This window comes from Sphingopyxis sp. H053 (assembly GCF_001468225.1).
Taxonomy (GTDB): Bacteria; Pseudomonadota; Alphaproteobacteria; order Sphingomonadales; family Sphingomonadaceae; genus Sphingopyxis.
Window position 1 is genome coordinate 1 of record NZ_LNRU01000001.1, and the last position, 230686, is coordinate 230686.

The 230686-nt window shown below is 65.7% G+C and carries 206 protein-coding genes, 2 tRNA genes, 1 other RNA gene and 3 riboswitches (1 of these 212 cut by a window edge); of the genes, 136 read left to right on the forward strand and 73 right to left on the reverse strand.

The features are described from left to right. Together ATE70_RS00005 and ATE70_RS00010 are read right to left on the reverse strand one after the other, a co-directional pair. The coding region (locus ATE70_RS00005; protein ID WP_197411342.1) for an autotransporter-associated beta strand repeat-containing protein at window positions 1–3097 on the reverse strand (3097 nt) is incomplete at its 3' end. Window positions 3098–3237: 140 nt separating this feature from the next. Then, window positions 3238–3894, reverse strand: a complete 657-nt coding sequence (locus ATE70_RS00010) for a DUF4126 domain-containing protein (RefSeq protein ID WP_058535936.1) — start codon at window positions 3892–3894, stop codon at window positions 3238–3240. A 110-nt stretch (window positions 3895–4004) separates the two neighbouring features. Here ATE70_RS00010 and ATE70_RS00015 point away from each other — a divergent pair, with 110 nt between their 5' ends. Continuing rightward, window positions 4005–4799 carry an NUDIX hydrolase gene (locus ATE70_RS00015; RefSeq protein ID WP_058535937.1) on the forward strand — a complete coding sequence of 265 codons (795 nt, stop codon included), beginning with the start codon at window positions 4005–4007 and terminating at the stop codon, window positions 4797–4799. 173 nt (window positions 4800–4972) lie between these two features. Beyond that, the gene (locus ATE70_RS00020) at window positions 4973–5203 is read left to right on the forward strand and encodes a hypothetical protein (RefSeq protein ID WP_231732538.1); all 231 of its coding nucleotides are present in this window, start codon (window positions 4973–4975) and stop codon (window positions 5201–5203) included. A 116-nt stretch (window positions 5204–5319) separates the two neighbouring features. Here ATE70_RS00020 and ATE70_RS00025 read toward each other — a convergent pair whose 3' ends face one another. Further along, window positions 5320–6183 (reverse strand): carbon-nitrogen hydrolase family protein, encoded by an 864-nt coding sequence (locus tag ATE70_RS00025; RefSeq protein ID WP_058535938.1) that lies wholly within the window; start codon window positions 6181–6183, stop codon window positions 5320–5322. A gap of 87 nt (window positions 6184–6270) precedes the next feature. Here ATE70_RS00025 and ATE70_RS00030 point away from each other — a divergent pair, with 87 nt between their 5' ends. Continuing rightward, window positions 6271–9210, forward strand: coding sequence for a M16 family metallopeptidase (locus tag ATE70_RS00030; protein WP_058535939.1), 2940 nt, complete (start codon window positions 6271–6273; stop codon window positions 9208–9210). Here the strand turns inward: ATE70_RS00030 and ATE70_RS00035 are convergent. Further along, a complete protein-coding gene (locus ATE70_RS00035) occupies window positions 9207–10991 on the reverse strand; it encodes a cation:proton antiporter domain-containing protein (protein WP_058535940.1) in 1785 nt (594 codons plus the stop codon). The genes ATE70_RS00030 and ATE70_RS00035 overlap by 4 nt on opposite strands. Window positions 10992–11054: 63 nt before the next feature. Then, window positions 11055–12269, reverse strand: coding sequence for an NADP-dependent isocitrate dehydrogenase (locus ATE70_RS00040; protein ID WP_058535941.1), 1215 nt, complete (start codon window positions 12267–12269; stop codon window positions 11055–11057). Window positions 12270–12405: 136 nt separating this feature from the next. Here ATE70_RS00040 and ATE70_RS00045 point away from each other — a divergent pair, with 136 nt between their 5' ends. Together ATE70_RS00045 and ATE70_RS00050 are read left to right on the forward strand one after the other, a co-directional pair. Beyond that, complete coding sequence (locus ATE70_RS00045) at window positions 12406–13140, forward strand: phosphatidylserine decarboxylase (RefSeq protein ID WP_058535942.1); 735 nt, start codon at window positions 12406–12408, stop codon at window positions 13138–13140. Between the two features lies 1 nt (window position 13141). Further along, a complete protein-coding gene (locus ATE70_RS00050) occupies window positions 13142–13915 on the forward strand; it encodes a CDP-alcohol phosphatidyltransferase family protein (protein ID WP_058535943.1) in 774 nt (257 codons plus the stop codon). Here ATE70_RS00050 and ATE70_RS00055 read toward each other — a convergent pair. Next, window positions 13899–14159, reverse strand: coding sequence for a hypothetical protein (locus ATE70_RS00055; protein WP_058535944.1), 261 nt, complete (start codon window positions 14157–14159; stop codon window positions 13899–13901). The genes ATE70_RS00050 and ATE70_RS00055 overlap by 17 nt on opposite strands. 441 nt (window positions 14160–14600) lie before the next feature. On the opposite strand from ATE70_RS00055, the gene rpsB reads away from it, so the two are divergent. From rpsB to rpmE, 12 genes are all read left to right on the forward strand, one after another. Then, the gene (rpsB, locus tag ATE70_RS00060; protein ID WP_058535945.1) at window positions 14601–15458 is read left to right on the forward strand and encodes a 30S ribosomal protein S2; all 858 of its coding nucleotides are present in this window, start codon (window positions 14601–14603) and stop codon (window positions 15456–15458) included. Window positions 15459–15591: 133 nt separating this feature from the next. Next, the gene (tsf, locus tag ATE70_RS00065; RefSeq protein WP_058535946.1) at window positions 15592–16518 is read left to right on the forward strand and encodes a translation elongation factor Ts; all 927 of its coding nucleotides are present in this window, start codon (window positions 15592–15594) and stop codon (window positions 16516–16518) included. Between the two features lie 381 nt (window positions 16519–16899). Continuing rightward, window positions 16900–17622: a UMP kinase gene (gene pyrH / locus ATE70_RS00070; protein WP_058535947.1), complete on the forward strand. Its 723-nt coding sequence runs from the start codon at window positions 16900–16902 to the stop codon at window positions 17620–17622. Between the two features lie 22 nt (window positions 17623–17644). Beyond that, a complete protein-coding gene (gene frr, locus ATE70_RS00075) occupies window positions 17645–18199 on the forward strand; it encodes a ribosome recycling factor (protein ID WP_056371461.1) in 555 nt (184 codons plus the stop codon). A gap of 120 nt (window positions 18200–18319) precedes the next feature. Beyond that, on the forward strand, window positions 18320–19006 hold the full coding sequence (gene uppS, locus ATE70_RS00080) for a polyprenyl diphosphate synthase (RefSeq protein ID WP_058535948.1): 687 nt from the start codon (window positions 18320–18322) through the stop codon (window positions 19004–19006). Between the two features lie 3 nt (window positions 19007–19009). Then, a complete protein-coding gene (locus tag ATE70_RS00085) occupies window positions 19010–19687 on the forward strand; it encodes a phosphatidate cytidylyltransferase (RefSeq protein ID WP_058535949.1) in 678 nt (225 codons plus the stop codon). Between the two features lies 1 nt (window position 19688). After that, window positions 19689–20855 carry a 1-deoxy-D-xylulose-5-phosphate reductoisomerase gene (locus ATE70_RS00090; RefSeq protein WP_058535950.1) on the forward strand — a complete coding sequence of 389 codons (1167 nt, stop codon included), beginning with the start codon at window positions 19689–19691 and terminating at the stop codon, window positions 20853–20855. Next, complete coding sequence (gene rseP, locus ATE70_RS00095; RefSeq protein ID WP_058535951.1) at window positions 20848–21978, forward strand: RIP metalloprotease RseP; 1131 nt, start codon at window positions 20848–20850, stop codon at window positions 21976–21978. The genes ATE70_RS00090 and rseP overlap by 8 nt, the downstream gene beginning before the upstream one ends. 73 nt (window positions 21979–22051) lie before the next feature. Next, window positions 22052–24742, forward strand: a complete 2691-nt coding sequence (gene bamA, locus ATE70_RS00100; RefSeq protein WP_058536474.1) for an outer membrane protein assembly factor BamA — start codon at window positions 22052–22054, stop codon at window positions 24740–24742. After that, on the forward strand, window positions 24742–25440 hold the full coding sequence (locus ATE70_RS00105) for an OmpH family outer membrane protein (protein ID WP_058535952.1): 699 nt from the start codon (window positions 24742–24744) through the stop codon (window positions 25438–25440). Before bamA ends, ATE70_RS00105 begins: the two co-directional genes overlap by 1 nt. Window positions 25441–25445: 5 nt before the next feature. Then, window positions 25446–25925 (forward strand): 3-hydroxyacyl-ACP dehydratase FabZ, encoded by a 480-nt coding sequence (gene fabZ / locus ATE70_RS00110; RefSeq protein ID WP_058535953.1) that lies wholly within the window; start codon window positions 25446–25448, stop codon window positions 25923–25925. Between the two features lie 108 nt (window positions 25926–26033). After that, on the forward strand, window positions 26034–26261 hold the full coding sequence (gene rpmE / locus ATE70_RS00115) for a 50S ribosomal protein L31 (RefSeq protein ID WP_037517493.1): 228 nt from the start codon (window positions 26034–26036) through the stop codon (window positions 26259–26261). A 29-nt stretch (window positions 26262–26290) separates the two neighbouring features. Here rpmE and ATE70_RS00120 read toward each other — a convergent pair whose 3' ends face one another. Next, complete coding sequence (locus ATE70_RS00120; RefSeq protein ID WP_058535954.1) at window positions 26291–27763, reverse strand: glycerol kinase; 1473 nt, start codon at window positions 27761–27763, stop codon at window positions 26291–26293. A gap of 426 nt (window positions 27764–28189) precedes the next feature. Here ATE70_RS00120 and ATE70_RS00125 point away from each other — a divergent pair, with 426 nt between their 5' ends. The 3 genes from ATE70_RS00125 to ATE70_RS00135 all read left to right on the forward strand — a co-directional run bounded on the left by ATE70_RS00125 (window position 28190) and on the right by ATE70_RS00135 (window position 32443). Continuing rightward, a complete protein-coding gene (locus ATE70_RS00125) occupies window positions 28190–29572 on the forward strand; it encodes a DEAD/DEAH box helicase (RefSeq protein WP_058535955.1) in 1383 nt (460 codons plus the stop codon). A gap of 59 nt (window positions 29573–29631) precedes the next feature. Next, window positions 29632–31299, forward strand: coding sequence for an MFS transporter (locus ATE70_RS00130; RefSeq protein ID WP_058535956.1), 1668 nt, complete (start codon window positions 29632–29634; stop codon window positions 31297–31299). A gap of 97 nt (window positions 31300–31396) precedes the next feature. Further along, a complete protein-coding gene (locus ATE70_RS00135) occupies window positions 31397–32443 on the forward strand; it encodes an alpha/beta fold hydrolase (RefSeq protein WP_058535957.1) in 1047 nt (348 codons plus the stop codon). Here the strand turns inward: ATE70_RS00135 and ATE70_RS00140 are convergent. From ATE70_RS00140 to ATE70_RS00170, 7 genes are all read right to left on the reverse strand, one after another. Then, window positions 32394–33149 carry an alpha/beta fold hydrolase gene (locus tag ATE70_RS00140; protein WP_058535958.1) on the reverse strand — a complete coding sequence of 252 codons (756 nt, stop codon included), beginning with the start codon at window positions 33147–33149 and terminating at the stop codon, window positions 32394–32396. The two genes, ATE70_RS00135 and ATE70_RS00140, sit on opposite strands and share 50 nt — an antisense overlap. A 150-nt stretch (window positions 33150–33299) precedes the next feature. Beyond that, window positions 33300–33542, reverse strand: coding sequence for a hypothetical protein (locus ATE70_RS00145; protein ID WP_058536475.1), 243 nt, complete (start codon window positions 33540–33542; stop codon window positions 33300–33302). A gap of 132 nt (window positions 33543–33674) precedes the next feature. Further along, window positions 33675–34625, reverse strand: a complete 951-nt coding sequence (locus ATE70_RS00150) for a DUF5996 family protein (protein ID WP_058535959.1) — start codon at window positions 34623–34625, stop codon at window positions 33675–33677. A gap of 301 nt (window positions 34626–34926) precedes the next feature. After that, window positions 34927–35598, reverse strand: coding sequence for a spermidine synthase (locus ATE70_RS00155; RefSeq protein WP_058535960.1), 672 nt, complete (start codon window positions 35596–35598; stop codon window positions 34927–34929). A gap of 109 nt (window positions 35599–35707) precedes the next feature. Then, window positions 35708–36958: an N-succinylarginine dihydrolase gene (locus ATE70_RS00160; protein ID WP_058535961.1), complete on the reverse strand. Its 1251-nt coding sequence runs from the start codon at window positions 36956–36958 to the stop codon at window positions 35708–35710. A 3-nt stretch (window positions 36959–36961) separates the two neighbouring features. After that, window positions 36962–37963 (reverse strand): arginine N-succinyltransferase, encoded by a 1002-nt coding sequence (locus ATE70_RS00165; RefSeq protein ID WP_058535962.1) that lies wholly within the window; start codon window positions 37961–37963, stop codon window positions 36962–36964. After that, entirely contained in the window at window positions 37960–39168 is a 1209-nt protein-coding gene (locus tag ATE70_RS00170) for a hydrolase (RefSeq protein WP_058535963.1), read from the reverse strand. The genes ATE70_RS00165 and ATE70_RS00170 overlap by 4 nt, the downstream gene beginning before the upstream one ends. 194 nt (window positions 39169–39362) lie before the next feature. Between ATE70_RS00170 and ATE70_RS00175 the strand changes: the two genes are divergently transcribed. After that, the gene (locus tag ATE70_RS00175; protein WP_058535964.1) at window positions 39363–40538 is read left to right on the forward strand and encodes a GGDEF domain-containing protein; all 1176 of its coding nucleotides are present in this window, start codon (window positions 39363–39365) and stop codon (window positions 40536–40538) included. Window positions 40539–40540: 2 nt separating this feature from the next. Here ATE70_RS00175 and ATE70_RS00180 read toward each other — a convergent pair whose 3' ends face one another. Next, window positions 40541–40840 carry a hypothetical protein gene (locus ATE70_RS00180; RefSeq protein WP_056371424.1) on the reverse strand — a complete coding sequence of 100 codons (300 nt, stop codon included), beginning with the start codon at window positions 40838–40840 and terminating at the stop codon, window positions 40541–40543. Between the two features lie 214 nt (window positions 40841–41054). On the opposite strand from ATE70_RS00180, the gene ATE70_RS00185 reads away from it, so the two are divergent. The 8 genes from ATE70_RS00185 (at window position 41055) to ATE70_RS24620 (ending at window position 50378) form a co-directional block, all read left to right on the forward strand. Continuing rightward, window positions 41055–43148 carry a malate synthase G gene (locus tag ATE70_RS00185; protein ID WP_058535965.1) on the forward strand — a complete coding sequence of 698 codons (2094 nt, stop codon included), beginning with the start codon at window positions 41055–41057 and terminating at the stop codon, window positions 43146–43148. 396 nt (window positions 43149–43544) lie between these two features. After that, window positions 43545–44516, forward strand: coding sequence for a magnesium transporter CorA family protein (locus ATE70_RS00190; RefSeq protein ID WP_058535966.1), 972 nt, complete (start codon window positions 43545–43547; stop codon window positions 44514–44516). After that, entirely contained in the window at window positions 44513–44641 is a 129-nt protein-coding gene (locus ATE70_RS25575; RefSeq protein WP_269433804.1) for a hypothetical protein, read from the forward strand. The genes ATE70_RS00190 and ATE70_RS25575 overlap by 4 nt, the downstream gene beginning before the upstream one ends. A gap of 84 nt (window positions 44642–44725) precedes the next feature. Then, on the forward strand, window positions 44726–45220 hold the full coding sequence (locus tag ATE70_RS00195; RefSeq protein WP_058535967.1) for a hypothetical protein: 495 nt from the start codon (window positions 44726–44728) through the stop codon (window positions 45218–45220). Between the two features lie 28 nt (window positions 45221–45248). Next, a complete protein-coding gene (locus ATE70_RS00200; RefSeq protein ID WP_058535968.1) occupies window positions 45249–45872 on the forward strand; it encodes a DJ-1/PfpI family protein in 624 nt (207 codons plus the stop codon). Window positions 45873–45953: 81 nt separating this feature from the next. Then, entirely contained in the window at window positions 45954–47969 is a 2016-nt protein-coding gene (locus tag ATE70_RS00205; RefSeq protein ID WP_058535969.1) for a GMC family oxidoreductase N-terminal domain-containing protein, read from the forward strand. Between the two features lie 207 nt (window positions 47970–48176). Next, window positions 48177–48905: an oxygen-dependent tRNA uridine(34) hydroxylase TrhO gene (gene trhO, locus ATE70_RS00210; RefSeq protein ID WP_082639340.1), complete on the forward strand. Its 729-nt coding sequence runs from the start codon at window positions 48177–48179 to the stop codon at window positions 48903–48905. A 513-nt stretch (window positions 48906–49418) separates the two neighbouring features. After that, window positions 49419–50378: a hypothetical protein gene (locus tag ATE70_RS24620; RefSeq protein ID WP_058535970.1), complete on the forward strand. Its 960-nt coding sequence runs from the start codon at window positions 49419–49421 to the stop codon at window positions 50376–50378. Window positions 50379–50397: 19 nt separating this feature from the next. Here ATE70_RS24620 and ATE70_RS00220 read toward each other — a convergent pair whose 3' ends face one another. Next, a complete protein-coding gene (locus ATE70_RS00220) occupies window positions 50398–51024 on the reverse strand; it encodes a class I SAM-dependent methyltransferase (RefSeq protein WP_058535971.1) in 627 nt (208 codons plus the stop codon). Between the two features lie 93 nt (window positions 51025–51117). Between ATE70_RS00220 and trxB the strand changes: the two genes are divergently transcribed. Beyond that, a complete protein-coding gene (gene trxB / locus ATE70_RS00225) occupies window positions 51118–52083 on the forward strand; it encodes a thioredoxin-disulfide reductase (RefSeq protein ID WP_058535972.1) in 966 nt (321 codons plus the stop codon). A gap of 80 nt (window positions 52084–52163) precedes the next feature. On the opposite strand, the gene ATE70_RS00230 is transcribed toward trxB, so the two are convergent. The 4 genes from ATE70_RS00230 to ATE70_RS00245 are packed head-to-tail and all read right to left on the reverse strand — an operon-like array spanning window position 52164 to window position 54899. After that, complete coding sequence (locus ATE70_RS00230; protein ID WP_058535973.1) at window positions 52164–52961, reverse strand: hydrolase 1, exosortase A system-associated; 798 nt, start codon at window positions 52959–52961, stop codon at window positions 52164–52166. After that, entirely contained in the window at window positions 52946–53614 is a 669-nt protein-coding gene (locus tag ATE70_RS00235) for a hypothetical protein (protein WP_058535974.1), read from the reverse strand. Before ATE70_RS00235 ends, ATE70_RS00230 begins: the two co-directional genes overlap by 16 nt. Window positions 53615–53628: 14 nt before the next feature. Continuing rightward, entirely contained in the window at window positions 53629–53907 is a 279-nt protein-coding gene (locus ATE70_RS00240; protein WP_058535975.1) for an acyl carrier protein, read from the reverse strand. Continuing rightward, window positions 53904–54899, reverse strand: a complete 996-nt coding sequence (locus ATE70_RS00245; protein ID WP_058535976.1) for a GNAT family N-acetyltransferase — start codon at window positions 54897–54899, stop codon at window positions 53904–53906. Before ATE70_RS00245 ends, ATE70_RS00240 begins: the two co-directional genes overlap by 4 nt. 35 nt (window positions 54900–54934) lie before the next feature. On the opposite strand from ATE70_RS00245, the gene ATE70_RS00250 reads away from it, so the two are divergent. The 21 genes from ATE70_RS00250 (at window position 54935) to ATE70_RS00345 (ending at window position 77077) form a co-directional block, all read left to right on the forward strand. Beyond that, the gene (locus tag ATE70_RS00250) at window positions 54935–56467 is read left to right on the forward strand and encodes an acyl-CoA ligase (AMP-forming), exosortase A system-associated (RefSeq protein ID WP_058535977.1); all 1533 of its coding nucleotides are present in this window, start codon (window positions 54935–54937) and stop codon (window positions 56465–56467) included. Next, window positions 56464–57693: a pyridoxal-dependent decarboxylase, exosortase A system-associated gene (locus ATE70_RS00255; RefSeq protein WP_058535978.1), complete on the forward strand. Its 1230-nt coding sequence runs from the start codon at window positions 56464–56466 to the stop codon at window positions 57691–57693. Before ATE70_RS00250 ends, ATE70_RS00255 begins: the two co-directional genes overlap by 4 nt. Window positions 57694–57865: 172 nt before the next feature. Then, complete coding sequence (locus tag ATE70_RS00260; RefSeq protein WP_058535979.1) at window positions 57866–58522, forward strand: XrtA/PEP-CTERM system exopolysaccharide export protein; 657 nt, start codon at window positions 57866–57868, stop codon at window positions 58520–58522. A 45-nt stretch (window positions 58523–58567) separates the two neighbouring features. Continuing rightward, the gene (locus tag ATE70_RS00265; protein WP_058535980.1) at window positions 58568–60109 is read left to right on the forward strand and encodes an XrtA system polysaccharide chain length determinant; all 1542 of its coding nucleotides are present in this window, start codon (window positions 58568–58570) and stop codon (window positions 60107–60109) included. A gap of 14 nt (window positions 60110–60123) precedes the next feature. Beyond that, window positions 60124–61149 carry a P-loop NTPase gene (locus ATE70_RS00270; protein ID WP_058535981.1) on the forward strand — a complete coding sequence of 342 codons (1026 nt, stop codon included), beginning with the start codon at window positions 60124–60126 and terminating at the stop codon, window positions 61147–61149. Next, window positions 61149–62864, forward strand: a complete 1716-nt coding sequence (locus ATE70_RS00275; protein ID WP_058535982.1) for a hypothetical protein — start codon at window positions 61149–61151, stop codon at window positions 62862–62864. The genes ATE70_RS00270 and ATE70_RS00275 overlap by 1 nt, the downstream gene beginning before the upstream one ends. A gap of 22 nt (window positions 62865–62886) precedes the next feature. Then, window positions 62887–64170: an XrtA/PEP-CTERM system-associated ATPase gene (locus ATE70_RS00280; RefSeq protein ID WP_058535983.1), complete on the forward strand. Its 1284-nt coding sequence runs from the start codon at window positions 62887–62889 to the stop codon at window positions 64168–64170. A gap of 45 nt (window positions 64171–64215) precedes the next feature. Beyond that, window positions 64216–65076: an XrtA system polysaccharide deacetylase gene (locus ATE70_RS00285; protein ID WP_058535984.1), complete on the forward strand. Its 861-nt coding sequence runs from the start codon at window positions 64216–64218 to the stop codon at window positions 65074–65076. After that, complete coding sequence (locus ATE70_RS00290) at window positions 65007–66131, forward strand: FemAB family XrtA/PEP-CTERM system-associated protein (protein ID WP_082639338.1); 1125 nt, start codon at window positions 65007–65009, stop codon at window positions 66129–66131. The genes ATE70_RS00285 and ATE70_RS00290 overlap by 70 nt, the downstream gene beginning before the upstream one ends. Then, the gene (locus ATE70_RS00295; protein WP_058535985.1) at window positions 66131–67336 is read left to right on the forward strand and encodes a TIGR03087 family PEP-CTERM/XrtA system glycosyltransferase; all 1206 of its coding nucleotides are present in this window, start codon (window positions 66131–66133) and stop codon (window positions 67334–67336) included. The genes ATE70_RS00290 and ATE70_RS00295 overlap by 1 nt, the downstream gene beginning before the upstream one ends. Then, entirely contained in the window at window positions 67333–68811 is a 1479-nt protein-coding gene (gene xrtA, locus ATE70_RS00300; RefSeq protein ID WP_058535986.1) for an exosortase A, read from the forward strand. The genes ATE70_RS00295 and xrtA overlap by 4 nt, the downstream gene beginning before the upstream one ends. A 13-nt stretch (window positions 68812–68824) precedes the next feature. Next, window positions 68825–70720, forward strand: coding sequence for an XrtA/PEP-CTERM system amidotransferase (locus ATE70_RS00305; protein ID WP_058535987.1), 1896 nt, complete (start codon window positions 68825–68827; stop codon window positions 70718–70720). A gap of 149 nt (window positions 70721–70869) precedes the next feature. Beyond that, window positions 70870–72054: a GNAT family N-acetyltransferase gene (locus ATE70_RS00310; RefSeq protein WP_058535988.1), complete on the forward strand. Its 1185-nt coding sequence runs from the start codon at window positions 70870–70872 to the stop codon at window positions 72052–72054. After that, window positions 72051–72917, forward strand: a complete 867-nt coding sequence (locus tag ATE70_RS00315; protein WP_058535989.1) for a cupin-like domain-containing protein — start codon at window positions 72051–72053, stop codon at window positions 72915–72917. Before ATE70_RS00310 ends, ATE70_RS00315 begins: the two co-directional genes overlap by 4 nt. Window positions 72918–73091: 174 nt before the next feature. Further along, window positions 73092–73310, forward strand: coding sequence for a translation initiation factor IF-1 (infA, locus tag ATE70_RS00320; RefSeq protein WP_010162480.1), 219 nt, complete (start codon window positions 73092–73094; stop codon window positions 73308–73310). Beyond that, window positions 73307–73897: a Maf family protein gene (locus ATE70_RS00325; RefSeq protein WP_082639332.1), complete on the forward strand. Its 591-nt coding sequence runs from the start codon at window positions 73307–73309 to the stop codon at window positions 73895–73897. Before infA ends, ATE70_RS00325 begins: the two co-directional genes overlap by 4 nt. Continuing rightward, entirely contained in the window at window positions 73890–74873 is a 984-nt protein-coding gene (locus tag ATE70_RS00330; RefSeq protein ID WP_058535990.1) for a hypothetical protein, read from the forward strand. Before ATE70_RS00325 ends, ATE70_RS00330 begins: the two co-directional genes overlap by 8 nt. Beyond that, the gene (locus ATE70_RS00335; protein ID WP_058535991.1) at window positions 74863–75057 is read left to right on the forward strand and encodes a DNA gyrase inhibitor YacG; all 195 of its coding nucleotides are present in this window, start codon (window positions 74863–74865) and stop codon (window positions 75055–75057) included. The genes ATE70_RS00330 and ATE70_RS00335 overlap by 11 nt, the downstream gene beginning before the upstream one ends. 95 nt (window positions 75058–75152) lie before the next feature. Beyond that, a tRNA-Phe gene (locus ATE70_RS00340) sits at window positions 75153–75228 on the forward strand. Window positions 75229–75629: 401 nt separating this feature from the next. Next, entirely contained in the window at window positions 75630–75983 is a 354-nt protein-coding gene (locus ATE70_RS24025; RefSeq protein ID WP_269433248.1) for a helix-turn-helix domain-containing protein, read from the forward strand. A gap of 161 nt (window positions 75984–76144) precedes the next feature. Further along, window positions 76145–77077, forward strand: coding sequence for a hypothetical protein (locus ATE70_RS00345; protein WP_058799808.1), 933 nt, complete (start codon window positions 76145–76147; stop codon window positions 77075–77077). Here ATE70_RS00345 and ATE70_RS00350 read toward each other — a convergent pair. Both ATE70_RS00350 and ATE70_RS00355 read right to left on the reverse strand, forming a co-directional pair. Then, a complete protein-coding gene (locus tag ATE70_RS00350) occupies window positions 77074–78594 on the reverse strand; it encodes a lipopolysaccharide biosynthesis protein (RefSeq protein WP_058535993.1) in 1521 nt (506 codons plus the stop codon). The genes ATE70_RS00345 and ATE70_RS00350 overlap by 4 nt on opposite strands. Before the next feature lie 49 nt (window positions 78595–78643). After that, the gene (locus ATE70_RS00355) at window positions 78644–80365 is read right to left on the reverse strand and encodes a sulfatase-like hydrolase/transferase (protein ID WP_058535994.1); all 1722 of its coding nucleotides are present in this window, start codon (window positions 80363–80365) and stop codon (window positions 78644–78646) included. A 262-nt stretch (window positions 80366–80627) separates the two neighbouring features. On the opposite strand from ATE70_RS00355, the gene ATE70_RS00360 reads away from it, so the two are divergent. Further along, entirely contained in the window at window positions 80628–83183 is a 2556-nt protein-coding gene (locus tag ATE70_RS00360) for a TonB-dependent receptor (RefSeq protein WP_058535995.1), read from the forward strand. Window positions 83184–83295: 112 nt separating this feature from the next. Here the strand turns inward: ATE70_RS00360 and ATE70_RS00365 are convergent, their stop codons facing one another. Then, complete coding sequence (locus tag ATE70_RS00365) at window positions 83296–86298, reverse strand: TonB-dependent receptor (protein WP_156419566.1); 3003 nt, start codon at window positions 86296–86298, stop codon at window positions 83296–83298. A gap of 434 nt (window positions 86299–86732) precedes the next feature. Between ATE70_RS00365 and folE the strand changes: the two genes are divergently transcribed. After that, complete coding sequence (gene folE, locus ATE70_RS00370) at window positions 86733–87335, forward strand: GTP cyclohydrolase I FolE (RefSeq protein ID WP_058535996.1); 603 nt, start codon at window positions 86733–86735, stop codon at window positions 87333–87335. A 13-nt stretch (window positions 87336–87348) separates the two neighbouring features. Here the strand turns inward: folE and ATE70_RS00375 are convergent, their stop codons facing one another. From ATE70_RS00375 to ATE70_RS00400, 6 genes are all read right to left on the reverse strand, one after another. Next, window positions 87349–88005, reverse strand: a complete 657-nt coding sequence (locus ATE70_RS00375) for a Fe2+-dependent dioxygenase (RefSeq protein WP_058535997.1) — start codon at window positions 88003–88005, stop codon at window positions 87349–87351. After that, window positions 88005–89054, reverse strand: coding sequence for a hypothetical protein (locus ATE70_RS00380; protein ID WP_058535998.1), 1050 nt, complete (start codon window positions 89052–89054; stop codon window positions 88005–88007). The genes ATE70_RS00375 and ATE70_RS00380 overlap by 1 nt, the downstream gene beginning before the upstream one ends. A gap of 92 nt (window positions 89055–89146) precedes the next feature. Next, a complete protein-coding gene (gene rplI, locus ATE70_RS00385; protein WP_037517578.1) occupies window positions 89147–89770 on the reverse strand; it encodes a 50S ribosomal protein L9 in 624 nt (207 codons plus the stop codon). A 13-nt stretch (window positions 89771–89783) separates the two neighbouring features. Continuing rightward, window positions 89784–90008: a 30S ribosomal protein S18 gene (rpsR, locus tag ATE70_RS00390; RefSeq protein ID WP_037517582.1), complete on the reverse strand. Its 225-nt coding sequence runs from the start codon at window positions 90006–90008 to the stop codon at window positions 89784–89786. A gap of 11 nt (window positions 90009–90019) precedes the next feature. Beyond that, window positions 90020–90385 (reverse strand): 30S ribosomal protein S6, encoded by a 366-nt coding sequence (gene rpsF / locus ATE70_RS00395; RefSeq protein WP_056371356.1) that lies wholly within the window; start codon window positions 90383–90385, stop codon window positions 90020–90022. Between the two features lie 158 nt (window positions 90386–90543). Beyond that, window positions 90544–91938, reverse strand: a complete 1395-nt coding sequence (locus ATE70_RS00400; protein WP_058535999.1) for a Mur ligase family protein — start codon at window positions 91936–91938, stop codon at window positions 90544–90546. Between the two features lie 153 nt (window positions 91939–92091). Between ATE70_RS00400 and ATE70_RS00405 the strand changes: the two genes are divergently transcribed. From ATE70_RS00405 to ATE70_RS00425, 5 genes are all read left to right on the forward strand, one after another. Beyond that, window positions 92092–92919, forward strand: a complete 828-nt coding sequence (locus tag ATE70_RS00405) for an LD-carboxypeptidase (protein ID WP_058536000.1) — start codon at window positions 92092–92094, stop codon at window positions 92917–92919. Window positions 92920–92963: 44 nt separating this feature from the next. After that, window positions 92964–93902, forward strand: coding sequence for an ACP S-malonyltransferase (gene fabD, locus ATE70_RS00410; RefSeq protein WP_058536001.1), 939 nt, complete (start codon window positions 92964–92966; stop codon window positions 93900–93902). 16 nt (window positions 93903–93918) lie between these two features. Continuing rightward, window positions 93919–94509: a hypothetical protein gene (locus ATE70_RS00415; RefSeq protein WP_156420148.1), complete on the forward strand. Its 591-nt coding sequence runs from the start codon at window positions 93919–93921 to the stop codon at window positions 94507–94509. Window positions 94510–94630: 121 nt separating this feature from the next. Then, the gene (gene fabG, locus ATE70_RS00420; RefSeq protein WP_058536003.1) at window positions 94631–95371 is read left to right on the forward strand and encodes a 3-oxoacyl-[acyl-carrier-protein] reductase; all 741 of its coding nucleotides are present in this window, start codon (window positions 94631–94633) and stop codon (window positions 95369–95371) included. A 34-nt stretch (window positions 95372–95405) separates the two neighbouring features. Beyond that, entirely contained in the window at window positions 95406–95945 is a 540-nt protein-coding gene (locus tag ATE70_RS00425) for a hypothetical protein (protein WP_058536004.1), read from the forward strand. 61 nt (window positions 95946–96006) lie between these two features. On the opposite strand, the gene ATE70_RS00430 is transcribed toward ATE70_RS00425, so the two are convergent. Further along, window positions 96007–98130 carry a TonB-dependent receptor gene (locus tag ATE70_RS00430; RefSeq protein ID WP_058536005.1) on the reverse strand — a complete coding sequence of 708 codons (2124 nt, stop codon included), beginning with the start codon at window positions 98128–98130 and terminating at the stop codon, window positions 96007–96009. A 194-nt stretch (window positions 98131–98324) separates the two neighbouring features. On the opposite strand from ATE70_RS00430, the gene ATE70_RS00435 reads away from it, so the two are divergent. From ATE70_RS00435 to ftsA, 18 genes are all read left to right on the forward strand, one after another. After that, window positions 98325–99314, forward strand: a complete 990-nt coding sequence (locus ATE70_RS00435; RefSeq protein WP_058536479.1) for a cysteine synthase A — start codon at window positions 98325–98327, stop codon at window positions 99312–99314. Then, window positions 99311–99706: a hypothetical protein gene (locus ATE70_RS00440; RefSeq protein WP_058536006.1), complete on the forward strand. Its 396-nt coding sequence runs from the start codon at window positions 99311–99313 to the stop codon at window positions 99704–99706. Before ATE70_RS00435 ends, ATE70_RS00440 begins: the two co-directional genes overlap by 4 nt. A 35-nt stretch (window positions 99707–99741) precedes the next feature. Further along, window positions 99742–100866: a Gldg family protein gene (locus ATE70_RS00445; protein ID WP_058536480.1), complete on the forward strand. Its 1125-nt coding sequence runs from the start codon at window positions 99742–99744 to the stop codon at window positions 100864–100866. A 276-nt stretch (window positions 100867–101142) separates the two neighbouring features. After that, a complete protein-coding gene (locus ATE70_RS00450; RefSeq protein ID WP_058536007.1) occupies window positions 101143–101643 on the forward strand; it encodes a division/cell wall cluster transcriptional repressor MraZ in 501 nt (166 codons plus the stop codon). After that, on the forward strand, window positions 101640–102623 hold the full coding sequence (gene rsmH / locus ATE70_RS00455; protein WP_058536008.1) for a 16S rRNA (cytosine(1402)-N(4))-methyltransferase RsmH: 984 nt from the start codon (window positions 101640–101642) through the stop codon (window positions 102621–102623). The genes ATE70_RS00450 and rsmH overlap by 4 nt, the downstream gene beginning before the upstream one ends. Continuing rightward, window positions 102617–103231, forward strand: coding sequence for a hypothetical protein (locus ATE70_RS00460; protein WP_058536009.1), 615 nt, complete (start codon window positions 102617–102619; stop codon window positions 103229–103231). Before rsmH ends, ATE70_RS00460 begins: the two co-directional genes overlap by 7 nt. Continuing rightward, window positions 103228–104916, forward strand: a complete 1689-nt coding sequence (locus ATE70_RS00465; protein WP_058536010.1) for a peptidoglycan D,D-transpeptidase FtsI family protein — start codon at window positions 103228–103230, stop codon at window positions 104914–104916. The genes ATE70_RS00460 and ATE70_RS00465 overlap by 4 nt, the downstream gene beginning before the upstream one ends. After that, complete coding sequence (locus ATE70_RS00470; RefSeq protein ID WP_058536011.1) at window positions 104916–106355, forward strand: UDP-N-acetylmuramoyl-L-alanyl-D-glutamate--2,6-diaminopimelate ligase; 1440 nt, start codon at window positions 104916–104918, stop codon at window positions 106353–106355. Before ATE70_RS00465 ends, ATE70_RS00470 begins: the two co-directional genes overlap by 1 nt. After that, window positions 106352–107728: a UDP-N-acetylmuramoyl-tripeptide--D-alanyl-D-alanine ligase gene (locus tag ATE70_RS00475; RefSeq protein ID WP_058536012.1), complete on the forward strand. Its 1377-nt coding sequence runs from the start codon at window positions 106352–106354 to the stop codon at window positions 107726–107728. The genes ATE70_RS00470 and ATE70_RS00475 overlap by 4 nt, the downstream gene beginning before the upstream one ends. Next, window positions 107728–108798 carry a phospho-N-acetylmuramoyl-pentapeptide-transferase gene (gene mraY, locus ATE70_RS00480; protein ID WP_058536013.1) on the forward strand — a complete coding sequence of 357 codons (1071 nt, stop codon included), beginning with the start codon at window positions 107728–107730 and terminating at the stop codon, window positions 108796–108798. The genes ATE70_RS00475 and mraY overlap by 1 nt, the downstream gene beginning before the upstream one ends. Further along, the gene (gene murD, locus ATE70_RS00485) at window positions 108795–110099 is read left to right on the forward strand and encodes a UDP-N-acetylmuramoyl-L-alanine--D-glutamate ligase (RefSeq protein WP_058536014.1); all 1305 of its coding nucleotides are present in this window, start codon (window positions 108795–108797) and stop codon (window positions 110097–110099) included. The genes mraY and murD overlap by 4 nt, the downstream gene beginning before the upstream one ends. After that, a complete protein-coding gene (locus ATE70_RS00490; RefSeq protein ID WP_197411343.1) occupies window positions 110096–111331 on the forward strand; it encodes an FtsW/RodA/SpoVE family cell cycle protein in 1236 nt (411 codons plus the stop codon). The genes murD and ATE70_RS00490 overlap by 4 nt, the downstream gene beginning before the upstream one ends. Further along, window positions 111328–112512, forward strand: a complete 1185-nt coding sequence (gene murG / locus ATE70_RS00495) for an undecaprenyldiphospho-muramoylpentapeptide beta-N-acetylglucosaminyltransferase (RefSeq protein WP_058536015.1) — start codon at window positions 111328–111330, stop codon at window positions 112510–112512. The genes ATE70_RS00490 and murG overlap by 4 nt, the downstream gene beginning before the upstream one ends. Then, window positions 112512–113942 (forward strand): UDP-N-acetylmuramate--L-alanine ligase, encoded by a 1431-nt coding sequence (gene murC, locus ATE70_RS00500; RefSeq protein ID WP_058536016.1) that lies wholly within the window; start codon window positions 112512–112514, stop codon window positions 113940–113942. The genes murG and murC overlap by 1 nt, the downstream gene beginning before the upstream one ends. Continuing rightward, complete coding sequence (gene murB / locus ATE70_RS00505) at window positions 113939–114838, forward strand: UDP-N-acetylmuramate dehydrogenase (protein WP_058536017.1); 900 nt, start codon at window positions 113939–113941, stop codon at window positions 114836–114838. The genes murC and murB overlap by 4 nt, the downstream gene beginning before the upstream one ends. Next, the gene (locus ATE70_RS00510; RefSeq protein ID WP_058536018.1) at window positions 114835–115761 is read left to right on the forward strand and encodes a D-alanine--D-alanine ligase; all 927 of its coding nucleotides are present in this window, start codon (window positions 114835–114837) and stop codon (window positions 115759–115761) included. The genes murB and ATE70_RS00510 overlap by 4 nt, the downstream gene beginning before the upstream one ends. Continuing rightward, on the forward strand, window positions 115758–116696 hold the full coding sequence (locus ATE70_RS00515) for a cell division protein FtsQ/DivIB (protein WP_058536019.1): 939 nt from the start codon (window positions 115758–115760) through the stop codon (window positions 116694–116696). Before ATE70_RS00510 ends, ATE70_RS00515 begins: the two co-directional genes overlap by 4 nt. A gap of 3 nt (window positions 116697–116699) precedes the next feature. Further along, window positions 116700–117956 (forward strand): cell division protein FtsA, encoded by a 1257-nt coding sequence (gene ftsA / locus ATE70_RS00520; RefSeq protein WP_058536020.1) that lies wholly within the window; start codon window positions 116700–116702, stop codon window positions 117954–117956. A gap of 9 nt (window positions 117957–117965) precedes the next feature. On the opposite strand, the gene ATE70_RS25055 is transcribed toward ftsA, so the two are convergent. After that, on the reverse strand, window positions 117966–118265 hold the full coding sequence (locus tag ATE70_RS25055; RefSeq protein WP_156420149.1) for a hypothetical protein: 300 nt from the start codon (window positions 118263–118265) through the stop codon (window positions 117966–117968). A gap of 110 nt (window positions 118266–118375) precedes the next feature. Here ATE70_RS25055 and ftsZ point away from each other — a divergent pair, with 110 nt between their 5' ends. The 14 genes from ftsZ (at window position 118376) to ATE70_RS00590 (ending at window position 133798) form a co-directional block, all read left to right on the forward strand. After that, on the forward strand, window positions 118376–119836 hold the full coding sequence (ftsZ, locus tag ATE70_RS00525) for a cell division protein FtsZ (RefSeq protein WP_058536021.1): 1461 nt from the start codon (window positions 118376–118378) through the stop codon (window positions 119834–119836). Between the two features lie 60 nt (window positions 119837–119896). Beyond that, window positions 119897–121750, forward strand: coding sequence for an SPOR domain-containing protein (locus tag ATE70_RS00530; RefSeq protein WP_058536022.1), 1854 nt, complete (start codon window positions 119897–119899; stop codon window positions 121748–121750). After that, window positions 121747–122919, forward strand: a complete 1173-nt coding sequence (locus ATE70_RS00535; RefSeq protein ID WP_058536023.1) for a deoxyguanosinetriphosphate triphosphohydrolase — start codon at window positions 121747–121749, stop codon at window positions 122917–122919. The genes ATE70_RS00530 and ATE70_RS00535 overlap by 4 nt, the downstream gene beginning before the upstream one ends. Next, window positions 122912–123559, forward strand: a complete 648-nt coding sequence (locus tag ATE70_RS00540; RefSeq protein WP_058536024.1) for an NAD-dependent epimerase/dehydratase family protein — start codon at window positions 122912–122914, stop codon at window positions 123557–123559. The genes ATE70_RS00535 and ATE70_RS00540 overlap by 8 nt, the downstream gene beginning before the upstream one ends. Window positions 123560–123617: 58 nt before the next feature. Then, window positions 123618–123719: riboswitch (glycine riboswitch) on the forward strand. After that, a riboswitch (glycine riboswitch) is annotated at window positions 123720–123823 on the forward strand. Between the two features lie 55 nt (window positions 123824–123878). Further along, window positions 123879–125015: a glycine cleavage system aminomethyltransferase GcvT gene (gcvT, locus tag ATE70_RS00545; RefSeq protein WP_082639327.1), complete on the forward strand. Its 1137-nt coding sequence runs from the start codon at window positions 123879–123881 to the stop codon at window positions 125013–125015. 3 nt (window positions 125016–125018) lie between these two features. Then, on the forward strand, window positions 125019–125390 hold the full coding sequence (gene gcvH, locus ATE70_RS00550) for a glycine cleavage system protein GcvH (protein ID WP_058536025.1): 372 nt from the start codon (window positions 125019–125021) through the stop codon (window positions 125388–125390). A 36-nt stretch (window positions 125391–125426) separates the two neighbouring features. After that, on the forward strand, window positions 125427–126248 hold the full coding sequence (locus tag ATE70_RS00555) for a glycosyltransferase family 2 protein (RefSeq protein ID WP_231732540.1): 822 nt from the start codon (window positions 125427–125429) through the stop codon (window positions 126246–126248). A gap of 3 nt (window positions 126249–126251) precedes the next feature. Continuing rightward, window positions 126252–127610: an aminomethyl-transferring glycine dehydrogenase subunit GcvPA gene (gene gcvPA / locus ATE70_RS00560; RefSeq protein ID WP_058536026.1), complete on the forward strand. Its 1359-nt coding sequence runs from the start codon at window positions 126252–126254 to the stop codon at window positions 127608–127610. 32 nt (window positions 127611–127642) lie between these two features. After that, window positions 127643–129151: an aminomethyl-transferring glycine dehydrogenase subunit GcvPB gene (gene gcvPB, locus ATE70_RS00565; RefSeq protein ID WP_082639374.1), complete on the forward strand. Its 1509-nt coding sequence runs from the start codon at window positions 127643–127645 to the stop codon at window positions 129149–129151. After that, the gene (locus tag ATE70_RS00570) at window positions 129151–129498 is read left to right on the forward strand and encodes a hypothetical protein (protein WP_058536028.1); all 348 of its coding nucleotides are present in this window, start codon (window positions 129151–129153) and stop codon (window positions 129496–129498) included. Before gcvPB ends, ATE70_RS00570 begins: the two co-directional genes overlap by 1 nt. A 19-nt stretch (window positions 129499–129517) precedes the next feature. Continuing rightward, window positions 129518–129967: an ABA4-like family protein gene (locus ATE70_RS00575; protein ID WP_058536029.1), complete on the forward strand. Its 450-nt coding sequence runs from the start codon at window positions 129518–129520 to the stop codon at window positions 129965–129967. Window positions 129968–129981: 14 nt separating this feature from the next. After that, the gene (locus ATE70_RS00580; RefSeq protein WP_082639324.1) at window positions 129982–130599 is read left to right on the forward strand and encodes a DUF938 domain-containing protein; all 618 of its coding nucleotides are present in this window, start codon (window positions 129982–129984) and stop codon (window positions 130597–130599) included. A gap of 101 nt (window positions 130600–130700) precedes the next feature. Next, on the forward strand, window positions 130701–132260 hold the full coding sequence (locus tag ATE70_RS00585) for a fatty acid--CoA ligase (protein ID WP_058536031.1): 1560 nt from the start codon (window positions 130701–130703) through the stop codon (window positions 132258–132260). A gap of 59 nt (window positions 132261–132319) precedes the next feature. Continuing rightward, window positions 132320–133798, forward strand: coding sequence for an energy transducer TonB (locus ATE70_RS00590; protein WP_197411344.1), 1479 nt, complete (start codon window positions 132320–132322; stop codon window positions 133796–133798). Between the two features lie 191 nt (window positions 133799–133989). Here ATE70_RS00590 and ATE70_RS00595 read toward each other — a convergent pair whose 3' ends face one another. Both ATE70_RS00595 and ATE70_RS00600 read right to left on the reverse strand, forming a co-directional pair. Further along, a complete protein-coding gene (locus ATE70_RS00595; protein ID WP_058536033.1) occupies window positions 133990–134613 on the reverse strand; it encodes a glutathione S-transferase family protein in 624 nt (207 codons plus the stop codon). Then, window positions 134610–135554, reverse strand: coding sequence for a DMT family transporter (locus ATE70_RS00600; protein WP_058536034.1), 945 nt, complete (start codon window positions 135552–135554; stop codon window positions 134610–134612). The genes ATE70_RS00595 and ATE70_RS00600 overlap by 4 nt, the downstream gene beginning before the upstream one ends. A gap of 92 nt (window positions 135555–135646) precedes the next feature. Between ATE70_RS00600 and ATE70_RS00605 the strand changes: the two genes are divergently transcribed. From ATE70_RS00605 to ATE70_RS00615, 3 genes are all read left to right on the forward strand, one after another. Beyond that, window positions 135647–135722: transfer RNA gene (locus ATE70_RS00605), tRNA-Trp, on the forward strand. 88 nt (window positions 135723–135810) lie between these two features. After that, on the forward strand, window positions 135811–136131 hold the full coding sequence (locus ATE70_RS00610; RefSeq protein WP_058536035.1) for a DMT family transporter: 321 nt from the start codon (window positions 135811–135813) through the stop codon (window positions 136129–136131). A 191-nt stretch (window positions 136132–136322) separates the two neighbouring features. Further along, window positions 136323–136658, forward strand: coding sequence for an NADH-quinone oxidoreductase subunit A (locus ATE70_RS00615; RefSeq protein WP_058536484.1), 336 nt, complete (start codon window positions 136323–136325; stop codon window positions 136656–136658). A 27-nt stretch (window positions 136659–136685) separates the two neighbouring features. On the opposite strand, the gene nagE is transcribed toward ATE70_RS00615, so the two are convergent. The 5 genes from nagE to ATE70_RS00640 all read right to left on the reverse strand — a co-directional run bounded on the left by nagE (window position 136686) and on the right by ATE70_RS00640 (window position 144200). Next, a complete protein-coding gene (gene nagE / locus ATE70_RS00620; protein WP_058536036.1) occupies window positions 136686–138368 on the reverse strand; it encodes an N-acetylglucosamine-specific PTS transporter subunit IIBC in 1683 nt (560 codons plus the stop codon). After that, window positions 138365–140854 (reverse strand): phosphoenolpyruvate--protein phosphotransferase, encoded by a 2490-nt coding sequence (ptsP, locus tag ATE70_RS00625; RefSeq protein WP_058536037.1) that lies wholly within the window; start codon window positions 140852–140854, stop codon window positions 138365–138367. The genes nagE and ptsP overlap by 4 nt, the downstream gene beginning before the upstream one ends. Before the next feature lie 49 nt (window positions 140855–140903). Continuing rightward, the gene (gene nagA, locus ATE70_RS00630) at window positions 140904–142070 is read right to left on the reverse strand and encodes an N-acetylglucosamine-6-phosphate deacetylase (protein ID WP_058536038.1); all 1167 of its coding nucleotides are present in this window, start codon (window positions 142068–142070) and stop codon (window positions 140904–140906) included. After that, on the reverse strand, window positions 142067–143104 hold the full coding sequence (locus ATE70_RS00635; protein WP_058536039.1) for an SIS domain-containing protein: 1038 nt from the start codon (window positions 143102–143104) through the stop codon (window positions 142067–142069). The genes nagA and ATE70_RS00635 overlap by 4 nt, the downstream gene beginning before the upstream one ends. A 343-nt stretch (window positions 143105–143447) precedes the next feature. Further along, window positions 143448–144200: a GntR family transcriptional regulator gene (locus tag ATE70_RS00640; RefSeq protein ID WP_197411367.1), complete on the reverse strand. Its 753-nt coding sequence runs from the start codon at window positions 144198–144200 to the stop codon at window positions 143448–143450. 387 nt (window positions 144201–144587) lie between these two features. Between ATE70_RS00640 and ATE70_RS00645 the strand changes: the two genes are divergently transcribed. Then, the gene (locus ATE70_RS00645) at window positions 144588–147146 is read left to right on the forward strand and encodes a family 20 glycosylhydrolase (RefSeq protein WP_231732541.1); all 2559 of its coding nucleotides are present in this window, start codon (window positions 144588–144590) and stop codon (window positions 147144–147146) included. A gap of 45 nt (window positions 147147–147191) precedes the next feature. Here the strand turns inward: ATE70_RS00645 and ATE70_RS00650 are convergent, their stop codons facing one another. From ATE70_RS00650 to bglX, 8 genes are all read right to left on the reverse strand, one after another. Continuing rightward, window positions 147192–147884 (reverse strand): phytanoyl-CoA dioxygenase family protein, encoded by a 693-nt coding sequence (locus tag ATE70_RS00650; protein WP_058536041.1) that lies wholly within the window; start codon window positions 147882–147884, stop codon window positions 147192–147194. Beyond that, window positions 147881–148654 (reverse strand): ABC transporter ATP-binding protein, encoded by a 774-nt coding sequence (locus ATE70_RS00655; RefSeq protein ID WP_058536042.1) that lies wholly within the window; start codon window positions 148652–148654, stop codon window positions 147881–147883. Before ATE70_RS00655 ends, ATE70_RS00650 begins: the two co-directional genes overlap by 4 nt. Then, a complete protein-coding gene (locus ATE70_RS00660) occupies window positions 148648–149649 on the reverse strand; it encodes a FecCD family ABC transporter permease (protein WP_058536043.1) in 1002 nt (333 codons plus the stop codon). Before ATE70_RS00660 ends, ATE70_RS00655 begins: the two co-directional genes overlap by 7 nt. After that, window positions 149646–150500, reverse strand: coding sequence for an ABC transporter substrate-binding protein (locus ATE70_RS00665; protein ID WP_058536044.1), 855 nt, complete (start codon window positions 150498–150500; stop codon window positions 149646–149648). Before ATE70_RS00665 ends, ATE70_RS00660 begins: the two co-directional genes overlap by 4 nt. Then, the gene (gene cobO / locus ATE70_RS00670) at window positions 150500–151108 is read right to left on the reverse strand and encodes a cob(I)yrinic acid a,c-diamide adenosyltransferase (protein WP_058536045.1); all 609 of its coding nucleotides are present in this window, start codon (window positions 151106–151108) and stop codon (window positions 150500–150502) included. Before cobO ends, ATE70_RS00665 begins: the two co-directional genes overlap by 1 nt. 178 nt (window positions 151109–151286) lie before the next feature. Next, window positions 151287–151506: riboswitch (cobalamin riboswitch) on the reverse strand. A gap of 155 nt (window positions 151507–151661) precedes the next feature. Beyond that, window positions 151662–152900: an MFS transporter gene (locus ATE70_RS00675; RefSeq protein ID WP_058536046.1), complete on the reverse strand. Its 1239-nt coding sequence runs from the start codon at window positions 152898–152900 to the stop codon at window positions 151662–151664. A gap of 45 nt (window positions 152901–152945) precedes the next feature. Next, a complete protein-coding gene (locus tag ATE70_RS00680; RefSeq protein WP_082639372.1) occupies window positions 152946–154505 on the reverse strand; it encodes a sulfatase family protein in 1560 nt (519 codons plus the stop codon). 10 nt (window positions 154506–154515) lie between these two features. Further along, window positions 154516–156834 carry a beta-glucosidase BglX gene (gene bglX / locus ATE70_RS00685; protein ID WP_058536048.1) on the reverse strand — a complete coding sequence of 773 codons (2319 nt, stop codon included), beginning with the start codon at window positions 156832–156834 and terminating at the stop codon, window positions 154516–154518. A 247-nt stretch (window positions 156835–157081) separates the two neighbouring features. Between bglX and ATE70_RS00690 the strand changes: the two genes are divergently transcribed. The 3 genes from ATE70_RS00690 (at window position 157082) to ATE70_RS00700 (ending at window position 162620) form a co-directional block, all read left to right on the forward strand. Further along, on the forward strand, window positions 157082–160117 hold the full coding sequence (locus ATE70_RS00690; protein WP_058536049.1) for a TonB-dependent receptor: 3036 nt from the start codon (window positions 157082–157084) through the stop codon (window positions 160115–160117). Between the two features lie 69 nt (window positions 160118–160186). Continuing rightward, on the forward strand, window positions 160187–161689 hold the full coding sequence (locus tag ATE70_RS00695; protein ID WP_058536050.1) for a glucoamylase family protein: 1503 nt from the start codon (window positions 160187–160189) through the stop codon (window positions 161687–161689). A gap of 292 nt (window positions 161690–161981) precedes the next feature. Next, complete coding sequence (locus tag ATE70_RS00700) at window positions 161982–162620, forward strand: hemerythrin domain-containing protein (RefSeq protein ID WP_231732542.1); 639 nt, start codon at window positions 161982–161984, stop codon at window positions 162618–162620. A gap of 248 nt (window positions 162621–162868) precedes the next feature. Here ATE70_RS00700 and ATE70_RS00705 read toward each other — a convergent pair whose 3' ends face one another. The 9 genes from ATE70_RS00705 to ATE70_RS00745 form a co-directional block, all read right to left on the reverse strand. Further along, window positions 162869–163735, reverse strand: a complete 867-nt coding sequence (locus ATE70_RS00705) for an endonuclease/exonuclease/phosphatase family protein (RefSeq protein ID WP_058536052.1) — start codon at window positions 163733–163735, stop codon at window positions 162869–162871. After that, complete coding sequence (locus ATE70_RS00710) at window positions 163732–165078, reverse strand: GH1 family beta-glucosidase (RefSeq protein ID WP_058536053.1); 1347 nt, start codon at window positions 165076–165078, stop codon at window positions 163732–163734. Before ATE70_RS00710 ends, ATE70_RS00705 begins: the two co-directional genes overlap by 4 nt. Next, entirely contained in the window at window positions 165075–165830 is a 756-nt protein-coding gene (locus ATE70_RS00715) for an alpha/beta hydrolase-fold protein (protein ID WP_058536054.1), read from the reverse strand. The genes ATE70_RS00710 and ATE70_RS00715 overlap by 4 nt, the downstream gene beginning before the upstream one ends. Before the next feature lie 23 nt (window positions 165831–165853). After that, entirely contained in the window at window positions 165854–166669 is an 816-nt protein-coding gene (locus ATE70_RS00720; RefSeq protein WP_058536055.1) for a carbohydrate ABC transporter permease, read from the reverse strand. Further along, entirely contained in the window at window positions 166666–167592 is a 927-nt protein-coding gene (locus ATE70_RS00725) for a carbohydrate ABC transporter permease (RefSeq protein WP_231732543.1), read from the reverse strand. The genes ATE70_RS00720 and ATE70_RS00725 overlap by 4 nt, the downstream gene beginning before the upstream one ends. Next, the gene (locus ATE70_RS00730; RefSeq protein ID WP_231732544.1) at window positions 167589–168863 is read right to left on the reverse strand and encodes an extracellular solute-binding protein; all 1275 of its coding nucleotides are present in this window, start codon (window positions 168861–168863) and stop codon (window positions 167589–167591) included. Before ATE70_RS00730 ends, ATE70_RS00725 begins: the two co-directional genes overlap by 4 nt. Before the next feature lie 16 nt (window positions 168864–168879). After that, window positions 168880–169917 carry a LacI family DNA-binding transcriptional regulator gene (locus ATE70_RS00735; protein WP_058536057.1) on the reverse strand — a complete coding sequence of 346 codons (1038 nt, stop codon included), beginning with the start codon at window positions 169915–169917 and terminating at the stop codon, window positions 168880–168882. Between the two features lie 117 nt (window positions 169918–170034). Then, window positions 170035–171117: an ABC transporter ATP-binding protein gene (locus ATE70_RS00740; protein WP_058536058.1), complete on the reverse strand. Its 1083-nt coding sequence runs from the start codon at window positions 171115–171117 to the stop codon at window positions 170035–170037. A gap of 21 nt (window positions 171118–171138) precedes the next feature. Beyond that, entirely contained in the window at window positions 171139–172503 is a 1365-nt protein-coding gene (locus ATE70_RS00745) for an MFS transporter (RefSeq protein ID WP_082639321.1), read from the reverse strand. Between the two features lie 259 nt (window positions 172504–172762). Here ATE70_RS00745 and guaB point away from each other — a divergent pair, with 259 nt between their 5' ends. From guaB to ATE70_RS00760, 3 genes are all read left to right on the forward strand, one after another. After that, window positions 172763–174220 carry an IMP dehydrogenase gene (guaB, locus tag ATE70_RS00750; RefSeq protein ID WP_058536059.1) on the forward strand — a complete coding sequence of 486 codons (1458 nt, stop codon included), beginning with the start codon at window positions 172763–172765 and terminating at the stop codon, window positions 174218–174220. Between the two features lie 110 nt (window positions 174221–174330). Further along, entirely contained in the window at window positions 174331–175521 is a 1191-nt protein-coding gene (locus tag ATE70_RS00755) for an RsmB/NOP family class I SAM-dependent RNA methyltransferase (protein WP_058536060.1), read from the forward strand. A gap of 32 nt (window positions 175522–175553) precedes the next feature. Then, entirely contained in the window at window positions 175554–176084 is a 531-nt protein-coding gene (locus ATE70_RS00760) for a tetratricopeptide repeat protein (RefSeq protein ID WP_058536061.1), read from the forward strand. A 2-nt stretch (window positions 176085–176086) separates the two neighbouring features. Here ATE70_RS00760 and rsmA read toward each other — a convergent pair whose 3' ends face one another. The 4 genes from rsmA to ATE70_RS00780 all read right to left on the reverse strand — a co-directional run bounded on the left by rsmA (window position 176087) and on the right by ATE70_RS00780 (window position 181725). Further along, entirely contained in the window at window positions 176087–176926 is an 840-nt protein-coding gene (gene rsmA / locus ATE70_RS00765) for a 16S rRNA (adenine(1518)-N(6)/adenine(1519)-N(6))-dimethyltransferase RsmA (protein ID WP_058536062.1), read from the reverse strand. After that, window positions 176923–177942 carry a 4-hydroxythreonine-4-phosphate dehydrogenase PdxA gene (gene pdxA / locus ATE70_RS00770; protein ID WP_058536063.1) on the reverse strand — a complete coding sequence of 340 codons (1020 nt, stop codon included), beginning with the start codon at window positions 177940–177942 and terminating at the stop codon, window positions 176923–176925. The genes rsmA and pdxA overlap by 4 nt, the downstream gene beginning before the upstream one ends. Window positions 177943–177946: 4 nt before the next feature. After that, a complete protein-coding gene (locus ATE70_RS00775; protein WP_058536064.1) occupies window positions 177947–179287 on the reverse strand; it encodes a peptidylprolyl isomerase in 1341 nt (446 codons plus the stop codon). Window positions 179288–179421: 134 nt separating this feature from the next. Next, window positions 179422–181725: an LPS-assembly protein LptD gene (locus tag ATE70_RS00780; protein ID WP_058536065.1), complete on the reverse strand. Its 2304-nt coding sequence runs from the start codon at window positions 181723–181725 to the stop codon at window positions 179422–179424. Window positions 181726–181858: 133 nt separating this feature from the next. On the opposite strand from ATE70_RS00780, the gene ATE70_RS00785 reads away from it, so the two are divergent. The 4 genes from ATE70_RS00785 (at window position 181859) to ATE70_RS25580 (ending at window position 184549) form a co-directional block, all read left to right on the forward strand. Next, complete coding sequence (locus ATE70_RS00785) at window positions 181859–183304, forward strand: leucyl aminopeptidase (protein WP_058536066.1); 1446 nt, start codon at window positions 181859–181861, stop codon at window positions 183302–183304. 20 nt (window positions 183305–183324) lie between these two features. Further along, window positions 183325–183774, forward strand: coding sequence for a DNA polymerase III subunit chi (locus ATE70_RS00790; RefSeq protein WP_058536067.1), 450 nt, complete (start codon window positions 183325–183327; stop codon window positions 183772–183774). A gap of 87 nt (window positions 183775–183861) precedes the next feature. Further along, window positions 183862–184284, forward strand: a complete 423-nt coding sequence (ndk, locus tag ATE70_RS00795) for a nucleoside-diphosphate kinase (RefSeq protein ID WP_037518700.1) — start codon at window positions 183862–183864, stop codon at window positions 184282–184284. A gap of 130 nt (window positions 184285–184414) precedes the next feature. Beyond that, a complete protein-coding gene (locus ATE70_RS25580; protein WP_269433249.1) occupies window positions 184415–184549 on the forward strand; it encodes a hypothetical protein in 135 nt (44 codons plus the stop codon). 3 nt (window positions 184550–184552) lie between these two features. Here the strand turns inward: ATE70_RS25580 and purN are convergent, their stop codons facing one another. After that, window positions 184553–185503, reverse strand: coding sequence for a phosphoribosylglycinamide formyltransferase (purN, locus tag ATE70_RS00800; protein WP_058536068.1), 951 nt, complete (start codon window positions 185501–185503; stop codon window positions 184553–184555). Then, entirely contained in the window at window positions 185496–186602 is a 1107-nt protein-coding gene (gene purM, locus ATE70_RS00805; protein WP_058536069.1) for a phosphoribosylformylglycinamidine cyclo-ligase, read from the reverse strand. Before purM ends, purN begins: the two co-directional genes overlap by 8 nt. 85 nt (window positions 186603–186687) lie before the next feature. Between purM and ATE70_RS00810 the strand changes: the two genes are divergently transcribed. The 4 genes from ATE70_RS00810 to ATE70_RS00825 are packed head-to-tail and all read left to right on the forward strand — an operon-like array spanning window position 186688 to window position 192279. Beyond that, a complete protein-coding gene (locus ATE70_RS00810; RefSeq protein ID WP_058536070.1) occupies window positions 186688–187959 on the forward strand; it encodes a hypothetical protein in 1272 nt (423 codons plus the stop codon). Beyond that, entirely contained in the window at window positions 187959–188612 is a 654-nt protein-coding gene (locus ATE70_RS00815) for an HdaA/DnaA family protein (RefSeq protein WP_058536071.1), read from the forward strand. The genes ATE70_RS00810 and ATE70_RS00815 overlap by 1 nt, the downstream gene beginning before the upstream one ends. Beyond that, window positions 188603–190777, forward strand: a complete 2175-nt coding sequence (locus ATE70_RS00820) for an RNA degradosome polyphosphate kinase (RefSeq protein WP_058536072.1) — start codon at window positions 188603–188605, stop codon at window positions 190775–190777. The genes ATE70_RS00815 and ATE70_RS00820 overlap by 10 nt, the downstream gene beginning before the upstream one ends. A 50-nt stretch (window positions 190778–190827) precedes the next feature. Next, on the forward strand, window positions 190828–192279 hold the full coding sequence (locus tag ATE70_RS00825; RefSeq protein WP_231732546.1) for a Ppx/GppA family phosphatase: 1452 nt from the start codon (window positions 190828–190830) through the stop codon (window positions 192277–192279). Between the two features lie 5 nt (window positions 192280–192284). On the opposite strand, the gene ATE70_RS00830 is transcribed toward ATE70_RS00825, so the two are convergent. Further along, window positions 192285–192677, reverse strand: coding sequence for an MliC family protein (locus tag ATE70_RS00830; protein ID WP_058800974.1), 393 nt, complete (start codon window positions 192675–192677; stop codon window positions 192285–192287). A gap of 79 nt (window positions 192678–192756) precedes the next feature. Continuing rightward, window positions 192757–193932, reverse strand: a complete 1176-nt coding sequence (gene rnd / locus ATE70_RS00835) for a ribonuclease D (RefSeq protein ID WP_058536075.1) — start codon at window positions 193930–193932, stop codon at window positions 192757–192759. A 109-nt stretch (window positions 193933–194041) separates the two neighbouring features. Here rnd and ATE70_RS25060 point away from each other — a divergent pair, with 109 nt between their 5' ends. The 6 genes from ATE70_RS25060 to ATE70_RS00865 all read left to right on the forward strand — a co-directional run bounded on the left by ATE70_RS25060 (window position 194042) and on the right by ATE70_RS00865 (window position 200189). Then, window positions 194042–194371 (forward strand): hypothetical protein, encoded by a 330-nt coding sequence (locus ATE70_RS25060; RefSeq protein ID WP_058536076.1) that lies wholly within the window; start codon window positions 194042–194044, stop codon window positions 194369–194371. Further along, on the forward strand, window positions 194371–195882 hold the full coding sequence (locus ATE70_RS00845; RefSeq protein WP_058536077.1) for an FAD-binding protein: 1512 nt from the start codon (window positions 194371–194373) through the stop codon (window positions 195880–195882). The genes ATE70_RS25060 and ATE70_RS00845 overlap by 1 nt, the downstream gene beginning before the upstream one ends. Before the next feature lie 181 nt (window positions 195883–196063). After that, the gene (aspS, locus tag ATE70_RS00850; RefSeq protein ID WP_058536078.1) at window positions 196064–197845 is read left to right on the forward strand and encodes an aspartate--tRNA ligase; all 1782 of its coding nucleotides are present in this window, start codon (window positions 196064–196066) and stop codon (window positions 197843–197845) included. Between the two features lie 3 nt (window positions 197846–197848). Beyond that, complete coding sequence (locus ATE70_RS00855; RefSeq protein WP_058536079.1) at window positions 197849–198721, forward strand: alpha/beta fold hydrolase; 873 nt, start codon at window positions 197849–197851, stop codon at window positions 198719–198721. Between the two features lie 91 nt (window positions 198722–198812). Continuing rightward, the gene (locus tag ATE70_RS00860; RefSeq protein ID WP_058536080.1) at window positions 198813–199598 is read left to right on the forward strand and encodes a polyphosphate kinase 2 family protein; all 786 of its coding nucleotides are present in this window, start codon (window positions 198813–198815) and stop codon (window positions 199596–199598) included. A gap of 54 nt (window positions 199599–199652) precedes the next feature. Next, on the forward strand, window positions 199653–200189 hold the full coding sequence (locus tag ATE70_RS00865) for a J domain-containing protein (protein ID WP_058536081.1): 537 nt from the start codon (window positions 199653–199655) through the stop codon (window positions 200187–200189). 22 nt (window positions 200190–200211) lie between these two features. On the opposite strand, the gene ATE70_RS00870 is transcribed toward ATE70_RS00865, so the two are convergent. From ATE70_RS00870 to mtgA, 4 genes are all read right to left on the reverse strand, one after another. Beyond that, complete coding sequence (locus ATE70_RS00870) at window positions 200212–200580, reverse strand: hypothetical protein (protein WP_058536082.1); 369 nt, start codon at window positions 200578–200580, stop codon at window positions 200212–200214. Beyond that, complete coding sequence (locus ATE70_RS00875) at window positions 200564–201562, reverse strand: acyl-CoA desaturase (RefSeq protein WP_082639319.1); 999 nt, start codon at window positions 201560–201562, stop codon at window positions 200564–200566. The genes ATE70_RS00870 and ATE70_RS00875 overlap by 17 nt, the downstream gene beginning before the upstream one ends. Beyond that, window positions 201559–202050 (reverse strand): hypothetical protein, encoded by a 492-nt coding sequence (locus ATE70_RS00880; RefSeq protein WP_058536083.1) that lies wholly within the window; start codon window positions 202048–202050, stop codon window positions 201559–201561. The genes ATE70_RS00875 and ATE70_RS00880 overlap by 4 nt, the downstream gene beginning before the upstream one ends. 71 nt (window positions 202051–202121) lie before the next feature. Then, window positions 202122–202829, reverse strand: a complete 708-nt coding sequence (gene mtgA, locus ATE70_RS00885; RefSeq protein WP_058536084.1) for a monofunctional biosynthetic peptidoglycan transglycosylase — start codon at window positions 202827–202829, stop codon at window positions 202122–202124. A gap of 90 nt (window positions 202830–202919) precedes the next feature. On the opposite strand from mtgA, the gene ATE70_RS00890 reads away from it, so the two are divergent. Beyond that, window positions 202920–203720: a transporter gene (locus ATE70_RS00890; RefSeq protein ID WP_058536488.1), complete on the forward strand. Its 801-nt coding sequence runs from the start codon at window positions 202920–202922 to the stop codon at window positions 203718–203720. Window positions 203721–203790: 70 nt separating this feature from the next. Here the strand turns inward: ATE70_RS00890 and ATE70_RS00895 are convergent, their stop codons facing one another. From ATE70_RS00895 to ATE70_RS00905, 3 genes are all read right to left on the reverse strand, one after another. Then, window positions 203791–204096 carry a hypothetical protein gene (locus tag ATE70_RS00895; RefSeq protein WP_058536085.1) on the reverse strand — a complete coding sequence of 102 codons (306 nt, stop codon included), beginning with the start codon at window positions 204094–204096 and terminating at the stop codon, window positions 203791–203793. Window positions 204097–204158: 62 nt separating this feature from the next. Further along, complete coding sequence (gene rpoH, locus ATE70_RS00900; RefSeq protein WP_056371197.1) at window positions 204159–205058, reverse strand: RNA polymerase sigma factor RpoH; 900 nt, start codon at window positions 205056–205058, stop codon at window positions 204159–204161. 83 nt (window positions 205059–205141) lie between these two features. Next, window positions 205142–206098, reverse strand: coding sequence for an RluA family pseudouridine synthase (locus ATE70_RS00905; protein ID WP_058536086.1), 957 nt, complete (start codon window positions 206096–206098; stop codon window positions 205142–205144). A gap of 250 nt (window positions 206099–206348) precedes the next feature. Here ATE70_RS00905 and ATE70_RS00910 point away from each other — a divergent pair, with 250 nt between their 5' ends. The 9 genes from ATE70_RS00910 (at window position 206349) to ATE70_RS24625 (ending at window position 213862) form a co-directional block, all read left to right on the forward strand. Beyond that, the gene (locus tag ATE70_RS00910) at window positions 206349–206990 is read left to right on the forward strand and encodes a histidine phosphotransferase family protein (RefSeq protein ID WP_058536087.1); all 642 of its coding nucleotides are present in this window, start codon (window positions 206349–206351) and stop codon (window positions 206988–206990) included. 155 nt (window positions 206991–207145) lie between these two features. Further along, entirely contained in the window at window positions 207146–209569 is a 2424-nt protein-coding gene (locus tag ATE70_RS00915) for a chemotaxis protein CheA (protein WP_231732547.1), read from the forward strand. Beyond that, window positions 209566–210003 carry a chemotaxis protein CheW gene (locus tag ATE70_RS00920; RefSeq protein WP_058536088.1) on the forward strand — a complete coding sequence of 146 codons (438 nt, stop codon included), beginning with the start codon at window positions 209566–209568 and terminating at the stop codon, window positions 210001–210003. Before ATE70_RS00915 ends, ATE70_RS00920 begins: the two co-directional genes overlap by 4 nt. Window positions 210004–210079: 76 nt before the next feature. Beyond that, window positions 210080–210454, forward strand: coding sequence for a response regulator (locus ATE70_RS00925; RefSeq protein ID WP_039575078.1), 375 nt, complete (start codon window positions 210080–210082; stop codon window positions 210452–210454). A gap of 61 nt (window positions 210455–210515) precedes the next feature. Then, window positions 210516–211577 carry a chemotaxis-specific protein-glutamate methyltransferase CheB gene (cheB, locus tag ATE70_RS00930; RefSeq protein WP_269433250.1) on the forward strand — a complete coding sequence of 354 codons (1062 nt, stop codon included), beginning with the start codon at window positions 210516–210518 and terminating at the stop codon, window positions 211575–211577. Next, window positions 211574–212431 carry a CheR family methyltransferase gene (locus tag ATE70_RS00935; protein WP_058536090.1) on the forward strand — a complete coding sequence of 286 codons (858 nt, stop codon included), beginning with the start codon at window positions 211574–211576 and terminating at the stop codon, window positions 212429–212431. Before cheB ends, ATE70_RS00935 begins: the two co-directional genes overlap by 4 nt. A 78-nt stretch (window positions 212432–212509) precedes the next feature. Then, on the forward strand, window positions 212510–213199 hold the full coding sequence (locus ATE70_RS00940; RefSeq protein WP_058536091.1) for an N-acetylmuramoyl-L-alanine amidase: 690 nt from the start codon (window positions 212510–212512) through the stop codon (window positions 213197–213199). 41 nt (window positions 213200–213240) lie between these two features. Next, an RNA gene (gene rnpB / locus ATE70_RS03200) (RNase P RNA component class A) lies at window positions 213241–213629 on the forward strand. A 77-nt stretch (window positions 213630–213706) separates the two neighbouring features. After that, window positions 213707–213862 (forward strand): hypothetical protein, encoded by a 156-nt coding sequence (locus tag ATE70_RS24625; RefSeq protein ID WP_156419570.1) that lies wholly within the window; start codon window positions 213707–213709, stop codon window positions 213860–213862. A gap of 149 nt (window positions 213863–214011) precedes the next feature. Here the strand turns inward: ATE70_RS24625 and ATE70_RS00945 are convergent, their stop codons facing one another. From ATE70_RS00945 to ATE70_RS00955, 3 genes are all read right to left on the reverse strand, one after another. After that, complete coding sequence (locus ATE70_RS00945) at window positions 214012–214620, reverse strand: hypothetical protein (protein ID WP_156419571.1); 609 nt, start codon at window positions 214618–214620, stop codon at window positions 214012–214014. A gap of 161 nt (window positions 214621–214781) precedes the next feature. After that, window positions 214782–215270: a transcription elongation factor GreB gene (gene greB, locus ATE70_RS00950; protein ID WP_058536093.1), complete on the reverse strand. Its 489-nt coding sequence runs from the start codon at window positions 215268–215270 to the stop codon at window positions 214782–214784. Window positions 215271–215276: 6 nt separating this feature from the next. Then, window positions 215277–217307 (reverse strand): lytic transglycosylase domain-containing protein, encoded by a 2031-nt coding sequence (locus tag ATE70_RS00955; protein WP_058536094.1) that lies wholly within the window; start codon window positions 217305–217307, stop codon window positions 215277–215279. 100 nt (window positions 217308–217407) lie between these two features. On the opposite strand from ATE70_RS00955, the gene dapA reads away from it, so the two are divergent. From dapA to ATE70_RS01015, 12 genes are all read left to right on the forward strand, one after another. Continuing rightward, a complete protein-coding gene (gene dapA, locus ATE70_RS00960) occupies window positions 217408–218283 on the forward strand; it encodes a 4-hydroxy-tetrahydrodipicolinate synthase (RefSeq protein WP_058536095.1) in 876 nt (291 codons plus the stop codon). 8 nt (window positions 218284–218291) lie between these two features. Beyond that, on the forward strand, window positions 218292–218777 hold the full coding sequence (gene smpB / locus ATE70_RS00965) for an SsrA-binding protein SmpB (RefSeq protein ID WP_058536096.1): 486 nt from the start codon (window positions 218292–218294) through the stop codon (window positions 218775–218777). Then, complete coding sequence (locus tag ATE70_RS00970; protein WP_156419572.1) at window positions 218774–219385, forward strand: DUF2062 domain-containing protein; 612 nt, start codon at window positions 218774–218776, stop codon at window positions 219383–219385. Before smpB ends, ATE70_RS00970 begins: the two co-directional genes overlap by 4 nt. Window positions 219386–219481: 96 nt before the next feature. Further along, window positions 219482–221539, forward strand: coding sequence for a M13 family metallopeptidase (locus ATE70_RS00975; RefSeq protein ID WP_156419573.1), 2058 nt, complete (start codon window positions 219482–219484; stop codon window positions 221537–221539). 106 nt (window positions 221540–221645) lie between these two features. Further along, window positions 221646–224012: a hybrid sensor histidine kinase/response regulator gene (locus ATE70_RS00980; RefSeq protein WP_058536492.1), complete on the forward strand. Its 2367-nt coding sequence runs from the start codon at window positions 221646–221648 to the stop codon at window positions 224010–224012. Then, entirely contained in the window at window positions 224002–224355 is a 354-nt protein-coding gene (locus tag ATE70_RS00985) for a response regulator (protein ID WP_058536097.1), read from the forward strand. Before ATE70_RS00980 ends, ATE70_RS00985 begins: the two co-directional genes overlap by 11 nt. A 180-nt stretch (window positions 224356–224535) precedes the next feature. Beyond that, on the forward strand, window positions 224536–225615 hold the full coding sequence (gene recA, locus ATE70_RS00990) for a recombinase RecA (protein WP_058536098.1): 1080 nt from the start codon (window positions 224536–224538) through the stop codon (window positions 225613–225615). A gap of 144 nt (window positions 225616–225759) precedes the next feature. Beyond that, entirely contained in the window at window positions 225760–226575 is an 816-nt protein-coding gene (speB, locus tag ATE70_RS00995; protein WP_058536099.1) for an agmatinase, read from the forward strand. Between the two features lie 18 nt (window positions 226576–226593). Continuing rightward, a complete protein-coding gene (locus ATE70_RS01000; RefSeq protein WP_058536100.1) occupies window positions 226594–227220 on the forward strand; it encodes a glutathione S-transferase family protein in 627 nt (208 codons plus the stop codon). 112 nt (window positions 227221–227332) lie between these two features. Then, the gene (locus ATE70_RS01005; protein WP_231740049.1) at window positions 227333–227797 is read left to right on the forward strand and encodes a hypothetical protein; all 465 of its coding nucleotides are present in this window, start codon (window positions 227333–227335) and stop codon (window positions 227795–227797) included. Between the two features lie 72 nt (window positions 227798–227869). Further along, complete coding sequence (gene alaS / locus ATE70_RS01010) at window positions 227870–230515, forward strand: alanine--tRNA ligase (protein WP_058536102.1); 2646 nt, start codon at window positions 227870–227872, stop codon at window positions 230513–230515. Next, window positions 230512–230686: the start of an SRPBCC domain-containing protein gene (locus ATE70_RS01015; RefSeq protein WP_058536103.1), read on the forward strand. 308 nt of this gene lie beyond the right edge of the window; the window shows 175 of its 483 coding nt (coding positions 1–175); it begins with the start codon at window positions 230512–230514; the stop codon falls past the right edge of the window. Before alaS ends, ATE70_RS01015 begins: the two co-directional genes overlap by 4 nt.

Here is a 230686-nt window from a genome sequence, read left to right on the forward strand (position 1 = left end):
CCCGAAACCCCGCCGCCGCCCCAACCAGCGCCGGCGCCGGTGGTGGCGTCAGGATCGGCGGCGCGGGCGCTGGTTGGGGCGGCGGCGGGGTTTCGGGTGTCGGCGCGGGCGGCGGCGGGGGCGGCAGCGTCGAGCGTAGATACCAATTATCCCCTGTGCCGGCGGACGTGCCGCCCCGGAACAGGAAATATTCATAGGCGCCGGCCGCGACACGATGGTTGAGCGCAAAGGCACCGCCCGCGGTCGTGCCGCCATTGATCGCCTCGACGACGAGGATCCCGTTCAGCGCCGTGACGGCGCCGGTGCCGCCCGCGTTGAGCACGGTGATTCCCGTTGTACCCGACGCGGCACCCGCGTCGATTACCAGCTTGTCGGACAGCGACGCATCGTCGCCGAGCACGGTGTCGATGAACAGCAGCCCGTTGTCGCCGATATAGTCGCCGCGCACGGTGAAGCTGTCGCCCGGCGTGTTGCCGCCGTTGGTCAGGTCGATCCGCCCAGCATTGGTCAGCGTCGCGCGCTGGCCCGCGGTAAAGGCGGTGATTCCGCCATTGGCGCCGCCGCCGAAAATGGTGCTCGACGCGTCGAGTGTGAAACTGCCGGTGCCGGTCCCGGCGTCGCCGAGGGTCAGGAAACCGTCGAAGGTCAACTCGCTATCGTTCGTCGCGTTAATCGTTTCCCAACTGTCGAACCGCGCGATACCGCCCGTCGTCACATTGTCGAAAACCAGCGCGTCGGCGCCGGCGCCGCCGGTGATCCGCGGCGAGGCGCCGAGGTTGGCATTGGTCAGATTGGCGAGCAGCGCGCTGTCATTGTCGCCGCCCATATCGATCGTGCCGTGCACCACGCCGCCGCCGTCCCAGACGACGCGGTCGGTGCCGACGCTCATCAACACGTCGCCGCCGACCGACCCGCCAGTGATGGTGACGCTGTCGGTGCCGCCCGACACACTGATATTACCGCCAATCGTGCCGCCCGACAGGATGATCGTATCGTTGCCGAACCCGGCGACGAGATTGCGGTCGATCGTGCCGCCCGACATGTCGAAAAGATTGTCGGCAAGCTTCATGTTGACGCGGCCGATGCGGCCGCCGGTCATCCGCGCGGTATCGCCGTCGTCGAAGGCGTCGACAATGCGGCCGCCGGTCATCAGGAAGGTGTCCATCGAACCGCCCTGATTGAGCGTATTGATCTCGCCGCCCGTCATCACGAAATCGTCGATGCCTTCGCCCTGCTGGACCTGTCCGGTGATCGTCCCGGCACTGATCTCGAACCGGTCGTCGCCATTGCCCTGGTCCACCGATCCGTTGATGGTGCCACCGGCCATCACGAAATTGTCGATGCCATCACCCTGCTGGATCTGGCCGGTGACGGTCCCGGCGCTGATCTGGAACCGGTCGTCGCCACTGCCCTGATTGACCGGGCCGTTGATGGCGCCGCCGTTGACGACAACACAATCATTACCCGCCCCCTGCGAGACGCCAGATACCTGACCAGCAGTCTCCACCGTCAGGCAATCGTCGCCGGCGCCCTGATCGACCAGGCCCGATATGGTTCCGAAGACACTGAGTGTGTCGTTGCCGAGTCCCTGCACGAGCTGGCCGCCCTGGACGATGCCACCGGCGCGTATGATCGCGCTGTCGTTTCCGCCACCCTGGTCGAGGTTACCGTTCACGGTGCCGGCAATGTCTAGCACATCATCGCCGTCGCCCATGCTCGCATTGCCCGTGTAGGCCGCGTTTATGATCAGCGTCTGGGTGCCGGCCGCCCCGGTAATGCTCGCCGGTCCGCCGCCTGCACCCGTCAGAGTTCCGTCGATTTGCAGCGTCGTCGCGGCCGCCATGGTTACGCCGGACGTGGCGAGGGTCCCGCCGCTGGCCAGGAGCAGCGATCCCTCATTCAGCCTCGTGTTTCCCGCTATATTGGTCGCGCCGCTAAGCGTCAGTGTGCCGGCGCCGGTCTTTTCGATCGCGCCGCTGCCGGTAATCGCCCCCGCATAGGTTCCACCATCGGGCTGCGCGAACCGCACGAGCCCGTCGTTCGTGACCGTCGGCGGCAGGCTTTGCGCGCGAGCCTCCAGCGTACCGGCAGCCCGGACCAGGACCTGACCGGTATAGTTCGCGTTGTCGCCTGTGAGCACCAGCGTGCCCTCCTGAACGTCGGAGACTGTGACTCCGGTGATCGTGCCGGTCAGCGTCCAGGTGCCGGTCTCGTTCTTGACGAGCGATTCAAAGCCTACGAAATTGCCGGGCAAGGTCGATTGTCCGACGCCGCTTAGGAAAATCTGGTCGTTGCCCGCACCGCCACTGAAACTGCCGGTTACCGTCGAGCCGGTGAAGAGCCGCAGGATGTCATTGCCGCCGGCGAGGCTGATGCTTCCCCTTATGATGCCTCTGTTGGTGAAATCGAGAGCGCCATTGCCGGAGCCGCCGATCACCGTGCTTGTTGTGCCGTTGCCGGCTTCGATGACGCCGGTTGCGTTGTTGATGACGGTGTTTAAGCCGCTGGTGTTCTGCGACCAGATGGCGACGGCTCTATCGGCGTCGATGGTGCCGTTGTTGATGATCGTATTGCCGGCGCCCTGAAAGTTCACCGCTTCGGCCTGTCCCTGGGTTCCGGTGGCAAGAAGCTGTCCCGTCGGTGCGATCGTTATCGTTCCGTTGTTGCGGATTTCAATCGTGTTGCCGCCCGTGCCGAACTGGCCGTTGGAGGTGGTGGCAGCATTGCGGACGGTCGCACCGCTTTGAATCGTGATATTGGCATTGTCGCGCAGGCTGATCGCGTTGTCGTTGCCGGTAGAGATTTCGCTGCCGCCCGAGACTTCGACGGTGCGATTGTCTCCCGCTGGAGTATTGCCCTCGCCAACTCGGGTCGTCCAGGGATTGGGGGCGGCCGTATCGCAAGTGGTTACGCTGCCAACAGTCGTGCAGGCAGCCTGGACAGGGCTGGATGAGAAAAGAATAGTTCCGGAAACAAGGGCTGTTCGGGACAGAAGACGACTTGTCCAGGAAAAGGTGCGCGGCTGCTTTAGCAAGCGCGTGCGCAGCGACCGACGGATGGCGAAAGCAGAAACATCGGGGGCGGTCGAGGCAGGCATGGTTTTCCCTTCTTTTATGGGCGCAGCCTGGTCCCTTTTTCCTCGTCGAATTGCCGAGAAAAATTGTGCTGTTTCCGTAGAATAACCTACGCGGCGATGGTTATGCAATTGCTAACGGGCCATCGTTTCAGCCCGTTTTTCTAACGGTCCGGGGTCGGAACCTGAGCGGGCGGCAATTCGCCTGCCGCCGGCGTTTCGTCGCCCAAAGCGCGCTTCAACGTCGCCTTGATATTGCGCAGCAGCCGGCGCAGCGCGATGATGACGATGACCGCGGCAACCGCGAGTAGAATCGCGATGACGATGGCCAGCGGCGGATAGGCGATGGCCAGCGCCAGCAGGCCGCCCGTGGCGACATCTTCGCCGGTCGACACAACGGCGTTGCTCAACGGTTCGGGGCTGACGTTGACGACCGCGCGCGTCGTCGCCTTGGCGCCATGGCTCAGCAAGGCGCCGCCGCCGCCCAGCAGGAAGGCGATGACCTGCCACGCCGGATCCGACGAATCGACCAGCGCCAGCGCCAGCAGCGCGCCGCCGAGCGGGCGGATGATGCTGTGGACCGTATCCCAGATCGAATCGACCCAGGCGATCTTGTCGGCGAGGAACTCGGCGATGGTGCCGACCGCGGCAACGCCCAGCACCCATGGATTGGCGAGCACCTGCAAGGCGGCGAGATGTTCGGGCAGCGGCAGCCAGCCGAAATGCATCGCGGTGCCGGTTGCCAATATGGTGAGGTAGAGCCGCCAGCCGGCAAGGAGGCTGAGGCTGCCCGCGACGCCCAAAATCTCGACGATTCCCAATGCCGTGCTCCCCGTCCCGGATCCCTTGGCCGTGCGTCATCTTGCACCCGTCCGCGCGCCGCCGCAATGCCGGGATGACAAGGGGGTGCGGCACGGTTATCGCTTGCGCCATGACCGATACGCCGACGACCCCGCCCGCCGAACTGTTGCCCGACGGCGCCATTCCCGCCGCGACGCTGGTCATCATGCGGCCGGCGGACGACGGCGGCGCTGACGAGATATTGATGGTCAAGCGGTCGGTCACCATGGCCTTCGCGGCCGGGGCGGTCGTGTTTCCCGGCGGCCGCGTCGATCCCGACGATTATCGGGTGGCGCGCCTTTACGGGCCGGGCATCGACGAAGCCGACGGCTCGGCGCGGGTCGCGGCGCTGCGCGAGACGCTGGAGGAAACGGGCCTCGCGGTCGGTTGGCCGGCGCTGGCCGAAAGCGACGTCGCCGAGGTGCGGCAGGCGTTGCTCGCCGGAACGCTGCTTTCGGACATATTGGCAGCGCGCGGCGACCGAATCGCATTGGAATCCTTCGTCCCCTTCGCGCGGTGGTGCCCCAATTTCAAAGAGGCGCGAACGTTCGACACGCGATTCTATGCCGTCGCCGCGCCGCCGCACAGCCATGAACTCACGGTCGAGGAGGCCGAGCACAGCCATATTTTCTGGGCGAGCGCGAAGGCCACGCTGGCGATGGCCGACCGCGGCGACGTGTCGGTGATCTTTCCCACCCGACGCAATCTCGAACGCCTGGCACAAGTTGCAGATTTCGCCAGCTTTTCAGAGCATTCCGGCCAGTTTCCGGTCGAGCTCATCACGCCATGGATCGAGGAGCGTGGGGGGCAGGCCCATCTCTGCATCCCCGGGCATCTTGGCTATCCTGTCACGAGCGAATCCTTCGAGCGTGTACGGCGCGGATAAGTAGCGTTCGATGCAACAACTTTTCCCCTATTTATGATTTACTAAGATTTACCGGGGTAGGGCAAAACGTCGTTGCAATTGCTGAACGCCGTGCCTAATAAGGCCCTGCAGAAGCAGACCGGGGGAAACTTCGCCGGTGTGATTCGACAAAAGTAATCCAGTGGACGGAGAAAATGATGAACCTGCTTAAGAAAGCTGCGATCTCTCTCGCAGCGACCTCGATGATTGCGGCGCCGGTTGCCGCGTCGGCTGCTCCCGCAGCCCGCGCAGCTTCGGCCGTTGACGGCCAGAGCGAACTCGAAGGCAGCACGAGCTGGATCATCGCTGTCCTCGCTCTCGTTGCTGTCGTTGGCGGCATCATCATCGCGTCGGACAACGACGACGACAAGCCGACCAGCCCGTAATAACGGCTGATCTGGCTAGCCAGACTTTCGCAAAGGGCTCCGAGCTTCGCTCGGGGCCCTTTGTTTGTTCCGGGTGGTGATACACCCACGCGTCGCCAAGGCGCGGCGATGCAGGGTCAGAGTGCGATGGTGCGGTTCGTCCGCGATCGCGCGAGCGGGATCGCCTGGCGCGCGCGCCCGGCCGCGGCCGCGTCGATGGGGGCCAGCGTCAGCGCATAAGTCTCGGCGTGCGCATCGCCCGGCGTCGCAGCATCGGCCAGAACGATACCCCAGGGATCGACGGCAAGGCTGTGGCCAAAAGTCTGCCGGCCGTCTTCATGCGTGCCGCCCTGCGCCGCCGCCACGACATGACAGCCCGTTTCGATCGCCCGCGCGCGCATCAGGACATGCCAATGCGCCTCGCCCGTCGATACGGTGAAGGCGGCGGGGATGGCGATCAATGTCGCGCCGCGATCGACCAGCGCGCGGTACAATTCGGGGAAGCGCAAATCGTAACAGACGCTGAGCCCCAAAAGCCCGAGCGGGGTTTCTGTGACCACGACGGCCTCGCCGCCCTCATAAGCGGCCGATTCCTGCCAGTTTTCGCCTGAGGGCAGGGTGACGTCGAACATGTGGATCTTGTCGTAACGCGCACGGATGCTGCCATCGGCGGCGATGACATGGCTGCGGTTGACGCGCCGTTCGCCGTCGTCGGCCAGCAGCGGCATCGATCCTGAATGCAGCCATATTTCGTGCTTTTGCGCCATCGTCTGCAGCGCCGCGGGCCAGGGACTGTCGGTTTCGCGCGCCATGTGCGTGCCCGATCGCGCGCGGTCGCGGTCGAGGAGCAGCGACATTTCGGGCAGGAAGACCATCGCGGCGCCGTGCGCGGCGGCTTCGCTCATCGCGCGGTCGATCGTCGCCAGATTGACGGCGGGGTCGATGCCGCTGGTCATCTGGACGAGTGCGGCGAGGGGGGCGGCTGGTGAAGGGATATCCATCGCATCTGGCTAAGCCCGTGGCGTTCGCAGGACAAGCCGCATGACAGTTCAGTGGCCAGCAAGGTTCGAAGGCGATAAGATGGGCCAATGTCCTATTTCTCCCGGCGCGCGCCGCTTCGTTTGACCCGATCCATCCTCCTTGCCGGCGCTGCCGCCGCGCTACTGCTGGCGGGGCCGTCCGTTGGCGCGCAAGGGACGGCGACGAAAACCGCCGGTGCCCAGGCGGAAAGCGGCGACTGGCTTTATGTCGGCAGCGACATTCCGCGCGATACGGCGTGGCAGTTCGGCGTGCTTCCCAATGGTGTGCGCTATGCGGTCCGCAACAATGGCGTGCCCCCGGGGCAGGTGTCGATCCGCGTCCGCATGGACGTCGGCTCGATGTTCGAAACCGAACAGGAGCGCGGTTACGCCCATTTGCTCGAGCATCTGACCTTCCGCGGATCGGAGCATATCCCCGACGGCGAAGCCAAGCGCATCTGGCAGCGGTTCGGCGTCACCTTCGGCAGCGATTCGAACGCGCAGACGACCCCGACGCAGACGGTGTATCAACTCGACCTGCCGAGCGTCACGCCCGCCAATCTCGACGAAAGCATGAAATTGCTGTCGGGCATGGTCCGCGAACCGCGCATTTCCGAACTCGCGGTCGCCGCCGAGCGCGGCGTCGTGATGTCCGAGCTTCGCGAAGCCGACGGTCCGCAAAAGCGGATTGCCGACGCGACCAACGCGCATCTGTTCGCAGGGCAATTGCTCGGCGACCGCTCGCCGATCGGCACCACCGCGTCGCTGGGCAAAGCGAGCGCGACCACGGTCGCCGCCTTCCACAATCGCTGGTATCGCCCCGACCGCGCGGTCGTGGTCATCGTCGGCGATGCCGACCCAGCGGTGCTCGCCGGGCTGGTCGCGAAATATTATGGCGACTGGAAAGCCGACGGACCCAATCCCGCCAATCCCGATTTCGGCAAACCCGACCCGGCCAAACCCGCAGCGCGCGAAATCGTCGAGGCGAACCAGCCGCTCGCACTGACGCTCGCGATGGTGCGCCCGTGGAAGAAGCGCATCGACACGGTGGAAAATACGCGGCGGCTCTATCTCGAATTCATCGCGCAGGCGCTCGTCAACCGGCGGCTGGAAAACCGCGCGCGCAGCGGCGGCAGCTATCTTGTCGCGACGGTCGAGCAGCAATATGTCAGCCGCAGCGTCGACGTGACGATGGCGTCGATCGTTCCCCTGAGCGACTGGAAAGCCGCACTCGCCGACGTGCGCGGCGTGATCGCCGACGCGGTGAAAAACCCGCCGTCGCAGGCCGACATCGACCGCGAGGCGAACGAGATTCAGGCGTTCCTGGTCAAGGAACTGGAAAATGCGCGCAACGAGCCCGGCGCGCGGCTCGCCGACGACATGGTGCGCGCGGTCGACATCAACGAAACGGTGACCAGCCCGCAGGGCCAGGTCGACATGTTCAAGGCGATCCGCGCCTCGGCGACGCCGAAGGTGATGCTCGAGATCAGCAAGGCGATCTTTGCCGCGCCGGTCACGCGCGTCGTGCTGACGACGCCGACGGCGGCGGGCGGCGATGCCGCGGTGCTTGCCGCGCTCAAGGCACCGGTGACCGCGCGCGACGACCGGCTGGCGACGGTGAAGGCCGATTTCAAGCAGCTTCCGGCCATCGGCCAGCCGGGAACGATCACCGCGGCCAGCAGCCTTCTCGGGCTGCGCGCCGAGCGGCTCGAATTCGCCAATGGCGTGACCGCGCTGGTGTCGAACAACAAGGTCGAGCCGGGCAAGGTGCGCGTCAATGTGCGCTTTGGCACCGGCAACCGCAGCGTTGCCGCCGACGCGCCGAACCTGCTCTGGACCGGCGATTACGCGCTGGTCGCCAGCGGGATCGGCCCGTGGGGGCAGAACGAGATCGACCAGCTGACCAACGGCCGGCAGATCCAGATGAATTTCGTGATCGACGACGATGCGTTCGAACTGTCGGCCGAAAGCCGGCCGGCCGACCTCGCCGACCAGATGCGGCTGATCGCCGGCAAGCTCGCGCAGCCGCGCTGGGATGCCGCGCCGGTCGAACGGCTGCGCATCGGTTTCCTCACCGGATATGACCTCAACGACGCGACCCCCAACGCGGTGCTCGACCGCAATTTGCGCGGCTGGTTGACGAACAATGACGCGCGCTGGGCCGCGCCCGACAAGGCGCAGATCGAAGCGCTGACCCCCGCCGCCTTCCGCGCCTTCTGGGAACCGCGCCTCGCCAGCGGACCGATCGAGGTGCAGATTTTCGGCGACCTCGAAACCGTCGACTACAAGAAGATCCTCGCCGAGACGCTCGGCGCGCTGCCGCCGCGCCAGACCCTCGCGCCGCCCGCCGGCCAGCGCGTCGATTTCGCGAAACATGTCACGGTTCCGGAGATCGCCTATCATCGCGGCGAGCAGGGGCAGGCGGCGGCGATGACCGCGTGGCCGACCGGCGGCGGCCTTGCCAGCCCGCGCGATGCGCGCGGGCTCGAAGTGCTGGCGGCGATCTTCAACGACCGCCTGTTCGACCGCCTGCGCGCCGAACAGGGGGCAAGCTATGGTCCGGTGGTCGACAGCCACTGGCCGACAGGCTTCGACACCGGCGGCTATCTGCTCGTCGGCAGCCTGCTCGCGCCGAAGGATCTCGATCGCTTCTATGGCATCGCCCGCGACATCGCCGCCGATCTCGTCGCAAAACCGATCACCGCCGACGAGCTGGCGCGCAACGCCGGGCCGATCCGCGAACAGGTCGCGCGCGCGTCGACGGGTAATGTCTATTGGATGTTCCTGCTCGAAGGCGCGACGCGCGACCCGCGTGTCACCGCGGCCGCGCTCTCGATCCAGGACGATATTTCGGCGGTCACCGCCGCCGATATCCAGCGGCTGGCGCGGCAATATCTGACACCCGCGCGCCAATGGTCGCTGGCGATCCTGCCCAAGGGGATGACGCTGGCCGATGCATCGGCCCTGGGTGCGGCGCCGGCACCCGCGCCCGCAGCGGGCGGGCGTTAAGCCTTCTTGCTGCTCTCGATGGGGCGGCGGGTCTTGCGGATGCGCGGCTCGCGTTCCAGCTGGCCCTTGGCCATGATGTCGTGCCGCATTTTGGCACGCACGTCGTGGATCGACGCGATCACCGGCCCCATCGCGACGCCGAGGTCGATAAGCACCGCTTCGGCGAGTTGCAGCGAGCTTTCGAGCGTCTCGGGCACCGCGTCGCTCGCCCCGGCCTGATACAGCGCGGCGGCATGGTCGGCATCGCGCGCGCGGCTGATGATCGGCAGATCGGGATATTTCTGGCGAAGCTGGCGCGTCATGCGCAGTTGCTGCACCGGATCGTCCATCGTCAGCACGATCGCCTGTGCGTTTTCGATGCCCAGCTTGTCGAGGCTGCCCGGCCGCGCGACGTCGGCGAAGCGGACGCTGAAGCCATCGCGCCGCGCCGCGGCGACCGTATCGATGTCGGCGTCGATCGCCACATAGGGACGATCATGCTCGCGCAGCAGTTCGGCGACGGTGTGCCCGACGCGGCCGAAGCCGACGACGACGGTGCGGCCTTCGGGCGTTTCGTCGGCTTGCGCGTCGCCCGTGCGCATCTCGATCCGCCGCGCGATATCGTGGCCGACACGCGCGAGCAACGGCGTGATCGTCAGCCCGATCGCGGTGACGAGCTGCCAGAATTCGGCAGTGCTTCGGCTGATGAGCTGCGCCTGCAGGGCGGTCGTCAGCACGATCAGGGTGGTTTCCGACGGGCTTGCCATCAGTAAGCCGACCTCGGCGGCGGTGCCGCGCCGCGCTGCGCCCGAAAAGCGCAGAAGCGCGGCGGTGACGAACGCTTTGACGAGCACGACACCGACGACCGCGACGGCAAGCGCTGGCCATTGTTCGGCGATTGTCTTGAGGTTGAGCCCCATGCCGACGCTGATCAGGAACACCCCGAGCGCAAGTCCCTTGAACGGCGCAGTGATCGCTTCGACCTCGTTATGATATTCGGTTTCGGCAATCATCAGGCCCGCGAGCAGCGCCCCGACGATCGGTGACAGCCCGACCGCGGCGGTCGCGAGCGCGGCGACGATGACGACGAGCAGGCTCGCGGCAAGGAACAGCTCGGGATCCTTGGCGCGCGCGGCTTGTGCGAAGATCTTTGGCAGCAGGAACCAGCCGCCGATCGCGAGCGCGGCGACGACCACCGCGCCTTGCCACAACGTCGTCAGCAATAGTTCTGCGCTGTCGCCCGATGCCGCGGGCGATAGCGCGGCAAGGATGAAGATGATCGGGACGAGCGCGAGATCCTCGAACAACAGCATCGAAAAGGATGCGCGGCCGACCGCGGATTTGGTGCCCGCTATCGGCAGCACCAGTGCCGTCGATGACAACGCCAGCGCGATGCCGAGGCCGTAGGCGGCGGCGGTCGAAAGATTTCCGGCGAAGAGCAGGGCGGTGCCGAGGATCGCACCGGCGAGCAGCAGCTCGGCGGCGCCGATCCCGAACACGAGCTTGCGGAGTTGCCACAGGCGGCGGAACGACAGCTCGAGCCCGATCGAGAAGAGCAGCAGAATGATCCCGAGTTCGCCGAAAAGCGCGATATCCTCGGTCGATCCGATCGTGACATGTTTCAGCCACGGGTAATCGGCCGCGAGCGCGCCGAGTCCCGACGGCCCGACGAGCAGCCCGACGAGAATGAACCCGATCACGGGCGGCAGGCGGAAGCGCGCGAACGCCGGGATCACGATGCCCGCGGCGCCGAGGACCACCAGCGCGTTGCCGATGGCGGAGGTTTCTGTTTCCGATACCATAAGGGCCGACCTTATGCAGGCCGGCCCCGATTGGCTAGAGGACTATCCCAACCTTTTTGGTTGTTATGCGCCCATCTTGGCTTCGAGGTTCTCGACGATCGCCTCGAAGAAACCTTCGGTGGTCAGCCAGTTCTGGTCGGGACCGATCAGCAGCGCGAGATCCTTGGTCATCTTGCCGCTTTCCACGGTCGCGACGCAGACCTTTTCAAGGTCGTCGGCAAATTTGATCAGCTCGGCGTTGCCGTCGAGCTTGCCGCGGTGCTTGAGCCCGCCGGTCCACGCAAAGATCGACGCGATCGGGTTGGTCGACGTCGCCTTGCCCTGCTGGTGCATGCGGTAGTGGCGCGTGACGGTGCCGTGCGCGGCTTCGGATTCGACCGTCTGGCCGTCGGGTGTCATCAGCACGCTGGTCATCAGGCCGAGCGAACCAAAGCCCTGCGCGACGGTATCCGACTGGACGTCGCCGTCGTAATTCTTGCAGGCCCAGACGAACTTGCCGCTCCACTTGAGCGCCGAGGCGACCATGTCGTCGATCAGGCGATGTTCGTACACGATGCCGATCTCGTCGAACTGCGCCTTGAATTCGGCGTTGAACACTTCCTCGAACAGGTCCTTGAAGCGGCCGTCATAGGCTTTGAGGATCGTGTTCTTGGTCGACAGATACACGGGCCACTGGCGCGCGAGGCCATAGTTCAGGCTGGCGCGTGCGAAGTCGCGGATCGAATCGTCGAGATTGTACATGCCCATCGCGACGCCCGACGAGGGGAACTGGAACACTTCCTCGTCGATCAGCGTGCCGTCTTCGCCTTCGAACACGAGGCGCAGCTTGCCGGGGCCGGGGACGCGGAAGTCGGTCGCCTTATACTGGTCGCCGAACGCGTGGCGGCCGACGACGATCGGGTCGGTCCAGCCGGGAACGAGGCGGGGGACATTCTTCATCACGATCGGTTCGCGGAAGACGACGCCGCCCAGGATGTTGCGGATCGTGCCGTTCGGCGACTTCCACATCTTTTTCAGGCCGAACTCCTCGACGCGCGCTTCGTCGGGGGTGATCGTCGCGCACTTCACGCCGACGCCATATTTCTTGATCGCGTTCGCGGCCTCGACGGTGATCTTGTCGTCGGTCTCGTCGCGCTTCTCGATGCCGAGGTCGTAATAATGAAGGTCGATGTCGAGATAGGGGAGGATCAGCCGCTCGCGGATCCACTGCCAGATGATCCGGGTCATTTCGTCGCCGTCGAGTTCGACGACCGGGTTGGCTACCTTGATCTTGCCCATGCGTTCAGCCTTTTTCCTTGGGGAGTCGGAGTTGCGAGCGCCTTAGGCAAAGCGGGACGATTGATCAACTGCCGGTGGAACTGGCCCTGCGCCTTATCCATTGTCAGTATAGAAGCTGCCCCCTAGAAGAACGGCCATGTCCAATATCATATCCTCGAACCGCCCCGGCGGCGGTATCAAATGGCACTGGCCGTCGATCCATCCCGAAGGCCGCAAATTCCTTTTGATCGCCGGTATCGTGACCCTCTGTTTCTGGCTGCTCGGCTGGGAAATCATCGGCTGGCTGATGCTGGGCGTGACCTTGTGGGTCGGTGCCTTCTTTCGCGACCCGGTGCGCGTGACCCCGGTGGGGAGCGATGTCATCATCGCGCCCGCCGACGGGCTGATCACCCAGATCGCCGAAGTGCCGCCGCCGCCCGAAATCTCCGGCCCCGACGGGCTGGGCGCCACGCCGATGCTGCGCGTGTCGATTTTCATGAGCGTCTTCGACGTCCATATCAACCGCACTCCCGTTGCGGGTACGCTGCGCAAGCTCGTCTATATTCCCGGTAAATTCGTGAATGCGGACCTCGATAAGGCGAGCGAGGAGAATGAGCGCCAGCATTTCGTCGTCGAGCGCGCCGATGGCGTGCGCATCGGCTTTACGCAGATCGCCGGCCTCGTCGCGCGGCGCATCATGCCCTTCGTCACCATGGGCAATGAACTCACCACCGGCCAGCGTGTCGGCCTCATTCGTTTCGGCAGCCGCGTCGACGTCTATCTGCCCGCGGGAACAACACCGCAGGTTCTGCTCGGCCAGCGCACCCTCGCCGGCGAGACGGTCGTCGCGCGGATCGGCACCGCCGAGACGATCGACGGGATCGGTCAATAAAATGACCGAGGACGAGCAGGTCATTCCCGATGCCGCGGGTCGCCGCATCGCCGGGGTCAGCCTGCGCGCCTTTGCACCCAATGCGATCACCATCCTCGCGCTCTGTTCGGGGCTGACGGGCGTCCGCTTCGCGATCGGCGGCGAATGGGCCGCGGCGGTGACGATGATCATCGTCGCCGGGGTGCTCGACGGCATGGACGGGCGCATCGCGCGGCTGCTGCGCGCGCAGAGCAAGTTCGGCGCCGAGCTCGATTCGCTGTCCGACGTGATCGCGTTTGGCGTCGCGCCGGCAATGATCCTGTTCCTCTGGTCGCTGGCCGACGCCCCCAAATTCGGCTGGACCGCGGCGCTTGCGCTCGCGGTGTGCTGCGCGCTGCGCCTCGCGCGCTTCAATTCGCGTATGGATGCCGATTTCCAGCCGCACAAATCGGCGGGCTTCATGACCGGCATTCCCGCGCCCGCGGGCGCGGGGCTGTCGTTCGTTCCCGTCTATCTGTGGCTGGTCACCGGGAACGACCTGTTCCGCGAATGGTATGTCGTGATGCCGTGGGCGCTCGCCATCGCGATGCTGATGATCTCGGCGATCCCCACCTACAGCTGGTCGTCGATCCGCCTTCGCCGGTCGTGGCGCCTGTTCGCGCTGGCGGGGGTGGGCCTGCTCGGCGCCGCGCTCGTCACCGCGCCCTGGCAGACATTGCTCGCGGTATGCGCGCTCTATCTGCTGATGCTGCCCTTCGGGCTTGCCAGCTACGCAAAGGTCAAGCGGCGCGGCTGAGCGCCGGCTGCATGCGCGCCGCGGCACGGATCGAGCGCGGGGCATCGCGGCGCGCCGGCGAGCGGCGCAGCGTCATCTTCTGCTCAAGCGGGCCCGAATGCGGTGCGGTTTCGGCCGGGAAGGCGCCTTCGCCGAGCAGCGCCGAGAGAATCGCATTCTCGTTATTCTTGAGCATGGCCAGGATCACCGTGACGCCGAGACCGGCGGCGAGGGCGAAGAGGAGAGCGGCAGCGACCTGAACCATGATCTTGTCCTTTCGGCTTCTGTGTGCGAAACCTTTTGTTAACCAGCGACGGTTTCGTTGGACTTTTCGTTCCATGTTCCCCTTTTGTTCTCAACACTTTTGCGACGAACGGAGTCGCTTTGTCGCCGAGTTGAGTTCCGAGCGGTGCCTGCCAGAAGAATCCTCCCTGTGCCGAAGGCATGGGGAGGGGGGCCGCCGCGAAGCGGTGGTGGAGGGGCTGCGACGTTGCGCCATTAGCCCCTCCGTCAGCGCTTCGCGCTGCCACCTCCCCATCGCTGCGCGACAGGGAGGATCTGATCATCCGCCCCTTGCATTTCTGCCCCAACCCGGCTAACGGCCCGCCCATTCCACATGGAAGGCGCACATAAACCGGTGCCGGATCGTCCGCTTGCGGGCCTTCGGTTCTTGCTTTCCAGAGGACCAACCGGAAGGAGAAAGACTATGGCGGCACCTGTCGTCACGATGCAGAATCTTATCGAAGCTGGCGCCCACTTCGGCCACCAGACCCACCGTTGGAACCCGCGCATGAAGCCGTACATCTTCGGCGCGCGCAACGGCATCCACATTCTCGACCTGTCGCAGACCGTGCCGCTCTTCGCGCGCGCCCTCGACTTCATCGCGTCCTCGTCGGCCGCCGGTGGCAAGGTCCTGTTCGTCGGCACCAAGCGCCAGGCACAGGGTCCGATCGCCGACGCCGCGCGCGCTTCGGGTCAGCACTTCGTCAACCACCGCTGGCTGGGCGGCATGCTCACCAACTGGAAGACGATCTCGGGTTCGATCAAGCGTCTCAAGACGCTCGAAGAGCAGCTCTCGGGCGACACGTCGGGCCTCACCAAGAAGGAAGTGCTCAACAAGACGCGCGAACGCGACAAGCTCGAAATGAGCCTTGGCGGCATCCGCGACATGGGCGGCATTCCCGACGTGATGTTCGTGATCGACGCGAACAAGGAAGAGCTGGCGATCAAGGAAGCCAACGTCCTTGGCATTCCCGTCGTCGCGATCCTCGATTCGAACGTCTCGCCCGACGGCATCGCATTCCCGGTTCCGGCGAACGATGACGCCGCGCGCGCCATCCGCCTCTACTGCGACGCGGTGGCTCAGGCGGCGACCCGTGGCGGCCAGCAGGCCCGCGCGAACCGCGGCGAAGATCTCGGCGCCGCTGTCGAGCCCGCCGCCGAAGCCGTGCTGGCCGAAGAAGCGACCGCTCCGGTTGCTGAAGAAGTTGCCGCTCCGGTGACTGAAGACGAACAGGTCCCGGCCGAAGCAGCCGCCGAAACCGAACGTCAGAGCGACGCCTAGTCGCTCTCGGGCATGACGGGACGGCGCGGGCAAGGTCCGGGCCGTCCCTGTCATCCCTTTGACTTATCGCCCCGCCATGCGCGCGGGCGTCCCGCGGGCCAGATGGGCTCGCCCCTTTTGAAAGGATTTTTCCATGGCTGAAATTACGGCCGCTCTCGTCAAGGAACTGCGCGACCGCACGGGCGCAGGCATGATGGACTGCAAAAAGGCGCTCGCCGAAAACAACGGCGACATCGAAGCGTCGATCGACTGGCTGCGCACCAAGGGCCTCGCCGCCGCCGCCAAGAAGGCCGGCCGCGTTGCCGCCGAAGGCCTCGTCGGCGTTGCCACCGACGGCACCCGCGGCGCGATGGTCGAAGTGAACAGCGAAACCGACTTCGTCGGCAAGAACGAGCAGTTCCAGGCATTCGTGCGCGACGTGACGCAGGTCGCGCTCGCCGGCAATATCTCGGACATCGAGGCGCTCGCCGCTGCCGCCTATCCGGGCGGCGAAACCGTCGCGGAAAAGCTGACCAGCAATATCGCGACGATCGGTGAAAACCAGTCGCTGCGCCGCAGCGTCATCGTCTCGGTGAACTCGGGCGTCGTCACGGGCTATGTCCACAACGCCGCCGCACCCGGCATGGGCAAGATCGGCGTGCTCGTCGCGCTCGAATCGACCGCCGGTGCCGACGTTCTCGAACCGCTGGGCAAGCAGCTGGCGATGCACGTCGCCGCCGCGAACCCGCTGGCGCTCAACGGCGACGATCTCGACGCCGACCTCGTCGCCCGCGAACGCGCGATCGCCGAGGAAAAGGCCGCCCAGTCGGGCAAGCCCGCCGATATCGTCTCGAAGATGGTCGACGGTTCGATCGCGAAGTTCCGCAAGGAAAACGCGCTGCTGTCGCAGCTGTTCGTGATGGACGGCAAGACTCCGGTCGCCGAAGTCGTCGCCGCCGCCGGCAAGGATGTCGGCGCCGACGTGACGCTCAAGGGCTTCGTCCGCTTCCAGCTCGGTGAAGGCATCGAGAAGGAAGAAAGCGATTTCGCGGCGGAAGTCGCAGCCGTCGCTGGCGTCTAAAAAAGAAGATTCGGATTGCCGCATTCGTCGCGGTAGTCCGCTTGGCAATGGCGCGTGCCCGAAGAGCCAGTCCCTGCCAATTGGAAGTGTCGTGACGGAGTCGAATTTGCTTCAGCGCTAGGCGCGAGGAGGGAGCGATGGAATGCCATCGTGACCGACGAGCAACGAAGCGCTGGAGCAAATTCGGCCCGCCGCTTCGCGGTCGGCGTGAGAAGCGCTCCGGAGGGCGTCGGATCACTTGCACGGGCTACCGGCCCGCGCTGCGCGTTCCTCCTACCCGGAGCGCTTCTCACGCCGATCCCGATACTTCCAATTGGCAGGGACTGGCTCTAGGGTGCGCGCCATTCGCATATTCATCGATTACATAAGGTTCCCCCGATCATGGCTCTGCCCGGCATGAAACGTATTCTGCTGAAACTGTCGGGCGAGGCGCTGATGGGCTCCAGCCCGTTCGGCATCGACCCCGAAACCGTCGCGAGCATGGCGGCCGAGGTCAAGGAAGCCAAAGACCGCGGGCTCGAAATCTGCCTCGTCATCGGCGGCGGCAATATCTTTCGCGGCATGGCGGGCGCCGCCAAGGGCATGGACCGCGCACAGGCCGACTATATGGGCATGCTCGCCACCGTGATGAACGCGCTCGCGATGCAGAATGCGCTCGAACAGCTGGGCGTCGAAACGCGCGTCCAGTCGGCGATCGAGATGGACAAGGTGTGCGAGCCGGTGATCCGCCGCCGCGCCGAGCGCCATATGGAAAAGGGCCGCGTGGTGATCTTCGCCGCCGGCGTCGGCGCGCCTTATTTTACCACTGACAGCGGTGCCGCGCTCCGCGCCGCCGAGATGAAGTGCGACGCGCTGCTCAAGGGCACCAGCGTCGACGGCGTCTATAACGCCGATCCCAAGAAGGACCCGACCGCGGTCCGTTACGATACGCTGAGCTATGACCGCGTGCTCGCCGACAATCTGAAGGTGATGGACGCGAGCGCGGTCGCGCTGTGCCGCGACAATCATATCCCGATTGTCGTGTTCAACATTCGCGAACCCGGCAATCTGGCGCGTGTGCTGGCGGGCGAGGGTGTTTCCACCGTCGTCGCCGACGCGGCCTGAAGACATAAGAGAGGAATAAACGATGGCGAAATATGACAAGGCCGATCTCGAGCGCCGCATGCACGGTGCGGTCGAAGCGCTGAAGAGCGACCTTTCGGGCCTCCGCACCGGGCGCGCGCATACCGCGCTGCTCGATCCGGTGACGGTCGAGGTCTATGGCAGCCAGATGCCGCTGAACCAGGTCGCCTCGGTCAGTGCGCCCGAACCGCGCATGCTGTCGGTGCAGGTGTGGGACAAATCGAACGTCGGTCCGGTCGACAAGGCGATCCGCTCGGCGGGGCTTGGGCTCAACCCGATCGTCGACGGCCAGATGCTGCGCCTGCCGATCCCCGAAATGACGCAGGAGCGCCGCAAGGAGCTGTCGAAGCTCGCCGGCCAATATGCCGAAAAGGCGCGCATCGCGGTGCGCAACGTCCGCCGCGACGGCATGGACAATCTGAAGGCCGACGAGAATAAGAAGGAAATCAGCGAGGACGAGCGCAAGCGCCACGAGACCGAGGTGCAGAAGCTGACCGACGCGACGATCGCCGAACTCGACGCCGCCGCGACCGCCAAGGAAAAGGAAATCCTGGGCTAGTGGATCGCATGGTCGCATTGCACAATTTTCGTCGTCCCAGCGAAAGCTGGGACCGCAGGCGTGCAAGCGCGGCGCTTGGTCGAAAGCGATCCCAGCTTTCGCTGGGATGACGGATAGACGATGACCGAAACCACTCACGGCGCGCGCCATGTCGCCATCATCATGGACGGCAATGGTCGCTGGGCCAAGAAGCGCCTGCTGCCCCGCGTCGCCGGCCACAAGGCCGGGGTTGAGGCGGTGCGCACGATCGTGCGCGCCGCGGGCGACCTCGGGATCGAGGCGATGACGCTCTACGCCTTCAGTTCCGAAAACTGGAAGCGCCCTGAGGAAGAGGTCAGCGACCTGATGGGGCTGATGAAGCGCTTCATTCTGTCCGACCTCGACGAATTCGCTGCGAATGACGTGAAGCTGAAGGTAATCGGCAACTGGCGCGCGCTCGCGCCCGATGTCGTCAAACTGATCGAAAATGCGCTCGAACGCACATCGGGCAACAAGCGCACGACGCTCGCGGTCGCGCTCAACTATGGCGCGCAGGACGAGCTGGTTCGCGCCGCGACCGCCGCCGCCGCAGAGGGCCCGATCACCGAGGAGGCGATCGCCGCGCATCTCGACACCGCCGACATGCCCCCGCTTGACCTGCTCATCCGCACCTCGGGCGAGGTCCGGCTGTCGAATTTCCTGCTCTGGCAGTCGGCGTATGCCGAACTCTATTTCACCGATATCTTGTGGCCCGATTTCAAACCGGCCGACCTCAAGGCAGCGCTCGACCAATTTGCGCGGCGCGACCGCCGTTACGGGGGACTATAGGGCATGGCGACAGCGGCTAAATCGGACTTCTGGGCGCGGATCGGGTCGGCGATCGTCCTGTTCGCGATCGCGGGCACCGCGCTGTGGTTCGGCGGGCTTGCTTTCGGTCTGCTGCTGCTCGTCGGCGGGGCGCTTGTCCTCGTCGAATGGTTCGCGCTGGTGCGCGCAATGACGCTGGGTGGCGGCGCCAAGACCGCGCTCAACCTGCTCGGACCGATCCTCGTTCTCGGCGCGATGGCGGGGCTCTGGTTCATCCGCGACCATCTCGGCATGACTGCAGCGCTCTGGGTCTTCGGCATGGTGTGGGCGACCGACATCGGTGCCTATTTCGCTGGCCGCGCCTTTGGCGGCGCACGCCTCGCGCCCAAAATCAGCCCGTCGAAGACCTGGTCGGGCCTCATCGGCGGCATGATTGCGGCGCTGATCGCCAGCGCGACGATCGGCGACCGCGCGGGCATTATCGGCGTACCGCTGTGGATCGGGCTGTTCATGGGGCTGCTCGCGCAGCTCGGCGACCTCGCGCAAAGCTGGATGAAGCGCCGCGCGGGCGTCAAGGATTCGGGCAAGCTCATCCCCGGCCACGGCGGCCTGTTCGACCGCGTCGACGGCGTGCTGCCTGTGGCGCTGCTGCTGGGCGCGCTGGCGTTTGCGGGGCAGATCGCCGTGCGGGCGGCGGGCTGAGATGACACAGCGCCGCCTCTCGCTGTTCGGCGCCACCGGATCGGTCGGGCAATCGACCCTCGATCTGGTACGGCGCGATGGCGAGGCTTGGGCTGTCGGCGTGCTGACCGCGAACAGCGACGTCGCCGAACTGGCGAAGCTGGCAAGGGAGTTTCGTCCCGACATCGCGGTGATCGCCGACGAGGCGCGCTATGGCGCGCTCGCCGACGCGCTGGCCGGCACCGGCATCGAAGTGGCAGCGGGCGCCGATGCGCTCGTCGAAGCCGCGCAGCGCCCCACCGACCTCGTCATGGCGGCGATCGTCGGCACCGCGGGGCTCGCGCCGACGATGGCGGCGCTTGCCGCCGGATACGATGTCGCGCTCGCCAACAAGGAAGCGCTCGTATCGTCGGGCGAACTGATGACCGCGGTGGCGCGCACGTCGGGGGCGACGATCCTGCCCGTCGACAGCGAGCATAATGCGATCTTCCAGTGCCTCGCGGGCGGGCGCATCGATCAGGTGCGCCGCATCATCCTGACTGCAAGCGGCGGGCCGTTCCGTACGATGAGCGCCGACGATATGGCGCGCGTCACGCCCAAACAGGCGGTAGCGCACCCGAACTGGTCGATGGGCGCCAAGATCAGCGTCGATTCGGCGACGATGATGAACAAGGGCCTCGAGCTGATCGAGGCGCATCATTTGTTCCCCGTCGGGCTCGACCGCATCGAAATCCTCGTCCACCCGCAATCGGTGATCCACAGCCTCGTCGAATATATCGACTGCTCGACGCTGGCGCAGCTCGGCTCGCCCGACATGCGCATCCCGATCAGCAGCGCGCTCGCCTGGCCGCAGCGCATGGCGACGCCGTGCGCGCCGCTCGACCTCGCCAGCATCGCGCGGCTCGATTTCGAGGCGCCCGACGAGGTGCGTTTTCCCGCGACCGCGCTCTGCCGCGCCGCGATCGCCGAGGGCGGCGCGCGCCCGGCGCAGCTCAACGCCGCGAACGAAGTGGCGGTCGCCGCCTTCCTCGCGGGGCGCATTGCCTTCCCCGCCATCGTCGATACGGTGCGCCGCGTGATCGATGCCGACGCGCCCGCGGTGCCGGCATCGCTTCAGGACATATTCAGCGTCGATGCCGCATCCCGCGCGGCTGCTCAGCGTTTTGTGGACCAATATGAACATGCCTGACATTCCGCTTTGGCTCTATCCGCTCGCGTTCCTCGCGGTGCTGGGGCCGCTCGTCTTCGTGCACGAATATGGCCATTATATCGTCGGCCGCTGGTGCGGGGTGAAGGCCGACACCTTCTCGATCGGCTTCGGGCGCAAGATCCTCGGCTGGACCGACAAGCGCGGCACCGAATGGAAGATCGGCTGGCTGCCGCTCGGCGGCTATGTCCAGTTCGCGGGCGACCGCGATGCGGTCAGCCAGCCCGACGCGACCTGGCAAAAACTGCCAGCCGACCAGAAATCGCACACATTCCCCGCGCAGCCGGTGTGGAAGCGCGCGCTCATCGTTCTCGCAGGGCCGGTGACCAACTTCCTGTTCGCGATTGCGATTTTTGCCGCGTTCAACATGACCTATGGCGTTGCCACGGTTCCGCCTGTGATCGGCGGCGTGCAGGCAGGCAGTGCGGCCGAGGCGGCGGGGCTCCGTATTGGCGACCGTATCATCGGGATCAACGGACAGTCGGTCGACAGCTTCGGCGATATCCCGAAGATCGTGGCCTATGATCTCGGCAGGCCCGCTAGCCTCGATATCGCGCGCGGCGAGCAGCGGCTCGCGATCACCCTGCGCCCGCGGGTCACGACCGAAACCGACGGTTTCGGGAACAAGGCCGAGGTGGCGATCATCGGCATCCAGTCGGGCGCGCTGACCTATGCGCGGGTCGGCCCGTTGGAGGCGGTGAGGGCGAGCGCGGGGCAGACCTGGAACATCGTCCAGCTGACCGGCAAGATATTGGGCCAGTTCGCGACCGGGCAACGTTCGGTCAAGGAAATGGGCGGGCCGATCAAGATCGCGAAGCAGTCGGGCGAACAGGCGACGCTGGGCGTCGCCGCGCTGATCTTCTTCATCGCCTTCGTTTCCATCAATCTGGGGTTCATCAACCTCTTGCCATTGCCGATGCTCGATGGCGGTCATCTGGCCTTTTACGCCTATGAAGCGATCCGGCGCCGCCCCGCGCCGCCGCAGGCGCAGGAATGGGCGTTCCGATTCGGCTTTGCGGCAATCGTGACCCTTATGCTGGTCGTGACTTTCAACGATTTGGGCTCAATTGGCGTGTGGGACAGGATCGCCCGCTTGATTGGCTAGCGAGTCTGGGGCAGGGAGTGGCGCACGAACCCGCGGTCAGGCGGGTTTGTCGCTTTTGAGTTATTTTTTCGGGATGAACAGCGTGGCTTCACACAAATTCTCGGCGCGGACGCAGCTGTCGGTACTTCTTTTGGCCGGCACGATGCTTGGCGCGCCGGTGATGGCGCAACAGGTTGCGCCGCCAGTCGTCCCGGCTCCGGCTCCCGAAGCGGCTCCCACCGCGACGACGGTCAAGTCGATCACCGTCGTCGGCAACCAGCGGCTCGAGGCGCAGACGATCCTGTCGTACCTGCGCCTGCGCGTCGGGCAGCAATATGACCGCTCGATCCTCGACCAGGCGCTGAAGGATCTGGCCGCGACCGAATTGTTCAAGGATTTCCAGATCACCGACAATGCCGGTGCGCTGACGATCCAGGTCACCGAGAACCCCGTGATCAACCGCGTCATCCTGGAGGGCAACAAGCGCCTGAAGGAAGACAAGGTCCGCCCGGAGATCAAGCTCGCGCCGCGTCAGATCTTCACCCGCTCGAAAGTCCGCGCCGACGTCGCGCGCATCATCGAGCTCTACAAGCGTCAGGGCCGCTTTGCCGCGACGGTCGAGCCCAAGATGGTGTCGCTCGACCAGAACCGCGTCGACGTCGTGTTCGAAATCAACGAAGGGCCGAAATCGAAGGTCCGCCAGATCAACATCATCGGCAACGAGAAGTTCAGCGACGGCGACCTCAAGGACGAGATGGCGACGAAGCAGTCGAGCCTGATGACGATCCTGTCGTCGAACACCAGCTACGACCCCGACCGCCTCGCCTATGACCAGCAGAAGCTGCGCCTTTTCTACCTGACCAACGGTTACGCCGATTTCCGCGTGATTTCGGCGGTGGCCGAGCTGACGAGCAACAAGCAGGACTTCATCATCACCTATGTGGTCGAGGAAGGCGAACGCTACAAGTTCGGCGACATCGACGTGAAGAGCGAAATCCGCGACTTCCAGCCCGAAATGCTGAAGAAGCTGCTGCCGATGAAGACCGGCGACTGGTATGACGCCAAGCAGGTCGAGGACACGGTCGAAAGCCTGAGCGAAACCGCGGGTCTGTTCGGCTACGCCTTTGCCGACATCAACCCCGAATTCCGCCGCGACCCCGAAACGCGGACGATGGCGATCACCTTCAACGTCGCCGAAAGCCCGCGTACCTATGTCGAGCGCATCGACGTCAACGGCAACACGCTGACCCACGACAAGGTCGTGCGCCGCGAATTCCGCCTGAACGAAGGCGATGCGTTCAACAGCTTCGGCGTCAAGCGTACCGAAAACCGCATCAATAGCCTCGGTTATTTCCAGGAAAACCTGGAAATCGAGCGCAAGGAAGGCAGCGCCCCCGACCGCATCATCCTCGAAACCAACGTCGAGGAAAAGCCGACCGGTGAACTCTCGCTGTCGGCCGGCTTCTCGTCGATCGAGAATTTCCTGCTCCAGGCGTCGATCCGCCAGCGCAACTTCCGCGGTCTCGGCCAGCAGCTCCAGGCGTCGGTCAACTATTCGAGCTATTCGAAGTCGATCGAGCTCGGTTTCACCGAACCCTATCTGTTCGACCGCAACATCTCGGTCGGCGGCAGCATCTATCGCCGCGATTTGAACTCGTTCAACTTCATCAACAACGACCGCCGGACGACGTTCCAGCAGGTCACGACGGGGGCGCAGATCAACGCCGGCGTGCCGCTGACCGAATTCATGTCGTTCTTCGCGCGCTACAGCATCAACTTCGACGATGTGACGCTCGACAAGGGAATCTATTATTTCGGCGGCGAGTGCGACCCGCTCGTGGCCGGCCGTTACCTGTGCGACGCGATCGGCAACCGCACGACCTCGCTGCTCGGCTATACGCTCGCCTATGACGACCGCGACAATCGCATCCGTCCGACGCGCGGCCAGTCGCTGTCGCTCAGCCAGGATTTCGCCGGCCTCGGCGGCAGCGTCAAATATGTCCGCACGCGCTTGAACGGCTCGAAGCACTTCAACCTCGGCAGCCGCTTCATCCTCAATTTGTCGGCCGAAGGCGGCTATATCTATCCGTTCGGCGGCCGTCCGACCCCGACGAGCGACAAGGTCCGCCTGACCGACCGCTTCTTCCTCGGCGAACCGCAGATGCGCGGTTTCGACATTCGCGGCGTCGGCCCGCGTGTTATCCGTTACTCGGTCGACAATACCGATCCGGCGAACCCCATTGTCGTCACCGACGCCAACGGTGAGCGCGGCCAGATCGACGACGCGCTTGGCGGCCGCGCCTATTATCAGGGCCGGATCGAACTCGATATTCCGCTCGGCACCGGCGCAAAGGAAATGGGGCTTCGCCCGTCAATCTTCGTCGACGTCGGATCGGTGTTCAGCGTCCGCCGCCCGACGCTGACGACGCTTGCCAATTTCAGGGAAACCGACCCCAACGCGCCCGGTTTCGGTCTCACCAAGTCGCTTTGCCGTAACGCGACCACGGGTGTCACCCAGTTCGCGACGGAAACGGTAACGACGCCGACGGGCGGCGTCCCGACGGGCACCGGTCAATACACGACCTGCCCGACCGATTTCTCGCGCCTCGATCCGTTCGAGGAACGCTTCTTCGGCGACACGTGGATGCCGCGCGTGTCGATCGGTGCCGGGGTGAACTGGAACTCTCCCTTCGGTCCCTTCCGGATCGACTTCGCTTACGCCCTTCGCAAAGAAGAGGGCGATGATACCAAACGCTTCTCATTCAATGTAGGAACCCAATTCTGATGAAGAAAATCCTTGCCGCCTCGGCGCTGGCGATTGCCACGCTGTCGGTCTCGCCCCTCCTGTCGGCTCCCGCCATTGCCCAGGCAAAGGGTGTCGGCGTTGCCGACGTCCGCGTCGCCGCCGCCCGCTCGAACGCCTTCCAGACTGCCTCGAAGCAGATCGAAACGACCTACAAGGCGCAGATCGACCAGCAGCAGTCGCGCGGCCAGACGCTGCAGGCCGAAATCAACGTCCTGATCGCGAAATATAACGAAGAAGCGAAGAAGACGCCGGTCAACCAGGCCTCGCTGCAGGCTGCCGCCAAGGCCGTCCAGGACAAGCGCCAGGCCGCGCAGGCCGAGCTCGGTCAGATCGGTGCGCCCGTCGACCTCGCGATCGCTTATGTCGAAGACCAGATCAGCGTTCGCATGAACGAAGCGATCAAGGCCGCGATGACCGCGAAAAAGGTCGACCTGCTCGTCAACCCCGAGGCGGTGATCGCGCGCGAAAACAATGTCGACATCACCGACGCGGTGGTTGCCGAACTCAACCGCATCCTGCCCAACGTGTCGACTGCGGTTCCCGCCGGTTACCAGCCGGGCCAGCTCGTCCAGCAGCGTAATCAGCAGCTGATGGACCAGGCGCGCGCCGCGCAGGGCGGAACGCGTCCGGCGACCCCGGCTCCGGCACCGACCGGCACCGCACCGACGACCCGCTAAGATCGATGACGGACGGGGAAAAGCCGGACGGCGCCTTGGGCCCGGTGGATATCCGCCGGATCCTGACGCTGCTGCCGCATCGTTATCCGATGCTGCTCGTCGACCGGGTGGAATCGATGGTGAAGGACACCTCGATCCACGCGGTCAAGGCGGTGACGATCAACGAGCCCTTTTTCCAAGGGCATTTCCCCGGCCGGCCGATCATGCCCGGCGTCCTCATCGTCGAGGCGCTGGCGCAGGCCGGCGGCATATTGGCGATCGAATCGCTCGGCCTCGGCGGCTCGGGCAAGCTCGTCTATTTCATGGCGATCGATGGGGTGAAGTTCAGGAAACCGGTCGAACCCGGCGTCCTGCTAGACCTCCACGTCACCATCGTTCAGGCAAAGCGGAACATCTGCAAGTTCGAGGGCAGGGCGATGCTGGGTGACAGCCTGGCGGCCGAGTGCCAGTTCACCGCGATGATCGCCGACCCGCCGAGCGACTAACCACCACTTGCCAAATCCGGCATTCGCCGTTAGGGGACGCCGCTTCGCGTCCCCGGACGCACAGACTCACGCTGCTGGTCGGTAACCAGCGGCACAGGAGCTTGAGACATGAAAAACGACATTCACCCCGACTATCACATGATCACGGTCAAGATGACCGATGGCACCGAATATCAGACGCGCTCGACCTGGGGCAAAGAGGGCGACACGATGACGCTCGAAATCGACCCCACCGCGCACCCGGCCTGGACCGGCGGCACCGGACGCATGCTCGACGCTGCGGGTCAGGTCGCCAAGTTCAACAAGCGTTTCGGTGGTCTCACCCTCAAGCGCTAAGGATGCCCACCTCCGCGAATGCGGGGGTGTCAGCTCAGAACCTTTGCAAGCGCGCTTTGCCAGCCGGCAAGGCGCGTTTTGCGTTTGTCGGCACCCAGCGCGGGCGTGAAGCGCGTCGCGGTGCCGCGCATCGCCTTGGCCGCGCTCGCGAGGTCCGGATAAAGCCCCGCGCCGGTGGCGGCGAGCATCGCGGCGCCAAGCGCGGTGCTCTCGACGAAATCGGGCCGTTCGACGGTGATGCCCAGCATGTCGGCAAGGTCCTGCGCCATCCAGTCGTTCGCGGCCATGCCGCCGTCGATCCGCACCTCGGCCCAGTCGACCCCATCGGCGGCGAAGGCCGATTTCAGGTCATGCGCCTGATAGGCTTGCGCTTCCAGCGCGGCGCGCGCGACATGCGCCTTCGTCGTTGCGAAGTTCAGTCCCGATATGGCCGCGAGCGCATCGGGGCGCCAGTGCGGCGCGCCGAGCCCGGTGAGGGCGGGGACCAGATAGACGCCGCCATTGTCGCTCACCGAACGCGCCAACCCCTCGCTCTCGCCCGCATTGGCGAGCAGGCCCAGCCCGTCGCGCAGCCATTTGATCAGGCTGCCGGCGACGAACACCGATCCTTCGAGCGCATAGGAGCGCACGTCGCCCTCCTGCACCAATATTGTCGCGAGCAGACGATGGTTCGACACGGGGCGCACCGTGCCGCTGGCAGACAGGATGAAGGCGCCGGTCCCGAAGGTCGCCTTGGTCTGTCCCGGCGACAGGCACGCCTGCCCGATCGTTGCAGCCTGCTGGTCTCCCGCCATGCCGCAGATCGCGATCGCGCCGCCGAACAGCGCCGGATCGGTCGTGCCGACGCGCGTCGTGCAGCCGGTGATTTCGGGAAGCAGGTCCATCGGCACGCCGAGCAGGTCGCACAATTCGCTATCCCAGCCGCCTTGGCCGTTGATGTCCATCAGCAAGGTGCGCGACGCGTTGCTCGCATCGGTGACATGAACGCCGCCGGTCAGGCGATAGACGAGATAGGATTCGACCGTCCCGACCGCGAGCCGGTCGCCGGCTTCCTTCAGCTGCGGCCAGTGCTTCAGCGCCCAGCCGATCTTGGTTCCCGAAAAATAGGGATCGAGCAGCAACCCGCTCTTCGCCTGCGCTTGTGCCTCATGGCCGGCGTCTTTCAGCGCCGCGCAATCGGCGGCCGAGCGGCGGTCCTGCCACACGATTGCGCGCGCGAGCGGCTCGCCGGTGGTGCGGTCCCAGAACACCACCGTCTCGCGCTGGTTGGTGATCCCGATCGCGGCGACATGGTCTGCGCCGCCCGCCTGCGCGATCATTTCGCGCGTGCAGGCGAGGGTGGCCTCCCAGATTTCGGCGGCGTCATGTTCGACCAGGCCGGGGCCGGGATAATGTTGCCGGATCTCGCGCTGCGCGCTGCCGAGCGGGGTGCCGTCGGCGCCGAAAAGCATCGTCCGCGTCGACGTCGTGCCCTCGTCGATGACGATGATTTTCTCGGCCATTTATCCCCCCGTCTTTGTTCTATCCGTCGCCCCCGCGAAGGCGGGGGCCGCTGGCATTCTGGCTCAACATCGCTTGATGCCGACAACGGCCCCCGCCTTCGCGGGGGCGACGCGCATTTTAGCTATCGCATTGATGAAGAAAGAACCGCCCTTCGACAAGCTCAGGGAGAATGGAATAGGTAAGCGCGCAATTATCTTGCAAAACTGCGCAACCCATGCCATATGTTGTGCAGCGCAGCATGGCGGGACCTCCCGCCGTAACCACCGGCAGCGTGATTTTCCCGCCCGAAACAGGCGCGGGACGAGCCGGACCAGCGCTTTGTCCCCAGAGGCACCCTTTCACGCGGGTCGTTTCGAACCCGCGGCCGTGCGCCGTCCGTTCGATGCGAACGGATGCGCCTGCGCGTCGCCCTATGTGAGTATTTTATGACGACTTTTAACGACTTTGGCCTGCACGCCGACATCAATCGCGCGCTTGCCGCCAAGGATTATACCACCCCGACCCCGATTCAGACGCAGGCGATCCCGCCGCTGATGAAGGGCCGCGACCTGTGCGGTATCGCGCAGACGGGCACCGGCAAGACCGCCGGTTTCTCGCTGCCGTCGATCCATCATCTTTTGACCTATCCGCACCGCCCGACCCCGCGCGGTTGCCGCATGCTCGTCCTCGCGCCGACGCGTGAGCTGGCCGCGCAGATCGCGCAAAGCTGCCGCGACTATGGCCGCTTTACCAAGCTCAGCGTCACGACGGTGTTCGGCGGCGTGCCGATCAACAAGCAGATCCGCGACCTGTCGGGCGGCGTCGACATCCTCGTCGCGACCCCGGGCCGCCTGCTCGACCTGATCGACCAGCGCGCGCTGCGCCTCGACGACGTCGAGATCTTCGTCCTCGATGAAGCCGACCAGATGATGGACATGGGCTTCATCCATTCGCTGCGCCGCGTCGCCAAGCTGCTCCCGTCGCGCCGCCAGAACCTCTTCTTCTCGGCGACGATGCCCAAGGAAATCGCCCACCTCGCCGAACAGTTCCTTGAGGATCCGGTGACCGTGTCGGTCACCCCGGCGGCGACCACGGTCGAAAAGATCAGCCAATATTCGACCTTCGTCGAACAGAAGGAAAAGCAGGCGCTGCTGCACTCGGTCATTGCCAGCGAAGACATCGACCGCGCGCTGATCTTCACCCGCACCAAGCATGGCGCCGACCGCGTCGTGCGCCACCTCGCGGGCGCGAACATCAAGGCGATGGCGATCCATGGCAACAAGAGCCAGTCGCAGCGCACCCACGCGCTGCAGGCGTTCCGCTCGGGCGACATCAAGCTGCTCGTCGCGACCGACATCGCCGCACGCGGTATCGACGTGTCGGGGGTCAGCCATGTGATCAACTTCGAGATCCCGAACGTCCCCGAACAATATGTCCACCGCATCGGCCGCACCGCGCGCGCCGGCGCCGAGGGCAAGGCGATCAGCTTCATCGCCCCCGATGAGCGTCCGTACATGCGCGATATCGAGCGCGTGACGCGGAGCAAGTCCGAACCGATGCCGCTGCCCGAGAATTTCAACGAGCTGGTGCGCAACCTGCCGAAGCCGGCACAGCCGCCGCGCGACACGGGCAGCCAGGGCCGCGACCCCAATCGCCAGCGTCAGGACGCGCATCGTCAGCGCGATGGCGGCCAGCCGCGCGGCGAACGCGGTCCGCGCCGCGATGGTGCGGCAGCCGGCGAGGGCGCCGAAGGCCAGCGCAAGCGCCGTTTCCGCCCGCGCAACAAGAGCGTCGGCGCACACAAGGGTGCGGTCAAGCGCGTCGGTTGACGCACGCTACCCGTCCGCTAGACCCTTCGCCCACAAGATAATGGGCGAAGGGGTAGCGGATGACGAACGGTGACGGCGCGGCGGCACTCGAAACCCGGCAGAGCGAACGCAAGGTCATCCTGGCCTCGTCGCTCGGCACGGTGTTCGAATGGTATGATTTCTACCTCTACGGCCTGCTCGCGACGATCATCTCGGCGCAATTCTTTTCGGGCGTCAACGAAACCACCGGCTTCATCTTTGCGCTCGGCGCCTTCGCCGCGGGCTTTGCGGTAAGGCCGTTCGGCGCGCTCGTGTTCGGGCGCATCGGCGACCTTGTCGGGCGCAAGAACACCTTTCTCGTCACCATGGGGCTGATGGGCGCCTCCACCTTCCTCGTCGGCGTGCTGCCCAGCTATGCGTCGATCGGCGTCGCGGCGCCGATCCTCCTCGTGCTGCTCCGTCTCGTCCAGGGGCTCGCGCTCGGCGGCGAATATGGCGGCGCCGCCACTTACGTCGCCGAACATGCGCCCGAGGGCAAACGCGGGCTTTTCACCAGCTTCATCCAGACCACCGCGACGCTCGGCCTGTTCGCGGCGCTCGGCGTCGTCATCGTCATCCGCTCGGTCATGGGCGAGGCCGCTTTCGCCGACTGGGGCTGGCGCATTCCCTTCCTCATCTCGGTAATCCTGCTCGGCGTGTCGCTGTGGATCCGCCTCCAGCTCGAGGAAAGCCCGGTCTTCAAGCAGATGAAGGAGGAGGGCACGACCTCGAAGGCACCGCTCACCGAGGCGTTCGGCCGCTGGGAGAATCTCAAATGGGTGATCGTCGCGCTGTTCGGCGCGGTCGCGGGGCAGGCGGTCGTCTGGTATTCGGGGCAATTTTACGCGCTCTTTTTCCTCGAAAAGACGCTGAAGGTCGACGGCGCCACCGCGAACATATTGATCGCCATCGCGCTCGCGCTCGGCACGCCCTTCTTCATCTTCTTCGGCTGGCTCAGCGACAAGGTCGGGCGAAAGCCGATCATCCTCGCGGGCTGCGCGCTCGCCGCGCTCACTTATTTCCCGGCGTTCCAGATGCTCACCGCCGCCGCCAACCCCGCGATGGCCAAGGCGCAGCAGAACGCCGCCGTCATCATGGCGGCCGATCCCGGGTCCTGCTCGTTCCAGTTCGATCCGATCGGCGGCAACAAGTTCGAAGGCAGCGGCTGCGACATCATCAAGTCGACGCTGGCAAAGGCGGGTGCGAGCTACACGTCTTTCACGCGCGAACGCATGACGGGCGAACCGGCGCGCGTGCGCATCGGCTCGCGCGTCCTCGCCGCGCCCGATCCCTGGCGCCTTGCCGAAGAGGATCGCGCCGGCGCGATCGCCGCGTTCCGCTCCGAACTCCAGAATGCGCTGACCGACGCCGGCTATCCGGCAAAGGCCGATCCGGCGGCGATCAACAAGCCGCTCGTCGTCGCGATCCTCTTCTACCTCGTGCTGCTCGTGACGATGGTCTACGGCCCGATCGCCGCATTGCTCGTCGAACTCTTCCCCAGCCGCATCCGCTACACCGCGATGTCGCTGCCCTATCATATCGGCAACGGCTGGTTCGGCGGTTTCCTGCCGACGACGGCGTTCGCGATGGTCGCGGCGACGGGCAACATCTATTACGGCCTCTGGTATCCGGTGATCGTCGCGGTGATCACATTGATCGTCGGGCTGTTGTTCCTGCCCGAAACCTTCCGGCGGAAAATTCACGAGTAGACAATATTGACCCTCCCCATGGCTGCGCCACAGGGAGGATCTTCACATTGACGGAGCAGCCCTGCTCGCTAGGTTCGCGCGGAGCCTTGAGGGGGGCATGATGATTGCCGACGACATAGATTTCGATCCGCCGCCGCCACCGCGGCGTCCGTTCTTTCGGCGCAAGCGGGTGCTGATCCCGCTCGCGTTGTTGCTCGCGGTCGTGGTCGGTTTCCTCCTGCTCCTGACGCCTGATACCGACCGCGACGCGATGATCGCCAAATATGGCGGCCCGAACGCGGCATTCGTCGCGGGGCCGGCGGGGCAGCGGATTCACTATCGCGATCAGGGCAATCGCGACGGCCCCGCGATCATCCTCGTCCATGGCGCCAATGCCAGCCTCCATACGTGGGAACCGCTGGTGAAGCGGCTCGGCGGCACCTACCGGATCGTCACGCTCGACCTGCCGGGACACGGGCTCACCGGTGCGACCCCCGACACCGATTATTCGGCCGAGGGCATGATGAACGCGGTCGACGTCGTCGCGGCGAAGCTCGGGCTCGATCATTTCATCCTCGGCGGCAATTCGATGGGCGGCTGGGTCAGCTGGCGCTACGCGCTCGCGCAGCCCGCGCGTGTCGATGCGCTGCTGTTGATCGACGCCGCCGGCATGCCGCTGCGGCCGGGCGAAAAAAGGCCCGAATCGAATGTCGGTTTCCGCGTCCTCGAATATCCCTTCGGCCGCTGGCTGGCGACGCGCGTCACGCCGCGGATGCTCGTCGAACAGTCGCTGCGCGGGTCGGTCGAGAAACAGGAGATCGTCGATGACGCGATGATCGACCGCTATTGGGAGCTGCTGCGCTTTCCGGGCAATCGCGAAGCGACGGTGCTGCGCGCGCGGATGGACCGCGAGCCCAGGGTGGCGGCGCGTGCCGGCGAGATCGAGGCGCCGACGCTGATTCTGTTCGGCGACAAGGACCGGATCATCAACCCCAGCGCCGCAAAGACGTTCAACGAACGCATCGCGGGGTCCGAGGTCGTGATGTTGCCCGGCATCGGCCACCTGCCGATGGAGGAAGCGCCCGATGCGACCGCGAAGGCGATCGCCGATTTCCTTACGCGGCGGCTTGTTCCGCCGGCGCCGGCTGATCCAGAAACGCGCTGATCCGCGCCGAAATGGCCGCGGCGTGGGTGAAGGGGAAGAGGTGCGATCCCGGCACCATTTCCAGCACCGCGCCATCGATCTGGTCGGCGAGCATCTCGCCATAGCAGGCGGGCATCACGCCATCCTGCTCGCCCATCAGCACCAGCGCCGGAAGCTCTTTCAACCCCGACAGGAAACCCACGCTGCTCCATCCGATCATCGCGGCACTCTGGTAAGCGATGCCGAGCGGGGTCGCGGTCTGGATCTTGAGCCCGCTCGCCAGCATGTCGTCGTCGAACATCGCGGCCCAGCCGATCCCCGGCGCGCCCATGACCGGGGTCGTCGCCATCAGCACAAGACGGCGCACGCGCCCCGGAAACTGGATCGCGATCTGCTGTGCCAGCGCGCCGCCCCAGCTGAACCCGGCGACGTCGATCATCTTGTGCCCAAGGCGGTCGGCGATCTCCATCACCACCGCCGCGATCGTCGGCGCGCCATAGGGCAGCAGCGCGTCGGGCGAACCGCCGACGCCGGGCATGTCGAGCGTCCACACTTCGCGGTCATGGATCTGCGCGAGCAGCGGCGCCGCGGCGACCAGATCGGCACCGATGCCATTCAGGAACAGCAAGGGCGTGCCGGGCGTGCCCGCACGCCAGCGCGCGACGCGGAGGCTCAGGCCGTATATATGCTCGTTGCTGATGGCCGGCCGGCCGCTGATCCTGCTCATGGGCACGCCTTCGCATATCTGGATGACGTGGGGAAGGCGGGGGCTGTATATTCCGTCGCCCCTGCGAAGGCAGGGGCCGCTGGCAGCCTTGCCCCGCCCGTGCCGTGTAAACCGATTGCGGCCCCTGCCTTCGCAGGGGCGACGTCGTTGCTATTCCGTCGTCTGCCGCGCGGCCTCCGCGGCTTGCTCGAAGCGCAGGCAATCGAAAATCTTCGCGCCCGCAAGGAACACCGATCCGGTGCAGGCCAGCAGCAACAGTTTGCCGCCGGTCCCCGGATATTCGTGCAGATAGGCGGCGCCGCGCGCCATCGCCCCGACGGCGAGCGCATAGATGATGAGGCACGCTTCGAAGCGGGTCTTGATGACGAACAGGCGTCCGATTTTTTTCAGCATCACCATAGCCTAAGCAAGCGCCGTGCCACTGGCGCAAATGCGGGATTCGGCGCGCCGGGCTTATGGTAAACTGTAAGTTAATCCGACAGATGGGGGCAAGCCACCAGGGCATCCATTCGGCGAAAAGGCGGTTCAATTCGTCTCGCGAACCCGCGCCGGCGCGCCCAGCGGGCACTCCAGCGCGGCGCGGTCCCAGCCCGCGGCGTCGGCCGCCGCGCCATAGCTGCGCTCGAGAAAGTCGAGCAGCAGCGCATCGGGCGACGCCGCCGTCCGCACCGCGTCATAAGGCAGGATATATTCGCCCATGCCCGCGTCGAAGCGCGCCGCGTCGGGCACCGGATAGTCCCGAAACCCGGCCGGTTCGGGATAGGCGTAGGAATAGAACGCGGGTTCGGGAAAAGCGTCGCCGCCCGGCCAGAAGCCGGCGCTGCTGACCTCGTGCGAATAGGCTTCGCGCGTCACCGGGTCGGGCAGGCCCGGCACGCCGCCGGGGTGCGGCGGCGCCGCGCGGCCCGAAAAGCGCGTGACGGCCAGGTCGAAGCTGCCCCAGAAGAAATGCACTGGGCTCGCCTTGCCCAGAAACCCGCTGCGGAACAGCTTGAACACGCGGTCGACCTGCATCAGCGCGCGCCAGAAACGATGCGCGGCCTCGGCGTCATAGCTTTTGTGGCTCTCGTCGCGCGCGAACGGGATCGGGTCGGGCACCTCGTTCGGCACGCCATGGATGCGCACTGCGATGCCAAGGTCGGCGAGCAATCCCAACAGCCGATCGTGGAAATCGGCGACGCTGCGCGGTTCGAGCACGAGCTCGCGGGTCTGCCCCTGGCTCGTGCGGCAGATCAGCCGGTGGACGATGAAGTCGAATTCGATTTCGAGCAGTTCGTGCCCGACCGGGATCGGCGATGTGGTGAGGCCGCGCGCGCTGACATAGAGCGGCACCTGCCAACCATGGTTGAGCCAGGGTGTCAGCGACAGGCGGATCTTGCCGACGATCTGCGTCCACAGCTGCAGCGTGATCGCGGTATCGCGCCAGTCGGCCCAGCGCAGTTCGGGCCAGATCGCGGATTGCTCGGTCGGTGACATCGCGGCTTTCCTTCGCCAAATATCGTACGCCGCCCCCAATGTGATGTTTAGCTGGTTCTGTGCCTAAAAATAGCGCGGAATCGGTCCTGCCTACGGCGTCTGGTCGAAAAGGCGGCGATGACATCGGGGTGGTGAGCGGACGGTGGCGTCCTTACCCTTCGTCATCCCGGACTCTTACCCTTCGTCATCCCGGACTTGATCCGGGATCCATGGCGGCGCTGAAGTCGTGGACCCCGGATCAAGTCCGGGGTGACGAGAGTATGGGAGTCTGCAATCGGTCGGGAGCCAAGCGCGACCGCCGCTAGTTCACCCGCGCAAACCAGATGACGTGCCGCGGGCCTTTGCCGTTGCTGCGCGCGCGCACGCCGACCTCTTCGACCTGAAAGCCCGCCGCCGCCAACCGGCGCGTGAAGCGGGCGTCGGGCGCCGCCGACCATATCGCCAAGATGCCGCCGGGGCGCAGCGCCGCCTTGGCCGTGGCGAGGCCCGCCGCCGAATAGAGACCCTCGTTGGCGTCGCGCGTCAGGCCATCGGGCCCATTGTCGACGTCGAGCAGGATCGCGTCATAGCGGCGCGTCGCCGCGCCGATCGCCTTCGACACATCGCCGAGGATCAGCTCGACCCGCGGATCGTCGAGACAGCCCGCCGCCAGCTCGGCCATCGGGCCGCGCGCCCACTCGATGATGCCCGGCACCAGTTCGGCCACCGCAATCTTTGCATCGGGCCCGAGCGTCGCCAGTGCGGCGCGCAGGGTGAACCCCATGCCATAGCCGCCGATCAGCAGGCTGGCCGCCTTCGGGCTGCGCAGCCGGTCGCAGGTCATCGTCGCCAGCGCTTCTTCGGAACCGCTCATCCGGCTGCTCATCAATTCGTTGCGATCGATCGCGATGATGAAATCGTCACCGCGCCGGTACAGCCGCAGTTCGTCGCCGCCCGGCACCTCGGCGGTGCCGATCAGTTCGCGAATCTTCAACTTACGTCGCCCCTTTTCTTATCGTCACCCCGGACTTGATCCGGGGTCCAGACTGCGGGGGCGGCGATGGATGCCGGATCAAGTCCGGCATGACGAAGCGAATATGCTGTCAAACCAGCTCGCCGAGGTCGAGCGTTTCGAGAAGTGCCGCGCGCGCTTTGCGCACGTCGCTCGCCAGCGCTGCCGAGGCGAGGTCGCCGGGCGCGATCGCTTCGGGCCAGTGCTTCGCCACGACGCCTGCAATCCGGTCGAGCTTTGCTTCGTCGGCGATAAAGCGCGGATCGACCGTCGCCGGATCGGCAACGACGCGCAGGCGCAGGCATGCCGGCCCGCCGCCGTTCGCCATCGACTGGCGCACGTTCACCGGCAGCAGGCGGCGGATCGGGCCGTTGCCCGCGACATGTGCCTCCAGCCAGTTCCACACCGCGGGCGTGGCCTGCGCCTCGGTCGGCAGCACCAGCCCCATGCCGCCGCCATCGGGCAAGCTGACGAGCTGCGCGTTGAACAGATAGGATTTGATCGCGTCGGGCAGGCTCACCGCGCTCGCCGGCACCTCGACGATCTCGACCGCGGGAAAAGCGGCGCGAATTTCGGCGTGCGCCGCGTCGCGATCCTCGAACGCGGTTTCGTGGGTGAACAGCACATGCTCGTTCGCGACCGCGACGACGTCGTTGTGGAACGCGCCGCCCTGGATCGCGGTGTCCGACTGACGGATGAACAGCGTGCGCGCGGGATCGAGCCCGTGGTTGCGTGCGATCGCCTTCGACGCGTCGAGATGCTGGCGCGCCGGAAAGCGCCCGCCGCCGACGCCATAGACGAAGATTTCGACGCCGGCCCCATCGTGCCCGCTGCACAGCCGCATATGGTTCGCCGCGCCCTCGTCGCCGAAGGGGGCGGGGACCGGCGCATGCACCGCAAAGGCGGGGTCGGCGAACGCGAGGCGAAGCTGTGCGAGCGTGCCCGGCCATTCGTGGCTGCGGTGCGGCATGGTGACGAGGTTCGCGACGGTCAGATGGCATTTGCCGTCGGCGCTGTCGGGCGCGGGCGAGACGGTCGCGGCGTTGGCGGCCCACATCGACGACGCCGACCACGCCTGCGCACGCAAATGTCCCTCGGCATCTTCGGGGGTCGTGCCGAGCGTCGCGAGCCATGGCGCATCGGGGCGGTCGAGCGGGGCGAAGAAGCCCTGCGGCAGCCCGAGCATCAGATTGTGGCGCATCTTCTCGATGCCCTGCAGCGCCGCGGCGCGCGGCTGCGACACGTCGCCGGCGTTGCTCGCCGACGCGATATTGCCGCGGCTGAGCCCCGCATAATTGTGGCTCGGGCCGATGATCCCGTCGAAATTGATTTCGGTCAGCATCGTTTAACGTCCGATCCAGCTGATGCCGCTGCCCTTGCCGACACCCAGCAGCTTCGCGGCCTCGCTGTCGAGCGTCGCGCCGTCGCCGATCTTGCCGAAACAACAGCGGAAATCGGCGAGCTGCCCCGTCGCGACCAGCGCGTCTTCTCCCGTTTCGGCGATCGCCGAAATCTCGATATGCTTGGCGTCCTTGATGCTCGCGACCTGATCGGTGCGCGCGGTCATCGTGGGGCCGCCGTCGAAGATGTCGACATAATTTTCGAACGCGAAGCCTTCATTCTCGAGCATGCGCATCGCCGCGCGCCCGGTCGGGTGCGGCACGCCGATGACGCTGCGCGCATGCTCGCCCAGCATCGCGATATAGACGGGATGCTTCGGCATCAGGTCGGCGATGAACTGGTTGCCGTGGACCGCGTTGAACTGGTCGGCTTCCTGGAAATTCATCCCGAAGAATTTGCCCGCGACCCCGTCCCAGAAGGGCGATCCGCCCGCCTCGTCGATCACCCCGCGCAGCTCGGCGAGGATGCGGTCGCCGAAGCGCGCACGGTGCCGCGCGATGAACAGATAGCGCGAGCGTGCGAGCAGCAGCCCGAGCCCGCCGGCGCGCGCCGCGGGGTGCAGGAACAGCCCGCCGACCTCGCTCGCGCCGTTCAGGTCGTTGCTGAGCATCAGCACCTGCGCGTGGAAGGTGCGGTCGAGCTGCTCGCTATGCTTGCTGTCGGTGCCGATGCGATAGGAATAGAAGGGCCAGCGCTGGCCGACCTGCCCGAAAATCTGGCAGGTGCCGCGCACTTCGCCGCTGTCCATATCTTCGAGCACGAGCAGGTACAGTTCGTCCGACGGATATTCCTTGTCGCTCGCGAACGAGGCTTCGGTGCGCTCGAGCTTGGCACGCAACGCATTCTTGTCGGGGGGCAGGTTGGTGAAGCCGCCACCGGTCAGCTTCGCCATCTCGTAAATGCTTTGCAGGTCGCCCGGCTTGGCCGCCCGGATCACATAATTCACACAGTCCCCCGTTCCGCTATTCTTGTCATGGTGAGTGCCGATAACTGCGCGCGTTCGGCGAGGCTGTCGACGATCAGAAATTCGTCCGACGAATGGATCGCGCCGCCGCGCGGACCCATCGTGTCGACGACGGGCACGCCGCATGCCGCGATATTATTGCCGTCGCACACCCCGCCCGTCGCGTTCCAGCCGATCGGCAGGCCAAGCGCGGCGCCGCAATCGCGCACCAGCTCGAACAGACGCGTCGCCGCGGCGTCGAGCGGCTTCGGCGGACGGTTGAAGCCGCCGTGGACGTGGCAATGCACGTCATGCTCGCGCGAGATTGCCGCGATCGCATCGCGCATCGCGGCTTCGGCCGCCGCCATCGCATCGGGGGTCGACGGGCGCATATTGACGCGCAGGATCGCGCTGTCGGGCACGATATTGTTCGGGCCGCCGCCGTCGATCTTCGCCGGATTGACCTTGAGCGTATCGGACTTCAGCGCGCCGAGCCGCAGCGCGAGATCGGCCGCGGCGAGCAAGGCATTGCGCCCGTCCTGCGGATTGCGCCCGGCGTGGGCGGCGCGGCCGTGGACGATCACCGAGAAATTGCCGCTGCCCGGCCGCGCGCCCGCCAGCGTGCCGTCGGGCAGCGCGGGCTCATAGGTCAGCGCCGCGGTCTTGCCCTTCGCCAGCTCGGCGATCAGCCGCGCCGACGCCTGGCTTCCCGTTTCCTCGTCGCTGTTGATCATCACGTCATAGCCGACGCGGCTCGCGAGCGGCGATGCCTCCAGCGCGGTGAGCGCCGCGAGGATCACCGAAATGCCGGCCTTCATGTCGGCGGTGCCGGGGCCGTTGAGCACGCCGTCTTCCAGCCACTTCAACGTCTGGAATGGGTGATCCACGGCAAACACCGTGTCCATATGCCCGGTCAGCAGCAGCTGTACCGGCGCCTCGGGTCGCACGCGCAGGTGCAAATGGTCGCCGCGCTGGATGGTTTTGACGGTGCCGGCGCTGTCGACGCTTTCGACCGGATCGGCGGCAACCAGCCGGACTTCGCCGGGCAACGCCGCAAAGGCATCGGCCAGTTCGCCCGCGACGGTCTTCAATCCCGCGAGGTTGCCGGTGCCGCTGTTGATCGCGGCCCATTTCTCCACCTGCACCAGCATCGGCGCATCGGCGGCGCGTTCGAGCGTCGCATTTTCTGTCGCGGTGAGACTGACCATGGGGTGGCTATAGCGAGCGACGATGGGCTTTTGCACCCCCGGGGCGGCACTTTTGTCTTCACTGTGCTGCAAGTCACTGTTCCGGGCCGCTCTCTTCGGTAATGGGGCAGTCGAATTGCACCGAATCGCAACACATTAACCGAAAGTTCGGAACAGCCTCGTTACGCTGACCGAACCGATAAGTGAGTGAGCCGATGACCGCCGCCTTTGTGCTTGGCATCAACATGTCCGTCGCCGGCATTTTCGCCGTTGCGTTCGCCGTGGTCGCGGCGACGAACCGCGACGCGCGCGGCGCGCGGTGGCTTGCGCTTGGCTACGGCATGGGGATCGTCAATGTCGCGCTCGAGTTTCTTCTGACCCGGCAGGTCGATCCCAACCCCGTCGGCATCGGCATTTTCCTCGTCTTCCTGCTCGCGCTCAGCTTCGCGCTGATCGGCGTCGCGCATCATTATCGCGCGCGGCCGCCGTGGGGCGCGATGGCCGCGATCTGGGTCGTCACCATCCTCGCCGTGCCAGTGATCTTCAGCATGACCTACGGCTCGATCGTGCGTCTGATGCTCTACCAGCTTCCCTATTTTGCGATGCAGACGCTGCTCGGGCTCGTGATCTGGCGCTCGGGCCGGCGTCAGGCGCTCGACCTGCTGCTCGTCGCGCTCCAGGTGATCGCGGCGGCCATCTATGTCGCCAAGCCCTTTATCGCGGCGATCGTGGGCACGGCGAGCGCACCGCAGGGCTATATGGCGACGACCTACGCCGCGATCTCGCAAAGCGGGAGCGTCGTCACGCTGATGGCGATCGCGCTCGTCATGCTGCTTGTGATCATGCGCGACACCACCGCGGAGATGGTCGCGCGCTCGGAAACCGATCCGCTTTCGAGCGTGCTCAACCGGCGCGGTTTCGAACATCATGCCGAACTGGCGTTGCTGCGCGGCGGGGACGTGACGGTGCTCGTCACGGCTGACCTCGACGACTTCAAGAAGATCAACGACAGTTTCGGCCACGCCGCGGGCGACGGGGTGATCGCGCATTTCGCGGCGATGCTGGTCGATGCCGCGCCCGCGGGTGCGATCGTCGGCCGGATCGGGGGCGAGGAATTCGCCGTCCTGCTTCCCGACGCGCTGCTGTCCGACGGCCGCCTCTACGCCGAAACCGTGCGCACGACCTTTGCGGCGGCGCAATTGCCGGTGCTGGGGGTCGATCGCGGCTTTACGGCGTCTTTCGGCGTCGCGCAGCGTACCACGGGCGATTCGCTGTTCGACCTGTCGCGCCGCGCCGACGCCGCGCTGTACCGCGCCAAGGCGGGCGGGCGGAATCAGGTGCGGGTCGCGATTGGCGAACTGGCGCCGGCACCCGCCGTGGGTGTTGCCTGATTTCAGACCGCGAGTAGCGGCGTGTCTTCGGGTTGCGGCGGCGCCGCTTCGAAGTTTGGCAGCGGATCGAAAGTCTCTTCGATCAGCTCGATCGACGCGAGGCCGCCGAGCTTGAAATGGCCGAGCCGCGGCTCCTCGTCGGATCGCCAGTTCTTGTTGAGGTTCAGCGCGCTGATGAACAGATCGCCGCGCCGTTCGAACAGAAGATGCGGCGCCAGCGTCAGGACTTGCCCATTGTAATGCGCGGTCACCTTTCGCTTGCGGGCGATGGCTTCCATCAATTTCAGTCGTGTGTCGTCCATGGTTTCAGAGCCGTTCGGGGGAGAAAGGTTTTATTGTGCAATGCAGCATAATCACATGCGGGCGCGGTGGGCAAGTGCCGAAAGTCCGCGCAGCGGCTGAAAACCTATGCGGGAAACACCGCCCATTGCCAATCGAAATCAATCGCGGCATAGGGCGACGGCCCTTTCCTCCCCGGGTCCACTGGCGCAGCCGCGCCGACCAGAGGGTGCTTGCATGACTGAATTTCTCGATCGCTCCGGCCTGTCCGTCGATTCGCGACTGGCCGACTTTATCGAGCAGCGCGCGCTGCCGGGGACGGGGCTCGACGCCGCCAAATTCTGGAGCGATTTCGCCGGGCTGCTCGGCAAATTCGCGCCCGAAAACGCGTCGCTGCTGGCAAAGCGCGAGGATTTGCAGGCGCAGATCGACGCCTGGCACGAAGCGCGCGCCGGACAAGCGCATGACGCTGCGGCCTATCAGGCGTTCCTTCGTGACATCGGCTATCTGGTTCCCGAACTCGCAGCCTTCAAAGTCGGCACGCAGAATGTCGATCCCGAAATCGCGACGATGGCGGGACCGCAGCTCGTCGTGCCCGCGCTCAACGCGCGCTTCGCATTGAACGCCGCCAACGCGCGCTGGGGCAGCCTCTACGACGCCTTCTACGGCACCGACGCGCTTGACGCGCCACCGGCCAAGCCCGGCGGCTATGACGCCGACCGCGGCGCCGCGGTGATCGCGCGCGCCAAGGCCTTCCTCGACGAAGCGGTGCCGCTTGCGTCGGGCAGCTGGGCCGACTGGCAGGGCGGCGAGCCCGCGCTCGCCGATCCCGCGCAATGGGTGGGCAGCAGGCCCGGCGGCATCCTGCTCCGCCACAACGGCCTGCATATCGAACTGGTGATCGACGAGGGCAGCGCGATCGGTAAGACCGATCCCGCGGGCATCGCCGACGTCGTGCTCGAAGCCGCGCTGACGACGATCATCGACCTCGAAGACTCGGTCGCGGCGGTCGATGGCGAGGACAAGGCGCTCGGCTATGCCAACTGGCTCGGCCTGATGCGCGGCGATCTCGTCGAAAGCTTTGCCAAGGGTGGGCAGACGGTCACCCGCGCGATGGAGGCCGACCGCGAATGGACGTCGCCGTCGGGCGAGTCCTTCGCCCTCCACGGCCGCAGCGTGATGTTCGTGCGCAACGTCGGCCATCTGATGACGACACCGATGATCCGGCTCGCTGACGGCACCGAAGCGCCCGAGGGCCTCTGCGACGCGGTCATCACCAGCCTCTGCTCGATCCATGACCTCAAGGGCCTCGGCACGCTCCGGAACAGCCGCGCGGGCAGCATCTATATCGTCAAGCCCAAGCAGCATGGCCCCGAGGAATGCGGTTTTACCAACCGTCTGTTCGATGCCGTGGAAGATATGCTCGGCCTCGCGCGCCACACGATGAAGGTCGGCGTGATGGACGAGGAACGTCGTACGTCAGCGAACCTCGCCGCGTGCATCCACGCCGTGAAGGACCGCATCGTCTTCATCAACACCGGCTTCCTCGACCGCACCGGCGACGAGATCCACACTTCGATGCGCGCGGGTCCGATGATCCCCAAGGGCGAGATGAAGGCGAGCGACTGGATCGCCTCCTACGAAGACCGCAACGTCCGCATCGGCCTCGCCTGCGGCCTCAGCGGCAAGGCGCAGATCGGCAAGGGCATGTGGGCAATGCCCGACCTGATGAAAGCCATGCTCGACGCCAAGATCGGCCATCCGAAATCGGGCGCGAACACGGCATGGGTTCCGTCGCCGACCGCCGCGACGCTGCACGCGCTGCACTATCATCAGGTCGACGTGTTCGCGCGGCAGAGGGAAATCGCGGGCGAAGCGGTGCCGTCGCTCGACCGCTTGCTCAATATCCCGGTTGCGACCGGCCGCAACTGGAGCGAAGCCGAAATCACCCGCGAACTCGATAACAATTGCCAGGGCATCCTCGGCTATGTCGTGCGCTGGATCGATCAGGGCGTCGGCTGCTCGAAAGTGCCCGACATCGACGACGTCGGCCTGATGGAGGATCGCGCGACTTTGCGCATCGCCAGTCAGGCGCTCGCCAACTGGCTGCTCCACGGCGTCTGCACCCCCGAACAGGTCGACGCCGCGCTGGCGCGCATGGCGGCGAAGGTCGACGCGCAGAATGCGGGCGATGCGCTCTATGAAAAGCTGACCCCCGACGGCATCGCCTATCAGGCCGCGCGCGCACTGATCTTCGAGGGCGTGACGCAGCCGTCGGGCTATACCGAACCGCTGCTGCACAAATATAGGCAAGCGAAAAAGGCGGCGTAGCGCCAAAGGCGGCTTTCGACCTTCTTTTTTATCGTCACCCCGGACTTGATCCGGGGTCCCGCTGTTGGGTCAGGCCGTGCCGACGCGTCAGAAAAGCGGGATCCCGGGTCAAGCCCGGGATGACGAAGGGGGGGGGGGGCAACGCCGCCCCGCCTTGATCTGTCACCGCCCAAAAACAGGGCAGCCCGGCGTCATTGCTTCACAAATTGACACCCCCGGCCGCCGGGCGCATATCGCCGCCCGCCGGAGCGCGACTCCGGCATCAACCCAAGGACCGAAAAATGGACCCCGACAGTAGACGTCGCACCATATGTCCGGCAGCCACGGCGGTCCGTCAGGGGTAATCTCCTGCGCATCTCCTGACGCTGGCGGACGCCAGCATTCAGGAGACACTCCATGTTCAACGCTTTCGTTCGCGAGGCCGATCGCCTCGTCCGCGCCGATATCGGCGCGGCAAACCCGCCCGCGATCCTGTGGGCGGATATCGTCCATCCGACCGCCGCCGACGCCGCAAATGCCGCCGCCTTGCTGGGGATTTCGATCCCGACGCTGCCCGAAATGCAGGAAATCGAGCCCTCGGCGCGGCTTTACGAAGAGGTCGGCGCGCAGTTCATGACGGTGCCGATCGTCGTCGGGCTCGACGGCGATGCGCCGCGCCTTGCGCCCGTCACCTTCATCCTCGGCGCGGCAAGCCTCGCGACGGTGCGCCATGCCGAGGCGGCGCCGTTCGAACAGGTCGTCGCGCGCCGGCTGCGCACCAACGGCGCCACGACCGCCGAAACGCTGATGCTCGACCTGATCGAGGCGATCGTCGACCGCGTCGCCGACGTGCTCGAACGCAGCGCGCTCCACTGCGACACCGTGTCGCGCGACGTTTTCGCGCGGAAGGCGGCGGGCGGCGGCACCGAAGGTCCGGCGCGCGATCTCGAAGCGATGCTCGGCCGCATCGGGCGCGAGGGCGACCTGCTCACCAAGCTGCGCGAATGCCTCGTCGGGCTCGCGCGGATGCTGTCCTATCATGGCACGCGCAGCGAAGGCAGCGCCCGCGAGGCGCGCGCACGGCTCAAGACGATCCAGCGCGACGTGCAGGCGCTGACCGATCACGCCAGCTTCCTGTCGGGCAAGATCAACTTCCTGCTCGACGCGACGCTCGGGCTGATCAACCTCGAACAGAACCAGATCATCAAGATTTTCACCGTCGCCGCGGTGGCTTTCCTGCCGCCGACGCTGATCGCGTCGATCTACGGCATGAATTTCGACCTCATGCCCGAACTGCGCTGGCAGTACGGCTATCCCTTCGCGATCGGGCTGATGCTCGTCTCGTCGATCCTGCCCTTCGCCTATTTCCGCAAGCGCGGGTGGCTGTGATGCCGGTGGGAGACAGGCGATGGACCTTCGACCGCGACCGTATCGATCTGGACCTGCTCGCCGGCCGACAGGGCGGGGCGGCGGGCAACGGCAGCGTCACGCTGGGGTCCACGATCCGGCGATAACGGAACGGCGAGCGGCCTTTAGCGACTTGCTGCTTGCGGCGCACACGTGTTAGAACATATATAGAACATTGTTGGAGATGCCCATTGTCCGCCGCCGTCGATCCTGCCTATCGCCATTATCCCAAGCACGCCGAGTTTCGCGAACCTATCGAAGCGGGCGGCGCGGCGCTCAAGCTCTATCACCTGACCGCCACCGACGCGCCGGTGCCGGACGATGTGGCCAGGCTCTGCGCCGACTGGTTCGCCGGACACGCGCCGGCGGCCGTGGCGCCGGGCGATTGCGGCTTCGTCATCCTCCACCGCTGCGGCGCCGATTTCTATTTCCTGCTCGTGTCGGTGTGGCGGGGGTCGAACGAACTCTGGGAAGCCGTCTGGTATCGCCACGGCGACATGCCCGCCTTCGCGCCGTTCGATTCGGCCTATCCGCCGGAAGCGGGCGCCCCGCGCCCGACCTTCTGCGTCTGGGAGCTTGGAATCGTCGCGCACGAGAGCGCGGCGTGGGGCCGTTACCTCGCGTCGCCGCGCGACGACACCGCGCGGTCGCGCTGGGTTGATGATATCTTCGAAGGCGCTGTATAGGCGCCGCTCGTTCAAGGGGAGTTTTGACGTGCAGATTGCGGTGCTGACCTTCGACGGCTTCAACGAACTCGATTCGTTCGTTGCGGCTGGAATCCTGAACCGTTTGCGCGGGCAGGGCTGGGAAGCGCACATCACGTCGCCGACGCCGCGCGTCACCTCGATGAACGGCGTGACGATCGAGCGCCAGCAACCGCTCGACTTCGCGGCAAAGGCCGACGCGGTGATCATCGGCAGCGGGATCAAAACGCGCGAGATCGCGGCGGACCCGCTGATGCTCGGGCGCATCCGGCTCGACCCGTCGCGCCAGCTGATCGGGGCGCAATGTTCGGGGACGCTGCTGCTCGCGAAGCTCGGGCTGGTCGGCGCGCTCCCCGCGTGCACCGACCTCACGACGAAGCCGTGGGTGATCGAGGCCGGAGTCGAGGTGCTCGACGCGCCCTTCGTCGCGCACGGCAATGTCGCGACCGCGGGCGGCTGCCTCGCGTCGCAATATCTCGCCGCGTGGATCATCGCGCGGCTCGCCGGGACCACGGCGGCCGAAGAGGCGCTGCACTATGTCGCGCCGGTCGGCGAGAAAGCGGACTATGTGACGCGCGCGATGGCGGCGGTGCGGCCGTTCCTTGCGGAAGAAAATCTCGCGCGCACCGCGTAACTGGCGATCCCGTACAATAGATCTTGCCCCGGCCTGCTATAATCCGGCATTTTGCGGCGTGCGCAAACTGGGGGCAGGGCAATGACGGCACCGTTTAATTTCGGGCAGCTCAAATTTCTGAAGGCGCTGACCGAAGCGCTGTTTCACGACGCCGAGATGGTGATTTCGGCCGATCAGGTCGTCGCCAATGTCTGCGACCTGTTCGAAAAGGTCGGCGGCACCAAGCTCGACGAGATCCGCCTGTCGCTGACCGCGACCGAACTGGTGCTCGGCGGCCCCTTCTTTACCGAGAATGATGTCGCGGACCGCGTCGAAAGGCTGACCGATCGCCTCAAGAACAGCCAGATCGACCTGTTCCAGGACATGGCGCGGCTGCGCGGCGTCATCTACGCCTGCTATTATGGCCATTGGCAGCCGGGGCTCGAACCCGGCGATCAGGCAGCCAATGCCGCCAATCCGGTGCATCGCCAGATCGGCTTCACCCTCCCCAAATTCCGCCAGCGCGGTAGCTATGACGTGCCGCTCGAACCCGTGCACGGGCGCGAGATCGACCCCGCGCATATCCTTGACGCGTCGACGCTCGAGGACGAATATGATGTGATCGTCATCGGCTCGGGCGCCGGGGGCGGGGTCGCCGCGTATAATATCGCGGCGCAGGGTTATAAGGTGCTGATCGTCGAGGCGGGCCCCTTCTACCCCAGCCACGCGATCACGCACCACGAGCTCGACATGATCGCCAAGCTCTACAAGCATGGCGCGCTGCAAACCTCGACCAACCGCGATTTCGTGGTGTTCCAGGGGCGCTGCGTCGGCGGATCGTCGACGATCAACAACGGCATCTGCCTGCGCGTCAACGAGCCGGGACGCACGCATCCAGATGCGAAGGATGTGCTCGCCAAATGGGCGAGCATCGGCGCGCCCGTCGACGCCGCGGCGTTCCATGCGAGCTATGATGCGGTGCGCGACAAGCTCGGCATCGCCCCCATCGAACCCCGCAGCGGGCGCCATAACGGCCCGCATCTGATCGAGGGATGGCGCAGCTATGCGGCCGGATCGACCAACCCGCGCGACCAGCGCGCGATCGCCGACTGGTTCGCCAAGAATTTCGGCCCGCCGAACACCGCCAGCGCGTGCGCCTATTGCGGCTATTGCAATTCGGGCTGCGCCTATGGCCGCCGCATGGGCATCGCGCAAACCTATCTGCCCGAGGCGTGCCGCGATTTCGGCGCGCGCATCCTGCCCGGGACCAAGGCAGACCGCATCGTCTGGCAAACCGCCTACGACGGGCGGCGCGAGGCCGAAGCGGTCAAGCTGGTCCTCCCCGACGGGTCGAAGACGCTGGTCCGCGCGCGCGTCGGCGTCGTCGTCGCCGCGGGCACGATCGCGTCGTCAAAGCTGCTCGACCGCAGCGATATCGACCGTACCGGCTATCAGGTGTCGCTCAACGTCGCCTCGCCCGTCGTTGCCTTGATGCCCGACCGCGTCGGCGGCGATGCGTGGGACGAGGACCAGATGTCGAGCTATGTCGACTGCGGCGACTTCCTGCTCGAAAGCCATTTTCAGCCGCCGATGTCGATGGCGTCGCTGATGCCCGGCTGGTTCGGCGACCATGCCAGCCGGATGAAGAATTTCGGCCGCGTCCATTCGGCGGGCATCCTTTTTCCCGCCGACCGGCGCGGGCAGGTGAAGGACGGCAAACTGGAGTTCCGGCTGGACGTGGACGACGATCTGCCGGTGCTGCGCGACGCGATGGCGACGCTGACCAAGGTCCATTTCGCCGCGGGGGCGCTCGAATGCTATCCCGCGCTGGCCAAGGGGCAAAAGATCACGCCCGGCATGGATGTCGATGCGTTTTTCCGCGATGCGATCCGCGAACAGGACGATGTCACGCTGTCGAGCAGCCACCCGCACGGCGGCAATGCGATCAACGAGGATCCGGCGTACGGCGTCGTCGATCTCGACTGCCGCGTCCACGAAACGACCAATGTCTTCGTCACCGACGCGAGCACTTTCCCCAGCTGCATCCGCGTCAACGCGCAGTGGACGACGATGGCGATGGCGCAATATGCCACGGGACGGAGTGATCCGTTCGGGTGAGGGTGTGTTGATCCTCCCTGTCGCGCAGCGATGGGGAGGTGGCAGCGCGCAGCGCTGACGGAGGGGCGAATGGCGCGACGTTGCAGCCCCTCCACCACCGCCTGCGGCGGCGGTCCCCCTCCCCATCGCTGCGCGACAGGGAGGATTGGCTCCTCGCAATAACCTTGCTTTTGTTGGATGGGGCAAACGGGTAAGGGGAGCGCCGCCATGACCTTCACCGTTGCCGCCCTCTACCGCTTCGCGCCATTCGACGATCCTGCCGCGCTGCGCCAGCCGCTGATCGACCTGTGCGCGGCAGAGGGCGTCATGGGCACGCTGCTCCTCGCGCGCGAAGGCGTGAACGGGACAATCGCCGGGACCGCGGCAGGCATCGCCGCGGTGCTCGGCCATATCCGCGGCCTGCCCGACTGCGCCGAACTCGACGTCAAATATTCGGCCGCGACCGAGATGCCGTTTCAGCGGATGAAGGTGCGGCTGAAAAAGGAAATCGTGACGATGAAGGTGCCGGGGCTCGACCCCGCGCGCGACGCCGCTCCTTACGTGGACCCCGCCGACTGGAACGCGCTGGTCGACGACCCGGACACGGTGCTGATCGATACGCGCAACGGCTTCGAGGTCGGCTACGGCAGCTTCGCGGGTGCGGTCGATCCCGAAACCAAAAGCTTCGGCGAATTCCCCGACTGGTGGCGCGCCAACGCCGACCGTTTTGCGGGGAAGCGCGTTGCGATGTTCTGCACCGGCGGCATCCGCTGCGAAAAATCGACCGCCTTCCTCCGCCACGAGGGCGTTGAGGATGTCGTCCACTTGAAGGGCGGTATCCTCGCCTATCTGGAACAGGTGCCCGAGGGCGAAAGCCGCTGGCACGGCAGCTGCTTCGTCTTCGACGAGCGGGTGAGCGTCGGGCACGGCCTCGTCGAGGTCGGCGAGAAGGAATAGGGCAGGAACGACGGTTCGTCCGACGGGGTGACCGACCGCTTTGGGGATGCTGAGCGGACGTTCATGTTACCCATTTTTCCTTGTTACCCATTTTTCGTCATCCCGGACCTGATCCGGGATCCCGCTTTTTTTAGGCATCGACTGGCTTCGATCTCAAGCGCGACCCCGGATCAGGTCCGGGGTGACGATGATGGAAGAGGCGGCTTCCGGCCTGTAGCGGTCATTCATCTGGGTCGGGCGAAAGGCTGCAATGGGGTGGTAAGCTGTCGCATTTCCCCTTCTTCGTCATCCCCGCGAAGGCGGGGATCCCGCTTGGCGGCGGCGAGAAAGAAGCGGGATTCCCGCCTTCGCGGGAATGACGGGAATCGGTCGATTCATGCCGTTCCCGCACCCCGGGCGAAGCCCGCGGCCGCCGACATGACGAAATAGGGTCGCTTGTGCGGTAAAACTCTTTCCTACATCTAACCCATATGGTTCCCTTGCGTGGTTTTAACTTACCGAAAGGACGAATCGATGGAACACGCCATTCCCGATCCCGCCGCCATCGCCGCGCCCGCCAGCTACCACTGGACCCCGGCGCTTCAGCGCGATTTCCTGGGCCGCCTCGCGACGAGCGGCTCGGTGCGCATCGCCGCCGCGCATGTCTCGATGTCGCCGAGCGCCGCCTATCAACTGCGCCGTCGGCCCGAGGGCGCGGCCTTTTCGCTCGGCTGGGCCGCAGCGTTGCTCATCGCGCGCGACCGGCTCGCCGACGAACTGCTCGACCGCGCGATCTATGGGGTCGAGGAAAGTGTCGAACGCCAGGCCGAAGCCGAAACGCAGCGCGCCTTTACCAAGCGCCGCCGCCAGATCCCAAGCCTCGGCCTCGCGATGCTCGCGCGGCTCGACCGCGCCGTCGACGTGCGCGCCCGCGCGGGCGAGGCGATGCTCGCGCAGATCATCGCGGGCGACTGGGCCGGGTTCCTGTCGCTCTTCGATATCGGCGCCGGCCATCCCGATGCGCAGGGCCATGGCGCCGCGCTCGCGTGCTGGCTCGCCGGCCGCGACAATCGCGCCAACCCGCTCGCCAGCCTATGGAAAGACACCCCGATCGCGAGTGAAGTTGCGCAGTTTTCCGCGCTTTCCGAAAGCGACCCCGAACCCGAACCGACCCCCGAAGAGGAAGCCGCCGAAATGACGATCTGGGCCGACGAGGAAAGCGGCGAATGGCGCACCAACTTCCCGCCGCCCGACGATTATGTCGGGATCGAGGAAGGCGCGTTCGGCGACAAGGATTATGAACGCACCCTCGACGACGAAGAGGCGGAAGCGTGGGAAGCCGCGCATGCCGAGATCATCGCCCCGCTGCGCAAAGCGGGCGAGGTCGCGCGCCGCGCCTTCTTTGGTTTGCCGGTGACGGCGAATGGCCCGGCGCCTGCGGCGAAGGAAGACGCACAGGCGCTCACAATGGGGACGGTTGAACCCTCTTCGTGAGATGGTGCCTCGCTACCAATCAGCCCGTCGCGTGCGCCGCGCCATATTCGTACCAGCCGAACGGCCGCGGCGTTTTCGGGATGTAAGCGGCCGCCTGCCGGTCGACCGCGAAACCCGCCTTTTCATAGGCGTCGCTGATCGGCCGGGTCAGGTGGCAGTTGCCGCCGATGCGTTTCCACACCGGCTCGATCCGCCGCTGCCACTTCGCGACCCCGGCATCGGGCGCGGCGCCATGTTCGAGGAACAGCGCGGTCCCGCCGGGCTTCAGCACGCGGCGGATTTCGGCGAGCACCGCGGCCTGATCGTGAACCGAGCATAAGGTGAAGGTGGTAACGACGGTGTCGAAAGAACCGCTCTCAAACGGCATCGCCTCGCCGATCCCTTCACGGATATCGGCGTCGATCCCGCGCGCCGCCGCCGCCGCGACGCTCATCGCGAGCAGTTCGGGCGAGGGATCGAGCCCGCTGAAGCTCTCGATCTGCCCCGGCCGGTAAAATTCCATGTTGATCCCGCCGCCGCAACCGAGTTCGAGCACATGTCCGCGCGCGTTCGGCACGACCTTGCTGCGCACCTTCATGATCTGCCCCTGCGAACAGGCGCATTTGATCAGCCGCGGTACCCCATGACGTTCCCACCAGCTCGCCATTCGCCAGTCTCCCCTTGGCGCGGAAGGTGACCCTTGCTAGCGCGGTTGGCAACACCCATCTGTGCCTGTCCGCACCGCCAACGAAAGATCGTTATGCCCGCCGTCCATCACACCAAGATGCTCATCCTCGGTTCCGGCCCCGCCGGTCTGTCGGCCGCCATCTATGCCGCGCGCGCGGGCATGATGCCGATCGTGGTGCAGGGGCTGCAACCCGGCGGCCAGCTGACGATCACCACCGACGTCGAAAACTACCCGGGCTTTGCCGAGGTGATCCAGGGGCCGTGGCTGATGGAGCAGATGACCGCGCAGGCGACGCATGTCGGCACCAGCATGATCTGGGACACGATCGTCGACGTCGACCTGTCGCGCCGTCCGTTCAAGCTGACCGGTGACGGCGGCGACGTCTATATGGCCGAAACGCTCGTCATCGCGACGGGTGCGCAGGCGAAATGGCTCGGCGTGCCGGGCGAACAGGAACTGGGCGGCAAGGGCGTTTCGGCGTGTGCGACGTGCGACGGTTTCTTCTATCGCGGCAAGAAGGTCGTGGTAATCGGCGGCGGCAACACCGCGGTCGAGGAAGCGCTCTATCTCACCAACCACAGCGAAGACGTTACGTTGATCCACCGCCGCGACCATTTGCGCGCTGAAAAGATCTTGCAGGACCGCCTGTTCGCCAATCCGAAGATCAAGGTGCTGTGGAACAAGCGCGTCGACCGTTTCGTCGCGGGTGAAGGCGTGTCGGGGCTGGTCGGCGTCGACCTGATCGACACCGAAACCGGCGCGGCGAGCTTTGAGCCGACCGACGGCGGCTTCGTCGCGATCGGCCACAGCCCGTCGACCGAGCTGTTCAAGGGCAAGCTGCCGCTCGACGACGACGGCTATCTCGAAGTGACGCCGGGTACGTCGCTGACCGCGATCCCCGGCGTCTTCGCCGCGGGCGACGTCACCGACAAAATCTATCGTCAGGCGGTGACCGCCGCGGGCATGGGCTGCATGGCGGCGCTCGACGCGGAGCGGTTCTTGGCCGAGGCCGAATATCACGCGATGGTGGACGCCTGACAAAACGTCGTCCCAGCGAAAGCTGGGACCGCTATCGTCGCCAATGAACGCCAGCGATCCCAGCTTTCGCTGGGACGGCTTCATGATTCGAGAGCCACCAATACCCGCTGATACAGCCAGTCGGCATCCTCTCCGGCGAAGCTGTGCGACGCGCTGGCGAGGCGTTCGACCGGAAGGTGCTTGAGCGCCGACGGGCAATTTTCGACGAAAGCCTGCGCGGTGCGGTCGCCGGTCGCGAGCAGGATCGTCGCGGGTGTGTCCAGCCCCGTGATGGCCCGGTCGAGGCGCGCCGCGAGACTATCGGGCGCAGCAGGCACGGCAGTCGCCTTGAGCGCCGAAAGCCCGCGGAACAATTTGCGGAAATCGACCTCGCCCTTGATCAGCCGCAGCAGGCTTTTCGGGTCCTTCAGCCGCGCCAGATAGCGCGCGCGGATCGCCGAAGCCGGAGGCAGCGCAGGCTCCGCGGCTTCTGCGGCGTCACTGTCGTAAGTCCACGGATTGGCGACGATCAGCCCATCGAGCGCCAACGGCTGGTGAAGCAACAATGCGCTCGCCGCATCGCAATTGCCGAAGCCGATGATGCGCGTCACGTGCGGCGCCGCTTCGCGAAACGCCGCAATCGCCGCATTGATATCGGGTCCGCTGCTTTCGAACCCGCCATTCATGCCCTCGCTGTCGCCGATCCCGCGCCGGTCGAAACGGAACACCGGATGCCCCGCCTCGGCGACCCGCGCCGCCAGCATCGCCATGCCGCGGTGTGCGCCGCTGCGGATTTCATTGCCGCCCGACACGATCAGCAGGCCGGTCCTGCCCGCCGCATCGTCGAGGCTCGCGGCGAGCGTCGCGCCTTCGCAGGTGAAGCTCAGCTGATGCCGCATGTCGTGCTCCATGCGGAAATGTCGGCGGCAATCGCAGCCGCCATCGCGGCATCCTCGCCCGGCTCGGCGCGCAGCCACAGCGGCGTTCCGGCGATGCCGTCGGCACCGAGGGCGATGTTGCGCAACGGCTCCACCGCTTGCGCCTCGCTCTTGCCGAGCTGCGCGACCATTTCGGGGGACAGTCGGTTGCCCGCGACGAGCAGCGGCCTGGTCTTCGCCTCTTCCTGCAAACTTTCGAGCGAAGAGGTCAGTCCGGCCTCGCGGTCGGCGCTCACTCTTGCACGCATCAGGGTGCGGAGCAGCGACGATCCACCGACAGGCCCCAGCCGCCACCAGGCCGCGGCTTTCACCTGGTGGTCGATCAACACGCCGCCGCGAACCGACGCCACAAGGATCGGGCCATCGATGCCCGCCGCAACCTTGACAAGCGCATCTTGCCAGCGCGCCAGATCGACCTGTTCCAAGGGAACGAGGCTTTCATTCTGCCCCGGCAGATCGGGAAGCATTGCTCCAAAACCCTCGGCCGCCAGTGCGCGCATCGCGAGCACCAAAGTGCGGCGCGTGCGGTTCGCTTCCTCGAACAGCGGCGGGACGATCAGGATGGTGGCGCGGGGCGTGCCCGCGGGGTCGATGCGCAATCGATGTTCGCTCATGCGCGCATCCGGGCTCAGCCGGTCACTTTGCGCAGCGAAAAGGCGAGCAAATTGCCGTAGGTTTCAAAGATTTCGCCGTCGATCTCGTCATCGTCGATCAGGATGCCCAGCCGGTCTTCCATCTCGGTCAACACCGTCGCGACCGCCATCGAATCGAATTCGGGCAGCTCGCCGAACAGGCCGCTGTCTTCGGTCAGCGCGGCGGCGCGCGCTTCGCCGAGGCCGAGCACGTCGGCGAGCAGGGCGCGAAGGGTGGCGTCGACGCCGGATGCTTTGGTAGCGGGTTCGGTCATGAGTCTTTCCTGAGCAGCGAACGGGCGAATGCCTTCAATGCCGGACCCCATGCCGCGACGCGCGACGGATTGAAAGCCTCGATGCGCCACAGCGGGTCGTGCCGATTCATCCAGTCGCGCTTGTACCCGTCGTTACCGGTGCCGAAATCGACGCGCTTCACGCCATCGACCTCGATCACATGGCGGAACAGCGCCGCTGACAGCAACGTACCCGGCGAGGCTTTCAGGCTGTCCTCGACATGCGCGAGCTTGTGGATGAAGGCGGTGCCGTCCTCGACCGTCCAGAACTGCGCGGCAACGGGGAGACCGTCGATACGCGCGATTCCCATGCGCAGGCGGCCGCCATCGCTCTCGGCCTCTGCAAAGGCGCGGAGCAGGGCGGGATGCCCCTCTTCTGGTTTCCAGCTCGCGGCATAGATTTGTTCGTAAGCCGCCCAGCTTCCCGGATCGAAATCGGTGAGCAGCTGAATATCGACCACGCCCTTCTTCGCCTTGCGCTGAACGGTATTGCGCAGCGCGCCGGGCCGGCTCGCCCACCAGGCGTCATGGTCCATCTCGCCCAGGTCGAGCCAATGGCGATCCCCCGCAGGCGCCTTCTTCACCCACCAGCCCGCAGCGCGTAGCGCGGCGGTCAGCGCATCGGGGTCGGCAACAGGGTAAAGCGTCAGACGCGCGGCTTTTTGGCGAAGATCGGCGAAAAGCGCGCCAAGGGCGCCGCCGCGATCGCCGTCGCCATCGAAAAGTGGCCGGATCGAAAAGCTGTACCAGTTGGTGAGGCCGGCCAGATCGCCCGGCGCCTCGACCCGCAGCGGCAACCACGCACGCGTCGCGCCCGCGCTGCCACGTGCGTCGATTCGGTCATGGCCGGCAAAGCCATGCGCGGTGAGCAGGTCGAACCATTCGGCCCGGTCGAACGGCGACGCAAAGCCGGCCGCGCGCGCTGTGGCGGGCAGCCGCTCATCATTAGCGTGATGTTCACCGTTCCCTTGCATGGTGCCGCCCTCTATCACTCCTGTCCTAACAGCCGATGACCAAAGCCGAAAACACATCTTCCAGGCCGATCGACCATCTCGCCCGCCGCGGCGCGCCGGACGCGGCTGCGCTGCTGATCGGCGATCGGGTCACGACCTTCGCCGAACTCGACGCCGGCGTCGGACGGCTGGCGTCATGGCTGCTTGAACAGGCAGGCGGTCCCGGTGAACGTGTCGCGAGCTGGAGCGCCAAGACGCGGCTCGCCTGCCTGATGCCGCTCGCCGCGGCGCGCGCGGGGCTGATCCACGTGCCGGTCAATCCGCTGCTCAAGGGGCCGCAGGTGGCGCATATCCTGTCCGACAGCGGCGCGAAATTGCTCGTCACCAATGGCGCGCGCGCCGAGATGCTTGGCGACGGCCTGCCCGACGAATGTATGGTGCAGGATCTGAAAGTCGGCGAGGAAGTGATTGATTCGAGCGGGCAGGGGCTGCCCCCGTCGATTGCCGAGCCCGACGATCTCGCCGCCATCCTCTACACCAGCGGTTCGACGGGGCGCCCCAAGGGCGTGATGCTCAGCCACGCGAACCTGTGGCTCGGTGCCGAAAGCGTCGCTTCCTATCTGAAGATCGTGCCCGAAGACCGTGTGCTCGCCGTCCTGCCGCTGAGTTTCGACTATGGCCAGAACCAGCTGCTTTCGAGCTGGTATGCCGGCGCGGCGGTCGCGCCGCTCGATTATCTGACCGCGCGTGACGTCGTGAAGGCGGTGGCGCGGCACAGGGCGACGACGCTCGCGGGCGTGCCGCCGCTCTGGGTGCAGCTCGTCGAGGCCGAATGGCCCGCCGAAACCGCGGCCCATCTTAAACGCCTGACCAACAGCGGCGGCGCGCTCACGCCGTCGCTCATCGACGCGCTGCGGGCTACCTTCCCGGGCGCCGACATCTACCCGATGTACGGGCTGACCGAGGCATTCCGCTCGACCTATCTCGACCCGAAGTTCGTCGCCGACCATCCGACGTCGATGGGCCGCGCGATCCCGCATGCCGAAATATTGGTGTGCCGACCCGACGGCACGATCACCGCCGACGAAGAACCCGGCGAACTCGTCCATTGCGGCCCGCTCGTCGCCAAGGGCTATTGGCAGGACGAAGAACGCACCGCGCAGCGTTTCAAACCCGCGCCGCGCGCGTCGCATTATGGCGGCATGGCGGTGTGGTCGGGCGACACGGTGCGCCGCGATGCCAATCACCTCCTCTATTTCGTCGGCCGCGACGACGCGATGATCAAGACCGCCGGCAACCGCGTCAGCCCGACCGAGGTCGAGGACGTCGCGGTCGCATCGGGGCTGATCTACGAAGCCGTGGCATTCGGCGTTCCCGATCCGCGGCTCGGCGCGGCGATTGTCCTCATCGTGCGCGGCAAGGACGGCGTCGCCGACGAGGAGGGGCTCGCGGCCTATCTCCGCCAGAACCTCCCCAATTTCATGCAGCCGCAGGCGATCGAATGGCGCGATGCCCTGCCGCGCAATCCCAATGGCAAGCTCGACCGCGTGGCGATCGCCGCCGATTGGGCCAAGGAGTTGACGGCATGAAGCCGCATGGCCCGATCCCGCCCGGTTTCCGCGCCGATGTGAGCGGCATGTTACTCATCGGGGGCGACCGCGCCGAGGCGCTCGCCGACGTCGCGGGCGACACCCCGCTGTTCGCGTACGACAGCGCTATGCTCACCGCGCGCGTCGCCGAATGGCGCGCCGCGATGCCCGCCAAGGTGCAGCTTCATTATGCGATGAAGGCGAACCCATATGCGCCTTTGCTCGCCTTCATGGCGCGGCTGGTCGATGGGTTCGATGTCGCGTCGGGCGGCGAACTCAAAGCCGCGCTCGGCAGCGGGATGCCCGCGGGCGATATCAGTTTCGCCGGGCCCGGCAAGCGCGACCGCGAGCTCGAAGCGACGATCACCGCCGGCGCGACGCTCAATCTCGAATCGGCGGGCGAGGCGATGCGCGCGCTGTCGATCGCCCAGCATCTTGGCCTCACGCCCAGCCTCGCGGTGCGCGTCAATCCCGACTTCGACCTCAAGGGGTCGGGCATGAAGATGGGCGGCGGCGCCAAGCCCTTCGGCGTCGATGCCGCCGAAGTGCCGGCGCTCGTCCGCCGCCTCATCGATGCGGGTGCGGACTGGCAGGGTTTCCATATTTTCGCGGGATCGCAGGCGCTCGACGCCGCCGCGATCGCCGAAACGCAGGCGCAGACGGTTGCGCTCGCGGCGCGGCTCGCGAACGAGATCGGAGAGACCCCGCCGCTCGTCAATCTCGGCGGCGGTATGGGCGTGCCCTATTTCCCCGGCGACAAGCCGGTCGATGTGCGGGCCGTCGGAGCCGCGCTCGGCGAGACACTGGCGGCACGCGATCCGGTTCTCGCAAAAAGCCATTTCGCGATGGAGCTCGGCCGCTGGCTCGTTGCCGAGGCGGGGGTTTATCTGACCCGCATCGTCGACCGAAAGGTGAGCCACGGCGAAACCTTCCTCGTCACCGACGGCGGCCTCCACCACCAGCTCGCCGCTAGCGGCAATTTCGGCACCGTGATCCGCCGCAACTACCCGATCGTGGTCGCGGGCGCCTTCGGGCGCGAGCCCGTCGAGACCGTCTCGGTGGTCGGCTGCCTCTGCACCCCGCTCGACCGTCTCGGCGATCAGGTCGCGCTGCCGCGCGCCGAGGTTGGCGACCTCATCGCGATCTTCCTCGCCGGCGCCTATGGCGCGAGCGCCAGCCCCGCGACCTTCCTGGGGCAGGGGCCAGCGCGCGAAATGCTCGTCTGACGCGCCAGAATCTGTTCCTTATCGGGACAAAATCGGACAAGCGCGGTCCAAACTTAGTTCAATACTAACATTATGTTCACCCTTTTCGAGCAATGGCGGAAGCTGACGCAATGGCTGTCGCCGCGGAGTTCCGGACCGCGGTTCCCCTGACGGCTCGAAAGGTTGATGGATTATGGCTTCGTTCCCCTCGCTCCGCATCGCGCGCGCCGCGCTCGTATCGGGCATCGCCGCGACCGCGCTGACGGGTTGCATGGGCGCCGGCGGCAACGCGCCGCAGCTGCCGAGCGCGAACTTTGTTCAGAACCAGGAAGGGCCGGGCGAGGAATATATCATCGGCCCGCTCGACGAGCTCCAGATCTTCGTGTGGCGCAACCCCGAACTCGGCGGCAAGGTGCAGGTCCGCCCCGACGGCCGCATCACCACGCCGCTGATCACCGACATGCCCGCCGTGGGGAAAACCCCCACGATGTTGCAGCAGGACATCAAGCTCCAGCTCAGCCAATATATTACCGATCCGATCGTCAGCGTGATCGTCACCAGCTTCAACAGCACCTTCTCGCAGCAGATCCGCGTTGTCGGCGCGACCGAGAAACCCGCTTCGATCCCTTTCCGCGCCAACATGACCGTGCTCGACGCAATGATTGCAGTCGGCGGCCTCGGCGAATATGCCGCTGGAAACAAAGCGCGACTCGTCCGTTTCGACAAGGGCAGTGGGAAGCAGCAGGAGTTCGGCCTGCGGCTTAATGACCTGATCAAGCGCGGCGACATCAAGGCGAATGTGCGGCTGCAGCCCGGCGATGTGATCATCATCCCCGAAAGCATGTTCTGACCGTAGCCGCCACCCCACCCATCTCCCAAGGATCGATTTCGAGCGATGACCAGCCTTTACGACGAATTCCGGGTAGCGCTGCACAGCGTCTGGACGCGCCGGTGGCTCGTGCTGGCGGTGGCGTGGGGAATCTGCATCCTCGGCTGGCTCGCGATCGCGTCGATTCCCAACCGCTATGACAGCCGCGCGCGCCTGCTCGTCGACGTCAACGAAATCCTGCCCGACGACGCGCAGGGTGGCGGCGGGCGTCCGCAGCTCGACCAGATTCGCGAAACGCTGACCAGCGCGCGCAACATGGAAAAGGTCGCGGCGACGACCGGCCTGCTTCCCGCCGGCGCGAACGAGCGCGAAAAGGCCGGCGCGGTCGGCATGCTGCAAAAGAATATCAAGGTCATCCCGCAGCAGGACAATATCTTCGAAATCACCTCGAGCGTCGCGGTCGGCAGCCTGTCCGACGCCGACAATGCCAAGCTCGCCTCGGGCGTGCTCGACAGCCTGATCACCGTGTTCCGCGACGACCAGCTGCGCGGTGGCCGGATGAACGCGCGCGAGGGGCTGAAATTCCTCGACGCGCAGATCGCCGACCGCGAAAAGGCGCTGCGCGAGGTCGAAGCGCGCCGCGGCGCGTTCGAGGCGCAGAACATCGGCCTGATCCCGGGCGGCAGCGGATCGCCGGCGCAGCGCGTCGAAGCCGCGCGCGCCGAACTCGGCCAGATCGATTCGCAGCTCGTGTCGGCGCAGGCGCAGCTCGCCGCCGCCAACGGCCAGCTCTCCTCGACCCCCGCGACGATCAACATTCCCGGCATGGGCAGCGTCGGCGGCGGCGTCGCGCGCCAGCAGCTTGCCGGGGCGCAGAACGAACTGTCGTCGATGCGCGCACGCGGGCTGACCGACGCGCACCCCGACGTGATCGCGCTGAAAAGCCAGATCGCCTCGCTGAAAGCGATGGCCGACCGCGAAGGCGCGGGCGCGGGTGGCGGCGGCAACTCGCAGAATCCCGCCTATGCCTCACTGTCGGCGATGCGCGCCGAGCGCCAGGCGACGGTCAGCGCGTTGTCGTCGCGCAAGGCGCAGCTCACCGGTGACATCGCCAAGATCACCTCGCAGCAGATCCAGAATCCCGGCATCGCTGCCGAATACGACCGGATCAACGGCGAATATACCGCGTTTAAGGCGCAGTATGACAAATTGCTCGCGCAGCGCGAACAGGTCCGCATGCGGGGCGAGGTGCAGACCGAAACCGACGCGATCAAGATCGAACTGCTCGACCCGCCGTCGAAACCGACCAGCCCCGCCGCACCCAACCGGCCCTTGTTCCTGACGCTCGTCCTGCTCGCGGGCATCGGCGGCGGCATCGGCGCCGCCTTCGGTCTCGCTCAGGTGCGCACCAGCTACGCGACCGCCGCGAAGCTCGAACGCGCGAGCGGCCTGCCGGTGATCGGGTCGATCACCGAAGTCGTGACGGCAGAACGCCATCTCGACCGGCGCAAGAAACTCGTCTGGCTGGCGAGTGGCGGAGGCGCGCTGGTCGGGCTCTACGCCTTGTTGCTGGTCGTCGAATTCATCCAACGCGGCATGGTTGCGTGACGGGGGACGATGACATGAACGACCAACGCAAAGTCAAGCGCCCGCCCTCGCTCCTCGAACGCGCAGCCGACATGTTCGGCCTCGATCCCGCGGCCAATGCGCCGACGATCGACGTGTCGAAGCTGCCGCCCGAAGCGCCCAAAAAGACGAAGACGGCGAAGCCGGAACCCGCCGCGGACGCGCCGCAGCCCGAAATCCTCGATCCGGTCATCGAGGCGGCGCCCGCCGTCGAGGCCGCGCCCGCCGCCCCAAAGCCGTCGCCGCGCAAGGATGTCGCCAAGGCGGCGCCCGCGGTCGTCCCGACGCGGCAGGGAACGATCGACCGTGCGCGCCTTGCATCGCGCGGCATGATCGTGCCCGGCACGCCGGTCACCGGCATCTCCGAAGAATATCGCATCGTGAAGCGCGAGCTGATCCGCAATTTCGGCGGCGCTGGCAATCGCCCGATCCTGCCGCGCGGCCACCGCGTGCTGATCGCGTCGGCGAACCCGGGCGAGGGCAAAACCTTCTCGGCGGTCAATCTCGCGCTCAGCCTCGCGGTCGAGGCTGATCACGACGTGCTGCTGATCGACGCCGACATCGCCAAGCCGAGCGTGCTCGAAGCGCTCGGGCTCGATGACGGCCCCGGCCTGATGGACGCGCTCGCCGATCCGCATCTGCCGCTCGGCGACTGCCTGATCCAGACCGACATTCCGGGCCTCAAGGTCATGCCCGCGGGCACCGGCCATATGCACGACACCGAACTTCTCGCCTCGGCGCGGACCGAGGCGTTGCTCGCGCAGCTCGAAGCGGGCGCCCCGGGGCGCATCCTCATCATCGATTCGCCGCCGGTGCTCGCGGCGTCGCCCGCGGCGGTGCTCGCGGGGCATGTCGGGCAGACGATCATGGTCGTGCGCGCCGACGAAACACTCGAATCCGCATTGCGCGACGCGATCGGCCTGATGGGCGCGTGCCCGCATATCCAGCTGCTCCTCAACGGGGTCAAATTCTCGCCGGGCGGTCGCCGCTTCGGCACCTATTACGGACAGGGAGGCGCGTGATGCGCACCACCACCACCACCATGCGTCATATGTCGACGCTGGCGGCCGTGCTGCTCGCCGGGACGGCGACGGGCGCGCACGCGCAATTTTCGGGCGATCCGGGAACGGGCAGCGGCAACGCGCCTGCGGCCGGCGCGCCGGCCTCCGAAGGCCGCGCCGCGAAGCGCGCCGAAGGCCGCCGTGCGCAGCGCCAGGTCGACGTCAGCCCCTATCTCGAAATCGGCCAGGTCCTGACCGCCGACCTCAAAAATGGCGGCGACGTCCTCACCTATACGAACCTGGCGGTCGGCGTCGACGCGTCGATCGTGACGAACCGCGCCGAACTCGCGGGCACGCTGCGCTACGAACATAACATCGGATGGAATGGCGGCCTCGGCGATTCGGACACGATCAGCGGCCTCGCCCGCGGACGGATCGAGGCCGCGCGCGGCCTGAATCTCGAAGGCGGCGCGCTCGCCACGCGCTCGCGCGCCGACGGACAGGGCGCCGCGAGCGGTCTGTTGATCGGCGACGCCAGCAACGTCGCGAACCTCTATTCGCTCTACGCTGGCCCGACCTTCGCGCGCCGCATCGCCGGGCTCGACGTCGGCGCCGGCTATCGCTTCGGTTATACCAAGGTCGATGTGGACCAGCCCCCGATCCTCTCGCCGGGAACGCAGCCGCAGGATATTTTCGACAGCTCGACGAACCATGTCGCGTGGGCCAGCGTCGGTGCGCGGCCGGGCGACCTGCCGTTCGGGTGGCAAGTGTCGGGCGGGTACGAGCGCGAGGACGCGAGCCAGCTCGACCAGCGCTACGAGGGCAAATATGCCCGCGCCGACGTCACGGTGCCGATCGGCCCGACGGTCGCGCTGCTAGGCGGCGTCGGCTACGAGGATATCGAGATCGGCCAGCGCAATCCGGTGGTCGATGCCAATGGTGTCCCGGTGCGCGATGCCAGCGGCCGTTTCATCACCGACAAATCGACCCCGCGCCAGCTCTCGTTCGATACCGACGGGCTGATCTGGGATGCCGGCGTGATGTGGCAGCCGAGCCGCCGCACGTCGCTGACCGCGCGCGTTGGCCGCCGCTATGGCGACACCATCTACACCGGCAGCTTCACCTATCGCGCCGACCATGCGACCTCGATCCAGGTTGGGGTCTATGACGGATTGTCCAGCCTTGGCCGCGGCCTGTCGGGCGGGCTTGCCGCGCTGCCGACGCAATTCGACCCGACCCGCAATCCGATCAGCGGCGACGTCAATCCGTGCGTTTTCGGCCAGCAGGGCGGCGGCTGCCTCAGCAACCAGCTCGGCAATGCGACCTCGGCGCAGTATCGCAGCCGCGGTGTGCAGGCGACCTTGTCGTCGCGCTTCAGCGGATGGAGCTATGGCGTCGGCCTCGGTTACGACCAGCGTAAGCTGCTCGCGCCCTTGCTGTCGCCGATCGGCAGCCTCAACGGGATCAAGGACGAGAATTATTATCTCTTCGTGTCGGCGGCGCGTCAGCTCGACGTCGATTCGGACCTCTCGCTGTCGGGTTACGTCAATTATTTCGACAATGGCGCGCCGGGCGCCAGCGACGTCCAGTCGGCGGGCCTGACCACATCCTATTCGCGGCGCTTCTGGCGCGGCCTCACGGGGACCGCGGCGGCCAGCCTCAACGCCTTCGACCAAGAAGGCTTCAACAGTCAGCTTATCGGTTCAGCTTTGGTGGGACTTCGTTACAACTTCTGACCAGGCAACGGGAATTTTTGCGATGTACGATCAGTTCTATGGTTTCACCGGGCGTCCGTTCCAGCTGACGCCAGACCCGCATTTCTATTTTGAAAGCGGCACCCACCGCAAAGCGATGTCCTACCTCGGCTATGGCCTCGCGCAGGGCGAAGGCTTCATCGTCATCACCGGCGACGTCGGCGCGGGCAAGACGACGCTCGTCGGCCATCTGATGAACACGATCGACGCCAACCGCCTCACCGCGGTCAAGCTGGTGTCGACGCAGGTCGAGGGCGACGATCTTCTCCGCCTCGTCGCCGAACAATTCGGCATCGAATGGGAAGGGCAGAGCAAGGCCGAACTGCTGCGCTCGATGGAGCAATATCTGCGCGAACAGGCGCGCGCCGGCCGCCGCACGCTGCTGATCGTCGACGAGGGGCAGAATCTCGCGATCTCGGCGCTCGAAGAGCTGCGCATGCTGTCGAACTTCCAGCTCGGCGGCCATTCGCTGCTGCAGATTTTCCTGCTCGGCCAGCCCGAATTCCGCCAGACCTTGTTCCATTCGCCGGCGCTCGAACAGCTGCGCCAGCGCGTGATCGCGACGCACCACCTCGATCCGATGGAGCCCGAAGAGGTCGAGCCCTATATCCTCCATCGTCTCGGCAAGGTCGGCTGGACGGGCAACCCCAGCTTCAGCCCCGACGCGTTCGAGGAAATCTTCGATTATAGCGAGGGCGTGCCGCGCAAGCTCAACGTACTCGTCAGCCGCCTGCTGCTTTACGGCGCGGTCGAACAGATGAACCGCATCACCGCGCAGAATGTGCGCTCGGTGGTTGCCGAAATCGAGGCCGACCGCGGCATTGACGCGACGACGCTCGCGCCGCTGCCCGTCGACCAGGTCGTTGCGGCGGCCGCCGCTGCGGTGGCACCGACCCCCGCGCCCTTCGCCGTTCCGACGCCCGCCAACGAAGCGCCGCTCGAATGGCCGCAGCGCGCCGCCGAGCCCGCCGCCGATGGACCTCCGCCCTTCGCAGCGCCCGCCGAACCCGCGCGCGTCGTCCAGCTGACCCCGCCCAAACCGGCGGAGCCCGAGGCCGATGTTCTGGAACTCGCGCCCGAGCCCGCGGCCGAAGCGCCCGCTCCGGCGGCGCCCGCGATCGACCCCGAACATCTGGCGGCACTGGAAAAGCAGATCGCATCGCTCGAGGAACGCCTCGTCGAACAGGATGCCGCGCTCCGCCGCGTGCTCGACCTCTTGATCGAATGGGTCGAGCGCGATCCGGACAATGCCCCCAATCCGCAGAATTCGCGGACATGGGCTGCCTGACAACCCGGCCAAAATCGGCTATCCCGCTGATGAAGGTGAGGAAAAATGCAGAACGGCCTGTCGGTCGATGTCGAGGACTGGTTCCAGGTCGGCGCCTTTGAGCGCACGATCGACCGTGCCGACTGGCCGACGCTCGAATGCCGCGTCGAGGCGAATTGCGACGCGGTGCTGCAGATTTTCGCCGACGCGGGCGCCAAGGGCACCTTTTTCACCTTGGGCTGGGTCGCCGAACGCTATCCCGCGCTGATCAAGCGCATCGTCGCGGCGGGGCACGAACTCGCCAGCCACGGCTACGATCACAAGCGCGTCTTTAATATGACCGCCGACGAATTCGCGGCCGACCTCAAGCAGACGCAGGCGATCCTCGAAGACCTCGGCGGCGTGTCAATCCGCGGCTATCGCGCGCCGAGCTTTTCGGTCGATACGCGCACGCCGTGGGCGCATACGGTGCTCGCCGAACAGGGCTATGCCTATTCGTCGAGCGTCGCGCCGGTGGTCCACGATCATTATGGCTGGCCGCAAAGCCCACGCCATGCGTGGCGCCCGCTTCCCGACAGCGACCTCGTCGAATGGCCGGTCACGACCGCGCGCTTTGCCGGGCGGACGCTCGCGGCGGGGGGCGGCGGCTTCATGCGGATGCTGCCCTATGGCTTCACGCGCTGGGCGATCGCGCGAATGAACGAAGAGGGGCATCCGGCGATCCTCTATTTCCACCCATGGGAAATCGACCCCGGCCAGCCGCGCGTCGCCGATGCGCCGATCCGGTCGAAGATCCGCCATTACAGCGGCCTGTCGGCGATGGCCGGCAAGCTCAGGAAATTGCTCGCCGATTTCGAATGGACGCGCGCCGACGCCTTGCTCCCCGCGCAGCAGCAGCGCGCGCAGCCGTGGCGCGCCGCGGCGTGAACGCCCCTGTGTCGATCGACCAAAGCTTCACCGCCGCACCGCTCTCCGATGCGGCGGCGTGGGACGCCTATGTCGCAGCGCACGCGCAAGCGACGCCCTTCCACACCCGCGCATGGTGCGAGGCGATTACAAAGGCGACCGGCCACCGCTGCCACCTCGTCACCGCGCGCGATGCGAGCGGCGCGCTCACCGGCCTCCTGCCGCTTCACCATATCCGCTCGCCTCTCTTCGGTCAGGCGCTGGTCGGCAGCGGCTTCGCGGTCGATGGCGGCATCCTCGCCGACGATCCGGCGGTCGCGGCAACGCTCGCACAGGGCGCGGCCGACATGGCCCGCTCACTCGGCGTTCCGTCGGTCGAACTGCGTGGCGGCCCGCTGCCCGCGGGCTGGCAGGTCGAGGAAGGCATTTACGCAGGCTTCGCGCGCGACCTTGCTGCCGACGACGACGCCGAACTCCTCGCCATCCCGCGCAAACAGCGCGCCGAGGTCCGCAAGGCGCTCGAAAGCGGCCTCACCGTCACCACCGGCCGCTCCGAACAGGACCGCCGCGACCATTATCGCATCTACGCAACCAGCGTCCGCAACCTCGGCACGCCCGTTTTTCCTAAATCATTGTTTTCATGCGTTATTGAAGCTTTCGGCGACGACGCCGACATCCTCAATGTGCGCAACGATCGTGAAGTTGTCGCCAGCGTCCTCAGCCTCTACTGGCGCGGCACCGTCATGCCCTATTGGGGTGGCGGCACCGCCGATGCCCGCAAGCTGCGCGCCAACGAACTCATGTACTTCGCCCTCATGCGCCACGCCCGCGAACGCGGCTGCACCGGCTTCGACTTCGGCCGCTCGAAGCTCGGCACCGGCCCCTTCGCTTACAAAAAGAACTGGGGTTTCGAGCCGCAACCGCTCGTCTACGCCCGCTGGCTCGCGCCGGGCGAAATCGCGCGCGACACCAACCCGAACAGCGCCAAATATCGGCTGCAAGTCGATCTGTGGAAAAAACTGCCGCTGTGGGCGGCGAACCGGATCGGCCCGCTGATCGCTCGTGGATTGGGGTAATGGCCGAAATCCTATTCCTCGTTCACCGCGCGCCCTGGCCCCCCGACCGCGGCGACCGGATCCGCAGCTGGCATATGCTCGAGGCACTGGCGAAGCTCGCGCCGGTGCACGTCGCCGCGCTCGCCGACACGGAAGCCGATGCCGCCATCGCTCGCGAAAAGATGGCTCCGCTTTGCAAAAGCTTGACGATCGAAGTGCGCAACGTGTCGCGCCCGGTTGCGCTCGCGCAGGCGGTGCTGCGCGGTGAACCGGTATCGAACCGGCTGTTTCGCAGCGCCGCGCTGGCGCGCCATGTCGACGCGCTAATCGGGCAGGGTGATGTCAGCCATATCGTCGCCTTCTCCGGCCAGATGGCGCAATATCTGCCCGCCCGGTTCGATGGCCCTGTGCTGATGGATTTCGTCGACGTCGATTCGGCAAAATTCGCCACTTACGCCGAGCAGGATAAGTGCCAGCCGCTGAGCTGGGTCCATGCGCGCGAGGCCCGTGTTTTGGGCGCCTATGAGGCGGCGGTGGCGCGCCGCGTCGGCGCCAGCCTGTTCGTGAGCGAGGCCGAGGCGGCGTTGTTTCGCAAGCAAAGCGAACTCGGCACCGACAAGGTTCGCGCAGTCGAGAATGGCATCGACACCGACCGGTTCGACCCGTCGGTCCAGCTCGATGCGGTCGAGGCAGGCGAAGGGCCGCTTGCCGTCTTCACCGGTCAGATGGATTACCGCCCCAATATCGATGCGGTGCGCTGGTTCGCAAATGACATCCTGCCGCTGATCCGTCAGCGTCACCCGCAAGCACGCTTCGCGATCGTCGGCCGCGCGCCGAACGACGAGGTGCGCTCGCTTGAAAAAATGCCTGGCGTGAAGGTCACCGGCGAGGTTCCCGACGTGCGGCCGTGGCTCGCCGCCGCCGATGCCGTGGTCGCGCCGCTGTTGCTCGCACGCGGTGTCCAGAATAAACTGCTCGAGGCGATGGCGATGGCGCGACCGGTGGTGGCAAGCGCCGCTGCTGCCACGGGAATCGACGCGGTTCCGGGCGAGCATCTGCTCGTTGCCGATAATGCCACGGGTATTGCCGGAGCCGTGTGCGCCCTCTTCGACGACCACGCGGCGGCCGCGAAGATGGGGCAGGCGGCGCGCATGCGAATGATCGCGCGCTATGGCTGGGAGGCCCGCCTTGCGCCGCTCGGCGAATTGCTGGGACTACCTGCATGACACGCTGGCAACGCCATCTTGCTGCGCTCGCTTTCTTGTCGGCCGCGATCTTCGCGATCTTCTGGCGTGAGGCGGCCGACGTGGCGGGTATCTGGTGGAATAGCTCGACCTTTACCCATTGCCTGCTGATCGTGCCGATGATCGGCTGGCTGGTGTCGCAGCGCGCGGCGCTGCTGCGGCCGCTGACGCCGGTCTTTTGGTGGCCCGGGCTGATATGGATGGCCGGAGCGGGACTGGTGTGGCTGGTCGGCGAGGCCGCAGGCGTCGGCCTGTTCCGTCAGCTGGCTCTCATTCTCATGTTGCAGGGCGCGGTCGCGGCGACGCTCGGCGAAAAGCTCGTGCGCGCTTTGCTCTTCCCGCTCGGCTATGCGTTGCTGCTCGTGCCGTTCGGTGAAGAACTGGTGCCGCTGCTCCAGACGCTGACCGCGCATATCAGCGTGGTCCTGCTCCACCTGTCGGGCATTCGGGCCGAGATGGAGGGGGTGTTCATCACCACGCCCGCGGGCTTCTTCGAGGTTGCCGAGGCGTGCTCGGGGGTCAATTTCCTGATCGCGATGCTCGCTTTTGCAGTGTTCGCGGCGCATCTCTGCTTCCGCAGTTGGACGCGGCGGATCGTCTTTGTCCTCGCCGCGCTCGCGACGACGATCCTCGCCAATGCGTTGCGCGCCTATGGCACGATGGTCGCGGCGGAAATCTGGGGGATCGAGGCAGCGGGCGGGATCGATCATATCTTCTACGGCTGGTTCTTCTTCGCCGCCGTGATCCTCCTCGTCATGCTCGTCGCGCGGCGCTGGTTCGACCGGCCGGCGAACGATGTCGCGGTCGATGTGCGCGGGCTGGGCGGCGTGTCGCGTTTTTCCGGGCCGGCGAAAGCGGTGTTGCCAGTGGCGCTCGCGATTCCGTTGCTCTTTGCCGGTTGGGGGACGCTGGTGGGCGGGCGCAGCTCACCCTTGCCCAATACGATGACGATCGAAGCCCCGCCGGGCTGGGGTGAGGCGCGCGTCGAAACCATGGAATGGCAGCCGCGCTTCGATGGCGCCGATCAACGGCTGCTGCGCCAGTTCGCCAACGACAGGGGGCAGGCGGTGACCGTCGCGATCGGCGGATATGAGCACCAGGCGGAGGGGCGCGAGGTCGTCGCCTTCGGGCAAGGCGCGATCGACCCCGACAGCAGATGGAAGTGGAGTGCCTCGCTGCCCGCGGTCGAGGGTGCGAAGACCGAGCGGCTGCTGCACCCCGGTCCGGTACTGCGCGATGCGGCGACCTGGTATGTCGTCGATGGCAAGGTGACCGGCAGCGCGCGCACGGCAAAATTTGCGGGTCTCAAGGCACGGCTGCTCGGCGGCGACCCGCGCGCATTGTCACTGATCATATCGAGCGAGGAGCGGCGCGGCGGCCGCAATGCGATAGAGGATTTCCTTTCCGCGTCGGGCGGAGTCAACGCAATGGCTGACCGCGCGCTGAAAACGCGTTAAGAGCGGTTCCTATATGTGTGGGATCGCCGGCATCTATCATCTGGAAACGGCGAAACCGGTCGACCCGGCGCGCCTGCGCGCGATGCTCCAGCCGATGCAGCATCGCGGCCCCGACGGATCGGGCGAGTGGACGGCACCCGGGGTCGGGCTGGGTCATCTCCGCCTCTCGATCATCGATATCGCGGGCAGCCCGCAGCCGATGGCGAGCGACGACGAGATCGTGACGCTCTCCTATAATGGCGAAATCTATAATTTCCGCGAGTTGCGCGCCGAGCTCGAGGATCGTGGCCACCGCTTCCGCACCAGCGGCGATACCGAGGTCATCATCGCGGCGTGGCGCCAATGGGGCCCCGATTGCCTGTCGCGGCTTAATGGCATGTTCGCCTTTGCGATCCACGATCATCAGCGCGGGTGCCTGTTCCTCGCGCGCGACCGGTTGGGGGTGAAGCCGCTCCATTATGTGCGCCTGTCCGACGGATCGGTCGCGTTCGCGTCCGAGCTGAAAGGGCTGCTCCGCAATCCGCTGCTCCGGCAGGAAGCCAATCTGACCGCGATCGAGGATTTCCTCGCTTTCGGTTATGTCCCCGACGACAATTGCATCGTCGCGGGCGTCGAGAAACTGCCCGCCGGCCATTATCTGATGCTCGAACGCGGCAAGCCGGTGCCCGCACCGACGCGCTGGTGGGCGCCCGATTTCTCGAAGCGTATCCGCGCGAGCGAAGGCGAGGCGGCCGAGCATCTCGTCCACTTGATGCGCGCCGCGGTGACCGACCGCATGGTCGCCGACGTGCCGCTCGGCGCCTTCCTGTCGGGCGGGGTCGACAGCAGCGCGGTCGTCGCGCTGATGGCCGAGGCGAGCGCGAAGGCGGTCAAGACCTGCACGATCGGCTTCGATCAGGCGGCCCTCGACGAAACCGCCTACGCACAGCAGATTGCCGAACGCTTCGCGACCGACCATCGGACGCGCACCGTGTCGTCGGGGGATTTTACGCTCGTCGACAAGATTGCCGATCATTTCGACGAACCCTTTGCCGATGCGAGCGCCCTGCCGACCTATCGTGTGTGCGAACTCGCCCGCGAAGAGGTGACGGTGGCACTCTCGGGCGATGGTGCCGACGAGGCATTCGCGGGATACCGCCGTCTTGTGTTCCAGCATCAGGAGGAGAAGCTGCGCGGGCTGATCCCGGGCTTTATGCGCCGCGGGGTGCTCGGCCCATTGTCGCATGTCTGGCCGCAAATGGATTGGGCACCGCGCCCGCTGCGCGCGCGCGCGACGCTCGCCAGCCTGTCGAAGAGCGGGGCGGAGGGCTACGCCGAAGCCGTTGGCGTGACGGGGCAGGCGCAGCGTTCGCGCCTGTTCAACGACGCCGCGCATCATGCGCTCGGCGATCATGTCGCCGAGACGCGATACTGGAAGGCGATGGCCGAGGCGCCGGCACGCGAGCCCCTCGATCGCGCGCAATATGCCGATCTGCAAATCTGGCTGCCCGGCGACATTCTGACCAAGACCGACCGGATGAGCATGGCGGTCAGTCTCGAAGCGCGCGAGCCTTTGCTCGACTATCGCCTGATCGAATTCGCGGCGAGCTTGCCCGCGTCGATGCGCGTCAAGCGCGGCACGGGCAAGGCGATCATGAAGCAGGCGATGGAACGCTATTTGCCGCACGATATCCTGTACCGCCCGAAGATGGGGTTCGTGACGCCGGTATCGCACTGGTTCCGCGGCCCGCTCGTCGAACAGGCGAAGGGTCTGGCGACGTCGTCGACGCTCGCGCGTTCGGGCTGGTTCGATATGGCCGAAATCGAACGCATCGTCGCCGCGCATCAGTCGGGCCGGCGTGATCACGGGCGGCTGATCTGGCAATTTTTCATGCTGGAAAAATCGCTGGCGAAGCTTTTCGGGATCTGATCTCCCCTCCCTTCTAGGGAGGGGTCGGGAGTGGGTATGCGAACTGGAAAGAACGCCTGCGGCGACCCACCCCTAACCCCTCCCTAGAAGGGAGGGGCTTAGTTGATTTGCCACCCATCTTTAACGCTTGGCTGCTAGGCTCGCTGCCGATGACGGTCCATCCTGCCTTTCCGACGAGCGCCACCGAAGCCGCGCCGCTCACCGTACGTGTTGTCGATCCGCTGGCGCTGTCACCCGACCTTGCCGCGCAGTGGGATCGGCTGGCCGGCGAGGCGAGCGAGCCCAATCCCTTTGCCGAGCGCTGGTGCCTGCAATCGGCGCTGCACCTGCTCGATCCCGACCGCCACGCGCGGCTGGTGCTCGTGCAGGGCGGCAGCGACGGGCCGGTGATCGGCATCATGCCGCTCGCCCCCGCGGCGCATTACGGCCGCGTGCCGCTGCGCCATGTCACGGGCTGGGCGCATCCCAATCATTTCCTCGGCAGCCCGCTCGTGCGCGCGGGTTTCGAAAATTTGTTCTGGTCGATCCTGCTCGGCTGGTGCGACGCGGCGCCATGGGCACGGACGCTGGTGCATGTGCCGCGGTTGACGGAGGACGGTCCGCTGCACCGCGCGCTGGTCGATGTCGCGCGGATGCGCGGCGGCGAGGCCGAGGTGGTACACCGCGAGGAACGCGCGCTGCTCGAAAGCGATCTGTCGCCCGAGGATTATTGGGACGCCGCGGTGCGCGCAAAGAAGCGCAAGGAGCTGCGGCGGCAGGCGAACCGGCTGGCCGAGCAGGGCGCGGTGCAATTTCGCCGCTGGCAGCTGGGTGAGGCGATCGATCCGTGGGTCGATGCCTTCCTAGACCTCGAGGCGCGCGGCTGGAAGGGGCGCGCCAAATCCGCGCTCGCGAGCCAAAGCGACACGCAGGCCTGGTTCCGCGCGATCCTCATTGCGGCAGGCGATGCCGGCAGACTCGACATGCGCGCGCTCGACCTCGACGACAGTCCGCTCGCCATGCTCGTGAATTTCCTTTGCCCGCCCGGCGGCTTTTCATTCAAGACTGCGTTCGACGAGGATTATAGCCGTTTCTCGCCTGGCGTGCTGCTGCAACAGGCTAATCTCGATCTGCTCGACCACCCGCAAATCGATTGGGTCGACAGCTGCGCGGCGCCGGGCCATCCGATGATCGACAGCGTCTGGCGCGAACGCCGGGCGCTGGTTTGGGTCAATGTTTCCTTGTCGGCGGCATCCGACCGGCTCCGCTTCGCCATGCTGATGAAGACCGAGCGGCTCTGGCGGCGCTGGAAGGGTGCCGCGGCGCCCGAAAATGAAGTAGAAAGCCCATCATGACCGCGCATCAGCCGATCACTCGTCCGGTATTCCCCGCCGAAACGCTTGAGCGGATGGCGGCGCTCTATCCGCTGCACGCGGGACTGCTCCACCATCATCTGCCCGACCATCCGCTACTCTCGCTCGAAGCGCTCGCGCAGCTCGGCGAAAGCCTGCCCGCGAGCGAGGTCGAATATAATCCGGGCAATGTGCCGATCGGCGTCCTGCCCGAAGATGTCCCGTCGAACGGCCTGTCGATCGGCGAGACGATCCGGACGATCGAGAGAAACGGCAGCTGGGCGGTGCTCAAGAATATCGAGAATGTCGAAGCCTATCGCGCGCTGCTGATGGATCTGCTCGGCGAGTTGAAGCCCGTTGTCGAACCGCGGACCGGCGCGATGCTGACGCCGCAGGGTTTCATCTTCATCTCGTCGCCGGGATCGATCACACCGTTTCACTTCGATCCCGAGCATAACATCCTGCTCCAGCTCAGGGGCACGAAGGTGATGAACGTCTGGCCGTCGGGCGACGAACGGTTTGCCCACCGCCGCGAGCATGAGCGCTATCATACTGGCGGCCACCGCAACCTGCCGTGGCAGGACGAATATCATGGCGATGCGCAGCAGGTGCCGCTTGGTCCCGGCGACGCGGTGCTGATGCCGGTGATGGCGCCGCATTTCGTGGCCAACGGCGATGCGCCGTCGATCTCGCTGTCGATCACCTGGCGCAGCGAATGGAGCTATCGCGAGTCCGAGGCGCACGCCGCCAATGCGACCTTGCGCCGCTTGGGTCTCGACCCTGCGATGCCGCCGCGCTGGCCGAGCTATGCCTGGATGAAAACAATTGGCTGGCGCATCGCGCGCAGGCTCAAGCTCGTGTCATAACCCGTCTATGTCTTCGCCCCGGACTTGATCCGGGGTTCGCCCGTCCTTGATGGAAAAGATGGATGCCGGATCAAGTCCGGGGCGACGAAATTGGAGGGTGTGACAGATTGCTTTCAATTGGCATAAATTGGCGTTATGGGCCCGCATCCTTGATTTCGAGCCCATAGAGGACTGATGGCGAAAGAAGAACTTCTGGAAATGCGCGGCCAAGTGGTCGAACTGCTGCCCAACGCGATGTTTCGCGTCAAACTGGAAAATGACCACGAGATTCTGGGTCACACCGCCGGCAAGATGCGCAAGAACCGAATCCGCGTTCTGGTGGGCGACGAAGTGCTCGTCGAACTCACCCCCTATGACCTGACCAAGGGTCGGATCACCTATCGCTTCAAGTGAGCAGCGCGGCGAACTTTCCCGTGCTGGTGCTTGCTTCGACATCGCCGCGCCGGCGCGAACTGCTGGCGCGGATCGGCCTTGTGCCGGCGCGCATCGCCGCGCCTGAAATCGACGAGACACCGCTGAAGGCCGAGCTGCCACGTGACTATGTCGCGCGGCTCGCCAAGGGCAAGGCGCTCGCGGTCGAGCGTGCGCCGGACGAGGTCGTGCTTTCGGGCGATACCGCCGTCGCGGTGGGCCGCCGCATTCTCGAAAAGCCGGCCGACGAGGCCGATCTGCGCCGGATGCTCGGGCTGCTGTCGGGGCGGCGGCACCATGTCTATTCGGGGATTTGCGTCGTCGGAACCGACGGAAAGGCGCGCGTGCGCGTCGTCGATACGGTCGTCGCATTCAAGGCGCTGAGCGCCGCCGAAATCGACCGCTATGTCGAATCGGGCGAGGGCATGGGCAAGGCGGGCGGCTACGCGATCCAGGGCCGCGCCGAAACCTTCGTCCGCTTCCTGTCGGGCAGTCATTCGAACGTTGTCGGCCTGCCGTTGTTCGAAACGCGCGCGCTGTTGAGCAGCGCGGGAATCGCGCTTGGCTGAGTGGCTTTACGAAGCCGGAATCGGCGAAGCGCGCGCGGCGCTGGTCGAGGATGGCGCGATCGTCGAAGCCCGGATCGAGCGCGACCATGAAGGACCGCCCGTCGGCACCGTGCAACAGGCCCGGCTGGTCGAGGCGGGGAAAAAGCCGCTGGCCATGCTCGACGGGCCCGGCGAACAGCTTGTCTCGCTTGCCAGATTGCCGCCCGGCATCCCGATCGGTTCGCAATTGAAGCTGGAAATCACCCGCGCGGCGCTGATGGAGCGCGGCCGCGACAAGCTCGGACGAGCGAAGATCGCCGATCCCGACGCGGCGGTGGGCCCCGGGCTCGACCTGCGCGCGCGGATCGCGGCGACCGGGGTGAAGGTTGTCGAGCTCGGGGCGCCCGGACCCGACCGGCTGGAAGAAGCCGGCTGGTCGGAGATCGTCGGCCATGTGCGAGCCGGCCATTGGCCGTTCGGCGACGGCGCGCTGTGGGTCGACGCGACGCCGGCGATGGTGCTGATCGACATCGACGGCGATGGTGACCCGCTGGCGCTGGCCAAGGCGGGCGCGGCGGCCGCGGTCAGGGTGATTCGCTGCTGCGACATCACGGGATCGATCGGAATCGATTTTCCGTCGTTGGCAAGCCGGGCCGACCGGCTTGCGATCGATGCGTCGATCGATACGCTTTTGCCGCAGCCCTTCGAGCGCACCGCGGTCAACGGGTTCGGCCTGATGCAGATCATCCGCCGCCGCGTGCGGCCCTCGCTGATCGAACAGATTCGGCTCGATCCCGTCGCCACCGACGGCGCCCTGCTGCTGCGGCAGGCGGAACGCGCGGTCGGGGCAGGGGTTTTGAAACTGACTTCGCGTCCTGCCGTGATCGATCATGTCGGCCGCCACCCGCTCTGGATCGAAATGCTGCAAAGATGTACAGGCCGGCCAGTCGAACTGATCGCCGACGCCCAGATCAAAGGAATGGGCCATGCCCAATAAGATATCCGCCAAATCGCAATCCTGTCCGCTGTGCGGCAAGCCGCGCGAGCCCGAATATAAGCCCTTTTGCAGCCGCGGCTGCCGCGATCGCGACCTGTTGACCTGGTTCGGCGAAGGCTATCGCGTACCCGTCGATCAGGCGCCCGACGGCACGGCCGAGGACGATCGTTTCGACGAAGGCTGACCCCGAAATAGAGCGTCACAAAGCCTCTGGACAGGATGCAAAGCCCTGCCTATAGCCGCCGCTCGCCAGCGCGACCGACCGGTCGCAGCGGCCGTGCCCGGGTAGCTCAGTTGGTAGAGCATGCGATTGAAAATCGCAGTGTCGGCGGTTCGACCCCGTCCCCGGGCACCATTCGCTTTTCAGAACATCCCGGAAAATCCGGATGTAGAACTGGGGCCGTTATAGGCGCTCCAGCTATCGCGTGGCAAACAAGCGCGGACCGTCTCGCTCGAGGCATACCCGAACGTCGGTTTGACGGCCGCGTTGATCCCGATGAGTGCGCTTCTTTCGAGCAGGGAATCGACCGCGACTATCAAATACTTATCGGCACCCGCTCCAAATGTTGGGCGTTGGCGTGAAAGGCCTGTCGGGTTATGTATCTGTAAAAATATGTAAAATTTCGACAATTGAGGGTGCATTCCAGGAAGATGAGGATAGCTGTATCCCATATGGTCTGACGAAAACGCAAAAGGACCATGCTGGAAAAGGCCGGGGCTATATCAAGAGCTGCGGTGTCGCCGAGGTAAATATTGTTGCAAAACCTGACAGGACCACGGAGGGCTGGAAATGGTGGTAGCTCGCTACCTTCCGGCAGCTTTGGGGCACGTCTACGGTATCTGAGAACCGTGAAGGGCCTCAGCCAAGCAGATGTCGCGTCGTGTCTCGGCGTCAGTAAACCGGCGATTTCGGGCTGGGAAAAGGGGCGCACGCGGCCAAAAAATGCGCGCTTGGGGGCTCTCGCGGACTTGCTCGGTGTGTCGCAATTTGACCTGATGGAAGAGCCGCTGCCCGTTGCGTACGGTGACGTGATCGCCCGCAGCCGGATACAGATCGCTCAAAAACTGGGTGTCGAACTCAACAAGGTAAGGATAATCATCGAGTTCTAGATTATCGGCAAATCGAAACCGAAGGCAATCTCGCCGGCATGGAAGCCGCAAAGCTGTTGGTTGCGAGCCCGATATCCGGCAGCGCGAAGCGTCCTGAACGGACGCAAATGCGTGGATTTTGGCCTCTACCAATGGGTTGTCGTGCGTGTTACTGCCCAGCGATGAACAGGATTGTGAACAAGCTCAACCGGTTGTGGAAGGAGCGCGCGCACCGCGCCGCGGCACGGGCGGTACTGGATACGCCCCCGATCGTACCGGCCGATGACGGACTGGTCCTGTTTTCCATGATCGGCACGCGCGTGCTGCTACCGTATCTCGTCGCGGTCAAATCGCTCCACGCGCAGCTTGGCAAAGGGCGCATCGTCATCCTCGACGACGGTACGCTCACCGACACCGACCGGCAGATATTGGCGGCGCACCTTGGAAATCCGCACATTGTGGCGATCGCGGATATCGATACCGCGCCTTGTCCGCGCGGGCAGGTATGGGAACGCCTCCTCGCGCTTCTGGACATGCGGGCAGGCGATTATGTGATCCAGCTCGATTCGGACACGGTCACGCTGGGCGACGTGCCCGAGATCGCCGCGGCGATCGTGCAAAATCGCAGCTTCACATTGCGCGGCGATCCCGATTCCGAGCTGTTGTCCTTCGCTGAGATGGCGGCAAAGTCCGATGACGACGCGTTTCTCTACAATCCTGCGGCCCACGTGCAGGGTGCGATCGAATGTGGTCTCGACCGCGTTTCGCTGCCCATGGTCACGAACCCGCACTATGTGCGGGGATGTGCGGGCTTTGCCGGTTTCGCGCGTGGCGGCGATGGCCGCGCGCTTGCCGAGGCGTTTTCACGCGAGGCCGAACGATTGCTCGGAGCCGAGCGCTGGGCGCGATGGGGCAGCGAACAGGTGACGTCGAACATCGTTATCGCCAACGAACCCGATCCGTTGCTGCTGCCTTACGATCATTATCTCAACTTCTGGGACGAAGGCGTGCCGGCCGACGCACGGTTCGTCCATTTCATCGGCAGCTATCGCTTTAGCGGCAATGCCTATATCGACGCGACGCGCACAGCGATCGCGGCGCTGGGTCGCGCCTAGACGGCGACGGCTGGATCGGCCGGCATGCGCCGTCCGCGTACCAGTTCGATCAGGTCCCGCACCGTCTCGCGCGCGAACAACGCCAGCCACAGGCAATAGATCGGTCCCCCGGTTGCGACGAGCACCGCCAGTCGCATGGGCTGCGGCAGCGCGGGCAGCATGCGATCGACCAGCATCACCACCGCAGCCATGGCGGTGGCGGCAAGAACCGGCGGTGCGACCGCGCGCAACAGCTCGCTCGCCCGGACGCCGACAACGGGCAAGCTCCGGACGGCGGCAAAGGCGAGCAGCAACGGATAGGCGATCAGCCAGGCCCATGCGATGCCGATGATTCCCCACTGCGCGCCGACCAGAAATACGACCGGCATCAGCAGCGCGCCTGCCGCGGCATTGCCCGACGCGATACCCGGGCGGCCGAGCGCGTCGGTTGCGGGGCGAAGCAGGGTGAACAAGGTCCAGAAGGGCATGGCGAGCGCCAGCGGCAGGAGCAGCGGCACGATCTCGCGCCATTTTTCACCGAGCAGCGTGAGCACGAGCGGTTCGGCCACGGCGGCGAGACCGAAGAAGAACGGCATGGCTGCGACCATGATCGCGCGCGTCGAGCGCGTGAAGCCGGCGGCCAGCGCGGGCCGGTCGTTCTGCATTCGCGAATAGGCGGCAAAGGCGACTTCGTTGAGCGGCGGCACGACCTTGTTGTTGAAGATCTGCGTCAGCAGCAGCGCGGTCGTATAGATGCCGACCAGATGCGCCTCGAACCAGCGGCCGGCGACCAATATGTCCGCCTGGCTCTGGACGAAGCCGAAAAACTGCGCGACCGCGATCAGCCCGCCATAGCGCGCGATCGAACCCGCGCCGCGGAAGTCGAAGCTGGGCCACATCCAGCTGCGCGCCGCGATCGTCAGGCCCAAGGCCCGCGTCGCGAACATGGCGATCGGCGCCCAGACCAGCGCCCACACGCCCCAGCCGGCCAGCGCGCCGCCGAGCGCGACGCCCGCGCCGATCAGCGCGGAGACGAGGTTGACCTGCGCCTGACGCTGAAACTCCAGCGAGCGTGCGAGCTGCGCGTAGGCGAGCGCGGAGAAGGGAATGGTGAGATAGATCAGCGCCTGCACCCGCAGCAGATCGGCGACCATCGGCTGGCGATAATAGGCGGCCGCCAGGGGCGCGCAGGCAATCTGGGCCACCGCGAGCGCGCCGTTGAGCAGCAGGAGCAGGCCGAAAATCTGCCGCAGCTCCTGTTTGGCTACCTCGTCGCGCTGGATTATAGCGCTGGCGAGGCCATAGCCGTTGAGCAGGTTGAACAGCATCAACATCACTTGGGTGAGCGCAAACAGGCCATAATCTTCGGGCGTCAGGATACGGATGACGAGGAAGGTGGAGGCCCAGGCGACGATCTGCCCCGCAATCTGCGACCCCGAGCGCCAGATCACGGCGCGGCGGATCCGCTGACCGAAATCGGGTTCGGTCGCGATATCCGGGCCAAGTGCCGTTTCGGGGGGGATGGAGGGGCCTGACATGACGGCGAGCCTTAGCAACTATTCGTTGGCAAAGCATTGCACGCGCCTGTCATCGCGGTGCAGCGCCGTTCTTGCGCGCGGCATAGTCGCCAACCGGCGGTCGGGCGACCGATGCGCGCTCGACCTTGACCCATATCGGCTTGCGCCCCAGCCGCGCGTTGAAGAGGCTGTTGAACGTGGCCGGATCGGGGGCGGAGGAGTCGAGCGCTTCGCCATATTGGCGGCGCACCGCCGCCCGATCATAGCCCATCGCATTCAGCAGCGTCGGAAAGATGCGATAGTGGCTCGATGCGTCGAAATGGCGCTTCGCGGCCGCGTCCCAGCGGCCGGGCGCGCCGATGATTGCGAGGGGCACTGCGCCCTCCTCGCTGGCGGGCGACGGGCTGCAATGCGTCGTCGTTCCCGAATCGCCGCGCTCGTGCAGATTCTGCCCGTGATCGGACGTATAGATGATCAGCGCCCCGTCGAGCCGGGCGCGCGCGAACAACCGGTCGAAGAAGCCGCCCACCGTCCACGTCACCGTGTTGCGATAGGCGTTGCGATAGCGGCGCCAGCTTTCGGCGCCGTTGTACAGATTTTCGGGAAGCCGGGTTTCGGTCACGACCTCCGATTCGTCGCGCGGCAGCGCGGGGCTGAAGAGATGGGCGCTGTCGGGATATTTGTCGGCGACGGGGAAATGCGCACCCATCTTGTTGACGAGGATGAATTCGCGCCGCTCGTTGCTGAGCGCCGCGATCAGCGCATCGGCCGCGGCCATGTCGCGGTCGACGACGGGTATATCGTCAAACTGGACGATATGATCGATCTGACGCCGCTCGGCATCGTCCATGCCGTTCTGATAGGCGCCGCCGGTCCGCTGCGCGTCGATGTAGATCGTCGCGAAGCCGGCTTGTTTCGCATAGGCGAAGATTGACGGCATCGTGGCATTGATGCGGTGATAGGCGCCGCGTGTCCCGCCGTAGCGAAGCGTCAGATTGCTTCCGAAACTGCAATTGGCGATCGAGGCGGCGAGCCCGAAATTGCTGACGACGATGCCGGGGGGCGGCGATGCCAGCCCGGATCGAACGCCCGCGGCATCGTTGATGTCGAGGTATCGGCCGGCAATGCTTTCGTCGATGATCAGGATGATGTCGCCCTGGTCGGGTTTTGGACCATGCGCGATGGTCACCGGTTGGCGCGCCATCGACGGCTGCGTCGCGGCTTCGAATGCAGCAAGCGCCGAATAGGCGGTTCCGACCCAGGCGTTCGGTAGCCCGCGGCCGCCTTCGCCCCCGCGCACGAACAGCAGGATGGTTAGCATCGCGAGCCCCGCCAGCGGTGCGAGCGCAGCAGCGATGCTGGGCAGGGGGCGCCGGGCACCCGGTTTCAGCCCGACGCCGACAAAGAGGAAGAATGCGCCGGCCGCCGCCCACGCGATCGATGCGCCATATTGCGCGACGGCGTCGTCGGCGAAGCCGGCCGAATGGACCATGGTGACGAAGGCGTCGTAGCTCATCGCATCGGCCGTGGCATCCTGAAAGCTGCCGACCAAGATGGCGGCGAGAGCAAACACTGCAGCCCAGCCCCACCGCAGCAGCGGGCCGCGGATGAAGGCCGCGCCCCACAGGCAAGCGATCAGGCCGCCATAGAGGCCGGCGTAGAGCAGGAGGGGCGGCGACAGTCCCAGCATAGCGATCCGAGCGGCGATGCCGGGAAGCTCGAAGGCCAGGCCGAATGCCAGCAGCAGCGTTTTGGTCAGCGTGTTCGGGCTCGGCCGGGTCTGTGCCCGCATCGCTTGTCCTTCGTCTTCCGGGGCGGAGCTATTTGGCAGATTGCCTAATACACGTTTCGCATTTGACACATAACTGTAACCAATTCGAACGTTCGCCGTAACGTAAACTGTTGCTTTTTAGTCACGAATTGGCGGAAAATCGGCCGTTTCGCGCGTGCGCGCGTTGACGCCGCCGGGGTGGGCGTTAGACCGGGAGCTTACCACCGGGCATCTCCCGATAAGCCTTTGGCTGCGCTTCGGTGGGTTTGGAGAGAGACTGAATATGACTTTGCGCAACATTCTGTTGGGCGCCACCGTGCTGTGTGCCGCCACCACCCCCGTCTATGCCTTCGCCCAGGATGCCGCGCCGGCCGACGCCGGAACGACGGTCGACGACACCGATTATGGCAACGACATCATCGTTACCGCCAGCAAACGTTCGCAGACGCTGCAGGACACGCCGGTCGCGGTCTCGGTGACCTCGGCAGCGCAGCTTGAAGAAGCGCAGATCCGCGACCTTATCGACCTGCAGTCGTCGGTCCCCAGCCTGCGCGTGTCGCAGCTCCAGTCGAGCGCGAACACCAACTTCATCATCCGCGGTTTCGGCAACGGCGCGAACAACGCCGGTATCGAACCGTCGGTCGGCGTGTTCATCGACGGCGTCTATCGCTCGCGTTCGGCCGCCCAGATCGGCGACCTTCCCAACGTCGAGCGCATCGAAGTGCTGCGCGGCCCGCAATCGACTTTGTTCGGCAAGAACGCATCGGCGGGCGTCATCAGCATCGTCACGCAAAAGCCGCAGTTCGAATTCGGCGGCTCGGCCGAAGTCACCTATGGCAACTACGACGCGATCACCGTCAAGGGCGACGTCACCGGCCCGATCAGCGACACCATCGCCTTCTCGATCGGCGGCAGCTACAACCGCCGCGATGGTTATGCGCAGGATTTGAAGCTCGACACCGACGTCAACGACCGCAATCGCTGGGGCGTGCGCGGCCAGCTCTTGTTCGAACCGACCGACGCGCTGTCGATCCGCCTGATCGGCGACTATGACAAGATCGACGAAAATTGCTGCATCGCGGGTAACGTCATCGCCGGCCCGACCGTCGCGATCACCAACGCGCTCGCGGGCGGCCCCAGCGTCGATGCGAACGACCCCTTCTCGTATGACGTCTACAACAACTTCCTGTCGTCGAATAAGATCAAGAATTACGGCGGCTCGGCGCAGATCGACTATGATCTCGGCAACCTCGCGCTGACCTCGATCACCGCGTACCGCAAGGTGCAGGCCGACACGAACCAGGATTCGGACTTCACCGCGGCCGACCTGATCGGCGAGAAGAGCGACAATGTCGGCATCGACACGTTCACGCAGGAAATTCGCCTGACGTCGGACTTCGACGGCCCGCTCAACTTCCTGATCGGCGGTTATTATTTCAACGAAAAGGTCGACCAGCAGAGCGCGATCAAGTTCGGCCAGCACTTCCGCCCCTATGGCGACGCGCTGATCCGGGCGGCGAGCGGCAATGCGCTCAACGTCGGCCTGCTCGAAGGCACGCTTGGCGCGCTCGAAGGCGCTCCGACGAAATATCTCGGCACCTTCTTCCGCGCGGGTAATGGGCTCGACGAAGATTATCAGATGAAGAACGAGGCCTTCTCGATCTTCGGCACTGTCGATTTCGAGGTCACCGATCGCCTGACGCTGACCCTCGGCGGCAACTATACGAAGGACCGCAAGCGTTTCTCGACCAATGTCGTCAGCAGTGATGTGTTCTCGGGCGTCAATCTTGACGCGGCTGCCTACACGCCGTTCCGTCAGGCGCTGCTGATCGGTCAGGGTGTTCCCGCGCCGACTGCCGCCTTCCTGGCGGCCAATCCGACGCTGACGCTGCCCGATGGGCGCAGCGCGAACCCGCTGGCCGGCCTCAAGGCGTTCCAGTTCCTGCCGCCCTTCCTCAACCTTCCGAATGCGGTCGAAAGCGGCAAGACCAACGACGGCGATTTCTCGTACAGCGTTCGCGCCGCCTATGAGCTCACCGACACGGTCAATATCTATGCGACCTATGCGACGGGCTTCAAGGCGAGCTCGGTCAATCTGTCGCGCGATAGCCGCCCGCTTGCATCGGACCTCGCGGCGATCACCGCCGCGGGTTTGCGTACCCCGAACCTGGTGGCAGGGTCGCGCTTTGCCGATCCCGAAGAATCGACCGTCTATGAGTTCGGCCTGAAAGGCCAGTGGGACGTCGCGGCGGTGAACGTCGCGGTGTTCAAGCAGTCGATCAAGGGCTTCCAGTCGAACGTCTTCACCGGCACCGGCTTTGCGCTCGCCAACGCCGGCAAGCAGTCGACGTTCGGTATCGAGTTCGACGGCTCGGTGCGTCCGGTCGCCGGGCTCAACCTGACGCTCGCGGCGACCTATCTCGATGCCAAATATGACAGCTTCATCAACTCGGCGTTCGGCGACATCTCGGGCAGCACGCCCGCGGGCATCCCGGAACTGTCGCTGTCGCTCGGCGGCACCTACACGCATGAATTCGCGGGCGGGACCAAGGCGATCGCGCACGTCGACTATGCGTATGAAAGCCCGGTCCAGATCGTCGAAGGCCTCGGCGGTTTCCCGGCGAGTGTCGCGCAGAACCTGAAGCGCGAAGTGAACTCGCTCAACGCGTCGTTCACGATCCGCCTGACCAACGGCATCGACGTCGGCGTGTGGGGCCGCAACCTCACCAACGCGCAGTATCTGACGACGATCTTCCCGGCGGTGGCGCAGGCGGGCAGCGTCTCGGGTTACCCGAGCCAGCCGCGCACCTATGGCGGGACCATTCGCTACAAATTCTGATCGGGAGCGCCGGGGTAGCGTTGCTCCCCCGGCTGCCGCAGGAAAGGCAAAAAGAAATCCCGGCCTCTCGATCGAGAGGCCGGGGTTTTTTGGTGGCGTTGCCGCCTGCGCTTTAGAATTTCACACCGGCGGCGATGCCATAGCGGCGCGGTTCGAGCGTGAAGATATTGGTGTAGTTACCCGACGACTGGTCGGTGATGTACAGGCCGGTGACGCTGTTGGCGTCGAAGACGTTCTGGATGAACCCCCGCACATACCATTTGTCGTCGGCGCCGTTCAGCTGCACCTGGGCGTTGACCTGGGCATAGCCTTTGATCTTGTTCACATTGCCGTTGAAGATGCTGCCATAGCTTTCACCGGTATAGGCGAGGTCGACGCGCGGAACGAGCGACATGTCGCCCATACGCGCCGTGTATTGGATGCCCGCGCTGAACTTGTAATTCGGCGCCTGCGGCAACTGGTTGCCCTTGATGTTGACCGGAATACCCGCGGAGAAATAGTCGACCCCGCCCAGCGTCGCGGGATTGACCGAGAGGCCGGCAACGGGAGCGGGCAGGTTGGCGAAGGCGCCCGCGGCTGCGGCCTCCATGACCGAACAGATGCTGAAGGCGCCCGTCGAGGCGATGCCGCCATCGGACGGGAAGGCCGTCGTCGGCCGCAGCCCCGCGCCGCCCTGAACACCGGGGACGATGCCCGCGTTGATCAGGGTCTGGACGCCATTCACGAAGGCGTTGACCCCGGCCACATTGCCAGTTCTCGATCCCACCGCGCAGTTCGCGGCGTTGGTGATGTCTTTGATGATAACCGCATCGCTGCGGCCGCCGCCAAAGTCACGGGGGTTGCTGGTGAGCTTGTCTTCAGACACCTTGCTGTGCAGGTAGCTGAAGCCGAGGTTGACCACCACGTCGGGGTCGGGCCGGACAATGGCTTCGGCTTCGAAACCATAGATATCGGCGCTGACATTGTCGTTCACCGCGGTACGGGCAACGATCTTGCTGAGCTGCAAATCCTTATACTTATAGTAGAAGGCCGTCAGGTTCAGCTGGAGCGCCCCGTTGTCGAAGCTATTCTTCGACCCGATTTCAAAGGCGTCTACCTGTTCGGGCTTGAACGATTCGGGCACGGCGAAAATCGGCTGGAGCGGCGGGTTGATGCCGCCCGATTTATAACCGCGCGAATAGGAAGCGTAGAGCAGATTGTCTTCGGTGACCTTGAAATCGAGCACCGCGCGGCCCGTCAGCTTGTTGAACTTGACGCTGCGTTCCTGGATGATCTGGTTGCCCGGCGTGCCCGGATCTGCGTCGAACGATCCGACGAACGGCGAACCGAAGACGGTATCGGTCGTTCCGGCGTGCGGTGCAAGGAAGCTTGCCAGCGTCGACCGCGCCGACACACTCTTCTTGTCGTTGTTATAGCGCAGGCCCGCCGTAAGTTTCAGCCGATCGCTGAATTCGAAATAGGCTTCGCCAAACAGACCCCATGACTTGATGTTCAGATCGTCGGTGTTGTTGCGGAAGAAGGGTGTCGCGAGGAACGACGGCGGCAGGGGGCCACCGGCGGCCGGCGGGTTGGTCGCCGCGGTGAAGGCGCCCAGCACGCCCGTCAGATAATCGATCGGGAAGGCGTTCACATAATAGCTGTTCTCGGTCAGGTGGTAATCGGCATAAATGCCGCCGACCAGGAAGTTGAACGGCCCGTCGAGGTCGCTCGACAGGATGCTTTCGACCGACCAGCTGCTGTTATACTGGTTTGACCGGTCGAATTGCAGCGACTGGTCGCTACAGATCTTGTTGCCGCCAAAGCTGCCGTAGCCGCTTTCTTCCGCCAGCGACGTGCAAAGCTGGCCGGTGGGGCCGTTGGGGATGATCGCCGCGGCGACGGGACGGAAATAGGGCGCGAGGCCGGCCCCCAGCGCGCCATTCGCGGCCGCCTGCAAAGTGGCGAGGCCGGTCGCATAGAGCGCGCGGTTGCCGATATTGCTGTTATAATCCTGCGACGCGTCGAGCTTGACCTTCTGATACTGGCCCGAAACCTGCAGCGACACGGGGCCGAAATTATGCTCGATTTGGCCCTGCAGCGTCAGTTCGCTGGTGAAATAGCTCGGCGTATAGGCGGTATTCACCTCGCGCGGATCCGACGGGATCGTCGTGTTGGCATAGACGTCGGGCCCATAGAGACTGCCGAGGGCAAAAGCCTGCGGGATGCCGCGGATCGCGAGGAATTCGCGCGACGTCAGCGCGGCGGTGAAGGTCGCGTTGCCGTTGAAGGGCGAATTGTCGAGACGGCTGTTCAAACAGCCGAGGATGCCGGTCGGATCGCGCTGGCAAAGCTGTTTCTGGATGCGCGTGCGCTTGTCTTTTTCGCGGAAATAGGATGCGAGCAGGTCGATCGTCGTGTCGGGCGAGGGTTCCCAGCGGAACGAGCCGCGGACCGAATAAAGATCGCGGTCGTCGATGCGGGTGTCGAGGAAGCTGTTCTTCGTATAGCCGTCGCGGTTGAGGTAAATGCCTGCAACGCGGATGCCCATCGTGTCGCCGAGCGGGATGTTCACCATCGCCTTGCCCTTCATGGAATTATAATTTCCATATTCGGCTTCGGCGGCGGCTTCGAAGGCGCCGAGCTTTGGCTTGGCGGTGATCACGTTGACCACGCCCGACGTCGCGTTGCGGCCGAACAGCGTTCCCTGCGGCCCGCGCAGCACTTCGACGCGTTCGAGGTCGAAGAATTCGGTTTCGAACAGGCGGGTCGAAAACAGCGGGTCGCCGTTCAGATGGATCGCGGTTGCGCTGTCGCAGGTCGTGCCGACGCAAAGGTCGCCGATCCCGCGGATCGTGAAGCTGGCGCCCGTGAAGTTGGTCTTGGTGAAAGTGACGTTGGGCAAGGTCAGCTGAAGATCGGACGGTGTCTTGATCTGCTGCGCTTCGAGCGCCTCGGTCGAAAAGGCGCTGACCGCGATCGGCACGTCCTGCAGACGTTCCGACTGGCGCTGCGCCGTGACGACGATTTCGCCGCCGAAAGCATCGCGTTCCACTTCATCCGCCGCGTCCTGCGCATATGCCGGCGTCGCCACCGTCATCGCAAGGATCGAGGTTCCGATCAGTGCCTTGAACTTCATCTATAGCCTCCCTTTTTCGATCCCGCGCGATGCGGGGCCGCCCAACGTCAAATTGTGGTAAGGGGAGGGGAAACGACCAGACATGGCAAAGGGCACCCGGCTAAAGCGGCCATGTGCCCTCGTGAATCCCACTTGCCAGCTGTGCTGGTCATCGTCCTCTCCCACCGGCGTCGGGGAAAACGCCGGCCTCTCCGGAATACGACCCGCTTGAGCGAGTTCTGTATGGAGCAAAGGTGCGCCGAGTTGACGAAAGCGTCAAGTGACTTGTTTGGCTCAAAAAAGGACGCGAAACCGCGCCTCTCCGAAAAGTGAAAAAGCCAAGATTCCGCAACGTAAAGTTGATGGGAGAGGACAATTTCTTCTTCTCTGGCCCTTGCTTATCGTCGCATTCGCCCCGAAATGTGCGACATGAAGGCAACAGTGAAAGCGGGGCGATGAGCGACAACGGACAAGAGTTGGGACCGGACGGCAAGGTGGTCGTTCCCGACCATGTTGCGGACGCCGTGCGGACGCTGATCGAGTGGACGGGCGACGATCCGGCGCGCGAGGGGCTGCTCGACACACCGCGCCGCGTCGCGCGCGCGTGGAAGGAATATTGTTCGGGCTATGCCGACGATCCGGCGCTTTACCTGTCGCGCACCTTCGAGGAAGTCGGCGGCTATGACGAGATCGTGCTGCTGCGCGACATTCCGTTCCAGTCGCATTGCGAGCATCATATGGCGCCGATCACCGGAAAGGCCTCGATCGCTTACCTGCCGCGCGACCGGGTCGTCGGCATTTCGAAGCTGGCCCGCGTGCTCAACGGCTTTTCGCGGCGGCTGCAGGTGCAGGAGCGGCTGACCGCCGAGGTCGCGAAGTGCATCTGGGACAATCTCCAGCCGCAAGGCGTCGCGGTGGTCATCGATGCACAGCATGGCTGCATGACCGGGCGCGGCGTGCGCACCCCGGGCGTCGGCATGGTGACGAGCCGCCTGCTCGGCTGTTTCCTCGAGGACCAAAGCAGCCGCAAGGAAGTGCTGAGCCTGATGGGCTATTGATGGGCGGACGGCCTTAGCGCCGCCACATCCGCAAGAGCTGATACTGGACCGCCTGCAGCCGCGTGAAGTTCGCGGGTTCCATCTTGCCGCCCTCGATCGCGGCAATTTCGTTCAGTTCGTACATCAAATTCCGGTGCGCGACGTCGGGGATCAGGCTCTGGATGAAGGTGATTGCGACGAGCCGCTCGCCGCGCGTCACCGGTTCGACCTCGTGCAGCGTGTGCGAGGGATAGATGATTGCGACCCCTGGAGCTTCCTTGAAGCGCAGGTCGGCACCCCCCAACTGCACGTGCAGCGCGCCGCCCTCATAATCGGCAGGATCGTTCAGGAAGATGGTGCAGCTCACGTCGGTGCGCAGCTGGCCGTCGGGCAGGGGAATATAGGCGGCATCGGGGTGCAGCCCGTAATGCATGCCCGGCGTGTACCGCGTCATCAACGGCGGTGCGATCCGTGCCGGAAAGGAGAATTCCATGAAATCGGGGTTCTGCACCATCGCATCGAGCAATATCTTCGACGAGCGTTCATAAGCGCCGGCGTCGTGAAGTTGCAGGTTGTTCTTCACCTTCGAATGCGGGTTGCTGATCTTTCCGTCGACAAACTTGCCGCTGGCGGCAATTTCGCGCAGCGCGCGGACCGCGCCATCGTCGAGCAGCTGGACGAGCTTGAACATTATGCGCTTTCCTGGTTGCCGCGGATCGGCAGGTCGCCGAGGCTTGTATAGCGTGCGGCGAGCGCTTCAACCCACGCGATCGCTTCGGCGATGGCGGGCGCGTGTCCGACGGCCGCCTGCGCCTGCAATTCGCGGCGCAGACCGGGGCTATAGCCATGCTCGGGCGCCTTAGAGTATTGGCGCATCACAGGTCCGGCGAGCGCGGCGTCGATCCGCGCCGCATCGACCGACAATCCGAAATGCCCGCACTGCGCGGCGAGCGCGGCGGCGGGATCGGCCAGCACGCCTTCGAAATCGGCCCACAGATGCCGCGGATCGGCGCGCGGCAACGTCTGCTGCGCCGTCGCCATCTCGCAAAGCCAGCTCATCGCGACGCGCGTCACCGGTGGCAGCTGCCACAATGCGAACGGGAAATCGGGCAGCAGCGCGGCAAGTCGCGCCATGCGTGCCGGAGCTTGCGCCAGCGTCTCGGCCATCGACGCCTCGCCGGCCAGGATCGTCTCGATGTAGCGCGCGAGCGGGACGTAGAGGAACAGCGCGCGGCTATCGGCACCCGTCAGCTCGTCGGCGATCGCCGTGATCACGCTCGACGCCTTCACCATCGCGCGCTGGCCGGGGGCGAAGTCGCGGCCCAGCCATCCGACAGCTTGTGCAAGGCGCCCGCGATAAAGCTCGGGCGACCAGACCGACTCGGGCCGGTCAATCCGCTCGGCGACCTGTGCCAGCGTGCGGAGCAGCATCGGCTCGCGCAAGGGCAGTACCTCGCCAACCTCGGCATGCAGTCGCGACACGAGCGTCGATCCGACATGGCCGATATGGAAGATGAAGTGCGGCGCAGGGGCCGCGGCGCCCAGATCGGGCAGGGTGTCCCACGCCATCCACTCGCGCCCGATGCGATCGGTGAGCAGTCGCTGGTCGAGGAAGCTTGCGGCGCGATAATCGGCTTCGGTCAGCAGTGCGATCAGCACCCGGTCGTTTGCGAGGTCCGCCATATGCGGCAGCAGGCTCGCATCGGCGGCAAAGCGGCGCTGGAAAGGATCATCGGCCATCGCCGAGCCATAGGAAAGGGCGGACCATAAGAAAAGGGCCGCGCCCCCTTTCGGAAACGCGGCCCTTTCAAAAGGCTTTGGCCAGAGGAAGCTTAAGCTTCTTCGGCTTCGTCCGCAGCAGCTTCGGGAGCGAGCTCCGAAGGCGGCGTTGCGTCTTCGAATTCGTCTTCGCTGTCGGGTTCCAGTGCCGTGGCGACTGCCTCGGCCTGTTCTTCCTCGAACATCGCCGCAATGACGTCGATGCCCTGCTTCTGCATTTCGGCTTCGTCGGGCGAGCGCGCGACGTTGACGCCGACGGTCACGACGACTTCGGGGTGCAGCTTGACCTTGACGTCGACCAGGCCGAGCGACTTGATCGGGCGTTCGAGTTCGACCATCGACTTACCGATGCCTTCGACGCCGTCTTCGGCGAGCGCGTCGACGATGTCACGGACCGAAACCGAGCCGTAAAGCTGGCCGGTGTTCGATGCCTGACGGATCAGGACGATCTGCTTGCCGTTGATGCCGCTGGCGCGGCCTTCGGCGTCGGTGCGACGTTCGGCGTTATCGGCTTCGATCTTGCCGCGGTTCGCTTCGAACAGCTTCTTGTTGGCGTCGTTCGCGCGAAGCGCCTTGTTGTTCGGCAGCAGATAGTTACGGGCAAAGCCGTTCTTGACGGTGACGACGTCGCCGATACCGCCCAGTTTCTCGATGCGTTCGAGCAGGATGATTTCCATCGGTCAGCCCTCCTTACTTAACAATGTAGGGGAGCAGGCCGATGTGGCGCGAGCGCTTGATCGCTTTCGCCAGCTCACGCTGCTTCTTGGTGGACACCGCGGTGATCCGCGACGGGACGATCTTGCCACGCTCCGACAGGTAACCCTGGAGCAGACGGACGTCCTTGTAATCGATGACCGGTGCATCCTTCTGGCTGAAGGGGCAGGTCTTGCGGCGGCGGAAAAAGGGTCGTGCCATGGTCGTTTTCCTTATTCTTCGCCGTCGCGGTCACGGCCGCGGCCGCCACGACGTTCCTGCTTGCGCATCATCACCGACGGACCCTTTTCGAGTTCGTCGACCTTGATGGTGAGCCAGCGGATGATATCTTCGTTGATCGCAGCCTGACGCTCGATCTCTGCGATGGCTTCGCCTGCGACTTCAGCCGACAACATCACATAATGACCCTTGCGGTTCTTCTGGATCTTGTAGGCGAGCTGCTTCAGGCCCCAGGTCTCGGTCTTGTGAACCGTGCCCTTAAATTCGCCGATGACGTTGGTGACGGTTTCCGCCAGCGCGTCGACCTGAGCCTGGCTCAGGTCCTGACGCGCGATAAAAACATGCTCGTAAAACGGCATGATGCGCTTCCTTCGATTTGGCCGATCGCTGGCTTCGCGCCAATCGCGAAACCCCTCCGGCTGTCGTCAAGCTTTACGGATTGGTGCAAAGCAAACGGGGCGATGGCAACGTGGCCTCGCCCCGAATGAGCGCGCCTATACAGATTCGCGGGGAGAAATCAAGCGGAGAGCGCCAGCTTTCCCAAGAGTTCCCGCCCGAATTCGGTGAGCGTGTCGTCGCGCGCGCCGAGGATGAGGATGCGGTCGCCCGCCTTGGCCGCGTCGAGCATTGCCGCGCCGCATGCCGCGCGGGTGGTCATATGCACGGCGTCACCCCCGCCCGCGACGATATCGGCGACGAGCGCCTCGCTGCCGATGCTGCGGTCGACGGTGCCGCCGAAATAGACGGGGTCGCACACGAACAGCTTGTCATCGGGGCGCATTCCGGCGGCAAAGCTTGCCGCGAGTTCCTTGCCCATCTGGCGCAGCGGGCCATAACCGTGCGGCTGGAAGAAGATCAAAGCGCGGCCCGGCAGTTCGGACACGGCGGCGAGCGTCGCGGCCACCTTGTCGGGGTTGTGCGCGAAATCGTCGATCACGGTGACCCCGCCTGCTTGTCCGAGCACCTCATAGCGGCGCGCGAGGCCGGCGAAGTCCGCGAGCGCCTCGACCGCCTGTGCTACGGTCGTGCCCGCCGCGTGGGTGGCGGCGATCGCGGCGAGCGCGTTGGCTGCATTGTGACGGCCGGGCATGCGAAGCCTCACCCGATAGGCGGTGCCATCGGCATGAACGGCGAAACGGCAGCCGTCGGCCAAGGCTTCGAAATCGCTTCCGCGAATGTGGGTGTCTTCGCCTTCGCTAAAACCGAATGAAATATGATTGTCCAATGAAAGGAAGGGTGTGCTTTCCTCATCGTCGATATTGACCACGGCAACGCGCGCCTTGAGGAGAAAATCGGCAAACAGGGCATGGAGTTCTTCGAGGCTCTTGTGATCGAGGCTGATGTTGGTGACCACCGCTACATCGGGGCGATAGAGCGCGATCGATCCGTCGCTTTCGTCGACTTCGCTGACGTAGATCGCGGCGTCGCCAACCAGCGCGCTCGCGAATGGCCTGTCGTCGCCCGAAAAATTGCGCATGACCGCGCCGTTCATCACGGTCGGTTTCCGGCCCGCGCTTTCAAGGATCCAGCCGATCATCCCGGTGACGGTCGACTTGCCGCTCGTCCCGCCGACCCCGATCGCGCTGTCGGCTGCGTTGAACAGCGCGGCATTCAGGTCGGCGCGTGTCATCCGCGGCAGACCGAGCGCGTTGGCCGCGGCAATATCGGGAACGCTGTCCTCGATCGCCGCCGAGGCGACGAGGATCTGGTCGGCTTTGGGTCCGCTGCCGTCTTGCGGGTAAAAGGCGATGCCCTGGCTTTCGAGCCAGGCGAATTTACCGGGCGTCCGCCCTTGGTCACGGCTGCGATCGGACCCCGACACTGCGTCACCGCGCGCCGCGACGATCATCGCGAGCGGCAGCATCCCCGACCCGCCGATGCCGCAGAAGAAATAGGATTTGTTTTCGGCCATCGCGGCGCGATATGGCTTTGACGAAGGGTTTGCAACCAGAGCGGCACTCTCTTTCCCGTTCGCATCGAGTGAAGTCGAGATGCTCCTCGACCTTGCGCGCCGCCGATGGGTGTCTCGACTGCGCTCGACACGAACGGATTTAGAGGTCGCTGCATGCGCATAGGCATCGTCGCTCCGTCGACACCCATTTTACCCGATGATGCGGAGGCCGTTCGCGCGCTCGCAAGCCTCGGCTACCCTGACGTCGAACTCGTCTTCGACCCGCAATGCTTCGCTGTTCACGGCCATTTCGCGGGCGAGGATGGGCACCGCTTCGCCGCGCTCGTCGAGATGGCGAACCGCCCCGACATCGACGCGATCTGGTTCGCGCGCGGCGGTTATGGTGCATGCCGGATCGCCGAGGATGCGGTCGCGGCGATGACCGACGCGGCGAGGGCCAAGGCGTTCCTCGGCTATTCGGATCAGGGCAATCTGCTCGGTGCGCTCTATCGCGAGGGGTTCGACCATGTCGCGCACGGCCCGATGGTCGCCGATATCCGCCGCGAGGGCGGTGACGCGGCAGTGCTGCGCGCGCTCGACTGGCTCGTTGCGCGCGATCCCGGTGCTTGCGAAGCCGGATTGCAGCATGGCGCCCGCCATGCGGCGTTCAACCTGATGACGCTGTCGATGCTGATCGGCACCCCGCTCGAACCCGATCTTTCGGGCCATGTCGTGTTGGTCGAGGAGGTGAGCGAATATCTTTACGCCTTCGACCGCGCCTTCTTTCACGTCGCGACCTGTCTGGGCCCGCGCGGGCTTGCCGGATTGCGGCTGGGACGGGTCGGCGACATTCCGGAAAACGATCGCCCCTTCGGCATGGAGGCCGATGAGATCGCTCGCGATTGGTGCGGGCGCACCGGCGTCCCCTGGCTCGGCCGCGCGGACATCGGCCACGACGCTGCGAACAAGGTCGTGCCCTTCGGCTTGCATCGTGCGGGGTGAAGGAATAGGCGCGCGGTAACGAATATCACCGCAGGGGACGCAATATGCGCGCATTCATTTTTCCGGGTCAGGGCAGCCAGGCCGTCGGCATGGGCAAGGCGTTGTCGGACGCTTCGCCGGTCGCGCGCGAAGTGTTTCAGGAGGTCGACGACGCGCTTGGCCAGAAGCTGTTCAAGCTGATGAGCGAAGGCCCGGAGGACCAGCTCACCCTTACCGAAAATGCCCAACCCGCGATCATGGCGAACGCGATCGCGACCTTGCGCGTGCTCGAAAAGGAAGGCGGCGTGACGTTGGCTGCCAAGGCCGATTATGTCGCGGGCCACAGCCTCGGCGAATATAGCGCGCTCTGCGCAGCCGGCGCCTTCGACCTCGCAACCACCGCTCGCCTGCTCAAGACCCGCGGACAGGCAATGCAGGCGGCGGTGCCCGTCGGCGTCGGCGCAATGGCGGCGCTGCTCGGCGCCGACATCGACACCGCGCAGAAACTCGCCGACGCCGCGGCCGAGGGCGAAGTCTGCACTGTCGCCAATGACAATGATCCATCGCAGGTCGTGATTTCGGGCCACAAGGGCGCGGTCGAGCGCGCCGTCGCCCTCGTGAAAGATTATGGCATCAAGCGCGGCGTGCTGCTCCCCGTCTCGGCGCCCTTCCACTGCCCGCTGATGCAGCCCGCGGCCGACGCAATGGCCGAGGCGCTCGGCGCCAACCCGCCCGCCGCGCCGCTGGTGCCCGTCGTCGCCAATGTCACCGCGAGCCCGGTGAGCGACGCCGACACGATCCGCGATCTGTTGGTCCAACAGGTCACCGGCCGCGTCCGCTGGCGCGAAAGCGTCGCGTCGATGGAAGATATCGGTGTCCAGCAGTTCGTCGAATTCGGCGGCAAGGTGCTCGGCCCGATGGTCAAGCGCAGCGCATCGGGCGAAGTCGAGACGGTAAGCGTGATTTCGATGGATGACATCGAAGCGCTGCTGAAAGGTTTTTGAAATGCGACTTGCGACGTTGAACCACAGACTGTGGGCCGCGTCAGCGCTGCTGCTTTTCAGTTTGACTTCAATAAATGTTGAGGCGGCAGAAAATCTCGAATGTATGGATGTTGGATATTCTGGCACCGAGCTGGCGGCAATGGACCGCTTTGTTGAGAAATATGGCTTGGCGGACTGGCAAGCTGCCAAACGTCTGCCGAATGATATCGAGAACTCGATTGCTACGCGCCTGCGATATTGCGCGGACGCAAACGCATGGCCACAGAGGGCAATCGAGCAGGCCGTGTATTACAAGGTTAGCATTCTTACGGCGGCTGCCATCGATAAGAACACTCCTTTGAGTTCTCAACAAATGGCTCAGCTTCGCGGTGCCTATTCAAGCACAGATTCAAAGCGTTTGATGTCCATCATGCTTCCTGCTCTTGATGCCATTTTCGCCGTAAAAGCAGTGCCTGTACCGTCAGAAGACGACATAAGCTATTTGAACGAGCATATCACGCGGCGATCAGGGCTTCCCATTAATAACGAGGTCACAAACTACATAGGCGCCTGGCTGCTCACGAGGGGCATGGTGGAGATCACGAAGAGACGGTTCAGTGAGTTTTAAAATCTCGCCTTTGGATTAGCGGGCGGTTGTGCGGTTCTAACCATTAGATTCTGCGTTCTCCGCGCGAAAATCATCTTACACCGACGTCCGAGATTCGGACCCCAGACTAAGGAACAAAACCATGTTCGATCTCACCGGCATGACCGCCCTCGTCACCGGCGCTTCGGGCGGCATCGGCTCGGCCATCGCGCAGGCGCTCGCGGCGCAGGGCGCGCGGCTCGCGGTGTCGGGCTCCAATGCCGACAAGCTCAATGCGTTTCGCGATAGGCTCGGCGGCGACCATGTCGCGCTGCCGTGCAACCTCGGCGATGCGGCTGCAGTCGATGCGCTTGTCCCGGCTGCGGTCGAGGCGCTGGGCCAGCTCGACATCCTCGTCAACAATGCCGGCGTCACGCGCGACAATCTGATCATGCGCATGAAGGACGAGGAGTGGATGGATGTCATCCGCATCAATCTCGAGGCCAATTTCCGCCTTGCGCGGGCTGCGGCGAAGCCGATGATGAAGGCGCGCTTCGGCCGCATCATCTCGATCACCAGCGTCGTCGGCGCGACAGGCAATCCGGGGCAGGCCAATTATGCCGCGTCAAAGGCGGGCGTCACCGGCATGACCAAGGCGCTGGCGCAGGAACTCGCGAGCCGCGGCGTCACCGCGAACTGCGTCGCGCCGGGCTTTATCGCCACCGCGATGACCGACGACCTGCCCGACGTGCAGAAAGAGGCACTCAACCAGCGCATTCCGGCCGGCCGGATGGGTGCTGGCGACGATATCGCCGCCGCCGTCGTCTATCTGGCGTCGAAGGAAGCGGGCTATGTCACCGGTCAGACGTTGCATGTGAACGGCGGGATGGCCATGCTGTCCTGAGGGGTCGCACCCTAAAGGGCGGAAGGATTCGTCGATGCATAAGGGTCTGATCGCGGGCGTTGCACTTGCCTTGGCGATGCTTCCGGGCGCGGTCCGGGCGCAAGAGGGCGAGAAGTTCGACTGCGTCGTCACGTCGGTCCCGATCGGCACCAAGAATTCGATCGGTCTCGCGATGGCCGGTGGCGGCGACGAAGCATCGCGCGAGGCGCTGTTCAAACAGCTTGGCGCGGTCACCGACGATTGCGTGACGCGCCATGGCATCGCCGCCGAACAAAAGAGTGTCTATTTCGACTACAGCCTCGCGCGCATTTCGCGCGAATGGCTGATGGGCGATATCGCAAAACTTGGCCTGGCGAGTGTGATCGTCGACAAGGCGCTCGATTTCGGGCCCGGCGGCGCGAACCCCGATCTGTCGGGCGACATGACCGAGGATCAGATCATGAAGATCGTCCAGGCCTATATCGAAAGCGGTGTCGACATCGAAAAGGTCGACGGCGCCGCCTGGGAAAAGGTCGGCGCTTATGCCGCCGCGACCTCGATCTACTGGAACAAGCGCAAGCTGCTCGCCTTCTGAACCCGAACGGGCCGGATCCGGCTGAACCGGACCCGGCCCTCGGGACGAGCGGAGAGAGGGGTTAGAAGCTCGCCCGGGCTGTCAGCCGGAAATCGCGTCCGGCCAGTGGCACATAATCCTTGGTAAAGCTGGCGTGGCGGCGCGCTTCGACGTCGAAGATATTGTTCGCCGACAGGCTGAGCGTCAGATTTTTCGTGTCGGGGAGCGGGCGCCAGCTGATCGAGGCGTTGACCAAAGTGAAGCCGTCGGTCGGCGTCTCGAACTGCGCGACGCGCGTCTGGTGGTCGGTCCATTCGACCTCGACGCGCGCGTCGACACGTTCGCCTTGTGCTTCGAGCCCGCCCAGCACGCGGAGCGCCGGGATGCGCGGCACGTTACGGTCGAGCCCGGCATTCTTGATCTTCGCGCGCGTCATGTCGGCGGTGACGTCGCCGACGATGTTGAACCCGCCGATCTGCGCCAGCCGTGCGCTTGCTTCGGCCTCGAAGCCATAGACGCGTGCATCGCGCTGGAAATACTGGAAGACGGGCAGTTCATCCTCTTCCGCGCCGGTCGCCGCCGAATAGATGAAATTGTCGAACCAGTTCGAATAGCCGGTGAGGCTGAGGTTGAAGGCGTCGGTCTTGATCTTGAACGAGGCTTCGGCGCCCCAGTTCGATTCGCGCTTCAAATTCGGGTCGCCCAGCTCGAAGCTCTGCGTCGCGATGTGCGGACCGTTCGACAGCAGCTCCTCGGCCGACGGCGCACGGACCGCGCGCGACACCGAGACGCCGAATTTCGCGCCCTCGAATATGTCGTAGGTCGCGCCGAGCGCGCCCGAAAAGCTGTCGAAATTGCGTTCGAAACCCAGCGTGTGGGCGCGGACATTGGTCTTTTCGTACCGCGCCGCGGCTTCGAGCCCGAGCGGGCCCATCGTATATTCCTGCAGCGTGAAGAGCGCGAACTGGTCGGTCAGGTTGTGGGGCACGAACGCCTCGGCGCCGATCGCGTCAAAGTCGCGATGGCTATACTGCACGCCGCTCGCGCCGCGCCAGCCGCCGCGGTCGTTCTGCGCCAGCTCGATCCGGCCTTCGATGCCCTGGTTGGTGAAGATGGTGCCGACCTCGTCGCCCTCGAACTCGGTGTGCTTGTAATCGGCAAAGCCCGCACGGACGCGCAGCTTGTCGAAGAAGCCGTCGCCCAACTCGACTTCGCCGCGAAGATCCGCGCGCCACTGCTTCAAGCCGATGGTGACGGGACCTTCGCCATGGTCATGACCGCCTTCTTCCTCGCCGCCATGGTCATGCGCGGTGTTCGGGCGGTCGGGCACACCATAATTGGAGTCGAAATAGCCGATCGATATGCCGAGCTGGCCACCTTCGTTGATCAGCGACAGGCCGCCGCCGGCGGTCCACGTCTCGCTCTGCGTGTTGTCGATCTTGCCGCGCTTGCCCGCCTGTTCGGTCAGCTCGGCCGCCTCGTCGGGATGCCCGTCCTCGATCTCATGCTCGGCAAGGTGGAGCAGATCCCCGCGAATGCCGGGAGCATAGACGAAGCCGCCGCTGCGGGCGTCGCCCGTCTTGCGCCAGCTGCCGTCGAGATGCGCGACGATCTGCGGGCTCAGCGCGACGTCGATCGAGCTGCCGATGTTGCGGTCGTTCGCGGCGGTCGCATAGCCGCCGATCGCATCGATATGGACATGATCGGTCGGAACCTTGCGCGGGATGCGGCGGTCGAACATGTTCACCGCGCCGCCGATCGCCTGGCTGCCGAACAGCAGCACCGCGGGGCCGCGCAGAATCTCGATGCGTTCCACGGTCAGCGGGTCGATGGTGACCGCATGGTCGGCGGAGGTGTTCGACGCGTCGATCGACCCGATGCCGTCGGTGAGCACGCGCACGCGCTCGCCCGAAAAGCCGCGGAGCACGGGGCGCGAAGCGCCGGGCGAGAAGCTCGTCGCCGACACGCCCGGCTGGCGGGTGAGCGTGTCGCCGATCTGCCCGCGAATGTCGCGCGCCAGCTCGTCGCCTTCGAGCACCGATACATTGCCGAGGATATCGAGGCTACGGACATAGGGCGCGGTGACGACGATCGGCTCGCCGGTGTGCACATCGTCGTCGCTGCCCGCGGCGGCGCGGTCCTGCGCGTACGCGGGGGCGGCGAGGAAGAGGGCAAAGGTGAAACCGGCGGAGCAAAGCAAACGCATAAGGGGAGAGTCCTGTTGTTATGGCGACCTGTCGGCGCACCCAGTAATGATATACTGTTACAATCGCAACCCTTGAGGTGGTCCCGGGCTGTCGTTCGTCGGACGTCGATGCCCGTTGGTCGACAAAGGCCGAACATTGACAGGGCAAGCGAAGCTGTCTTGCGGGGCTGCGGGCGGCGCCCTAGATCATGCGCATGACTATTGCTGCAAACAGCCTCGACCTCATCGGCAACACCCCGCTGGTGCTGCTCAAGGGGCCGAGCGAAGCCACCGGCTGTGAAATCTGGGGCAAGTGCGAATATGCCAACCCCGGCGGATCGGTGAAGGACCGCGCCGCGCTCTATATTGTCCGCGATGCCGAAGCGAACGGCAGCCTGCGTCCCGGCGGTACGATCGTCGAGGGCACCGCGGGCAACACCGGCATCGGGCTGGCGCTCGTCGGCAATGCATTGGGCTACAAGACGATCATCGTCATGCCCGACAACCAGAGCGCCGAGAAAATGGCGACGATCCGCGCGCTGGGTGCCGAACTGGTGCTCGTCCCACCCGCGCCCTTCGCCAACCCCGGCCATTTCGTCCACACCTCGCGCCGCATCGCCGAGGAAACCGACAATGCGATCTGGGCCAACCAGTTCGACAATATCGCCAACCGCAAATCGCACATCTTCGGCACCGCCGAAGAGATATGGGAGCAGATGGACGGCCGCATCGACGGCTTCACCTGCGCGGCGGGCACAGGCGGCACGATCGCGGGCACCGGGCTCGGGCTGAAGGCGCATAATTCCGACGTCGTCATTGCGCTCACCGATCCGCATGGCGCCGGGCTCTATAATTATTATCAGTGCGGCGAGCTGCGCGCCGAAGGCAATAGCGTTGCCGAAGGGATCGGTCAGAACCGCATCACCGCCAACCTCGACGGCGCGCCGATCGATACGCAGTTCCGCATCTCGGATGCCGAGGGGCTCGCGGTGGTCCGCCAACTGCTGGACGAAGAGGGGCTATGTCTCGGCCTGTCGTCGGGGATCAACGTCGCCGGGGCGATGGCGCTCGCGCGGCAGCTGGGTCCGGGCAAGCGCATTGCAACCATCCTCTGCGACAGCGGGTTTCGCTATCTCTCGACGCTCTACAACCCCGAATGGCTGGCGAGCAAAGGACTGGAGACGCCAAAGGAGACGGCGGCATGAGCGTGCGGATCGAAATTCCTTCGTCCCCAAAAGAGGCGCCGCCGCCACCCCCCACCGCGCCCGTCGACGACACGATACGCCGCTTGCAGATCGGCATCGCCGGGGTGCTCACGGTGTTGCTGCTCGTCGGCATGGCCGGGTTGATCGGTGATCGCGCCCGGGAAAGCGCGGCCGGCGACACCGCCGCCACCGCCGAAGTCAAAATGCCGGGCGATGAAGAGAAAACCAGCGGCGCGCCGCTTGAGGAACTGGGCGTTCAGGCGGTGTCGCCCTCGTCGAAGGATGAAAATGCCGCGACCCCGGTAAAGGTGCCACAGGCCGCCCCATCGGCGACCGTGCCCGACCTCGAACCCGATCCTGCACTCCAGCGCGCGCGCCAGTCGAACCAGTGACGGCGGCATCGCGCCGGCCCGTGCTGCGCGCTTTCATGATAGCTGCCACGATCGTCGCGCTGGCCTGGGTCGCGGGCGGGCAGGCGCTGCTCGGCCGGATCGATCCGGCGCTTGCGATCCCGCTGCTCGCGCCGCCGATGCTGCTTTTGGCCTGGTGGCAGCGCGGTGAGCCCGTCGCGGCGCGGCGGCTCGCTTGCCTTCTCACTCTCGCGCTTGTGGCGATAACGCAGGCTCTGCTTGGCGTCGTTCTCGCCGGATCGGCGGCGTGGTTGCAGCTGCTCCTGGCGATCATAGCGGGGGGCATCGCGGCTTGGCTCGCGGACAGGATCATCCAATGGCGCAGCCCGAGTAAATTGCTGTCGTGGCTCGCCGGATTTCTGCTCGTGGTCGGCTGGTTCGGGGCGGGGCACGCGCTGCTCGCGACCCTCTATCGGCCCGCGTCGGCTTCGGCGGGCGCGCCTGCCGTCACCATGCTCACCGGCCTGCCGCTGCGCTGGTCGGCAAGCCCGAGCATTGCGGCGATGATCGCCGAAGGGACGAATGACGATCCGGCGCTCGCGCGGCTGGCGGCGGCGGGGCCGGTGTCGCTGGTCGACAGCCTCGCCGATCATGTGCCGCCGCCGGGCGGGACTCTGTTGATCGCGCACCCGCGCGCGCTGGCGCCGCAGGAACTGGTCGCGATCGATGCGTTCGTGCGGGGCGGCGGGCGCGCGGTCGTACTCGCCGATGCGCTGTCGGGCTGGCCGGCGCGCCATCCGCTCGGCGATCCGCGCAACGCGCCGGTGACGAGCCTGCTCACGCCGCTGCTCGACCATTGGGGCGTGACGCTGGGCGCCGCGCCCGCCGGGGAGAGCAAGCCGCTGCCGGTCGATGTCGATGACGCGCGCCTGCGCCTGTTCAGTGCGGGGCGCCTGGATCGTCTGCCGCCGGCGTGCCGCGCCTACGCCGGTCGCCGCGTTGCGCAATGCTGGATAGGGCAGGGCGAGGTCTGGCTGGCGGGCGATGCCGATCTGCTCTTCACGCCGCTCTGGCAACCGCTCGTTCCGGGCGCGTCGCACCTGCGCCAAGCCGATACGATGGAGTGGCTTTCGGCCCGCCTGTGGCGCGGTGCCGGAAACAGCTTGCTTCATCCGCTCTGGATTCGCGCCAGTACCACCTGAGTCGGGCGTATCCGCCCCGATTTACCCCGATCGAAGCCTGTCCCGCAGTGCCGCTGTGCGCCGTGGGACCGGTATTTACCCAATTCGGAGGTCTTTTTGCGGCAAATGGGGGTCAGATTCCCTATTTCACCCTAAATTACCCCTTTTCACCCCGATCTATAGTTGATACTCAGGAATCGGAGAGGGGCATTCTCCACCCGTGCCGAACCAGCTGGAATCATGCGATTTCGGAGACGGGGAAGTTTTGCCCGGTGGCGCGATACGGGGGGCAGAGCGATGGCGATTGTGACGCCCGGCCAGTATGCGGGCACCAGCTTTGCCGCGATCGATGGCAAGGGGCGCATCGCCGTCCCCTCACAATTCCGCAACAATGTGCCCCTCATTGCGGACGGCCAGCGCGTGCTTTGGGTCGGTTTCCACGAAAAGCTGCCCTGCCTCGTCGCCTATGGCCAGGATCAATATGACCGGCTGAACGGCGAGATCGAACGCGACCGCGAAACCGCGCGGCTGCGCAACCTCGACTTCGACGAAGATGCCGAGTTCAAGAAGCGCTTCAGCTACACCGAGCCATACACGCTCGACGACAGCGGTCGCTTCCTTCCCAGCTTTATCCACCGCGACCGCGTCGGCGATGCCGGCGCGACGGCTTTTGTGGGCTCGGGTCGCCGCCTCGAAATCTGGTGGTTGCCGGCCTTGGCCGAATGCGCCGAGGCGGACCCGGTGTTGCAGCGCCTCGCCGCTTCATGGGACGCGACCAAAGGGAAGGGGCGCAAGTGACCGACCTTCCCCCCGAACTCCCTCGGGACCCCCGCCACGATCCGGTCCTCCGTGAAGAAGTCCTCGCCGCACTTGCCATCGCCCCGGGCGAGCGCCACGTCGACGCGACCTTCGGCGCCGGCGGCTACACGCGTGCGATGCTCGTTGCGGGCGCCGACGTCATCGCCTGCGACCGCGACCCTGACGCGATTGCCGACGGGCAGGCGCTCGTCGAGGAAGCCGGCGGCAAGCTGACTTTGATCCACGGCCGCTTCGGCGAGATCGACCGGCTGCTTGCCGAACGCGGGATCGACGCGGTCGACGGCATCACGTTCGACATCGGCGTGTCGTCGATGCAGCTCGACCAGGGTGAGCGCGGCTTTTCGTTCCAGAAGGACGGCCCGCTCGACATGCGCATGGCGCAGGAGGGCGAAAGCGCCGCCGACTGGCTGAACAGCGCCGACGAGCATGTCATCGCCGACGTGCTCTTCCATTATGGCGACGAACGCCAGTCGCGCCGCGTCGCGCGCGCGATCGTCGCGGCGCGTCCGCTCACCCGCACCGGCGAGCTGGCGACGGTGATCCGCAAGGCGCTGCGCCATCCGCCCGGCGCGCCCAAGGATCCCTCGACCAAGAGCTTTCAGGCGATCCGCATCCATGTGAACGGCGAGCTCGACGAGCTGATCGCGGGCCTCAACGCCGCCGAGCGCCTGCTGCGTCCCGGCGGACGGCTCGCCGTCGTCAGCTTCCACAGCACCGAGGACCGCATTGTGAAGAACTTCCTGCGCGAACGTAGCGGTGGCGATGCCGCGGGTTCGCGCCACCGGCCCGCGCCGCTCCCTCTGGCGCGGGCCGCAACTTTCGAAACCCCGGCGCGCAAGGTGCGCCCGGGCAAGGCCGAAGAGGCGCGCAACCCGCGCGCGCGTTCGGCGACGCTGCGCAGTGCGATCCGGACATCCGCTCCGGCCCATTCGACGATCAAGGAGGCGATGTCATGCTGATGGCGGCCCGCAAGCTCCAGGGGATCGGCCTGGTCCTGCTCGTGCTCATCTTCGCGATGATGCTCTATCCCGTGTCGCTCAAAGTCGCGGCGACGCGCAGCGAACTGACGCGCATCGAAAAGCAGATCGACCGCACGCGCGACAACATCCGCTACCTCGAGTCCGAACTCGCGGTGCGCGCCTCGATGCGCCAGCTCGAACAGTGGAACGCCGACACCTTTGGCTATTCGGCACCCGATGCGGGGCAATATCTGGCGAGCGAGCGCCAGCTTGCGTCGCTCGACCGCCTGCCGCGCGCCCGCGGCGCCAACGAGGTCGCGCCGGTACTGATGGCGATGGTGTCGCCCGTCGGCACGCCCGCCGTCAGTGCGCCGAAAGAAAGCCCGGTCGCCGGCAAGATCACCGCCGTGAAGCCCGTCACTGCCAAGCCCGTCGTGCTCGCACAGGCCGACACCGCCATCCGCAGCGACGTGACGCCGCGGATGGCGCCGACGCGCCGCCGCGAACAATTGAAGATGATCGAGGACCAGTTGCTCGCCGAATCGACACTCGCCGATCTCAAGCGTGCCGCGGCGGTCGAAGCGGCAGGAGGCAAGTCCGGCCGATGAACACGCTGGTCGTCCGTCCAACGAGGGTCCGAACCGCCGGAGTGCGGCAGCAGATATTGCTGACCGCGCAACAGCGTTTGATGATCCTGATGCTGCTGTTCATGGCGGCATTTTTCGTTGTGTCGGTGCGGCTGCTCTATTTCGCGCTGTTCGATACCTCGTCGAGCGCCCACGCGGCGACCGCCTTCGTTCCGGCGCGCGCCGACATCGTCGACCGCAACGGCGTGCCGCTTGCACGCACGATCGACGGCTATTCGATCCGCGTCGTCCCGTCGAAGCTGCTCAACAACCGGCAATATCTCGCCGACGAGCTCCACAAGATTTTCCCCGATATGCCGCGCGAGGAATTGCTCGCAAAGGTTAGCGGCTCGCGCCCGACCTATATTCGCCGCCGCGCGCTGCCGGACCAGGTGGCGGCGGTGAATGCGATCGGCGACGTCGGCTTCGACTTCCCGCGCGAAAAGGAACGCCTCTATCCTCAGTTGACGCTCGCCGCACATGTGCTCGGCTTCACCAATGCCGAGGGGCACGGCGTCACCGGCGTCGAGGGCGCGTTCGACCAGCGGCTGATCGACAAGGCGACGCGCGGCCAGCCGCTCGCGCTGTCGATCGACGCGCGCGTGCAGGGCGTGCTCGAAAGCGAGCTGAGCTCGGCGGTGGCGAACCTCGAGGCGATTGGCGGCGCGGGGATCATCCTCGACGTCCACACGGGCGAAGTCGCCGCGATGACCTCGCTGCCGACCTTCAACCCGAACAAGCTGACCGGCAGCGACCCGGCGACGCGCCGCAACGCGGTGACCTATAATCTCTACGAGCTCGGTTCGACCTTCAAGCCGCTGTCGATTGCGGCCGCGATCGACGACGGCACGATCACTAGTATGGCACGCCGCTACGACGCGTCGGCGCCGTTGCCGATCGCAGGTTTCCGCATCCGCGACAGCCATCCCGGCCGCTGGTACAATGTGCCCGAGACGCTGATCGAGAGCTCGAACATCGCCACCGCGCGTATCGCCGACGAACTCGGGCGCGAAAATCTGGAACGGCTCTTCCGCAACCTCGATTTCGACAAGCGCCCGCAGATCGACCTCAAGGAACGGGCTTTCCCGCTGTGGCCGAAGGACTGGGGCCGCGTGACCACGATGACGACCAGCTATGGCCACGGCATCGCGGTGACCCCGATGCATCTCGCGAGCGCCTATGCCGCGCTCGTCAACGGCGGCATCTATCGCCCCGCGACGCTGATGAAGCTCGGCGACAAGGCGCCGCCGCAGGGCCGCCGCGTGTTCAAGGCGGCGACCAGCGCGCGGATGCGCCAGCTCCTCCGCCTCATCGTTTCCGACGGCACCGGCAAGCAGGCGAACGCGCCGGGCTTTCGTGTCGGGGGCAAGACCGGTTCGGCAGAAAAGCCGGGCGCGGGCGGCTATCGTCGCCATTCGCTCGTCTCGACCTTCTCGGCGGCTTTCCCGATGGACAATCCGCGCTATGTGGTGATCGTGATGATCGACGAGCCGAAGGGTAACGCGTATAGTTCGGGACAGCGCACCGCAGGCTGGACCGCAGCGCCCGTGGTGCGCAAGGTCGTGACCCGCGCGGGGCCGATGCTGGGTGTCTTCCCCGACGAAAGCCGCGACGTCGATGTCTCCGAACTCATCCCCTTGCTGCGGAGAAACGAGGAAACGCACTGATGCGTCTCGCCGCGCTGCTCGAAGATCAGGCGCTGGGGGGCAGCGATCCCGTCGTTACGGGGCTTGCGATCGATCATCGCAAAGTCGCGCCGGGGACGATTTTCGGCGCCTTCGTCGGTGAAAAATTCAACGGCGAGGATTTCATTGCCGCCGCGGTCGAAGCGGGCGCGGTCGCGATCGTTGCGCGTCCCGAAGCGCGGGTCGTGGGCGCGGTGCATATCGCCGACGCCAACCCGCGCCGCGCCTTCGCGCATATCGCGGCGCGCTTCTTTCACCGCTTTCCCGCGACCTGCGTCGCGGTGACGGGCACGAACGGCAAGACCTCGACCGTCGAAATGACGCGCCAGCTGTGGCGGATGGCCGGGTTCAACGCCGCGTCGATCGGCACGCTGGGCATCACGACCTCGATGGACAGCGCATCGACGGGGCTCACGACGCCCGATATCGTCACCTTCCTTTCGAACATGTCGGGTCTCGCCGCCGAAGGCATCACCCACGCCGCCTTCGAAGCGTCGAGCCATGGGCTCGACCAGTATCGGACCGAAGGCCTGTCGGTGAAGGCGGCCGCCTTCACCAATCTCAGCCACGATCATCTCGACTATCACGGCACGATGGAGGCCTATCTCGCCGCCAAGATGCGGCTTTTTGACGAAGTGGTGGTGAAAGACGGCGCGGCGGTGATCTGGGCCGATGACGCCTATTCGGCCGAAGTGATCGATGCGGTGACCGCGCGCGGCGTCCGCCTGCTGACCGTCGGCACGAAGGGCGAAACGCTCCGCCTCGTTTCGCGCGAGCCGACCCAACTCGGCCAGTCGCTCGTCATCGCGGCGGGCGACCTCACCCAAAAGGTCGATCTGCCGTTGATCGGCGCCTATCAGGTCGCGAACGCGCTCGTATCCGCGGGACTCGTGATCGCGACCGGCGGTGACGCGGCGCAGACGCTGAACAATCTCGCGCGGCTCCAGCCCGTGCGCGGCCGCCTCGAACGCGCGGCGATCACGCGGACCGGCGCGCCCGTCTATGTCGATTATGCGCATACGCCCGACGCGATCGAAGCCGCGCTCGACGCGCTGCGCCCGCACGCGACCGGCCGCCTGATCCTCGTTTTCGGCGCCGGCGGCGACCGTGACCAGGCGAAGCGCCCCGAAATGGGCAAGACCGCCGCAGCCAACGCCGACGTGCTGATCATCACCGACGACAATCCGCGCGGCGAAGACCCCGCCATCATTCGGGGCGCAATCGCTGCCGCTGCACCCGCAGCGCTGGTCATCGGCGACCGCCGCGCCGCGATTGCCGCCGCCATCGCCGAAGCGCGCACCGACGACATCGTCTGCATCGCGGGCAAAGGTCACGAACAGGGCCAGATCGTCGGCCGCGGCGATGACATGCGGGTCATTCCCTTCGACGATGTGACCGTTGCGCGCGAGGAGGCGGCATGAACCCGCTCTGGACCGCGCGCGCCATCGCAGCCGCCACCGGCGGCGAAGCGAGCGCCGACTTCACCGTGCAGGGCGTCGCCTTTGACTCGCGCGAGGTGACGAAGGGCGACCTCTTCGTCGCGATGAAAGGTGAGGCGACCGACGGCCACAAGTTCATCGACAAGGCGATCGCGGCGGGCGCCGCGGGCATCGTCTGCGAAACCGTGATCGATCACCCACACGTTCGCGTCGCCGACAGCGCCGAGGCGCTGAATGCGCTCGGCATCGCGTCGCGCGGGCGCAGCCATGGCCGGATCATCGGTGTCACCGGCTCGGCGGGCAAGACGGGGACGAAGGAAGCGCTGTTCGCTGCGCTCGACCGCTTTCGTCCGGGCAAGGCGCACCGCTCGGTCAAAAGCTACAACAACCATGTCGGCGTGCCATTGAGCCTCGCGCGCATGCCCTCGACCGCCGATTTCGGTGTGTTCGAAATGGGGATGAACCATGCGGGCGAGCTTGCCGAATTGACGCGCATGGTGCGCCCGCACGTCGCGATCGTCACCACCATCGCCCCCGCGCATATGGAATATTTCGGCAGCGAAGAGGCGATCGCCGACGCGAAGGGTGAGATTTTCGAAGGACTAGAACCCGGCGGCACCGCGATCGTCCCGTTCGACAGTCCGCATTATGCAAGGCTGCGCGCCAAGGCGGAACAGCACGCGGCGCACGTCGTCAGCTTCGGTCTGAACGAAGGGGCCGACGTCCGCGCGGTCGACTGGCTTTCGGACGGGCGGGGCGGCTCACTCGTCACCGCGCAGGTCCAGGATTCGCTCCTCTGCTTCACCATCGCGCAGGCCGGCGCGCATTGGGTCGCCAATTCGCTCGCCGTGCTTGCAGCGGTCAAGGCGGTCGGCGGCGACCTTCCCGCAGCGGGCCTTGCCTTTGCCGAGATGGGCGGCCTCACCGGTCGCGGCGCGCGCCACCGCGTCGCAGTGCCGGGCGGCCATATCCTCGTCATCGACGAAAGCTATAACGCCAACCCGGCCTCGATGGCCGCGACGGTCAACCAGTTCGGCACCGAATCCGCCGACCGCAAGATCGCGATTCTCGGCGCGATGAAGGAGCTCGGGCCGGGCGGGGAGGCGTATCACGCCGATCTCGCGGCTCCGCTCGTCGCGGCGGGAGTGCAATTCGCCCTGCTAGTCGGCGAAGAGATGGCGCCGCTCGCCAAAGCGCTTGAGGGACGCATCGATTTCGAGCATGTGCCCGCCCACTCGGCCGCGGTAGGGCGGCTGAAGGACCTGATCCGTCCGGGCGACGCCGTGCTGGTCAAGGGGTCGAATAGCGTCGGGCTGTCGCATGTCGTGACGGCGCTGACCAACGGGGATTATTGATGCTTTATTGGCTGGCGGAATGGCTTGGCTTTCCGGGGGCTCTCAACCTCATTCGCTATCTGAGCTTCCGCTCGGGGGCCGCGGTCGCGACCGCAATGATCCTCGGGCTGTGGATCGGTCCGCGCTTCATCCTGATGCTGCGGATGCGGCAGGGCAAGGGGCAGCCGATCCGTGACGACGGCCCGCAGAGCCACCTCGCCAAAAAGGGCACGCCGACGATGGGCGGGCTGATGATCCTCATTTCGCTGATGATCTCCGCGCTTTTGTGGATGGACCTTTCGAACCGTTTCGTCTGGGCTTGTTTGTTCGTCACCGCGGGTTTCGCGGTCGTCGGCTTTCTCGACGATTTCGACAAGGTAACCAAGGCCAGCCATCGCGGGATTCCGGGTCGGGTGCGGCTGCTGATCGAATTCGCCATCGCCGCGGTCGCGGTGCTGCTGATCGTCTCGCGCACCGGCACCGACCTGTATCTGCCCTTCTTCAGCGGAATCGTCATCCCGCTCGGGCCGCTCTATTATGTCTTTGCGATGATATTGATCGTCGGTTTCGGCAATGCGGTGAACTTGACCGACGGGCTCGACGGCCTCGCGACCTTTCCCGTGATCATCGCCAGCCTGACCTTCCTCGTCATCGTTTACCTCTCGGGCAACGTGAAGTTCGCGGGCTATCTCGGCATTCCGCACGTCCCCGGGGCGGGCGAACTGGCGGTCTTTGCCGCGGCGATCATCGGCGCCTGCCTTGCCTTCCTGTGGTTCAACGCGCCCCCCGCGGCGGTGTTCATGGGCGATACCGGCAGCCTCGCGCTCGGCGGCGCGCTCGCGACGATCGCAGTGACCGCGCAGCACGAGCTTGTCCTCGTCCTCGTCGGCGGGCTGTTCGTGGTCGAGGCGCTGTCGGTGATCATCCAGGTCTTCTGGTACAAAAGGACGGGCAAGCGCGTCTTCCGCATGGCGCCGATCCATCATCATTTCGAACAATTGGGGTGGCCCGAATCTACCGTCGTTATCCGTTTCTGGATCGTCTCGATCGTCCTCGCGCTCGCGGGACTCGCGACCTTGAAACTCCGGTGATCTCCTCGCGCGCCTTTGCCGGCCGCCGCTATGCGGTGCTGGGACTGGCGCGCTCGGGTCTGGCGACCGTCGAGGCGCTCGTCGCCAGCGGCGCGGGTGTGACCGCGTGGGACGACCGCGAGGAAGCGCGCGACGATGCGATGGCCTTGGGGGCCGATATCGGCAATCCGCTCGAGATCGACCTGATCGGCTTTGCCGGTGTCGTCGTGTCGCCCGGCGTGCCGCTCAACCGCCACCCGATCACCGCGCACGCGCGTGAGGCGCATGTCCCCGTGATCGGCGACATCGAGCTTTTTGCCGAGGCGCGTGACGAACTGCCTGCGCACAAGGTCGTCGGCATCACCGGCACCAACGGTAAGTCGACTGTCACCGCGCTGATCCAGCATATGCTCGAAAGCGCCGGGGTGCCCTCGCTGATGGGCGGCAATATCGGCCTGCCGATCCTGAGCCGCGACCCGCTTGCCGAGGGCGGGGTCTACGTCCTCGAACTGTCGAGTTACCAGATCGACCTGTCGCACAGCCTCGCGTGCGACATCGCGGTGCTCACCAACCTCAGCCCCGATCATCTCGACCGCTACGACGGCTTCGCGGGCTATACGGCGTCGAAGGCGCGGCTCTTCGGCCTCCAGCACCGCGATCAGGTCGCGATCGTCGCGGTCGACGACGATCCGTCGAAGATGATCGCAAGCCGGATCAATCACCGCCTCCATCGCGTGTCGGCAAAGGATGTCGACCCGGTCGACCAGGCGCGCTGGCCCGCATTGCAGGGTCCGCATAACGCTCAGAACGCCGTGTGCGCGATCGCGGTATGCCGCGTGCTGGGGATGAACGACGAACAGATCGAACGCGGCCTCGCGACCTACAAGTCGCTGCCGCATCGTATGGAATTGGTCGGCGAAGTCGGGGGGGTCAGCTGGTTCAATGACAGCAAGGCTACCAATGCGGCTTCCGCTGCACCGGCGCTGGCGGCTTTCCCGCCAGCGCCGGACCAGCGTTTGCACTGGATTGCGGGCGGCAAGGCCAAGGGCGACGGGCTCGCGGCGTGCCGTCCCTGGTTCGGTCACGTCAAACGCGCCTATCTGATCGGCGAGGCGATGGAGCCATTCGCAGCCGAAATCGGCGATGCGCTGCCCGTCGACCTGTCGGGCGATATGGCGACCGCAGTCGCCCACGCGGCGGCGGCGGCAAAGCCGGGCGATATCGTTCTGCTCTCGCCGGCGTGCGCGTCGTTCGACCAGTTCAAGGATTATGAGCAGCGCGGCGATGCGTTTCGCGCCGCCGTTCAGGCGCTCGGGGCATGAGCGGGGGGGACAATATGGAGAGCGCGACCGAAAGGCCGGTGATCGCCGCCACGCGCACCACGAAACGCCGCGGCCCGCGCCTCAGCCGCGCCGACCGCACGCCGCTCGGCCTGTGGTTCTGGGAAATCGACCGCGTGCTGTTGTTGCTCGTGTCGATCCTCGTCGCGGTCGGGCTCGTCGCCGTGGCCGCGGCTTCGCCCGTCGCGGCGCAGAAATTGTCGACCTCGACCGCGTCGCTCGACCCGCTCTATTATTTCTATCGCCAGCTGATGTGGGTGATCGTCGGCGTGCCGGTGATGTTGATGGTGTCGATGCTGCCCAAGCCGCAGGCGCGGCGCTTCGCCATCTATGGCACCATCGCCTTCCTCATCCTCCTCTTCCTCGTGCCGCTGGTCGGCACGTCGGTCAACGGCGCGCAGCGGTGGATCGGCAGCGGCGTGTTCCGCCTTCAGCCGTCGGAATTCCTCAAACCCTTCTTTGCGGTGTCGCTCGCGTGGGTGCTGTCGCTGCGGCTGCACGACCAGAGCCTGCCCGTCGTGCCGCTCGCGCTCGCGCTCACCGGCGTCATCGCGCTGCTCCTGATGGGCCAGCCCGACCTCGGGCAGACGGTCATTTTCGTCGCGACCTGGCTGGTGCTGGTTATGGTCGCGGGGCTGTCGATGCGTATCTTGGCCGGTTTGGCGGGAGCGGGAGTGGTCGGCCTCGTGCTCGCCTATTTCTTCTACCCGGTCGCGCAGCAGCGCATCAACATCTGGCTGTTTGCCGAGGGGGACAGCTTCCAGGTCGACAAGGCGCATGCGACCCTGACCGCCGGCGGCCTCATCGGCACCGGCCCCGGCGCGGGTCTTGCCAAGTTCCAGCTGCCCGAAGCGCACACCGATTATATCTTCTCGGTCATCGGCGAGGAGTTCGGGATGATCGCGTGCATCGCGATCGCGGTGCTCTATCTCGCGATCATCGTGCGCGTCCTCGTCCGCCTGCTCGACGAGGAGGACAGCTTCCTGATCCTCGCGGTCGCGGGCCTGATTGCGCAATTCGGCGGGCAGGCGGTGATCAACATGGCGGTGAACACGCAAATCTTCCCGTCGAAGGGGATGACCTTGCCGTTCATCAGCTATGGCGGCTCGTCCTTCATCGCTTTGTCGATCGGCATGGGTTTGCTCTTGTCGCTGACCCGCCGAAACCCCTATGCGGCACGGGTGTCGATGACCCGAAACTGGAACAAGAAATGACCGCAACACGCCACTTCCTTCTCGCCGCCGGCGGGACGGGAGGACATATGCTGCCCGCCTACGCCCTCGCGGGCGAACTGATTTCGCGCGGCCATCGCGTTGCGCTGGTCAGCGACGACCGCGGGCTGAAGATTCCGGGCGCCCCTGCCGAGATGGAAACGCATGTGCTTCCTGCCGGCCGCGTGTCGGGCGGCCCCGTCGGCTGGCTCAAGGCCGCGCTCGCGATCCGCAAGGGCCGCCGCATGGCGATCGACCTGATCGACGCGTTCGACCCCGCTGTGGTTGTCGGCTTCGGTGGCTATCCCTCGCTCCCCAGCCTGCTCGCCGCCGGCGCGACGAAGCGGCCACGCGTGCTCCACGAACAAAATGCCGTGCTCGGCCGCGTCAACCGGATGATGGCGCCGCGCGTCGATGCGGTGGCGGTCGCGTACCACAATATCCAGCGCTATCCCGAGGGGCATGAGCTGAAGAAACATATCACCGGCAACCCGGTGCGCGACGAGATCATCGCGATCCGTGAAGAGGGTTTCCCGCCGCTGCCCGAGGATGGCATCTTTCGCCTGCTCGTCGTCGGGGGAAGTCTGGGCGCAACGGTGCTCAGCGAAGTCGTGCCCGCGGCGATCGCGATGCTGCCACGCGCGCTACTCGACCGGTTGCAGGTCGTCCAGCAGTGCCGCGAGGACGATATCGAAGCGGTGCGCGCCAAATATGCCGAGCTGGGCGTTGCGGCGGAATGCGCTTCCTACATCAAGGATTTCCCCGAGCGGCTGCGCTGGGCGCATATGGTGATCGCGCGCGCGGGCGCCTCGACCGTCGCCGAACTCGCCTGCGCCGGCCGTCCGGCGATCTTCGTGCCCTATCCGCACGCGATGGACGACCACCAGACCTATAATGTCGTCGACCTCGTCGAAGCGGGCGGGGCGATCGCGTTTCAGCAGCCCGATTTCACGCCGGCCGAGGTCGCCAAGCATATCCAGCGCATGGCGCTCGAACCCGGCGCGCTCGAAGCGGCGGCCGAGCGCGCGGCGAGCTGCGGGCTTCCCGATGCGACGCGCGACCTTGCCGATCTCGTCGAATCGCTCGTCGCGCCGCCGATGATGGACGTGATCCGCGTCGGGGCGTCCTCGGGCCAGCGTGCGGCCGCAACCGGCATGGCCTCGGCCCGCACGGGAGATAAATGATGCGCGGCGTTGCGACCGACATCGGCACCATCCACTTCATCGGCATCGGCGGTATCGGCATGTCGGGCATCGCCGAGGTGATGCACAATCTTGGCTATCAGGTGCAGGGCAGCGACATCGCCGACGGCTATGTGATCGAAGGGCTGCGCAAGCGCGGCATCAAGGTCGCGATCGGGCACGAGGCATCGAACGTCGACGGCGTCGCGGTCGTCGTGACCTCGACCGCGGTCAAGCGCGGCAATCCCGAGGTCGAGGCCGCACTCGCCGGCCGCATCCCGCTCGTCCGCCGCGCCGAAATGCTCGCCGAACTGATGCGGCTGAAATCGACCGTCGCAATTGCCGGTACGCACGGCAAGACAACGACGACCAGCCTCGTCGCGGCGTTGCTCGACGCGGGCGGCATCGACCCGACCGTGATCAACGGCGGCATCATCAACAATTATGGCTCGAACGCGCGCCTTGGCGCGTCGGACTGGATGGTGGTCGAGGCCGACGAGAGCGACGGCAGCTTCCTGCGCCTCGACGGGACGATTGCGGTCGTCACCAACATCGATCCCGAGCACCTCGACCATTATGGCAGCTTCGATGCGATCAAGGATGCGTTCGTCGAGTTCATCGAAAATGTGCCTTTCTATGGTGCGGCGATGCTCTGTCTCGACCATCCCGAGGTGCAGGCAATCATCCCACGCATCCGCGACCGCCGGATCATTACCTATGGCTTTTCTGCCCAAGCGGATGTGCGCGGCACCAATGTGACGCCCGGCCCCGACGGCAACCGCTTCGACGTCGTCGTGCGCGACCGCGACGGCAACAGCCGGACGATCGAGGGCATTCATTTGCCGATGTCGGGGCGACACAATGTCCAGAACTCGCTCGCGGCCATCGCCGTCGCGCTGCACATGGGCGTTTCGGACGACAAGATCGTATCGGGCTTCCACGGCTTTGCCGGGGTCAAGCGCCGCTTCACCAAGGTCGGCGAGATCGCCGCAGGTGAGGGTGTTGTGACGGTGATCGACGATTACGCGCATCACCCGGTCGAAATCCGCGCTGTCCTCTCGGCTGCACGCGAGGGCGTCGGCGCGGGCCGCGTCGTGGGCGTCGTCCAGCCGCACCGCTTCACGCGCCTCCGCGATCATATGGACGATTTCCAGCAGGCGTTTAACGACGCCGATATCGTGCTCGCGCTGCCCGTCTATGCGGCAGGGGAAGCACCGATCGACGGCGTATCCTCGGATGCGCTGGTCGAAGGCCTGCGCGATCGCGGGCATCGTCAGGCAAATGTCGTCGCCGACGCTGGTGCGCTGGCCTCCGCGATCGCCGCGAGCATCGCCGCGGGCGATCTCGGCGCGGGCGACAAGATCATCTGCCTCGGCGCGGGCGATATCACCAAGATGGCGGCGGGTTTGGCAGCAGCGGTGGAGGCGGCATGAGCACCGTCGAAACCCTTCCAGCCGTGCGCGGTAAGCTGACGGCAAAGGCGTCGCTGGCGCCGCTCGTATGGTTCAAGTCGGGCGGCCCCGCCGACTGGCTATTCGAACCCAAGGACGCCAACGATCTCGCTGACTTCCTGCGCGACCTCGATCCCGCTGTTCCGGTGATGGCGCTTGGTCTCGGATCGAACCTCATCGTCCGCGACGGCGGCTTTCCAGGCGTCGTCATCCGGCTCGGCAAGGCGTTCGCGAAGGTCGAGGCGATCGACGCGACAACGCTCCGCTGCGGCGGTGGCGCGTCGGGCATCCTCGTTTCCTCGACCGCGCGCGATGCGGGCATTGCCGGCATGGAATTTCTTCGCTCGATCCCTGGCACCGTCGGTGGCTTCGTGCGCATGAACGGCGGCGCCTATGGCGGCGAGGTAAAGGACATCCTGATCGACTGCGACGTCGTGCTGCGTTCGGGTGAGCAGAAAACGCTGCCGCTCGCCGACCTCAGCTACACTTATCGCCACAGCGAATTGCCCGAGGGCGCGGTCGTCATCGGCGCGACCTTTCGCGGCCAGCCCGGCGAACCCGCCGCCATTCAGGCCGAAATGGACCGCATCTCGGCGAGCCGTGAGGCGTCGCAGCCGCTGCGCTCGAAAACCGGCGGCTCGACCTTCAAGAACCCCGACGGCCACAAGGCGTGGCAGCTCGTCGACGAGGCCGGCTGCCGCGGTTTTGCCGTCGGCGGGGCGCAAGTCAGCGAGAAACACACCAATTTCCTGATCAATACCGGCGATGCGACGAGCGCCGATATCGAAGCACTCGGCGAGGAAGTCCGCCGCCGCGTGAAGGACAAGAGCGGCATCGAATTGCAATGGGAGATTCAGCGCGTGGGAGTGGCGAAGTGAGCCGGGGTCCGTGGCATGTCGCCGTCCTGATGGGCGGCTGGTCGGCCGAGCGCGAAGTGTCGCTGATGAGCGGCAATGGCGTTGCCGACGCGCTCGAAAGCCGCGGCCATAAGGTCACGCGTATCGATATGGACCGCGACGTTGCATTGCGGCTCGCCGAGGCGAAGCCCGATGTCGTGTTCAATGCGCTCCACGGCGTTCCCGGTGAGGACGGCACCGTGCAGGGCATGCTCGACCTGATGGGCCTCAAATATACCCACAGCGGCCTCGTCACCTCGGTCATCGCGATCGACAAGGAATTGACGAAGCAGGCGCTGGTGCCGCATGGTATTCCCATGCCGACGGGGACGATGGTCGACAGCGAAAGCCTCTTTACAGTCGACCCCTTGCCGCGCCCCTATGTGCTGAAGCCCGTCAACGAAGGCTCGTCGGTCGGGGTCGCGATCGTCAAGGACGACAGCAACTATGGCAACCCGATCGCGCGTGAAGCCGTCGGCCCCTGGCAGGAATTCGACCGGCTGCTCGCCGAGCCGTTCATCAAGGGCCGCGAACTTACCGTCGCGGTGCTCGCCGATCAGGCGCTCGCGGTCACCGAACTGCGCGTCAAGTCGGGTTTCTACGATTATGACGCCAAATATACCGACGGCCTGACCGAACATGTCTGCCCCGCCGACGTCCCCGCCGATGTCGCGCAGCGGATGAAGGATCTGGCGCTGCAATCGCACCGCCTGCTCGGCTGCAAGGGCGCCTCACGCTCCGATTTTCGCTGGGACGACGAACATGGCCTCGCGGGCATCTTCCTGCTCGAGGTCAACACCCAGCCGGGGATGACGGCGCTGAGCCTCGTGCCCGAACAGGGGCGCGCCGTCGGCATGGATTATGCCGAACTCGTCGAACGCATCGTGGGGGAAGCGTTATCATGAGCAAGACACAGATCAAGCGCGGGAAGGCGCCGCCGCGCCGCCCGGCGCGCGCGCCGAAGAAGCGGCGGAAGGTACAGACCTCGCGCCTCAACGCGATCATCAACGCGCTGCCGATCAGCCCGCAGCGGCTGCAGAAGGTCGCGAACTGGACGATCGGGCTCAGCCTGTGTGCGGTGGTCGCGATCGGCGCGCATGCCACCGGCGTGACCGCAAAGATTCACGAGGAATATGCGCAGGCGGTCGGCCGCGCCGGCTTCCAGGTCAAGAAGGTCGAAGTCGTCGGCGCCGACCGCATCGACCGGCTGAAAGTTTATGACATCGCGCTCGCGCAGAAGGACCGCTCGATGGCCGCGGTCGACCTCGAGGATGTGCGCGGCGACCTGATGCGCTATGGCTGGATCAAGGATGCGCGCGTGTCGCGGCGTCTGCCCGACACGCTCGTCGTCGACATCGTCGAGCGCACCCCGGCGGCGATCTGGCAGCATAACAATCGCCTGTCGCTGATCGACGAAAAGGGCGTCGTACTCGAACCCGTCACCGTCGCGACGATGCCCGACCTGCCGCTCGTCATCGGGCCGAAAGCGAACCAGCGCTCGCAGGATCTCGACCGGCTGCTGACCGAGGCGAGCAGCCTCAAGGAATTGCTCGCGGGCGCGACGTGGGTCGGCAATCGCCGCTGGGACCTGCGTTTCCGCAGCGGCGAGACGCTGTCGCTTCCCGAAGGCGAGGCCGAGGCAAAGGCCGCGCTCGCCAAATTCGCGCATATGGATGGCGCCAACCGCTTGCTCGGTCGCGGCATCTTGCGCTTCGACATGCGCGATCCCGCGCGCTTCGTGCTGCGCCTGCCGCACGAAGGGCAGGTGGCGCCCGCAAAGCTCGACGATGCGCGCGCCGCGGTCGATGCGGTGGCCGAAGCCTCGGCGGAGAAGGGATAAGCCATGGCGCCGCCGCGCATTGAAAAGATCATCACCGCGCTCGATGTCGGGTCGTGGAAGGTCTGCGCGCTGATCGCGGGACAGACCGCCGACGGCCAGCTGCACGTGCTTGGCACCGGGCAGCGCGAAAGCCGCGGGGTCCAGCGCGGCTATGTCGCCGACATGGAACAGACCGAGCATATCGTACGCGAGGCGATCGAACAGGCCGAACGCATCGCGGGCCTCAACATCGACGATGTCTGGGTCAGCTTTTCGGCTGGCGGGCTTTTGAGCGATGTCGCGCCAATCGAAAGCGAACTCGGCGGCCACCGGATCGAGCAGGAAGATATCGACGACCTGCTCGCCGCGGGCCGCGCCGGCATCGACCCCGAAGGCCGCATGATCCTGCACGCGCAGCCCGCGCTCTACACGCTTGACGGGCTCAACGGCGTGAAGAACCCGATTGGCCTCCACGCCGACCGGCTGGGCGTCGATATTCATATCATCATGGCCGACGGCGCGCCGGTGCGGAACCTTGAGGCCGCGGTCCGTCAGGCGCATCTCGACGTCAACGCCGTCGTCGCCTCGCCGATCGCCGCAGGGCTCGCCTGCCTCTCGGATGAGGAACGCGACCTTGGCGTCGCGCTGGTCGAACTCGGCGCGGCGGTGACCACCGTGTCGCTCTATGCCGGCGGCATGCTCGTCGAGATGGCGTCGCTGCCCTTCGGTGCGAGCGACATCACCGACGACATCGCCTCGGCCTTTGGCATTCGCCGTAGCCAGGCGCAGCGGCTGCAGAGCTTCTACGGCTCGGCGTCGGCCAGCCCGCGCGATAATAACGAGATCATCGAGCTGGAGCCCGGCGCCCCGACGAACGGCGACTCCCCGCGCATAACGCGTGCGCAATTGGTGTCGGTCATCCGCCAGCGCCTCGACGCGATGATGGGCGAGATCGGCCGGACGTTAAAGGATCTGCATTTCGTCGGCCCGATCGGGCGTCAGGTGGTGCTTGTCGGCGGCGGCGCCGACCTGAAAGGCATCGCCGACTACACCCAGAGCGCGCTCGGGCGTGCTGCGCGCGTCGGGCGACCGCGCGGCTTGCACGGACTGCCCGATGCGCATAGTGGCCCCGCTTTCGCGACGCTCGCAGGTCTGGTTCTCTATGCCGCATCGGACCCCGTGGACCTCCGCGATCTGCCGATGATGGCGCAGGATGTGTACAAGCCCGCGGGCACGTCGATCCTGCATCGTCTTATGGCAGCACTGAAAAGCAGTTTTTGAATGGTGGGGTCAAAAATTGCCACTGGCACGTTCGAGGTTTGAAGCGATTTTGTTCAGGGCAAGGAAGCGAGATGCAGGCATATGAGTATATTCCAAGGCTCGCTGACGCAGCCATGGGCAAAATCGGTCAAATCCCGAAGGGACGTCGAAATGGCTTCGATCTCGTCTCCACGCGGCCTTGCGGATGGAATCACCATCCGCGGCGGCCACGCGAAGCCGATATCTTCGCCATTTCGACGCCTCGAACGCGCCAGTGGCAATTTTTGGCCCCGTCGCGACGAAAAGGTTAATTTTTTGGGTGATTCCCACGTCACAATAGTGCAATGCGGTAGTAGAAAACCGGGCGGACGGACTACCGCCCGGCTGGGTCGCAAGGTTGGGGAAGCGGCACCTGTCCGCCGCTGCAGGGAGACTTTTTGATGAGCATCAATATTGGCCCGCCGCAGGTCGACGAGCTGAAGCCGCGCATCGCGGTGATCGGCGTCGGCGGCGCGGGCGGCAATGCCATCGCAAACATGATCGCGGCACGCGTCGAGGGCGTCGATTTCATCGTCGCGAACACCGACGCGCAGGCGCTCAACGCCTCGCCGGCCGAACGGCGCATCCAGCTGGGGACGCAGATCACCCAGGGACTGGGCGCGGGTTCGCGGCCCGAGGTCGGCCGTGCGGCCGCCGAGGAAAGCATCGCGCAGGTCGAAGAGGCGCTGAACGGCGCGCATATGTGCTTCGTTGCCGCGGGCATGGGCGGCGGCACCGGCACCGGTGCGGCGCCCGTCATCGCCAAGGCGGCGCGCGACCGCGGCATCCTGACCGTCGGCGTCGTGACCAAGCCCTTCACCTTCGAAGGCCAGCGCCGCATGCGTTCGGCGGACTCGGGCATCGCCGAGCTGCAGGACCATGTCGACACGCTGATCGTCATCCCGAACCAGAATCTCTTCCTCGTCGCCAACCCGAACACGACCTTCAAAGAAGCCTTCACGATGGCGGATGAAGTGTTGCAGCAAGGCGTTCGCGGCATCACCGACCTGATGGTCATGCCCGGCCTGATCAACCTCGACTTCGCCGACGTGCGCAGCGTGATGCGCGAAATGGGCAAGGCGATGATGGGCACCGGCGAAGCCGAAGGCGACGGCCGTGCACTCGAAGCCGCGCAGAAAGCGATCGCAAACCCGCTGCTCGACGGCGTGTCGATGGCGGGCGCGAAGGGCGTCATCATCTCGATCACCGGCGGCGAGGACATGCGCCTGATGGAAGTCGACGAGGCCGCGAACCATATCCGCGAGCTGGTCGATCCCGACGCCAACATCATCTGGGGCAGCGCCTTTAACGATAACCTCGACGGCAAGATCCGCGTGTCGGTCGTCGCGACCGGAATCGACAGCAACGGCGAAGCGGCGGCGCAGGCATCGCCCGCGACGCGCAGCTTCTCCTTCGCGCCCGCGCGTGCGGCCGCCCCCGCTCCGGTGGCCGAAGAGACCGTCGCACCGGCGGTTCAGGAAGAAACCCTCGCCGAAACCGCGTCGGTGGAAGACAATGATCCGGCCCCCGGTTTTTCGCTGGGCGACACCGCTGAGCGCGATGCTCCGGCAGCCGCTGCCGAAGAGGAGCCGATGGAATTGTCGCAGGTCGCCGCGAGCTATGACGATACCGCCGACGAGCTCGTGCTCGACGCGCCCGAAGCGCCCGCCGAATATCGCTCGGCGCCTGCCGCGGATCCGACGCCGGCGGACGAAGCGCCCGCACGGTCGGTCGGTGGTGGAACCTTGTTCGAGCGCATGTCGCGCCTGTCGCGCGGGGCTTCGGCATCCGAAAGCGATGACGGCGGCAAGGAGGACGGAGTCGATATTCCGCGCTTCCTCGGGCGGCAGAACAACCAGTAACGGGGCTATCGAGGGGCCGCCCGCCGGGCACGGCGGGCCGGAAATCGGGATGAGTTGCCCATGCGGCAAGCGAAATTGACGGCGAAGCCGGCGCGCGCACGGCGGATCGTCGGCGCGCTCGCCGCGCTGTTGTTTGGGACGGCCGCGCTGCCGTCCGTTCACGCGCAGGTGACTCCGCCCGATCCGGCGACCAGGGCGGCGATGGAAAAGCGGACTGCGGCGCGCGCGCTCCTCTCTTCCTCACTCGCGCGCATCGCCTCGAACAACAGCGACACGTCCGCGCTGCTCAATGCCGGCCGTGCGTCGATCGAGCTGGAGGATTATCGCGCCGCTGTCGGCTTCCTCGTCCGTGCCGAACAGGCGAGTCCGCGCGACGGAGCGGTCAAGGCCGCGCTGGGTTCGGCGATGGTCCATATGGAAAACCCGACGCGTGCGCTCGATTATTTCGGTGAAGCGCAGCTGATGGGCGCGCCCGAACGGCTGTTCCTCGCCGACCGCGGCCTCGCGCGCGACCTGCTCGGGCAGCAGGATGCGGCGCAGCGCGATTACCAGCTCGCGCTGTCGATCGCGCCCAATGACGAACTGACGCGGCGCTATGCGCTGTCGCTCGGGATCAGCGGCGATGCCGATCGCGCGATAGCGTTGCTGACGCCGCAATTGCGGGCGCAGGATCGCGGCGCATGGCGCCTGCGCGCGATGATCCTCGCGATGAACGGGCGCGACAAGGAAGCGACCGACATCGTCAACGCGACGATGCCGCCCGCAATGGCGCAGAACATCATGCCCTATCTGACCCAGATGGACCGGCTCAATCCCGCGCAACAGGCGGCCGCGGCCCATTTCGGGCGCTTCCCGAACGGGCAATTGGGACCAAAGCGCAAGCCGGTGCAGGTTGCCGCCGCCACGCCGCCGCCGGCCGCTCCGCCGGCTGCAGCGACGGGCAAGCGTCAGGCAACGCGCGACCAGCGGCGCCCCGTCATGTCGGCGACGCCCGCGCCGTCAGGCCGCAAACCCGTTTCGGAACCGGTCACCCGGCTGGTCGCCGCAACGCCCGCCGCGGCGTCGACATCGCCCGGTCCGTCCGCCTCGAATGCCCCGGTGCTGCGTTCGCCGTCTGAGCAGGCTATTCGCAAGCCAATCGAAGCACCAGCCCCGTCTCCGAGCCCGGCCCCGACGCAGGCGGTCAGCCCTGTCCCGCCACCCGCTTCGATACCCGCCGCCTCGGCGCCCGATCCGATCGGCGTGGCCGTCGATCCCGGCAAGGGCCCGGTCGGCCCGGGCTTTTCGATCGCCGACATGGGCCGTTCGACGGGGGCAGTGTCGACTCCGGTGCCGCCCGCCGCGACCGAAGCCGTTGCGCCTGCCTCGTCGCCGGCGGTGAACGTGGCAGCCGCCACACCAGCATCCGTTTCGGCGGCGCCGCTCGCCTCGCTCGCCGACATCGTCGGATCGATTGAAATCCCGGCCGAAGAACTGGCGCAGTCGGGCAACGCCGTCGGCGCCGACACGCTCGCCCGGCTGATGGCAGACAAGCGGAAGGCTGAGGCGGCCGAGGCGGCGAAACGCGAAAAAGACAGTGCTGCCGCGAAATTGAAGGCAGAAGCCGACGCGAAAGCCAAGGAAGAAGCGGCCGAGAAGAAGGCCAATCCGGCGCGCATCTGGGTCCAGGTCGCGACCGGTGCGAATGCGAAGGCGCTCGCGACCGATTTCGGCAAATTCGCCAAGAAAAGCCCGGCCGTATTCAAGGGCAAATCGGGCGCGACGACCGAATGGGGCAAGACCCGCCGTCTGCTCGTCGGCCCGTTCAAGGACCGCAAGGCGGCGCAGGATTGGCTCGCCGACCACAAGAAGGCTGGCGGCGACGGTTTCCTGTTCAACAGCGAGGCGGGCCAGTCCGTCGATCCGGTCAAGTGAGCATAGGCAATTGCGCCAGCGATCCCGCATCTAGCCGCGGGCGCCTTCATGCCGAGCTCGGCCGCGTCGTGCGCGGCCCGCGCGACGACTTCCAGCGTGACCGCGACCGCATCATCCACTCGATCGCCTTTCGCCGCCTGCGTCACAAGACACAGGTGTTCGTTGCGCCCGACGGCGACCATTACCGCGTCCGCCTGACTCACAGCATCGAGGTCGCGCAGATCGGCCGCGGCATCGCGCGCGCTCTCGGGCTCAACGAGGATCTGACCGAGGCATTGTGCCTTGCGCACGATATTGGTCATCCGCCCTTCGGCCATGCGGGCGAGGACGCGCTGAAGGCCGCGATGGCGGCGCATGGCGGCTTCGACCACAACGGCCACACGCTGCGCACGCTCGCGCGGCTCGAATGTCCCTATCCGCTTTTCGACGGCCTTAACCTGACATGGGAGACGCTCGAAGGGCTCGCCAAGCATAACGGGCCGGTGGCAAACCCCGGCTGGGCGCTCGCCGAAATCGACCGCGATTTTGGACTCGATCTTGGCAGCCATGCCAGCCTCGAAGCGCAGATCGCGGCGGTCGCCGACGACATCGCCTATGACAATCACGATATCGACGATGGCCTCCGCGCCGGGCTGCTTGACCTCGACCAGCTGATGGAACAGCCCTTCGTCGCCGCCAATTACCGCGCGGTCGAGGAGCGTTTCCCGGGCGCGCCGCGCGACCGCTTGCTCCGCGAACTCGTCCGCGACCAGATCGGCGTGATGGTCAACGATGTGATCGCGGCGACCGAGACGAATGTGACCGAAGCGGGGGTGGGGAGCGTCGAGGAGGTTCGCGCCGCGGGCCGCGCGCTCGGCGGCTTTTCGTCCGAACTTGCGGCGCAGGAGCGCGATCTCAAGCGTTTCATGTACGCCAACCTCTATCATCACCCCGAACAGGTCGCCGCCGCCGAGGCAGCAAACCAGGTCGTCGGCGATCTCTTCGCCGCCTATGCCGCCGATCCGCGCCTGATGGGCGCGGACTGGTCGGGGCGCCTTCCGCATGAAGAATGCGCGACAAACCGGCATATCGGTGATTATATCGCCGGCATGACCGACCGTTTCGCCATCGACCGCTATGCTGAAATCTTCGGCCGCGGTGCGGTGCCACAGGCGCTGGCGCATGCCTGACGCGCTGATCGTCGGCGCGACGGGGCTGATCGGGCGCGCGGTGATCGAACGTTTCGGTTCCAATCCCGTCACCGTGCTTGCACGCCGCGAAGTCGAAGGGCTGGCGGCGCAGCACAAGCCACTGGTCGCGCCGTCCGAACGCTGGACCGAGACTATCGCCGCCGAAAAGCCCGCCGTCCTCATCTCCTGTCTCGGGACGACAATCCGGCAAGCGGGGTCGCAAGCCGCCTTTCGCGCGGTCGACCACGACCTCGTGCTCGCTGCCGCGCGCGGGGCCAGGGCAGGCGGCACCCCGCACATGATTACGGTGAGTTCGGTCGGCGCCGCGGCGAAGAGCGGCAATTTCTATCTGCGGACCAAGGGCGAGACCGAGGACGACCTCCGCGCGCTTGGCTTTGACCGGCTCGACCTGATCCGCCCCGGCCTGCTGCGCGGCGACCGGCCCGGGCCGCAGCGGCTGGGCGAAGGGATTGCGACGATCGCGGCGCCGTTGACCGACGCATTGCTTCACGGCTCCTTCCGCCGCTATCGCTCGATTTCGGGCGCTACGGTCGCCGCGGCGATCGCCGCGCTCGCCAGGCAGGGCGGTTCGGGCGTGCATATCCACGAAAACGACGCGATCCGCGCGCTCGCCGATTGACTCCGTAAATCGGCAGCGCCAAGGCTCGCAGCGTCTGTCGGGCCTCGCAAGAGATTCGACCGGCCGCGCGGGAGAGCGTGGGGGCAGGGCAACCGGCACCTCACCACCGAAGGAGCAACCGCCCCGGAAACTCTCAGGTCAGCAGGACCGCGCAGGCTGGAACGGACACTCTGGAAAGCGTTCCGGCCCCAAACCGGAACCACCGAAGGGGTAACCCCATGATATGGGGGAAAACTCTCAGGTTCCCGTGACAGAGGGGGCATGGCGACAAGGCGCGGCGATGGGCCGCGCGCACGCTATGCAACCGCGGGAGACTGGCATGACCGACACCGAATTCACAGGCGATGAAGCGGGACTTGAGACCGCGACGCTGCCGCTTGACGCCTGGCACCGCGCGAAGGGCGGCCGGATGGTCGAATTCGCCGGCTACTGGATGCCGATCCAGTATGAAGGCATCATGGCCGAACATCTGTGGGTCCGCGAAAACGCCGGCCTGTTCGACGTCAGCCATATGGGGCAGCTGGCTTTGTCGGGCGACGATGTCGCCGAGGCGCTTGAAACGCTCGTTCCCGGCGACATCGCGGGGCTGAAGCCCGGCCGGATGCGCTATTCGCTCTTGCTCGACGAAGACGGCGGCATCCTCGACGATCTGATGATCACCAACGAGGGCGACCAGTTCGGCATCGTCGTCAACGGCGCGGTGAAGTGGGAAGATATCGGCCACCTGCGCGAAAATCTTCCCGACGATATCACGCTCAACCACAACGAAGATTATGGTCTCCTCGCGCTGCAGGGGCCGAAAGCGGTCGACGCGCTCGCACGGCTGGTGCCCGAGGCCGCGAGCCTCGTCTTCATGCAGGCGGCCCGCGCGACCTGGGCCGGCCATGCGATTGCGCTGAGCCGCTCGGGCTACACGGGCGAGGATGGATTCGAGATTTCGCTGCCGAACGAGGCGCTTGAGGTCTTCGCCGATGCGCTCTGCGCGATGGACGAAGTGAAGCCGATCGGGCTCGGTGCGCGGGATTCGCTGCGGCTCGAAGCAGGCCTGCCGCTCTACGGCCACGACCTGACCCCCGCGATCGATCCCGCCGAAGCCGATCTTGGCTTCGCCGTCAGCAAGCGTCGCCGCGAAGAAGAGAATTTCCCCGGCGCGGCGCGAATCCTCGGCCACCTCGCCGACGGCAGCCCGCGCAAGCGCGTCGGCCTGCTCGTCGACGGCAAGCTGCCGGTGCGCGAGGGCGCGAAGCTGTTCGATGGCGAGGACGAGATCGGCGTCGTGACGTCGGGTGGCTTTGCGCCGAGCGTCGGCGCGCCGATCGCGATGGGCTATGTCCCGCGCGACCACGCCGTGCCCGGCACTGCGGTCGCTGCCGAAGTGCGCGGCAAGCGCGTGCATTGCACCGTCGCCGCGATGCCCTTTGTCCCGCATAATTATGTTCGTAAAACAGGAGGTTGAGTGATGCCGCGTTATTTCACCGAAGAGCATGAGTGGATCGACGTCGACGGCGATGTCGCGACGGTCGGCATCACCGACTTCGCACAGGGCCAGCTTGGCGACATCGTGTTCGTCGAAGTTCCCGACACCGGGGCGGAACTCAGCAAGGGCGGCGACGCCGCGGTGGTCGAATCGGTCAAGGCGGCAAGCGACGTCTATGCCCCCGTTGACGGCACCGTTACCGAGGGCAATGGCCAGCTCGAGGAAGATCCCGCGCTCGTCAATTCGGACCCTGAGGGCGAAGGCTGGTTCTTCCGCATGACGCTTGGCGACAAGAGCCAGCTCGAAGGGCTGATGGACGCGAAGGCGTACAAAGTCTTCTGCGACGCGCTTTGAAGGATTCCCCTCCCGCTTGCGGGAGGGGGAGATAATGTGATCGCAACCGATCCTGCCCTTGCCAATTGCCGTCTGATGGTGGCGACGCCCATCTATGAAGGGGCGCAGGGCACCTATGTCCGCGCGGCGCTCGACCTCGCGCTGCGCGCGCAGGCGATTGGCATGGTGGTGCGGTTCGAATTCATCCTCTATCAACCGTCGATCACGCGCGCGCGCGACATGCTGACCGCGATGTTCCTCACCAGCGACTGCACGCACCTGCTGTTCGTCGACGCCGACATCGACTTTTCGGTCGATGATGTTTTTTCGCTGATCAAGGTCATGGCGGAACATTCCGAGTGCGGCGTCCTCGGCGGTGCCTATCCGCGGCGAATGATTAACTGGCGCAACGTCGCGCGCGCGGTCGAACTGGGGCTGGCGAAGGATAATCCAGCCGACCTTGCCCGGTTTTCGGGCGATTTCGCGCTGCATTTCCTGCACCCCGACCAGAATTTCAAGATGACCGATCTGGTCGAACTGGCGCGGCTCGGCACCGCGATGATGCTGATCCGCCGCGAAGTGCTCGAAGGCATGCGTGCCGCTTTGCCCGACCTCCTTTTCCGGCCCGATCCGGCCGAACGCGACGCGCACGGCGTCGGCGAACTCGAACCCGCTTTTTTCTGCCCGCTGATCGAGCCCGAAAGCCAGGCGCTCCTGGCCGACGATTACGCCTTTTGCCGCCGCGTCCGCGATGCCGGGTTTCGCATCTGGCTCGCGCCCTGGATCCGCACGACGCACGCCGGTCCCGCGGTCTTTTCGGGCACGTTAGCGGACACCGTCCAACTTTTTTCCGCAAAACCAGCCTCTTCTTCGGAGTAGTTCATGCGTTATCTTCCTCTTACGTCCGACGATCGCACGGCGATGCTCGCCACCATCGGTGCTGCGTCGATCGACGACCTGTTCGTCGACGTCCCCGCCGAAGCGCAGCTCGATGGCCCGATCGCGGGCTTGCCGATGCACGCCAGCGAGCTCGCGGTCGAGCGCCACATGGGCGCACTCGCGCGCCGCAGCCGCGCCGCGGGCGAGGGGCCTTTCTTCCTTGGCGCCGGCGCCTATCGCCACCATGTGCCGGCGAGCGTCGATCATCTGATCCAGCGCGGCGAGTTTCTCACCGCCTACACGCCGTACCAGCCCGAAATCGCGCAGGGCACGCTGCAGATGCTGTTCGAATTCCAGAGCCAGGTTGCGCGGCTGCTCGGCACCGACGTTGCCAACGCGTCGATGTACGACGGCTCGACCGCGTGCTGGGAAGCGATCGTCATGGCGCGGCGCATCACCAAACGCGCGAAGGCGCTGCTTTCGACGGGCCTCCACCCGCATTACCGCAGCGTTGCGCGCACGATGGCGAAATATACCGGCGATGTGCTGGTCGATGGCGACCCGAGCCTCGACGCCGGCACCGACTGGGCGGCGCTCGCGGACAGCATCGACAAGGAAACGAGCTGCGTCGTCGTTCAATATCCCGACATCCTCGGCCGCATCGACGATATGACGAAGCTCGCCGAAGCGTGTCAGGCCGCGGGCGCGCTGCTGATCGCGGTCGTGACCGAACCCGTCGCGCTCGGCCTGATCAAATCGCCCGGCGAAATGGGCGCCGATATCGTGGTGGGCGAGGGGCAGTCGCTCGGCGTCGGCCTGCAATTCGGTGGTCCTTATGTCGGCCTCTTCGCTTGCAAGACCAAATATGTCCGCCAGATGCCCGGCCGCCTCTGCGGCGAGACCGTCGACGCGAACGGCAAGCGCGGCTTCGTGCTGACGCTGTCGACGCGCGAGCAGCATATTCGCCGCGAGAAGGCGACGAGCAATATCTGCACTAATTCAGGGCTGTGTGCGCTGGCATTCAGCATCCATATGACCTTGCTCGGCGAAGCGGGCCTCCGCCAGCTCGCTGCGATCAACCATGGCCGCGCGAAGGCTGCCGCCGCCGAACTGGCGAAGGTGCCCGGCGTGTCGGTGTTGAACAACAGCTTCTTCAACGAGTTCACGCTGCTGCTGCCGACCGCGGCGCGGCCCGTGATCCACAAGCTCGCTGAAAAGGACATATTGGGCGGCGTTTCGCTCGGCCGTCTCTATCCCGACAACGCCGGCCTCGAAAATGGCCTCGTCGTCGCCGTGACCGAAACCGTGACCGATGCGGATATTTCCGCCTTCGCCGCGGCCCTGAAGGAGGTGCTGGCATGACCGCGCTCAACCGCGCCGGATGGCGTCCCGAAATGAATGTCGCCGGCGGCGCCGACGATAGCACGACCTTTACCGGCAACCGCGCGCTGATGCTCGAGGAAGCGCTGATCTTCGAGATTGGCGGCAGCGAGACGACCGGGGTCGACTTCGACGAGGCTGCACCCGCCGCCGACCTTGGTGCGCTTGCGCGCACCGCGCCGATCGGCCTGCCGGGGCTCAGCGAATCCGAAACGGTGCGCCATTACACGCGCCTGTCGCGGCAGAATTACGCGATCGACCTCGGCCTCTTCCCGCTCGGCAGCTGCACGATGAAGCACAACCCGCGCCTCAACGAAAAGGTCGCGCGGATGCCCGGTTTCGCGGACGTTCATCCGCTGCAGCCGCAGGAAACGGTGCAGGGCGCCTATGCAGTGATCCACGAGCTCGCCGAATGGCTGATCACGCTCACCGGCATGCACAGCGTCGCGATGTCGCCCAAGGCGGGCGCGCATGGCGAACTGTGCGGCATCCTTTGCATCAAGGCGGCGCTCGAAGCGCGCGGTGAGGACCGCCGCGTGATTCTCGTGCCCGAAAGCGCGCACGGCACCAACCCGGCGACGGCAGCCTTCGCGGGCTTCACCGTCGAGGACATTCCGGCAACCGAGGCGGGCCGCGTCAACCTCGAAGCCTTGAAGGCGCGCCTTGGCCCCGATGTCGCTGGCGTGATGATCACCAACCCCAACACCTGCGGCCTGTTCGAGCGCGAGATGAAGGCGATCTCGGACGCGGTTCATGCCGTTGGCGGTTATGTCTATTGCGACGGCGCGAACTTCAACGCCATCGTCGGCCGCGTGCGCCCCGGCGACCTCGGCGTCGATGCGATGCACATCAACCTGCACAAAACCTTCTCGACCCCGCACGGCGGCGGCGGACCCGGCTCGGGCCCGGTCGTGCTGTCGGCGGCGCTCGCGCCCTTCGCGCCGCTGCCTTTCGTCACGAAGCACGGCGATGACTTCCGCCTGATCGAGGAGGAGAATGCGGGCGAGGATCATCCGCAGACCTTTGGCCGCATGACCGCTTTCCACGGCCAGATGGGCATGTTCACGCGCGCGCTGACCTATATCCTCAGCCACGGTGCCGACGGGCTGAAGCAGGTCGCCGAGGATGCGGTGCTCAACGCGAACTATGTGCTGCGCAGCCTCGAGAGCGTGCTCGATGCGCCCTTCGCGGCGTCGGGTCCGTGCATGCACGAGGCGCTGTTCAGCGACAAGGGGCTCGCCGAAGGCTTCTCGACGCTCGATATCGCCAAGGGGCTGATTGACGAGGGCTATCACCCGATGACGGTCTATTTCCCGCTCGTCGTCCACGGCGCGATGCTCGTCGAGCCGACCGAGACCGAGAGCAAGGCGGCGCTCGACCAGTTCATCGGCGCGCTGCGCAGCATCGCGCTGCGTGCGAAGAACGGCGACCCCGCGCTCAAGACCGCGCCGCATTTCGCCCCGCGTGCGCGCCTTGACGAGACGCTCGCGGCGCGGAAGCCCATACTCGCCTGGGAGGGCTGATGACCGAACCCGCGCCCGGCCCCGAACGCCCCGAAACGCGCTCCGGCGCGGGGTGTTTGGCGGCCGGCGCGCTGTTCGCGATCGTCGCGATCCTCGGCTGGCTTATCGCGATCACCGCCTATGGTCTCGTCGTCGAGCAATGGGAGATGATCGAGGTCCGCCGCGAGTTCAGCTACGACTGGGCCTTTGTCTATGCGCCGCTGTTTGCGATCGGGCTGGGCGCGGCGGCGGCGTTCGCGGCGTCGCGCCGCGCTTCGGCGGCGCGAATGACCTTGCTGATTGTCGTTACGGGGGCCATTGCGCTGCTCGGCGGCGTCGTCCTGTTTGGGCTCGGCGGGCTGATCTGAACAGGCGAGGGGGCAAGACATGAGCTGGGACACGATTTTTCTGCTGGTGAATTACTGGGCGTTCGCGAGCTGGTTCGCGCTCGTTTTTCTGCCGCGCGGCCCGAAAACCCTCGCAGCAATTCTCTATGCTGGCGTGTTCCTCCTCTGCCTTGCCTATACGGTGATGATCGTGGGCTACCTGACCGGCGGCATCGACCCCGGCGGGCCAAGCAGTAACGATTTCACGACATTGGCCGGGGTGATGAAGCTGTTCGACAGCCCGGGCGGCGCGACGCTGGGGTGGACACACTATCTGGCCTTTGACCTGTTCACCGGCATGTGGATCGCGCGCGACGCCGACCAGAAGGGGTTCAGCCGCATCGTGCAATTCCCCTTCCTGTTCCTGACCCTGATGGTCGGTCCGGTCGGGCTGTTCGCCTGGCTGATCGCGCGCGAACGCCGCGCGCGGGCACAGGCAAAGGGCAAGTGACAGCGCAGCCGTGGATGCCGGGTGACGGCGATCCGGCCGACAAGCGCCACGCGCCCGCGACCTTGCGCAACCGCGACGCGATCGCCGCGGTTCTTGCCGATTGGCTGCCCGAAGCCGGCACGGTGCTGGAGGTCGCGAGCGGATCGGGCGAGCATGTCGTCCACTTTGCCGCCGCTTTTCCGCATATGGGCTGGCAGCCGAGCGATCCCGATCCCGCCGGCCTGACCTCGATCACGGCGTACCGCGCCGAAGCCGGTCTTGCGAACATCGCGCCGCCGCTCGCGCTCGATGCGTCGGCGCCCGAATGGCCCATCGACCGCGCCGGTGCGGTGCTCTGCATCAATATGGTCCACATCAGCCCGTGGGAGGCGACGCTGGGCCTGTTCGCGGGCGCGGCGCGGCTGCTCGCCCCCGCTGCACCGCTGATCCTCTATGGCCCCTATGTCGAACCCGACGTGCCTACTGCGGAAAGCAATCTCGCCTTCGATGCCAGCCTGCGCAGCCGCAATCTCGCATGGGGCCTGCGCGATACCGACGCCGTCAAAGCCGCCGCCGCCGATGCCGGTCTCGCCTTCGCCGAGCGCCGCGCGATGCCCGCGAACAACCTGATGCTGCTGTTCCGCCGCACCTGACGGACCTGACAGGATCGGCGATCGGCGCTTTACCTCGCGGGTACAGTCGCTAGCCTCCCCTCGATTGCGCGCAAAAGACGCGATTCGAGGAGAGAGAGCCGATGGGCCGCGACGTTTCGGAGCTGTTTACGTTCGACGAATTCCTGACCCATTGGGCCGGCGAGCGCCCCGACCGGGTGGCGCTGCGCGAAGAGGATCGTGTCTATACCTATGCCGAACTTGACGATCGCACCGCGCGCGCAGCATCGGCTTTGATTGCGGCGGGGCTGAAGAAGGGCGACCGCATCGCGTGGATCGGCAAGAACAGCGATCTCTATTTCACGCTCTTCTATGGTGCGGCGCGCGCGGGCATTGTGATGGCGCCGATCGGCTGGCGCCTGTCGCCGGCCGAATGGGCTTTCATCGTCAACGACACACAGGCAAAGATGGTCTTCGCCGGGCCCGGGTTCGAAACCGTCGCAGATCAGCTCGCGGGCAAGCTGCAGAACGATCCGGCGATCGTCGGCGCCGCCGATGCCTGGGCGATGATCGACGGCGCGACGCGCGTGCCCTTCGAACCCTCGGGCGCCAACGACGCGGTGCTTCAGCTTTATACCTCGGGCACCACCGGCAATCCCAAGGGGGCGGTGCTGTCGAACCACAACCTCTTCGCGCTCCGCAAACATTCGAGCACGCTCGACCTGCCCTATACCAAATGGGAGGATGACGAGGCGGTGCTGGTCGCGATGCCGTGCGCGCATATCGGCGGCACCGGGCTCGGCATCATGGCGCTCGCCTCGGGGCTGCCCGGCGTCATCCTCGCCGAATTCAACCCCGACGGGGTGTTCGACGCGGTCGAGCAGCATGGCGTCACGCGCTTCTTCATCGTCCCCGCCGCGCTCCAGATGCTGCTGATGCATCCGCGCTGCGCCAGCGTCGATTACAGCCGCCTCAAATATATCCTCTATGGCGCCGCGCCGATCCCGCTCGATCTGCTGCGCCAGTGCATCAAGGTCTTCGGCGCGCAGTTCATCCAGGCTTACGGGATGACCGAGACGACCGGCACCATTTCGATGCTGCCGCCCGAGGATCATGACCCTGCGGGCAATGCGCGCATGCGCTCGGCGGGCAAGGCGCTCCCCGGGGTCGAAATCGTCATCCTCGGACCCGACGGGCAACCCGTGCCGACGGGCGAGGTGGGCGAGGTCGTGACGCGCTCGTCGAACAATATGCTGGGTTACTGGAACCTGCCCGACGCGACGGCAAACACGATGACCGACGACGGCTGGATCCGCACCGGCGACGCGGGCTATCTCGACGCGGACGGCTATCTCTTCATCCACGACCGGATGAAAGACATGATCATCACCGGCGGCGAGAATGTCTATCCGGCCGAGGTCGAGAGCGCGATCTTTGGCCACCCCGCGGTGCAGGAGGTCGCGGTGATCGGCATTCCCGACGAGAAATGGGGCGAGACGGTCAAGGCGGTCGTCGTCGCCAAGCCCGGCACGACGGCCGACGAAGCCGACATCATCGCCTGGGCGCGCGAACGCATCGCCCCCTTCAAATGCCCGCGCAGCATCGACGTGATCGAGGCGCTGCCGCGCAATGCCAGCGGCAAGATTCTGCGCAAGGATCTGCGTGCGCCCTATTGGGAGGGTTATGCTCGGATGGTGAATTGACGCACGAAGCCAGCTATGGCTTATAATCTGATGTAATGTCGCCAGCTTTTGCCCTCGCAATGCTCACCGCCCCGGCTGGAATGCCGCTGGCGGTGATGGCGCCCGTGCCTCAGCCCAGTTCCAGCGAAATGCGCGAAAACCGTCGCCGCGATGAACGCCTTTGCCGCAGCGCGGCGCGTCACCGCACCGATCTTGCCCGCCTCGAAGCCGGCCCCCACGCGCTGTCGCGGATCGCCGAATATCTGTGGCGCGGTGAGGGCGGCTGCCGCAAGGACCCGGCGCTGGCCATTGCAGTGCTGCGTTTTGCCATCGGCGACAGCGCATTGGCCTTCGACGACGCCCGTATCGTTGCTCAGCTGGCCAGCTATTTGAAGGAGCGTTCCGACTTTCGCGACTTGGCCGAACTGAACGAGCTCCAGAAGATCTTATGGGTTCGCGGCTATTCGAAAGGCGATCTTGCCCCGCTATGGCTGGGGACAGAGATGCGCGCCTTTGTCGCCCGCGACGACATCTGGACTTTCCTGTCATCGCCCCGGCCCAACGGGATATGGGCCTGGACGGAGGCGGTCAGGTTTCAGGCGCTGCTTGATCCCCTCTCGCCGCGCTACGCGCCATATGAAGGGGTCGCGATCATCGAGAAGGGGTTCGACAGCGATCGATGGCTGCGGGGCGCGCGTCTCCTGTTGGAAGGCGCGAAAGACCTGCCGCCCGACCCGGTTCGCGCCGAGGCTTTGCTGATGCGCGCCGCACCAGACAAGGATGAGGCGCGGCTGCTCCTGGCCGAGACGCTGGTGCAGCGGCTGGCGAGCCCGGACGCCGCCGTCCGCGCCGCGGCGATCAACCGGTTCGCAGCTTGGTCCACCGCCAAAGAGCCGGGCACGATAGCGATCCGGGCCGCTCTGCTGCCGGCGCTCCGCGCGCAACTCGCGGCGGCGGACCGCGACGAGCAGCGGCAGGCCGTTGGCTTCCTGACCCAATATGCCTTGACCGACCCCGGTGCCGATCACGGCGCCTTGCTCCGGTGGGCGGATGCAGCGCTGCGCCGCGGCGACACCGCGGACAAGGTGGCCGGATGGCGCGCGCTCGTCAGCCTTTCGGACGCCAGGATCGCCGGTGCCGACAGGATCATGGCCGAGGGGTTCGCGCGCGCGGGCGGCATGGTCGACCGCGGCCCGCTGCGAGCGGAAGACTTGCGGCGCATAGTGACGAGCGACGACTATCCGGCCCGGGCCACGCGCGAGAAGGTCGAGGGCGTGGTCGACGCCGAGGCGATTTTCTCTCCCGATGGCCGCGTGCTGCAGGTCATCGTCGCGAATGCCCCGCCGCCGGTCCTCGCCGACCAAGTGCGAAAGACCGTGACGCGCCGTCTCCGGCTGCGGCCTGCGCCCGATCGCTATGTCCGCGCCAGGCTGGCCCCGATCCAGTTCCGTGTGGCGGCCTGTGCGGCGGGAACCGAGCGGACGGTGGCGGTCGCAGGGGCGTTGCTGGTCGATTCCAGCTTTTGCTCCTCGCCGCCGCCCGACCTCCCGATTCCTTGAGATCGCGTCTTTCGCCGCCTATTCCGGGCGGTGTGAAAATGTGAAAGCCAACCTTCCCGCGGCGGCATAAATTCACCCCACATCCGGCCTTTCACGCGACCTACACCCCGAAAGGCCGATGCGTTTTCTCCGTTGGCGTTGCCATGCACGGGGGCACGGAGGGCTTCACCCTGTGGTGGAGCCCTTTTGCGTCAGGCTGCGGCTTTTTGCCGCGCGCGGGCGCTGCGGAAACCTTCGCGCGCCGTGCAGCGGGCCAGCCAAGCCTTTGTCGCATCGCCCAGCACATCGCCGGCGCCCAATGTCGTCGCGAGGAAGGCGGCATAGCCGATCACGATATCGGCGATGGTGAAACGCCTCGCGACGAGCCACTCGCGCCCGTCGCCCAGCGCCGCCTCGATGCTCTTGGCGCGGCCGCCGAAGAAGGCTTTGTAATCATCGACCGCCTGTGCAAGCCGACGCTCCTCGGGCTCGACGCGCGTATAGCGGATCATGATCGCGAGCGGGAAGGTCAGGGTCGCGTCGCTGCGGTGCAGCCAGTTGCGCCACGCCCAATAATCGGCCTCGTCGCGGCGCACCTCGAGCGGCGTGCCCTCGGCGATCCGCTCGCAGATCGCCGCCGATTCGGTCATCAGCTGCCCGTCCTCGACCCAGCCGGGAATCGTCATCAGCGGATTGACCGCGCGATAGTCGGGTTCGAACGCGCGCGGCGGGAATTTGAGCAGCCTGAGGTCGACGTCGATCCCGGCTTCCTCGACCGCCCACAGGCAGCGCAAAGAGCGGGCGTCGGGGCAGTGATAGAGAATGGGAAGCGTCATGCGGCAACCTCCTTCGGTCGGTCGATATGGCGGCGGTGCTCGCGCCAGGCGATGAACAGGCCCGACGCGATGATCAACGGCGCGCCGACCCACGTCGTGTCGGCGGGCAAAGTTCCGAAGAACCACCAGCCCGCGGCGATCGCCCACAGCAGGCTCGAATAATCCATCGGGATTACGACCGATACGGGCGCAAGGCGCAGCGCGCCGGTCAGCGACATCTGGACGACCGCGCCGAGAAAGCCGAGCCCGATCAGCAATAGCCATTCATGGCCGTCGTGCGGGGTGATGACGAAGGGCAGGGCGATGCCGAGTGGGATCATCGACAACAGGCTGAACCAGAAGACGATCGTCCCCGCATTTTCGGTGCGGCCAAGGTCGCGCACGGCAATGGTGATCAGCGCGGTCATAATCGCGCCTGTGAGCGCGACGATCGTGCCGAGGCCGTGCGTGCCGCCGAATCCGCCCGCGAAGCTCGAAATCGGATCGAGCACGACGAGGACGCCGATAAAGCCGACGATCACCGCGCTCCATCGCTGCCACCCCGTCGCCTCGCCGAGGATCAGCGCGGCGAAGATGACGGCAAAGATCGGCACCGACAGGCTGATCGTCGTCGCCTCGGCCATCGGCAGCAGGATCATCGCGCCGAAATTGCACGCCATCCCGGTCAGCCCCATCAGCATCCGCCGCGCGTGCGCGCCGATCCGCTGCGTCTTGAGCGACGACAGCCCGCTCGTCGCCTGGACCCAGAGCAGCAGGAAAGGCAGAACGAGCGCTTGCCGCCAGAACAGGCTTTCGACGATATGGATGCCCGCGGCGTCGATATATTTCACGAGCACGAACATCAGCGACAGGCTGACCATCGCGAGCAGCCGCAGTCCGATGCCGCCCAGATAATTCTGCGGGGGCCCGTCGGGCGGGGCAGGGGACGGCGCGGCGCTCATGCGAAATTGCGCATATCAGCCCGGCCCGCCCGCGCAACCCGTGATCCCTCTTGCCCCGCCTCTCCAATCCGGCTAGTGGCGCACTCCGGCCTAGGGGTATAGCTCAGTTGGTAGAGCATCGGTCTCCAAAACCGAGGGTCGTAGGTTCGAGTCCTACTGCCCCTGCCAGGCCGCCAAAAAGAGGCCACGTCCTCGCCCGCGCGCTGTGCGGGCTTGCAAGTCCGGGACGGCCCGGCAGCCTTTGAAGGAGGCTGTCATGGCCTGGATATATTTGACGATTGCCGGAATTTTCGAAATCATATGGGCCTATTCGATGAAGCAGTCGGAGGGCTTCACGCGCCCCGGCGCGACCGCCATTACGCTCGTCGCGATGATAATAAGCTTCGCCCTGCTATCGCTGTCGATGAAATCGCTGCCGCTGGGGACCGCCTATACGATCTGGACCGGGATCGGCGCGGTCGGCGCCTTTCTGGTCGGCATCTTCGTGCTTGGCGAACAGGCGAATGCGATGCGGATTACCGCCGCGCTGCTGATCGTCAGCGGGCTGGTGATGATGAAGCTGTCCGCGCCCGCCTGACCGGCGCACCATAACCGGCGAGGCCACGTCCTCCCCGGCGCATCCGGCCCAAGGGGCGGTGCGCCGGCATCAGGTCCGGGACGGCCCGGCGACTTCCAAGGGAGGCCGCCGTGCTGTCCAAATCCGTGTCTGGCGTGAATGTGGGATCGTCATCCGCGCTGTTGATCGAATATCTTCCGATCCTGATTTTTATGGGCGTCGCGCTGGCGCTGTCGCTTCTGTTCGTCTTCCTGCCGATGGCGGTGTCGCGCTTCACTGGAACCCACGCCCCGGATAGCGAAAAGCTTTCGGAATATGAATGCGGCTTTCCCGCCTTCGAGGCGCCGCGCAAGCCGTTCGACGTCCGCTTCTATCTTGTCGCGATCCTGTTCATCATTTTCGACCTCGAGGCCGCCTTCCTCTTTCCCTGGGCGGTGGTCGTCGACGACCTCGGCTGGGAAGCGTGGGGCGCGATGATGGTCTTTTTGGGCATTTTGACGATCGGGTTCATCTACGAATGGAAGAAGGGCGCGCTCGACTGGGATTAGCCAGGACGGGAAGGCGCCCGCCCTATGTCATAGCAGGATGTGACAGATGTCGGGTCGCGGGCGGACGATGCCGTGCGTGATCCGGGCGAGCGCGCCTTCGTCGACGCGCCCCGCATCGGCGAGCTCGACCCGGAAGCGGCCGTGAAGCGCGTGGACCGTGCGAACATTGGCGTCGCCGCCGAGCGCGCCGACGATTTCCGCCGGGAGCCCCGAGGCGTCGGTGCCGCCGGCTATCACCGGGGTCAGCGTCGCCGCCGCCGCGGCGCCGCTCCACGCCAGGGCGCCGCGGATTTCCTCGGCGACCAGGTCGGCGATCGGCCCGAGAACCACCTGTGCGGCCTTTTCGGACGGACGGATGATACCGCGCGCGCCGAGTGATGTTAGCGCGTCGTCGTCGATCGCTTGGCTGTCGGCGACGATCAGGCGCAGGCGTGTGGTACAGGCATCGACGCTGACCAGATTGGCCGCGCCGCCGAGCGCCGCGACAAATGCTCCGCCGCGCGCACCGCCTGCCGATTGGGTGGCGGTTTCGGCGACCACACCCTTTTCGCGTCCCGGCGTCGCGAGGTCGAAACGGCGGATGAAGAAACGGAACAGGCCGTAATAGAGCGCGGCGTAGGCCGCCCCCACGGGCAGCAGCATCCATGGCCGCGTCGCGAGACTGAAGTTCAGCACATAATCGAACAGCCCGGCCGAAAAGCCGAAGCCGAGCTTGACGTCGAGCGCGTTCATCAGCGCCATCGAGACGCCCGTCAACAGCGCGTGGATCGCATAGAGCAGCGGCGCGACGAACATGAAGGTGAACTCGATCGGTTCGGTCACCCCGGTCAGAAAGCTGGTGAAGGCAAGGCTGAAGAGCATGCCGCCGACCGCCTTGCGTCGTTCGGGCCGCGCCTCGTGATACATGGCGAGGCACGCGGCGGGCAGGCCGAACATCATTACCGGGAAGAAACCCGACATGAACGCGCCCGCATTGGGATCGCCCGCAAAGAAGCGGCGAAGGTCGCCCGTCGCGCCCCCGAAATCGCCGACGAGGAACCAGGCGGCGTTGTTGATGATGTGGTGGAGCCCAGTGACGATCAGCAAACGGTTGAGCGCGCCATAGACGAAGAGACCGGCGCTGCCGCTTTCGACCACGGTGCGGCTCGCGGTATCGATCGCGCCGCTGATATGCGCATAGCCATAGCCGACGACGGCGGCGAGCAGCAGCCCCGCGACCCCGCTGGCGATCGGGACAAAGCGCCGGCCGCCGAAGAAGGCGAGATATTCGGGAAGCGCGATCGTTGCGAAGCGGTTGTAGAAATTGCCGCCGATGAGGCCGGACAATATTCCTATGGGCACCTCGAGCTTGTCGATCTGGGTAAGCGCCCAATTCTTCGCGGCCAGCGCCGCCGCCGCCTCGGGCAAACCCGCGCCAATATCGGGGGGTGCCGTCAGGAATGTCTGCGCGCCGGTCGTGGTGACGAGGTAGCAGACCACGCCCGCGAGCGCCGCGGCGCCATTGCCGTCGCGCGCAAAGCCCACCGCGACGCCGATGGCGAACAGGATGCCCAGATTTTCGAAGATCGCGGCGCCCGCCGCCGAGATGAAGGCGATATCGAGCAGGTCGGGCTGGCCGATACGCAGCAGCAGACCGGCGATCGGCAGCACCGCGATCGGCAGCATCAGCGCGCGGCCGAGCGGCTGGAGCGTTTCGAGAATTTTCCTCATCGCCGTGTCTCCTCGAATGCGCGGGCGAGCGCGCGAACCTCGGCCGCCGATTTGCATTGCAGCGCGAGCTCGGCATGCGCGCGTGCTTCGATCAGGGTCAGTCCGCGCACGATCTGCTTTGCCTCGGCGACGAAGCCGGGGACCGCCGAGAGTTCGGTGGCGCCGAGCCCGACAAGGATCGGCAGCGCCGCAGGATCCGAGGCGAGCCCGCCGCATACGCCGACCCAGCGCCCACGCGCGGTGGCGAGGCGGCAGGTCTCGCCGATCATGCGCAGCACCGCGGGGTGCATCGCGTCGACCCCCGCGGCGACCGCGGGATTGCCGCGGTCCATCGCGAGCACATATTGGGTAAGATCGTTGGTTCCGATCGACAGGAAATCGGCCTCGGCGGCGAGCAGGTCGGCGGTCATCGCCGCCGCCGGGGTTTCGACCATCACGCCGACCTCGACCGGCGACGCGATCCCCATTTCGCCGCGCAGCCGCTCGATGAGTGCGCGGACTTGCCGCAGCTCATCGAGGTTCGCGACCATCGGAATCATGATCTTGCACTGGCTGACGGGCTCGACGCGCAGGATGGCGCGAAGCTGCGTTTCGAGCAGCGCCGGATGCGCGAGCGCGACGCGGATGCCGCGCTGGCCGAGCGCCGGATTTTCCTCGGCATCGATCGGAATATAGGCGGCGGGCTTGTCGCCGCCGATGTCGAGCAGGCGAATGATGACGGGCGTGCCCGCCAGTGCGTCGGCGATGCCTTGATAGGCGGCGTGCTGCTCATCCTCCGACGGCGCGGTATCGCGGTCGAGGAAGAGGAACTCGCTGCGGACGAGCCCCGATCCCTCGGCGCCCTGTGCGGCGGCAAGTATGGCGTCTTCGACCGTGCCGATATTGGCGAAGATTTCGATGCGCGTGCCGTCGGCGGTCTGGCAAGCGTCCTTCGCTGCCGCCTGCGCGGCCTCGCGCCGCGCATCGCGTTTCGCGAGGCGGGCCGTAAACGCATCGGCGTCGGCTGCCGAAGGGTTGGCTGTGACATGCCCCATCTCGGCATCGAGCAGCAGCGGCGCACCGGCGGCAACCGCACCCAGCGCATCACCCATCGCGACGAGCGCGGGAAGGCCCATGCCCGCGCAGAGGATCGCGACGTGCGAGGTCGGCCCGCCGCGCGCGAGGCAGATGCCGGCGGGTTTCGCGCCTGCGAGCGTCACGAGCTGCGACGGCAGAAGGTCTTCGGCAACCACGATCGCCCCGGCCGGAATGGCATTGCCGTCGAGCGGGGTGCCTGTCAGCGCCGACAGCAATTGACGCTCGATATCGATCAGGTCGTCGATGCGTTCGATCAGATGCGCGTTGCCCGTCGCGCGGATCGCATCGACCTGATCGTGGATCGCGCCGCGCCACGCAAAGCCCGCGCTTCGTCCCTCGGCGATGCGTTTCTCCGCGCCCGCAAGCAGTTCTGGATCGTCGATCAGCGCAAGATGCGCGTGCATGACCGCCGCGACGCTGCCGTCCGCGCTGTCGGCGCGCTTTGCAATCTGCCCGCGAACCTCGCTCCGTGCCGCCAGCAGCGCGGCGCGTTCCTCGGGGGCGCCGGTGCCATCGCGCGCGACCGCAATCTCGGCCTGCCGCAACCGCGCCGCCGGACCCATCGCGAGCCCGGGCGAGGCGATCACGCCCCCGATCTGTCCCGCGCGCAGCACCTGCTCGTGGATTGCCGCGACCGATGTCGCTGGCGGCACAGTTTCGCCCATATCGGTCGCAAGCAGCGCCACGACGGCGGCGAGCGCCGCCTCGGCATCGTCGCCGCGCGCCTGCACCACAACCTCGTCGCCAAAGCCTGTGCCGAGCGCGAGCAGCGCCACGGTGCTGCGCGCATCGCCGCGCTTGTCGCCGTTCAGCAGATGCACGTCGGCCTCGAACCGCCGTGCCGTCTCGCCGATCCGCGCGGCGGGGCGCGCGTGGATGCCGTGCGGCAGCGACAGCGTTACCGCCTGTTCGACCACCGTGCCGTCGTCCGACCGGCGGCGCGCCTCGGCCTGTACCGGGACCAATGTCATCAGCGCTTCGCAAGCGCCGATCGCGCAATCGACGGTGCGGCGGCTGATCGCAAAAGCCTCGGCATTGGTAACGATCACCGGGGTGATCAGGCTGGTCGCGGCGAGCGCGACGGCGTCGAGATCGAAGCGGATCAGCGGATCGCCGCGCGACACCTTGTCGCCGACCCTGACGAGCGGGGTGAAACCTTCGCCCTTCAGCATCACCGTATCGAGCCCGATATGGATCAGTATCTCGGCGCCCTCGGCGCTGCGCAGCGAAATCGCGTGGCCCGCGTCGTGAAGCGTCACCACCTCGCCGTCGAAAGGCGCGACGACAGTATCGCCGAGCGGCTGGATCGCGACGCCGTCGCCCATCATGCGCTGGGCAAAGACGGGGTCGGGGACGCTGTCCAGCGTCGTCGCCCAGCCTCTGAGCGGAGAGGTGATGATCAAGCTCATCGGCTTATTCCCCAAAACTTTCGCCGCTTGTTGTAATGCGGCTTGTTTATCATTGTGCGGCGTGGACAAGGTCCGATGCGGTTTCCGGAACAACGCGCCCGCCGATCCATGTGGCGCGCGGCGCGAGTTCGGCGCTCAGCCACACCCAGTCGGCGCGCTGCCCGGCCGCGATCGCGCCGATGCTGTCCTGGAGCGACAGGAAAGCGGCGGGTGTCGCGCTCGCCATGGCCGACACATCGGGGACCGAAAGCCCCGTCACCTCGACCGTCTTGCGCAGCGCCGACGCCATGTCGAGGTGCGTGCCCGCGAGCGTGCCGTCTTCGAAGATGCAGACGCCGTCCTTCACCGCGATGCGCTTGCCCTGCAGCGTGAATTCGCTGACGTCGGTGCCCACGCTCGGCATCGCATCGGTGACCAGCATGATGCGATCCTTGCCCTTCGCATGGACCGCCAGCCGCACGACCGCGGGGTGCAGATGGACGTCGTCGACGATCAGCCCGCACCAGCTATCGGAGTCGAACGCCGCGCCGACCGCGCCCGGATTGCGGTGATGCAGCGGCGACATCGCGTTGAACAAATGCGTGAAGCCGGAGAGTCCCGCGCCGATCGCGCGCTGCGCTTCGTCATAGGTCGCATCGCTATGCCCCGCGCTGACGATCACCCCGTGGCGGACGAGCGTGCGGATGTCGTCCTCGTCGCAGAGTTCGGGCGCCAGCGTCAGCATCACGCGTCCGCGGTGCGGCGCGGTGAGCGTCGCGAGGATGGCGTCGTCGAGGCGGCGAATCCGATGCGCCTCGTGGATGCCGCGCTTCACCTCATTGATGAACGGGCCTTCGATATGGATGCCGACGACGCCCGGAACCCCTTGCTCGATCGCGGCATCGACCGCGGCGAGCGCGGCGGCGATCTGCGCCGGCGTGTCGCTGATCAGCGTCGGAAGGAAGGCGGTGGTGCCATAGCGCGCATGCGCGGCGCCGATCGCCGCGATCGCCTCGACATCGACCTGGTCGTTGAACAACACCCCGCCGCCGCCATTGACCTGCGTGTCGACGAAGCCGGGGAGGAGCCAGCCGCCGTCCAGATCGATCTCCCGGTATGCGGGCGTGTCGGCCGTGAGTGTGACGGCAGTGACGGTGCCGTCGGCGACGGCGATGTCCACCGCGCCAACGACACCGCCCGGCAGTGCGACCCGGCCGTTATGGAAACGAAAGATCATAAAGTCTCGGTAACCTTGTTGAGATGCGGAGGCGAGTCGGGGTTGTGGCCCCGCGCCAGCGCCAGCGCGCTCGCCATGCGGTAAAAACTCTGGATCAACAGGATCGGCTCGATCGCCGGATGCGCCGAGATCGCGGGCAGGTCGCCGCCCGCGGGATCGGCGAGCAATACGCTGGCGCCGCGCCCGCGGAACTCGTCGGCGACCTCGCGAACACCGGCGGCGGCGCGGTCGGTGCCGCCCAGCGCGAGGACATGAAAGGCATCGCCGACGATCGCCATCGGGCCGTGGCGCACCTCGGCAGCGCTGAAACTTTCGGCATGAAGTCCCGAGGTTTCCTTGAATTTGAGCGCCGCCTCCTGCGCCACGCCAAGGCCATAGCCGCGCCCGAGAACGAACAGGTTCGTGGCGTCCTGAAAGGCGCCGACCGCGGGCGACCAGTCGAGCGCGAACGCCTGTGCAAGCTGATCGGGCAGGGCGGTCAGTGCGTCTTCAAGCGCCGCGTCCTCCGACCAGGCTGCGACGAGTGCGGCGATCGCGGCGAGCGAGGCGATATAGGATTTGGTCGCGGCCACCGACCGTTCGACCCCGGCGGACAGCGGGATCACGACGTCGGCGAGGGCTGCGAGCGGCGAGCCTTCGGCATTGACCAGCACGACGACGAAGGCCCCGGCATCGCGCTGCTGTTCGACCGCGGCGAGCAGGTCGGGGCTTTTTCCCGACTGCGAAATCGCGAGGCACAGCCGGTTTCCCGTGACCGCAGGGGCGTCATAGAGCGACGCTATCGACAGCGCCGCCGACGCGGTGGGCGTCCCCGTCATCGTCTCGATCAGATATTTGGCATAGGTCGCCGCATGATCCGACGATCCGCGCGCGCAGGTGACGACCGCTGCGGGGGGCGACGCGCGCAGGCGCCGGGCGACCGCGGCGAACGCGTCGCGATTCGCCTCCAGCATCCTTGCGACGGCGTCCGCCGCCTCGCCTGCTTCCTGCTCCATCAGCGTCTGTCGTCCGTCTGATGCGGCGTTCGGCGTCATAGAATCTTGTCTCCCGGTCGGTGCTGTGCAGCCTTCGATATATTGGTACTATATAGGTTATATATGTCCTATCAAGAAATATGTTTGCTGCGCCCGGATTTTGATCGTCCATCCCTTGTGGTGTACCCATTTCAGCGCGTGTGGCCACCCTCGATCACATTTTGCATGATCGCTGCTGGCCGCCGATGGCACGCGGGCTTGTAGCGTATTGGTAGTAAATGGCGGCCGATATTGGTCTTGTGCAGATTGCGCAGGCAGCGAAGATTCGGTTGCGCATCTCGCGTTGCGCGGGCGCGCCGCCGCGCGGCTTGGCTGGGGTCTGCGCAGAGGCTTTTTGCGCGGCCTAGCCGTTGAGCTCCGCCACGACGTCATAAGCGTCGCCGCGATAATAGCTCTGGGTAAACTCGGCCGTGCGGCCGTCGGGCAGAAATCCGCGCCGTTCGATGAACAGGCCGGGCGTGCCGGTCTCGATCCCCAGAACCTCGGCTTGCTCGGCGGTGAAGGCGACCGCGCGCAGCCGCTGGAGCGCACGCACGGGCAGATGTCCCGCCGCTTCGAGCGCCTCATAGAGCGACGCGCCGACCCCCTCGACCGATGGCAGGCAATAAGCGGGGATCGTCGCATATTCGAGCGCCATCGAAGTGTCGTCGGCATAACGGATGCGGTGGAAGCGATAGACGAGCGAGCCCGGCGACAGGCCGAGCGACAGCGCTTCCTCGGGCGTCACCGCGCCCGCGGTCTTGCTGATCCACTTGCTGTGCGGCTTGCGCCCGCGCGACACCATGTCTTCCGAAAAGGAAGTGAGCTTGGAGAAGCTTTTCTCGACGCGCGGCCGTGTGACGAAGGTTCCCGCGCCCCGGCGCCGTGCAACGATTCCATCGGCGACCAGGCCGTCGATCGCCTTGCGCACGGTGATGCGCGACACGTCGAATTCCTCGGCGAGGTCGCGTTCGGTCGGGATGGCCTCTTCGGCCTTGACCAACTGCCCCTCGATCGCGTCGCGCAGGATCTTCTGCAACTGAAGGTACAGCGGGGTGGGATCGTCCTTTTGCAGCGGACCCACGCGTTCGATCAGTGACAAGGACGTTTGCTCCATCCGGTTGTAAAAGCGCTTCAGCCGATAGGACCAGCGCCGCAGCCTTATGTGTTGCATTGGTATCGTCGCGTCAATCTTTGTTGCGAACCTCTCGCGTAAAAGGGTCCACCCGATTGCCCGCGTCTCACGTGATTGAGATAGGACCAATTCGGCTTTTCTCCGTCAAATTCCTAACGGCCAAGGCGCCGCCCCGCCCAATGCGCGACGATTGCGCTCCAGCGACGCCGGGTTGCAATACTAATATAAAACCAATTTGGTGGCTGCTATGAAGAGAAATGCGACATTTCTCGAAATCTTGCTATTTTCCTCTATAAAACAGCCGAATGGAAAGGCGTTGACCGCTCAGTTTCTACATGACAAATTAGATACAAATTATAGATCGGGAGAATGGGAATGCAGGCCACGGGGTTGATCGGGATGGCGATTGCGGCGCTGGCCGCCCCTCAGGCTCTGGCGGCAGACACGTCGTCGCAAGCCGCGCTCGACCGTTTCGCCGACACGCTGGGTTATCGGCTCGAGGTGGTCGACAATCGCCCGGCGTGCCCGGCCGGGATCGAGGGTTGTTTTCTGTCGACGATCACGTTGACCCTTCTCGAAACGCTGCCCGCCGACCTGCCGACCAAGGGGTTTGCGCTCACTTTCAGCTTCGTCAATCCGCTGCCACGCGTCGAAAGCGACATTTTCACGCACCGCCACGTCAATGGCGACGTCCAGCAATTGACGCTGAAACCCGGCGTGACGCTGCGCCCCGGTTCGAAGCACGAGATCAAGCTGTGGGGCGTTGGCTCGAATTTTTCAAAGGCGTTCGCGATGCCCAACGCCTATCTGGTCGCTGAGGGGCTGAAACCGCGCACCATCGCGGCGACGCGGGCGGTGATCGATCCAGAGACCGGGCTCGAGACGCTGCCTTTTGTGGCGCCGATGACCGATGAGGCCAAGCTTGCGACCAAGAGCGATGCCGACAAGACGCGCTGGCTGACCGCCGAACGCGCCTTCGATGTGCAGGCCGGACGGCTGGCGCCCGAGGCGAAGGGCGTCGTGATCCTGCCGAAGCCGGCGAAGGCGGTGCAGGGTAGGGGGCGGGCGATCGACCTCGGCCGCGGTATCGCGCTGACATTGAACGGCGTCGAACGCAGCGCGGTTGGGCCTGCTTTGGCAGCGCTCGGGTCGCCTGAGGGCGGCGCGCTGCCGCTCACGATCCGCATCGACTCCGCTGCCGCGAAAAAGGCCGAGGGCTATATTCTCGACGTCAAGGCATCGGGCATTGCCATCACCGCGCACGACGCAGCGGGGGCAAGCCACGCGCTGCGCTCGCTGGCGCAGCAGGCGGCGTTCGACAAGGGCAAGCTCGCGCCGCTCCACGTCGAGGATGCGCCCGAATATGGATTTCGCGGCCTCCACATCGACCTTGGCCGCAACTTCCATAGGCGCGACCAGATTTTGAAGCTGGTCGAAGCGATGGCGGCGTACAAGCTCAACAAGCTGCACCTCCACCTCGCCGACGACGAGGGCTGGCGTATCGAAATCCCGGCGCTCCCCGAACTGGCCGCGGTCGGGTCGAAACGCTGCCACGATCCCGCCGAACAGACGTGCCTCCTGCCGCAGCTCGGCGCGGGTCCCGACGGCGCGGGGGGCGTCAACGGCTATCTGAGCGTCGCCGACTATGTCGCGATCGTGCAGGCGGCGGCGGCGCGGCAGATCGAGGTGATCCCGTCGATTGACATGCCCGGCCACAGTCGCGCCGCGATCAAGGCGATGGAGGCGCGCCATGCGCGTCTGACCGCCGCGGGCAAGAAGGCCGAGGCCGAGACGTACCGGCTGATCGACCCCGCCGACACCACCGAATATCGCAGCATCCAGCATTACAGCGACAACACGCTCAATGTCTGCTTGCCCGCGGCCTATCGCTTCGTCGACACCGTGGTCGATGCGCTCGCGGCCATGCACCGCCAAGCAGGCGTGCCGCTCAAGACCTTCCACCTCGGCGCCGACGAGACCGCGGGCGCGTGGGTCAAATCGCCGGCGTGCAAGGCGATGATCGCCGAAAATGGCGGCGATGCGGGCAAGCTCACTCCGCGCTTCATCGAGCGCGTGAGCAAGAGCCTCGCCGCCAAGGGGCTGCAAGCCGCCGGCTGGAGCGACGGCATGGGGCATACCGAAGCCACCGCGATGCCAAAGAAGGTGCAAACGAACATCTGGGGCGTGCTGCACGCCGGCGCGATCCGCGAGGCGCACGACCAGATGAACCGTGGTTGGGACGCCGTGCTGTCGATCCCCGACCTTGGTTATTTCGACATGCCCTATGCGCCGCACCCCGACGAGAGCGGTTATAACTGGGCCTCGCGCGGCGTCGATCCGTATCAGGTGTTCGGCTTCATGCCGGGCAACCTGCCCGCCAACGCCGCGACGATCCGCAACATTCAGGCCGAAGGCAAGGCGATAGAGGACAAGCCCGTTCTGCAACCGGGCCGCCGCGTCGCGGGACTGCAAGGGCAGCTCTGGAGCGAGACGATCCGTACCGACGCGCAGGTCGATTATATGCTCTTCCCGCGCCTGCTCGCGCTCGCCGAACGCGCGTGGGCGCCGGCACCGTGGACCCCGATCTATCAGGCGGGGGCGAGCTATGAATGGGGCGACAAGCGCGTCGACGCTGCGAAGCTCAAGGCGGGCTGGCAGAATTTCGCCGGGCGCACCGCGGCACAGTTCCCGATGCTCGAAAAAATGGGCGTCGCCTATCGCGTCGCGCCGCCGGGCGCGCGGATCGCGAACGGCAAGCTCGAGGCGAACAGCATGTTCCCCGGCACCGCGATCGAATATCGTGTCGAGGGCGGCGCGTGGACACGCTATGCCGGGCCGGTGGCGGTCAGCGGTGCCGTAGAGCTGCGCAGCCGCTCCGCCGATGGCAAGCGCACCAGCCGGACGGTTCGGGTCGAAGCTGCGCGGTAGGACGGGCCGCGGCGGATCGGGTCAGGCGGCCTTCATCCATTCGGGTCAGGCGGCCTTCATCCATATGACGAGCGCAAAGCGCGTCGCGCGCGCAGGCAAGGTACGATGCGGGGTGAAGCGATCGAGGAACAGCACCGTCCCCGCCGGGCATGCGGGCTGAACACGCGGCAGGCCCGCAAGCCGCCATTCGGGGATTTCAAAGCCATCGTCGCCCTCGCTCGCCAGCGGCGCGGGCTGGCGCCCCGCCGCGATCTCCAGCCCGCCGCTTTCGGGCCCCGCATCGCTGAGGGGAATCCATGCGGTCACCACGACCTTGCCGCAGCCGGTGCCGTCGTCGCGCGCAACGTCGCTGTGCCAGGCGTGGCGATGCTCGGGAAAACAGGCGATGCTCGCGCGCACGCGCACGATTTTTCCCGCCAGCGCGCGGCCGCCGAGCCGCCCGGCGGTTTCGATCAGCCGCGGATCGTTCGCGAGTGCCTGAAGCCTCTGCCCGCGATGCGCGTCGGTACACACTGCGACGCGCAGCAGGTTCGCGACGCTGCGCTCGTGCGCGTACACGCGGTCGATCCGTTCGCTCGGCGGGGCGTCGGGGCAGCTTTGTTCGAAGGGCAGGTACAGCGCGCGTGAGACGCGGTCGATATGTTCGGCGATGTCGCCCGCCGCCGCCCGGACAACCTCCGGATCGAACAGCGGCACCGCCGCATATCCCTGCTCGGCGAACAGCGTTTCGGCGCTCATCGGGCGCGGCCGAACAAGGTGATCGTCGGCCACTCGCCGCCCGTCTCGACCGCTGCGTCGATGCCATAGACCGCGCGCAGCCGCTCAGCGGTCAGCACCTCGCCGGGCGTCCCGTCGGCGACGATCCGGCCTTCGTCGATCAGCAGCAGCCGGTCGCAATAGCGCGCCGCGAGCGTCAGGTCGTGCAGCACCGCGATCACCAGCGCGCCGCCCGCGGCTTCGGCGCGCAGCATGTCCATCACGTCGATCTGATGCCCCGGGTCGAGGCTTGCGAGCGGTTCGTCGGCGATCAGCGCCGGCGCCTCGACCGCGAGCGCCCGCGCGAACAGCACGCGGGCGCGCTCGCCGCCCGACAATTCGGTCGCGATTCGGTCGCGCAGGTCGAGCACGTCGGCGCGCGTCATCGCGCGCTCGATCGCGGCGGTGTCGGCATCGGCGATCCGCGACATCGGCGCGAGATGCGGCAGCCGCCCCAGCCCGACAAGCCGCTCGACCGTCAGCGGCCAGTGCAGCGTCTGTCCCTGCGGGACATAGGCTATGCGCCGCGCGAGGTCGCCGCGCGGCATCGTCGCCGCGTCGACGCCATCGACGCGCACCGAACCGCTTGCCGGAACCAGCGCGAGCATCGCGCGCGCCAGCGTCGACTTGCCCGCGCCATTGGGGCCGACGATCCCGGTCAGCGTGCCGGGCCCGAATTCGGCACTGACGTCGTGGACGACGGCGCGGCGGGCGAGCGTGACGCCGACATGGTCGAGGACCAGGCTCACCATAGCCGTCGCTCCCGCATCAGATGGACAAGGAAGACCGGGACGCCGAGGAACGCGGTGACGACGCCGAGCTTGAGTTCGTTCGTCGTCGGGATGATCCTGACGCCGAGGTCGGCGAGCGTCAGCAACGCCGCGCCGCCGATTGCCGAGGGCAGCAAGATCGCCGAGGGGCTGCGGTCGGTGAGCGGGCGGATGAGATGCGGTACGATCAGCCCGACAAAACCGATCGCCCCCGTTACGGCCACCGCGCCGCCGACTCCGATCGCGGTGCCGATCAGCAGCCGGAGCCGCGTGCGCCGCAGGTCCGTCCCGAGCGCCTGCGCCGCATCTTCCCCGAGCGTCAGCGCATCGAGCGCGCGCCCGTTCCACAGCAGCATCGCGGTGCCGATCGCGATGCACGGCAGCGCGATCCATACATGGTCGAACGACCGGTTCTCGAGGCTGCCGAGCAGCCACGTCATGATCTCCATCGCAGCGAACGGGTTCGGCGACAGGTTCAACGCCAAGCTGGTCCCCGCCACCGCCAGCGTCCCCACCGCGATGCCAGCGAGGATCAACGTCAGCGGGCTTTCGGCCTTGCCCGAAAGGATGAAGAGCAAAGCGAGCGAGAGGAGCGCGCCTCCCGTGGCGAGCAAGGGCAGCACGATCGGATGGATGTCGGCCAGCCCGAAATAGATCGCGGCGACACCACCAAGCGCTGCCGCGTTCGACGTGCCGAGCACCGACGGCTCGGCGAGCGGATTGCGCAGATAGCCTTGCAATGCCGCGCCCGCGAGCCCGAGCATCGCGCCAACGGCGAGCGCGAGCAACGTGCGCGGTAGGCGGAGATCGAACAGGATGACGCTCGCGACCTTGTCGCCGTCGCCGGTCGCGGCCGCAAGCAGGCGCGTGACCGACAGGTCGACCGCGCCGAACAGCAGCGATACGACCGCCGACGCCAATGCCAGCGCCGACAACGCGGCGATCAGCGACCAGCGGGGGAGGGCGAAGCGGGTCATGAGCGGCCCCCATCGATGCGCGCGATCTGCGCCGCCATGCTGCGCGCCGCTTGCGAGTAGGCGGGGCTGCTGCAGACCGTCCACGCCTGCGGGACGCTGATGCGCGGAATGCCCTTCAATGCGGGATGATGCAGCATTTCGCTCCCCTGGTCGGTCACCTTGTCGGTCGCGCTTTCGACGATCAGGAAATCGGGTTCCGCCGCGACCATCTCTTCGAGGCTGAGCTGCGAGAGCGGCGGCTTGCCGAGCTTGCCCGCGAGGTTGACGAGGCCGACGCGCGTCATCAGCTCGTCGATCAGCGTGCCCGTCCCGGTCATATAACCGCGCCGCTGGTAATAGGCGGCGACGCGGCCCTTCCCCGGCTTCCGCAGGCCCGCCAGCTCACGCTCCATCCGCGCGATCAGCGCCGTGCCGCGCTCGGGATGGCCGACCGCCGCCGCGGTTTCGCGGATCGAGGTGTAGATTTCATCGACGGTGTTTGCGGTGGCGAGGTCGAGTAGCGGATAGGTGTGCTTCGGCAGCGCGCGGAGCGCTGCGCTGCGGCTAGCAGGCATGCCGATGATCAGGTCGGGCTCGATCGCCAATATCTGCTCGGCCGAATTGCTCAGCAGCGGGATGCCGTGCGCCCTCGCCGCCTCGCCCGACATTTCGATGTCGGTTGCATTCTTCGTCAGCCCCGCGATCTGCTCCCGGTCGGCGAGCGCAAGCACAAGCTGGTCGGCGCACAGGTTGATCGACACGATGCGCTGCGGAACCGCGGGCGCTTTCGCGGGCGGGTTGGGGGAGGCTGCCCACAACAGGCCCGCGCCGCCCGACAGCGCCGCGAGCGTCAACAGGCCGCGCCGTTGCATCAGAACTCGATCCCCCGCTGCGCCTTCACATTCTGTTCGCGGAACGGATGCTTCACCTGCGCCATTTCGGTCACCAGATCGGCGGCGTCGATCAGTTCCTGCGGCGCATTGCGGCCGGTGATGATGACATGCGTCATATGCGGCTTGGCGGCGAGCGCTTCGAGCACCTCATCGACTGGCAGATAGTCGTAGCGCAGCACGATGTTGAGTTCGTCGGCGATGACCATCGCATAGCTTGGGTCGGCGATCATCCGCTTGACCTCGTCCCACGCTTCGCGCGCCACCGCGATGTCGCGCGTGCGGTCCTGCGTGTCCCAGGTGAAGCCTTCGCCCATCGGCTTGAACTCGATCAGGTCCGGGAAGCGGTCGAATACCGCTTTCTCGCCCGTAGCCATCGCGCCCTTCACGAACTGGATCACGCCGACCTTCATGCCGTGGCCGATCGCGCGGACCGCCATGCCGAGCGCGGCCGACGTCTTGCCCTTGCCGGGGCCGGTGTGGACGATGATCAGGCCCTTTTCGACGGTTTTCGTCGCGACCTTCTTCGCCTGCGCGGCCTGGATTTTCTTCATCTTCGCCGTGTGTTCGGCGTCGGTACGCGTTTTCATGGGAAGACCCCCCGCACGCCGGCAACGAAGGCGGAGCCTGCCGATGCGCGGGCGCGATCGACCGGTGCTGGCGTCGCAAGCGGCGTAATGCCTGCGCCTCCGGCACCGAAGCGGCTCCAGCCGCTTGGTCGTCGCTCGACGGATGTCTCCGTGCCGCGGCCTTTCCCTGGGCCAGGGCATTGAGCGACCCACGCCGGCAGGTCTCCTGGCTCGCGGGTCAGGGCTTGATGCACGCCTTCCCAGGGTGGCCCCAGTGGCTGATCCGAAAGTTTCGGACCGGTGCATCGCGCTCGCCGCTTACAGTTGCAGGGACAGCCTCGGCTTCGGGGGTTCAGGACGAACCCCGTTACCGCGTTCCCATTTTAAGCCCTCTCGGGCACCGACGCGATCATGCGCGGGGCAAGCCCCGCCCGCGCAGCCCATAAAGGAGCCGCGCTTTTTCGCAATGCCTATTGCCGTTCGACGATCATCGCCGCGCCCACCCCATCGCGCCGAGGCTGCTTACCCTGTTCGCGCTGCCGACGCTCTATGCGCGTTATGGAAGGCCGCGCGTCTAGGGCAACAACCTGCCTTCGTCGCGCCGCGGCATCGGCGCGACAAAGCGCAGCACGAGCGCCGAGAGGATCAGCCAGCCGGCCGAAATCAGGATCGCGGCCGGTAGCGACGCCAGATCGGCGATCAGCCCGAGCGCATAGGCGCCGAGCGCCATCGCGCCGAAGGTTACCGCCTGATAGATCGACAGGCAGCGGCCGAGGATTTCCTCGGGCGAACGGAGTTGCATCGCGACGTTGAGCGTCGTCAGCGTCGACACCCACGCCCCGCCCGCGACGAAGGCGGCAACGATGACCCATGGAAGGCTTGTCGTGAGCGCGACCGGCAGCATCGCGGCGGCAAAGATCAGCGAGGCGGCGGTCACCACCCGGTCGCTGCCCCAGCGGTGCCGCGCCGAACTCACCAGCAGCGCACCGAAGATCGACCCCGCGCCGAAGGCGGCAAGGCATAGGCCATAGATGACCTCGGTGCCGTGCAGCCGGTCGCGGACGAGCGAGGGCAGCAGCGCCTGAAACCCCGCGGCGCCAAAGCCGAACGCGAAGCCGCGGATCAGCACGCGGCGTACCGGGTCCGAATGCGCGCAGAAACTTATGCCCGCGGCGATCGCGGTCAGCATCGAAGTGCGGCGCCGCGGCGTGGTTTCGGGATGCCAGCGCAGCAGCACGACGATCAGCACGATATAGCTGATCGCATTGAGCCCAAAGGCGGCGGCCGTGCCGACAATCGAGATCAGCAGGCCGCCGAGCGCCGGGCCGACGCTGCGCGCAAGGTTGTACGCGATGGTGTTGAGCGCGATCGCCTGCGGCAGGTCCCTCGGCCCGACCTGCAGCCGCACCGACGCCTGCCACGCCGGGCCGTTGAGCGCGGTCCCGCATCCGACGGCGAGGGTGAAGAAGAGCAGGCTTAGCGGCGTGATCGCGTCGAGATAGGTCGTCAGCGTCAGCGCCGCCGAGACGATGAGCATCCCCGTTTGCGCCGCGAGCATCACGCGCCGCCGGTCGAAATTGTCCGCGATCGCGCCCGCGAAGATACCGAGCAGCAGGATCGGGATTGTGGCGCCCGCCTGTACCAGCGCGATCAGCAGGTGCGATTGGGTGAGTTCGGTCATCAGCCACGCGGCGGCGACCGACTGGATCATCGACCCCATGTTCGACGCGAGGTTCGCGATCCAGATCGCGCGAAACGCCGGGTAGCGGAACGGCGCGAGCGCGGAGGGCGGGGGTGGCGTGTCGGGACTCACGTATCTGCGCCTAACCCCGCTTGGCCCCCGCGACAAGTCGCCGGCCTAGATCGAGGGTCCGCTATCGTCCTGATACTGGCGCCGAAGTTCGACCAGCTTCCGCTTCATTGTAGCGATCGGCGCCTTCATCGCCGGGTCGTCGAAGCGGTTGTGCATTTCGCCGGGGTCGGTCTTCAGATCATAGAATTCCCAGGCATCGATGTCGGCGCCGTAAAAGCGCACGAGTTTGTAGCGCTCGCCGCGCACGCCATAATGCGCGCGAACCGAATGGAAGCCCGGATATTCGTAATAATGATAATAGACGTCCTTGCGCCAGTCGGCGGGTGGACGGGCGGCGAAAAGTGCGCGCATCGACCGGCCCTGGATGGTGCCCGGACCCTTCACCCCGGCAAAATCGAGGAAGGTCGGCGCATAGTCGATATTCTGGATCGGCGCGGTAATGCGGGTTCCGGGACGGATATGACCTGGATATTGGATCAGGAAGGGCGTCCGCATCGATTCTTCATAGATGAAGCGCTTGTCGAACCAGCCATGTTCGCCGAGGTAAAAGCCCTGATCCGATGTGTAGACGACGATCGTATTCCGATCGAGGCCGCTGTCCTTCAGATAGTCGAGCACCGCGCCGACCCCCTCGTCGACCGCGGCGACGGTGCCGAGATATTGCTGCATGTAGCGCTGATATTTCCAGCGCGCCATGTCCTGTCCCGCGAGCTTCGCCGCATTCATCCGGTCGTTGTCGGCCTGCATCAGCGCGTCCCATTCGGCCTGCTGCTTGTGCGTCATGCGGTCGAACGCGCCGGGCCACCGGTTGTAGCGAAGCTGTGCCGATCCCGCCGCGACCGTCATCTTGAGGTCGTGGCCTTCGTACATGTCGCGATAGATGTTCATTTCCTGCGCCGCCGCCGCGCGGCGTCCGGCATAATCGTCGAAATAATTGGCCGGAACAGGGAAGCTCACGCCCTGATACTTCTGCACATGGCGCAGCGCGGGCATGAAATTGCGGTGCGGCGCCTTGTGATGGATCAGGATCGCGAAGGGCTTCGACTTGTCGCGGCCGTTCTTCAGCCAGTCGAGGCTGTACTGCGTGATAAGGTCGGTCGCATAGCCTTCGACGACGCTGCGCCCCTTCGGCGTGATGATGTCGGGGTTATAATATTCGCCCTGGTCGTCGAGGACCTTCCATTCGTCGAAGCCGATGCCCGCGGGCGATTGGTTGATGTGCCATTTGCCGAACATCGCGGTGGTGTAGCCCGCCTGCGCCAGCGCGCGGGGCCAGACCCAGACATTATTGTCGAACTTGTTGCCATTCTGCTTGAAGCCGTGGGCGTTGCTCTGGCGGCCGGTGAGCAAGGTTGCGCGGCTGGGGCCGCAAAGCGAATTGCCGACGAAGCTGTTCGTGAAGATCGCGCCGTTTTGTGCGATCCGGTCGATATTCGGTGTCGGTGCGAGCTTCGACACCGGCGACCCATAAGCCGAGATCGCCTGATAGGCATGATCGTCCGACATGATATACACGATGTTCGGGCGCTCGGGCGCTTGCGCGCGCGCCGGTGCGGTGAAGACCAGCGGCGCGGCGGCAAGGGCGATCAGGTTGCGGGCACGCATCGGCGTCATCCTATTCGGTCAGCTCGAAACTGGCCTCCGACCCTTCGGCCGACGACGGACCGACCCACAGCTTGAACTGGCCGGGCTCGCTGCCCCAGCTCATGTCCTGGCGCGTGAAGGCGAGGTCGGCGTCGGTCAGGGTGAAGCGGATCGTGCGCTTCTCGCCCTTCTTGAGCATCACCTTCTCGAAGCCCTTGAGCTCCTTCACCGGCCGCGTCACCGATCCGACGAGGTCGCGGACATAGAGTTGCACGACCTCCTCGCCATCGCGCGCGCCGCTGTTGGTCACGGTGACGGTCGCGGTCAGTTTCTCACCCGGGCGGATTTTCGCCTTGTCGAGCGTCACCGGCGAATAAGCGAAGCTGGTGTAGCTGAGGCCGTAACCGAACGGATAAAGCGGCGTGTTCGGCGTATCGAGATAGCGCGAGACATATTTGGCGTTCGGATCCTCGGGCTTGATCGGCCGCCCGGTATTTTTCATGTCGTAATGGATCGGCACCTGCCCGACATTGCGCGGGAAGGTCACGGGCAGCTTGGCCGACGGGTTGTAATCGCCATAAAGAACGTCGGCGATCGCATGGCCGCCCATCGTGCCCGGATACCAGGCCTCGAGGATCGCATCGACATTGGCGTCGGCCCATTCGATGCTGTTCGGGCGCCCGCTCATCAGCACGAGGATGATCGGCTTTCCGGTCTTCTTCAGCTCTTCGAGCAGCGCCTGCTGGTTGCCGGGCAGGTCGAGCGACGTGCGGCTCGCCGCTTCGCCGGTCATGTTCCAATGCTCGCCCATCGCCGCGATGATGACGTCGGATTTCTGCGCGAGCGCGATCGCCTCGGCAAAGCCGTCGTTCTTGCCCGCGTCGGCGAACTGATAGCCGGCACCCCGGGCATAGGCGACCGTCGTGCCCTTGGGCGCGCGCGCCTGCATCCCCTCGAGCAATGTCACCGGCCGCTCCTTGCGATCGCCCGCGGCGGACCAGCTGCCGATCATGTCGTCCTTGCTGTTGCCGAGCGGGCCGATCACCGCGATCGACTTCGCTGTCGCGGCGAGGGGCAGGGCATTGTCCTTGTTCTTCAGCAGCACGATCGACTTGCGCGCGACGTCGCGCGCCGCCTCGAGGAAGTCGGGGCGATAGATGGTCGCCTTTTCGCGCGCTTCGTCCGAGTAGCGATAGGGATCCTCGAACAGGCCGAGGCGATATTTCATTTCGAGGATCGCTTTCACCGCCTCGTCGACGCGTTTGACGTCGACCTTGCCCTCGGCGACCGACTTGGCGAGGTGATCCATGAACACCGCGCCCTGCAAGTCCATGTCGACCCCGGCGTTGATCGCCTGTTCGCCCGCTTGTTTCAGGTCGCGCGAATAGCCGTGCGGGACCATTTCGTTGATCGACGTGTAATCGGTTACGATGAATCCCTTGAAGCCCCATTTCTTGCGCAGCACGTCGGTGAGCAAATAGTGGCTGCCCGACGCCGGGACGCCGTCATATTCGTTGAACGAGGTCATGAAGGTCGCGGCGCCGGCGTCGGCGGCGGCCTTGAAGGGCGGCAGATAGATGTCGCGCAGCGTGCGTTCGGAGATGTCGACGGTGTGGTAATCGCGGCCGGCCTGCGCCGCGCCATAGGCGGCGAAATGCTTGGCGGTTGCGAGCACGGTGTCGACACGCTTCAGATCGTCGCCCTGGAAACCGCGCACGCGCGCGACCGCGATCTTGCTGCCGAGGTAGACATCTTCGCCCGCGCCCTCGGACATGCGGCCCCAGCGGGGGTCGCGCGCGACGTCGACCATCGGCGCGAATGTCCAGTGAATACCCTCCGCCGATGCTTCGGTCGCAGAGATTCGTGCTGCTTTTTCAATGGCTTTCAGATCCCAGCTCGCCGCCTCGCCGAGCGAGATGGGGAAGATGGTGCGGTGGCCGTGGACGACGTCATAACCAAAGAGCAAGGGGATCTTCAGCCGCGTTTCCTCGACCGCCAGCCGCTGCAGTTCACGCGTATATTTGGCGGTGAAGGCATTGAAGATCGACCCGATGCGCCCCTTGCGAATATCGTCCTGATAGCCTTTGCGCATCGTCGGACCGGTCGAATCCCAGTCGCTGGTGAGCAGCGACAATTGCCCGACTTTCTCGTCGAGCGTCATCTTCGCGATCAGGTCGGCGACGAAGCGATCCATCTTCGGATCGGGACGCATCCAGCCCGCGGAATCCATCGACGCCGCCTCGTTCGTGCTCGTCGCGGGCTTGGCCATCAGCGGGGCGGGGGAGAGCTGCGCAGCCACCATCAGAGTGGCCAGCGTCAGGCATGTGAGGTTGCGCGTCATCGGCGGCATGATTCGTCCTTCCCAGTCGGATTTGCTTATACATTGTCACGAGGATTGGCCGAAATCGGCCGAAAACCGGCTGGCCCCCGATTGCATCCCTCTGTGTCGCTTCCCCCTATACAGTGATCGTGAAACCGGTTACAAACTAAAAAAACAACGACGCGATTTCCCGCGACTCGTCGCTGCACCGGAGGCAAGGCCGGCCAGCGAAGAAAACGAGCGCGGGGAATGTCGGGGGCCAAAAAGGGAGGATGCCGTGAAGTTTCCGCATGAATTTCAGACCGTTTCCGCGCGCCGGTCGCGCGCCCGCACGCTCGCCGCTGCGCTGGCATGGAGCAGCGCCGGTGCCGCGCTCGCCGTCGGGGTGGCGACACCTGCGTATGCGCAGGTGTCGAACGCCTCGCTGCGCGGCACGATAAAGGCCGAAGGCGGCGTGTCGCAGGTCACCGCGATCAACGTCAACACCGGCCTGACGCGCACCGCGACGGTTGGCACGAGCGGCAGTTACAATATCGCTTCGCTTCCGGTCGGCACCTATCGGCTTGAAATCACGACGCCGGGCGGCGTGCGCAACACCGACGAATTCACCCTCTCGGTTGGACAGAGCGCCGTGCTCGACTTCGATTTCTCGCAGCCCGACATCGCCGAGGGCGGCGATGACGCGATCATCGTCACGGGCACCCGCATCCGTTCGATGGAGGGCGGCGAGGTCGGTTCGAACATCACTCAGCGCCAGATCGAGGTATTGCCGCAGAACAACCGCAACTTCCTCGCCTTTGCCGACCTCGCGCCGGGCGTCCAGTTCGTGACCGGGGCCAGCGGCCAATCGCGCCTGCAAGGCGGCGCCCAGGACAGCCGCGGCGTCAACATCTTCATCGATGGCGTCGGGCAGAAGGACTATGTTCTCAAGAACGGCATAACCGGCCAGGATTCGACGCAGGGCAATCCCTTCCCGCAGCTCGCGGTCGGCGAATATCGCGTCATTTCGTCGAACTATAAGGCCGAATTCGACCAGGTCAGCTCGGTGGCGATCACCGCGGTGACCAAGTCGGGCACCAATGAATTCCACGGCGAAGCCTTCATCGATTACACCGATCAGAGCCTGCGCGACGCGCGGCCGACCGAACTGACGACGAGGAAGGTCAAGACGAAGGATTTCCAGTTCGGCGGCGCGCTGGGTGGTCCGATCATCAAGGATATGCTGCACTTTTTCGTGACCTATGAAGGCAAGCGGCAGCAGCAGCCGGTCGACGTCCAGCCGGGACTCAACCTGCCGGTCAGCTATTTTCCGTCCGAATATCAGGGCGTGTTCGGCCCGACCAACGCGACGTTCAACGAAGATCTCTATTTCGGCAAACTCAACTTCCAGCCGTCGAACAGCGACTTGATCGAGCTGTCGGGCAAATATCGCAAGGAAACCGGCGAGTTTCTGGGCAGCGGTTTCAACGCGCGCAGCACGATCAGCTCGCAGGATGTCGAGGAACTGCGCGTCACCGCGCGCTGGGAGCATACGGCCGACAACTGGATCAACGATTTCAAGCTGACCTATGAAGACGCCAAATGGGCGCCGACGCCGACCGAATTCGGCAACGGCTTCCTCTTTGCCTATGCCGGCCCGTCGCCCACCAATCCGCAGCCGGGTGTGGTCGTCCGCGGCGACATCCTGCGCGTTGGTGGCGGCAGCAATTTCCAGGAAAAGGGCCAAAAGGGCTGGGGCGTCCAGAACGACTTCACCTGGACCGGGTTCGAGGGCCATACGATCAAGGTCGGCGCCAAGGCGAAATGGGTCGAACTCAATTCGCTGCAGCTCAACGCCTTCAATCCGGTTTATACCTATAACCCGGCGTTCAACCCCGGTGGTGGCACCTTCAACGACGATGTGCCCTACCGCGTCCAGTTCGGCGCCTCGACGGGCAACGGCGACCCGATCATCAATTCGAAGAATTTCCAGTTCGGCATCTATGTGCAGGACGATTGGGAGGTTACCGACCGGCTGACGCTGAACCTCGGCGTGCGCTGGGATTATGAGCGGACGCCGGCCTTCCTTGACTTCGTCCACCCCGCCGATGCGGTGAACGCGGTGTCGCCGGCCAATTACCCGAACCTCGTCAACGCCGATTACGACATCCGCGACTTCATCTCGACGGGCAGCGAGCGTAAGGCGTTCACGGGCGCGTGGCAGCCGCGTATCGGCTTCAGCTACGAGCTCGACGACGATGGGCGCTTTGTGGTGTTCGGCGGGGCGGGGCGCTCGTACGACCGCAACCAGTTCGACTTCCTGCAGCAGGAAATCAGCGTCGGATCGTTCACCACGCGGACATTCAACTTCATCACCGGCGACCCGAACAACACATGCGCCCCCGGGCCGACCTGTGTGCCGTGGAACCCGATCTACCTGACCGAAGCGGGCCGCCAGCAGCTGCTCGCCGGCGCCGGCGCGGGCGGCGGCCGCGAGCTGCGCTTCATCGAGAACGACCTGAAGGTTCCCTATTCGGACCAGTTCAGCCTGGGCTTCCGCGCCAGGGTAACCCCGTTGTTCGAGGCCGAGGTCGGCTATAGCCATATCGAATCGAAGGACGGCTTCGCCTATCTGCTCGGCAACCGCCGTCCCGACGGCACCTTCTTCCCGCCGGCACCCGCGGCGCCGAACTCGCCCTTCGGTTTCGCGCCTCCGGGCTTCGGGTCGATCATCATCGGGACCAACGGCATCGAAACCAGCGCGGACACGGGCTATCTCAAGCTGGTCAAGAACTACACGGCCGCGTCGCCGTGGAGCTTCTCGGCAACCTATACCTATACCCAAGCCGAGGAAAACCGGCAGTTTGGCGAAACCTTCAGCCTCGATTTTCCGTCGCTGGAGGACTATACCGTCACGCGGTCGAGCGGGGTGCGCAAGCATCGTTTGGTCGCGACGGGCTCGGTCGATCTGCCGATCGGCGTCACACTGTCGGGCAAGTTCCAGATCGCCTCGCCGCCGCACCTCAAGGCGTTCATCAACCAGGGCGGAGCGAACCCCAGCCGCACCGTCATTTCGAACGAGGCTGACGGCAATGGCGATCGCTGGGGTTTCCGCCAGATGGACGTCGCGATCACCAAATATATCCCGTTCAAGTTCATCAGCGAGGAATCGCGCCTGCGCCTTCGCGTCGACATTCTGAACCTGTTCAACGATCGCAACTATGTCGATTACAACAACGACCCGACGTCGCCCCGCTATCTCGAAATTTCGGGCATTGGCGTTGGCGGAAACACGCCGCGAACGGTAAAGCTATCGGCCGGATTCTCTTTCTGACCGGCTGACAGGCGCCCGTCCCGCACCCCCCTCCCGCGGGCCGGGCGCCTCACTTTTTTGGAGTATCGCATGTCGTTTCGTATCGGGGCATCGCTCCTGCCCCTGCTCGCGCTGACCACGGCATGCACCCCCACTCCGGCGCCGTCGGCCGTCGCACCAGTCGCAACATCGGCCACGAAATTGCCGCCGCTGACCGAGGCCGCCTTTTCCGAAGAGCTGACCGAGCGCACCTTCCGCTATTTCTGGGACACCACCGACACCAAGCGCTGCCTCGCGCCCGATCGCTGGCCGAGCAACCCCTTCTCGTCGATCGCGGCGACGGGCTTTGCGCTGACCGCTTATGGGATCGGGGCCGAGCGCGGCTATGTGACGCGCGCCGAAGCGGCGCTGCGCACGCGCGACTGCCTGCGCTTCTACTGGACCGCTCCGCAGGGTGCCGAAGCGGCGGGCAACACGGGCTACAAGGGCTTTTTCTATCACTTCCTGAAGAATGACGACGGCACGCGTCACAAGACGACCGAATTGTCGACCGTCGACACCAGCCTGTTCCTCGGCGGCGCGCTGTTCGCGCAAAGCTATTACGACCGGAACGATCCGGTCGAGGCCGAGATCCGCGATCTTGCCGAGAAGATCTACACGCGCGTCGACTGGACCTTCGTCCAGCGGACCAACACGGGCACCGAGGCGCGGAACCTCGCGGGTTCGCACGGCATCACCATGGGGTGGAAGCCGGAGAAGGGTTTCGAGACGCACGACTGGGTCGGCTATAATGAGGGCATGCTCGTCTATGTGCTGGCTCTCGGATCGCCGACGCATCCGGTCGGCAAGGACGCGTGGGACAAGGGCTGGGCCACCGATCTCGAAAAGGACTGGGGCACCTATTACGGGCAGCAGCATCTGCAGTTCGAGCCATTGTTCGGGCACCAGTACAGCCATGTCTGGGTCGATTTCCGCGGTATCCGTGACGACTTCATGCGCGGCAAGGGCATCGATTATTTCGAGAACAGCCGCCGCGCGACGCTGGCGCAGCGTGCCTATGGCGCCGACAATCCGAACAAATGGACGGGCTATAGCGCCGATATCTGGGGCTGGACCGCGTCGGACGGGCCGGGATATTCGAAGGATAAATATAGCGTCGGCGGAACCCCGCGCTTCTTCAACGGCTATATGGCGCGCGGCGTCAGCGCGATCCGCGTCGTCGACGACGGGACGGTCGTCCCGACCGCGGCGGGCGGCTCGGTCGCCTTTGCGCCCGAGGTGGCGATCCCCGCACTGATGGCGATGCGCACGCAATATGGCGCGCGCCTCTATACGCGCTACGGCTTCAAGGACGCGTTCAACCCCAGTTTCACCTTTGCCGATCCGAATATGCGCAGCGGCGCGGTCGATCCGGTCCACGGATGGGTCGCCAACGACTATCTCGGTATCGACCAGGGGCCGATCCTCGCGATGATGGAAAACCATCGCAGCGGTTTTGTGTGGAAGGTGATGCGCAAAAATCCGCATATCGTCCGTGGGCTCCAGCGCATCGGTTTCACCGGCGGCTGGCTGGATCAGACCCCGGCGAAATAACCCACCCCGTCATCCCGGCCTTCGCGGGGACACTTATGTTATAATTTGTTGGAAGTCGCCATTTGAAACCCTCAAGCGCCCGATAAAACGGCGGGTTTGCGCCTCGTCTCGGTTGTTCGTTCCAAAGCGGTTTTCCCCGAAAACGGTCATTTCATAGGCTCGGAAAAATTGAGTGCTGCGCGCCCTGAAACCTCTGGGGCGGCTCGGCCCCATAAGTGCGAGCGCATGAGTTCAGTGAGAGTGGGCAGTAGCCGAATTCAGTCGGTCCCGCGAAAAATCATACTAACCCAGGTTGGATTATCCGGAGCGTACGGAACATCGCCTCTCGCGCGGGGGTTCCTCGTACGGCGCCCAGCTTTTGGTTGCCCTCATCAGGAGAATATCCATGTCGCTTCTCGACCGCTTTATCGCCGCCGTCACGCCTCCCGAAAGCGAGGAGGCACGTCGCGAAGCGCGCACCAAGGCGAACGGCGCCGCGATGCCCGGCGACTGGCTCGACCAAATCCTTCAGCATCATTTGGACCTCGAGGACGCCTTTGCTGAGGTGAAAGCGTGCAAGGACAGCGCGAGCCGCACGGCCGCGCTCAAGAAACTCGGCGTCATCCTGACCGGGCATGCGATCGCCGAAGAGGCCGTCATCTACCCCGCTATGGCCGATGAGGCGCACAAAGCGCACGCGGCCATGGGCTATGACGAGCAGGCAATGGTCAAGGTAGAGATGGCGATGCTGGAGAAGCTCGACCCCATGTCCCAGGATTTCATCGACAAGCTCGAGCATATCGAGGGTGCTGTGCAGCATCATATGTATCAGGAAGAAGGCACTTGGTTCCTCGAGCTCAAAGAGAGCGCATCGGTCGCCGACGAGGCCATGCTCACCAAGCGCTATCAGCAGGAATATGAGCGGTACGTGGGCGCTCCGTTGCTGGCGTGACGCGTGGCTCCGGCACCCTCGGGGGTGCCGGGGTGCGTCGCGGGGCTGTGGATCAAAACTGAAGCGATTTGCTGCTCCGCCTCCGGGAATTCGCCTTAGTTCCTTGCTAACAAACGCTGACGTCGCTGGGAACGGTTGCCGACGTCGCCTTTTGACGATCTGCACCTAGAAGCGGACAGTCTCCAATCGGCCAAAAAAATGCTATCATTGGTGTCCCCGCTTTCGCCGGGATGACGAATGAGGTGTGGTCAGCAACCCTTCCCGATGCACAGGTCCGCGACCACCGGATAATGATCCGACGGCAGCTTGCCGCCATTCTGGTCGGTCAGCGTCGCGTGGCGCAGCACCGTCACATCGTCGCTGACGAAGATATGGTCGATCGGGCTCGGGTCCATCTGCGCGATCTTGAAGCCGGTGAAGGTGCCGAGCGGGCCGTAATGCGGCGTGCGGCTGATAAGGCGGCTGTCGCGGAGCGCGCCTTTGCCTGGCTCGACGATCGCGGCATAGGGATTGCTCGTCGCGGGGCTGTTGAAGTCTCCCAACAGCACCGCGGTTTCGCCCGGCTTGCGCTGCCCGTCGATCCAGCGGCGGATCTGGCGCGCGCTTTCCTGCCGCGCGACCTCGCCGATATGATCGAAATGGGTGTTCACGACGAGCAAGCTGCGCTTCGCGCTCCGGTCGTGCAGCCGCGCCCACGTGGCGATCCGCGGCAGCGCGGCGTCCCATCCCTTGCTCGGGGTCTCGGGCGTCGGCGACAGCCAGAACGTCCCCGATCCCACGAGGGTGAAGCGGTCGCGGCGGAAACCCAGCGGCGAATATTCGCCCTTTTCCTTGCCGTCGTCGCGCGCGACGCCGACGAATTGATAGCCGGGCAGATCGGCCTCGACCGCCTGTTTCTGGTGCTGCAACACCTCCTGCATCCCGACGAAATCGGGCGCCTGATAGGCAACGAGCGCGATCAGCGCGCTTCGCCGGTGCGGCCAGGCGTTGTCGCCGTCCGACGCGAGGTCGAGGCGGATGTTGTAGGTCATCGCCTCATAATGATCGGCGCGTTCTTTGGCGGCGGCGGGCAGTGCGAGCAGCGCCGCGGCAGCGAGGATCAGTGCTTTTTTCATCCGAGGTTCCCTCCATTGGCCGCGATCACGCTGCTGTAGAAGCGCGCGCTGCGCTTCGGCGTGCGGACCTGCGTTTGATAATCGACATGCACGATCCCGAAGCGTTTCGAAAAGCCCAGCGACCATTCGAGATTGTCGAGCAGCGACCACGCCATATAGCCCCGCACATCGACGCCCTTCCGGATCGCATCACCGATCGCCGAGATGTGTGTGCGCAGATAATCGCAGCGCAGCGGATCGTCGATCCCGTCGGGGCCGGCGGTCGGCGGGTCGTAGAAGGCAGCGCCATTCTCGGTGATATAGACGGGGATATCGCCATAGGTGTCGCGGAACCAGACGAGCATATCGGTGAGCGCGGGCGGATAGACTTCCCAGTCGGTCGTCGTGTGCGTCGCGACCTGCTTCACCGGCGAGGCGCCGACGGGCCACTGGTTCGGGTCGGCCTTTACAACGTTGCGCGTATAATAGTTGATGCCGATGAAATCGACCGGCTGGCAGATCGCCTTCAGGTCTTCGGCGGACCATTCGGGCCATGCCTCACCGAACACCTCGGCGAGTTCGGCGGGGTAGGAACCTTTCAGCGCCGGATCGAGATATTGGCGGTTCATGTAAGCGTGCGCGCGCGCCGTTGCGGCGATGTCCTCGGGGCTGTCGCTCGCCGGATATTTGGGTTCGATATTGACGACGAGGCCGATCTCGTGCGCGCCTTCGCTGCGGTAGGCTTCGACCGCCGCACCGTGCGCGCGCATCAGATTGTGGCTCGCGATCGGGGTCTCGAACAGATTGCGATGCCCGGGCGCGAGCGCGCCATGGAGGTAGCCGCCGTCGGTGATCACCCACGGTTCGTTGAGCGTCACCCATTTCTTCACGCGCCCGTCGAGGCGGCGGTACATCACCGAGCCATAGTCCGCAAACCAGCCGGCAATGTCGCGGTTGAGCCAGCCGCCCTTGTCGTCGAGTGCCGCGGGCAGGTCCCAATGGTGCAGCGTCAGCAAGGGCTCGATATCGTTCTTGAGCAATTCGTCGACGAGCCGCTCATAGAAATCCAAACCCGGCTCGTTCACGCGCCCGGTTCCCTCGGGCAGCACGCGGCCCCAGTTGACGCTGAAGCGATAGGCTTTCAGCCCCAATTCCTTCATCAGCGCGACATCGGCGGGCATGCGGTTATAATGGTCGCACGCGACATCGCCGGTGTCGCCCTTCACCGCCATCAGCCGCGGGTCGTGGCTGAATCGCTGCCAGATGCTCGCGCCCGCGCCATCGGCGAGCGGCGATCCTTCGATCTGATAGGCGGCGGTCGCCGCGCCCCACAGGAAATCGTCGGGGAAGACACTCTTGCTCATTTTCTGTCCTTGTTGGTGATCGTTGGGGAGGGGAGCTTTTGCTCGAGCAACCAGGCGTAGAGCGCCGGGTCGTCATAGGCGGGATCCCAGGCGTTGTGGCCGAGGTCGGGATAGATGGTCAGGCGGACCTTGCGGCCGCCGCACGCGCGGATCGCGCGCGCCATCGCGAAGCTGCCTTCGGGGATGACGACATCGTCGCGGTCGCCGTGAAACGCCCAGACGGGCAGGTCCATCAGGCGGCACGCTTCGCCGATATTGCCGCGCCCGGCGACCGCCGCGACCGCCGCGAACCGCTTGGGCTCGGCGATCGCCCAGCGCCAGCTGGCATGGCCGCCGCGGCTGAGACCCGTGAGGTACACGCGCGTAGAATCGATGCGATATGCCTTGGCGATATGGTCGACCAGCTTGTCGAGCTTGTCGATATCCCAATCCTGATCGGTGCCGAGCAAGGGCGACACGGTGAGGAAGGGGAAGGCCGGGTCGCGCTCGGCGATCTTCGGCGGGCCGTGGACCTTGACCTTCGCGACATCGTCGCCGCGCTCGCCCGAGCCGTGGAGGAAGACCAGCAGCGGATATTGCTTCGCGGTGTCGGTCAGATAGCCCATCGGCACGAACAGCTGATAGGGATAATTGCCGGGCGCGATCGCTGGCTGCGGCGTCTGCCCTTCGATTGCCGGCGCGGCTTTCGTTTTCGCGGCGGCAGGCGAGGCGGCGAGCGCGAGGCCCAGCAATGCCGCGGTCCAATATGTCATGCATCTGTCCTTGGTTGAAAGGGTCATCCCTTGACGCTCCCGGTCAGGAGGCCGCTCAGGTAAAAGCGCTGGAGCGCGAGGAAGAGGATGAGCACGGGCAGGGTGGTGACCACCGCGCCCGCCATCATCAGCTCATTGTCCTGCACATGCTGGCGGCTCATCGCGGCGAGCGCGACGGGCAGCGTATAGAGATCCTGATCGGCGAGGATGATCAGCGGCCACATGAAATCGTTCCAGCTGCCGAGGAAGACGAACAGCGCGAGCGTGACGATGATCGGGGTCAGGATCGGCAGCACGATGCGGCGGAGGATCTGCCCCTCGCTCGCGCCGTCGATGCGCGCCGCCTCGAGCATCTCGTCGGGGATCGACAGGCAATACTGGCGGACGAGGAAGATGCCGAAGATGCCCGCGAGCCACGGCACGAGCGCGCCGGCATAGCTGTTGACGAGTCCCATCGCCTTGAGTTCGAGGAAGAGCGGCAGCATCCCGATCTGCCCCGGCACGACGAGCGCCGCGACGAGCAGGCGGAAGGTCGCGTCGCGTCCCTTGAAGCGCAGCTTGGCAAAGGCATAGCCCGCCGGGATCGTGAAGAGCAGCGCGAGCCCGGTCGCGAGTGTCGAGATCAGCAGGCTGTTGAGCAGGAAACGCCCGATGCCGAAGGTGCCGAACAGCATGCGGTAATTGTCGAGGCTAGGGTCGTTTGGCAGCAGCGGCGGCGGGAATTGCGATGCCTCGCCGCGCGCCATGAAGCTGACCGATAGCATCCACAGCAGGGGCGCGATCGTGAGCAGTGCGACGAGCGCGGCGAGCAAGGTCACGGACCAGCGGCGGAGGCTCATATCGCGCCGCTCCGCCTGGCCAGCCGCAGTTGCACCAAAGTCACCGCGAGAATGCAGAGGAAGAGCAGGAAGGCGACTGCCGCGCCCGACCCGAGGTTCCACCATTTGAACCCCTCCTCATACATGAAATAGAGGATGGTGACGGTCGACTGCGCGGGGCCGCCCTGCGTCATCACATAGGGTTCGGCGAACAGCTGGAACATGCCCGCGACGGTCAGCACCGAGACGAGCAGCACGGTGGGGGCGATCGCGGGCAGGGTGACGTGGCGGAGGCGCGTGAACCATCCCGCGCCATCGATCCGCGCCGCCTCGTCGAGCTCGCGCGGCACCGTTTGCAGCGCCGCGAGGAAGATGATCATATTATAGCCGAAGGTCTTCCAGCCGACGAAGATCAGGATCGCGGGCAGCGATGCATGCGGATCGCCGAGCCAGTCGATCGGCGCGATACCGAACGGCGAGAGCAGGTAATTGACAAGGCCGTAGCGCGTATGGAGCAGATAGCGCCATACGACCGCGGTCGCGACAAGCGTCGTCACATAAGGCGCGAACAGCGCGACGCGCCACACCGGCCGCCATTTCAGCCAGCGCGAATTGACAAGCATCGCCGCGAACAGCGACAGCGCAACGATGAAGGGCACGCCGAAGCCGACAAACAGCAAGGTGTTCGTCACCGCTTTCCAGAACAGTGGGTTACCAAGCAGTCTTTCGTAATTCTCGAAACCGACAAAGCGCAGATTGCCGATGTCGGCGAGCGCGTAGATGTCGAAATCGGTGAAGCTCAGGGCTAGCGACGCGATCGCCGGCAGGACGAAGAAGAGGATGATCGCGGCAAGCGCAGGCGACGACATCGCCCAGCCCGCGCGCGCTTCGCTCGCCCGTCCGGCGGCGATCGCGCTTTCGCTGGTTCGCCGCTGCGCGCTCACAGTGCACGCCCTTTGTCCAGCATCCAGCGCCGCTTTTCGAGCAGGCGGTCGGCGCGGACGTCGATCTCTTTCGCGGCTTCATCGACGCTGTACTGGCCGCGCACCATCCGCTCGGCGACGATCTGCATTTCGGTGACGATGCGCTCCCATTCGGGCACCTTGGGCAACGGCGTCGCATGGTCGAGTTGCGTCGCGAAGGGGGCGACGATCGGGTCGTCCGCGAGTCCGGCTTTGGCCCATACCGACCGCCGCGCGGGAAGGTCGCCGGTGAGTTGCTGGAACTTCAGCTGTGCGGCGGGCGCCATCAGCCGCGACACCAGATCCCATCCCGCGTCGCCCTGATCGTTGCCCGCAAACACGACGAGGCTCGATCCGCCCGGGGCCGCCGATCCGATGCCGTCGGGGCCGGGATTCGGCGCGGTCGCCCAATTGCCCTGCATGGCGGGGGCGAGGCGGGACTTCATATCGCCGATCGTCCATGGGCCCGACAGGAACAGGCTGAAATAGCCTTTCGCAAACTCGTCCCATATGTTCGAAATCTGGGCCGAGGATGCCAGCGGCGCCAACCCCCCATCGAACAAGCTTTTGTAGAACGCCAGCGCGGCCTTGAATTCGGGGTCAGAAAACGCACCGCGCGCGCCGTCGTCGCGCAGCATGCGCGCTCCGGCCGACAGCGCGAGCGTCGTCAGCTGCTCATATTCGTTGAGCGGATAGAGCAGCGCATAATTGCCCGCGCCGACCTGACGCTTCACCTTGTGCAGCGCGGTCTTCCATCCGGCCCAGTCCGCCGGCGGCGCATCATATCCGGCGCGCGCGAACAGGTCCTTGCGGTAATATTGCAACCGCGTGTCGACATACCAGGGGATCGCCCATGCCAGGCCTGCGATGCGGTTGGTTTCGACCACCGCGCCGAACTGATCGTCGAGCAGCCCGAGCGCGCGATCGGGAACCGGCGCGATCGCACCGATCGCCGCCAGTTCGGCGATCCAGCTGTTGCCGACCTGTCCAACCGTGGGCAGCGACCCGCCTGCGAAGCCGGTGAGCAATTTTTCGTGCGCCGCGGTCCATGGCAGCGGCTGGATGGTGATCGGCGGTGCGCTCGCGGGCCAGTCGATCGTTTTCAGCAGTTCGGGCAGGCTCGCGGCCTCATTACCCATCGCCCAGACGGTCAGGGCGGCATTGCCGCGCGTGCCGCAGCCGGTCAGCAGCGAAGCAAGGGGCAGCGCGGCGAGCGCGCCCGTCAGATGGCGCCGCGTCAGCTGCATAGGCATGGCCGCGCCGGTTGCATCATGTCGGCAAGGCTCCCGCCGCGGCGACGCTCGCCGGCGTTGCCGCCCCGCCGGTCGTGCCCCGCGCAACCAGCGTCGGGGTCAGGATCGTCGCGCTCGCGCCGCCCAGCGTTTCGCCGCGAAGGATGCGCAGCAACATCATCATCGCGGTCGACCCCAGCCGGTCGATCTTGACCTGCATCGTTGTCAGCGACGGATTGAGGTGGCGTGCGAGCGGGATGTCGTCGAACCCCGCCACCAGCACGTCACCGGGAACCGACATGCCCGCATTGGCCAGCTCCGCCATCAGCCCGACCGCCATCTGGTCGTTCGCGGCAAAGACGGCGTCGGCGGGCAATTGTCCCTGCACGAGCAGCCGGCCGGCCTGCGCGCCGCTCTCTTCCGAAAAATCGCCGGGCAGGATCGCGGGGTTCGAAATCTTGGCGATCCGTGTCATCGCGTCGACAAAGCCGCGCTGGCGGTCGCGCGCGTCGCGGTTGTGCTTGGGCCCCGCGATATGGACGATCTGCCGCATGCCGCGCGCGAGCAGCGCCTCGGTCATCGCATAGGCCCCTTGATAATTGTCGACCGCCACAAAGGGCAGGTCGAGCGAGCCCGCGTCATAATTGAGCAGTACCGTGGGGAGCGCCGGGTCGAGATAGTCGGACAGCAGTTCGGGCTTCAAATCGGGCGGCATCACGAGCAGCCCGTCGACGCGCCCGCGCATCGCCGCGATCGCGGCGGCGGTCTCGTGCGTGCTGCCGTGCATGTTGCCGAGCAGCAAGTGCATACCCGATTCATGCGCGACCAGATCGATGCCGCGGATGATTTCGGAGAAGAATTCGCCGAACAGGTCGGGCAGGATGACGCCGACGGTGTCGGTCTTGCGCCGCGTCAGGCTGCGCGCGCCGCTGTGCGGGACGAAGTTGAGCTTCTTGACCGCCGCCATCACCGCGGCCTTCGTCGGTGCCGTGACATTGCCGAGCCCGTTGATCGCCCGCGATGCCGTCGCCACCGAAACCCCCGCTTCGCGGGCGACGTCCCTCAATGTAGCCATGCCGTCGGGCCCCTTTCCCTCAAATGGCGCCAAGCCGCTGATGCGACTCTGTTTTTTTATCCATGCCGGGCGCGGAAACCGTCGCAACGTAACCGGTTACACGGGCAAAATGCAAGGTCATTCGCCCACCGTCCCGAGTGCCTGACCGTCGGCGCCGAACAGGTGCAGACGCGCAGGCGGAAGCGAGGCAAAGACCTCGTCGCCCTCGTCAAGGCTGCCGTCGTCGCGCAACTGGCATGCGATCGGCTCGTCGCCCTCGCGTCCGCCCAGATGCAGGGTCGCGAGCCCGCCGAGCCGCTCGATAAAGCGGATCGTGAAGGGCAGCGCGTCCGGCGCATCGCCGATCGCGATGTCCTCGGGCCGGATGCCGATCGAAAGCGGGGTTCCGGCCGTTAGCGCTGCCGCGAGCGGGGGCAGGGCGATGCTGCGCCCGTCTTCCAGCGCCGCGCGACCATCGGCGGCGATCGTCGCGGGCAAGATGTTCATCCGCGGCGTGCCGAGGAATTGCGCGACGAAGATATTCGCGGGCCGCGCATAAAGTTCGCGCGGGGTGCCGACCTGCTCGATCCGCCCGTCGCGCAGCACGATGATGCGGTCGGCGAGCGTCATCGCCTCGACCTGATCGTGCGTGACGTAAAGCGTCGTCGTGCCGAGCTGGCGGTGCAGGCTGGCGAACTCGTAGCGCATCCGCACGCGCAAATCGGCGTCGAGGTTCGACAGCGGCTCGTCGAACAGGAAGATCTGCGGCTGGCGCACGATGGCGCGGCCGATCGCGACGCGCTGCCGCTGGCCGCCCGACAGCGCGGCGGGCTTGCGATCGAGCAGCGCCTCGATGTTCAATATCTCAGCCGCGCGCTGGACGGCGTCGTCGATCTCGGCCTTCGCCGCCTTCGCGATCTTCAAGCCGAACGCCATATTCTCGCGCACCGTCAGGTGCGGGTAAAGCGCGTAGGATTGGAACACCATCGCGATGCCGCGCTCGGACGGCGGCAGGCTGGTGACGTCGCGGTCGCCGATGACGATGCTGCCGCCGGTCAGCTCCTCGAGCCCCGCAACGGCCCGCAGCAGCGTCGACTTGCCGCATCCCGAGGGGCCAACGATCACCGTGAATTCGCCGTCGGCGACGTCGATCGACACGCCTTTCAGGACCTCGGTGGCGCCGAAGCTCTTGCGCGCGTCACGGATCGACAGTCCGGCCATGGCTCCCTCGTTCCTAATGCCTCAGTGAACGGTCACGCCCGCGCTCGCCTGCCGGGCCGGCGCGCGTCCGGCCGCGACGGCGAAGACGCAGAGGAGGGCATAACAGGCGGCGGGCAGGATCAGCGCGGCGGTATAGCCGACCGCGCCCGACAGAAGGCCGATGAAATAGGGGATTACCGCCCCGCCGACGATTGCGGTGCAGAGCAGCCCCGACGTCGCTTCGGCGCGCGCCGTCGAGCGCTCGAGCGTCAGGGTGAAGATCACCGGGAACATGATCGAATTGAAAAGGCCGATCGACAGCGCGACAAAGCCCGCCGTCACGCCGCCGACAAGGACGATATAGAGGCAGAGCAGCACGGCAATCGCGGTAAACGCCACAAGCATCTTCGATGCGGAGAAGCGCGCGAGCAGCACCGACCCGATCGCGCGGCCGACCATCGCGCCGCCCCAGTAAAGCGCGACGGCCTTGCCCGCTTCCTGCAGCGAAACGCCGGGAACGCCGTCATTGCCCATGATCCAGCCGAAGGTGCCAAAGGCGGCGTCCGACTGCCCCCAGATCGCATCGCTGTTGAGGAACAGCGCCATCTGCGTGCCGATCGCGACCTCGGCGCCGACATAGAGGAAGATCGCCAGCCCGCCGAGCAGCGCCCAGCGCGACGAAAAGGCCTCGCGGATCAGCTCGCCCATTCCGGCGCGCTCGCCGATCGGCGCAGGCGGCACCGCTTCGTTGACGATCCGCCGGCTGACCCAGAAGAACAGCAACAGCGCGACGATCAGCCCGCAGATCCAGAAATAGGCCGAATCGATCCCGGCGAGCGCCTGCGCGCGCACGGCTTCGGTGACCACCGTGCCTTCCTTGACCTCGACGCCCTCGAGGAACAGGTGCGCGCCGATCAGCGGGCCGAGGAAGGTGCCGAAGCTGTTGAAGGTCTGGCTGAAGGTCAGGCGGAAATGGCTGCGCTTCGGGTCGCCCAGCGCCGCGGCGAGCGGGTTCGCCGCGACCTGCAGGATCGTGATGCCGCTCGCGAGAATGAAGAGGCCCGCGAGCACAAGCGGGTAAATCGCGAGGTTCGCCGCCGCGAGCATGACGAGGCAGCCGGCGACCATCGTCGACAGCGCGGTCAGGATCGACGGCACCGAATGGAAGCGTGCGATCAGCGCGGCGGCAGGAAAGGACATCAGGCCATAGGCGATGAAGAAGGCCGACGCCGAAAGCTGCGCCTCGGCGTCGCTCAATGTGAAGATGCCCTTCACCGCGGCGACGAGCGGATCGATCAGCGACGTGATGAAGCCCCAGGCGAAGAAAAGCACGGTCACCGCGGCAAAGGCCGCCATGGCATTCGAGCGACCGCCGCTATGGGTGGTCGCCTGGCTGGGCACGTTCATCCGGAATATCCTCTTCGCCAAAACTATGTTATGCGCAGCGGTCTAACGAGCGGTCCGAGGCAATGCAACCGGTTACATTTCGGTGACTGTTGGCTCCCGTTCCCGTGCTCCCGCCAATCATCCCGCGCCACGCGAAATAATCGTTCGTCACCCACTGGCGCGCCCGCGCGCGACTGGTTACATGGGCCGCCACCAAACGAATCGCGTGTGCCGCCCCGAAAACCGGGACAGGCGCCGCCCGCACCAGAAAGTGGCACCCATGGAAATCATCACCGGCCTGACCTTCGACGATGTGCTGCTGGTGCCCGGCGCGTCGGATATCCTGCCGTCGGATGCCAATCTCTCGACCCAGCTCACCAGCGAAATCAGCCTCAACATCCCGATCCTGTCGTCGGCGATGGACACGGTGACCGAGGCCGACATGGCGATCCTGATGGCGCAGATCGGCGGCATCGGCGTCCTCCACCGCAATCTGACGATCGAGGAACAGGCGGCGGCGGTGCGTCAGGTCAAGCGCTTCGAAAGCGGGATGATCGTCAATCCGATCACCATCACCCCCGACGCCCCGCTGTCCTATGCGATCGCGCTGATGGACCAGCATCGCATCTCGGGCATCCCCGTCGTCGAGACCGGCGGCAAGCTTGTCGGCATCCTCACCAACCGCGACGTGCGCTTCGCTGACAATCCGGGCCAGCCGGTGCGTGAACTGATGACCGCCGAAAATCTTGCGACCGTGCGCCCCGGGGTCGGGCAGGACGAGGCGCGCAAGCTGCTGCACCAGCGCCGCATCGAAAAGCTGCTCGTCGTCGACGATGATTATCGCTGCATTGGCCTGATCACCGTCAAGGATATGGAAAAGGCGGTCAATTTCCCCGAGGCGACCAAGGATGCCAGCGGCCGCCTGCGCGTTGCGGCAGCGACCAACACCGGCCCGACGGGGATCGAACGCGCCGAAGCCTTGCTCGACGCCGAATGCGATCTGATCGTGGTCGATACCGCGCACGGCCACAGCAAGATGGTCGGCCAGACGGTCGAGGCGATCAAGAAGCTGTCGAACCGCGTCCAGATCCTGGCGGGTAATGTCGCCACCGGCGATGCGACGCGCGCGCTGATCGATGCGGGCGCCGACGGGGTGAAGGTCGGCATCGGCCCGGGATCGATCTGCACCACGCGTATCGTCGCGGGTGTCGGCGTGCCGCAGCTCACAGCGATCCTCGACAGCGTCGAAGCGGCGTCGAAGTTGGGCGTCCCCGTGATCGCCGACGGCGGCCTGCGCACCTCGGGCGACATCGCCAAGGCGCTGGCCGCGGGCGCGTCGAGCGTGATGGTCGGATCGATGCTCGCGGGCACCGCCGAGGCGCCGGGCGAGACCTTCCTCTATCAGGGCCGCACTTACAAAAGCTACCGCGGTATGGGCAGCGTCGGCGCGATGGCGCGCGGCTCGGCCGACCGTTATTTCCAGCAGGACATCAAGGATCAGATGAAGCTGGTCCCCGAAGGCATCGAGGGCCAGGTGCCGTTCAAGGGCCCCGCCAAGGACGTCATCCACCAGATGGTCGGCGGCGTGAAGGCGGCGATGGGCTATACCGGCAGCCGGACGCTCAAGGATTTCCGCGAGCGCGCCAAATTCGTGCGCATCACCAACGCGGGCCTGCGCGAAAGCCATGTCCACGACGTCGCGATCACGCGCGAAGCACCGAACTATCCGGCGGGGTAATCTGCCCCGTCGTCATTGCGAGCCATCGAAGCAATCCAGAGCGGCTATGACCGCACCGGACAGCTTCGTCGCTTCGCTCCTCGCAATGACGGGGAAGAAAGGTTGAACTTATGACCCCCGCTGCGCGCGTCCAGACTGCTATCGAAATCCTCGATGCCATCGCCACCTCCGCGCGTGACGGCGGTGCACCTGCCGACGCGATCTTTGCCGAGGCGATGCGCGCGCGCCGTTATGCGGGGTCGAAGGACCGCCGCGCGATCCGCAACCATGTCTATGATGCGATCCGCGGCGTGCGGTCGGTGCCGGTCTCGGGCCGCGCTGCGATGCTGGCGCTCGCCGATGCCGACCCCGAACTCGCCGCGCTGTTCGATGGCGCACCCTATGGTCCGGCAACGATTTCGGCCGACGAACCGCGCGCCGAAACCGGGATCGCCACCACCGCGCTCATGAAACTCTTCGACCCGCTGGTCGGCAAGGCGGAGCGCGAGGCAATGCTGGTGCGGGCATCGCTCGACCTGCGCGCCAACCGGCTGCGCTCCAGCCGTGACGAACTCGCGCTGATCTTTCCGGACGGCGAAGTGATTGCCGGCCTCGCCGATGGCTGGCGTCTGCCCGGTGAAACGGCGGCGGTCCAGCATGCCTCTTACGCCGAAGGGCAGTTCGAAGTGCAGGACGCCGCGAGCCAATATGCCGCCGCCGCGCTGGGCGCCGAAGCCGGACAGGCGATCATCGATCTGTGTGCCGGCGCCGGCGGCAAGACGCTCGCGATCGCTTCGGCGACGGGCGACGAAGCCGCGATCCTCGCCTGCGACACCAATCGCGCCCGGCTTCAGCAATTGCCGCCGCGCGCGCACCGCGCCGGGGCAACGGCGATCGAAACTTTGCTGCTCAATCCGGGGCAGGAACGCGCGATGCTCGCCGACCGGATGGGCAAGGCCGATCGCGTCATCGTCGACGCGCCCTGTTCGGGCAGCGGCACCTGGCGGCGCAGCCCCGAACTGCGCTGGCGCTCGACCCCTGCACGGCTCGACCGTCATGTTGCCGAACAGGCGAAACTGATGGACATCGGTGCCGATCTTGTGGCGCCTGGCGGCAAACTTCTCTATGCTGTCTGCTCGATCATCACGCGCGAGGGGCGGGCACAGGTGGACGATTTTCTGAACCGGCATCCCGGCTGGACGGCCGACGACGGCTATCTTCCCGATGGCGTCGGACGCGCTGCGGGCAGCGGTTTTCTGCTCACGCCGGGCCACGACGGCAGCGACGGATTTTTTCTCGCACGACTGACGGCACCATGTTAGCATCGCCTGCAATGAAGCGATGGGAGAATGCGATGCGTGTCGGCTTTCTGGCTCTTTCGGCGGGATTGATCCTCGCCAGCCTGCCCACGGCATCCGACGCGCAGCGCGCCGATAACGACATCTTCCCCCGCTCGATCGCGCTCCAGCAGGAGGGTCACAAGGCGCAGGACTCCGGCGATCTCGACACCGCGATCGGTTTTTATGAATCGGCGCTCGCCGCCGACCCGCGCAACCGGTCGGCGATCATCGCGCTGGCGCAGGTCGCCCGCGCGCAGGGGCTGCCGGGCAAGGCGATCGGGCTCTATCGCGAGGCGCTTGTCCTCGAACCCAACGACATTGTCGCGCTGACGGGGCAGGGCGAAGCGCTCGCCGACAAGGGCGCGCTCGAGCTCGCGCGCGAAAAGCTGGCCGAAGCACAGCGCGTGTGCAGCGACAAATGCCCGCAGGTCGCGGCGCTCGAAAAGACGATCGCGTCGAGCGCGTCGAAGCGCGTTGTCGCCGCCGAAGTGCTGGTGCCGAAGCCGGTGGTCGCAACTGTCGGGACGACCAGCAGCAAGAATTGAGGCTAGGCGCCGAGCGCGCGCGCCAGAGCTACCCATTCGGCAACGCTGACCGTCTCCGCGCGCCGCGTGGGTTCGATGCCCAGCGCCTCGGTCGCGGCGACCGCACCCTCGACGCCCTTCAGGCTCTGCCGCAGCATCTTGCGCCGCTGGCCAAATCCCTTTTCGGTGAGCTTCGATAGCAATTTCGGGGCGACGCCGTCGGGCTGGTCGGCGGGCGTCACATGGACGATCGCCGACATCACCTTCGGCGGCGGGGTGAAGGCCGAGCGGTGGACCTTCATCGCGATCTTCGCGGTCGAGCGCCACTGCGCGAGCACCGCCAGCCGCCCGTAGGCGTCCCCCCCGACCGGCGCGACGATACGCTCGGCGACCTCGAGCTGGAACATCAACGTCAGCGATAGCCAGCGCGGCGGCCAGGCGGCGGGCTCCAGCCAGCGCGTGAACAGCGCGGTGCCGACATTATAGGGCAGGTTGGCGACGATATGATAGGGCGCGCCGCCGGTCAGCGCGTCGACATCGACCGCCATCGCATCGTCGGCGATTACCGTTAGTTGCCCCGGAAAGGCTTCGCCGAGCTCGGCGAGCAACGGCAAGCAGCGGTCGTCGCGCTCGACCGCGATCACCTTGGCGCCGGCGCGCAGCAGCGCGCGCGTCAGGCCGCCGGGACCGGGACCAACCTCGAACACCGTGGCGCCGTCGAGATTACCGGGGATCGCCGCGATGCGATCGAGCAATTGCTCGTCGAACAGGAAATTCTGCCCCAGCGCCTTGCTTGCCTGGAGGCCGTGCGTGCGCACCGTCTCGCGCAGCGGCGGTAACGGAACCTGGGGCTCGACGGTCACTTCGCCGGCGCGTAGCTGCGCTCGCGCGCCGCGGCGAGCTGGGCGGCCATCGCGATCGCCGCGATCGTCGGCCCCGGGTCGGCGGTGCCGGTGCCCGCGATATTGAACGCTGTGCCATGGTCGGGCGAGGTGCGGATGATCGGCAGGCCGAGCGTCAGATTGACGCCGTCGTGGAAATGCAGCGCCTTGAACGGGGTCAGCGCCTGGTCGTGATAAGGGCAGAGCAGCGCATCATAGTTCGCGCGAATGGCGGGTGCGAACAGCCCGTCGGCGGCGAGCGGGCCGTCGACGATGATCCCTTCCTCGGCCAGCTGCGCGACCGCGGGCACCATGATGCGCTCTTCTTCGCTGCCCAACTGCCCGCTTTCGCCCGCGTGCGGGTTGAGGCCGGCGAGCGCGATACGCGGCGCGTCGATTCCGAAATCGCGGCGTAGCCCGCGCGCGACGATCCGCGCCTTGGCGACGATCAGTTCGACGGTCAGCCGCTCGGGCACTTCGGACAGCGGGATATGCACGGTGAGCGGGACGACGCGCAGGCTGGGACCCGCCAGCATCATCACGGCATTGGTCGCGGTGACGCCGCAGCGTTCGGCGATGAATTCGGTCTGTCCGGGGTGCGTATAGCCGATGCCGTGGAGCGCATATTTGGAGACCGAACCCGTGACGAGCGCCGAACTCGCCTGGTTGCGGGTCAGCCCGATCCCGGTCTCGAGCGCATGGAGCGCACAGGTCGCCCCCGCCGGGGTCGGTACGCCGGGGGTCAGCGGGCCGCTGTCCTCCAGATGCCAGACGGGCAGGGCATCGCCAAAGGCCCGCACCACCTCGTCCATGTCGCCGACGCGCGCAACAGGGCCGTCCCAGACGGCGGTGATCGCAGCCGCGTCGCCGATGGCGACAAAGGGGGGCAGGTTGTTTTCGCGGCGCGCGGCCCATGCGCGGGCCGCGACTTCGGGGCCGACGCCGGCCGGGTCACCCATGGTAACCGCGATCGGCCGTCGATTGCTGAAATCAGGCATAGGGTCAGCTATATTCGATCACGGCATCCCGGCGCAGGTCGCGCAGATAGCGCTGGGCCCGCTTGTTGACCTTGTCTTCCAGCAATTTCTGTTCGATCTGCTCGAGGTTCGGGGCGGTTGCGGTTTGCGGCATGTCGCGGCCGCAGAGCACGAGGACACTGACGCCTTCGTTCGCGGCGCCAAAGGGCTGCGTCGTCTGGCCGATCTGCAGACTGGCGAGCGTCGCTTGCAGCGGCGCCGGCAGCGCGCGCATCTCGATATTGTCGCGCGACACGACGGTGGCGCCCAAGCCCTGCGCCACCGCGTCGGCCGCGCCGCAACCGGCGATGCCGCGCGTCTTTTCGGCAAACTGGCTCGCCAGTTCCGAAGCCTTCGCGGGGGTGGTGCCCGCAGGGAAATCGAGCGAAATCTGCTTGAGGCTGAGGATCGCGTCGCGCGGATCGGCGGTCAGCACCTGCCGCCGGTCGATCATCAGCATGATCGAAATCCCGCCCGGCACCTCGATCGGGCCGACGAGCTGGCCCGGCGCCATCTGCGTTGCCGCTTCGCCCATCGATCCGGGCAGCTGTCCGGCCTTTACCCAGCCCAGATCGCCGCCGACGACGGCGGTCGAGGCTTCCGAAAACTGGCGCGCATAGGCGGCAAAGCTGCCACCGGCCTGCAACGCCTGGATGATCTTCTTGGCATTTTCGGTCACTGCCGCAGCGGTTTCAGGGGTCGACGACAGATAGATTTCGCCGAGGTGGAACTCGTCCTGGCCCTTGGTCCCGGTCATCTGGTCGGCGACGATCTTGACCTCTTCGGTCGACACGTTGGTCGTCGACTGGATGTTACGCGACAACAGGCGGTCCCAGGCGAACTCGCCGCGGATCTGCTGCTTCACCGCCGCCGCCGACGAGCCTTTCGACGTAAGATAGCTCGAAAACTGCTCGGGCGTCTGCTTGAAACGCGTGGCGAGGCGGGCGAATTGCTGGTTCACGACATTCTCGTCGATCGTGATCTCGGCCGCCTTGGCTTCCTGAATCTGCAGTTTTTCGTCGATCAGGTTGCTGAACACCTGGCTGCGCAGCCGTTGGACTTCCTCGGGCGGCAGTTCGACATTGTTGTTGGCGATGCGGATCAGCGCCATGCGCTGCTCGATATCGGTAGCGGTAATGATCTCGCCATTCACCGTGGCGGAAGGGCGATAGACGTTCGGCTTGGCGTCACCGAAAAGCTGCACATTGCCCGGGATGTTGAGGCTGGTCGTCGGAACGTCACTGTCTGCAACGGTCTGGGCCACCACGGGCGTTACGCCAACTGCAGCCAGCGCGATCAGGCCGGTCATGGTCGAAAATTTGGTCATCTTTACCCTATTCGAGAAAGTCCGGACGCTCCGTATCAGCGGAAACGCCCGATGGTCCAGCGCAATCCGCCAAATAGACCGTTTGATGCCGGGGCATAGGCCGCAGACGCTGAACCTAGGCTGAGCGAATGCCGTCAGAACCCCAGATTGCGGAAGGCGATGCGGAACGAGAAGCTGTTGCCGCGCCGCGCGTCGCCGGTGTCGGCATAGTCGCGGCGCCAGGTCAGCGCGATCGACAGGCAGTCATCGTCATAGGCGACGCCCAAGCGGTGGCGAATCGGCTCGAAACCGTCGGCGCTGCTGAGCGGATCGTCGGTCTGCTGGGTCAGATCGACGATTGCCGACCCGAAGACCGACCAGTGTTTCGCGAACGCGACGCGGCCGCCGGCGCGTACCTCCTCGCGGTCCTGCAAATCCTCGCCGAGCAGCAGGATGTCGCGGTTGAGCCGCGAATAGCCGAGCACGGCATAGGTCGCGCGGCTGCCGATCGTCGCGTCGAATTCGTTGCGGCGGATCGCGAAATTATCCTTGTCGAGCCGGTAGCGATGGGTCAGGCGCAGGAAGTCGCGATAGGCAACGGTGGTGCGCCCGACGATGTCCGACGTCCGGTCGGTCAGCCCGGTGCCGTCGGGAAACAGGCTGGGCTTGTCCGACAGGCGATAGCTCTGGCCGACGACGCTGCTGATGTTGAAGCCCGGCCGGCTGTAATTCCATTCGACGCCATAGGTGATGCGCGCGCCGTCCTCGAACCGGTCGTGGCCGTTGAAGCGGTTGATCGCGAATAAATTGCTGTCTTCGAGGTCGAACGCGCGCGAATCCTCGTTCGGGATGTCGATATTTTCGATCGGCGGCGTCGCGACGATCTGGACGCGCGGGGTCAGCGTTTGCGTGCCGCCCGCGAATTCGCCGATGAAGGGCCAGCGCATGTCGGCCGCGACCGCGGCGATCGCGCGCGCCTGCCAACCCGATTTGCCGCGGTAGCCGGGGATCGCGGTCAGCAGATTCTCGTCGCTGTGATAGACGTCGCCGCGCACCAAGGCGGTCAGCGTCACTTCCTGACCCAGCCCCGTCAGCCCGCGCAAATCCCAGCGCGCGCCGGCAAAGGCACGCTGCGTGTCCTGCCCCGCGGTGCGGCCGATCGCGAGTGTGTTGAGCTGCAGCTCGAACTGCCCGCCAAAGATCGGATCGGCAAGCCGCTGGCGATAGTCGATGATCGGCAGCGCGATCGGTTGCTGGCCCTGTTCGTCGTTACGGCGCAGCGTCTGCGTTGCCCAGCCGGCGATCGACAGATAGCTATTGCCCCCGATCCGCTCGAGCTCGAAGGTCGAGCGCAGCCGGTCGTCGCGGCTGATGTCATAGCGGCGCATGAAGGTGCGGTCGGTCGCGATGCGGCCCGAATAGGTCAGGCTCCAATGCGGGTCGAACTGGAACTTGCCCGCGCTCTCGAGGTAGCCGCGGAAGCGCTTTTCGCTGTCGGGATCCTCGCCGGTCAGCGGGACGAGCGAGCCATAGGTGGCATAGCCGTTGATGCGGAACGATCCGATGTCGGTCAGCGCGCGGAACTCGCCTTCCAGCATCGGCGCCGCGCTGGTGTAGAGGTGCGGGGTGATCGTGATGTCACGGTCGGACGCGAGCCGCAAATAATAGGGAACCGCGATTTCGAACCCGTTGCTGCGGTCGAGCCGGATTTCGGGCACCAGGATGCCGCTGCTCGGCTCGTTGTTGATCGAATGGCTGAGGCCGGGAAGCGGGATCAGCGGCAGGCCGAAAATCTCGACGCGCGCGCCCTTGTAGCGGACCTTGTTCTCCGCCCGGTCGTACAGCACCTTAACGGCGCGAATCTGCCAGCTCGGATTCTTGGGGCAGCCTTCGTCGTCCTCGACCGGGCAGGGGGTATAGGCGGCGTTCTCCAGCTCGATATTGCCGTTGTCGAAGCGCGTGCCCTTGACCGCGGCGAGCCGCGATCCATTGTCGAGCACGACGAGCATGTTTTCGACCACGCCGTCGCGCAGCGTGTCGGTCAGCTCGATCTTGTCGCCATAGGCGGTGTCGCCCTCGGGGTTCTTGATGACGACATTGCCCTCGGCAAAGACCTGGCCCGTCTTGCGGTTCCAGGTGACCTTGTCGGAACGCATCTCGACCGCTTCGCGGTTCATCTGGACATTGCCCTCGGCAACGACGACTTCGGTGTCGCTGTCATAATTCAGATTGTCGGCGGCGAAACCGATCTGGTCTTCGTCCTTGACCGCGGGGGCGTCGGTCGTTGTCGGGACGACGTCGGGCGTCTGCAGCTCGGGTTCGCCCACGACCTCTTCCGGCTGGGCCGGATTCGCTTCGGTCTGGGCCAGCACGGGGCAAGCGGCCAGGGCCGCGCCGCTCGCCGTCGCCAGCCAGAACGGCCGCGCACGCGCTGCTTGTTGGAACAAAGCCCAGCTCATTTTGATATCTTTGTCCCGCACCTTATTTAGCGTCCACCCGGCTTGGACCGGCAGCTTTGTTTTTGCAACTCGCAAGCGAAACCCCTATCGGTCCGCCACGTTCCAATCAATCATCGCATAAGAAAGTTAAGGCATGGACATTCAGTTTGTCGCGCAAATCGATGCGTCTGCCGACGTCGTCGCATTTCCGGTCCGCAAGGGCGAGGCCGGTGCGCTCGGCGCGCTGCTCGGCGCCGCGGCGGCCCAGGCACGCTTCGACGGCGTCGCGGGTGCGATTGCCGAGACCGCGGCGATCGACGGCGACCAGGCGAAGCGCCTGCTGCTCGTCGGGGTCGGCGAAGGCAGCGAGCAGGATCTTGAGCGCGGTGGCGCGGCGCTGACGGCAAAGCTGCAGACGAGCGGCGCGACCGCGGTCCATGTCGATTTCGCGAGCGCGGGGCAGAGCGATGCCGACGACGTCCTCGCCTTCGCGATGGGCGCGCGCCTGCGCAACTGGCGCCTCGACACCTATCGCACGCGCCTTGCCGATACGGCGAAGCCGAGCCTGAAGACGGTGACGATCGCGTCGCCCCACGGCGACCTCGCCGGTCGCTGGGCCGAGAACGAGGCGATTGCCGATGGCGTCGCGCTGACCCAGACACTCGTCGCCGAGCCGCCGAACATCCTCTACCCCGAGACGTTCGTCGAACGCTGCCAGCACCTGACCGACCTTGGCGTCGAACTCGAAATACTCGACGAACGCCAGATGAAGGCGCTCGGCATGGGCGCGCTGCTCGGCGTCGCGCAGGGCTCGACCCGCCCGCCGCGCCTGCTCGCGATGCGCTGGAACGGCGGCAATCCGGGCGATGCTCCCGTCGTCTTCGTCGGCAAGGGCGTGACCTTCGACACTGGCGGTATCAGCATCAAGCCCGCCGCGGGCATGGACATGATGAAGTGGGACATGGGCGGCGCGGGCGCGGTCGCGGGCGCGATCAAGGCGATCGCGGGCCGCAAGGCGAAGGCGAACGTCGTCGGCGTCGTCGGTCTTGTCGAAAATATGCCCGACGGCAATGCGATGCGCCCCGGCGACGTCGTTTCCACCATGTCGGGGCAGACGGTCGAGGTGCTCAACACCGACGCCGAGGGCCGCCTCGTCCTGTGTGACGCGATCAGCTGGGCGCAGAGCGCCTATAATCCCAAGGTGATCGTCGATCTCGCGACCTTGACCGGCGCGATGGTGATCTCGCTCGGCCACGAATATGCCGGCATCTTCGCCAATGACGACACGCTCGCGGCCGACTTGCTCGCGGCGGGCGAGGCCAGCAACAACAAATTGTGGCGTTTCCCGCTGTCGCCCGCCTACGACAAGCTGATCGACAGCCCGATCGCCGACATGAAGAATATCGGCCCGCGCGAAGGCGGCTCGATCACCGCGGCGCAGTTCCTCAAGCGCTTTGTCGGCGAAGGCGTCGCCTGGGCGCATCTCGACATCGCGGGCATGGCATGGGCCGACAAGGACGGCCCGGTGTGGGCGAAGGGCGCGACGGGTTACGGCGTGCGCCTGCTCGACCGCTACATCGCCGCCAATCACGAAGGCTGAGCGAAACGGGGCAGGGGAGCATGGCGCGCGTCGACTTTTACCGGCTGACCCGCGACCCGGTCGAACGGGTGCTCCCCGCGCTCGCGACGCGTATATTGGCGAACGGCGACCGCCTGCTGGTGGTCGCCGCGCCCGCGATGCAGCGGCAGGCGATCGACGAGGCGCTGTGGACGCTGCAACCTGCAAGCTTCCTGCCGCACGGCCACGCGGGCTCGCCCGACGAGGAAATCGAGCCGATCCTGATCGCGGGCACGCTCGATCCATCGCCGCCCAACCGCGCGACGCTCATCGCGCTCGCCGATGGCGAATGGCGCGAGGAGGCGCTGGGGTTCGAGCGCACCTTCCTGCTCTTCGACAACAGCCGCATCGACGACGCGCGCACGCTCTGGCGCACGCTGGCGGCGCGCGACGACGTCGACAACCGCTTTTGGAAACAGGACGAAAACGGCCGCTGGTCCGAAGGGCCGTAACGCGCCCACGCTCTATCCTTGCGATACGGCCAAAGCGCCGCTAGAGGCGCGCGCATCGCAGACCATAATAACACAGGAGCTTCCCCCATGGCGGTCACTCGCACCTTTTCGATCATCAAGCCCGACGCCACGCGCCGGAACATCACCGGCGCCGTCACCAAGATGCTGGAAGACGCCGGCCTCCGCGTCGTCGCGTCGAAGCGCATCCACATGAGCCGCGAACAGGCCGAAGGCTTCTACGCGGTCCACAAGGAACGCCCCTTCTTCGGCGAACTCGTCGACTTCATGATCAGCGGCCCCGTCGTCGTCCAGGTCCTCGAAGGCGAGAACGCGATGCAGGCGAACCGCGACATCATGGGTGCGACCAACCCCAAGGACGCAGCTCCCGGCACGATCCGCAAGGAACTCGCCGAAAGCATCGAAGCGAACACGGTTCACGGTTCGGACAGCGACGAAAATGCGGCGATCGAAATCGCCTATTTCTTCAAGCCCGAAGAAATCGTCGGCTAAACCTGACACGTCACCCCAGCGAAAGCTGGGGTCTCCATCGGTCGTGCGCGGCCTCATGAGATCCCAGCTTTCGCTGGGATGACGAAACAAGCGAAGAGGCCGCCGGAGCGATCCGGCGGCCTTTTGTCTGGTGGAACAAGCCAGCGAGCATCGCGTTGTCACGCTCACCGATCCGTTCGGCTTCACATGGCGACTGGCGCAGCTCATCGAAGAGGTGCCGCACGACGAAATCGAGAGGCGGATGCACGCGGACGCGCGCGAATAATTCTTAAAATTCGTCGGCGACGCCCATCAGCCCGGCCAGCTTCTTCGGTGCGACCGACAGCCAGCTTTTGCGCAGCCATTCGCCGATCGCATCCCAGTCGGTGTCGCCAAGGTCGAGGCGGATGCCGACCCAGCCCTCGCCGAAATAGGCGGGGCGGTAATAGCGCTCTTCGTCGAGTTCGATCAGCGCCGCCTGCTCGTCGCCGCCGCTGATCTTGACGAGCAGCGCGATCTTGCCGTCGCCATGATGATCCTCGGTGAAATAGGCGAATTTCTTGCCCTTCACGATGCCGAAGCAGGGCATGCCGTGCGAGGTCACCTCGTCGGCCTCGGGCAGCGCCATGGCGAGTTCACGCACGCGGCCGCGCAGATAATCGGGCGACCGCTCGCGCGTCACGAACGCCGCGAGCGTGGCGGGGTAAAGCTGATGTTCGGCGAACTGCACCCGCCGCGCCAGCGTTTCGACGGTATCGCCGGACAGGATCGCGACCGGCGTCTGTGCAAGCACCGGACCCTCGTCGACACCGGCCGTCACGATATGGACGCTGCATCCGCCGAATTTGTCGCCAGCCTCGATCGCCTGGCTGTGTGTGTTCAACCCCTTGTAAAGCGGTAGCAAGCTCGGGTGGATGTTGATCATCTTCCCGGCCCAGCGCGCGACGAAATCGTCGGACAGGATGCGCATATAGCCGGCGAGCGCGACGAACTCGGCGCCCGCCGCGCGCAACTGCTCGTCGACCAGCGTATCGAACGCGTCGCGGTTCATGCCCCTGTGCGATACGCCCCACGTCGCGATGCCCTCGGCCTCGGCGATCGTCAGCCCCGGCGCATCGGGATCGTTGCTTCCGACGAACACCAGCTCATAGGGGCAGTCTTTGGCTTTCGCCGCATAGAGCAGCGCCGCCATATTGGTGCCGGCGCCCGAAATCAGGACGGCGACACGCGCTTTAGCCATTATGCGTGGCGCTCCACGGCGCACGCGCGCTCCACGTTTCGGCGCTGCCCGTCACGGTGCAGGCCTTTTCGCCGTCGGCGATATGGCCGATCCGGAACACGGTTTCGCCGGCGGCCTCAAGCGCTGCGGTGACCGCGGCAACATCGCCCTCAGCGACAACGACCGCCATCCCGATCCCGCAATTGAAGGTGCGCGCCATTTCCTCGGGCTCGATATTGCCCTGCGCCTGCAGGAACGCCATCAGCCGCGGCTGTTCCCACGCGTCGGCATCGACGTGCGCATGAAGCGTTTTCGGTAGAATGCGCGGGATATTCTCGAGCAGCCCGCCGCCGGTGATATGTGCGAGCGCGTGAATCTGGCCGGTCTTCACCAGCGGCAGCAGGCTCTTCACATAGATGCGCGTCGGCGCCATCAGCGCGTCGATCAGCAGGATCGTCTGGTCGAACAGCGCAGGGCGATCGAGCTTCCATCCCTTGTCCGCCGCGAGCCGCCGCACGAGCGAGAAACCGTTCGAATGCACCCCCGACGAAGCGAGGCCGAGAATCACGTCGCCCGCCGCGACCTTGTCCGCGGTCAGCACCTGATCGCGCTCGACCGCGCCGACGCAGAAGCCCGCAAGGTCGTAATCGCCGTCCGAATACATGCCTGGCATTTCGGCGGTCTCGCCGCCGATCAGCGCGCATCCGGCCTGCTTGCAGCCCTCGGCAATGCTCGCAACGACCTCGGTCGCGACATCGTTGTCGAGCTTGCCCGTTGCATAATAATCGAGGAAAAATAGCGGCTCGGCGCCCTGCACGATCAGATCGTTCGCGCACATCGCGACGAGGTCGATCCCGACCCCGTCATGCTTGCCCGATTCGATGGCGAGTTTGAGCTTGGTGCCCACGCCATCGTTCGCGGCGACGAGCAGGGGATCGTTGAACCCCGCCGCCTTCAGGTCGAAAAAGCCGCCAAAGCCGCCGAGGTCGGCGTCGGCGCCGGGTCGGCGCGTCGCACGGGCGAGCGGAGCAATGGCACGGACCAGCGCATTGCCGGTCTCGATCGATACGCCGGCCCCAGCATAAGTGTAGGGGGCGGGTTGGTTGTGCTTGGAATCCATGGCCCGCGCGACTAACGCTTCCGGCCGACAAATGCCATGATTTCCTTGTCGGGGCCCGCGCTTTTGGGCAAAGCATAGAGAAGATATGATTTCGGCTGCTTTCCCCCGCTTCGCCCCGAGCTTCGCCTTCGACGCCCTGCGTGGCCGCGATTGGCGCTGGGCGGCGCTTTTCGGCCTGTTCTTTGCGATTCTGCTCGTTGGCGTGGTCGATGGTCAGATCACTCGCGGCGACCGCGGCATCACCCCGATCAACAGCAGCGGCGATTTCCTGACGAGCGGCATCATGGTCGACGTCACCGGCGACAATGCCGACGATGCGCGAACCAAGGGCTGGCGTGAGGCGCAGCGCCTGGCCTGGGCCCAGCTTTACCGCAAATTGAACGGCAGCGACGGCCCCAAACTCGGCGATTCGGTGCTCGATGGCATCGTCACCGCGATCGTCGTCGAGGAAGAGCAGATTGGCCCGCGCCGCTATGTCGCCCGGCTCGGCGTCCAGTTCGATCGCGTGCGCGCAGGGCAGATTCTCGGCGTCAGCGGCCGTACTTTGCGCTCGCCGCCCTTGCTCGTCATCCCCGTCTATTCGATCGACGGCATCCCGCAGGTGTTCGAACAGCGCAGCGCCTGGCAGCGCGCGTGGGCCGAATATAATACGGGGCAGAGCGCGATCGATTATGTCCGCACCGCGGGCACCGGCGCCGATACCTTGCTGATCAACGCGGGGCAGACCGGCCGCCGCGGCCGCGTCTGGTGGCGCGTGATCCTCGACCAATATGGCGCCGCCGACGTGCTGACGCCGATCGCGCGCGTCGAATATTCCTATCCGGGCGGCCCGATCAAAGGCTATTTTACTGCGCGCTTCGGCCCCGACAGCAAGCTGATCTCCACCTTCACGATGACCGGGCCCAGCCCCGCGGCGCTGCCCGACATGATGGAAAAGGCGGTCGCGCGGATGGATCGCATCTATATCGACGCGCTCGCGGCGGGCGTGCTGCGCACCGATACCTATCTCGTCCTCGAAAAGCCGGTCGAAAAGGAAGACCTGCCCGAAGAGATCGCGGCCGACGACGAGATGCTGCCCAGCGAAACCGATGCGAGTGTGCCGACGACAACCGCCGTCGGGGTACAGAGCTTCACCGTCCAGTACAGCTCGCCCGACGTCGATTCGGTCACCGCGACCGAACGCGCGGTCGCGGGCGCCGCGGGCGTCCAGTCGGCCTCGACCACCAGCCTTGCGCTCGGCGGCACCTCGGTGATGCGCGTCAGCTTCCGGGGTGACCTCGCCGCGCTCGGTGCGGCGCTCGCCGCACGCGGGTTCAAGGTGCAGGAAGGCGGCGGTCAGCTCAGGATCAGCCGCTGATGGCGCGCGCGTCCCAGATCGCGCTGCCGCTCGATTGGAGCGCGGGGGGCAGCAACGACGGTCCGCTGATCGTCGGCACCAGCAACGCCGATGCCGTGCGCTACCTGCGCCACGTCGCAACATGGCCCGTCCGCACCGCCGTGCTCACCGGACCGCGCGGTTCGGGGCGCAGCCTGATGGGCCGGCTCTTCGCGCGCGACACCGGCGGAAAAATCATCGACGGGCATGACAGCGTTTCGGAAGAAGAGATTTTCCACGCCTGGAACGCCGCGCAGGCCAGCGGCTCGCCGCTGCTGATCATCGCCGATGCGCCGCCGTCGGAATGGAATGTCGCGCTTCCCGACCTTCGTTCGCGCCTGGCGGCGGTGCCGGTGCTCGCGATCGGCGATCCCGACGACTGCCTTGCGCGCGACCTGATCGAGGCGCTGTTCGCGCAGCGCGGCATGGCGCTTGCGCCGGGCGTCGCCTCCTATATCGTGCCGCGGATGGAGCGCAGCTATGCGATGATCCACCGCGTCGTCGCGGCGCTCGATGCCGCATCGCTCGAAAAGGGCGGCGGTATTAGCATTCGTCTTACGCGTGAAACATTACTGTCACAGGGGCTCATCGATCCCGATTTGCTCGAACGACAGGATGACGCGACATGTCGATAACCGGCGGCCCCTTACGCGCAGACAATGATGCCGATACCGCGGCGACGCCGCCCAGCTTTGGTCCCGAACGCTTCTTCAACCGCGAACTCTCCTGGCTCGCCTTCAACCGGCGGGTGATGGAGGAGGCGCGCAACCCCGCGCATCCCTTGCTCGAACGTCTTCGCTTCCTGTCGATCTCGGGCAGCAACCTCGACGAATTCTTCATGGTCCGCGTCGCGGGGCTGAAGGGGCAGCAACTTCAGGGGATCGACGATCCTTCGGCCGACGGCCGCTCGCCGGGGCAGCAGCTTGCCGAGATCGAGGCCGAGGTGAACCGCCTCGTCGACCAGCAGCAGAGCGAATGGCAATTGCTCCATCGCCAGCTCGGCGAACAGGGCATCATTGTCCACGGCACGGGGTCGGACAAAGAGGCGCTGCGCACCGCCTTGCGCCAATATTTCATCGACCAGATTTTTCCGATCCTCACCCCGCAGGTGCTCGATCCGGCGCATCCATTCCCCTTCATCCCGAACCGCGGCCTCGGCGTCATCTTCGATCTGCAGCGCAAGGCGACGGGTGACACGATCCGCGAACTGGTGATGATCCCTTCCTCGCTGGCGCGTTTCGTGCCGGTCCCGGGGCAGCCGGGCTCGTTCGTGCCGATCGAATATCTGATCGAGATTTTCGGCGACCTGCTGTTCCCCGGTTTCACCATCCGCTCGCTGGGTGTGTTCCGCATCATCCGCGACAGCGATATCGAGCTGGAAGAAGAGGCCGAGGATCTCGTCCGCCTGTTCCGCACCGCGATCCGCCGCCGCCGCCGCGGCCGCGTGATCCTGCTCGAACTCGAAGCCGACATGCCTGGCGAAATCGCCGAGGTGCTCAACGCCGATATTCAGGGGCACGAAGCGATCGTTGCCAAGATCGGCGGCTTCATCGGGCTAGCGGCGCTGTCGGCGCTCGTCGATGTCGACCGGCCCGACCTCAAATTCCCCGCCTATTCGGCGCGTTTCCCCGAACGCATCCGCGAACATGGCGGCGACTGTTTCGCGGCGATCCGTTCGAAGGACATCGTCGTCCATCATCCGTATGAAAGCTTCGACGTCGTCCTCTCCTTTCTGCGTCAGGCGGCGGCCGATCCCGACGTCGTCGCGATCAAGCAGACGCTCTACCGCGCCGGCAACCAGTCGCCGGTGATCCGCGCGTTGATCGAGGCGGCCGAGGCGGGCAAGTCGGTCACCGCGGTCGTCGAGCTCAAGGCGCGCTTCGACGAGGAGCAGAATCTGCTCTGGGCGAACCAGCTCGAACGCGCCGGGGTACAGGTCGTCTACGGCTTCATCGAGTGGAAGACGCACGCCAAGATTTCGATGGTCGTGCGCCGCGAGGGGCAGGGGTATCGCACCTATTGCCACTTCGGCACCGGCAATTATCACCCGGTGACCGCGCGCATCTATACCGATCTCAGCTTCTTCACCGCCGACCCGCGCGCGGGTCGCGACGCGGCGCAGCTGTTCAATTACATCACCGGCTATGTCGAACCCGAACGGCTCGACCTCATCACCATGTCGCCGCTCAACATGCGCGCGCATCTGTCCGACCTGATCGACGCCGAGACGGCGGCGGCGAAGGCCGGCTTGCCGTCGGGCGTATGGGCCAAGATGAACAGCCTCGTCGACCCCGACATCATCGACAAGCTTTACGAGGCGAGCGCTGCGGGCGTGCCGATCGAACTGATCGTGCGCGGCATCTGCTGCCTGCGCCCCGATGTGCCCGGGCTGTCCGAAACGATCCGCGTCAAATCGGTCGTCGGGCGCTTTCTCGAGCACAGCCGCGTGTGGGCCTTCGCGAACGGCGCGGCGCTGCCGCATCGTGGGGCAAAACTCTACATCAGCAGCGCAGACTGGATGCCGCGCAACTTCGACCGCCGCGTCGAATATATGATCCCGATCGAGAACCCGACCGTCCACGACCAGATTTTGGACCAGGTGCTCGTCGCGAACCTGATCGACAATGAACAAAGCTGGATCCTGCAGTCCGACGGCACCTCAGTGCGGGTGAAGCCGGACGACAAGCCATTCAATCTGCATCATTATTTCATGACGAACGCGTCGCTATCGGGTCGCGGAACGGCGCTCCACAAGCGTCACGACGTCCCGACCCTCGCCTTCAACACGCGCGAAGATTGACGAAATTGACCCCACAGCGTTCCTCCAGGCAGGCGGTCAGTCGATCCGCCGTGATCGATATCGGCTCCAACTCGGTCCGCATCGTCGTCTATGAAGGACCGGCGCGCGCACCCGCCGTGATCTTCAACGAAAAGGTCGCCGCGGGTCTTGGCCGCGGGCTCGCCATCGATGGCCGCATCGCCCCGGGAGACGCCGAGCGCGGCCTGGTCGCGCTGCGGCGCTACGCGCTGCTCGCCGAGCATATGGACGTCCAGGACGTGCAATGCGTCGCCACCGCAGCGGTGCGCGATGCGGTCAATGGTCCCGACTTCATCGCCGCCGCGGCCGAGGCGGGACTGAATATCCGGCTGCTGTCGGGCGAGGAGGAGGCCGAGGCTGCGGGGCATGGCGTGCTGTCGGCGATCCCCGACGCGCACGGCGTCGCAGTCGATCTTGGCGGTGGCAGCCTCGAACTCGCCGAAGTGTCCCGCGGCAAGGTCGGCCGCCGCGCATCCTTCCCGCTCGGCGTGCTCCGCTTGCCCGCGCTGCGGAAGGATGGCGAGCAGGCGTTTGAACGCGCGATCCGCAAGATGCTCCGCGCCGCGGGCTGGCCGGGCGAGGGGTTGACCGGGCTGCCGCTCTATCTGGTCGGCGGTTCGTGGCGCGCGCTCTCGCGCCTCGATCTCGAACTCACCAAGGACCCGCTTGCGGTCCTCGATCAGCACACATTGCCACGCAGCGCGCTGCGCCGCCTGCTCCGCGCGACCAAAAGGTTGAGCTTTGAAGAGCTCCGCGCCATCCCCGGCATGGCGTCGAACCGCGCCGCGGCCTTGCCCGATGCGGCGGCGCTGCTCGCGGCGCTCGTCAACATTCTCGATGTGCCCGAAATGACCGTGTCGTCATCGGGGCTTCGCGAAGGCCTGCTCTATCAGGCGCTCGATGCCGAAACGCGCGCGCAGGACCCACTGATCGTCGCCGCCGAATTCGAGGGCCGACGCCTCGCGCGGTTCGCGCCGCACGGCCGCGCGATCGCCGAATGGATCGCGCCGCTGTTTGCTGACGAGGCTCCCGCCGACAGCCGCGTCCGTTTGGCCGCCAGCCTGCTCAGCGATGTCGCCTGGTCGGCGAATCCCGATTTTCGCGCCGAGCGCGGCACCGAGATCGGCCTGCACGGAAACTGGCGGAGCATCGATATCCCGGGCCGCATCCTCCTTGCCCGCGCGCTGTACGCGGGCTTTGGCGGCACCGACGCCGAGTTTCCCGCGATGGGCAGTCTCGTGACGCCCGAGCGCCTGGCGCGGGCGCGTCAATGGGGGCTCGCGATCCGTTTGGCACAACGCCTGACCGGCGGCATCCAGGCGCCGCTCGACGGCAGCTCGATCGCGATGCGCGGGGGCAAGCTGCGGCTCACCCTCACGCGCGAATGGCACCATCTGATGGGCGAAGCGGTCGAGCGGCGACTGCGCGCACTCGCGAACGCGCTTGACGCCGAACCCGTGGTGGATTTGCAGGACGGCGGCTGAGCGACCTAGGTCGCCGGCGCGGTGCAGGTCGTCCCGGCCGCCGATGCGGTTTCTTCACCGGGCTTGAGCGGTGCGAGCGAGCCTTCGGTCATGCCCTTGGTCCACCATTGCCAGCCGCCGCCGACATAGCGGGCGCCGCTCGCCGACATTGCGCTTTTCATCTCGACCGTCTTGCCCGCGACGACGATCTGCGCCGTGTCGGTGGTCGGGTAGCGCGCCTCGACGGTCGATCCGTCGGCACAGGTGTAGCGAACAGGCTCTGCCGCAGGTGCGGCAGGTGCCTCAGCCTTGGGGGCGGTCGATTGTGCGGTGTCCACGGTGGGGGCTTCGGTTTTGGTCGGCGCGGCGTTGCAGCCTGCAACGCCGATTGCGAGGGCGATAGCGACGGGGAAACGCATGGCCTGCTCCTTCATGACATCACTGCCGCCCGATTATGGGGCAACGGCCAATGCCGTGCAATAGCAAGGCCGTAGGCTCTCAGGCCGCGCCGTCGATCTCGCTCATCACCAGCTTGCCGTTCTTGACTGCAAAGCCCATCCGGCCTTCGACCAGATCGAGCGCCGCGTGGCCGAACACGTCATAACGCCAGCCGTCCATCATTTGGATTCCCTCGCGCGCGCCCGCAGCGAGCGCTTCCAAATCGTCGCTGCGCGCGATTAACCGCGCCGCGACGTTCAATTCGCGCGCGCGAATTTTCAGCAGCAGCTTGAGCAGGTCGGCGACCAGCGTGCCTTCCTTGCCGAGCCCCGGGCCGCGCGGTGCGCGCTCGGGCATGTCGTCCTTCGACATTGGCTTGGCGCCCGCGATCGCGTCCATCAGCCGGCCGCCGATGTCGTTGGTGCGCCACGTTGCCGACAGTCCGCGCACGCGGCCCAGCCCGTCCTGATCCTTCGGCGGATGCGCGGCGAGGTCGGCGAGCGTTTCGTCCTTGACGATGCGGCCGCGCGGCAGATTCTTTTGCCGCGCCTCGCGTTCGCGCCACGCGGCGAGCGACTGCAAGCGGCCGAGCACGTCGAGCTTGCGCGTCGGGATCTTGATTCGCTGCCACGCCTTGTCGGGATCGACGCTGTAATTGGCGGGATCGGCGAGCTTTTCCATCTCCTCGTCGAGCCAGTGACCGCGGCCGGTCTTGATCAGCTTATCGAGCATCATCGGGAAAATCTTGGCGAGGTGCGTGACGTCGCCGACAGCATAGTCGATCTGGCGCTTGTCGAGCGGACGGCGGCTCCAGTCGGTAAAGCGCGCGCCCTTGTCGAGTTGCAACCCGATCCACGCCTCGACCAGGTTCGAATAGCCGACCTGTTCGGCCTGACCGAGCGCCATCTGGCCGATCTGGGTGTCGAAGATCGGGTGCGGCGTCTTGCCGGTCAGGTTGAAGATGATTTCGACATCCTGCCCGCCCGCATGAAAGACTTTCAGCATGTCCTCATTGTCGACGAGCAGGTCGAGCAGGGGCCCCAGGTCGATGCCCGGCGCCATCGGATCGATCGCCGCGGCATGGTCGCGGTCGGCCACCTGGATCAGGCAAAGCTCTGGCCAGAAAGTGTTTTCGCGCATGAATTCGGTATCGACCGCGATGAAATCGCTGTTCCGAATGAGGTCGCAGAATTCGACGAGCGCGGCGTTGGTTTCGATCAACGGATGGACTTGCATAGCGCGCCTATACAGCTAGTTGAGAGGAACGGGCAGGAAAAATTGCCCGCGCTCTTCGGGTCGCGGAGCCGGAACACCGGCTGGGGAAAAAGACGAAGGGATTTGGGGCATGATGTGGCTCGGTTGGGCGCTCGCCGCGCTCGGTTTTGCGTTGATTTTCGGGCAATATGCCGCGGGGCAGGCGGACATCTTCGTGTCGATCGCCAATCCGCGGCCGCTCGACGAGGAATCGATGGTGGTCACGTTGAAGGGCTGGGGTTTCGCCGCCCAGGCGGCGCAACCGTTCGTGACGCCCGAATCCGATCATGGCCTGTGCGACGTTCGGCTGTTCGCGACGCGGCGCCAGATGCTCGTCGCGATCGCGACCTTCGGCTTCCTGCGGCCGGTGACCGTCGCGTGGCGCGCACACGCCGGCGTCCTCCCGCTGGGAGACGCCTGATGCCCATCGTCAAGCTCGGCGACGAAGGGCGCTGGACCAATTATCATGGCACCGGCACGTGCGAGGCGGCGACGCGCTTTGCCTTGCGCAGCGGTGATGCGGAGCGCGGACGCGACGAGATCGCGATCGCCGCGAAGTCGGTGCAGGACTGGCTCGCGGCGGCGCAGGCCGCGAAGCGCCGTGTCCGTCCGCTCGGCGCGGGCTGGTCGCCGTCGAATGTCAATATCAGCTCGCAAAGCTGGCTGCTCCACACGCGGCGCTTCAATCGTTGTTTTCGCATCGGCGCCGATGACGTCCGCCCCGGGATCGACGCCGGCGCCCTGATGCTCGTCGAAGCGGGCGCCCTCGTCGACGAGGTATCGGACAAGCTCGAAGCACAAGGCCGCTCGCTGTGGACCAGCGGCGCGGGCAATGGACAGACCTTCGCGGGCGCCGCTGCAACGGGCACCCACGGATCGATGATCGCGCGCGGCGGGATCCAGGACCATATCCGCGCGCTGCAGATCGTCACCCCAAGCGGTATCCGCTGGATCGAGCCCGACACCGGCGTGATGAGCGACGCCTTCATCGCCGCGACAGGATCGACGGCGCTCCGCGACGACAATATGTTCGCCGCGGCGCAGCTTCCCGTCGGCTCGCTCGGCATCGTGACGGCGCTCGTCGTTGACAGCGTACCGAAATTTCTCGTCCGTCCGATCCAGAATCTGCGCAAGGTCGATCGGGCGGCGCTGGACTGGCTCGCCGCCGGCGATTTCCGCCGCTTCTCGGCCGCCTATGCGCTCGATCAGGATCCCGATTTCGTCCAGATGATCGTCAATCCGTACAAGCCGTTCAGGCGGCCGGCGATGCTGCGCTTCCTCTATCGCGAACCCTGGCGCGACGATTATCCCCGCGCGACCCCCGGCCAGCTCGGCGCCGGTTATGACGCGCTCAGCCTGCTCGGCCGGTTGCTCAACGATTATCCGTGGGCGCGCGGGCCGTTGCTCCAGTTCGCGATGAAGCAGGGCTATGCCAGCGGCCCCGATATCGACGCGCCGCCGGTCTATGGCAGCTGGGGGGAGGGGCTCGACACGCACCGACCGCTCGCCGACCTGTTCAACGCCTCGGTCACCATCGACCGCGCCGACCTTGCGCGCGCGTTCGAACGCATCTGCGCGGTCTATGCGCGCCACGGCGGCTCGACCGTCGTCACCATACGTTTCATGGAGCGCGCGCAAGGGCTGCTCGCTCCTGCGCGTTTCACGCACAATGCGGTGATCGATTTCGACGGCCCGCGCAGCCAGCGCACCGCCGACGCCTATACCCGCGTGGTCGAATGCCTCGATGCAGAGGGGATCACCTTCACCCGCCACTGGGCGAAAAGCTGCCGCCTCGACGCCGCGCGCGTCGCCGCCGATTATGGCGAGGATTTCCGCCGCTGGCGCACCGCGCGCGACCGGCTGCTTCCCGATCCGGCGCACCGCGCGCTGTTTGGCAGCGAGGTACTCGACGGGTTGGGGCTGACCTGCTGAAGCATCCGTCGCCCCCGCGAAGGCGGGGGCCGCAAGAGGCGTTGAGCAAGGTTGCCAGCGGCCCCCGCCTTCGCGGGGGCGACGAGCCAAGTCTTGACAAATCGCTCGCCGCGCTGCCTTAGGCGCGGCCATATCGGTACGTTTGCGCGTGCCTCCCCGGACATGTGAGAGACCCAAGAAAATGCACGCCTATCGCACCCATAATTGTGGCCAGCTCCGCGCCGAGGATGTCGGCCAGAATGTCCGTGTCTCGGGCTGGGTGCATCGCAAGCGCGATCATGGCGGGCTGCTCTTCGTCGATCTGCGCGACCATTATGGCCTGACCCAGATCGTCGCGGACTCGAGCGACGCGGCCTTCGCCACGCTCGACGGCCTGCGCGCCGAAAGCGTCGTGACGATCACAGGCGACGTCGTCGCGCGCTCGGCCGAAACGACCAACGCGAACCTGCCGACCGGCGCGATCGAAGTGCGCGCACGCGACGTGGCGGTCCAGTCGGCGGCGATCGAACTGCCGATGCCGGTCGCGGGCGAGCAGGAATATCCCGAGGATATCCGCCTCAAATACCGCTTCCTCGACCTCCGCCGCGATCGCCTGCATGCGAACATCATGCTGCGCTCGAACGTGATCGCAAGCCTGCGCCGCCGCATGGTCGATCAGGGCTTCACCGAATATCAGACCCCGATCCTCACCGCCTCGTCGCCCGAGGGCGCGCGCGACTATCTGGTGCCCAGCCGCGTTCACCCCGGCAAATTCTATGCGCTGCCGCAGGCGCCGCAGATGTTCAAGCAGCTGCTGATGGTCGCGGGCTTCGATCGCTATTTCCAGATCGCGCCCTGTTTTCGCGACGAAGACGCGCGCGCCGACCGTTCGCCCGGCGAATTCTATCAGCTCGATTTCGAAATGAGCTTCGTCACGCAGGACGACGTGTTCAACGCGATCGAGCCCGTGCTCGCGGGCGTCTTCGAGGAGTTCGCAAACGGCAAGTCGGTCACCCCGGCCGGCTCGTTCCCGCGCATCCCCTACCGCGAATCGATGCTGAAATATGGCAATGACAAGCCCGACCTGCGCAACCCGCTGATCATCACCGACGTTTCGTCGCACTTCACGGGATCGGGCTTTGGCCGCTTCGCCGACATCGTCGCCGCGGGCGACGTCGTGCGCGCGATCCCGGCACCCGCGACCGCCGAGAAGAGCCGCAAATTCTTCGACGACATGAACAGCTGGGCGCAGGGCGAGGGCTTTGCCGGCCTCGGCTATGCCACGCGCAAGGGCGGCGAATGGGGCGGCCCGATCGCCAAGAACCACGGCGCCGACAAGATGGACGCGCTCGCCGCCGAACTCGGCATCGGCCCCGACGATGGCCTCTTCTTCGCCGCGGGCAAGGAAGCGGTTGCCGCGAAGCTCGCCGGTTTCGCGCGCACCCGCGTCGCCGAGCAGCTTGAGCTGATCGATCCGAACAAGTTCGAAATGTGCTGGATCGTCGACTTCCCGATGTTCGAGGCCGACGAGGACACTGGCAAGATCGATTTCAGCCACAACCCCTTTTCGATGCCGCAGGGCGAGCTAGAAGCCTTGGAAACCAAGGACCCGCTCGACATCCTCGCGTGGCAATATGACATCGTCTGCAACGGCGTCGAACTGTCGTCGGGCGCGATCCGGAACCATCGCCCCGACATCATGTATAAGGCGTTCGAGATTGCAGGCTATTCGCAGGCTGAGGTCGACGCGAATTTCAGCGGCATGATCAACGCCTTCAAGTTCGGCGCGCCGCCGCACGGCGGCTCGGCGCCGGGCGTCGACCGCATCGTGATGCTGCTCGCCGACGAGCCGAACATCCGCGAAGTCGTCGTCTTCCCGATGAACCAGAAGGCCGAAGACCTGATGATGGGCGCGCCCGCGCCGGTCAGCGACAAGCAGCTCAAGGAACTCGGCATCCGCATCGTCGACGGCCCGAAGGGCTAAGGCGTGAGCGAACCCCGGGAGCACCGGCTGGAAACGCCGGAAGGCGATATCTGCTGGTTCGAATGGGGAACGCGGGGGCAGGAGGCTTCGCTGCTCCTGCTCCACGCGACGGGCTTTCACGCGCGGGTGTGGGATCAGGTCGTCGCGGCGCTGCCCGCCGGCACGCACGTCATCGCGCCCGATCATCGCGGGCATGGGCGCAGCTACCGTCCCGCGACGCTCGCCAACTGGGCGGCGACATCCGACGCGCTGTTGCCGCTGCTCGACGGGCTCGGCGGGCATCCGCTCGTTGGCTGCGGTCACAGCATGGGCGGCTACGCGCTGACGCGGCTCGCGTCGCAGCGACCCGCAGCCTTTCGTCACCTCGTGCTGATCGATCCGGTGATCATGGACCCCGCCTTTTATGAAGGCGAGGCGGCCAAGCCCATCCCCGATCCCGCCGAGCATCCCGTCGCGCGCCGCCGCAACAGCTGGGCGAGCGCCGAAGAGATGCGCGCGCGTTTCGCCGACCGGCCGCCCTATGCGAATTGGGATCCGCGCGTCCTCGCCGACTATTGCACCCATGGCCTGCTCCCGGCAGCCGAGGGCGAGGGGCTGGAGCTTGCCTGCCCGCCGGCGCTCGAAACATCGGTCTATCAAAATGCCCTGCGCATCAGTCCGCACGAGTGGCTGCACTATCTGGCCACGCCGTCGATGGTGATCCGCGCCCCGACCGGCGAGCGCGGCGGCCCGCTCGATTTTTCGCTGAGTCCGACCTGGACCGGTCTTGGTGCGGCGCTCGGCGCCGAGCGCGACGAACTATGGGCTGAGCATAGCCATTTCATTCCGATGGAAGATCCCGCGCGCGTCGCCGCGCTGCTCGCGGAATTGCTCTAACCGCGTAACGAAACGCGCGCGCGCTGTCCCAGAAAATGACAGGGCTGCATCGCTCTTGGTAGGACGCCTCCGGTTGCGCTAGGGAGGCGCGATGAGCATTTCCCTCTCCGATCACGAAGCCGGCGCCAAATATGACGGCGACTATTCCGATGCGCTCGATGCGTTGCAGGAACGGCTTGAGCGCGTACAATCCGCGCATATCACGCACGGCCAGCGCAGCATCATCATGTTCGAAGGCTGGGACGCGGCAGGGAAGGGCGGCATCATCAAGCGCATGACCGCGCTGCTCGATCCGCGCTATTTCGAGGTATGGCCGATCGGCGCGCCGAACGACGAGGAAAAGGCGCGCCATTTCCTCTGGCGTTTCTGGAGACGCCTGCCGGGCAATCGCGAAATCTCGATCTTCGACCGCAGTTGGTACGGCCGCGTCCTCGTCGAGCGTGTCGAGGGCTTTGCGAGCGAGGCCGAATGGCGCAAGGGTTATGACGAGATCAACGAGTTCGAGGCGCAGCTCACGGGCAGCCGGACGAACCTCGTCAAGATCTTCGTCCACCTGACGCAGGAAGAACAGGACAAGCGCTTCACCGACCGCCTCGACGATCCGTGGAAGCGGTGGAAGACGGGACCTGAGGACTATCGCAACCGGTCGAAGCGCAAGGCCTATCTCGCCGCGATGGAGGATATGTTCGCGCAGACGAACACGCGCTGGGCGCCGTGGAAGGTGATCGACGGCAATAACAAGAAGGCCGCGCGCATCGCGGCACTGACCCATATCGCCGAAGCGCTCGAGGCGATCGTGCCGATGACCCCGCCCGATCTCGACCCCGCGGTCGTCAAACTCGCGGGCAAGGCGTTCGGTTACAAGCCCAAAGACTAGGTTTTTCGGCCTCCTCGGCTAGCAATCGCGCGCCCCAGCCGCTACATGGGGGTGATGAGCCGCGCCAAGAGATCCGACGATTGGGGTTTTCCCCGCTGGCGCCCCTATGGCTCGTCGCGCGAGACGCAGAAGGTGCGCCTCTGCGATCGCCACGGCTGCACCAACCCCGGCAACTGCCCCGCTCCGAAGTCGCCGAACAGCCCCGAACGCTGGTATTTCTGCGAGACGCACGCCGCCGAATATAACCGCGGCTGGGACTATTTCGAGGGTTTGAGCGCCGAAGATGCCGCCGAGCGGGCTGCTAATGAGACGCGCGACGCGGGGGCGTATGCAAAGGCCCAGCATTATGCCTGGGGCGGGTCGGGCGACGGCAGCCGCAGTGCCGACGAAATGCGTGCGCTCGAAATTCTCGACCTCGAACCCGACGCCGATTTCGAGGCGACGAAAAAGGCATGGCGCAATCTTGCCAAAGAAACGCACCCCGACGTGAAACCCGGCGACGCCGACGCCGCGAAACGCTTTGCGGCAGGGCAGGCGGCGTTCGAGGTGCTGAAGCAGGCCGAAGAACGGAAAAGCTGGAAGCCCGCGTAATGCCGGTGTTTCGGCCAAGCGTCTAGACTAGTTCATCCCGCCGATAGAGGCTTTCGCATTGCCGTCCCGCAGCATAGGCGCGCCAGGTTCGGCGCGGCAGCGCGATGGCCCCGGCAAGGATCAGCGGCGAGCAAAATAGCGTCGCGCGCCAGTCGGGATAACGGCCGGCCCCCCATTCCCATGCCGCGAGCTGGATCTCGCCGGTCAGCGTCAGCGGATAACCGGTGATAAGATGGTGGCGATCGTGCGCGTCGATCGCCGCTTGCCGCCATGCGAAATTGGGCAGCCGGAACCGCCAGCGACCGATGCGAAACGTCCAGTGCGACGCGTTGGCGGGTTCGAGCCGGTACGCCGTGCGCAGCGCTTCGAGCGGATCAGGCGCGGCCGTCATCGCGCACCTTCGCGGCGAGGGTCTCGGCCTGACGATCCGACGCGGCGCTCAGCGCCCGCGCGGTCAATGGGGTGATGCCCGGCCGTGCGGGCAGGTTGGCCGGCAGCCGGATGTTCGACGCGAGCCCGAACAGCGCGAGCAGCTGGATGAACCGGTATCCGAGGTCGATCTGGCCCGGATAGAGGCCATGCCGCGCCGAGCTCGGGAAGGCATGATGATTGCTGTGCCAGCTCTCGCCCATCGTCGGAATCGCCATGATCGGCACATTATAGGCCTGGATGACGGCGCCATCGACCGACCAGTCCTGCGGTCCGCGCGTGTGCGCGAAATAGGATATGAACCAATGCATCGTTGTGCAGGCGGCAACGCGCACCGGCACCCCCCAGATAACCCATGACCAGCCGCCGAGCAGGTAGAGGGTGAGTGCGATCGGCACCTGCTGCAGCATCCAGTACCGGTCGAGGAAGCGGTAAAAGCGATCGTCGCCGATGCCAGGGCCGGGGTCGAAGCCGGGCGGCCGGGCAAGCTGGAGCCGGAAGTTGAGATAATAGAAACCGTCGATGACGAGCGGCTTGGCGTGTCGCAGGAACCAGTGGCAATCGGGCTGCCGCTGCGCCCAGTCGCGGCTGTCGTGCAGGCGGATCGTCCAGATCGGCCCGCCCATTCCGACCGCGGTTCCAAGCCAGACGAGAAGGCGCTCGAGCCATTTCGGGCAATCGAAGCTGCGATGGATCAGGCGCCGGTGAAAGCCGACCGAATGGCCGGCGCACAATGTCACGGCCGAGGTCACCAGGAAGACCGCCAGCGCGCTCCCGCTGAAGGTCAGCGGACCTAGCACCAGCGCCATCGCCAGCATCGCGGCGTTCCAGACCGACCGGGGGCCATCCCATAGCACGCGGCCCTTGACCGCGTCGGCCCGATCGAGGCCGGTCAGCGAATTGACTTTGAAGGCCCCCGCCGCGGCGCCGCCCGCTTCGCTCATAAATTTCCCCCTCTGTTGCCCGCGCCGCCGAACAGGCGCGCGGCGCGCCCGCCTATGCCGATCACACGCCGCAGCGTGCGGGGCGAGAGGCGCTTCGTTCCCGCATCGATCGCGGCGAGGTCCTCGACCAGCTCGAGCAGGCGCTTCGCCTGCCGCGCCACCAGCGGGTCTTCCGCGCCGTCGAAACGTCGCGACGGCCCAAGGACCGCCAGCGCGGGCGCCAATTCACGCTGCCGTCGCTTCTCGAGCGTCTGCAGCATCAGGAGCCATGGATCGGCCTCGGTGGTCCAGCCTTCGCGATTTCCCGCCGCCAGCTCTTCCGCTGCCAGCCAGGTAAGCGCTTCGTCCATCGCGGCTGGCGTCAGGGACAGTTCGGCGGCGATGTCTTCGGTCGCGAGCGGCTTCGCCATCAGATATAACAGGCCGTGGACGCGGCAGGCGTCGGGCGGCAGTCCCCATCGTGCGCCGACGTCCGCCAGCCATTCCACAATCGCGGAAGCAGAGGGCCCCAGGAGGGCGCTCAACTCGATTTGGCCATCACAGGCATTCGGTCTCCCGCCTATTTATAGACACACGCATCCAGCCCGTCGCGCTTGACCACGCCGATGCGTGCGCGGATCGTATTGCCGTATCGGCGGGTGAAGCCCGACGGGCTCACCGCCTCGCGTTTCTTGGGGAGCGGCAGGATCGCGGCGATCCGCCCCGCCTCGGCGGGGGTCAGCTTGCCCGCGCCATGGTTGAAATAGCGCTGCGCCCCCGCCTCGACGCCATAGGTGCCGATACCGGTCTCGGCGACGTTGAGGTAAACCTCCATGATCCGGCGCTTGCCCCAGATCTTTTCGATCAGGAAGGTGAACCACACCTCGGGCACCTTGCGGACATAACGCGTCCAGCCGCTGCCTTGCCACAGGAAGACATTTTTCGCGGTCTGCTGGCTGACCGTCGATCCGCCGCGCATGCGTTTGCCCTTGGCGTTGCGCTCGATCGCCTGTTCGATCGCGTCGCGGTCGAAGCCATTGTGGCTGCAGAATTTGCCGTCCTCGGCCGCGATCACGGCGCGCACCATGTTGCGGTCGATATTCGCGAGACTTTCCCAGTCCTTGGTAATCCCGTTGCTGTCGGCCAGCATCGTGAACGTCACGGGCGGCGGCACGACGGCATAGAGCAGCACCCACAGCACCGAGGCGGCAATGAACCAGAACAGCCATTTGAACGGCCGGAGATACCAGGGGAGCTTGCGCTTCTTCGCGCGAGAGGACGTTACCATGCAGGCAAATTAGCCGCTTGCGATTTCGAGGCAAGCGGGCTTGATCTTGCGGAGCAAAAAACACTGATGTTTGCCGAAGGAAAGACCCGCATGTCGCTTCGATCCCTATTGCTGCTAGCCGCCGCGACGGCCGCTGCGCCTGCCCTCGCGAACGAGGATCGCCGCGACCTTTGCCCCGACCGGCCGGGGCTCGGTACACCCGCCTGCACGGTCGAGCCGGGGTCGATGCTGTTCGAGATCGGCTTGGCCGACTGGACGCTCGATCGCACCGCCGACAGCCGGAGCGATAGCTGGACCTTCGGCGACGCGCTGCTGCGCGCCGGGCTGACCTCGTCGCTGGAGGTGCAGCTTGGATGGACGATGCTCGGCCATGCGCGCGAACGTAACCGGACGACGGGCGACGTGACCCGCCGGACGCGAACCGGCGACGTGACGCTCGCGTTGCGGCAAAATCTGAGCAATCCCGACGGGTCGGGCTTTTCGGTCGCGCTGATGCCCTATGTCACGTTGCCACTGGGCGGCGATGGCGTCGGCGCGGGCGATTGGGGGGCGGGGATGATCGTGCCGGTCAGCGTCGAACTCGGTGCGGTGTCGCTGGGCTTCACGCCGCACGTCGATGCCGCCGTCGATAGCGACGGCAATGGCCGGCATACGGCCTATGGCTCGGTCGCGGGGGTGGGGTTCGGCCTGTCCGACGATGTCTCGATGGCGGCGGAGTTGTCGCTTACCCGCGACCGCGACCCCGGCGGTCACACAACCGAGGCGCTGGCCGGGCTTTCGGCCGGCTGGCAGCCCGATGCCGATAGCCAGTGGGATGTCGGTGCCAATTTCGGGCTTAATCGCGATAGCCCGGACGTCGAACTCTATTTCGGTTTCGTGCGCCGCTTCTGACGTTTGCGCGCCGCTCCCGCATTCCCATGTCGGCTTTAGGGTAGGGAACGGACATCGATCGACGCGAAGCCTAATCGTCGAGGTTGTTATCCGGTAACCGCTTCGCTGACAGGAAAAGCTGGGCGACGCCGTAAGGAACGGCCCCAAGCGCGCAAATCAGAGCGGCGCCAACAGGGAAGACGATTAAAGCCATTCCTGCGCCTCCGCGGAGATCGCTCGTCAATGCGACCCACACGCCATAGGCGAGAAAAAGCACGGCTCCGAAAAGGCAGGCGAACCAAAATCTTTTGAAATATCGTAGGATTTTCGAGAACAAGCCAGAACGACCCGACGCCTCGACGGCCAAGTGATGACGGTATCTGGTCAGCAAATCCATCGAGGGAAGGCTAGTCCCTTGCGCCCGCGAGTCAAATCACGGGCGCAAAGGACGGGCGCGGATCAGGCGCCCACCAACCGCCGGTCGCCGGCAAGCTTCAGCATCGCTTTCTGCAGTTTTTCGAATGCGCGCACTTCGATCTGGCGCACGCGTTCGCGGCTGACGTCGTAAACCTGGCTCAGGTCTTCCAGCGTCTTGGGGTCGTCGGTCAGGCGGCGTTCGGTCAGGATGTGGCGCTCGCGCTCGTTGAGCGATTCCAGCGCCTCATTCAGCAGCGAATGGCGCACATCGCGTTCCTGCGCCTCGGCGACGCGCTCGTCCTGCAGCGGGCCTTCATCGCCGAGCAGATCCTGCCACTGGCTGTCGCCGTCCTCGCCCATCGGGACGTTGAGCGAGGTGTCGCCGCCCATCGCCATGCGGCGGTTCATGCTGGTGACTTCTTCCTCGGTGACGCCGAGGTCGGTCGCGATCTTGGTCAGATGTTCGGGCGACAGGTCGCCATCCTCGAACGCCGCGAGGTTGTTCTTCATCCGGCGAAGGTTGAAAAACAGCTTCTTCTGCGCCGCGGTGGTGCCCATCTTGACGAGGCTCCACGAGCGCAGGATGAATTCCTGGATCGAGGCGCGGATCCACCACATCGCGTAGGTGGCGAGGCGGAAGCCGCGTTCGGGGTCGAATTTCTTCACGCCCTGCATCAGGCCGATATTGCCTTCGCTGATCAGCTCGCTGACAGGCAGGCCATAGCCGCGGTAGCCCATCGCGATCTTTGCGACGAGGCGGAGGTGCGAGGTGACGAGCTGCGCCGCAGCTTCATTGTCACCATGCTCCTGGAAGCGGCGCGCGAGCATATATTCCTGCTCGGGGGTCAGCAGGGGGAATTTGCGGATTTCCGCCAGATAGCGATTCAGGCTGGCTTCGCCGCCAAGCGCTGGAACCGTGGCCGGAACGTTGCTTTTAGCCATTGGAGAGCGTCTTCCCTTTAGAATCTTGAGTCAGAACATGCCGCGGTTGGGTCCAGCGGTCGAGATAGATTTTCATTCGAAACCTAAACGCGCAATTCATCGATCAGTTCCCGCATGTCGGCTGGGAGTTCGCTGTCGAGCGCGATGTTGTTACCGGTCACCGGATGAATAAAGCCCAAATGGGCCGCGTGCAATGCCTGCCGCACGAAATTCCGTGCTTTCAGCACCTCCGACAAAGGCTTTCTGACGCGTCCATAGACCGGATCGCCGACCAGCGGATGGCCGATATGCGCCATGTGGACGCGCACCTGGTGGGTGCGTCCGGTTTCCAGCCGGCACTCGACCAGAGTCGCATTCTTCAAGGGCTCGATCGTGCGGTAATGCGTGATCGCATGCTTGCCGCGTCCTTCGGCGACCACCGCCATCTTTTTGCGGTTCGTGGTCGACCGGCCGAGCGCCGCGTCGATCGTGCCGTTCGCCGGCATCGGCCGGCCGGTCGCGATCGCGAGATAGCGGCGGTCGATGCTGTGCGCGGCGAACTGCTTGGCGAGACCTTCATGCGCCTTGTCGTGCTTTGCGGCGACGATCAGCCCGCTCGTGTCCTTGTCGATGCGGTGGACGATCCCGGGCCGCGCGACGCCGCCGATCCCCGACAATTGCCCCGCACAATGGTGGAGCAAGGCGTTGACCATCGTGCCGTCGAGATTGCCCGCGGCGGGATGGACGACCATGCCGGCGGGCTTGTCGACGACGATCAGATGCTCGTCCTCATAAGCGATGACCAATCCCATGTCCTGCGCGACATTATGCGCGGGCGTGGCGGCGGGCAGGCGAACCTCGATCGTTGCAGGCGCCGCCGCCTTTGCCGAGGGATCCCAAAGGATTTTTCCGTCGGCGCCGACGACGCGGCCGCCCTTGATCAGGCTCTTTAAACGTTCGCGCGACAGGCTGGGCAGCGCTTCGGCGAGCGCCCGGTCGAGCCGCAGCCCGGCCGCGCTATCGTCCAGCGCCACGGTCAAAATGTCGTCATCCCCCTGCATTGATCGGAATGTGGTTTTCGGGCGCTGAAATTCAAGGGGACAGGCTCGTTCACACACACCCTTCGTCATGCCGGACTTGATCCGGCATCCATTCGGCGGCGGCGGCATGGACCCCGGATCAAGTCCGGGGTGACGACGAAAAAGGGCGGGGCGCTTCGGCGCATCGCGCTTGCCCTTAGGGTCATGGCTGTCCTAGGAGCAGCCCACGCCGGAAATGTCCGGAACACTGCGCTGGGGAGCCTTTTCATCCATGTCCGACGATCGCGTCGATTTCGCCTCGATGCTGGCCTCGCGCCTGTGTCACGACCTGCTGAGCCCCGTCGGCGCCTTCGCCAACGGCCTCGAACTGCTCGCCGACGAGAAAGACCCGGCGATGCGCGAGCGTTGCTTTGAACTGCTCGAACAAAGCGCGCGGACCTCGGCAAACAAGCTCAAATTCTTTCGTCTCGCCTTCGGTTCGGCGGGCGGGTTCGGCGAGCTTGTCCCGGCCGATGAGGCCAAATCGGCGATTCAGGGCATCATCGGCGACCGCGCGATCGAGCTCAACTGGATGATCGGGACCGATCCGCTGCCCAAGCCGGCGGTGAAGATCATCCTCAACCTCTCGCTTCTCCTCGTCGATGCGCTGGTGCGCGGCGGCCGGCTCGATGTCGGCTGCGAAAAGCAGGGGGAGAGCATCGAGATCGCGCTGCATGTCGAGGCCGAGCGCATCTTCCTCGATGCCGACGTCGAACGCATCCTTGCCGAAGGCGAGGATGCAAGCCCGATGACCTCGCGCACCGCGCCCGCGGTGCTGGTGCAGGCGGTGGCGCGGCAGAATGACGGTACGGTCATGCTGGCGCGCGAAACGCCGACGTCGCTGCTGGTCGGCGCCATTCTCCGCGGTCGCTAATTCCACCTTTCGTCACCCCCGCGAAGGCGGGGGTCCCGCTACTTCGGTCGCAGCGGGATTCCCGCCTTCGCGGGAATGACGAGATGAGAACGGATGGTTGCGATTTTTCCTTTCGCCGAACGCACCAGTAAAACCCTCCTTAACCATTGTCGGGCATGGTCGAACCTCAGTTTTTGGGGCGCACCGGTATCGCGATGGACGATCTGCTGAACGACTTTCTGGCCGAAACGGCGGAAATCCTTGCCGAAGCCGGCGGGGCCATTGTCGCGTGGGAGGCAGACCCCGCCGACCGCGCGCAGCTCGACGCCATTTTCCGGCTCGTCCACACGATCAAGGGCAGCTCGGGCTTTCTGGCCTTGCCGCGCGTCACCGCCTTGTCGCATGCCGCCGAGGATGCGCTCGATCAGGTACGGCGCGGCAACCGCCCGGCGAACGCCACGCTCGTCACCGGCGTGCTTGGCATCCTCGACCGGCTGGGCGACCTTTGCACGGCGCTGAGCCAGAATGGCGTCGAGCCGGCCGGCGATGACCGCGATGTCATCGGCGCGCTCGCCGGTGACATTCCCGAAGATGCGCCGTTCGAGGTTGCGGGTGTTCCGCTCCGCCGCGACGATGATTTCAGCGCCGAACTGCAAAGCTGGCGCTCGATCCGCGTGCCCTTGCCGTTGCTCGACAGCGTGATGACGGGGGTCACCGACATCGTGCTGGCGCGTAATGAATTTGCGCGGATGCTGCGCGAATCAGGCGCCGACCTGTCGGTCATCGCCTCGTTCGATCGTCTTTCCGACTCGATCGCCGGAATGCGCCAGTCGGTTAGCCAGATGCGCATGCAGCGGATCGACAAGCTCTTCGCCCCGCTGCCGCGCATCGTCCGCGATCTCGCCAAGGACATGGGCAAGAAGATCGCTTTCCAGACGAGCGGCGGCGAGGTTGAGCTCGACCGTGAGATGATGGAGAATATCCGCGACCCGCTGATCCACATCGTCCGCAACGCGATCGATCATGGCATCGAGCCACTCGAGGACCGGGTCGCTGCGGGCAAGGACATCACCGCGACAATCTCGGTCTCGGCGCGCCAGTCGGGCAACCAGATCGAAATCGAAGTGCGCGACGACGGCCGCGGCCTGTCGCCCGACGCCCTGACCGCGAAGGCGATCGCCTCGCGCCTCCTGACCGCGACCGAGGCGCGCGCGCTGGCGCCCAAGGACAAGCTCGACCTGATCTTCCGTCCCGGCTTTTCGACCGCGGCGAAGATCACCTCGGTCTCCGGCCGCGGCGTCGGCATGGATATCGTCAAGGCGAATGTCGAAAAGATCGGCGGCATCGTCGAACTGCGCAACGAAGAGGGGCGCGGGCTCGCGATCCTGCTCCGCGTGCCGATGACGCTGACGATCATTTCGGGCCTGATGGTCCGCGCGGCGGGACAATATTTCGCGATACCGCGCGGCGCGGTGCGCGAAATCCTGCTCGAAAATGGCGATACGGTGCGCATCGATCAGCTCGGCGGCGGCGAACTCGCGACGGTGCGCGGCGAACAATTTCCACTGCTTCGCCTTGAAAATATATTGGGCCGCGAGCGCGACGAGGCCGACGACAGCGACGACCGCGCGCTCGTCATCGTGCGTCCGGGGCAGGGGCAAAGCTATGCGCTGAGCGTAGCGGCGATCCACGACCATGAGGAACTGGTGATCAAACCCGCGGCGCCGATGATCATGGCGACGGGGCTCTATGCCGGCACGACGCTGCCCGACAACGGCCGCCCCGTCCTGTTGCTCGACGTCCAGGGTCTGCTGGCCACGGCGGCGATCGACGCCAGCGAAACGGGCCGCAGCCACGACCGGATGGCCGAGGCCGAGGCCGAAGCCGCGGCGGCGCGCAACGCCGTGCAGTTGCTGCTGTTCCGCGATATGAACAACCGTGTCCGCGGCGTCCGCCTGTCGGTGATCGAACGCGTCGAGGAGGTTCCGGCAAAGGCGCTTTTCGAAAGCGCGGGCCGGGTGCAGGCGCAGATTGGCGACGATATTTTCCCCGTCCATGCCTCGGCGCTGCCGGGCGGCGAGGGAACGCTGAAGCTCCTTCGCCTCTACGATGGCCGCTCGGTGCTCTGCTATCCGATCGCCGAGGTGATCGACATCGTCCGCCTGCCCGACGCCGTGCAGCCGTCGGCGGCGCCCGGCCTGATCGCGGGCGTCGTGCTCGTCGGCGGCGATCCTGTCGAACTCATCGATCCCTTCTGGCTGATGGAACAATATGCCGCCGGCGCGCCCGCGCTGCGCCGGCCGCTCTGCCGCCTTGCCGACGATCATGACGGCTGGGGCGGCAATTTCCTTGCTCCGATCCTGCGCAATGCCGGCTACCGCGTCGTCATGGTGGGCGATGCGTCGGATGAAGCGCCCGATGTCCTGCTCTGCCTCACCGAAGAAGGCGAGCCTTGCGGGCATGTCGACGGCGATGTGCCGGTGATCCGCCTGCGCACCTCGATCGCGGCCGCGGGGCCCGAAGACGCAACCGTCTATCGTTATGATCGCCAGGCGCTGCTCGACGCGCTGCGCCGCCAGGTCGGGGGAGAGAGCGCATGATGGACAAACTCTATCTGATCGCGCGCATCGCCGACACGCGCGTCGCCTTGCGCAGCCGCGCGATCAATTCGGTCGTCACCGTCGGCACGCCCGTCGAAGTGCCCGCCGCGCCGCCGCATGTCGCGGGGCTCTTCGCGCTTCGCAGCCGTGTCTTCACCCTCATCGACCCGCATGTCGTCATCGGCCTGCCCGCGGTGCCGGTGGCGCCCGGCCAGCGCGTGATCGTCGTCGACGTAGCCGAGCATGGTTATGCGCTGCTCGCCGACGAGATCGAGGATGTCTGTTTCATCGACGCCGCCGAAACGCGCATCGCCGGAAAGCTGCTCCCCGGCTGGGCGCGCGTCGCCGATGCGATGATCGAACATCAGGGCAGCTCGCTGCTCGTCGTCGATCCGTCGAACTTTATCACGCTGCCGGCCTTAAAAGCCGCATGAATTCGGCCGTCTATTAACTGGCTGCACACGCCTTCACCGTAAACATGCCCAAATCCCGGGGGTCGGAGTTAACTGAATGTCGAAATCTTGTCTGGTGGTCGATGACAGCAAAGTCATTCGCAAGGTCGCGCGCCATATCCTTGAAAGCATGTCCTTCGCCGTCGAAGAGGCGGCTGACGGGCAGGAGGCGCTGACCTTCTGCCGCGCCAATCGTCCCGACGTCATCCTGCTCGACTGGAATATGCCGGTGATGAGCGGAATGGAGTTCCTCGGCGCGTTCAACGATCTCGACTATGGGCGCGAAGAACGCCCGCGCGTCGTTTTCTGCACGACCGAAAACAGCATCGACCATATCCGCGCCGCGATCGAAGCCGGCGCGGACGAATATGTCATGAAGCCGTTCGACCGCGAAACGCTCGAAGGAAAGCTGCAACTCGTCGGCATCGCTTGAGGTTTTTTACGTGGCCCGTCCACAACCCCTGATACAAGATCCAGAGCCAACCGCCCGCACCGTGCGCGTGATGCTCGTCGACGACAGCCTCGTCGTTCGCAGCATCCTCGAGCGGATCGTCGATCAGCGGCCGGGGCTCAAGATCTGCGCGTCGGTCGCCTCGGCGCATGACGCGCTCGAATATCTGGCGCGCGAACCCGTCGATGTTGTCGTGCTCGACGTCGAAATGCCCGGAATGAACGGCATCGACGCTCTGCCGCACATATTGGAGCGCGCCGAAAAGGCGCGCGTCCTCATCCTCTCGTCGAACTGCGTCGAGGGCGGTCCCGCCGCGATCGACGCGCTCGCGCTCGGTGCCAGCGACACGCTCGCCAAGCCCGGGCGCGGCAGTTTTTCGGGGCGTTTCGCCGAAGTGCTGACCGAGCGGATCATGACGCTCGGCCATCAACGCGATTTCCCTGCAACGGTCCCCGTTGCCGAGCGCCCGGCTCCGGCGCCCGCCGCCTTCGCGATCGATACCGATCAGCCGATCGAATGCATCGCGGTCGCGGCATCGACCGGCGGCATCCCCGCTTTCGCCAATTTCCTAGCGCACCTCGATCCCAAGATCAGCGCGCCGATTTTGCTCACCCAGCATCTGCCCGACGCCTTCATGGAATTTTACGCGAAGCAGATCGCGACGATGACGACGCGCCGCGTCCGCGTTGCCGAAGCCGGAATGGCCGTCGAGCGCGGCTGCATCTATCTCGCACCGGGGGATGCGCATTTGCTCGTCGTCGCCAATGGGCGCCGAGCCGAAATCGCGCTCGATCACCGTGTCGTCGACAATGGCTGCTGCCCCTCGGCCGATCCGATGCTCGATTCGGTCGCCGAGATTTATGGCAAGGGCGGGGTTGCCGTCATCCTCAGCGGCATGGGCCGCGATGGGGTGATCGGTGCGGCGCGGCTGAAGGACGCTGGCGGCACGATTTTCGCGCAGGCGCCTGAAAGCTGCGTGATCTGGGGCATGCCGGGCGCGGTCGCCAAGGCGGGCATCGCGGCGGCGACGCTGAACCCCGACGCGATCGCGCTGATGCTCGGCAGCTTCCTGCAAGGCCGCGGGCAGGGGCGCCGCAAGCCATGATGGACGGAAGCGCCAGCGAATCGGCGTACCGCGTCCTGATGGGCGTGCTCGAATCGCGGACGGGGCAGACGCTGTCGCCGAACCGCATCTGGCGGATCGAAATGTCGCTGAAGCCCGTGATGCAGCGCCACGGTATCGCGGATCTTGATGCGCTCGTCGCGGCGCTGGTGACCTCGAACAGTCGGCAATTGCTCGACGATACCGTCGATGCGATGCTCAACAACGAAACATATTTCTACCGTGAATATAGTGTGTTCGACGAAATAGCTGCGACCGCGCTTGAGAAGATTCGCGAAATCAACAAATTGCGCCGCCGGCTGACCGTCTGGCATTGCGGCGTATCGACGGGGCAGGAAGCCTATTCGCTGGCAATGCTGATCGCCGAGCAAGGCGAAAAATGGGCGGGTTGGCAGGTCGATATCGTCGGCACTGACGTCAGCTATCATGCGATTTCGCGCGCGCGCGTCGGCCTCTACAGCCAGTTCGAGATCCAGCGCGGTCTGCCGGTGCAGCGCATGGTGCGCTGGTTCGACCAGACCGAGGGCGGATGGCTCGCCAAGGCGGACCTGCGCCGCCGCGTCGATTTTTCGGTGCAGAATATGCTCACCGACCGGCCGCCGCTGGCGAGCCCCGCCGACCTGATCTTCTGCCGCAACCTGCTGCTCTATTTCTCGGCGCCGATGCGGCAGAGAGCCTTTGCGCGGCTCCGCGCGATGGCGGCGCCGCAAAGCTTCCTCGTGCTCGGTGCGGGGGAAACGGTGCTCGGCCAGACCGATCAGTTCGTCGCGAGCCCGCGCCTGCGCGGCCTTTACGAGCCCGCCGATCAGCAGGGGCGCCGCGCCGCCGCGGCCTAGGACAGGCTCTGCCTTGCTTTTTGCGCGCCACTGGCGCAATCGACGGCTTGGCAAGCACAGGACGGGTCCCCCGAGCGCATGAGCGATTTTATCGAACGCTGGTCTCCCAATTTCGACGAGCGCGCGCTGCCCATCTCGATGATCGTGCTGCATTATACCGGTATGAAGAGCGGTGCCGAAGCCATTGATTGGCTTGCCAATCCCGAAGCCGGGGTTTCAGCGCACTATGTCGTCAGCGAGGACGGGCAGATCACCCAGATGGTGCCCGAGGACAAGCGCGCCTGGCACGCGGGCAAGTCGCACTGGCGCGGCATCAGCGACATCAATTCGGCGAGCGTCGGGATCGAGATCGTCAATCCGGGGCATGAATGGGGCTATGTGCCGTTCCCCGATCCGCAGGTCGCCTCGGTCGTCCGCCTCGTCCACCAGATCAAGGACCGGCATTCGGTCACCCGCGGAAATGTCATCGGCCATTCGGACATCGCGCCGACGCGCAAGCAGGATCCGGGCGAGCTGTTTCCGTGGGAGGAGCTAGCACGCCGCCGCCTCGCGTTGCCGCGCCCGACCAAGAAGCTCACCGATCCCTTGTGGACCGACGCGGGCTTCCTGCTCGCGCTCGAACGTTTCGGTTACGATGTGACCGACGGGTTCGCGGCGACCGTCGCGTTCCAGCGCCGCTTTCGTCCCGAACTCATCGATGGCACGATCGACGGCGAATGCCGTGCGATCCTGCTCGCGCTGCTGCTGCCTCAGCCCGAAGGCAATTGATTCCTCGTCAAAGCGCCCGATGAGGGCTATACTCGCTTTCGCCAGAGGGTCGGGCGATCGCCGCTTTCGCAAGAAAGGGGAGGAAAGTCCGGGCTCCACGGAAATCACGGTGCCGGATAACGTCCGGCGGATCGGGCTTCGGCCAGGTTCAGGGAAAGTGCCACAGAGAGCAGACCGCCAAAGGCTTCGGCCCGGCGAAAGGTGAAAGGGTGCGGTAAGAGCGCACCGCGCGGCTGGTAACAGGCGCGGCACGGCAAACCCCACCGGGAGCAAGGTCGAATAGGGACGGTACGAGGCAACTCAGGGCTGATTCCGGCCCAGCCGTCCGGGTTGACTGCTTGAGCGTTCGGGTAACCGTTCGCCTAGAGGAATGATCGCACAATCCCCGCAAGGGGATGGACAGAACCCGGCTTATAGACCCTCTGGCACCTCTCTCCCCAATACCCGGGCGGAACGCCCAAGGCCTGGGCCGCGTTCTAGGCGGACCAGTTGGAAGGGAAGCGCATCATGAAAGTCGTCGATGACCATGTCGAAGTGACCGAGACCGAAGCGAGCAGCGGGGTCAAAGGGCATAATGTCCGCTATGTGCTGGCTTTTTCGCTGGTCGCGGTGATTATCGTAATGTCCGCGATCTGGATCATCCCGGTGCTGTTGCAGCCCTGACACTTCTCTTTCGTCGTTATTTCGCCTTGGTCGCGCCGGCGAGTTCTTCCTCGGATAGCCGGCGTCGAGCCGGTGCCGGTGCCGGCGCGCGGAGCGTTGCCCGCGGCGCTGGCGGCTTAGGGGTGGTGAGCGAGCTTACCTTAGCGTCTTCAATTATCGCGTTCGTTCGCCGCAGCTAATTCTTTGGTGAGCAACGAAAGCAATTCGTTCTGCTTTACGGAAAAGGGCTTAACAGGGCTGCAAGGCGGCATTGTAAGCGCGCTTTGCATCATGTTGAGCGATTTCGCCTTCATGGTCGGATCTTTCGCGACCGCCACGTAACCGGTCGCTGCCAGGTTGTTGTTGCGCGCGGCGCAGCTTGCAAGCGAAGCAGCGTCCACGACAATCATGCTGTGAGCTTGTCCCCAATCGGCGATCAACCGATCGAGCGAGAAAGGAAATGGTTCACCGTCTGCCATTTGCAAGCAGCCGTCCAACGCGGGCGTCAACAGTTCGCTATTGGGGTCGCGCTCATTCTGTTCCGGGGTTTGAATGTCGCGCCAATGCAAATGATACTCGGCATATCCCCGTGTCTCTTTCGGGTGCCGTGAAAGTGTGCAGGACAATAGCTGTTCGTAGTCGCTGGTGCTGAACGCACGGGGCTTTGCGTTCCAATCAAGCGTGGCAGCGCCGCGCGGCTTCTCGGCAGTTGCAGGGGATTGCGCGACAGCCGAATTGGCCATTGCAGCGGAAAGCATCGCCAAAAGCACCCTGTTCATTGCCCATTCCCCACTTCATTCAGCCTCTCCTCATGCCCGCTGTGAAGCGTCGAAGCGAGATTATTTTCATTCACTATATCACCTTGGGACGGCTGCTTCCGGTGGAACGGGTCGTTCCCCATCGAACGAAGTTTTGGTGCAGGCAGGAAGCGAGACGGAAATCAGGCCGCGGGATAGCTGACCGTTATCACTTCCCATTCCTTGGGTCCCGCGGGCAGCTGCACCGTGCGCAAATCGCCAATCGCGGCGCCGCGCAGCGCGCGGGCGAGGGGGCTGTTCCAGCCGATCCGGCCTTCGCCGGCCTCGGCCTCGTCGTCGCCGACCAACGTGACGATGCGCCGCGCGTCATCGTCGTCGGCGAGTTCGACGGTGGCGCCGAACCAGATGCGGCTCTTGTCGGGCTGCTCGGCGGGGTCGACGACGCGTGCCGCTTTCATCCGCCGCGCGAGGAAGGAGAGGCGCCGGTCGATCTCGCGCAGCCGCTTGCGGCCATAGATATAGTCGCCATTTTCGCTGCGGTCGCCGTTGCCCGCCGCCCAGCTGATCACCTCGACGAGCTTCGGCCGCTCGTCGCCGAGCAGCAGGTCATATTCGGAGCGCAGCGCGGCATAACCCGCTGGCGAAATGATGTTCGTCTTCTCCCCCGCCATGCGGATTTAGCCGGGCGTGCGTTTGCCGAGGTAGAAACTCAGCGGCGCCTGCTGCCGCGACCCGCTGCCATCGCGCAGCGTGTCGTAGACGACGGCATTTTCCAACACGCGCTGGACATAGTTGCGCGTTTCGAAGATCGGGATCGCTTCGATCCAGTCGACCATTTCGATCCCGCCGCCGCGCGGGTCGCCATTGGCGCGCAGCCATTTGTTCACATTGCCCGGACCGGCATTATACGCCGCGACTGCGAGCGGATAGCTGCCGCCGAAATAGCGGAGCATCTGCTGAAAATAGGTCGATCCCAGCATCATATTGTAATTGGTGTCGGTGGTCAGCGACCCGGCGTCGTAGCTCATGCCAAGCTTGCCCGCGACTTCGCGTGCGGTGCCCGGCATCAACTGCATCATCCCGCGCGCGCCGGCGTGGCTGATCGCCTGCCGGTCGAACTGGCTTTCCTGCCGCGTGATCGCGTGGATGAACGTCCAGTTGCTTTCATGCCCGGCAGGGACGCGCACCGTCGGGAAACCCGACACCTCGACCGCATCGAGGCTGTTCGCCTGCGCGCTGCGGCCGATCATCACGCCAAGGTCGGGGCGTCCGATCTGCGACGCGAGTTTGCCCGCGAGCACATGGTCGGCGGGCGAGGTCGCCTGTTGCGCGAGGGCGCGCAGGAACTGCGACTGTTCGCGCCATGCGCCGATTTCGCCGAGCGCGCGCGCGGCGCGCACCAGCCGGTCGTCCTCGAACTCGCGGCGCTCGTCATTGCTGACCTGAATGGTCGGATCGGGGGTCGGCTTGGGCTGCGGGCGGTTCAGCCGCTCAAGCGACAACTGGCCATAGAATTGGTCATAATGCTGCGCGGCATCGGCGAAATGCGCATTCGCCGTCGAGCGGTCGCCCGCCGCCAGCGCCGCGCGGCCGGCCCAGTAAAAGCCTTTCGTGCGTGTCTGCGCCGAGCGTGCGGCTTCGCCATAGGCGCGGTAGAGGCGCACCGCCTCGGCCGGGCGGCGCAGATCGCGATAGGCAAGCTGCCCGGCGAGCCAGGCGAGCGAGGTATAATCGTCGCGCACGCCAAGCGACGTCTCGCGGATCACCGTTCCGGGTGGGAAGGCGTCGTCGAGCTGGCGCGCGATATTATAGGCGGTGGTCTTGTCGCCGCCATCGCTCGCCTGCCGCGCGTTGGTGAGCAGCGTTTCGAGCCATTCCTCGGGATCGGTCGGCGCCTTCGCCAGCGAGCGCGGTGCGGCGAGCAGCGCGCGCGCTTCGCCGACGCGTCCCGCCTTGCGCAGCCAGGTCGCCTTGTCGGTGATATAGCCTGCATCGGTGCGGGTCAGCGCCGGATTGGCGCTTTCGGCGGCGGATGCCTGAAACGCCGCGTCGACCGACGCGTTGCGCATCGCAAGCCGCGCCGCGAACACGTTGCGCTTGTCGGACGAGGTATAGGCGAGCTGACGGCTCGCGGCAGCGGTGGCGCCGAGCCAGAGCAGCCGGTCCATGCGCGCGTCATGGTCGGCGGGCGTAATCGCGCCGGGGAACATGGCGAGCGCGCGGCTCGTCTCATAATCGTCGAGCGGCCCGCTCGTCCACGCGCGGCGAACCGCCGCGGCGGCGTCCTCGCGGCGGCCCGACGCGTTGAGCGCGAGTGCATAGCGGAGCTGCCCACTCGCGGTCTGCGGCGGGTAAGCCTGGAAATAGGCGAGGGTGCGCTGCGGATCGTAGCTGTCGAGCGAGATGGCCTTTTCGGCGCGCGTGCGCATCTTGTCGTTGTCGGGCCATCCCTTGTTCGCCATCAGGAAACGCGAAAGCTGGTCGAACGAGGCGCCGGTGTTCGCCGTCAGCCGCCGCCATTCCATCACCGCATCGCCGACCGAACTGGTCGACGGCGGCGGACCCGACGTCGCCGCCAAGCCCATCTGCGCGCGATACCAGGCCATTTGTTCGGGAGTGAGTTCGCTGGCATGGGCGGTGGTCGGAATGAGGAGGGCCGCGGCGAGCGCGAGGCGGGAGATACGGGTCAGCGAGGTCATAGCTGCCATGGTAATGCCAAACTCCTTGCGGGGCGCTGAATAGACGTCCAATAGCGGCGCGCTGGCCGGATTCTATCGGTCACAGCGGGGTATTGTAAAGGAGCGGAGCATGTTTTCGGGTTCGATTCCCGCTTTGGTGACGCCATTTCGCGATGGGGCGTTCGACGCTCCGGCCTTCGCACGCCTTGTCGATTGGCAGATCAAAGAAGGGACCAGCGCGCTGGTTCCGTGCGGTACGACCGGCGAAAGCCCGACGCTCGGCTACGACGAACATTATCAGGTGATCGACAGCTGCATCGAGGCGGCGGCGGGACGCGTTCCCGTGATCGCCGGCTGCGGGTCGAACGACACCGCGACAGCCATCCGGCATATGCGCCATGCGCAGGCGGCCGGCGCGACCGCGGCGCTGATCGTCGCGCCCTACTACAACCGGCCGAGCCAGGCCGGCATGATCGCGCATTTTCAGGCGCTCGCCGACGCGAGCGACCTGCCGATCGTCGTCTATAACGTCCCCAGCCGCACCGTCGCCGACATCAGCGCCGAGACGATGTGCAAGCTCGCCGAAATCCCGAGCGTCGTCGCAATCAAGGATGCGAGCGGCGATCTGGCGCGTGTGACCATCCACCGTGCGGGCGCCGGCAAGGACTTCTGCCAGCTTTCGGGCAACGACGATCTCTGGCTGCCGCACGCCGTGCTAGGTGGCGCGGGCTGCATCTCGGTCACCGCCAATGTCGCACCGCGTCTGTGTGCCGATTTCGCCGCCGCCGCCGCCGCGGGCGACTGGACGCGCGCGCTGGTGCTGCACGACCGGCTGTTCGATCTGCACAAGGCGATGTTCTCCGACACCTCGCCGGGACCGGTTAAATATGCGCTGTCGCGTATCCACGACTGGTTTTCGCCCGAAGTGCGCCTACCTATCATCGCGGCGAACGAAGCATCGCGCGCCGCCGTCGATGCCGCGCTGTCCGCGGCCGGAGTAATCTAGGTCCCGCCATGGCTCGTCCCCAGTCTGCCGCCGAATTCGACAAGAAGAAGGTCGTCGCCGAGAACCGGCGCGCGCGGTTCGACTTTGCCATCGACGAAGTGTTCGAGGCGGGCATTGCGTTGCAAGGGACCGAGGTCAAATCGCTGCGCTTCGGCGAAGGCACGATTGCCGAGAGCTATGCCGAAGTGAAGGGGCATGAGGTGTGGCTGGTGAACAGCAACATCCCGGAATTCAGCCACGGCAACCGGCACAATCATGAGCCCAAGCGGCCGCGTAAGCTGTTGCTCAGCGGCCGCGAGATCAACAAGATGCACGCCGCGGTCGCGCGGCAGGGGATGACGCTTGTCCCGCTGTCCATCTATTTCAACAGCCGCGGCCGCGCCAAGGTCGAACTGGCGATCGCGAAGGGCAAGAAGGCGCACGACAAGCGGGAGTCGATCAAGGAACGCGACTGGAAGCGCGACAAGCAGCGGTTGATGAAGGACCGCGGATGAGCGGCAGCCCTCGCGACAAGGCGGCAGTGATGAACTGGATACGCCGCAACTCGCCGACGCGCGAGGAATTGCTCGCGAGCCGTTTCGTCAAGCCATTTGCCCATAGGGTCGCGCACAGCCATTTGTGGCGCTTCACCCGCACCTCGGTCCCGCGCGGCACCGCGCTCGGGCTGTTCGTCGGCATCTTTTTCCTGATCCCCGGGGTGCAGATATTGGGCGTGGCGCTGCTCGCGCTGCCCGTTCGTGCCAATATCCCGATCGGCGCGGCGATGACCTTCCTGTCGAACCCGGTGACGACGCCGTTCATCATCCTCGCGTCGGTGTGGCTCGGCGACTGGCTGTTCGGGCTCCATGCCAACAGCGCGACCTTTTCGGCGATGATCGAGCATGGCGCGTCGGCGGGCGAATGGGCGCGCTGGGTCTTTTCGGACGCTGCGCCCGCGATGCTCGCCGGACTGTTCGTCATTTCGCTGGTGTCGGCGATCATAGGCTATGTCTTGGCGTCGATCTTCTGGGACAATTGGATTCGCCTTCGCTGGCGGCGCAAACTGGCGCGGGCGCGCGACCAACGACATGAGGCATCGACCAGCGACACCGCGGCCGGTTGAACCCCCAAATAGCAAGCGTATAGCTGTCGCATCGCTAATCTGCGCCGTGCCAGCGCGGCGTGGATTTTCGCTTCATATCGAAAACTGGGGAATATCATGACTCTGCATATTTCTTCGCGCCTGATGGCGACCGCCGCGCTTGGCGCATTGATGCTCGCCGCCGTTCCGGCGACCGCCAAGGAAAAGGCCGCCACTGCGCCCGCCACCGAAACGACGGCAAAGCCCGAGATCGGCGATTTCGGTTTCGACCTCACCGGCATGGACAAGACCGTCCAACCGGGCGACGACTTCTATGCCTATGCCAACGGCACCTGGGCGAAGAACGCACAGATCCCGGCCGACAAGTCGAACTATGGCATGTTCACCGCGCTCGCCGATCTGTCGCAGAAGCGCACGCGCGAAATCCTCGACGTCGCAAAGGGCGATCCGAACAGCATGATCGGCCGCGCTTACTCATCCTATCTCGATGCGCCCGCCGTCGAGGCGAAGGGCCTCGCGCCGATCCAGCCGTGGCTGACCAAGGTCCGCGCCGTCGACAAGGCGGGCCTCGCGAAGCTGCTGTCCGAGGCCGACCGCAGCGGCATCCAGCATTTCTTCGGCGGCTATGTCGGCCAGGACGACAAGAACCCCGACGTCTATATCTACACGATGTTCCAGGGCGGCATCGGCATGCCCGACCGCGATTTCTATCTGAAGGACGGCGAACGCAATACCAAGCTGCAGGCCGCCTATCTGAAGCACCTCGAAAATGTCCTGACGCTCGCGGGCGAAAAGGATGCGCCGGCGCGCGCCAAGGCGATCTATGATTTCGAAAAGCAGATCGCGACCGTCCACTGGGACAAGAACGACAGCAGCGACGCGACCAAAGTCTATAACAAGATGACGATCGCCGAGCTTGCGAAGGCGGCGCCGGGCTTCGACTGGCAGGCGTTCATCCGCGGCATCGGCGTCAATGAGGATTCGATCCTCGTGTCGCAGCCGAGCGCCTTCACCGGCGAGGCCAAGCTGCTCGCCGACGCGCCGATCGGCGTGATCCGCGACGCGCTGCTGGTGCGCAGCCTCGACGGCTTCGCGGGCGTGCTGCCCGACGCGGTCGCGCAGGAAGCCTTCTCCTTCTATAGCACCGCGCTGTCGGGCACCCCGCAGATGCAGGAGCGCTGGAAGCGCGCGGTCGACTTCACCACCAACAATATGGGTGAGGCCGTCGGCCAGGATTATGTCGCGAAATATTTCCCGCCCGAAACCAAGGCGGCGATGGACGTGCTCGTCAAGAATGTGCTCGCCGCGCTCGACACGCGCATCGGCAAGCTGACGTGGATGCAGCCCGGGACGAAGGTGAAGGCGAAGAAGAAGCTCGCCAACTTCACGACCAAAATCGGCTACCCCGACCGCTGGAAGGATTATAGCAAGCTCGAAATCCGCGGCGACGACCTGTTCGGCAACCAGCTGCGCGCCAACCAGTTCGCGCACGACGACAATGTCGGCCGCCTCGGCGGGCCGATCCGCCGCTGGGAATGGGGGATGACCCCGATGGAGGTCAACGCCTACGCCAATTTCGGGATGAACGAGATCGTCTTCCCCGCCGCGATTCTGCAGCCGCCCTTCTTCGATCCGCACGCCGACGCCGCGGTCAACTATGGCGGCATCGGTGCGGTGATCGGGCACGAGATCAGCCATCACTTCGACGATCAGGGCGCGAAATATGACGAGACGGGCAAGCTCGCCGACTGGTGGACCCCCGCCGACGTCGCCGCGTTCGAGGCCGCGGGCAAAGCGCTGATCGCGCAATATGATGCCTATGAAGTGCTTCCCGGCGAAAAGCTCGACGGCACCTTCACGCTCGGCGAGAATATCGGTGATCTCGCCGGCCTGACGATCGCCTATGACGCGTACAAGAAGTCGCTCGGCGGCAAGGAAGCGCCGGTGATCGACGGGCTGACGGGTGACCAGCGCTTCTTCCTCGGCTGGGCGCAGGTGTGGCGGCGCAACTATCGCGAGCAGAATCTGTCGCAGCGCATCACGACCGATCCGCATTCACCGTCGATCCAGCGGACTTGGGTCTCGCGCAATCTTGACCCGTGGTATAAGGCCTATCAGATCAAGCAGGGTCAGAAGCTCTATCTCGAGCCGAAAGACCGCGTCCGCATCTGGTGATGCATCAATAGAAAGATAACCGTTGACCGCGCAAAGCCTGTCCTCCGCTGATGGTGATGTCATCAGGGGGGCGGGGCCCGCCGGGCCTTTATCGGCCCCCGCGGGCCTGTCGCCGGTCGACAAGGCAGTGCTCGGCGGGCTGGCTTTGCTGTCCGCCGCATTGCTGTTCTGGGCGACGCGCGATGCGATATTGGCGGTCGGTTTCCTCGCCGGGCTTGCGGTCGCCGCGGGCGGGGTGCTCCTCGCGCGCCGGCTGTTCCCGGCGGCGGTGACGGGCGAGGCGGTCGCGCCCGACTGGACGATGCTGCGTCAGGCGGTGAATCACGACGATGTCGCGATTGCGGTTACCGATCGCGGCGGCCGGATGGTCTGCGCGAACGATCTGTTCGGCACCTGGATGGGCGGCTTCGTCACGCCGCCCGGCCTGCCGCTCGAAGGGCGCGGCGCCGAACTGCTGAAAAATGCCGGCCGCATCGCCTGGCGCGACGGCGAAGGGTCCGTCGACGATATCGCGGTCGGCCCGCTGCAACTGCGCGCGCAGGTGACGCGCACGGGGCAGTCGGAGGATTATCTCGTCTGGCGCTTCTCGGCGATCGAGCGGCTCGACCTCGTTTCGGAAATCCTTCGCCATCTCGACGGTCCCGCAGGCCGCACGCTCGGCCATGCGGGGGTGATGGCCGCGCTCGTCAGCGCCGAGGGGCGCCTCCGCGTCGCGAACAAGGCGTTCCTCCTTCGCGCGCTGGGCGAGGATGATGCGGTTCATTATGCCGGCCGCGATGTCGCGCCGATGATCCGGCTCGACGATGCCGGCGCACTCTATTTCGCGCGCGAGGGCGATCGCGCGACGCCGGTACGCCTGATCCAGATCCCGCTCGCGCCCGCCGACAGCAACACGCCGATGCTGCTCGCAATGCTCGACGAGGAAATGGGCCCCACCGACCGTGGCACCGCGCAGACCTACGTCGAAACCCTGCTCTCGTTGCTCCCCTTTGGCCTCGCCATGGTCGATCGCGACGGGCGCTTTCTCTATGTGAACCGGGCATTCGTTCGGGCAGCTAATCTTCCCGAAGGCAAGATGCCGCGTTATCCGGGCGACATCGTCGTCGGTGAGGACAAGGGCGCGCTCGCTGATATGATCCGCCGTCACAGCAGCGGGCAGCAGGTCGGCGGTGACCTCTCGATCCGGCTCGCGGGGCAAAGCGGCGATCCGGTGTCGATGCGGATCGTTGGCGTGCGCGGACTGGGTGAGGCTGCGGTGCTGCTGAGCCTCAAGGATTCGAGCGAGGAATCGCGCCTGAAACAGCAGGTGGCGCAGGCGTCGAAGATGCAGGCGGTCGGTCAGCTCGCCGGCGGCGTCGCGCATGATTTCAACAATATCCTGACCGCCGTTCTCGGCGCGTGCGATCTGATGCTGATGCGCCATACGCCGGGCGACAGCGACTATGACGATATCCAGCAGATCCGCAGCAACGCCAATCGCGCCGCCAGCCTGACGCGGCAATTGCTCGCCTTCTCGCGGCAGCAGACGTTGCGCCCGCAGATCTTGCAACTGCCCGATGTGATTTCCGAAGTGTCGCATCTCTTGAAACGCCTGATCGGTGAGACGGTCCAACTGGCAGTGCATCACGGCCGCGGCCTTGGCGCGGTGCGCGCCGATCCGGGGCAGCTCGAACAGGTCATCATCAACCTTGCGGTCAATGCGCGCGACGCGATGCCGGGCGGCGGGACGCTGACCATGGAAACCTATCCGGTGTCGGCCGCCGACGTCCGGCAGATGGGCAATGAATTCATGCCGCCCGCTGATTATTGCGCGTTGAAAGTCAGCGACACCGGCACCGGCATTCCCGCCGATGTGCTGCCCAAGATTTTCGAGCCTTTCTTTACGACGAAGGATGTCGGCAAGGGGACCGGGCTCGGGCTCTCGACCGTCTATGGGATCATCAAGCAATCGGCAGGCTATATCTTCGCCGAAAGCAAGCCGGGGCAGGGGACGAGCTTCTTTATCTATCTGCCCGTCCACCGTGCCGAGGGCGATGCCCCCGTCGTCGTGCCGCCGCCCGCCAAGCCCAAGAAGAGCCAGTGGGGCACCGGAACGATCCTGCTCGTCGAGGATGAGGATATGGTGCGTGCGGTTGCGGAACGCGCATTGACCCGCGCGGGTTATAGCGTCGTCACCGCCTCGCAGGGCGAGGAGGGGCTTGAGCGTTTTGCGCAAATGGAGAAGGTCGATTTGATCATCAGCGACGTTGTGATGCCGACGATGGACGGTCCGGCGATGGTGCGCGCGATGCGTGCCAAGCGGCCCGACCTGCCGGTCTTGTTCATGTCGGGCTATGCCGAGGAGCAGCTCCGCCAGTCGATCGACATCGACGATGTCGCCTTCCTGCCGAAACCTTTTTCGGTCGCACAACTCGCCGAGGCGACGTCGGCGGCGCTCGACGAGGCTGCGCATCGGGTGTCCAATGGCCAGTAATAACCGCATCCTGCTCGTCGAGGACGATGTGCTGATCGGCATGATGCTCGCCGACATGTTCGACGCGCTCGACCTTCCCGAACCCGCGCAGGCGACAAGCAACGAAGAGGCGCTGGCGCTGATTGCGGCCGAGCCGCTGGCCGGCGCCCTCGTCGATATCAACCTCGGCGAGGAAAAAGGCTGGCCGGTCGCCGACGCGCTCGCCGAACGCGGCATTCCCTTTGCCTTCACCTCGGGGGGCGGCGACGTCATTCCGGCCGCGCACGCGCATCGCAAGCTGATCACCAAGCCGTTCCGGATCAGCGATATCGAGGCGGCACTGGACGAGTTTGGTTCTGATTGACCGTCGCCCCCGCGAAGGCGGGGGCCGCTGGCAACCTTGCGTAAAGTCGATTGCGGCCCCTGCCTTCGCGGCGACGACGAAAATAATTTGTTCCCTACTTGTTCCATGAGAACAAATGTGGCACATAGTTCCGGCGTTGCGATGCTTCTGCTGTCGCTCTAGAGCTGGAAAGGACGGCAAATGGCCGGACAATTGTCACTCGTCGAATCGGGGAAATCAGTGAACAACACGGACAGGCAGAAGGCGCTCGACGCCGCGCTCGCGCAGATCGATCGCGCGTTCGGCAAGGGCTCGGTAATGAAATTGGGCTCGAAGGAAACGATGCAGGTCGAGTCGATCTCGACCGGCTCGCTCGGCCTCGACATCGCGCTCGGCGTCGGCGGCCTGCCGCGCGGCCGCGTCATCGAAATCTATGGCCCCGAAAGCTCGGGCAAGACGACGCTCGCGCTGCACACGCTCGCCGAAGCGCAGAAGGGCGGCGGCACCGTCGCCTTCGTCGACGCCGAACATGCGCTCGACCCCGTCTATGCCCGCAAGCTCGGCGTCAACATCGACGAACTCATCGTGTCGCAGCCCGACACGGGTGAACAGGCGCTCGAAATCGTCGACACGCTGGTGCGTTCGAACGCGATCGACGTGCTCGTCGTCGATTCGGTCGCCGCGCTCGTTCCGCGCGCCGAAATCGAAGGCGAAATGGGCGACAGCCACGTCGGGCTTCAGGCACGTTTGATGTCGCAGTCGCTGCGCAAGCTCACCGGCTCGATCAGCCGCTCGCGCTGCATGGTGATCTTCATCAACCAGCTGCGCATGAAAATCGGCGTGATGTACGGTAACCCCGAAACGACGACCGGCGGCAACGCGCTCAAATTCTACGCGTCGGTCCGCCTCGACATCCGCCGTACCGGCCAGATCAAGAATGGCGACGAGATCGTCGGCAATACCACGCGCGTGAAGGTGGTGAAGAACAAGGTCGCGCCGCCGTTCAAGCAGGTCGAATTCGACATCATGTACGGACAGGGCATTTCGAAGATCGGCGAGATCCTCGATCTGGGCGTCAAGGCCGGCATCGTCGAGAAATCGGGCGCCTGGTTCAGCTATGATTCGATCCGCATCGGGCAGGGCCGCGAAAATTCGAAAACCTTCCTCAAGGACAATCCCGAACTGATGGACCGGCTCGAAACCGCAATCCGCGGCCGGACCGAGGCGGTCGCCGAAGAAATGATGGCCGGCCCCGACGACGAGGGCGACGACGACAATTGATAGCCATCCGGCCGGTTCGCTTCGGCGGACCGGCCGGCTAACGGCGGCGGGCCCCAATGCCCCTTGGACCTGTATACTCTCCCCACAGGTCGGCCCGCCTGCCGTTGATCCTTGCCTGGTGGCCGCAAGCGGGTACAACGCGCCATGCCCGCGATCCGCCTCTTCGGTCTTCCCACCGACATCAACAGCAGCTTCGAACGCGGCGCCGCCGCCGGCCCCGCCGCGATCCGCGCTGCGCTGTGGAGCGACCGCGGCAATATGGCGAGCGAGCTCGGCCCCGAAATCGGCACCGACATCGCGCTCACCGACGACGGCGACCTGCCGCTGACCGAAGACACGTCGAGCGACGACGCGGCGATCCGCCGCTATCTGGCCATTGTGCGCGAAGATGGAGAAGTTCCGCTCGCACTCGGCGGCGATCATGCTGTGACCTTCCCGCTCGTCGAAGCCGCAGCGACCTGCTTCGGACCGGTCGATATCCTGCATTTCGACGCGCATCCCGATCTTTACGACGATTTCGCGGGCAATCCGCGCAGCCACGCGTCGCCCTTCGCTCGCATCTGCGAGGCGGGGCACGCCAAGCGGCTGGTGCAGGTCGGCATCCGCACGCTCAACAATCATTGCCGCGAACAGGCGGCGCGCTTCGGGGTCGAGATTATCCCGATGGCCGGTTTTACCGCGGATACCGTGCCGGTGCTCGATGGACCGCTCTATATCTCGATCGATCTCGACGGGCTCGACCCGTCGGCGGCGCCCGGCGTCGCGCATCCCGAGCCGGGCGGGCTGACGGTACGCGAGATGCTTGCCGTATTACACAAGCAGACGGCGCCGATCGTCGGCGCCGATATCGTCGAACTTCATCCCGGCCGCGATATCGGCGATGTCACCGCGATCCTTGGCGCCAAGCTGGTGCGCGAACTGGCGGCGCTGATCGACCGCAACGGTACTTACAAGAATTGACCCTTCGAGGAGAGCGCCATGAGCCTGATCGTCCATCATCTGAACAACAGCCGCTCGCAGCGCATCCTGTGGCTGCTCGAGGAGATCGGTGCGCCGTACGAGATCCAATTTTACGATCGCGATCCGGCCACCAACCTCGCGCCGCCCGAACTGATCGCGGTCCATCCGCTCGGCAAGTCTCCGGTGATCGAGGACGACGGCCGCGTCATCACCGAATCGGGCGCGATCACCGAATATTTGTGCGAGCGGCATGGCGGCGGCGCGCTGGTTCCCGAACGCGGCAGCGACGATCATATCAGCCACCTCGAATGGCTGCATTTCGCCGAAGGGTCGGCGATGACGCCGATCCTGCTGCGCATCTACACCGCGCGCCTTGGCGAAGCCGCCGCGCCGATCGAGCCGCGCATTTCGCAGCAGCTCGATTCGCATTTCGCCTATATGGAAAGCCGCGTCGGCGAAAATGGGCATTTCATCGGCGACAGCCTGTCGGCGGCCGACATCATGCTGAGTTTCCCCGCCGAAATCGCGATCATGCAGGGCATGGCGCCGCGTTATCCGAAGCTCGCGGCGTTCGTGAACGCGTGTCACGTCCGCCCCGCCTGGCAGCGCGCGCGCGAAAAGGGCGGCGCCTATTATGGTTATTGATTGCCGGCCTCTGCTGGCGGCCGTTGCTTTACTCACCTCTGCTTCCGCGGCATTTGCTGCGCCGCCGGTAGTCGCTCCTGAAGTCGAGCGCGAGGTCACCGCGCCCGAAGGCGTGACCTTCGCGCCCACCCCGGCCGACGAGGAAGGCGCAATCGATCGTCTCGCCGCCTATACGATGGCGCTGGCGAAGCGCGATTATGCTAGCGCCTATGCAATGCTGCGCCTTTCGTTCCAGGCGTCGAACCCGCGGCTCGAATGGGAAATGAACCAGCGCAAGCGTGCGGGGCTGTGGGCCGACGGCACGATCCGCATCTTGCGCCTCAGCTGGTATCTCGACCCCGCGGGCCAGCCCGCCGGGCTCTACGCCGCCTTCGATTTTCGCGGCGATCGCCCGGACAAGACGATGGATTGCGGTTATGTCGTCGTCCACCGCGCGACGCCGGTTGCGGGCTGGACGGTGGTGCGGACCGACACCTCCGAAGTGCCCGCCAACCTGATCGAAGACGGGGTTCCCAAAGCCGATGTGCTGCGCGAACTGCCCTGCTATCTGGGCAAGGGGATCGCGACAAACTTCTGACCGATTGCCCCGATGATCGTCATCGACACGAACCGGCTTGTCGCATCGCCGCAAAATCCCTAATTCGCGCGCATGACATCGACCAATGACATTCGCCGCTCGTTCCTCGACTATTTTGCGGGGACCGGCCACCATATCGAACCGTCGGCGCCGCTGGTGCCGTACAACGACCCGACGTTGATGTTCGTCAACGCGGGGATGGTGCCGTTCAAGAATGTCTTCACGGGGTTGGAGAAGCGCCCGTACAGCACCGCGGCGTCGTCGCAGAAATGCGTGCGCGCCGGCGGCAAGCATAACGACCTCGACAATGTCGGCTTCACCGCGCGGCATCATACCTTCTTTGAAATGCTGGGGAATTTCTCCTTCGGCGACTATTTCAAGGAGCAGGCGATCCATCACGCCTGGACTTTGGTCACCAAGACCTGGGGGCTGGCGCCCGAGCGGCTGACCGTCACCGTCTATCACACCGACGATGAGGCGTTCGACCTGTGGAAGAAGATCGCGGGCCTGCCCGAAGAGCGGATCATCCGCATCGCGACGAGCGACAATTTCTGGTCGATGGGCGACACGGGTCCGTGCGGGCCGTGCAGCGAAATCTTCTATGACCATGGCGACCATATCTGGGGCGGCCCCCCGGGATCGCCCGAGGAAGACGGCGACCGCTTCGTCGAAATCTGGAACCTGGTGTTCATGCAGTATGACCAGCGCGGACCCGGCGACCGCGTCGACCTGCCGCGCCCGAGCATCGATACCGGCATGGGGCTGGAGCGCGTCGCGGCGGTGCTGCAGGGCGTCCACGACAATTACGACACCGACACGTTCAAGGCGCTGATCGCGGCGTCGGTCGACCTGACCGGGGTGCCGGCCGAGGGCGGAAGCCAAGCGAGCCACCGCGTGATCGCCGACCATCTTCGCGCGTCGAGCTTCCTCGTCGCCGACGGTGTGCTGCCGTCGAACGAAGGCCGCGGCTATGTGCTGCGCCGGATCATGCGCCGCGCGATGCGCCATGCGCATCTGCTCGGCGCCAAGGATCCGCTGATGTACCGGCTGCTGCCGTCGCTGACCGCCGAGATGGGCGCCGCCTATCCCGAGCTGATCCGCGCGCAGCCGCTGATTGCCGAGACATTGGAGCGCGAGGAAACGAAGTTCCGTCAGACGCTCGACAAGGGATTGCGCCTGCTCGACGAGGCGACGGCCGGCATGAGCGCGGGTGCGACGCTGCCCGGCGATGTTGCGTTCAAACTCTACGACACCTTCGGCTTCCCTTACGATCTGACCGAGGATGCGCTGCGCACGCAGGACATCGCGGTCGACCGCGCCGGGTTCGATGCTGCGATGGCGCAGCAGAAGGCGGCGGCGCGCGCGGCGTGGAAGGGCAGCGGGCAGAAGGCGTCGGAGGAAATCTGGTTCGACCTCGCCGAAGCCAATGGCAGCACCGAATTCACCGGCTATGGCGCTACCGCGGGCGAGGGGCAGGTCATCGCGCTCGTCAAAGACGGCCTGCCCGTTGACGAAGCCAAGGCGGGTGACGAGCTGGTCGTTCTGACCAACCAGACGCCCTTTTATGGCGAGAGCGGCGGCCAGATGGGCGACGCGGGCACGCTCGCGACGCTCGAAGGCGCCAAGGCTTCGGTCAGCGACACCGGCAAACCGCTCGGACGGCTGCATGCGCATACGGCGAAGCTGGAGGCCGGCAGCCTGAAGGTCGGCGATACGGTCCAGTTGTCGGTTGATGCCGCGCGGCGCGACCGCATTCGCGCCAATCACAGCGCGACGCACCTCGTGCATGCGGCGCTGCGCAATCGGCTGGGCGGGCATGTCACGCAGAAGGGCAGTTTGGTCGCCGAAGACCGCTTCCGCTTCGACTTTTCGCATCCCAAGGCATTGAGCGCCGAAGAGATCGCCGACGTCGAGGCGGATGTGAACGCGCAGATTCGTGGCAATGAAGCGGTGACGACGCGGCTGATGACGCCGGACGACGCCGTCGCGGCGGGCGCGCTGGCGCTGTTCGGCGAGAAATATGGCGACGAGGTGCGCGTGCTCAGCATGGGGGCGGCGGACGATCATAGCTATTCGGTCGAGCTGTGCGGCGGCACGCATGTGCGGGCATTGGGCGACATCGCGCTGTTCAAGATCATCAGCGAGACTGCGGTGTCTTCGGGCGTGCGGCGCATCGAGGCGCTGACCGGCGATGCCGCGCGCCAGTGGCTGAACGGCCGCGACGAGGCGCTCAAGGCGGCGGCGGCGGCGCTCAAGACCTCGCCCGACGATGTGCCGGCGCGTGTTGCGCAGCTCGCCGAGGCGCTCAAGAAGGCCGAGCGCGAACTGGCCGATGCGAAAAAGGCGCTCGCGATGGGCGGCGGTGGCGGCGCGGCGGCTGGTCCGGCGGTCGAGCAGGTCGGCGATACGGCGTTCCTGGCGCAGGTTGTCGACGGGCTCGATCCGAAGGACCTGCGCGGCACGGTCGACGGGCTGAAGAAGCAGGTCGGCAGTGGCGTCGCGATGCTGGTCGCGGTCAACGACGGGCGCGCTTCGGTCGCGGTTGGTGTGACCGACGACAAGACGGGCAGCCTCAGCGCCGTCGACCTCGTCAAGGCCGCGGTTGCGGCGCTTGGCGGGCAGGGCGGCGGCGGGCGGCCCGACATGGCGCAGGGCGGCGGACCCGACGGCGGCGCAGCGAACGACGCCGTCGCGGCGGTCAAAGCCGCGCTCGCTTGAAACCGACCAAGAAGACGCGGCGCATCGATCATGCCGAACGGCTGATCGCCGCGCCGCTGGTCGATGTCTTTTCGGCGTTCACGAGCGCGGCGAAGCTCGCGATATGGTTGCCGCCCGAGGGGGCGACGGGGACGTTCGAGCACGTCGACCTGCGCGCAGGCGGCGGCTTTT

Coding starts and splice junctions, on each gene's coding strand:
- ATE70_RS00015 (WP_058535937.1), top strand. CDS start 4,005: ATGACCGATACGCCGACGACCCCGCCCGCCGAACTGTTGCCCGACGGC.
- ATE70_RS00020 (WP_231732538.1), top strand. CDS start 4,973: ATGATGAACCTGCTTAAGAAAGCTGCGATCTCTCTCGCAGCGACCTCG.
- ATE70_RS00025 (WP_058535938.1), bottom strand. CDS start 6,183: ATGGATATCCCTTCACCAGCCGCCCCCCTCGCCGCACTCGTCCAGATG.
- ATE70_RS00030 (WP_058535939.1), top strand. CDS start 6,271: ATGTCCTATTTCTCCCGGCGCGCGCCGCTTCGTTTGACCCGATCCATC.
- ATE70_RS00035 (WP_058535940.1), bottom strand. CDS start 10,991: ATGGTATCGGAAACAGAAACCTCCGCCATCGGCAACGCGCTGGTGGTC.
- ATE70_RS00040 (WP_058535941.1), bottom strand. CDS start 12,269: ATGGGCAAGATCAAGGTAGCCAACCCGGTCGTCGAACTCGACGGCGAC.
- ATE70_RS00045 (WP_058535942.1), top strand. CDS start 12,406: ATGTCCAATATCATATCCTCGAACCGCCCCGGCGGCGGTATCAAATGG.
- ATE70_RS00050 (WP_058535943.1), top strand. CDS start 13,142: ATGACCGAGGACGAGCAGGTCATTCCCGATGCCGCGGGTCGCCGCATC.
- ATE70_RS00055 (WP_058535944.1), bottom strand. CDS start 14,159: ATGGTTCAGGTCGCTGCCGCTCTCCTCTTCGCCCTCGCCGCCGGTCTC.
- rpsB (WP_058535945.1), top strand. CDS start 14,601: ATGGCGGCACCTGTCGTCACGATGCAGAATCTTATCGAAGCTGGCGCC.
- tsf (WP_058535946.1), top strand. CDS start 15,592: ATGGCTGAAATTACGGCCGCTCTCGTCAAGGAACTGCGCGACCGCACG.
- pyrH (WP_058535947.1), top strand. CDS start 16,900: ATGGCTCTGCCCGGCATGAAACGTATTCTGCTGAAACTGTCGGGCGAG.
- frr (WP_056371461.1), top strand. CDS start 17,645: ATGGCGAAATATGACAAGGCCGATCTCGAGCGCCGCATGCACGGTGCG.
- uppS (WP_058535948.1), top strand. CDS start 18,320: ATGACCGAAACCACTCACGGCGCGCGCCATGTCGCCATCATCATGGAC.
- ATE70_RS00085 (WP_058535949.1), top strand. CDS start 19,010: ATGGCGACAGCGGCTAAATCGGACTTCTGGGCGCGGATCGGGTCGGCG.
- ATE70_RS00090 (WP_058535950.1), top strand. CDS start 19,689: ATGACACAGCGCCGCCTCTCGCTGTTCGGCGCCACCGGATCGGTCGGG.
- rseP (WP_058535951.1), top strand. CDS start 20,848: ATGCCTGACATTCCGCTTTGGCTCTATCCGCTCGCGTTCCTCGCGGTG.
- bamA (WP_058536474.1), top strand. CDS start 22,052: ATGAACAGCGTGGCTTCACACAAATTCTCGGCGCGGACGCAGCTGTCG.
- ATE70_RS00105 (WP_058535952.1), top strand. CDS start 24,742: ATGAAGAAAATCCTTGCCGCCTCGGCGCTGGCGATTGCCACGCTGTCG.
- fabZ (WP_058535953.1), top strand. CDS start 25,446: ATGACGGACGGGGAAAAGCCGGACGGCGCCTTGGGCCCGGTGGATATC.
- rpmE (WP_037517493.1), top strand. CDS start 26,034: ATGAAAAACGACATTCACCCCGACTATCACATGATCACGGTCAAGATG.
- ATE70_RS00120 (WP_058535954.1), bottom strand. CDS start 27,763: ATGGCCGAGAAAATCATCGTCATCGACGAGGGCACGACGTCGACGCGG.
- ATE70_RS00125 (WP_058535955.1), top strand. CDS start 28,190: ATGACGACTTTTAACGACTTTGGCCTGCACGCCGACATCAATCGCGCG.
- ATE70_RS00130 (WP_058535956.1), top strand. CDS start 29,632: ATGACGAACGGTGACGGCGCGGCGGCACTCGAAACCCGGCAGAGCGAA.
- ATE70_RS00135 (WP_058535957.1), top strand. CDS start 31,397: ATGATGATTGCCGACGACATAGATTTCGATCCGCCGCCGCCACCGCGG.
- ATE70_RS00140 (WP_058535958.1), bottom strand. CDS start 33,149: ATGAGCAGGATCAGCGGCCGGCCGGCCATCAGCAACGAGCATATATAC.
- ATE70_RS00145 (WP_058536475.1), bottom strand. CDS start 33,542: ATGCTGAAAAAAATCGGACGCCTGTTCGTCATCAAGACCCGCTTCGAA.
- ATE70_RS00150 (WP_058535959.1), bottom strand. CDS start 34,625: ATGTCACCGACCGAGCAATCCGCGATCTGGCCCGAACTGCGCTGGGCC.
- ATE70_RS00160 (WP_058535961.1), bottom strand. CDS start 36,958: ATGCTGACCGAAATCAATTTCGACGGGATCATCGGCCCGAGCCACAAT.
- ATE70_RS00170 (WP_058535963.1), bottom strand. CDS start 39,168: ATGGTCAGTCTCACCGCGACAGAAAATGCGACGCTCGAACGCGCCGCC.
- ATE70_RS00175 (WP_058535964.1), top strand. CDS start 39,363: ATGACCGCCGCCTTTGTGCTTGGCATCAACATGTCCGTCGCCGGCATT.
- ATE70_RS00180 (WP_056371424.1), bottom strand. CDS start 40,840: ATGGACGACACACGACTGAAATTGATGGAAGCCATCGCCCGCAAGCGA.
- ATE70_RS00185 (WP_058535965.1), top strand. CDS start 41,055: ATGACTGAATTTCTCGATCGCTCCGGCCTGTCCGTCGATTCGCGACTG.
- ATE70_RS00190 (WP_058535966.1), top strand. CDS start 43,545: ATGTTCAACGCTTTCGTTCGCGAGGCCGATCGCCTCGTCCGCGCCGAT.
- ATE70_RS00205 (WP_058535969.1), top strand. CDS start 45,954: ATGACGGCACCGTTTAATTTCGGGCAGCTCAAATTTCTGAAGGCGCTG.
- trhO (WP_082639340.1), top strand. CDS start 48,177: ATGACCTTCACCGTTGCCGCCCTCTACCGCTTCGCGCCATTCGACGAT.
- ATE70_RS24620 (WP_058535970.1), top strand. CDS start 49,419: ATGGAACACGCCATTCCCGATCCCGCCGCCATCGCCGCGCCCGCCAGC.
- ATE70_RS00220 (WP_058535971.1), bottom strand. CDS start 51,024: ATGGCGAGCTGGTGGGAACGTCATGGGGTACCGCGGCTGATCAAATGC.
- trxB (WP_058535972.1), top strand. CDS start 51,118: ATGCCCGCCGTCCATCACACCAAGATGCTCATCCTCGGTTCCGGCCCC.
- ATE70_RS00230 (WP_058535973.1), bottom strand. CDS start 52,961: ATGCGGCATCAGCTGAGCTTCACCTGCGAAGGCGCGACGCTCGCCGCG.
- ATE70_RS00235 (WP_058535974.1), bottom strand. CDS start 53,614: ATGAGCGAACATCGATTGCGCATCGACCCCGCGGGCACGCCCCGCGCC.
- ATE70_RS00240 (WP_058535975.1), bottom strand. CDS start 53,907: ATGACCGAACCCGCTACCAAAGCATCCGGCGTCGACGCCACCCTTCGC.
- ATE70_RS00245 (WP_058535976.1), bottom strand. CDS start 54,899: ATGCAAGGGAACGGTGAACATCACGCTAATGATGAGCGGCTGCCCGCC.
- ATE70_RS00250 (WP_058535977.1), top strand. CDS start 54,935: ATGACCAAAGCCGAAAACACATCTTCCAGGCCGATCGACCATCTCGCC.
- ATE70_RS00255 (WP_058535978.1), top strand. CDS start 56,464: ATGAAGCCGCATGGCCCGATCCCGCCCGGTTTCCGCGCCGATGTGAGC.
- ATE70_RS00260 (WP_058535979.1), top strand. CDS start 57,866: ATGGCTTCGTTCCCCTCGCTCCGCATCGCGCGCGCCGCGCTCGTATCG.
- ATE70_RS00265 (WP_058535980.1), top strand. CDS start 58,568: ATGACCAGCCTTTACGACGAATTCCGGGTAGCGCTGCACAGCGTCTGG.
- ATE70_RS00270 (WP_058535981.1), top strand. CDS start 60,124: ATGAACGACCAACGCAAAGTCAAGCGCCCGCCCTCGCTCCTCGAACGC.
- ATE70_RS00275 (WP_058535982.1), top strand. CDS start 61,149: ATGCGCACCACCACCACCACCATGCGTCATATGTCGACGCTGGCGGCC.
- ATE70_RS00280 (WP_058535983.1), top strand. CDS start 62,887: ATGTACGATCAGTTCTATGGTTTCACCGGGCGTCCGTTCCAGCTGACG.
- ATE70_RS00285 (WP_058535984.1), top strand. CDS start 64,216: ATGCAGAACGGCCTGTCGGTCGATGTCGAGGACTGGTTCCAGGTCGGC.
- ATE70_RS00290 (WP_082639338.1), top strand. CDS start 65,007: ATGGACGCGCGCCGACGCCTTGCTCCCCGCGCAGCAGCAGCGCGCGCA.
- ATE70_RS00295 (WP_058535985.1), top strand. CDS start 66,131: ATGGCCGAAATCCTATTCCTCGTTCACCGCGCGCCCTGGCCCCCCGAC.
- xrtA (WP_058535986.1), top strand. CDS start 67,333: ATGACACGCTGGCAACGCCATCTTGCTGCGCTCGCTTTCTTGTCGGCC.
- ATE70_RS00305 (WP_058535987.1), top strand. CDS start 68,825: ATGTGTGGGATCGCCGGCATCTATCATCTGGAAACGGCGAAACCGGTC.
- ATE70_RS00310 (WP_058535988.1), top strand. CDS start 70,870: ATGACGGTCCATCCTGCCTTTCCGACGAGCGCCACCGAAGCCGCGCCG.
- ATE70_RS00315 (WP_058535989.1), top strand. CDS start 72,051: ATGACCGCGCATCAGCCGATCACTCGTCCGGTATTCCCCGCCGAAACG.
- infA (WP_010162480.1), top strand. CDS start 73,092: ATGGCGAAAGAAGAACTTCTGGAAATGCGCGGCCAAGTGGTCGAACTG.
- ATE70_RS00335 (WP_058535991.1), top strand. CDS start 74,863: ATGCCCAATAAGATATCCGCCAAATCGCAATCCTGTCCGCTGTGCGGC.
- ATE70_RS00345 (WP_058799808.1), top strand. CDS start 76,145: ATGAACAGGATTGTGAACAAGCTCAACCGGTTGTGGAAGGAGCGCGCG.
- ATE70_RS00350 (WP_058535993.1), bottom strand. CDS start 78,594: ATGTCAGGCCCCTCCATCCCCCCCGAAACGGCACTTGGCCCGGATATC.
- ATE70_RS00355 (WP_058535994.1), bottom strand. CDS start 80,365: ATGCGGGCACAGACCCGGCCGAGCCCGAACACGCTGACCAAAACGCTG.
- ATE70_RS00360 (WP_058535995.1), top strand. CDS start 80,628: ATGACTTTGCGCAACATTCTGTTGGGCGCCACCGTGCTGTGTGCCGCC.
- ATE70_RS00365 (WP_156419566.1), bottom strand. CDS start 86,298: ATGAAGTTCAAGGCACTGATCGGAACCTCGATCCTTGCGATGACGGTG.
- folE (WP_058535996.1), top strand. CDS start 86,733: ATGAGCGACAACGGACAAGAGTTGGGACCGGACGGCAAGGTGGTCGTT.
- ATE70_RS00375 (WP_058535997.1), bottom strand. CDS start 88,005: ATGTTCAAGCTCGTCCAGCTGCTCGACGATGGCGCGGTCCGCGCGCTG.
- ATE70_RS00380 (WP_058535998.1), bottom strand. CDS start 89,054: ATGGCCGATGATCCTTTCCAGCGCCGCTTTGCCGCCGATGCGAGCCTG.
- rplI (WP_037517578.1), bottom strand. CDS start 89,770: ATGGAAATCATCCTGCTCGAACGCATCGAGAAACTGGGCGGTATCGGC.
- rpsR (WP_037517582.1), bottom strand. CDS start 90,008: ATGGCACGACCCTTTTTCCGCCGCCGCAAGACCTGCCCCTTCAGCCAG.
- rpsF (WP_056371356.1), bottom strand. CDS start 90,385: ATGCCGTTTTACGAGCATGTTTTTATCGCGCGTCAGGACCTGAGCCAG.
- ATE70_RS00400 (WP_058535999.1), bottom strand. CDS start 91,938: ATGGCCGAAAACAAATCCTATTTCTTCTGCGGCATCGGCGGGTCGGGG.
- ATE70_RS00405 (WP_058536000.1), top strand. CDS start 92,092: ATGCGCATAGGCATCGTCGCTCCGTCGACACCCATTTTACCCGATGAT.
- fabD (WP_058536001.1), top strand. CDS start 92,964: ATGCGCGCATTCATTTTTCCGGGTCAGGGCAGCCAGGCCGTCGGCATG.
- fabG (WP_058536003.1), top strand. CDS start 94,631: ATGTTCGATCTCACCGGCATGACCGCCCTCGTCACCGGCGCTTCGGGC.
- ATE70_RS00425 (WP_058536004.1), top strand. CDS start 95,406: ATGCATAAGGGTCTGATCGCGGGCGTTGCACTTGCCTTGGCGATGCTT.
- ATE70_RS00430 (WP_058536005.1), bottom strand. CDS start 98,130: ATGCGTTTGCTTTGCTCCGCCGGTTTCACCTTTGCCCTCTTCCTCGCC.
- ATE70_RS00435 (WP_058536479.1), top strand. CDS start 98,325: ATGACTATTGCTGCAAACAGCCTCGACCTCATCGGCAACACCCCGCTG.
- ATE70_RS00440 (WP_058536006.1), top strand. CDS start 99,311: ATGAGCGTGCGGATCGAAATTCCTTCGTCCCCAAAAGAGGCGCCGCCG.
- ATE70_RS00445 (WP_058536480.1), top strand. CDS start 99,742: ATGATAGCTGCCACGATCGTCGCGCTGGCCTGGGTCGCGGGCGGGCAG.
- ATE70_RS00450 (WP_058536007.1), top strand. CDS start 101,143: ATGGCGATTGTGACGCCCGGCCAGTATGCGGGCACCAGCTTTGCCGCG.
- ATE70_RS00460 (WP_058536009.1), top strand. CDS start 102,617: ATGCTGATGGCGGCCCGCAAGCTCCAGGGGATCGGCCTGGTCCTGCTC.
- ATE70_RS00465 (WP_058536010.1), top strand. CDS start 103,228: ATGAACACGCTGGTCGTCCGTCCAACGAGGGTCCGAACCGCCGGAGTG.
- ATE70_RS00470 (WP_058536011.1), top strand. CDS start 104,916: ATGCGTCTCGCCGCGCTGCTCGAAGATCAGGCGCTGGGGGGCAGCGAT.
- ATE70_RS00475 (WP_058536012.1), top strand. CDS start 106,352: ATGAACCCGCTCTGGACCGCGCGCGCCATCGCAGCCGCCACCGGCGGC.
- mraY (WP_058536013.1), top strand. CDS start 107,728: ATGCTTTATTGGCTGGCGGAATGGCTTGGCTTTCCGGGGGCTCTCAAC.
- ATE70_RS00490 (WP_197411343.1), top strand. CDS start 110,096: ATGAGCGGGGGGGACAATATGGAGAGCGCGACCGAAAGGCCGGTGATC.
- murG (WP_058536015.1), top strand. CDS start 111,328: ATGACCGCAACACGCCACTTCCTTCTCGCCGCCGGCGGGACGGGAGGA.
- murC (WP_058536016.1), top strand. CDS start 112,512: ATGCGCGGCGTTGCGACCGACATCGGCACCATCCACTTCATCGGCATC.
- murB (WP_058536017.1), top strand. CDS start 113,939: ATGAGCACCGTCGAAACCCTTCCAGCCGTGCGCGGTAAGCTGACGGCA.
- ATE70_RS00515 (WP_058536019.1), top strand. CDS start 115,758: ATGAGCAAGACACAGATCAAGCGCGGGAAGGCGCCGCCGCGCCGCCCG.
- ftsA (WP_058536020.1), top strand. CDS start 116,700: ATGGCGCCGCCGCGCATTGAAAAGATCATCACCGCGCTCGATGTCGGG.
- ftsZ (WP_058536021.1), top strand. CDS start 118,376: ATGAGCATCAATATTGGCCCGCCGCAGGTCGACGAGCTGAAGCCGCGC.
- ATE70_RS00530 (WP_058536022.1), top strand. CDS start 119,897: ATGCGGCAAGCGAAATTGACGGCGAAGCCGGCGCGCGCACGGCGGATC.
- ATE70_RS00540 (WP_058536024.1), top strand. CDS start 122,912: ATGCCTGACGCGCTGATCGTCGGCGCGACGGGGCTGATCGGGCGCGCG.
- gcvT (WP_082639327.1), top strand. CDS start 123,879: ATGACCGACACCGAATTCACAGGCGATGAAGCGGGACTTGAGACCGCG.
- gcvH (WP_058536025.1), top strand. CDS start 125,019: ATGCCGCGTTATTTCACCGAAGAGCATGAGTGGATCGACGTCGACGGC.
- gcvPA (WP_058536026.1), top strand. CDS start 126,252: ATGCGTTATCTTCCTCTTACGTCCGACGATCGCACGGCGATGCTCGCC.
- gcvPB (WP_082639374.1), top strand. CDS start 127,643: ATGAATGTCGCCGGCGGCGCCGACGATAGCACGACCTTTACCGGCAAC.
- ATE70_RS00570 (WP_058536028.1), top strand. CDS start 129,151: ATGACCGAACCCGCGCCCGGCCCCGAACGCCCCGAAACGCGCTCCGGC.
- ATE70_RS00575 (WP_058536029.1), top strand. CDS start 129,518: ATGAGCTGGGACACGATTTTTCTGCTGGTGAATTACTGGGCGTTCGCG.
- ATE70_RS00580 (WP_082639324.1), top strand. CDS start 129,982: ATGCCGGGTGACGGCGATCCGGCCGACAAGCGCCACGCGCCCGCGACC.
- ATE70_RS00585 (WP_058536031.1), top strand. CDS start 130,701: ATGGGCCGCGACGTTTCGGAGCTGTTTACGTTCGACGAATTCCTGACC.
- ATE70_RS00590 (WP_197411344.1), top strand. CDS start 132,320: ATGCTCACCGCCCCGGCTGGAATGCCGCTGGCGGTGATGGCGCCCGTG.
- ATE70_RS00595 (WP_058536033.1), bottom strand. CDS start 134,613: ATGACGCTTCCCATTCTCTATCACTGCCCCGACGCCCGCTCTTTGCGC.
- ATE70_RS00600 (WP_058536034.1), bottom strand. CDS start 135,554: ATGAGCGCCGCGCCGTCCCCTGCCCCGCCCGACGGGCCCCCGCAGAAT.
- ATE70_RS00610 (WP_058536035.1), top strand. CDS start 135,811: ATGGCCTGGATATATTTGACGATTGCCGGAATTTTCGAAATCATATGG.
- ATE70_RS00615 (WP_058536484.1), top strand. CDS start 136,323: ATGGGCGTCGCGCTGGCGCTGTCGCTTCTGTTCGTCTTCCTGCCGATG.
- nagE (WP_058536036.1), bottom strand. CDS start 138,368: ATGAGGAAAATTCTCGAAACGCTCCAGCCGCTCGGCCGCGCGCTGATG.
- ptsP (WP_058536037.1), bottom strand. CDS start 140,854: ATGAGCTTGATCATCACCTCTCCGCTCAGAGGCTGGGCGACGACGCTG.
- nagA (WP_058536038.1), bottom strand. CDS start 142,070: ATGATCTTTCGTTTCCATAACGGCCGGGTCGCACTGCCGGGCGGTGTC.
- ATE70_RS00635 (WP_058536039.1), bottom strand. CDS start 143,104: ATGACGCCGAACGCCGCATCAGACGGACGACAGACGCTGATGGAGCAG.
- ATE70_RS00640 (WP_197411367.1), bottom strand. CDS start 144,200: ATGGAGCAAACGTCCTTGTCACTGATCGAACGCGTGGGTCCGCTGCAA.
- ATE70_RS00645 (WP_231732541.1), top strand. CDS start 144,588: ATGGGAATGCAGGCCACGGGGTTGATCGGGATGGCGATTGCGGCGCTG.
- ATE70_RS00650 (WP_058536041.1), bottom strand. CDS start 147,884: ATGAGCGCCGAAACGCTGTTCGCCGAGCAGGGATATGCGGCGGTGCCG.
- ATE70_RS00655 (WP_058536042.1), bottom strand. CDS start 148,654: ATGGTGAGCCTGGTCCTCGACCATGTCGGCGTCACGCTCGCCCGCCGC.
- ATE70_RS00660 (WP_058536043.1), bottom strand. CDS start 149,649: ATGACCCGCTTCGCCCTCCCCCGCTGGTCGCTGATCGCCGCGTTGTCG.
- ATE70_RS00665 (WP_058536044.1), bottom strand. CDS start 150,500: ATGCAACGGCGCGGCCTGTTGACGCTCGCGGCGCTGTCGGGCGGCGCG.
- cobO (WP_058536045.1), bottom strand. CDS start 151,108: ATGAAAACGCGTACCGACGCCGAACACACGGCGAAGATGAAGAAAATC.
- ATE70_RS00680 (WP_082639372.1), bottom strand. CDS start 154,505: ATGCGTGCCCGCAACCTGATCGCCCTTGCCGCCGCGCCGCTGGTCTTC.
- bglX (WP_058536048.1), bottom strand. CDS start 156,834: ATGCCGCCGATGACGCGCAACCTCACATGCCTGACGCTGGCCACTCTG.
- ATE70_RS00695 (WP_058536050.1), top strand. CDS start 160,187: ATGTCGTTTCGTATCGGGGCATCGCTCCTGCCCCTGCTCGCGCTGACC.
- ATE70_RS00705 (WP_058536052.1), bottom strand. CDS start 163,735: ATGAAAAAAGCACTGATCCTCGCTGCCGCGGCGCTGCTCGCACTGCCC.
- ATE70_RS00710 (WP_058536053.1), bottom strand. CDS start 165,078: ATGAGCAAGAGTGTCTTCCCCGACGATTTCCTGTGGGGCGCGGCGACC.
- ATE70_RS00715 (WP_058536054.1), bottom strand. CDS start 165,830: ATGACATATTGGACCGCGGCATTGCTGGGCCTCGCGCTCGCCGCCTCG.
- ATE70_RS00720 (WP_058536055.1), bottom strand. CDS start 166,669: ATGAGCCTCCGCCGCTGGTCCGTGACCTTGCTCGCCGCGCTCGTCGCA.
- ATE70_RS00730 (WP_231732544.1), bottom strand. CDS start 168,863: ATGCCTATGCAGCTGACGCGGCGCCATCTGACGGGCGCGCTCGCCGCG.
- ATE70_RS00735 (WP_058536057.1), bottom strand. CDS start 169,917: ATGGCTACATTGAGGGACGTCGCCCGCGAAGCGGGGGTTTCGGTGGCG.
- ATE70_RS00740 (WP_058536058.1), bottom strand. CDS start 171,117: ATGGCCGGACTGTCGATCCGTGACGCGCGCAAGAGCTTCGGCGCCACC.
- ATE70_RS00745 (WP_082639321.1), bottom strand. CDS start 172,503: ATGAACGTGCCCAGCCAGGCGACCACCCATAGCGGCGGTCGCTCGAAT.
- guaB (WP_058536059.1), top strand. CDS start 172,763: ATGGAAATCATCACCGGCCTGACCTTCGACGATGTGCTGCTGGTGCCC.
- ATE70_RS00755 (WP_058536060.1), top strand. CDS start 174,331: ATGACCCCCGCTGCGCGCGTCCAGACTGCTATCGAAATCCTCGATGCC.
- ATE70_RS00760 (WP_058536061.1), top strand. CDS start 175,554: ATGCGTGTCGGCTTTCTGGCTCTTTCGGCGGGATTGATCCTCGCCAGC.
- pdxA (WP_058536063.1), bottom strand. CDS start 177,942: ATGCCTGATTTCAGCAATCGACGGCCGATCGCGGTTACCATGGGTGAC.
- ATE70_RS00775 (WP_058536064.1), bottom strand. CDS start 179,287: ATGACCAAATTTTCGACCATGACCGGCCTGATCGCGCTGGCTGCAGTT.
- ATE70_RS00780 (WP_058536065.1), bottom strand. CDS start 181,725: ATGAGCTGGGCTTTGTTCCAACAAGCAGCGCGTGCGCGGCCGTTCTGG.
- ATE70_RS00785 (WP_058536066.1), top strand. CDS start 181,859: ATGGACATTCAGTTTGTCGCGCAAATCGATGCGTCTGCCGACGTCGTC.
- ATE70_RS00790 (WP_058536067.1), top strand. CDS start 183,325: ATGGCGCGCGTCGACTTTTACCGGCTGACCCGCGACCCGGTCGAACGG.
- ndk (WP_037518700.1), top strand. CDS start 183,862: ATGGCGGTCACTCGCACCTTTTCGATCATCAAGCCCGACGCCACGCGC.
- purN (WP_058536068.1), bottom strand. CDS start 185,503: ATGGCTAAAGCGCGTGTCGCCGTCCTGATTTCGGGCGCCGGCACCAAT.
- purM (WP_058536069.1), bottom strand. CDS start 186,602: ATGGATTCCAAGCACAACCAACCCGCCCCCTACACTTATGCTGGGGCC.
- ATE70_RS00810 (WP_058536070.1), top strand. CDS start 186,688: ATGATTTCGGCTGCTTTCCCCCGCTTCGCCCCGAGCTTCGCCTTCGAC.
- ATE70_RS00815 (WP_058536071.1), top strand. CDS start 187,959: ATGGCGCGCGCGTCCCAGATCGCGCTGCCGCTCGATTGGAGCGCGGGG.
- ATE70_RS00820 (WP_058536072.1), top strand. CDS start 188,603: ATGTCGATAACCGGCGGCCCCTTACGCGCAGACAATGATGCCGATACC.
- ATE70_RS00830 (WP_058800974.1), bottom strand. CDS start 192,677: ATGCGTTTCCCCGTCGCTATCGCCCTCGCAATCGGCGTTGCAGGCTGC.
- rnd (WP_058536075.1), bottom strand. CDS start 193,932: ATGCAAGTCCATCCGTTGATCGAAACCAACGCCGCGCTCGTCGAATTC.
- ATE70_RS25060 (WP_058536076.1), top strand. CDS start 194,042: ATGATGTGGCTCGGTTGGGCGCTCGCCGCGCTCGGTTTTGCGTTGATT.
- ATE70_RS00845 (WP_058536077.1), top strand. CDS start 194,371: ATGCCCATCGTCAAGCTCGGCGACGAAGGGCGCTGGACCAATTATCAT.
- aspS (WP_058536078.1), top strand. CDS start 196,064: ATGCACGCCTATCGCACCCATAATTGTGGCCAGCTCCGCGCCGAGGAT.
- ATE70_RS00860 (WP_058536080.1), top strand. CDS start 198,813: ATGAGCATTTCCCTCTCCGATCACGAAGCCGGCGCCAAATATGACGGC.
- ATE70_RS00865 (WP_058536081.1), top strand. CDS start 199,653: ATGAGCCGCGCCAAGAGATCCGACGATTGGGGTTTTCCCCGCTGGCGC.
- ATE70_RS00870 (WP_058536082.1), bottom strand. CDS start 200,580: ATGACGGCCGCGCCTGATCCGCTCGAAGCGCTGCGCACGGCGTACCGG.
- ATE70_RS00875 (WP_082639319.1), bottom strand. CDS start 201,562: ATGAGCGAAGCGGGCGGCGCCGCGGCGGGGGCCTTCAAAGTCAATTCG.
- mtgA (WP_058536084.1), bottom strand. CDS start 202,829: ATGGTAACGTCCTCTCGCGCGAAGAAGCGCAAGCTCCCCTGGTATCTC.
- ATE70_RS00890 (WP_058536488.1), top strand. CDS start 202,920: ATGTCGCTTCGATCCCTATTGCTGCTAGCCGCCGCGACGGCCGCTGCG.
- ATE70_RS00895 (WP_058536085.1), bottom strand. CDS start 204,096: ATGGATTTGCTGACCAGATACCGTCATCACTTGGCCGTCGAGGCGTCG.
- rpoH (WP_056371197.1), bottom strand. CDS start 205,058: ATGGCTAAAAGCAACGTTCCGGCCACGGTTCCAGCGCTTGGCGGCGAA.
- ATE70_RS00905 (WP_058536086.1), bottom strand. CDS start 206,098: ATGCAGGGGGATGACGACATTTTGACCGTGGCGCTGGACGATAGCGCG.
- ATE70_RS00910 (WP_058536087.1), top strand. CDS start 206,349: ATGTCCGACGATCGCGTCGATTTCGCCTCGATGCTGGCCTCGCGCCTG.
- ATE70_RS00915 (WP_231732547.1), top strand. CDS start 207,146: ATGGTCGAACCTCAGTTTTTGGGGCGCACCGGTATCGCGATGGACGAT.
- ATE70_RS00920 (WP_058536088.1), top strand. CDS start 209,566: ATGATGGACAAACTCTATCTGATCGCGCGCATCGCCGACACGCGCGTC.
- ATE70_RS00925 (WP_039575078.1), top strand. CDS start 210,080: ATGTCGAAATCTTGTCTGGTGGTCGATGACAGCAAAGTCATTCGCAAG.
- ATE70_RS00935 (WP_058536090.1), top strand. CDS start 211,574: ATGATGGACGGAAGCGCCAGCGAATCGGCGTACCGCGTCCTGATGGGC.
- ATE70_RS00940 (WP_058536091.1), top strand. CDS start 212,510: ATGAGCGATTTTATCGAACGCTGGTCTCCCAATTTCGACGAGCGCGCG.
- ATE70_RS24625 (WP_156419570.1), top strand. CDS start 213,707: ATGAAAGTCGTCGATGACCATGTCGAAGTGACCGAGACCGAAGCGAGC.
- ATE70_RS00945 (WP_156419571.1), bottom strand. CDS start 214,620: ATGAACAGGGTGCTTTTGGCGATGCTTTCCGCTGCAATGGCCAATTCG.
- greB (WP_058536093.1), bottom strand. CDS start 215,270: ATGGCGGGGGAGAAGACGAACATCATTTCGCCAGCGGGTTATGCCGCG.
- ATE70_RS00955 (WP_058536094.1), bottom strand. CDS start 217,307: ATGGCAGCTATGACCTCGCTGACCCGTATCTCCCGCCTCGCGCTCGCC.
- dapA (WP_058536095.1), top strand. CDS start 217,408: ATGTTTTCGGGTTCGATTCCCGCTTTGGTGACGCCATTTCGCGATGGG.
- smpB (WP_058536096.1), top strand. CDS start 218,292: ATGGCTCGTCCCCAGTCTGCCGCCGAATTCGACAAGAAGAAGGTCGTC.
- ATE70_RS00970 (WP_156419572.1), top strand. CDS start 218,774: ATGAGCGGCAGCCCTCGCGACAAGGCGGCAGTGATGAACTGGATACGC.
- ATE70_RS00975 (WP_156419573.1), top strand. CDS start 219,482: ATGACTCTGCATATTTCTTCGCGCCTGATGGCGACCGCCGCGCTTGGC.
- ATE70_RS00985 (WP_058536097.1), top strand. CDS start 224,002: ATGGCCAGTAATAACCGCATCCTGCTCGTCGAGGACGATGTGCTGATC.
- recA (WP_058536098.1), top strand. CDS start 224,536: ATGGCCGGACAATTGTCACTCGTCGAATCGGGGAAATCAGTGAACAAC.
- speB (WP_058536099.1), top strand. CDS start 225,760: ATGCCCGCGATCCGCCTCTTCGGTCTTCCCACCGACATCAACAGCAGC.
- ATE70_RS01000 (WP_058536100.1), top strand. CDS start 226,594: ATGAGCCTGATCGTCCATCATCTGAACAACAGCCGCTCGCAGCGCATC.
- alaS (WP_058536102.1), top strand. CDS start 227,870: ATGACATCGACCAATGACATTCGCCGCTCGTTCCTCGACTATTTTGCG.